This window comes from Enterobacter sp. QK-SA4 (genome assembly GCF_056856775.1).
The window spans coordinates 2959727-3178544 of sequence record NZ_JBXFXH010000007.1 but is presented as its reverse complement, the minus strand read 5'-3'; the positions used below and the strand labels follow the sequence as shown (position 1 = coordinate 3178544).

Here is a 218818-nt window from a genome sequence, read left to right as displayed (position 1 = left end):
TGAGCGTGCGCGTGAATCCGGTGCCGATCGTGTGATTGTTGCTACCGATCATCCTGACGTCGCCCGAGCGGTTGAGGCAGCAGGCGGTGAGGTATGCATGACCCGCGCCGATCACCAGTCCGGAACCGAGCGTCTGGCGGAAGTGGTTGAGAAATGTGGTTTCAGTGATGATACGGTCATCGTTAACGTGCAGGGTGACGAGCCAATGATCCCGGCGGTGATTATCCGTCAGGTTGCAGAAAACCTGGCTCAGCGTCAGGTTGGTATGGCGACGCTCGCGGTGCCTATTCACCACGCCGAAGAGGCATTCAATCCGAATGCCGTGAAGGTGGTCATGGATGCCGAAGGCTATGCGCTCTATTTCTCGCGCGCCACCATTCCGTGGGATCGCGATCGCTTTGCGCTCTCTAAAGAGACCATCGGCGATACTTTCCTGCGTCATATTGGGATCTACGGCTATCGGGCCGGTTTTATTCGTCGATATGTTACCTGGGCGCCGAGTCCGCTGGAGCATATCGAAATGCTGGAGCAGCTTCGCGTGCTCTGGTATGGCGAAAAAATTCACGTTGCCGTTGCCAGCGAAGTGCCTGGAACGGGCGTTGATACGCCGGAAGATCTTGAGCGCGTTCGCGCCGAGTTGCGCTGATATAGCCTGCATCCCTCCTGACGGGGGGATGCCCTCTCCCTCGCTAATTCCCCTTTCTTTTCCCTAATTGTTCTCTTCCGGGTGACATCTTCCTTCTGGACGCTCATTATAAAAGCAGTAGTCTTAATGGGGGTAATCTCATATGGAACAGCTGCGTGCCGAACTTAGCCATCTGCTGGGTGAGAAATTAAGCCGGGTCGAATGCGTGAGTGAAAAGGCCGATACTGCGCTTTGGTCGTTGTATGACAGTCAGGGCAACCCAATGCCGCTGATGGCCAGAAGTTTCACCTCGCCGGGCGTTGCCAGGCAGCTGGCATGGAAAATGTCGATGCTGGCGCGGGAGGGAACCGTCCGTATGCCGACGGTGTACGGCGTGATGACCCACGAGGAACACCCCGGCCCGGACGTGCTGCTGATTGAGCGTTTACGCGGCGTGCCCGTTGAAGCGCCCGCGCGCACGCCGGAACGCTGGGAGCAGTTAAAAGACCAGATTGTCGAGGCGCTGCTGGCCTGGCATCGTCAGGATAGCCGCGGGCTTGTCGGTCCGGTCGACAGCACTCAGGAAAACCTGTGGCCGCTGTGGTATCGCCAGCGGGTGGAAGTGCTGTGGGGAACGCTTAACCAGTTCAACAATACCGGTTTAACCATGCAGGACAAACGTATTCTGTTTCGCACCCGCGAGTGCTTACCGGCGCTGTTCGACGGTTTTAATGACAACTGCGTGCTGATCCACGGTAATTTTACCCTGCGCAGCATGCTCAAAGACTCACGTAGCGATCAGCTTCTGGCGATGTTGGGGCCGGGGATCATGCTCTGGGCTCCGCGCGAATACGAGCTGTTCAGGCTCAGCGACAGCGGGGCGGCGGAAGGTTTACTGTGGCACTACCTTCAACGCGCGCCCGTTGCAGAGGCGTTTCTCTGGCGGCGCTGGCTTTACCTGCTCTGGGACGAAGTCGCGCAGCTGGTGAATACCGGACGTTTTAATCGCGCAAATTTCGATCTGGCAACAAAATCACTCTTGCCCTGGCTCGCCTGACGTTCCTTTCAGCCACTGCCAGAGGCGTCCGAGCGTCTCATAACCGACGCGATCGCTATGCATCAGCCAGGCCGGGGAGGGGATCGCCCGTTCCCACGGGTTGAGCGGCGCGTCGATGGCCATCTGGTTTGCCGGTGCGGGAAGCGGGTGCAGGCCTTGCTTCTCAAAGAAAATCATCGCGCGCGGCAGGTGTGAGGCGGAGGTCACCAGTAAGAACGGGACATCGCCTATTGCCTGCTTCACTGCGGCAGCCTCTTCTTCGGTATCTTTTGGGCTGTCGAGAGTGATAATTGAGGAACGCGGCACGCCGAGTGATTCCGCTACTCTGGCACCTGCCTCAGCCGTACTCACCGGGTTCGTTTTGGCTGCCGCGCCGGTGAAGATCATTTTTGATCCCGGATTTGCCAGCCAGAGGCGAATGCCTTCGTTTAGCCGTGGCAGGCTGTTGTTGATCAGGTTTGAACTGGGGGCCCAGTCAGGATCCCAGGTATATCCGCCGCCCAGCACCACGATGTACGCCACTTTCTGATTTCCTTGCCATGTTGGGTACTTGTTTTCGACGGGGCGTAACAGACTATCCGCGACCGGCTGCAGGCTCAACAGCAGCAGGACAAACCAGCCGAGCGTAACAAGCGTTTTGCCACTCTTCTGAAAGCGACTGAACCACACCAGCGCCAGCCCCAGAGCGATGATGATGAGCAGCAGCGGAAGGGGAAGCATCATCCCTCCAATGTATTTCTTAAGGGTAAAAAGCATCCTTTTTGGTTCCTTTTTTGACCATATAGCAGGTGATTACCCGTGATATTACACCAGAGAGGTTCATTCTCCGCGCGGGTGTGACAAAATAGCGGTTTTGCAGTTAGCGAGTGGAACTCTCCCAATGCGGGATCGCAATTTTGATGACATCGCGGAAAAGTTTTCGCGCAACATTTATGGCACCACGAAAGGGCAGCTCCGTCAGACGATCCTCTGGCAGGATCTGGACACCATTCTGGCTACCTTTGGTGGGCAAACGTTGCGCGTGCTGGACGCCGGTGGCGGTGAAGGGCAGACGGCGATAAAAATGGCCGAGCGCGGTCATCACGTCACGCTTTGCGATCTTTCTGCTGAAATGGTCGCCCGCGCGACGCGTGCTGCAGAAGAGAAAGGTGTGAGCGACAACATGCATTTTATACAATGCGCCGCTCAGGACATCGCGCAGCATTTGGAAACCCAGGTTGATCTGATATTGTTTCATGCGGTGCTGGAGTGGGTTGCCGATCCGCAAAGCGTGTTACAAACCCTGTGGTCGATGTTGCGCCCGGGCGGCACGCTGTCGCTGATGTTCTACAATGCTAACGGCTTCCTGATGCACAACATGGTTGCAGGCAACTTCGACTATGTGCAGGTCGGGATGCCCAAAAAGAAAAAGCGCACGCTTTCCCCGGACTATCCGCGCGATCCACAGCAGGTTTATGGCTGGCTGGAAGCGATTGGCTGGCAGATCGTCGGGAAGACGGGCGTTAGGGTGTTTCATGATTATCTGCGTGAAAAACACAAACAGCGTGACTGTTTTGACACCTTAACAGAATTAGAAACGCGGTATTGCCGTCAGGAGCCTTTTATCAGCCTTGGCCGCTATATTCACGTCACCGCGCACAAGCCGCAGATGCAAGGATAACCTATGAGTGAATTTTCCCAGACAGTCCCCGAACTGGTTGCCTGGGCCAGGAAAAACGATTTCTCCATCTCGCTGCCGGTAGACAGACTCTCTTTCCTGCTGGCGGTTGCCACGCTGAACGGCGAACGGCTGGACGGTGAAATGAGCGAGGGTGAACTGGTGGATGCGTTCCGCCATGTCAGTGATGCGTTTGAGCAAACCAGCGAAACCATTAGCGTGCGTGCCAACAACGCGATCAACGATATGGTGCGTCAACGTCTGCTGAACCGCTTTACCAGCGAACAGGCGGAAGGAAACGCCATCTATCGCCTGACGCCGCTGGGCATCGGCATCACCGATTACTATATTCGCCAGCGTGAATTTTCCACGCTGCGTCTTTCCATGCAGCTCTCGATCGTGGCGGGTGAGCTTAAGCGTGCCGCCGATGCCGCGGATGAAAACGGTGACGAATTCCACTGGCACCGTAACGTCTACGCGCCGCTGAAATATTCGGTGGCCGAGATTTTCGACAGTATCGATCTGACCCAGCGTCTGATGGACGAACAGCAGCAGCAGGTGAAAGACGATATTGCCCAGCTGCTGAATAAAGACTGGCGAGCGGCCATCTCCAGCTGTGAACTTCTGCTGTCAGAAACCTCCGGCACGCTGCGTGAGCTCCAGGATACGCTGGAAGCCGCAGGGGACAAGCTGCAGGCGAATCTGCTGCGCATCCAGGACGCGACGCTGGCTCACGACGATCTGCATTTTATCGACCGCCTGGTGTTCGACCTGCAAAGCAAACTCGACCGCATTATCAGCTGGGGCCAGCAGTCAATCGATCTGTGGATCGGCTACGACCGACACGTGCATAAATTTATCCGTACCGCGATTGATATGGATAAAAACCGCGTCTTTGCTCAGCGTCTGCGTCAGTCGGTGCAGACCTATTTCGATGCGCCGTGGGCGCTGACCTACGCCAATGCCGATCGTCTGCTGGATATGCGCGACGAAGAGATGGCGCTGCGCGATGAAGAGGTGACCGGTGAACTGCCGCCGGATCTGGAATACGAAGAATTTAACGAAATTCGCGAGCAGCTTGCGGCGATGATCGAAGAACAGCTCGCTGTCTACAAAACCAGACAAGTGCCGCTGGATCTTGGTCTCGTGGTGCGCGACTATCTGGCGCAATATCCACGCGCGCGCCACTTCGACATTGCCCGCATTGTGGTAGACCAGGCGGTGCGCCTGGGCGTCGCGCAAGCAGATTTCACCGGACTGCCGCCGAAGTGGCAGCCAATTAACGATTACGGAGCCAAGGTACAGGCGCATGTCATTGACAAATATTGAACAAGTGATGCCCGTTAAGCTGGCACAGGCGCTGGCGAATCCGTTATTTCCGGCGCTGGACAGCCAGCTGCGTGCCGGTCGTCACATTGGCTTAGACGAGCTGGATAATCACGCCTTTTTGATGGACTTCCAGGAGTACCTGGAAGAGTTTTACGCGCGCTACAACGTGGAGCTTATCCGCGCGCCGGAAGGGTTTTTCTACCTGCGCCCGCGCTCCACGACGCTGATCCCGCGTTCCGTGCTCTCCGAGCTGGATATGATGGTCGGTAAAATTCTTTGCTACCTCTACCTCAGCCCGGAACGTCTGGCGAATGAAGGGATCTTCACCCAGCAGGAACTTTACGACGAGCTGTTGACGCTGGCGGATGAGAGCAAGCTGCTCAAGCTGGTGAACAACCGCTCCACGGGGTCGGATCTTGACCGTCAGAAATTACAGGAAAAGGTTCGCTCTTCCCTGAACCGTCTGCGTCGTCTGGGGATGGTCTGGTTTATGGGCCACGACAGCAGCAAATTCCGCATTACGGAATCTGTCTTCCGTTTCGGCGCAGACGTGCGTGCGGGCGATGACGCGCGTGAAGCGCAGCTTCGCATGATCCGCGACGGTGAAGCGATGCCGGTGGAAAACCATTTGCAGCTCAATGACGAGCATGAAGAGAATCTGCCGGATAGCGGGGAGGAAGAGTAATGATTGAACGCGGTAAATTTCGCTCACTGACGCTGATTAACTGGAACGGCTTCTTTGCCCGAACGTTCGATCTGGATGAGCTGGTCACGACGCTCTCCGGCGGTAACGGTGCGGGTAAATCCACCACCATGGCGGCCTTTGTTACGGCGCTGATCCCTGACCTGACGCTGCTTCACTTCCGTAACACCACCGAAGCGGGGGCCACAAGCGGCTCCCGTGATAAAGGTCTGCACGGTAAGCTGAAGGCCGGCGTCTGTTATTCGGTTCTGGACGTTATTAACTCCCGTCATCAGCGTGTGGTGGTGGGCGTGCGCCTGCAGCAGGTCGCCGGTCGCGACCGTAAAGTGGATATCAAACCGTTTGCAATCCAGGGGCTGCCAACCTCCGTGCAGCCGACGGCGCTGCTCACGGAAACCCTGAACGAACGCCAGGCGCGCGTGTTGACGCTGCAGGAGCTGAAAGACAAGCTTGAGGCCATCGAAGGCGTGCAGTTCAAGCAGTTCAACTCGATTACCGACTACCACTCGCTGATGTTCGATCTGGGCGTGGTGGCGCGTCGTCTGCGCACGGCATCAGACCGTAGCAAATACTACCGCCTGATTGAAGCGTCGCTGTATGGCGGTATCTCCAGCGCGATTACCCGCTCCCTGCGCGACTACCTGCTGCCGGAAAACAGCGGCGTGCGTAAGGCCTTCCAGGATATGGAAGCGGCGCTGCGCGAAAACCGCATGACGCTGGAAGCTATTCGCGTTACCCAGTCTGACCGCGACCTGTTTAAACACCTGATCAGCGAAGCCACCAACTACGTGGCGGCGGACTACATGCGCCACGCCAACGAGCGCCGCGTGCATCTCGATCAGGCATTAGAATACCGTCGCGAGCTGTTTACCTCCCGTAAACAGCTGGTAGCGGAGCAGTACAAGCACGTTGAAATGGCGCGCGAGCTGGGCGAGCACAACGGTGCTGAAGGCGACCTGGAAGCCGATTATCAGGCTGCCAGCGATCACCTGAACCTGGTGCAGACCGCGCTGCGTCAGCAGGAAAAAATCGAGCGCTATGAAGCGGACCTCGATGAGCTGCAGATCCGTCTCGAAGAGCAAAATGAAGTGGTGGCTGAAGCCGCCGACATGCAGGAAGAGAACGAAGCCCGCGCCGAAGCGGCCGAGCTGGAAGTGGATGAGCTGAAAAGCCAGCTTGCCGATTACCAGCAGGCGCTTGACGTGCAGCAGACGCGAGCAATTCAGTACACCCAGGCATTGCAGGCATTACAGCGTGCAAAAGAGCTGTGCCATCTGCCTGACCTGACGCCGGACAGCGCCGACGAGTGGCTGGATACCTTCCAGGCCAAAGAGCAGGAAGCCACCGAGAAACTGCTCTCCCTCGAACAGAAAATGAGCGTTGCGCAAACGGCGCACAGCCAGTTTGAACAGGCTTATCAGCTGGTAGTCGCGATTAACGGCCCGCTGGCGCGTAACGAAGCCTGGGACGTTGCCCGCGAACTGCTGCGCGACGGTGTGAACCAGCGCCATCTGGCCGAGCAGGTTCAGCCGCTGCGTATGCGTCTGAACGAGCTGGAGCAGCGCCTGCGCGAGCAGCAGGAAGCCGAGCGTCTGCTGGCGGAATTCTGCAAGCGTCAGGGAAAAAATTACGATTTCGACGAGCTTGAGGCCCTGCATCAGGAGCTGGAAGCGCGTATTGCGGCCCTGTCCGATACCGTATCAAACGCCAGCGAACAGCGTATGGCCCTGCGTCAGGAGCTGGAGCAGATTCAGTCCCGTTCGAAGGCGCTCCTGGAGCGTGCGCCGGTCTGGCTGGCGGCCCAGAGCAGCCTGAACCAGCTCAGCGAGCAGTGCGGCGAACAGTTCGAATCCAGCCAGGAAGTGACCGAATACCTGCAGCAGCTGCTGGAGCGCGAGCGCGAAGCCATCGTTGAGCGTGACGAAGTGGGCGCCCGCAAGCGCGACGTCGATGAAGAAATTGAGCGCTTAAGCCAGCCGGGCGGGTCAGAAGATCCGCGCCTGAATGCATTAGCCGAGCGTTTTGGCGGCGTGCTGCTGTCCGAAATTTATGACGACGTTGGCCTGGACGATGCTCCGTACTTCTCCGCGCTGTACGGTCCATCCCGCAACGCGATTGTGGTCCCGGATCTGTCGCTGATTTCTGAGCAGCTTGCCGGCCTGGAAGATTGCCCGGAAGATCTCTACCTGATCGAAGGGGATCCGCAGTCGTTCGATGACAGCGTGTTCAGCGTCGACGAGCTGGAAAAAGCGGTGGTGGTGAAAATTGCCGACCGTCAGTGGCGTTACTCCCGCTTCCCTGAGCTGCCGCTGTTTGGCCGCGCCGCGCGCGAAAGCCGCATCGAGAGCCTGCACGCCGAGCGTGAAACGCTGTCTGAACGTTTTGCGACCCTGTCGTTTGACGTGCAGAAAACCCAGCGTCTGCATCAGTCGTTCAGCCGCTTTATCGGCAGCCATCTCGCCGTAGCGTTTGACGCAGATCCGGAAGCCGAAATCCGCAAGCTGAACACCCGCCGTAGCGAGCTGGAACGTGCGATTGCGAGCCATGAAAGTGATAACCAGCAAAGTCGCGTTCAGTTTGAACAGGCGAAAGAGGGCGTCGCTGCCCTTAACCGCATTCTGCCGCGCCTGAATCTGCTGGCGGATGACACGCTGGCTGACCGCGTGGATGAGATCCAGGAGCGTCTGGATGAAGCGCAGGAAGCCGCGCGTTTCGTTCAGCAGCACGGCAATCAGCTGGCGAAGCTGGAGCCCGTCGTGTCTGTCCTGCAGAGCGACCCGGAACAGTTCGAGCAGTTAAAAGAAGATTATGCCTGGTCGCAGCAGGTGCAGCGCGAAGCGCGTCAGCAGGCGTTTGCTCTGACGGAAGTGGTGCAGCGTCGCGCGCACTTTGGCTACTCCGATTCGGCTGAAATGCTGAGCGGTAACAGCGATCTGAACGAAAAACTGCGTCAGCGCCTTGAGCAGGCGGAGGCGGAACGTACTCGCGCCCGCGAAGCGATGCGCAGCCACTCCGCTCAGCTGAACCAGTACAATCAGGTGCTGGCCTCGCTGAAAAGCTCCTTCGATACCAAGAAAGAGCTGTTAAACGATCTGCAGAAAGAGCTTCAGGACATCGGCGTGCGTGCCGACAGCGGGGCAGAAGAGCGCGCGCGTATCCGTCGTGACGAGCTGCATTCACAGCTCAGCAATAACCGCGCGCGTCGTAATCAGCTGGAAAAAGCGCTGACCTTCTGCGAAGCCGAAATGGATAACCTGACCCGTCGCCTGCGCAAGCTGGAACGCGACTATCACGAAATGCGCGAGCAGGTCGTGACCGCCAAGGCGGGCTGGTGCGCGGTGATGCGCATGGTGAAAGACAATAACGTTGAGCGTCGCCTGCACCGTCGCGAGCTGGCGTATCTTTCTGCCGATGAGCTGCGTTCCATGTCGGATAAGGCGTTGGGTGCGCTGCGTCTGGCGGTGGCGGATAACGAACACCTGCGCGACGTGCTGCGTATGTCGGAGGATCCAAAACGTCCGGAACGTAAAATTCAGTTCTTCGTGGCGGTTTACCAGCACCTGCGCGAGCGTATTCGTCAGGACATTATCCGTACCGACGATCCGGTCGAAGCCATCGAACAGATGGAAATCGAGCTGGGCCGCCTGACGGAGGAGTTGACCTCCCGCGAGCAGAAGCTGGCGATCAGCTCCCGCAGCGTGGCGAACATCATTCGTAAAACCATTCAGCGCGAGCAGAACCGTATCCGCCAGCTGAACCAGGGTCTGCAGAGCGTGTCGTTTGGCCAGGTGAACAGCGTGCGCCTCAACGTCAACGTGCGTGAGGCCCACGCGACGCTGCTGGAAGTGCTCTCAGAGCAGCACGAGCAGCATCAGGATCTGTTCAACAGCAACCGTCTGACCTTCTCCGAAGCGCTGGCGAAGCTGTATCAGCGCCTGAACCCGCAGATTGATATGGGGCAACGTACGCCGCAAACCATCGGTGAAGAGCTGCTGGACTACCGTAACTACCTGGAAATGGAAGTTGAGGTAAACCGTGGCTCAGACGGCTGGCTGCGTGCGGAATCCGGGGCGCTCTCTACCGGTGAAGCGATCGGTACCGGGATGTCAATTCTGGTGATGGTGGTACAGAGCTGGGAAGATGAAGCGCGCCGCCTGCGCGGCAAAGATATCTCGCCATGCCGACTGCTGTTCCTGGATGAGGCGGCGCGACTTGATGCCCGCTCAATTGCCACGCTGTTCGAGCTTTGCGAACGTCTCGATATGCAGCTCATTATCGCGGCGCCGGAGAACATCAGCCCCGAGAAGGGCACCACCTACAAACTGGTGCGTAAGGTGTTCCAGAACAGCGAACACGTTCACGTTGTGGGGCTGCGTGGCTTTGCGCCGCAGCCCCCGGAGTCATTGCCGGAAACCACGGCGGACGCTTCCTGAAGCGTTTTCTGACCCGAAGCGGCGCACTGGCGCCGCTTTTTTTTTAAACTTAACTTGTGCTTGGGGCTGCGTTATCTTTAAACTTCTTTACATAAGGTAAGGCAACAGCTTAGCCGTCTACCTATAATGAAAGAAAGCCCCAGCGTGATGGGCATGTCGTGAAAACAGGGGGCAAGGGATGTTGCTAAAGAAAGAATGTGGTCGTCAGCTGTCTGCGCTGAGTTTATGCCTGGCAGTGATGTTTGCTCCGCTGTTAACCGCCCAGGCCGACGAGCCTGAAATTGTACCGACTGACAGCTCGGCAACGACAGGGGCGCAGCCAACGTCGTTGTCCCAGCCGCTGGAGCAGTCTCCGGCGACGGCTATCATGGCCGGAATTAAACCGCTGCCGGAAGGCATCGACGCGGAATCGCTCAGTCAGCAGCTGCAGTCGGGGCTGCCATCAGGCTACACGCCTGTCTATATCAATCAGCTCACGCTCCTCTATGCCGCTCGCGATATGAAACCGATGTGGGAAAACCGCGATGCCGTGCGCGCCTTCCAGCAGCAGCTGGCGGAAGTCGCAATTGCAGGGTTTCAGCCGCAGTTTACAAAGTGGGTTGAGCTGTTAACCGATCCTGCCGTCACCGGGCAGGCGCGTGATGTGGTGCTTTCCGATGCCATGATGGGCTACCTGCAGTTCGTGGCGGGTATTCCGGTCAATGGCAACCGCTGGCTGTACAGCGATAAACCGTACAAGCTGGCGACGCCGGCGCTGTCGGTGATTAACCAGTGGCAGCTAGCGCTGGATAACGGCGAACTGCCGCGCTTTATCGCCAGCCTCGCACCGGCGCATCCACACTATGCCACTCTGCACCAGTCGCTCCTCGCGCTGGTGGGAGACACGCGTCCATGGCCGCAAATGCGCGGTACCGCGACGCTGCGTCCGGGACAGTGGAGCAGCGATGTTCCTGCCCTGCGCGAGATCCTGACGCGTTCCGGTCTTCTTGACGGCGGGCCAAAGATTGCACTTCCGGGTGATGATCCACAAAACGTCGCCGTCAGCCCATCAGCGCCAGTAAAAGAGAAGAAAGCCGTTGTTCTGAGCAACAAACCCGCGGCTTACGATCGCGAGCTGGTTGCGGCCGTTAAGCAATTCCAGGCCGCTCAGGGGCTGGGGGCCGATGGCGTCATTGGCCAGACGACGCGCGACTGGCTGAACGTATCGCCTGCGCAGCGGGCAGGGGTGCTGGCGCTCAATATCCAGCGTTTGCGCCTGCTGCCGGGAACGCTCTCTACCGGGATTATGGTAAACATCCCGGCGTATTCCCTGGTCTATTATCAGGATGGTAGCGAAAAACTGGCGTCGCGCGTGATTGTCGGGCGCCCGGATCGCAAAACGCCGATGATGAGCAGCGCGCTCAATAATGTAGTCGTTAACCCGCCGTGGAACGTGCCGCCGACGCTGGCGCGTAAAGACATTCTGCCGAAGGTCTGGAACGATCCGGGTTATCTGGAACGTCATGGCTATACGGTGATGCGTGGATGGAACAGTAAAGAGGCCATCGATCCTTATATGGTCGACTGGTCGACCATCACAGCGTCGAATCTGCCGTTCCGCTTCCAGCAGGCTCCCGGAGCGCATAACTCTTTAGGGCGCTACAAATTCAACATGCCGAGTTCAGACGCTATCTATCTGCACGATACGCCGAACCACAACCTGTTCCAGAAAGATACTCGCGCGCTGAGTTCTGGCTGCGTGCGCGTGAACAAAGCCTCTGAGCTGGCCAATATGCTATTGCAGGATGCGGGCTGGAACGATACGCGTATTTCGGATGCCCTGAAGCAGGGGGATACGCGTTACGTGAATATTCGGCACAATATTCCCGTCAATCTTTACTATCTGACTGCGTTTGTTGGTGAAGACGGGCGTACTCAGTATCGTACAGATATTTACAATTATGATCTCACCGCGCGATCTGGCGCACAAATTTTGCCAAAAGCGGAACAATTAATCAGGTAAATGAAGCAGTTCGGGAAAAATGATTGTCGTAAGTTAGGGTGAATAGGGGGCAATATCGCTGTAAGCCGCGTATTCACTGGGATTGGGCGCCTTGACGTACATGGTTTTGCCAGTTAAGGTGCCCTTCGTGCGCTAAGCATATTACGATTTCTTTTACCTGTAGACCTGATTATCATGGACAAATTTGACGCTAATCGCCGCAAACTGCTGGCGTTAGGTGGTGTTGCGCTTGGCGCAGCGGCCATCTTGCCGACGCCAGCATTTGCCACCCTCTCGACACCTCGTCCGCGAGTTTTAACGCTCAACAATCTCCATACCGGTGAGTCGCTAAAAGCGGAATTCTTCGATGGCAGAGGCTATATTCAGGATGAATTAGCAAGACTTAACCATTTTTTCCGTGATTTCCGCGCGAATAAAATAAAAGCCATCGATCCAGGACTGTTTGATCAGCTTTTCCGCCTTCAGGGCCTGCTGGGCACCAGCAGGCCGGTGCAGCTCATTTCTGGCTATCGCTCGATTGATACCAATAATGAACTGCGCGCCCACAGTCGCGGGGTAGCCAAAAAAAGCTATCACACGAAGGGACAGGCAATGGATTTCCATATTGAAGGCGTTTCGTTAGCCAATATTCGCAAAGCCGCGTTATCTATGCGCGCAGGTGGTGTAGGATATTACCCCAGCAGCAACTTTGTGCATATTGATACCGGTCCGGTTCGGCACTGGTAATAACGAAACACAGGAGCAGTATGAACTATCGTATTATTCCGGTTACCGCGTTCTCCCAGAATTGTTCATTGATCTGGTGCGAACAGACTAAACTGGCCGCGCTTGTCGATCCCGGCGGTGACGCTGAGAAAATCAAGCAGGAAGTCGCAGCAAGCGGCGTCACGCTGATGCAGATTTTGCTCACTCATGGTCATCTTGACCATGTAGGTGCTGCGGCTGAATTGGCTGAACACTATGGTGTGCCGGTGATCGGCCCGGAAAAAGAAGATGAGTTCTGGCTGCAGGGGTTACCCGCCCAAAGCCGCATGTTTGGCCTTGATGAGTGTCAGCCCCTGACGCCCGATCGCTGGCTGAACGAAGGAGAGCGCGTTAACGTAGGGAATGTGACTTTACAGGTGTTGCATTGTCCTGGGCATACGCCAGGCCATATCGTCTTCTTTGATGACCAGTCTCGTCTGCTGATTTCCGGCGATGTGATCTTCAAAGGTGGCGTAGGACGCAGCGATTTTCCGCGCGGCAATCATGGGCAGCTGATACAGTCGATTAAACAAAAGTTATTGCCGCTGGGTGATGACGTTACGTTTATCCCAGGACACGGTCCGATGTCGACGCTGGGCTATGAACGGCTCCATAATCCGTTCCTTCAGGATGAGATGCCTGTCTGGTAATCCGAATAAAAAAAAAGCCTGCGTTATGCAGGCTTTTTTATGAGCGCAAATTACAGTACGGCGACAATCGCTTCGCACAGTGGCGCCATGTTGTCAGGCGTCATACCAGCAACGTTCACGCGGCCAGAGGCCACGGCGTACACGGCAAACTCTTCACGCAGACGCAGAACCTGCTCTTTGGTCAGGCCGCTGAACGAGAACATGCCGTTCTGTTTGATGATAAAGCTGAAGTCGCGGTCCGCGCCTTTCTCAGCCAGGGTATTCACAAACAGCAGGCGCATGCGCTGAATGCGCTGGCGCATATCGTTCAGCTCTTGTTCCCAGATAGCGCGCAGCGCATCGTTGCTCAGGATAGTGGCAACAACAGACGCACCGTGTGCCGGTGGGTTAGAGTAGTTAGCGCGGATAACCGATTTCATCTGGCTGAACGCGCGATCGACGGTCTCTTCGTTAGCGGCAACCAGCGTACAGGCACCCACACGCTCATTGTACAGACCGAAGTTCTTGGAGTACGAGCTTGCGACAATCAGCTCCTGATGCACGGTTGCGAACGCGCGCAGGCCTTCGGCATCTTCTTCCAGACCACGGGCGAAGCCCTGGTAGGCAAAGTCAAACAGCGGCAGCCAGCCTTTTTCAACGGACAGCTTCGCCAGGTGTTGCCACTGCTCAAGCGTCGGATCGATACCGGTTGGGTTGTGGCAGCAGCCGTGGAACAGCACCACGTCACCTGCCTGCGCTTCGCTCAGGCTCACCAGCAGGCCGTCAAAGTCAAGAGAGTGGTTTGCCGCGTCGTAGTAAGCATATTCACGCACTTCCAGACCCGCAGAGTTAAACACGCTCTTGTGGTTCGGCCAGCTTGGGTTGCTCACCCATACGCGCTTAACAGAGGTGTTTTTCGCAAGGAAATCCGCCGCCACGCGCAGCGCACCGGTACCGCCCGGGGTCTGTGCTGTACGGGCACGTTTGTCACTCACAATTGCGCTGCCTTTACCGAACAGCAGCTCCTGGGTGCAGCGACCAAATTCAGGGATACCATCAATACCGAGGTAGTTTTTGGTGGTTTCGTTTTCCAGCAGATACTGCTCAGCTTTCTTAACGCTGGTCAGTACCGGAGTTTTGCCGGTTTCATCTTTATATACACCAATACCCAGGTTGATTTTGCCAGGGCGGTCGTCGGCACGAAACAGATCGGCCAGGCCCAGAATAGGGTCGGCAGGAGCGGCGGTAATGTTCTCAAACATGACGAAGTTCCATTGTGATTACAGAAGTGAAATCCGCTATCAGGTTAACGGTAGATTTACAAAATGCCAACCGTTTGCGACGAAAAGCGTGCGGCTTTTCAAAAGTCGCCATTATTTTCTGTCACGCATAAAAAAACAGGGCCGAAGCCCTGTTCATTAAGCATATAACAAAGTGGTGTACTGATTAGAACTGGTAGGTTACGCCCACAGCAGCCATATCGTCGTTGCCGTTCAGACCGCCAACAGCTTTCGCGTAGTCGGAGTCTTTGTCCAGCAGGTTGATATAGTAGTCAGCCCACACGTTGAAGTTCTTGTTGAAGTAGTAAGTGGTACCAACCTGGATGAATTTAGCCAGGTCTGCATCGCCACCGCTGAAGCCGTTGACCGCAGCCAGGTCTTTACCTTTGGTCTGCACGTAGGAGATTGCTGGGCGCAGGCCGAAGTCGAACTGATACTGAGCAACCACTTCGAAGTTCTGCGTTTTGTTAGCGAAGCCAGCGTCACCGTTAGAACCGGTACGAGTGGTGTTACGGGTTTCTGCATAGGTGGTTGCCAGGTAGATGTTGTTAGCGTCGTATTTCAGACCAACACCCCATGCTTCAGCTTTGTCGCCTTCACCATCAGCTTTTTGATTCAGAGTACGGTTAGCGTTGCTGTAAGATGCGATTGCACCGAAGCCTTCGCCGAAATCGTAGCCCAGGGAGTAGCCTACGCCGTCACCGTTAGAGGTTTTAACGTCAGCACGGTCGTTTTTGCCCTGGTACTGAACGCCCAGGCTCAGACCGTCAACCAGACCGAAGAAGTTGCTGTTACGGTAGGTCAGCAGACCGGTACTGCGGCTGGTCATAAAGTTATCAACATAGTTACCGCCCCAGGTCATACCAGAGAAGGACGGCGCCATATCGGTGTATGATTCTACGTCGTAAACGATACCGTAGTTACGACCGTAGTCGATGCTGCCAGCATCGCCCGCTTTCAGGCCAGCGAATGCCAGACGGTTTTTGTTAGTCTGAGCACCATTTTCAGCCTGGCTGGCCAGGAAACGGTATTCCCACTGGCCGTAACCGGTCAGCTGGTCGTTGATCTGAGTTTCGCCTTTGAAACCGATCTGCGCGTAGGTAGCGTCGTTATTGTTGGTGTTATCACCGGAAGTCACGAAATCGTGCTCGGCGTTAACTTTACCGTAGAAGTCCAGCTTGTTGCCGTTCTTGTTATAGATTTCTGCAGCGTTAGCTGCACCGGCTACCAGCAGGGCAGGGATTACCACTGCCAGAATATTGCGCTTCATCATTATTTATTACCCTCATTGGTTTTTTTATGACACTCGCCACTGCCGTCAATAAATTCTGTCAATAAATATTTCCGGAACTATTGATGAGAGTTTGGTGTCTTTATGTATCTGACAGGCATCTTTCCATTCGGCGAAGCGTTTCGCTAGCCTGAAAGTGCTACAATTCTCAAGATTAAGTAACCAAAAGAAATTATGTGTAACTAAATATGTATTTTTGGGAACTTTGTGAACCACCTCAAACTTCAGAACGCCCTGGCGAATTAAACAACAAGCACTATCCTATATATATGAATTCATTATGATTAATTGAGATAAAGGCGATTCATATAAACAGACGCTAAACGGCTCGTTTTTTCTTATGACTCCAAAAGGCCTTCCGGACGGCTGTAAAAGTGGTTGAAATTTGTGCTATCACTTGAGGATGTAATAATCGCAATAAGAATGGGGTTTATTTTTTGTGGCTGGATATTTCGCGGAAACAAAACGTAACAGGTAGTGGTTGTGACGGGGTGAAGGTTTAAAGATGCTGACTTTACGCTGACGAAAACTGACAATACAGAATAAAATAATGGCCAGCATAAGCTGGCCATTTTAGTATTGTATCGATTAGAAGCTGGCGTTACGTGGAGTACGTGGGAAAGGAATCACGTCACGTACGTTCTGAACACCAGTAACGTAGGCAATCAGACGCTCGAAGCCCAGACCAAAACCGGCGTGCGGTACGGTACCGTAACGACGCAGATCGCGGTACCAGCTGTAGTCAGCTGGGTTGAGCCCCATCTCTTCCATACGCGCGTCCAGCACGTCAAGACGTTCTTCACGCTGAGAGCCACCGATGATTTCACCAATGCCCGGCGCCAGAACGTCCATCGCTGCCACGGTTTTACCGTCTTCGTTAAGGCGCATATAGAAGGCCTTAATGTCTTTCGGGTAGTTTTTAACGACAACCGGCGCTTTGAAATGCTTCTCGGCCAGATAGCGTTCGTGTTCAGACGCCAGGTCAACGCCCCAGTAAACCGGGTTCTCGAACGTCTCACCGCATTTCTCGAGGATTGCCACCGCGTCGGTATAGTCCACCTGCGCAAAGTCGGCAGACACGAAACGCTCCAGACGCGCCACAGCATCGCTGTCTACGCGTTCTGCGAAGAATTTCATGTCGTCAGGACGCTCTTCCAGCACCGCTTTGAACACATACTTCAGCATCGCTTCAGCCAGACCCGCAACATCGTCCAGGTCGGCGAAGGCCACTTCAGGCTCCAGCATCCAGAATTCCGCCAGGTGACGGCTGGTGTTGGAGTTTTCGGCGCGGAAGGTTGGGCCAAAGGTGTAGATCTTAGACAGCGCACAGGCGTACGTTTCGCCGTTGAGCTGACCAGATACCGTCAGGAAGGCTTCTTTACCAAAGAAGTCTTTGTCATAGTCCACTTTACCTTCAGGCGTGCGCGGCAGGTTTTCCATGTCCAGCGTCGAAACGCGGAACATCTCACCGGCACCTTCCGTATCGGACGCGGTGATCAGCGGGGTAGACACCCAGAAGTAACCCTGCTCATCGAAGAAACGATGCAGCGCCTGCGCCAGCGTATGACGCACGCGCGCCACCGCACCAATCAGGTTGGTACGCGGACGCAGGTGGGCGACTTCACGCAGATATTCGATACTGTGGCGTTTTGCCGCCATCGGGTAGGTATCCGGATCTTCAACCCAGCCGGTGACTTCAATCGCAGTGGCCTGAATTTCGAAGCTCTGGCCCTGGCCCGGTGACGCCACAACCACGCCGGTAACAATGACGGAGCAACCGGTTGTCAGTCGCAGAACGTCATCATTGTAATTGGGCAGAGAATTATTAATGACGGCCTGTACAGGATCAAAGCAGGAACCGTCATAGACGGCAAGGAAGGAGATGCCAGCTTTAGAATCTCGGCGGGTACGCACCCATCCGCGCACGGTGACTTCCTGGTCAACGGCGACACGGCCCTGGAGTACGTCGGCTACAGGCACAACGCTCATAATATTCTCTCTGTTAATAGTCGGAAAAAATAAACACTTGTCCACCCTTATGGGGGGATATCTATGTTACCTGCCATCCGCTATCAGACAAGTAAATTTCGCAGTCAAAAGAGAAGAATTGAGAAATAAATAAGGAGAAGGGAGCCATAAAGGCTCCCGTAAGCGCTTAACTGGCTTTTTTGATCAAGGGGAGATCGAACGCTTTGCGCAATGCGCGGACAAACGCTTTGTCATGGCAGATGGTTTTACCCGGGCTGTCGGAGAGTTTTGCCACCGGCTTGCCGTTACATTCCACCAGTTTGATGACGATATTCAGAGGTTTTACCTGAGGAATATCGCAGGTCAGACGGGTACCAATCCCGAAGCTCAGGTTCACACGGGTATTGAAATGGCGATAGAGGTCGACCGCTTTCGCCAGGTCGAGATTATCCGAGAAGACCAGCACCTTGCTCATCGGATCAATGCCGAGTTTTTCGTAATGGGCAATGGCTTTCTCGCCCCATTCAACCGGATCCCCGGAGTCGTGGCGTAATCCCTGGTAACGTTCAGCGAACTCGGGACCAAAGTCGCGCAGGAAGGCATCCATCGTAATACAGTCGGTGAGGGCAATCCCGAGCTGATTCGGGTACTCCTCAAGCCATGCGGCCAGTGCCGCGCGCTGGCTGTTAGCCAGATCGGGGCTGATCTGCTGATGCGCCTGGAACCACTCGTGTGCCTGGGTGCCCATTGGCGTCAGGCTGAGGCGGCGTGCCAGATCGTAGTTGCTGGTGCCAACGAACCACGGCTCCCGCTGCAGACGTTTAACGATGGCCTCCTGAACGTCACGTGAGAAACGGCGACGCGTGCCAAAGTCCATCAGGCGGAAGCGGGACATGTCCAGCCCTTCGGTCAGCGTAGAGAAGGCTGCGAGTTTATTTTCCAGCGCGGCGACCGCCTGCTCGACGCCTTTTTCCGGCGAACGGTAGCGGTGAGCCAGTTCACTGATCACCGCCAGAAGCGGTACTTCCCACATGATCACTTCCCGCCACGGGCCTTCAAGGCGAATATCCAGTTTGCCGTTATCGTTAAGCACGGTGACCTGCTCCGGCTTATAGCGGAAATCGCGCAGCCAGTTCAGGTAATCGGCTTTGAAGAAAGGCAGGCCAGAAAGCCACTGATATTCCTCGTCCTGCAGCGTCAGATGCTGCATAGCATCGACCTGTTCACGAATGGCGTCTGCGTAGATACCGAGCAAGTCGTCGCCGCGACATCGGAATTCCGCCGCGACGTGAACGTCATAGCAGTGGTGGAAAACGGCTTGCTGCATATGCAGTTTATACGCGTCGGTATCCAGCAACGTATGCAGAACTGGAGAAGCGAATTGAGTCATAGGTGCGCAGTAGCATCCTCTCACAGGAGCGTTTAGTACAATAAACAACTCCGGAGTATACCTTGTTTAGTGATTTATTGAACCCCGATCACAACATAAGCGCGTTTTATGGTCGAGGGCATTTTGTGCCCCGTGTTATACAAATGTAGCAACATGGCTGCTAACCACTTGAATTTAAGGTTTTCTACTGCGCTACTACCATGCTTTGGGGCAGTGATGGGGCAATGTGTGAAAGCGCCTTGTTGAGCAGAGTAACCTGTTCGCCGCTCTTCTCTGACATCCACTTTCCATACACCTTGTAAACCATCTGTGCATCAGTATGCCCCATTTGAGTTGCTATAAAGTTTGGGTTCGCACCTGCTGATAATGACCAGCACGCATAGGTATGCCGTGACTGGTAAGCGTTGCGGTAACGAATGCCGGCGCGCTTGATTATCGGGGCCCAAATTTTATTAATCGAATTAACCGCGTAATGATATCCTCTTCGGGACCCACGCTTGACGCATTGAGGACTGAAAACGAAAGTGCAAGGGTGTATGACTGACTGACCATATTCCCGCAATTTCACTTCAATCTCATACTGCCGGCCAAGGCGCGTCAGCTGGGCCTGATTCCTCAGGGCATCAATAGCTGGTTGAATGAGATAAATCACCCTGTCAGTGCCTGCGTCGGTTTTTGGCAGGGTGAACTCATTCGTCTGGGTAAGGTTGCGTTTCACTGTGATGGTTCCGGCATGCAGATCGATATCTTCCCACGCCAGACCGCACAACTCCCCATGCCTCATTCCAGTATAGACTGCCAGCGACCAGAGATTTCTCATCTGCTGGTGGCCGCAAGCCTGGATAAACCGGATAAACTCTTCTGTCGTGAGTGGATCTGGTTCACCTTTCGCTTTTTTGAGGCGGTTAATTCCGCTAAACGGGTTTTCCTTCGCATAACCGTTATCCGCTCCGAACTGGAAGATCTCGGCCATCAGCATCATGTAATTATTCACGGTCGAAGACTTCCTGCCTTTAACCTGTGTCCGGTGATCCTTCTTCATTACATGAAAACCCGTCAGCAACTCCTTTCTCACGTACAGCAAATCCTCAGTGGTCACCGCGGAAACCATTTTGTTTTCGCCGATGCGCGGAAGCATGTTTTTTATGATGGATTCGTACCGACTCATAGTGTTAGAGCTGATTTCCATCCTCTTCAGCTCAGACCACTTTTCGGTAAGCTCCAGCACAGTAATTTCCTTTCTATCCTGACCGAACCGGGCAAGGTTCGGTGAGTTTGGGAATTTTTCCGCATAGTCAAAATTTCCCATCCTTATCGCAAAACAAACTGAAGAACGAAGCTCGCCGGCTATCTTGCGATTTTTGGCAGTATCAGGGACACCGAGGTTTTCTCTGACACGCTTGCCTTTATATACAAACCAGATGCGGAGTGAACCGCCGTGGTTTTCGACGCCTGTCGGGTATGATGCATTAGCCATTAATCCCTCCTGACGTCCAGGAGCGTTGACGAGTGTACTGCTTTTCATGCTGTCTTCGCACCTGGTTGATTTTTTTTCTGAGCCTCGATCCACTGATCAACTGCTTTTCTGTTGTACATGCATTCGCTCGAAGGCTTTGGATTGCCATCTGGTGAAATGTGCAGGTACTCGCGACCAAGCATCCAGGATTCTTTTCTGGCTCGGGTGATGGTTCCGGGCTTAAGCCCGGTAACCGCAATCAGAACCTTTTCGCTAACCCAGTCATTCGGCACCAGAAGAATAATTTCAGCACTGGTTTGCATGGTTCTCCTCCACTTTTTCTTTAGCCAGGCGAACGCACCGCGCGAAAGAAGAGGGCGTTACAATTTCGCGAAGAGCCTGAACCAGAAAGTCATTGTGCTGCTGGTGCAGCTGCAGGTTGCGTTCCTTCTCCTCATGGCGCAGGACAGCCAGACGAGCTGTGATGATGCGGCGCTTACCTTTGATCACCCGTAGCGCGTTTTCTGCCTTTTTCCGCCATGCGCTCCAGTCACTGCAGCTGTTCGATCTCGCCAGTTGCTCTTCAATGCTGAGCTGCGCTTCTTCTGCATTAACGAGCTGTTGCAGGCATTCGCTGATTGTGTTCAGATTGTCTGTCTCGACGTAGAATTTGTGCATTATTAACCCTCCCACCCAATCGCCTGGAACAGACCCATTTTAGGGTGATACCAGCGGGTGCCGCGCGGTTCAGCCTCTGACATCATCTGGCGAAACGCGGCCATGAATGGCTCCAGTTCGACGATGGCTCTGCGTGACAACAGCCCGTCTGGTGTCATAAATTCGTGCGTGTCTGTCGGGATGCGGTAGGCATTGACCAGATTTCGGCACTTGGCGTCACTCATTCCGCTTTTGGCTACCACCTGGCGGTAACCGACATATCCGGCTCGCATGGTGCCGCGCTTGATGTTCTCCACCGCTTCGGTGACCGTTTCGATCTGCTCTTCAACATGATTCAGGCGTTTTTGCTGGCGAACGGCATCGGCGGCCATTGCGGCGATCATTTCGATTTCAGTCAATGGTTGCGGTTGCTGATGACGGAAATAACCACTTACCAACTCGCGTTGTACTTTCCAGGCCAGATCATCGTTAAATGGTTTCGTCAGCATCAGGTAGCCTGATTCGAAGAGGACAATTCCTGATGGCGCAAATTTCGAAAAAACGCCAACTGGAAGGTCCGTACGTATGGTGTCTGCACCTAATTCTTCATAATCCTCACCACGAACAAAGCGGTCTTTGTTGCGATTAAATGCTGCACGAGCGGTTCCTTCCGGTCGCTGGTGGACTTCATCAATCATCGCCAGCGTCACAACGCGCTGACCGCGATATTCGACTGCCGGCAGCTGTTTGTTATTGATCGTTACAGTGTTCATTTTCGTCTTCCTCAGTGCATAACCGGCATGTCAGGCATACCTTCTTTCTGAATCTGTTCAATGAAGCTGTCATGCAGGAGATTGAAACCCTCCCGGCCCATTTTTGAGAGTCGAAGCCCGTTCTCAGCGTCCGTATCTAACATGTCCCGGTACATGCGCAGCGCCATCTGCTGGCCGAGTTCCTGACCGTATTTCTCAATGGCTAACCCTTCCACATAGCTTGCGAGTGCGAACCGCTCTGGCGCGGGATAAACACTGATTGAACCGTTTTGGCCTGAGTAGATAACTGCGGTATCAAACCCTCCAGAATCGTTGGCAACCTCAACCGTGCCGTTCTTTGCCTGCTCCTCGGCAATGAAGACGGCAACCAGCATCCAGCGCCAAATGATGATTTCTTTCTCGATGCCCGGGGTAAACCAGCCGCTTTCAATCGCTTCCATGATGCAAGCCAGCAGATCTAATCCATCCGGAATTCGTTTGTCATAATTACCGTTGTCGAGCTGGCGAACCGCAACGGAATAGCCAATAACGCGGTTACCAAAACGGATGCCGGTTGATGTCGGCTCTGGGTTAAACGTTGAATCAACCATCAATACACTCCTGCTGGTTTGATGGCTTGCAATGCATCCACCTCTTTGACGTAGCGCTCGTGCATTGCGTCCCATTTTTCACACCATTTCTCCATTTCTCGCTTGCGCGCCAGGATACGACGCAGACGGCGAATACAACGCTGGTGGGCGGCCAGATACTCCGCCTTTGTTTCCCCGTCTCGCCATACCTCCATATCATCGCGATCAATACGCACCCGCGGGTGACGCTGTGGAAAACCTGAACGCTCAAAAGCCTCGGTGGTCATGAAGAACGCCAGATAGCGGATCGCTGTGTCTCGAGTGAAGCATTTTTTAATGCGTCCGTGGCGTACTGCCACGAAAAGCGGGCCAACTGGCGTATCGTGTTTCTGCAATGCCAGATCAATTGTGCTTACGGTGCGTTTATCGTTCATCGTTTTATTTCCCCTGTTACTTTTTGCATCAATCCGGCGTGTAGGTCTGGATGGATTTCATCGCAGACTGGCTTCCAGTCTCGAGCCTGTTGCATCCTGGCTGCATGCCATGCTTTATGTGCTTCCTGTGCGCTGTCGAACAACCCGAGATGTTTGGCTTTCCCGTTTATGCGGATTCGAGCCCGAAACTTACTATGTGGCTTGTGCCAGCTCACACCCTGCGGTAATTCATCGCGTGCTCTGGTGTGGTCAGCGCCAAAGTTGTTAAGCGCTTGCGGAATGAATACACAATGCTCTGGTGAATAAGTTTTATTACCCGGATGTAATAAATCCTTGTCCAGTGCGCAGCCTTCACGGTAATAAGCTTTCCAGAAGGCCAGAAAATTACTGAAATACAACCACTCATCGCAAACAATACATCCTGCGTAGATGCGCGCATCCTGCTCTGTGTTCGGTTTGTAGCAACGTTGAATCATGTGACGCCAGACTTCGTACGCGCTGTGATGATGGCATTTACCGTCTATCCAGATTCCACACGGGAAATCGACATCAAAACGCCCAATGCCGCAAATGAGTCTCTTCTTCTTTTTCTGCGAGATTTTAGATTCTAAAAAATGGTCAATTTCGTATTTTTTCACGAATTACACTCCTGTATTCAGTTCATGAAAGCCCACTGCAGGTGAACCCACTCAGGAATTCGTATCGCTGTCAGTGCCATCAGCCGCCTCCATTTTCTGAGCTTCCACCTTTTGTTTTTTGACAAACTCAACCAGCTCAGAAATGAGCTCGTCGATTAATTCCTTCCCGCTATCCGTAAGAAATTCACCACTGCCATTAACATCGACAGCGCTGCTGTAAATTCCCTTGATAGCTTTTACGCCTTCGACATTCCCGTACTCACTGATCGCGAGCCTTTCGAATTTTCGTAATAATCCATCGAGAAGAATCTCTGTTAACTCGACCGTGTTAATACCGCCTTTATTGAGTTTGATAACAAGGCAGTTACTTCCTGTTTTACGCTGGTGGCGAAGAATGGCCGCTTTTAATATCCGGCGGCGGTAAGTTTCAATTATGTAGTTTTTCACGGCGTTCAAACTCCGAATCCATCCACGTAGATACCTGAGCCGATAAATCAAGACAAAGTCCAGATAGGGAAATGATTTGTTCGATATCCATATCAATAATGTTTGTGTTGATTAGTTCCATTAACTGATAAAGGTTATCTGCTGTGTTTTTAGCGGTTTCGATTGAACTATCTTTGCTAAGCATATTCAGACTCCATAAGCTTTGCGCATGAAAAGGTCTGTGATATGGCGGTATTCTTCGCCATAGGCCTCGAAGAAAAGCCGCGCAGTTTTATAAGCTGCTCTGTCTTTGATGAAAGTCATACTAAGCGCCTCACAGCCAAAGAAGCCACCACCCGACCGTAAATTTTGATTTCTTTCTGTTCATCGGTATTAAGGATGAAAGTTTCGTAATGATGGTTATCAGAGATGATTTTTAATGAGCCATCAGCTAATGGCTCAATTCTCTTAATGAAAAGGCATGGGCGACCAAAAGCATCCATTGTGTAAACATAAATGCCAGAGGTAAGCGCATGTCCACCGCAATCAACGAAAGCCACAACCTCACATGGTTCGATGGTCGGCTGCATTGAATCACCTTCCATCCGGCAGCTTTGAACGCGGTTGCCAAAGTCATTAATGTTGTCAGATCCGAACAGCATCTGAGGCGTTTTAATTGGCTTATTAATTGCGACGGAATTTTGCATTTTCATTTCCTCAGGGTGAGTTTGGCCCCACCAAGAAAGGTGTTAATTAAATAATGTTAATTAATTTTAAATCTTGTCGGCTTGCTTGCAGATGGTTTCTTGCAAGTCGTCTAATTTTTCATAAACGATAGTTAGCGTACCGATAGCCGACAATTCCGGAGGCATACAATCCATAGCGTTGGATAAAGCCATTCTGCAATTGCCAATATCCGCAGACCATGAATTAAGTTGATTGGAAGTTATAATGCTTGTTGGCTCTGTAAATTCACCACACTGCTCGTTTCCTGAAATGAGCCACAGAACATCAGAATGAAGAATGTTAGCCAATTGGATTAACTGGTCAGCAAACGGAACAGTTTTTTCCGTTTCCCAGTTGTTAATGGTTTCAGTTGTTAAACCAAGATGATCAGCCAAAAAATCCTGAGACAGTCGAAGCGAAGATCTTTGATTTAATATTCTTTTGCCGATGGTTTTGGCTACGGTGATTTGAGTATTCATTTCATTGGCTCCGTTGTTTGCCGATGAATGAACTTTAAGTCATGCAATAACTTATTGCAATAACAAAACTTATTTTTCTTTTGCGATTTAGTTTAATGCATTGATTTTTTTGATTAAATTTTGTTATTAAACTGCATGCTTACAGCTACAGACAAAGAAAAAGCCGCTTTTAAGCGGCTTCAAAAGGTGGGGTGTTGAAGGTTAGAGCCTATTGTAATTGATTGATTCATGCATTATGGCTTTACCCATCACGTAAAGGTCATCTTGGTTTTCTTCCGTGATATACCATTTCTCATATGCCGGATTATCCGATAAGACTGCCAGCCTGTTTCCCTGCATCTGGAGACGTTTTAGGTGAAATGTTTTACCAAAAACAAACACATACACACCATCCGTTAGAAAGTGTCGGACGGAAATGTCTACGAAGACACGATCACCGGAATTGAACGTGCTGGCCATGCTGTCGCCATTGACGGTCATTACTTTTACGACATCTTCACTACGATTCCCGAAGAGGGATTTTGCATGTTGAGTCGTGAACTCAATAGCGTGTAAAACCTCCACATATTCTGAAAGCATGAACGTGCCAGGCCCTGCACTCACTGAAAGGTCAAGAACCTCGACCCTGAATATGCCAGCGTTATCCTTTACCTCCCTTTCGGGCATGGTCTCTATCACATAGCCCTGTCTATGAGGCACATGATTTTTTCCAGTTGATAGCCATTCAGGGCTCACACCCAGCGCATTAGCAATCTCAACCAACTTACGTGTTGTGTTGGTTTTGCCTGCAACAAGACGCCAGATAGCTGGTTGCGAAACCCCAACTTTCATCGCTAATTCTGCCTGTGTAAGGCCTGCGTCAACCATCGCTTTTTGAAGACGATCTGAGAATGTGTTCATACCAATAAGCCTATACAAAAAGTTATTAAGTGGCAAATACGATAAGTTATTGCATAAAGTTATTCAAGGCTATACTCTTTCCCTATGTTCAATAACTTTTGGTATTTTTATGATCAATCAACATGTCAAGAGAGCTATCGATATTCTCGGCGGCCAAGCTGCATTAGCAAGGGCGTGCGGGGTTACTCAACCGGCTGTATTTCGCTGGCTTAATGGTAGCCGGGTTAAGGCTGATCATGTCATGTCCATTGTTAAAGCTACTGGTGGCGAAGTTAAAGCCTACCAGATCCGCCCAGACCTTCCAGATACATTCCCTCACCCGGGCAATGAGGTGTGATATGTCGCACTCAATCACTACCGAAAACCAAATTAAGCCATTGGATATCGATTATCGCGATCCGCGCGGTGTGATTGTGCATGTCACCGGCTGGAATCGGGATAAACAGCAGGTGTACTTCACCAGGCAGAATTATCCGCATGAATGCATGCAGCCTGTCTGGAAGTTTCAAAATTATTTCAGGAGGGTTGTGGAGTGAGCAATTTCTTACAGCTCGTTGATCGTCCAATAGCCTTTCAACGGTCCTTCGTTCGCCTTGGCGTGGGTATTACAGGTGCATTGCTATTGTCACAGATTGTCTATTGGCAGAACCGCATGGAAGGGAATTGGTTCTACAAAACCCAGTCAGATCTCGAAGAAGAGACTGGATTAACGCGTTACGAACAAGAGGGAGCGCGTAAAAAGCTGGTTTCCTGTGGCGTACTGGAAGAAGCAAAACGTGGCATCCCAGCAAAATTATATTTCAGAGTAAACCAGGAGCGCTTGGAAGAACTTCTACTCGGCGAAAACCAGCATGCAGGTATGGGGAAAACCAACAAACAAGGATGCGGAATTTCCGCAAACAGTGATGCGGAAAACCAGCATGCAGGTATGGGGAAAACCAACGAGCAGTCATGTGGAAATTCCGCATCCATTCATACAGTAGATTACCAGGAGACTACACAGAAGATTAATACAGAGAATAAATATCTTGGTGCATCGGCTGAAGCCGACACACCGAAAGTGAAATCTTCAACTGATTATTCTCCTGCATTTGAAGAAGCCTGGCAGGCATACCCAAAACGTAGCGGTGGAAATAACAAGCTAAGCGCATTCAAAGCCTGGAACGCACGTATTAAACAGGGCGTAAAACCAGAGACGATGCTGGAAGGGGTTAAGCGCTACGCAGCTTTCATGGCCTCTGAGGGAAAGATCGGTACTTCGTTCGTCAAGCAGGCGGCGACGTTCTTCGGGCCGGATAAACATTTCGATGAACCGTGGCTGGTAGAGACCCAGGAAAACAAAGTCCCTACCCGACAAGACCAGTCCCGCTACGAGTGGTACGCAAAGTCTGATGACGGCTCTGCCGAAGTGTTTATCAATCAGTCAGCGATCGATCGCATGAACCGTGGCGGGTATCGCCCATGAAAATACTCCTCAAGCGTTTGCTGGTGGCCGGATATAACCACGGCGTTCTGTGCGAGGGATTTGTGAGATGGTTTTTTGTTAAATTCGATTTACGGAGTTTGTGAGTTATGAGCCCAGCTGAACTATCAGAAAAACTATGGGATAACGCTGAACGCGTCGCTAAGTTTCTCCTTCCGAAAGGACATCTGGAGGGGAAGGAGTGGTGTGCTGGCAATACGAACGGTGACTCAGGCAAAAGCCTCAAGGTCAATATCGGCGGTAAAAAATCATGGGCTGACTTTGCCAGCGGAGACAGTGGTGACCTGCTGGATCTCTGGGTGCTGGTGCGTAATTGCCAACTGCACGATGCAATGCGAGAGGCGAAAGAGTTTCTTGGCCTGAAAGATGACGATCACCACTTCGAAGCGAAGAAAAAAACGTTCTCTCGCCCGACGAAGAAGGGCGTTAAATCGGCCAGCAAATGCTACGACTATCTTGCTTCACGTGGCATTACCCGTGAAACGGCCGATCGTTTTAAAGTGACAGATGCGGTGGTCTGGTACCACGACGAAAACCGAGAGGTGCCTGCCGTGGCATTTCCGTATATCCGGAACGGCGAACTGCTTCAGGTAAAACGTATCGGTACCGAACGGCCAAACGGCAAAAAGCTAATTATGGCTGAAGCTGATTGTGAACCATGCCTGTTTGGCTGGCAGGCGCTGGATAAAAATACCCGCCTGGTAGTGCTGTGCGAGGGGGAGATTGACTGCATGACCTTCACGCAGCTTGGCTATGATGCCCTGTCTGTTCCCTTTGGCGGCGGTAAGGGTGCCAAACAGCAGTGGATTGAATATGAATACCATAACCTCGATCGCTTCCAGGAAATTTGGCTGTGCCTGGACAACGACGATGTAGGCCGTGAAGCTGCAAAAGAAATCGCCAGACGTCTTGGGGAACATCGTTGCCGCATGGTTGAACTTCCCCACAAAGATATCAACGATTGCCTGATGAACGGCATGGACAGCGACTCCATTCTGGAATACATGGAGCGCGCCAAATTCTTCGATCCCGATGAGCTTTGCTCAGCAGGGGACTTGCTTCAGGAAACTATCGAGGCATTCGAACATCGGGATACCGGTCTGTTTACAAGCCCATGGGCTTCGCTGAACAACAACTTTAAGTTCCGTGCCGGTGAACTGACCCTCGTCAATGGTGTGAATGGACATGGAAAAACAGAGCTCGTTGGACATATCGCGATTGATGCGATGAGTCAGGGCGTCAGGACGTGTATTGCTTCTCTGGAGCTTAAACCAGGCAAAATGCTTGCCCGACTCACGCGGCAAACCATCTGCACTTCCTCACCGAAACGTGAAGAAATCATTATGACCAACGAATGGTTTTCTGACCGCCTTTGGGTATTCAAACTTACCGGAACGGCCAAAGCAGACCGGCTTCTTGAGATTTTTGCCTATGCCCGGCGCCGCTATGGCATTGAGCTGTTCGTCATAGATAACCTGGCTAAATGTGGCTTAGACGAAGAAGACTACACAGGTCAGAAGGACTTCATCGATACGCTGTGCGACTTCAAGAACGAGCATAACTGTCACGTCCTGCTGGTTACCCACGCCAGAAAAACAAACGACTCCGCTCCAACAGGAAAGATGGACGTAAAAGGCACTGGCGCCTTAACCGACATGCCCGACAACGTTATGGCCGTCTGGCGCAACATTCCCCGTGAGCTGGCGCAGAGAAAAGCGGATCGTATGGGTTATGAGAGCCTCGACAAAGACGAACAGGCCGCGATCAATCTCCCCGCTTCAATGATTCGTTTGTTGAAGCAACGAGAAGGGGAAGGGTGGATCGGTGACATCGGAGCTAATTTCGACTCTCGCTCTCACCAGTTCCTGGAAGGCGAGAAAAAACCATTTAACTACCTGGTCGGTAAGCCGCAAAGCGAGCTTGATCTCGAGTGGGAAGCCAGCAACGTAACGAGGGTTTGAGATATGGAACTTGAAGCATCACTAAAATACTTTAGCCCTCAGGGAATGCAGATCAGCGACGACGTGAAGGGAACTTCTCCGGACCGCCTTACAGGAACAGACGTAATGGCGGCGATTGGTACCACCAGCAGCCGTGCGCGCTTCGGCCTGGCGGCGTTCTTCGGTAAAGCGGGAATCAGCAAAACGGATGAACAGCTCGCAGTTCAGGCGCTGGCGCGATATGCGATGGATGTCGCACCGAAGAATGTTCGCAAAGCAGCTGGTGGGCAGTTCGGATGGTGCATGCAGATGCTGGCGCAGTTTGCCTTTGCTGATTACTCCCGTTCGGCCGCCACCAGCGCGACGTGTCACAGCTGTTGCGGTACCGGGCGAACAACCCGCGAGCAGATTACCCGCAAAGTTTCTTACCCATGGGGTAAAGCGCCATACTGGGCCTGCCGCTCTCGTGCTGTTCAACCATCTGACTGGGAGCAGTGGACGGAGGTAACAGAGGTTGTACCGGCGGTCTGTGATGCTTGCGAAGGCAAGGGAACGATCAGCGCCCGTTGTCGTTGCGGCGGTAAAGGCGAGGTTCTAGACCGCAAGGCCACAAGCGAGCGCGGCGCTCCGGTGTTTAAAACCTGCGAGCGCTGCAGCGGAAATGGATTTTCTGCGGTGCCGTCTACCGCAGCCTATAAAGTGATACTGAAGCGCGTTCCGGATCTGCACGTCAGAACATGGACTCGCAACTGGAAACCGTTTCTTGAGGCGTTGGTGAGCATTTGCCAGCAAGAGGAGGGGAAGGCGGCAAGGGAATTTCAGGCTGTAACCAGTAGCTGTGAAGAAAGCAGCAAAGTTTAGTTTTTTCACTACATAAAGCTTGATTTTGTCCGAACTTGTCATGTATGCTTCTAATCATGCGGAGTAACGCCTAAAAGATTTCAACATGAAGCCCCTCTCGGGGCTTTTTTATTACTTAAGCCAACCTAAAAAGCCCATAAAGTTTTTAAGCTCGATTTCTTCTGCTGTCGAAGAGTATTTTATTTTATTTGCTATAGGTAATAGGTTCTTTTTAGTTAAGAACTTACCGGCTTGATGTTTTAGGTTTTTTAGTTGTTTGATTCGTTCTTCAATTGTGGCCGCGATTCTGGCAGTTTCAGCAATCTCAGGGCTTGGTGCTGTCGATAGGTCAATGGTACGAATTTTTTTGATGTCTTCACTTATAGATACAAATAAATTTCGAAGATTATTTTCGGGTAGCAGCACATGGGTAAATGATACTTTCCCCATGTCGTACTCGCTTGTTGCCTCTCCAGAATCCCGCATATGCTTATTCATTGCAAAAAGAATGGTTCTTGTCTTCTTATCAGTTTCAACTTCTGAAAGAGTCACAAAGCCACTCTGATTTTTTTCTAATAGACGGATTTCTGCAGCCCCAAGCCTGCCAGAAAAATTGGAGTTTTTACTTTTTTCAATAGCAAACGACAGATAATCGATAGTGGGCTTGACGCTTCGTAGCGCTTCAATATTTTTTTTCCATGCATCACACTTATCTTTTGCGGTGCTAATAATTTCTCGGTTTGTTTCGATCTCCATGAATTTATTGAAACTGAGAACGTTTTCACCAAACTCAACTCCAAATTCGTTTTTTCCACATTTGTTGCCGATGTTGGTTTCTATACCTCTTGAGGTTTTGACGATGTAACCCATTTGGTGTGGCTGGTTGCATCCAGTTAAACCACAGTGGATTTCTTCCTTAAATTTATAGTAACCAATAATCTCCTCAAACTGATGATCGCCTTTTGCTATTTTGGCAACAAAATTTGGTCTTGAAGTGATTAGCTCCCAGTCGTCAACTTTTTCGCTGCCATTTTCTGTTCGAAGAAAAATCATGAATCGCTCCATTCGATAGTGGACCGTTTATTTTATCGCCATGCAATTGAGATCACCATATCTTAGTTTCACTTTTGAAATTGATTCGTTTGGCGGCCTTACTTCCCCTCATATTGAGAGGATTCACAGCATTGAGGGGGACCGATGTCCGATCCGATTTCCGGCACTGGCTTAGCCGGTGGCGCTCTGACGGGTGCCAGTATCTATGGCCTGCTTACAGGCACCGATTATGGCGTGGTATTTGGCGCATTTGCAGGTGCCGTATTCTACATCGCCACAGCAGCTGATCTGAGTGCAACCCGCCGGCTGGCATATTTCATAGTGTCGTATATCGCCGGGATCTTATGCTCCGGGCTGGTAGGCTCAAAGTTATCTGCCTGGACCGGTTACAGTGATAAACCTCTGGACGCCATCGGTGCCGTAATCATTTCTGCATTAGCCGTCAAAATCCTGACGTTCCTGAATAACCAGGATGTCGGCTCGCTGGTGGCGCTGATAACGCGCCGGGGAGGTTCAGGTGGTACTAAATGACCCAACTGCAACATTAAACGCTCTGATCTGTGCCGGAGTGGTGGTTACTCTGATGTTTTATCGCCGGGGTGACTCCCGCCATCGCCCGTGGGTTTCCAGGTTGGCATGGCTGATTACCGTCACTTACAGCGCGGTACCGCTTGCGTACCTGTGCGGGATTTATCCTCATTCTTCCTGGTCCTCCATCGGGGCCAATATCATCTTTCTTTCCGTGCTGGTGGCCGTTAAAGGCAACGTGGCACGCCTGGTTGATCATCTGAGGCACTAATGGACCAAACACAATTTCAAAAGGCGGCAGGTATAAGCGCCGGTCTAGCCGTGCGCTGGTTTCACTATATCGATGCTGCAATGAAGGAATTCGGCATAACCGCGCCGCTCGATCAGGCCATGTTTATCGCGCAGATGGGCCATGAGTCCGGCGGTTTCACCCGGCTGGTGGAAAACCTGAACTATTCGGCAGAAAACCTGGTACCTACGTTCGGCAGGCATCGCATTACTGCACAGCAGGCCGCCGCACTCGGCAGAACGGCAACGCAACCGGCAAATCAAAAAGCGATAGCCAATCTGGTTTATGGCGGTGAGTGGGGCAAAAAGAACCTGGGCAACCAGGTTGCTGGTGATGGCTGGAAATATCGCGGCCGCGGCCTGAAGCAAATCACCGGGCTTAGCAACTATCACAGCTGCGGCCAGGCGCTCAAACTGGATCTGGTTTCGTACCCCGAACTGCTGGAACGAGATGAATTCGCCGCACGCTCAGCTGCATGGTTCTACGTCTCTCACGGCTGCCTGCTTCATTCCGGAGACGTGGAGCGCGTCACGCTGCTTATTAATGGCGGTCGTAACGGGCTGGATAAACGCCGCGCGCTGTTTAACCTGGCGAAATCTGTGCTGGTGTGAGGTCACTATGGGCTTTGAAACTTTAATTGGTATCGCTGCAGCAGTCATTGCTGCCATCGCCGGTGCGTTCGGCCTGGGCCATATTCGCGGCACCAGCAAAGCGGAAGCGAAAGCCGACCAGCAGCGCACCGAATATAACGCAGCGGCAACGGTCGCAGCAGCAGAACGCCGGGTTGAGACAACGAAAGAGGCCAGCAATGTACAGCAGACTGTTAACCATATGCCTGGCGACGATGTTGATCGGGAGTTGCGCGAAAAGTTTACCCGCCCCGGTGGTGGTTGATACGGGCTGCCTGTGGAGCCGGATTATCTATCTGACAAACCACGATATTGACGTTCTGGACCGCCAGACTAAGAAAGACATCTTGGCGCATAACAAAGCGTGGCAGGCGAACTGCAAACAACCAACCGATAGCAGTATATTAACAAGGTGATTAAGTGCTAAGGCGTGGTCAGTTGTGATTAAAAAGTATCCAGCCGTGTTATGATAGACCTCACTCTTAGAGAGGTTAAAAATTATGTCATTCTTCGATTACGCACTTAAACGCGTTGAAGCGGCGACCAAAACAACAGTGACTTGCCCGATATGTGGTCATCACTCTAATCAACCTTCCACAAAAGTACGACAGGAGCTGCCGTTGCTTTGTCCTCGATGCAAATCACTATTTGTCATTCACAGATAATATGCTGACCTGCTGAATATAACCGCCTCCGGGCGGTTTTTTATTGCCATCACCATGGGCAGGCCCATCGTAATGGCTGTAGGGGATAAACATAAATTATGCCATGTAGAGGATAAAAATGCAGGTAACTATAGACGGCGTACAGTATGCGCCAGCTTGTGCTAATTCAGCGCGGATCGGCATTGCTATAACGACACATCAGCGCCCCGACGTCCTGAAACGATCACTCGAACAACATATGAAACATATGCCTTCGGGCGCGCTGGTGGTTGTTATCGATGATGGTTCAAAACCTGCAGCGGTAGTGCCCGACGGCGTTCAGCTGCATCGACATGAAACATCACTCGGCATTGTTGCTTCGAAGAACGCCAGCCTGTCTGCCCTGATGGATGCCGGGTGCGAGCACCTGTTTTTATGGGATGACGATGCGTATGCCATCGCTGATAACTGGCATCTTCCCTACATCAAATCACCCGAGCCACATCTGGCTTACCAGTTTCTCGATCTGGCTGGCCGCAACAAGTTGAATGACCTTTCGGTGCTTTACCGTGACGATCAGCATGTGGCGTATACCGGGCAGCGCGGCGTGATGCTGTATTACCACCGCAGCGCCATCGAGAAGGTTGGCGGATTCGATCCTGTATACGGTCGCGGCATGTACGAACACAGTGACCTCGCGCTACGTATCCATAACGCTGGCCTGACGACGTGGGCTTACGGTGATGTGGTCGGTTCAGAAAAGCTGATTCATTCTCTCGATGAGCATGAAGCCGTAGAGCGTTCGGTACCGCGTCCCGATCGACAGGCGCTGGTGGAACGTAACGTTAAAATCCACAACGAACGGCGTGATGCCGGGTTTACCGGTTACGTTGAATACCGCAAGCGGCGCGACGTGGTTATCACTACGCTACTGACCAGCCAGCCCGACCCGCAGCGCGGCAAGAAAATGGTGGCTTCGCCTGACATGCTGAGCAAATGGGCGGCCTCGCTTCAGAATTGTGGTCGTATCGCGCTGGTGGATGAACTGCAGACAGCCCCGGCAGACGTTGAGCTGTACCGCGTGCCTGACGTGAAGATGAATGTTTACTTTCGGCGCTGGCTTCACATCTGGCAGCATCTACGCGATCACCCAGAATACCGGTTCGTCTGGTGTACCGATGGTACTGATGTCGAAATGCTGCGCGCGCCATGGGATGAAATGCAGCCCGGGAATGTTTACGTCGGTTCTGAACCGAAGACGTACTCCGACACTTGGGCAAAGCAGAATCATCCGGAGCGTATCTATCAGGATTTCATTGAAGCGCACAGAAATCATGTGATGCTTAACGCTGGCCTGCTGGGCGGTACCCGCGCTGATGTAATGGCGTTTGCTCACGGCATCATCCGTCTTTACTACCGGATCGAGAGTTATCGTTTCTGGAAGAAAGAACAGGCTGGCGCCGCGGTGGGTGACATGCTGGCGTTCGGTATTGTCGCTCATTCATTCGCAGGAAAGGTTATTACCGGACCTCATGTGCACACTGTTTTCAAAACTGATGGGATCGGTAAGGAGGCCGCATGGTGGAAACACAAATGAAAGGCATTTTGATAGAAAGCGATCCGAGATTAATGAACGGTCTGGATGCAGTTGATACGAATTGCATTGCAAAACTGAGACGCATCCAGACTGTTAAGTTTTGGAAGGAAAAAAAATCTGAAACCAGCAACGTTAATCTTTTTCCGGGAGAGTTTGTGCATGCCGAGCATGAAAAATAAGTGTTTTCATAGCTTGTCTTCCCTCTCGTAGGTTCATTGTTTTCAATGATGGCTTTAGGAGATCGTTAACCTCAGACAAAGCATTAGTAAATCCTGACCGGGTAGGAATGGAGGTTTGAACAGATACGTCATTCAATACAAGAGTTGCCATTGCTTCCATAACATTTATGTTGAGTAATGACGAAACATCTTGAGCCGTTAATGGTTGAAAAATGAAATTATGACCATCTGTTTTGATTAACACCTTCGATTTATCAGGACGCATTTCTTCATTCACAAAAGGCATTATTCGCCACCCACAGTACCAATTACGACAAACGCCAGGTCTGGAGTTGTAGATTGCGCAGCCTTTCACTGAAGATAGGTGGGGGCACGGTACATCTGCTTTTTTCGTTAGCTCAGGTTCTTCAATACGAAGAGAAATGCAACACACTGAGCATTCACTACAGGTTCGTTCAGGGATTAAGTGTTTATCAAGTGACATGACCACCTCGTAATTCACTTTAAAAATTGTAGTTAGCCTAAATTTCTAGGCGTGATAACACCATACAATATCTGTGGTCATGAAAAAATTACACCCTGATATTCTGACAGTAGCCGCCATCGTGCGGCTTTTTTATTGGAGGTTCGCTGGTGGCTGAAGACATAAAGTTTGTGGTGGTCGGCCATCACATCCGCGTAGGGCAAGCGCAACGGCTTGCTGCGCTGCTGGATGCTCATCTACTGGTGGATGATAGTAACCATGGTGCGAACTGGAATCATCGGCGCGCTATCGAGTGGGCAGCCGAGCAGCCTTGCCGTGTAGTGGTGTTGGAAGACGACGCGCTGCCGGTACATGGATTCACCGATAAGGTCACTGACTGGCTGGCTCGTTTTCCTGACGACATGCTGAGCTTTTATCTCGGCACCGGCCGACCGCCGCAGTATCAGAAAGAGATTGCCGGAATGCTGGTGGAAGCAGACAGAGTAAACGCTGATTACCTTGTTCTTAGCAAACTGATTCACGGCGTATGTTACAGCCCTCCTCGGGGCAGGCTGGCGCGCATGCTTAACGCATGGAATAAAACGCTGGCAGCTGATTACGCCGTCGGTGAGGCATTCGGTGGCCGGGTGATTTATCCGTGTTACTCGCTGGTGGATCACGCTGACCTCCCGACGGTTGAGCGTCACCCTGACAACGAACCGAGGACGGAACGCCGCCGCGCATGGAGACTGGCATGAACAAAGAGCCCCGCGTATATGGCAGCCGATGGGATAAGGCCCGTCTGCGTTTCCTGCAGCAGCACCCACTATGTGTGATGTGCGAGCAGCAGGGGCGGATTACCCCAGCAACGGTGGTTGACCATATCGAGCCCCACAAACTCAAAGATGCGCTTAAGTCAGGTAACCCGCTGGCCATATCGAAAGCACAGCTCCTGTTCTGGAGTAAAGAGAACTGGCAGCCACTGTGTAAAGCGCATCATGACTCAACGAAACAGAGGATGGAGAAGAGCGGCGCGGTAATAGGCTGTGATGCCAATGGCTACCCGCTCGATCCTGCGTCTCACTGGAGCACGTAATGAAAGACCTCAGCATTGAATACCGCAATGGAAAATTCGTTCGTCTGGTGATTGATGGCGTGGAGATGAAGGACGTGACATCCATTCAGTTCTCGCATGCTGTAGGGCAGGAGGTGCCGACAGTGACCATTTCAGGGCATGTTGTCTCCGGGCACCGGAAAGGCGATCAGAAACTCGAACAGGTTGATAAGCAGACGTCCTGGAATGATGAAGTGAAGCGGATAATGAATGAGTGAAATCATTTCATATGCAATGAAATCAAATGAGAACGAATCGCATCAGGGCAGGGGGGGGATCAAATCTTCAAAACCTTTGCCCCAAATGACCGCCGCCAAAGTTTGAATTTAACGCTAACCCGATTTTTTTAGTTTTAAGGTGTTGACATATGGCAGATAAACGAACCCGTTCCGACAGTTCGGCGGCAGCGGTTCAGGCCATGAAAAATGCAGCAGTGGACACCATCGATCCTCCGTCCCATGCAGGTTTGGAAAAAAAAGCCGAACCATTCTGGCATGACAATATCAGATCGAAAGCTCTGGACAGCTGGACGCCAGCCGACCTTCTGGCCGCCGTAGAACTGGCAAATAACCAGCTCTATATCACCGTTTTACGCAAGGATTTACGCAAAGAAGAACGCGTTCGCGGAGAGGAGCGAGACGAAGGGCTAATCAAAGACCTCCGTAAGCAAATTGTTGAACTGCAGCGAACCATCTTGGCTCAGCGCCGTGACCTGCAGATCCATTCCCACGCAACCAACGGTGAAAGCCGCGACCAGAAGAAACGCAATCAGAATGATCGTGATGCACGAAATACCAAAACCGAGCATCAGGACCAGGACGACAACCTGATCGCCTTTCCCAAGCACGGATAAAAGACTATGACGCGAGGTGAGCGTGTAATAGCGTTCATTGAACGCTTTTGCATCGTGCCGGAAGGCAAGCTTATCGGCCAGCCAATGAGGCTGGACCCCTTTCAGAAAGAATTCATCCTGGCGGTTTACGACAATCCAGCCGGAACGGATATGGCGATCCTCAGCATCGCCCGAAAAAATGGTAAGACTGGCCTAATTGCCGGAATTCTGCTGGCTCACCTGGTGGGGCCTGAAGCGGTGCAGAACACGCAGATTGTCAGTGGTGCACTCAGCCGGGAACAGGCGGCCATTGTTTTTAACCTCGCGGTGAAGATGGTTAACCTGAACCCCAAGCTACAGGAGATTGTGCACATTACGCCGAGCGGTAAAAAGCTGATCGGCCTGCCGTGTAACGTCGAATACAAGGCTTTATCCGCAGAAGGCAAGACGACGCACGGCCTTTCCCCCATTCTGGCCATTCTCGATGAAACCGGGCAGGTCAGGGGGCCGCAGGATGATTTTATCGATGCAATAACTACCGCGCAGGGGGCGCATGAAAACCCGCTGCTGATTGTTATCAGTACGCAGGCAGCAAACGATGCTGACCTGCTGAGCATCTGGATTGATGATGCGGTCAAATCGAAAGATCCGCACATCGTGTGCCACGTTTATGAAACGCCAAAAGACGCTGATATCAGTAAACGCGAGTCCTGGCTGGCTGCGAACCCGGCACTGGGAACATTCAGGTCAGAAAAAGACATGGCGCGCCAGGCTGAGAAAGCTGGCCGAATGCCAAGCTTCGAAAACACCTTCCGAAACCTCAACCTCAATCAGCGCGTGTCTACCGTATCGCCGTTTATCTCCCGCAGCGTGTGGGAGCTTTGCGGAGAGATGCCGATTAACACGCCGAGGAAGTGGTACGCGGGGCTGGATCTGTCAGCCAGGAACGACTTAACGGCGCTGGTTATCGCTGGTGAAGCAGATGATGGTGTTTGGGATGTTTTCCCCTTCTTCTGGACACCGCAAAAAACCCTTGAAGAGCGAACCAAAACGGACCGCGCACCCTATGACGTTTGGGTAAGAGAGGGGCTGCTGCGCACCACGCCAGGCGCTTCGGTGGATTACTCATTCGTCGTTGCGGATATCGCTGAAATTATCGGTGATTTCGACCTTACGTCGATGGCTTTTGACCGCTGGCGCATTGACCAGTTCAGGAAGGATGCCGATGCCATTGGGCTGAGCCTCCCGCTGGTCGAGTTCGGTCAGGGCTTTAAGGATATGGGGCCAGCTGTAGACACGCTGGAGTCTCTGATGCTTAACGGGCGTGTGAGGCATGGCATGCACCCCGTATTAACGATGTGTGCTGTGAATGCGGTGGTGGTGAAAGATGCTGCTGGTAACCGCAAGCTCGATAAATCCAAAGCAACGGGCCGTATTGATGGCATGGTCGCAATGACAATGTCCGTTGGTGCTGCTAATGGGGAAGTTACCGAACAGGGTGGTGACTTCGACGACTTCATTTTCCGACCGCTGAGCATGTGATGGAAGAACCTAAATACACGATTGACCTGCGAACCAATAACGGCTGGTGGGCAAGGCTGCAGTCCTGGTTTGTCGGCGGGCGTTTAGTCACCCCAAATCAGGGCTCACAAACGGGGCCCGTTTCGGCCCACGGACACCTGGGCGATTCATCCATTAACGATGAACGGATACTGCAAATTTCGACGGTGTGGCGCTGCGTGAGCCTGATTTCAACGCTCACCTCATGCCTCCCGCTTGACGTTTTTGAAACCGACCAGAATGACAACCGTAAAAAAGTGGATTTGAGCAATCCGCTGGCGCGACTGCTGCGCTACTCGCCGAATCAGTACATGACCGCCCAGGAATTCAGGGAGGCCATGACGATGCAGCTCTGTTTCTTCGGTAACGCGTATGCACTGATTGATCGCAACAGCGCGGGTGACGTGATCAGCCTTCTCCCGCTTCAGTCAGCCAGTATGGATGTGAAACTTGTCGGAAAAAAAGTGGTTTATCGCTATCAGCGCGACAGCGAATACGCCGACTTTTCGCAGAGAGAGATTTTTCACCTTAAAGGCTTCGGCTTTACCGGGCTGGTCGGCCTGTCCCCCATTGCTTTTGCCTGTAAATCGGCAGGTGTGGCAGTTGCGATGGAGGACCAGCAGCGAGATTTCTTTGCCAACGGCGCCAAGTCTCCGCAAATCCTCTCAACCGGCGAAAAAGTGCTAACTGAACAGCAGCGCTCGCAGGTCGAAGAGAACTTCAAAGAGATCGCCGGCGGTCCGGTTAAAAAACGCCTCTGGATACTGGAAGCGGGCTTTTCCACATCGGCAATTGGCGTAACGCCGCAGGATGCCGAAATGATGGCGTCCCGAAAATTTCAGGTAAGTGAACTGGCGCGATTCTTTGGCGTACCGCCTCACCTTGTCGGCGACGTCGAGAAATCAACGAGCTGGGGATCGGGCATCGAGCAGCAGAATCTCGGCTTCCTGCAGTACACCCTGCAGCCCTATATCTCCCGGTGGGAAAACAGCGTTCAGCGGTGGCTTATTCCTGCTAAGGATGTCGGCCGCATTCATGCTGAGCACAACCTCGACGGCCTGCTGAGGGGCGATTCGGCATCCCGCGCTGCCTTTATGAAGGCAATGGGAGAGGCAGGGCTACGCACCATCAACGAGATGCGACGAACGGACAACCTCCCGCCATTGCCGGGTGGCGATGTGGCAATGCGCCAGTCGCAATACGTGCCGATCACCGATTTAGGAACCAACAAAGAGCCCCGTAATCACGGGGCTTAATTTTTATGGGGGCCGTAATGCCTGAGATCGTAAAAACGCTGTCCTTCGACGAGACAGAAATCAAATTCACCGGTGACGGTAAACAGGGGATTTTTGAAGGCTACGCCTCTGTTTTTAATAACACCGATTCCGATGGCGACATCATTCTGCCCGGGGCGTTTAAAAATGCACTGGCGAACCAGACCCGCAAAGTGGCGATGTTCTTCAACCACAAGACGTGGGAGCTGCCGGTTGGTAAATGGGACAGCCTGGCCGAAGACGAAAAAGGCCTGTATGTACGCGGTCAACTTACCCCAGGGCACAGCGGCGCCGCCGACCTGAAAGCGGCAATGCAGCACGGTACGGTTGAAGGTATGTCGGTTGGCTTTTCCGTTGCGAAAGACGATTACACCATCATTCCAACAGGACGCGTTTTTAAGAATATCCAGGCTCTGCGCGAAATCAGCGTCTGCACTTTCCCCGCCAACGAACAGGCTGGCATCGCAGCCATGAAAAGTGTCGATGGCATTGAAACGATCCGTGATGTGGAGAACTGGCTGAGGGATTCAGTCGGCCTCACCAAATCACAGGCAGTTGGGTTAATAGCCCGGTTTAAGTCAGCGATTCGGAGCGAGTCCGAGGGCGACGGAAACGAAGCACAAATAAACGCTCTGCTTCAGAGCATCAAATCTTTCCCTTCTAACTTAGGTAATTAATTATGTCTGAACTCGCTCTCATTCAAAAAGCTATCGAAGAGTCCCAGCAGAAAATGTCCCAGCTTTTCGATGCACAGAAAGCTGAAATCGAAAGCACGGGTAAGGTATCCAAACAGCTGCAGTCGGACCTTGCGAAAGTACAGGAAGAACTGACCAAATCCGGCACTCGCCTCTTCGATCTTGAGCAGAAACTGGCCTCCGGTGCCGAAAATCCGGGTGAGAAGAAATCCTTCTCCGAACGCGCAGCGGAAGAACTGCAGAAGTCCTGGAACGGCAGCAAAGGCAGCTTCGACGCGAAAACCTTTAACAAGTCGCTGGGCAGTGATTCTGATTCTGCAGGTAGCCTGATCCAGCCGATGCAGGTTCCAGGCATCATCATGCCGGGCCTGCGCCGTCTGACCATTCGTGATCTTCTGGCGCAGGGCCGCATTTCCAGTAACTCCCTGGAATATGTCCGTGAAGAGGTGTTTACCAATAACGCCGATGTGGTGGCCGAGAAGGCGCTGAAACCTGAATCGGATATTACCTTCAGCAAGCAGACCGCGAACGTGAAGACCATCGCCCACTGGGTGCAGGCGTCACGTCAGGTTATGGATGATGCGCCAATGCTGCAGTCATACGTCAACAACCGCCTCATGTACGGTCTGGCGCTGAAGGAAGAAGGCCAGCTGCTGAACGGCGACGGTACCGGGGATAACCTGGAAGGTCTGAACAAAGTGGCAACCGCCTACGACACCTCGCTGAATGCCACCGGCGACACCCGCGCTGACATTATCGCTCACGCTATTTACCAGGTGACAGAGTCTGAGTTTAGCGCTTCCGGTATCGTCCTGAACCCGCGCGACTGGCACAACATCGCGCTGCTGAAAGACAACGAAGGCCGCTATATCTTCGGTGGTCCTCAGGCGTTTACCAGCAACATCATGTGGGGCCTGCCAGTGGTTCCGACTAAGGCGCAGGCCGCAGGCACCTTTACGGTGGGCGGATTTGATATGGCCTCACAGGTGTGGGATCGCATGGATGCCACCGTGGAAGTCAGCCGTGAAGACCGCGATAACTTCGTGAAAAACATGCTGACCATCCTCTGTGAAGAGCGCCTGGCGCTGGCGCACTATCGCCCGACGGCAATCATCAAGGGCAGTTTCTCTTCTGGCTCATGATGGAGGGGGCGGGGTGACCCGCCCTTTTAACGTATGGCGATAGATGTTCTGGATGTAATTGGCCTCCGTCTGTTTAAGCAGCAGATTGAATTTGAAGAAGACGACAGGGACGAGCTGATCACTCTGTACGCTCAGGCAGCTTTTGACTACTGCATACGCTGGTGCGATGAACCAGCGTGGAAAGTTGCAGCTGATATTCCTGCAGCCGTTAAGGGCGCTGTTCTCCTTGTCTTTGCTGACATGTTTGAACACCGCACCGCGCAAAGCGAAATACAGCTATATGAGAACGCTGCAGCAGAACGCATGATGTTCATCCATCGCAACTGGCGCGGTAAATCTGAACCTGAGGAGGGCTCCTGATGGAACCTGGACGATTCAGGCACCGGGTAAAAATTCTCACCTTCACGACGTCGCGCGATCCATCTGGTCAGCCGGTTGAATCGTGGAGTGGTGGCAACCCGGTCCCGGCTGAGGTGAAGGGGATCAGCGGCAGAGAGCAGATGTCTGGCGGTGCGGAAACTGCGCAGGCAACCATTCGCGTCTGGATGCGCTTCAGGGCTGAGCTGAATGCCTCTTCGCGTCTGGAAGTGCTCAGCGGCCCGTATAAAGGTCAGGTGCTAAATATCATCGGTCCTCCTGTAGCAAATGTGACCGGCACTCGCCTGGAAATTCTTTGCAAAACGGGAGCCGAAAAATGATTGAGACGAGCCTCGATTTTTCCGGGCTGAATGACATCGCAAAGGATCTGGAGGCGCTTAGCCGCGCTGAAAACAACAAGGTTCTGCGTGATGCCACGCGCGCTGGCGCCGAAGTGCTTAAGGAAGAAGTGATCGCCCGCGCGCCGGTGCGCACCGGGAAACTGAAAAAAAACGTGGTGGTGGTGACCCAAAAAAGCCGCCGCCGCGGGGAAATTTCTTCCGGCGTCCATATTCGTGGCGTTAACCCGCGCACCGGCAACAGCGATAACACGATGAAGGCGAAGAACCCGAGAAACGCCTTTTACTGGCGATTCGTAGAAATAGGCACCGCGAACATGCCTGCACATCCGTTTGTGCGACCCGCTTACGATACTCGCGAGGAAGAGGCCGCCAGCGTCGCCATTGCCAGGATGAATCAGGCTATTGATGAGGTATTGAGCAAGTGAATGAAGATAATATCTACGCCTTGCTTTCTTCCCTGGCAGAAGGGCGGGTATACCCCTATGTTGCGCCATTAGGTAGTGACGGAAAACCGTCTGTCTCGCCACCCTGGATTATTTTTTCCATCGTCGATGATGTTTCCGCTGACGTGCTGTGCGGCCAGGCAGAGAGCAGGGTTTCCATTCAGGTAGATGTGTATTCCACTACGATCACTGAATCACGCACCCTGAGAGATTTGGCGCTCGCTTCGCTGAAGCCCTTAAACCCTACAGAGGTGGTAAAAATCCCCGGTTACGAGCCAGATTATCGGCTCTACCGTGCCACCCTGGATTTTAAAGTTACCCCCTGACAATTAATTCACCCAACGAACCCGCCTGATGGCGGGTTTTCTTTTTCCAGGAGACAGCTATGTCTGCACTTTATGAAAAATCGCAGCTGACGAAGATCCTTATTTCCTCCCTGCCAGCCACCAAAGAAACGATGGATTCCGCAACCTTCCTCGATCTGAGTTGCACCATCAAAGAAATTCAGTTCACCGGTGGTCAGAAGCAGGATATCGACGTAACAACACTTTGCTCTACCGAGCAGGAGAACATCAACGGCCTGCCTTCTCCGTCAGAAATCTCTCTGTCAGGTAACTTTTACTCAAACCCTGCACAGGATGCCCTGCGTGATGCGTATGACAATGACACCACATACGGTTTCAAAATCATTTTCCCTTCTGGGATCGGCTTCCAGTTCCTGGCTGAAGTTCGCCAGCACACCTGGTCATCAGGTACAAACAGCGTCGTGGCCGCCACATTCTCGCTGCGTCTGAAGGGCAAGCCCCAGAAAATTGATCCGGGTTCATAAGGAGTAACCGATGAAATCTATTAAGGAGCTCGCGCTGTCGCGTCAGTCCGCATTCCGCCACGTTACTGTTGAAGTACCGGAATGGGATGGAGTAAAGATTATGCTCAGGGAACCATCAGCAGAAGCATGGTTGCACTGGCAGGACGTGATTAAACCGGGTGATACTGATGGTGAGTTGTCCGTGTCAGAACGTGCGCACCGCAATCTTCGCGCCGATGTCACACTGTTTATTGACGTTTTGTTTGACGAACAGAGTGAACCGGTATTCAGCAAAAATGATTTTGCCGATGTTGAAGCGGTGTATGGCCCTGTTCATGCGCGGTTGCTGCGCCAGGCTCTTAATCTGACTACTGACCCGAAGGAAGCTGAGGGAAAGTAGCACAGCCCGGCATGCGGTTTCTGATGTCGCTTGCGCTCCGCATGGGGCGCACGCTATCAGAGCTTCGGGATATCATGTCTGCCAGTGAGCTCAGGCTCTGGGCTGAATTTGATAAACATAGCCCAATTGGTGATATCCGGGGTGACATTCAGGCGGCACAAATTGCAACGGCTGTGTTTAATGCTCAGGGCGCAAAAGCCACGATGAGTGACATGCTGCTGCGCTGGCAGCGTGATCCTGATGAAGAAGGTGCAGACCCGTTTGCCGGGCTTGAGGCGGCACTAACTGCTGCAACGCAGTGACTTTTTACCCAGAAAATATTAGGATTTATGCTACTAATAATTCTGGAGATATTTAAATGGAAAAAATACTTCTGGTTGCAGTTTTGACATTATTGGCTGGTTGCTCTACTCAACCAGTAAATACTGAGCAAGCATCTATTGTTCCACCGGAGAGGGTCTGGGATAAGAAAGCGACTAACAAGACTCCAGATACGGGTGAAATAATTGTTAAACGCGATTCCGGCTTTATTGGGAGCGCCTGTCTCGCAAGCGTTTATCTGGATGGGAATCCAATAGCTGACTTAAACACAAGGGAAAAAGTGACGCTGTACGCTAAACCTGGGCGGCATATTTTAAGTGCAACTCCTCATGGGTGGTGTGCTGGAGGTATGGTTGAGGTAGGTGCTGATGTTGTTTTGGATAAGACATTAATTTATCGAATTGGTTATGGTGCTAATGGTGATTATAGATTTTCGCCAACAGCGTTTTGATTATATCAAATTAATAAGAAACCCGCCCTTTGGCGGGTTTTTTAATGGGTGAAATATGGCCACGTTGCGCGAGCTGATCATCAAAATATCTGCAAACTCTCAGTCATTTCAGTCAGAAATTTCCCGAGCTTCTCGAATGGGTAATGATTATTACCGGGTAATGCAGACCGGAGGGCGTCAGGCGGCAGCTGCGTCTCGGGAGACTCAGCGCGCACTGGCGGAGGTTACCAGTCAGATAAACACCGCGAAAGCGTCGGCTCTGGGGATGGCAGGGGCATTCGCTGGAGCATTTGCCACCGGTCATCTGATATCACTGGCCGATGAATGGAGCTCTGTTAATGCCCGCCTTAAGCAGGCCTCTCAGTCATCTGATGATTTTACGGAATCTCAGCGAGCACTGATGGATATCAGCCAACGAACCGGTACCGCCTTCTCTGATAATGCGAGCCTGTTTGCGCGTTCCGCTGCATCAATGCGTGAATATGGTTACAGTTCACAGCAAGTTCTGGATGTAACCGAGGCCATTTCTACCGGGCTGAAGCTTTCAGGGGCAAGCACGGCAGAAGCAAGTTCTGTTATCACCCAGTTTAGTCAAGCGTTAGCACAGGGCGTGCTGCGCGGCGAGGAGTTCAACTCTGTTAACGAAAACGGAGATCGGGTTATCCGCGCTCTTGCCGCAGGAATGGGGGTAGCTCGTAAAGATCTGAAGGCAATGGCAGATCAAGGGCTGCTAACTGCTGATAAAGTTGTCCCGGCCCTAATTAGCCAACTTGGCACTATGCGCGGTGAATTTGAGGCTATGCCACAGACAGTCTCAGCCGCAACGACAAAAATTGAAAATGCCTTTATGGCTTGGGTTGGCGGAGCGAATGAAGCCACCGGCGCGACAGCTACTCTGGTCAGCGTGATGAATGGAGTGGCTGACAATATTGATACAGTTGCAGCGGCTGCAGGTGTTTTAGCATCTATCGGTGGTGCACGGTATTTGGGCGGTAAGCTGAGCGATATCGGCAGCGAAACAGCTAACCTGATTGATGCTCGTAAAAATGAAATTGCCCTAGCGGCTGCTCGCGCCGAATCAGCAACCCAGTCGCAAAGAAAAGCGGCTGCTGATGCTCTGGCCGCTGAACGAGCCTATCAACTCGCCCAGTCAGAATTGGCGCTGGCAAAAAATACCAATGCTGAAGCGCTGGCAACGCAAAATGCTATTGCGAAGCGCCAGGCGATGATCGCAGCGAATGCCGCGCTTGTGCAGTCAAACCGTGCTTTGGCAACATCTCAGGAAGCGCTGAACAAAATGACATCGGCTATGAATTTGGTCAAAGCCGGTGCATCTGGGCTGCTATCCCTTGTTGGTGGTATTCCTGGAATTCTGATGCTTGGTGCGGGCGCTTGGTACGCCATGTATCAAAAACAGGAGCAAGCGCGAGAATCTGCTATTCAGTATGCTTCAACTTTGGATGAAGTCGTAGAAAAGTCGAAACAGATGAGTCCGGCTCAAATTAAGGGGGCCATTGCTGATGCCGGAGACTCAATTGATGCTTTAAAACGGAAATTAAATGATTTAAGAGATCAGCAAGACGGTGCTAGTGCGTCTATAAAGCAATATACGGACTTGGCTAAGCAGCTTGGCGTAGAGAATGATACCAATAACGGCTATGTCATTAATGCGATAAAATATCAACGCGAATATGATAAAATTTCAAGGGATATTGCAGAAACTACCGAAAGATTAAATCAGACAATATCAAATCAAAATAAGCTTCAGGGAGAAGCAATTAATAAGACTGTGGAAATGGCTGGGGCTATTGGTTCACTGACGGAAATGTACGATCGTCTTAACAAAGTAACCAAACAGTCTACTCCAGTAACTCCACCACAATATGCAGGCCCAGTCCTTCCAAAACTTGATTCCAAGCAGCAGCAAGCTATAGATAAATCACAACGGCAGCTTGAGTTATCTGGACTTAAGGGACTGGATAAGGCGCGGAGGCAAGCGGAATTCGATGCAACTGATCTCAATCTCCCGGCTGGCTGGCGTGAAAAATATGTCAGCATGGAAGTTGAATCAGCCAGACAATTGCAAGAAGTTCGTGACTCAGGCCGCCATAAGGGAGGTAAATCCCAGGCGGAAAAAACAGCTGATACCTATGACAAGCTGATCAAGCAGCAGAAAGAGCAGATCGCGCTGGCCGGTCAGAATACCGAACTGGCAAAACTAAAATATCAGGTGAGTCAGGGAGAGCTTGCAACCCTGACGGAGGCTCAGAAACAAACCCTGATGCAAAATGCTGCGCTTATTGACCAGCGGAAAATCAGGGAGCAGCTGGCGGCATATGAGGCAAATCTTGCTGATGCTAACGCCAGTGCTCGAGCATCAAATCAGGCAGAACTCACAGGTTACGGGCAGGGCAGCCGTATGCGTGAGCGTATGCAGGAAATGCTGCGTATCAGGGAAGAATTCCAGCAGAAAAACGTAGATCTCCAGCGTCAGTATCAGTCTGGTGATATCACGGAAGACCTATATCGACAGGAGCTGGCGCTGAATAAACGCTATCTCGAAGAACGCCTGCGCGATCAACGGGGATTCTATGCTGCATCTGATGCCCAGAGAAGCAACTGGACAGCCGGCATGAAAGAGGGATTTGCTAACTGGGCAGATACTGCGTCTGATTACGCCTCGCAATCTGCCGATCTGGTTAACAACAGCATGTCCGGACTTGTGGGAAATATTTCTGAAGCGCTTGCGGGTAACAAGGTTGACTGGGAGGACTGGTCAAAATCAGTGCTTGCATCCATGCAGAAAATTATCCTTAACGCGATGATCGTAAATTCACTGAAGTCCTCTATGGGGAGCGGTGGATTCTTCGAAGGAATGTTTGGTGGAGCGGGTGGCAGTGAAGGCTCTACGCCGTCAGGCGCTTATAACTCAGCAGCGTCTGGCATTCAGCTCAACGCAAAAGGGGGAACTTACGCTTCTTCCAGCCTCAGTTCATATAGTAACAGCATTGTCAGATCACCAACATATTTTGCTTTTGCAAAAGGTGCCGGGTTGATGGGGGAGGCAGGACCAGAAGCCATTATGCCACTCACGCGTTCCGCAGATGGTTCGCTTGGTGTTCGGGTGACCGGAGCGCAAACGACACCTGCTGGCAGCGGTGATGTCCATATCACTCAGCACTTCACCATTTCCGGCAATGGCGATGCCGCGCTTAATCGCGCCATGCAGGAGGCCGCGCGTCAGGGAGCTGCCGATGGTGCTAAAAAAGCGCGTCAGGACATGCTGAGTGATTTTCAGACCAACGGTCAGGCCAGGAGGATGCTTGGCGTTTAACTAAGGAGTGACTATGGCTGTGCTTGAATGGCCTGAAGATGTATGTCCGGCGTCGCTGACGTGGCGGCCGGAAAGTAACACTAAAACATTTCGTTCCCCGTTTAATGGTGCATCACAGACCGTCCGTTTCCCCGGCACCCGCTGGATCTGCTCTCTTACGTTTAGCAACCTTACAGACGATAAATCCCGGCGCATCGATGCGCTGGTGGCCGATCTGGATGGTGAATATGGCAGGGTGAAGATCCGGGACTGGGGGAGGGTTGGCAGGACGCCAGCAGGAAACCCGGTGGTTTCTGACGCGAACCAGACTGGTACGCAGATCGGCAGTAAGGGCTGGACACCCGGGAGGCTGGTACTGCGCACCGGTGATTACTTTACCGTTAATGACGAGCTGAAGATGGTCACCGCTGATGTGACCAGTACTGCTGCAGGAACAGCCGTTATTCCTTTTGCGCCTATGCTGCGCGCTTCTCCCCCTGTCAACGGAAAAATCGAAGTCGCTAAGCCATACGGCATTTTCAAGCTAAAGGATAACCAGCAGGGGGCCGGTAATCGCATTCCTGGCGGTTTTACCAGCTATACGCTGGAGTTTGAGGAGGCTTTCTGATGCTGTATTCCCCGTTTTCTGATTCGATGGTGGACTGGCTATCCCGCGACAGGGTTACCGCCGTGCTGGCGGCGAATGTCCAGTTTGAGTCCGGTACCGCCTACGTACATTCCGGTACCGGCACGCTGGTGCTGGGCGGTTATGTCTATTACGGCATGGGTACGATGGGCGCCATCGACGATGTAGGCGAAACGAACACGACAAGCCCGACGCAGCTCAGGATGACGCTCTCAGGGCTGGATATGTCGCTGTTTGCTAAAACGCTCAATGAGCGCTGTGTGGGAAGGCCAGCGGAGCTGTATCTGGTGGCGATGGATGATAACGGCGTCGTTCAGGTTGCAGACCTGATTTTTAAGGGGAAGGTTTCCGGCACCGGGGCAACGGCGGGTGAAACGAATGCCCTGCAGTACACCGTCAGTAATATTTTTGAGGACTGGCAGCGACCGTTCCCGGACCGCTATACCGACGAGTCACACCAGGCCACCCAGCCAGGCGACCGCATATTTCGTTACGTCGCGCAGATGGCAGAACGTTCAATTTACTGGGGCAGCAAAAAAGATGCGCCAGGGTTTACCTATTCGTGAGGAAGCATGAAGCATCCAGACTGGCATAACAGATTAATCGCCGTGATAAGGGCCGCTGAAAAGCGGCCTTTTTTATGGGGCGAACATGACTGCTGCCTGTTTGCGGCAGATTGTGCGGAAGCGATGACCGGGGATAATTTCGCCGACGGATGGCGCGGGACCTACGACAGCGAAACGGGCGCAAAAAAGGCGCTGCTGCGCGGCGGCGGCTCACTTGAAAAGGTGCTGGCTAAATACCTCGATGAAGTGCCGGTGAAGATGGCTCAGCGCGGAGATATCGCGGTAGTGGAAAACGCGGGTACCCGATGCGCCGGGGTAATTTACGGTGGCGCAGTGTGGGTGCCGGGTGAAACAGGGCTGGTTTGCCTTCGGATTAAGCCCCTGAGTACGTGGAGGGTTCGCTGATGCCTGCTGCAATCCCTATCATCGCGACGGTAGCCGCCGGCGCCGCGGCAGCCAATGGAGCCTACGCTATCGCAATGGCAATCACCATTGCCGCTCAGGTCGCCACACAGATGATGACGAAGAAGCCATCTCTGGGGTCTTACCGGGACACTGCAGAACGTAAGCAGGTGCTGCGCGCGGCTGCCAGCCCTAAAACGGTTGTTTATGGCAGGACCGTATCTGCAGGCACTCTGTTTTTCGCTGAAGAACAGTCTGGCGAGCAGACTGATGGTGAATGGGTTCACCTTGCCATTACTCTGGCGGGACACCCAATAACAGGCACGGGCACCATTTACCTGGGCGATGATGATATCGGCTCCTATGGTGAGAGCGCTACGTATGAAGTGCATATCGACCGCCAGACAGCAGATCCTTTCATGCTGGCAAATTGCCCGTCGTGGAAAGATGACATGATCGGCAAGGGGATTTCCTGGCTGCGTCTGTCTCTGAAATACAATGCTGAGAAATTCCCGTCCGGCATCCCGAACGTGAAGGTTGAGAAGATGGGCCGTAAAGTATACGACCCGCGCACCGGCCGCACGGAGTACAGCAACAATCTGGCGCTGTGTGTGCTGGATTATTACCGGAGTTACCTGAAAGTCGCTGATGCTGATATTAACTGGGATCAGTTTCAGGAGGCGGCCAACATCTGCGACGAACTGGTTACTAACGGCGACGGCACTACGGAAAAGCGTTACACGCTGAACGGGGAATTTGACCTCAGCGAAAATAAAGCGAGCATTCTTGAGGCGATGCTGACAGCTGGTGCAGCAGAGCCAACCTACATCGCCGGTAAACATGGCATCCTCGTTGGCGCGTATTACGGTCCTGCAACCGAAATCATTACCGAGAGTCAACTAGCCGGTAATATCGAGATCATGCCTGAGGTGTCGCAGTCTGAGCGCGTTAACACCATCAGCGGTACGTTTGTCGATCCTAAACAGACTTACTCTGAAGCTGATTTTCCCTCGGTATCTGTGAGCGAGTGGGTAACTGAAGACGGCGTGGAGATTTCGCAGGATCTTAAGCTGCGTTTCGTTACGTCTGAATTTCAGGCCCAGCGCCTGGCGGACATCAAGCTCAAGCGGACCCGCATTTCCCGCACAATGAATCTCACGCTGAACCTGAGTGGATACCGGTACCGACCCGGGATGTACGTAAAAGTTAATTTTCCCTCACTTGGTATCGTTAACGTTGAGATGCGAGTGACAGACTGGAAATTTGGCGTGCAGAACGGCGTGCAGATCACGCTGAAGCAGGAAACTGCTGATGTGTGGGGTGACGCCATTGGTAAGCCCATCGATCGCCCACCGTTTACCCAGCTTCCACCTGGTGGGGTGGCACAGCCTCAGAATCTGAAGTACACCGTGGAGGAAATTGGTCAGGTGGTGCAGGGGGTTCTCTCCTGGCAGAACATCGGGCAGTTTGTCTATAACCAGGTTGTTATCCGCAAGAACGGGCAGCCAGTGCTGACAGCTCAGGTTCCCGGCTCATTCACGCGATTAACTGGCCTGTTGCAGGACACTTACACTGCGCACGTCACCGCAGTTAATCAGATGGGGGCAGCTTCGCCAGAGGCATATCTTGAATTCAGCATTCAGGCACCGCCACCACCTACTGGAGTCACTGTTGAGCAGGCATTCTTTGCAGTGATGCTTATTCCCCGCCTGGCAGCCGTCACGAATGTTTCTACCCAGTTCGATTTCTGGACGTCCGGCGAGCAGCCGCTTGCCAACACAGATACGGCGACCGTGGAGGCCGGAGCCACGCGCGCGGGTATTGGCACGACGTGGACAAGCCACAACCTGAAAAATGGACATACCTATTACTGGTACATCAGGACCATCAATGCATTCGGTACATCAGCCTTCATCCAGGTGGCCGCGCTGTGCCAGACGGAAACCGGGGAGCTGATCGACATTATTGATGATGCCGTGCGTGACTCTGATGCTTTCAAAAATGTTTCTGAAGGCGTGGACACCAACCTCGAAGCAGCCATGCAGAATGCCCTGGCAAATCACGGAACGGTTGAACACCAGTATCAGCAGTATGGGGAGGTGCGCGCTGATATCCTGGTTGTTAAAACAACGGTCGCAGAAGTGGATAAAGGCCTTGCAGACCTGTCTACCTACGTGCAGGCCCAGGTAGGGGATTTGACCGCAGCTGTTAACCAGAAATTGACGGCAGAGGTAAACAGTGATGGGACAGGAAAGGCGTCCTATACGCTCAATCTCGGGATAGTCAGAAGTGGGGTGAAGTACAACACTGGTTTCGGGATGTCGATAGAGCCATCCGGCGGCACCTATAAATCTACAGTGGTCTTTGCTGCCGATCAGTTTGGTATTTACTCAGGAAGTGACCCGGGAAATTACCAGGCTGCATTCTTTGTCTATAACGGTCAGGTGTTCATCCGTGATGCCTTTATCCAGGATGGCAGCATTACTAACGCGAAGATTGGGAATTACATCCGATCAACAAACTATGTCGCTGGTCCCGGCGGCGCAGGCTGGAACATTGATAAATCAGGGAACTGCGAGATGCACGGCGCGCTATATGCTGCCAGCGGTAATTTCGCGTTCACCGGGAATGGTAATGGCGTCACCATTGACGGAAGGGGCGTAAGAATTGATCTCGGCGGCGGTAACCTGATTGTTCTTGGAGAGTGGTAACAATGCCAAAAGGATTACGTATTACCTACGACGACGGCGGCCCGGCAATGGAAATTACCGCCGGGCTCCGCTGCCCTTCGTTTTGCCAGAACGTCAGTGAAGCATGGGATGTTAATCAGTACACCATTAATCAGCGGGTTGATGGCAGCCAGATCGTCGTTATCCCGCGTAATACCGTTTACAAACTTAACAGGGGTACGAACCTCATTCCCACTATCGGTATGTTTGACGGATATACCGTGTCCGGTAATACCATCACCATGAATACCTGGTGGAGTGATAACTGGAACCAGAAAAAAACCTTTGATGCATCAATCTGGCAAATTCTCCCGGTATCGTCTGGCAGAGGGCTGCTGATTAAGGACAGCACGGATTTTCTCTCGATCACTGATGCCACAATGTCGGGCTACTGCGTCTGGCGGGGCACCATCACTTTCACCGGGAGCTGGGCGACGCCGACGACAAATATCTCACGTGATCGCTACATGGTATTCGCCAAATGGAGTGCCGATAACGTCACCATCGAGTTTGACGGCTCAAACATTCTTGCGACGATAGATCATGCTGGCCTCGATCAGGCCGCAACCGTCACCATGCAGATCGCGATTTTTGCCAGTGGCGTAAGCCCGACACCGGGAAGGGGGCTGAATATAATCAAAGGCGGTGTTTGTGTTTTCTCGACCACCCGTAGGCCATTCGTTTACCGGAACCAGACCTATACACCATCATGGTCAAATACCGATATTGGCGAGGGCATGATTTTGCTTGGTCGGTATGGCTATAACAGTGAAGTTTACACCGGCTGGGACTATCTGAAATGGGCTGGTCTTATCCGCAGCGGCAATCTGGTGCGCGCCGGGAGAGGAAGAAATGCCGCTTCATGGACATCGCAGTACAGTGTGGTAGGGCGACGGCTGACAAGCCTCTCTATCCCCATCATTGATGCAATTTACTGACAACCCGCTTCGGCGGGTTTTTTATTATCTGAATTCAGGAGTCTATTATGTCAGCAGGAACCATTACCCTGACAAACGGATCCGCTGTTGTCGGCGGTACCGGAACTTCATTCACAGCAGAGCTGGCCGCTGGTGATTTCATTGTTTCGACTGTGGGTGGCGTACCGTACACGTTGGCAGTGAAAACGGTAGACAGTAATACTCAGATTACGCTTGTCAGTAACTTCACCGGGCCAACGCAATCCGGTGCAGCTTGGTCAGCCGTCCCCCGTGTTGCGCTGAACATGGTAACTGCCGCGCTGGTGGCGCAAAGTGCTGAAGCGCTGCGTGGACTGAATTACGACAAACAGAACTGGCAGCAGGTTTACAGCGCCGCCGGAAACATCACAGTGAAGCTTCCAGACGGCACAACCTTTACCGGCCCATCATGGAAATATCTGTCTGACAATATGGCGACCAAGAGCGGCGGGGCCGTACCTGTTAACCAGGGCGGTACCGGTTCGACAACCGCATCAGGCGCTCGCACAAACCTCGGTTTGGGAGACAGTTCTACCAGGAACGTTGGAACGGCAGCGGGAACGGTGGCCTCCGGGGATGATGCTCGCCTGGGTACGGTGAACGGAAAAACAGGTGGCACGATTTCATCCAGCGTTAATATAACTGGCAATTGTATAACATCGCATGGTAATGGCTTCGGTGTAGGAAACAGCGGAAACTATAAACTTGAAATCAACTCGTCTGCGACTGAGCCAACAGTAACTGATGGACCTATAACCTGGTCGATCACCCGATGGTATTCCGATTCAGTGATGTTACTTTCCCGTCGTTCTGGTGGCACTACAATCAAGAGTCAGGGCATTCAGTTTGCCAACGGTAACCAGTTTGAATTCCTGTCTACCGGAAGTGCAACGTGCCCCGGAACATTCCAGGGTGGGTCTGATGAGCGGCATAAGTTCAATATTGAGTTGGTGAAAGATCCATTGGCCTCCGTGCTCAGCTTTCGTGGTGTGACGTATGACAAAAAAGACGGGCTTCCTGAAGTAGGGCTAATCGCACAGGACGTTGAACGCGCTTGCCCGGTAGCAGTTAGCTCGTCTGACGACAGAATTTTTCGTGATGGAACTGTTATACCTAATTTCAAATATCTGAATACAGCAGGTACCGCCGCAGCGTTTCATACTGAGGCAATCAAAGAGTTGTTGATGCTTATTGAAATTTCGATCGACGATCCACAGACGGCTAAAGAGCGAATCGCTGCATTGAAAACTAAAGCGAATGAAATAGCTCAACGAGAAATTGAAAATGCTGCTCCATGGATGGAAGGACCACCTGATTTTAACCCTAAAGCCAATGGGGAGGGGAATAGTGTACAAGAATAAGCAAGTTGGTTACTCATCTTTAAGTTGAAAAACAACAGCCAGAAAAAAATCGATGCGTTGCAGCCTGAAAGTTGAGAAAGCCGCCGCCCATTCTTACATGCGATGGGCGGCGGCTGGTTTGCTGAGTGTTCATGCCCGAGCAAACGCCGGGAATATTACCCGAACAAGATTTATAGGCCAACCTGGCGAACAGTCGGGAAATCTGAAACAAGGGGTTTACAGGCTCAGTAAACAAAGAACCCGGCTTTGCCGGGTTCTGGTTGTTAAGCTGCTTTCTTAACTGGTTTCTTCTTTGCTGCTCTCTCATTAATGTCATCAATGAGTCCACGCAGCCTATATGAGTTTAAAAGAAGGTTCTGGAGTGTTTTGTTCATAGCGTATGTGCTCCTGCTCGGGTTACTACCAATTATTGGGTTGAATTCCGTGGTTAACGACCTGTTCATGAGCCTCTAAGGACTTCTTCAAATCCTTCTGCTGAACAGCCATCAAAAGACTTTCTGCATACATGATGCCTTGGCGGATATTCATCAAGCCCACACTTGCTCCAGCGGCATCTAGATCGTGTTTTTCAGTTACAAGACGCTCGATCTCATGATTAAGAGCTTCTGCGCCTTCCTTCATTTTAGCCAATGTATCCTTAAGCTCTTCAAAACTCGGATTTGTCAGCTCATAAAGACCTTCCATACCATGAACTGAAAAAAGTGATCCTAACGATTCCAGTGCATAGACAATCGACGCAATAGCCTTGTCATATGCATCCTTTTCTTCTTGTAACATTGTAGATCCTGACCGTGTGTATGCAGTTTAAAAGTGGTCAATCATCATACTCTCATGATGGGGACAATCAAGATCAATTTCAATAGTCAAAGTCTGATAGTTGTGATAGCGCGCGCCTTTACAACCCCTTCAAAAACAATGCATCAACTGGTCTTAATTTATACACTTAAAATCGGCAAATGGAATACAAACTTTATGATGATATTTTTCAGTTTGTGTGAACAACGAGAATTATAGTTAACAATTCTCAGTAAGTTAAGCCTAGCACAAGGAAGCGAAAGAAATGTGAAATAGGTAATTGTTTTGTAAATCAACAAATAAGAATTGTTGTTCGGCATGCTATCCATTTTTCCTGACTGTCGGGAACTCAGCAACCAGCCACATATCGGCCTCTTCAAACATCTCCTCCAGCATGCGGTTCAACTTTTCCCGATCGCTTTTGCTGGCATCACTGTTCAAGCCGTTCGCCTGCATTGGCTTTACCTTCACTTCTGCATCAGGAAAAATCTGGTGCACTCGCTTTGTTAGCTCAGCCAGGATGATCTCTCTGGCCCCTTCGAGCCCCTCAACATTACGCTTGTCATAAACCAGTTCTACAAACATACGCGCTCCGCTATTACTGTGTGAATATACAGTATTTTTGCTTTGGCGGTTTTGTCTGTCAAGGCATGAGCCACTTGTTTTTAAATTTTGGGGAAAATACTGCGGGCGTGTTTGTTATCGATTTGTCCTGCAGGGCTGATGTGGTCTGGCGTTGACATAAAATTATGTGTGGGGCATGGATGGGGCAAAAGTGGTATGTGAAGTTCGTTAAAGTTCGTTAATCAAGCTTTATATCGATCTCGCTCATCCCTTGTTTAAAGCGCTCCTGGACGATCTTTATCGATTTTAAAAACTATGAGTTCATATTATACAAATGTAGCAAAAAAGGGTTTTGACCCTGAAAAGATGAACATTCTGCATAGCGCGATTTGCGCAACAGGAATATATTGAAACGTTACTCGACAAACGATGCATAAGGTTTTCTATGACACAACAGCCACAAGCCAAATACCGCCACGACTACCGTGCGCCGGATTACCTGATTAGCGAAATCGATCTGACTTTTGACCTGGATGCCACAAAAACCGTTGTCACGGCGGTGAGCCAGGTGACGCGCCATAGCGCAACTGCGGTGCCGCTGCGTCTGGATGGTGAAGACCTGACGCTGGTCTCCCTGCATATTAATGATGAAGCCTGGTCGGACTATAAAGAAGAAAACAACCAGCTGGTCATCGACAACCTGCCGGAACAGTTTACGCTGCGCATCGTGAATGAAATCAGCCCGGCCGCCAACACCGCGCTGGAAGGGCTTTACCAGTCGGGCGTGGCGCTGTGTACCCAGTGTGAAGCGGAAGGGTTCCGTCATATAACCTGGTATCTCGACCGTCCGGACGTCCTGGCGCGCTTCACCACCAAAATCATCGCCGATAAAACCCTGTATCCCTTCCTGCTCTCCAACGGTAATCGCGTAGGCGAAGGCGAGCTGGAGAATGGCCGTCACTGGGTGCAGTGGCAGGATCCCTTCCCGAAACCGTGCTACCTGTTTGCGCTGGTGGCGGGGGACTTCGACGTGCTGCGCGATACATTCAAAACGCGCTCTGGTCGCGAGGTGGCGCTGGAGCTGTTTGTTGACCGCGGCAACCTGGACCGCGCGCCGTGGGCGATGACCTCGCTCATCAACTCCATGAAGTGGGACGAGGAGCGTTTCGGCCTCGAATATGATCTCGACATCTATATGATCGTCGCCGTCGATTTCTTCAACATGGGCGCAATGGAGAACAAAGGCCTTAACGTCTTCAACTCTAAATACGTGCTGGCGCGTACCGATACCGCAACGGATAAAGACTACCTCGATATTGAACGCGTTATCGGCCATGAATATTTCCACAACTGGACCGGTAACCGCGTAACCTGCCGCGACTGGTTCCAGCTGAGCCTGAAAGAGGGCCTGACCGTCTTCCGTGACCAGGAGTTCAGCTCCGATCTGGGTTCACGCGCGGTGAACCGCATCAATAACGTGCGTACCATGCGCGGCCTGCAGTTTGCGGAAGATGCCAGCCCAATGGCGCACCCGATCCGCCCGGATAAAGTTATCGAAATGAACAACTTCTACACTCTGACGGTGTACGAGAAGGGCGCTGAAATTATCCGCATGATCCACACCCTGCTGGGCGAGGAGAATTTCCAGAAAGGGATGCAGCTCTACTTTGAGCGGCACGACGGCAGCGCGGCCACCTGCGACGATTTTGTGCAGGCTATGGAAGATGCCTCTAATGTCGATCTCTCTCACTTCCGCCGCTGGTACAGCCAGGCCGGGACGCCGGTTGTCACCGTCAAAGACGATTACAATCCGGAAACCGAGCAGTACACCCTGACCATCAGCCAGCGCACGCCGCCGACGGCGGAGCAGGAAGAGAAATATCCGCTGCATATTCCGTTCAGCATTGAGCTGTACGATAACGAAGGCAAAGTCATTCCTCTCCAGAAGGGCGGCCACCCGGTACACCACGTGCTGAACGTGACTCAGGCCGAGCAGACCTTTATCTTCGATAACGTCTACTTCCAGCCGGTGCCTGCGCTGCTGTGTGAATTCTCCGCGCCGGTGAAGCTGGAATACAAGTGGAGCGATCAGCAGCTGACGTTCCTGATGCGTCACGCGCGTAACGACTTCTCCCGCTGGGATGCGGCGCAAAGCCTGCTGGCGACCTACATCAAGCTCAACGTAAACCGCCATCAGCAGGGCCAGCCGCTGTCGCTGCCTGTCCATGTGGCTGACGCGTTCCGCGCGATCCTGCTGGATGAGAAGATTGACCCGGCCCTGGCCGCTGAAATTCTGACCCTGCCGTCAGCGACTGAAATCGCCGAGCTGTTTGACATCATCGACCCGATTGCCATCGTGGCGGTGCGTGAAGCGCTGACCCGTACGCTGGCTGCTGAGCTGGCCGATGAGTTCCTCGCCATTTATAACGCCAACAAGCTTGACGCTTATCGCGTTGAGCACGCGGACATTGGTAAACGTTCTCTGCGCAATACCTGCCTGCGCTATCTGGCGTTTGGCGAAACCGAGCTGGCGAACACTTTGGTGAGCAAGCAGTATCACGAAGCGGATAACATGACCGACGCGCTGGCCGCGCTGGGCGCAAGCGTTGCCGCCGAACTGCCGTGCCGCGATGCGCTAATGCAGGAGTACGACGACAAGTGGCATCAGGATGGTCTGGTGATGGACAAGTGGTTCATCCTGCAGGCGACCAGCCCGGCGGCTGATGCGCTCAGCAACGTGCGCAGCCTGCTGAAGCATCGCTCCTTTACCCTGAGCAACCCAAACCGCGTGCGTTCTCTGATTGGCGCATTTGCCAGCAGTAACCCGGCGGCGTTCCACGCCGAAGACGGCAGCGGTTATCAGTTCATGGTGGAAATGCTGACCGAGCTGAACAGCCGTAACCCGCAGGTGGCGTCGCGTCTGATTGAGCCGCTGATCCGTCTGAAACGCTACGACGCGAAGCGTCAGGCGAAGATGCGTGCCGCGCTTGAGCAGCTGAAAGGGCTGGAGAACCTGTCTGGCGATCTGTACGAGAAGATTGCTAAGGCGCTCGCCTGATGTAAAAAATGCCGGTGGGCAGGTAAACGCAAAACGGCAACCTCGGTTGCCGTTTTTTGTGTTTTCTCCCTACGGGAGAGGGCCGGGGTGAGGGCATCAGGCATTCGCCTTGGCTCGCTGTAACTCCGTCCCCCCGCGCTTCATCACCCGATCCAATACCTCAGCTTCCAGCTCCGCCAGCCTTGCAGAGCCCACGCGGCGAGGGCGCGGAAGATCCACCGTCAGATCCAGGCCTATTTTCCCGTCCTCTATTAACAGCACCCGATCAGCCATCGCGACGGCTTCGCTCACGTCATGCGTCACCAGCAGTACCGTAAAGCCGTGCGCATGCCAGAGGGATCCAATCAAATCCTGCATTTCGATCCGCGTCAGGGCGTCGAGCGCGCCGAGCGGTTCATCAAGCAACAGCAGGCCCGGACGGTGAATTAGCGCACGCGCCAGCGCCACGCGCTGCTTCTGCCCACCCGAGAGGGCTGCCGGCCATTCGCCCGCACGATTTTCCAGCCCAACGGCGGCCAGCGCCTGGCGGGCTTCATCCCGCCAGCTGCCCTTAAGACCGAGCCCGACATTGTCGATAACCGTTTTCCACGGCAGCAGGCGTGCATCCTGAAACATCATGCGGGTATCGTCCTGAATATTCGAAAGCGGCGTCGTTCCTGCCAGAATGTCACCGCCGTTGGGGGCTTCCAGCCCGGCCAGAAGCCGTAGCAGGGTGCTCTTGCCGCCGCCGCTTCGCCCGACAACGGCCACAAATTGTCCGGCGGGAATGTGCAGATCCAACCCGTTAAGAATGGTGTTTTCGCCGTAGCGTTTGGTCACGCCGTTCAGCAGTAACGGCGTTCCCTGATTCAGTCGTGCAGTGTTCATGCTTTCGCCTCCTGAAGGGTATAGGCCGGGTTCCAGCGCAGCCAGCTGCGCTCCAGCCACTGGGCGCTGACGTCGGCGAGCTTGCCGAGCAGGGCATACAGAATGATGGCAACCACCACCACGTCCGTTTGCAGGAATTCGCGGGCGTTCATCGCCAGGTAGCCAATGCCTGAGTTGGCCGAGATGGTCTCTGCCACAATCAGCGTCAGCCACATCAGGCCGAGCGCAAAACGCACCCCGACCATAATGGAGGGCAGGGCGCCCGGCAGAATCACGTGAATAAAGAGAGAAAAACCCGATAAGCCGTAGCTGCGCGCCATCTCCACCAGACCGCGATCGATGTTGCGGATGCCGTGCCAGGTGTTGATGTAAATCGGGAACAGTGTGCCCAGCGCCACGAGGAAGATCTTGGCGCTCTCATCAATCCCAAACCACAGGATAACCAGCGGGATCAGCGCCAGATGCGGCACGTTGCGCAGCATCTGAATGGAGGTATCCAGCAGCCGCTCGCCCCAGCGGGAAAGGCCGCTGATCAAGCCCAGAACCAGACCGATGCTGCCGCCGATGGAAAACCCAATCACGGCGCGCCAGGAGCTGATCGCCAGATGCTGCCACAGCTCGCCGCTCACGCTCAGCGACCAGAACGCTTCTACGACGCCCTCCGGAGAGGGCAGAATGCGGCTCGACAGCCAGCCGGTGGATGACGCGAGCTGCCAGAGAGCCACAATGCCGACGGGTAAAAACCACGGCGCGGCGCGCAGCAGCCATTTTTGTGAGGTGGCAGACATGGTCGCTCCTTAGCTCTGTGCGGCTTTGCGTGGAATAAACTCGTTCGCCACGGCTTCGCCCTGAAGCTGAAGCCGCTGCGGCTGCGGAATCTCCGGGATGGCGACATCCAGATGCGGGAATAACAGCTCGCCCACCTTGTACGCCTCTTCAAGATGCGGGTAACCGGAGAGAATAAAGCTGTCGATACCCAGGTCTGCGTATTCATTAATCCGGGCGGCTACGGTCGGACCGTCGCCGACCAGCGCCGTGCCCGCACCGCCGCGCACCAGGCCGACGCCCGCCCACAGGTTCGGGCTGATCTCCAGATTCTCGCGCTTGCCGTTGTGCAGGGACGCCATTCGGTGCTGTCCGACGGAGTCGGTTTTGGCAAACGCGGCCTGCGCCCTGGCGATGGTCTCATCGTCCAGATGGGAAATCAGACGGTCGGCGGCCTGCCAGGCTTCTTCATTGGTTTCGCGCACGATTACGTGCAGGCGAATACCGAAGCGCACCTTGCGGCCATGGGCGGCCGCCTTCGCGCGTACCTGGGCAATTTTTTCTTTCACCAGCTCAGGCGGTTCGCCCCAGGTAAGATAGAGATCGACCTGCTCTGCCGCCAGATCCTGGGCCACATCCGACGATCCGCCAAAATAGAGCGGCGGGCGCGGCTGCTGAACCGGCGGGAAGTAGAGTTTCGCGTCACGAACGTGAATATGCTTGCCTTCAAAGGTGACGGTTTCACCTTCCAGCAGACGTCGCCAGACGCGGGTGAACTCGGCGGAGGCTTCGTAGCGCTCGGTATGGTCGAGGAACACCCCATCGCCCGCCAGCTCCTGCGGATCGCTGCCCGTCACCAGGTTAAACAGGGCGCGACCGTTGGACAGCCTGTCCAGCGTTGCCGCCTGACGCGCCGCCACGGTAGGGGAGACTACGCTCGGGCGTAAGGCAACCAGGAACTTCAGACGCTGGGTGACCGGGATCATCGATGCGGCCACCAGCCAGGCATCTTCACATGAACGTCCGGTCGGGATCAGCACCCCGGTGAAACCGATTCGGTCCGCCGCCTGCGCAATCTGCTGCAGGTAGCCGTGATCAACCGGGCGCGAGCCCTCTTCTGTACCAAGATAGTGTCCATCACCGTGGGTGGGTAAAAACCAGAAAAGATTCAGACTCATGATTTAGCTCCTTCTTTGCCTGCGGGCTGCCAGATGCGTTCGCGAATAGTCACCTGTTTTGGCACCAGGCGGTTTTGATAGAACAGGTCAGCCGTTTGTTGCTGAAGCGCGGCGACGTGCGCGTCCACGGGCGTGATGGTGGTCGGCGGACGGTGGTTGAGATAGCTCGCGATCACCGGCTCAGGTAAGCCCATGGTTTTCGCCAGCAGGGCAATGCTCTCCTGGCGCTGGGTCTGGGTCAGCGCATCGGCCTGGGTAAAGGTATCCAGTACGCCCTGAATAAATGCGCCGTTCTTTTCCGCGTAAGGACGCGCGGCCAGATAGAACGAACCGGTCTGCTTCAGCGTGGTACCGTCTTTCAGCACGCGAACGCCGCCCTGCAGCAATGCGGCGGAGTAGTACGGATCCCAGATGGCCCAGGCATCAACGTCCTTCTGCTGGAACGCGGCGCGGGCGTCGGCAGGCGTCAGGTAAACAGGCTGAATGTCAGTGAACTTCAGCCCGGCTTCCTGCAGGGCACGCAACAGCAGGTTGTGTGAGCTGGAACCTTTCTGGAAAGCCACTTTATGCCCTTTGAGGTCGGCGACGCTTTTAATGTCGCTGTTTTCAGGCACCAGAATCACTTCGGCCTTCGGTTTGGGTGGCTCAACGCCAACATAGACGAGGTCCGCTCCCGCCGCCTGGGCAAATATCGGCGGAATATCGCCCGTGCTGCCGAGATCGATACTGCCGACGTTCAGGGCCTCCAGCATCTGCGGGCCAGCAGGGAACTCCACCCAGGAGAATTTGGTGTTCGGGAAGCGTTTTTCCAGCAGCTGGTGGCTTTTCGCCAGCACCATGCTGACGCTGCCTTTCTGATAGCCAATGCGCAAACTTTCCGGAGCCGCTTCTGCGGCATGGGCCAGCGAGGTAAGCGCCATCAGACCTGCCAGGCCGATGCGGGTTAACGTTTTAAACATGTGCGACTCCTTGAGGCTGACCAAACGCCGGGGCCTGGATATCCCTGCGGTGCAGAGCGTGCCAGAAGGTTTCCAGAGCGTTATCGAGGCGGGTTTGCAGGTTGGGCGTAAAATGAGGTTTATGTTGATAATCGATAACCTGGGAGTCATCTGCGAAAACGCCGTGGAGGATCTCCTGCGCTTTCAGCGCGTTCAGCACCGGCTTCAGGGCATAATCCACGGCCAATAAATGGGCAACCGTACCGCCCGTTGCCAGCGGCAGCACGACTTTGCCGTCCAGCGCGCGCTCCGGAAGCAGATCGAGCAGGGTTTTCAGCGCCCCGGAAAAGGAGGCTTTATAAATAGGCGTTGCCACAATTAAGCCGTCAGCGCCGTTAAGCTGCTCGATCAGCGTTTTAAGCGCAGGGCTGTCGAAACGGGCATAGAGCAGATCTTCAGGTTCGAAGTTATGCAGGTTCCAGTGGCACACTTCCACATCCAGGGCATTGAGTTTTTCGCGGGCATATTCCAGCAGGGCGCTGGAGCGCGAAGGGAATCGTGGACTTCCAGCCAGGGTAATGACGCGCATACTTCCTCCTTATAACCAATTGTTTGCTTTTATCTAACATTCATAACAATTTTCAGGAGTGTGACACCGCGCGGTTATTCCACTAAATGATTTATCTGCAATTAAAATGCGAAAAAGTGCATAAGAAATAGACGGGAAGGTAAACGATTGCGTTTTGCGCTGATTTTTTGCCGCAGGTCAATTCCCTTTCGCGCGTGGATCGCCCATAATCCCCTCCCGGTTTGCACACCGGGAATCCAGGAGAGTTCATGTACTACCCCTTCGTTCGTAAAGCCCTTTTCCAGCTCGACCCTGAGCGCGCTCATGAATTTACATTCCAGCAATTACGTCGTATTACCGGAACGCCGCTGGCCGCTCTGGTGCGTCAGAATGTGCCGGAAAAACCTGTGCAGTGCATGGGTCTGACCTTTAAAAATCCGCTGGGTCTGGCGGCCGGTCTGGACAAAAATGGCGAGTGCATTGATGCCCTGGGCGCGATGGGCTTTGGCTCCATTGAAATCGGCACCGTCACGCCGCGCCCGCAGCCGGGAAATGACAAGCCGCGTCTGTTCCGCCTGGTTGAAGCCGAAGGGCTGATCAACCGCATGGGCTTTAATAACCTCGGTGTTGATCACCTGGTTGAGAACGTAAAAAAAGCCCATTTTGACGGGATATTAGGCATCAATATCGGCAAAAATAAAGACACGCCGGTTGAGCAGGGTAAAGATGACTATCTGATTTGTATGGAAAAAGTCTACGCCTATGCCGGTTATATCGCGGTGAATATTTCTTCACCCAATACTCCGGGTCTGCGTTCCTTACAATATGGCGAAGCGCTGGACGATCTTCTGAGTGCCATTAAAAATAAACAAAATGAACTCCAGACGATCCACCATAAATATGTTCCGGTCGCGGTTAAGATCGCCCCGGATCTTTCTCCTGAAGAATTGATCCAGGTTGCCGACAGTTTGGTTCGCCATAATATTGATGGTGTTATTGCGACCAATACCACTCTCGATCGTTCCCTCGTGCAGGGAATGAAAAACTGTGACGAAGCGGGTGGGTTAAGTGGACGTCCGGTGCAATTAAAAAGCACCGAAATTATTCGCGCCCTGTCTGCGGAATTAAAAGGACGTCTGCCGATTATTGGCGTCGGCGGCATTGACTCAGTGATTGCTGCGCGCGAGAAGATGGCGGCAGGTGCGTCACTGGTGCAAATCTATTCCGGCTTTATTTTTAAAGGACCGCCGCTGATTAAAGAAATCGTTACTCATATCTAATCTTTTCTCTTAATCAGACAACCAGGGCTTTATTTCCAGCCCTGGTTGTTTTATATTCCGTCACTGTTGCTTATTTAGTCATTATAGTCTTTTATTAATGGTGTTATAAACGAGGCGGCAAACAGGACATTTTTAGTACAGGACGTTTGGGGACGGGAGAGACACATGCGAATTAAACCTGACGATAACTGGCGCTGGTATTTTTGCGACGAGCATGACCGAATGATGCTCGATTTAGCCAATGGCATGTTGTTTCGTTCTCGTTTTGCCCGCCGAATGTTAACCCCGGATGCATTTTCCCCGTCGGGCTTTTGCGTTGACGATGCGGCGCTTTATTTCTCCTTTGAAGAAAAATGCCGGGATCTGGTGCTATCTAAAGAGCAGCGTGCCGAGCTGGTATTAAATGCGCTGGTGGCTATCCGCTTCCTGAAACCGCAAATGCCAAAAAGCTGGCATTTTCTTGCGCATGGTATGAGCTGGACCCCGGCAACGGGTGACGCGGCCAGCGTCAATCTGAGCGATACCGCAGAAGAGGTGAGCCTGCTGGTGGTTGAGCCAGGCGAAAATGCTGCGCTCTGCCTGCTGGCACAGCCCGGCGTAACCATTGCCGGGCGGACGATGCAGCTTGGCGATGCCATTAAAGTGATGAACGACAGGCTGAAGCCGCAGCTGCGGGTAGATTCCTTCAGCCTTGAACAGGCGGTTTAAGCTTCCAGCTGTACGGACGTTTTCGGTATGCAGCTACAGCACAGAATTGTGCCGTCATTTCCAATTGCCGATTTTTTCAGCGCACTGACCTCTCCATCCACCAGCCTGATGCGGCAGCATCCGCAAATGCCTGCGCGACAGGAATAGGGTACGCGAATACCTGCCTGCTCCAGTTGCTCCAGTAATACCTGCTGGTTGTTGCCACGGATGACGTTGCCCTGCCAGTGAATATCTACCGCAGAGGCGACATTCGTCACAACGTCGACCATTTCTTCTTCCTGACCTGAGCCGTACGCTTTTGCAGGCCCTCGGGCAAGAATTTCTACCTCATCACCGACGCGGATTGCGCCGCTGGAGCGCGGGATCAGGTTCTGGCCGAAATCCACATCGCCGTTGTCCTGCGCGGTGCGGAACGACTGCAGCGTCTTCAGCGGTTCGCCGGAAGGGTGTTTCTGACCTTTCTCAGGGCTCACCGTGGTGAAAATGCAGCGGCTGCAGGGTTTTACGACATCAAAGATGACGCTACCGATGCGGATCACTTTCCAGGTGTCTTCTTCCCAGGCGTCGGCGCCCGTGACCACCAGGTTCGGACGGAACTGTTCCATCTGAACGCTAGCCTTGCAGCGGCTTTGTAAATCACGCAGCGAGGCTTCGTTAGTCAGCAGGAACGGGAAACCATCGGCGAAGGAGAGGGGAACTGCGTCATGGCGCTTCACGCGACGCGTCAGTTCAGGACCTACCCAGCGCAGCTGCACGTCACGAGAGAAGAAACCGCTCAGCCAGCGGTTAATCTCATCCGGGGCGATGCGCGCGGTAAAATGATTGCCCCACACTTCCGTTGGCGCATCGACAGGCGCAAAATCAGCAAAGCGAATTACCGCGCTGGAACCGTCCGGCGCGGTAAGGTGTAAACCGTCATGAAGCGGGGAAGGGGTAAAGCGAACCATCTGCGGGAACTGGCGTGCGGTAATGAACGTGCCGTCAGGCTCGGTGACCATAAAAATACGATCGAAGGCGAATCCGCTCATGTCGGCCAGCGCGTGAGAGACGCCGATGCCGCGCATGGATTTCACCGGATGAATAAAAAGCCTGCATAACGTCGCCACTGCACACTCCCACAAATGAAAATAAGCCTTCAACTTTATGACATACACGCCATATTAGCTATAATGCGCGACAATTTTCTAAGAGTAAAAGTGACGATATGAATTCTCTGTTTGCCAGTACGGCCCGTGGGCTGGAAGAGCTGTTAAAAACTGAACTGGAAAGCCTGGGCGCGCAAGAGTGCCAGGTGGTTCAGGGTGGTGTCCATTTTGAGGGCGACACGCGGCTTATTTACCAGAGCCTGATGTGGAGCCGTCTGGCGTCGCGCATCATGCTGCCGATGAAGGAGTGCAAGGTCTATAGCGACCTGGACCTCTATACCGGCGTACAGATGATCGACTGGACAGAGATCTTCACGCCCAATGCCACCTTTGCGGTGCATTTCAACGGCGTGAACGACGAGATCCGCAACAGCCAGTACGGTGCCCTGCGCGTAAAAGACGCCATTGTGGACTGCTTCACGCGTAAAAATAAGGAACGTCCAAACGTCGATCGCGAAAATCCGGATCTGCGTATTAACGTCTGGCTCAACGGTGACACGGCGAGTATTTCTCTCGATCTGAGCGGCGCAGGCCTGCACCTGCGCGGCTACCGCGATCGTACCGGTATGGCGCCAATTAAAGAAACGCTGGCCGCCGCCATTGTAATGCGCTCCGGCTGGCAGCCGGGCACGCCGCTGCTCGATCCGATGTGTGGTTCCGGTACGTTGCTGATTGAAGCGGCCATGCTGGCAACCGACCGCGCGCCGGGCCTGCATCGCGGTCACTGGGGCTTTAAAGGCTGGGCGCAGCACGACGAAGCGCTCTGGAAAGAGGTCAAAGACGACGCGCAGACCCGCGCGCGTAAAGGTCTGGCGGAGTACACCTCCCACTTCTACGGTTCGGACAGCGACCCGCGGGTAATCGAACGCGCGCGCAGCAACGCCCGTCGTGCCGGTATCGGCGAGCTGGTCACCTTTGAGGTGAAAGACGTGGCGAATCTGACCAACCCGCTGCCAAAAGGCCCGTACGGTACCGTGATCAGCAACCCGCCTTACGGCGAGCGTCTGGACAGCGAACCGGCGCTGATTGCCCTGCACAGCCTGCTGGGGCGCAATATGAAGGACTACTTCGGCGGCTGGAACCTGTCGCTGTTTAGCGCCTCGCCGGAGCTGCTGAGCTGCCTGCAGCTGCGTGCCGATCGCCAGTTTAAAGCGAAAAACGGCCCGCTGGACTGCGTGCAAAAAAACTACCATCTGGCGGAGAAAGCGGCGGACAGTAAGCCATCCGGCGTGGCGGAAGATTACGCCAACCGCCTGCGCAAGAACCTGAAGAAATTTGAGAAGTGGGCGAAGCAGGAGGGCATTGAATGCTATCGCCTGTACGACGCCGATCTGCCGGAGTACAACGTGGCGGTTGACCGCTACGCGGACTGGGTGGTGATTCAGGAATATGCTCCACCGAAAACCATTGATGCGCAAAAAGCGCGTCAGCGCATGCTGGATGTGATTGCGGCCACCATCGCCGTGCTCGGCATTGCGCCAAACAAGCTGGTGCTGAAAACCCGCGAGCGTCAGAAAGGAAAAAATCAGTATCAGAAGATGGGCGAGAAGGGCGACTTCATCGAAGTGGGCGAATACAACGCTCGCCTGTGGGTGAACCTGACCGACTATCTGGATACTGGCCTGTTCCTCGACCACCGTATTGCCCGTCGCATGCTGGGTCAGATGAGCAAGGGCAAAGATTTCCTCAATCTGTTCTCCTATACCGGCAGCGCGAGCGTGCATGCAGGTCTGGGCGGCGCGCGGAGCACCACCACGGTGGATATGTCCCGCACCTATCTGGAGTGGGCGGAGCGCAACCTGCGTCTTAACGGGCTGACCGGACGTCAGCACCGACTGATGCAGGCCGACGTGCTGGGCTGGCTGCGTGATACCGACGAGCAGTTCGACCTGATCTTTATCGATCCGCCGACCTTCTCCAACTCCAAGCGCATGGAGGATAGCTTTGATGTTCAACGCGATCACCTGCGCCTGATGACCGACCTGAAGCGCCTGCTGCGTAAGGGCGGCACTATTATGTTCTCGAACAACAAACGCGGCTTCCGTATGGATCATGACGGCTTAGCAGCCCTGGGACTGAAAGCACAAGAAATCAGCCAAAAAACGCTGTCTCAGGACTTTGCCCGTAACCGTCAAATTCATAACTGCTGGTTGATTACCGCGGTCTGAAAGGAAAAATAAATGTCTTTAATTAGTATGCACGGCGCGTGGCTCTCTTTCAGCGACTCGCCGCTTCTCGATAATGCAGAGCTGCATATCGAAGATAATGAGCGCGTCTGTCTGGTGGGCCGTAACGGCGCGGGTAAATCCACGCTGATGAAAATCCTCAACCGCGAACAGGGGCTGGATGACGGCCGCATCGTTTACGAGCAGGATCTGATCGTCTCCCGCCTCCAGCAGGACCCGCCGCGTCACGTGACCGGCAGCGTTTACGATTTCGTGGCGGAAGGGATCTCTGAGCAGGCCGAATACCTGAAGCGTTATCACGAGATTTCGCATCTGGTGATGACCGATCCGAGCGACAAGAACCTCAACGAACTGGCGAAAGTGCAGGAGATGCTCGATCATCACGGTCTGTGGCAGCTTGAAAACCGCATTAACGAGGTTCTGGCCCAGCTTGGTCTGGAAGCGGACATGGAACTGTCGGCGCTCTCCGGCGGCTGGCTGCGTAAAGCGGCCCTGGGCCGCGCGCTGGTCAGCGGGCCGAAGGTGCTGCTGCTGGACGAACCGACGAACCACCTGGATATCGAAGCGATTGACTGGCTGGAAGGCTTCCTGAAAACCTTCAGCGGCACCATCATCTTTATCTCGCACGACCGTTCGTTTATTCGCAACATGGCAACGCGTATTGTCGATCTCGACCGCGGCAAGCTGGTCACCTATCCTGGCGATTACGACACCTATCTGCTTGAGAAAGAAGAAAACCTGCGCGTGGAAGAGCTGCAGAATGCGGAGTTCGACCGCAAGCTGGCGCAGGAAGAAGTGTGGATCCGCCAGGGCATCAAGGCCCGCCGTACCCGTAACGAAGGCCGCGTGCGCGCTCTGAAGGCAATGCGCCGTGAGCGCAGCGAACGCCGTGAAGTGATGGGCAGCGCCAAAATGCAGGTGGAAGAAGCGTCCCGTTCCGGCAAGATTGTCTTCGAAATGGAAAACGTCAACTATCAGGTTGATGGCAAAGTGCTGGTGAAAGATTTCTCCGCCCAGGTTCAGCGCGGTGACAAAATTGCGCTTATCGGCCCGAACGGCTGCGGTAAAACCACGCTGCTGAAGCTGATGCTGGGCCAGCTGCAGGCCGACAGCGGCCGCATTCACTGTGGGACTAAGCTGGAAGTGGCCTACTTCGACCAGCACCGCGCGGAGCTGGATCCGGACCGCACGGTGATGGATAACCTCGCCGAAGGCAAGCAAGAGGTGATGGTAAACGGCAAGCCGCGCCACGTGCTGGGCTATCTGCAGGACTTCCTGTTCCATCCGAAACGTGCGATGACCCCAGTCCGTGCGTTATCGGGCGGAGAGCGTAATCGTCTGCTGCTGGCGCGTCTGTTCCTGAAACCAAGTAACCTGTTGATTCTCGATGAACCAACGAACGACCTTGATGTCGAAACGCTGGAATTACTCGAAGAACTGATTGACGGTTATCAGGGGACCGTAATGCTGGTCAGCCACGATCGTCAGTTCGTGGATAACACCGTAACCGAGTGCTGGATCTTCGAAGGTGAAGGGCGAATTGGACAATACGTAGGCGGTTATCACGATGCAAAAGGGCAGCAATCGCAGTCTCTGGCGCAGAAACAGGCTAAATCCAGAAATGTACCGGAACCTGCTGTAACAAAAGCAGAAACTGTTAAAAAATCTCCTGCTAAAATGAGTTATAACCTGCAGCGCGAACTCGAGGGGCTGCCTCAGCGTCTTGAAGAGCTGGAGGCCGCTCTGGAAACGTTGCAGATGCAGGTCGCTGATGCGTCATTCTTTACGCAGCCGCACGACTATACTCAGAAAGTACTGTCAGAACTGTCCGCGGCTGAAAAAGCCCTGGAAGAAGCATTTGAGCGCTGGGAGTACCTTGAGTCTCTGAAAAACGGCGCATAAACAGGGATAACATATGTGTGACCAGCACCATGCCGACAGGCATATTTTATGCTCGCAATGCGATATGCTCGTGGCGTTGCCAGAGCTTGGTCACGGACATAAAGCCCTGTGTCCACGTTGCGGCGCAACGTTGACAACCGAGTGGGACGCGCCGCGGCAGCGTCCCACTGCTTACGCTCTGGCAGCATTGTTCATGCTGCTGCTCTCTAATCTCTTCCCCTTCATCTATATGAAGGTGGGAGGAATAACCAGCCAGGTGGATTTGCTTGAAATCCCAGGCGTGATGTTCTCGGAAGATTACGCCAGCCTCGGCACCTTTTTTCTCCTGTTTGTCCAGATAGTCCCGGCTTTTTGCCTGGTCGTTATCCTTTTGCTGGTCAATCGCGTCAGGATGCCCTCATCACTGAAAATCCGGCTCGCGCGTATCCTATTTCAGCTCAAAAGCTGGGGTATGGCCGAGATCTTTCTGGCGGGCATTCTGGTCAGTTTCGTGAAGCTCATGGCGTACGGTGATGTGGGGATCGGCAGCAGCTTTATTCCGTGGTGCCTGTACTGTGTCCTGCAGCTGCGCGCCTTCCAGTGCGTGGACAGGCGCTGGGCGTGGGATGATATCGCCCCGGCACCGACGCTTGCGCAGACGGTAAAAGTCGGCGTGCCCGGCATTCGCCAGGGGTTGCGTTCTTGCCCATGCTGCACCGCCGTGCTGCCCGCCGATCTCGACGTTTGTCCGCGCTGCGAAACGAAAGGTCACGTACGCCGTAAAAATAGCCTGCAGTGGACGATGGCGCTGCTGGTCACCTCCATCATGCTGTATCTGCCTGCCAATATTCTACCGATCATGATCACCGATTTGCTCGGCGACAAAATGCCCTCGACGATCCTGGCCGGGGTGATCCTGCTGTGGGGAGAAGGTTCCTATCCTGTCGCCGGCGTGATCTTTATCGCCAGTATTATGGTGCCAACCTTAAAAATGATCGCCATCGCCTGGCTCTGCTGGGATGCGAAGGGGCATGGAAAACGCGACAGCGAACGCATGCACCTGATTTATGAAGTGGTCGAGTTTGTCGGACGCTGGTCAATGATTGACGTGTTTGTCATCGCCGTTCTCTCTGCACTGGTGCGGATGGGCGGTTTGATGAGTATTTATCCCGCGATGGGGGCTTTAATGTTTGCACTGGTCGTGATTATGACCATGTTTGCGGCCATGACCTTCGACCCTCGTTTATCGTGGGATCGTGAGCCTGAATCAAGCCATGAGGAAGAGTAAGAGCATGGAAAATAAGAGTGGAGAGGCGAAAGTGCAGAAGGTCAAAAACTGGTCGCCGGTGTGGATTTTTCCCATCGTGACCGCGCTGATCGGTGCATGGATCCTGTTTTATCATTACAGCCATCAGGGACCGGAAGTCACGCTGATAACCACCAATGCCGAGGGGATTGAGGGCGGTAAAACGACCATCAAAAGCCGTAGCGTGGACGTGGGCGTAGTCGAAAGCGCAACCCTGACCGACGATTTAACCCATGTGGAAATTAAGGCGCGCCTTAATGCCGGCATGGAAAAACTGCTGCATGGCGATTCCGTTTTCTGGGTCGTTAAACCGCAGGTGGGACGTGAAGGGATCAGCGGCTTAGGGACGCTGCTCTCCGGGGCCTATATTGAACTGCAGCCCGGCACGAAGGGTAGCCAGCCGGGAAAATACCAGCTTCTGGATTCACCGCCGCTTGCGCCGCCTGATGCCAAGGGTATCCGCGTGATCCTCGACAGCAAAAAAGCGGGTCAGCTCACGGCGGGTGACCCGGTACTGTTCCGCGGCTACCGCGTCGGTTCCGTTGAAACCAGCACCTTCGATGCGCAAAAGCGTACCATTAGCTATCAGCTTTTCATCAATGCGCCAAACGATCGTCTGGTGACCAGCAACGTTCGTTTCTGGAAGGACAGCGGGATCGCGGTCGATCTTACGTCGGCGGGGATGCGCGTAGAAATGGGATCATTAACCACGCTGTTTGGCGGCGGGGTGAGCTTTGATGTTCCGGAAGGGCAGGATCTCGGGCAGCCGGTTGCCGAGAAAACGGCGTTCAGACTCTTTGACGATCAGCGAAGCATTCAGGACGCGCTTTATACCGATCACATCGACTTCCTGATGTTCTTTAAAGACTCCGTCCGCGGTCTGCAGCCGGGCGCGCCCGTTGAGTTCCGCGGTATTCGTCTTGGTACGGTTGGACAAGTTCCGTTCTTTGTCCCGGGCCTGAGCCAGATGCTGGACGATGATTATCGTATTCCGGTGCTGATCCGTATCGAGCCGGAGCGTCTGCTGAACCAGATTGGCGAGAACCAGGATATCGCGGCGCATATTAACGAATTGATGAACCGTGGTCTGCGCGGGTCGCTGAAAACGGGTAACCTGGTGACGGGCGCGCTGTATGTGGATATGGACTTCTACCCGAAAGCACCGCCGATTACCGGTATTCGTGAATTCGGTGGCTACAAGATCATCCCAACGGTGAGCAGCGGTCTGGCTCAGATCCAACAGCGCCTGATGGAGACGCTGGATAAGATCAACAATCTGCCGCTGAATCCGATGATTGAAGCGGCGACGAACTCACTGAGCGAAAGCCAGGCAACGATGCGTCGTCTGCAAACCACGCTGGATAACATCAACAAGATCACGGCGAGCCAGAGCATGCAGCAGCTGCCGCAGGATATACAGAAAACGCTGCGTGAGCTGAACCGCAGTATGCAGGGCTTCCAGCCGGGTTCAGCGGCCTACAACAAGATGGTGGCAGATATGCAGCGTCTTGATCAGGTCTTACGTGAACTGCAGCCGGTGCTGAAAACGCTCAACGAGAAGAGCAACGCGCTGGTGTTCGAAGCGAAAGATAAAAAGGATCCTGAGCCGAAGAGGGCAAAAGAATGAAAAAGTGGCTATTGATGGTTGGCGCTCTGCTGTTAACGGCGTGCAGTTCAGGGGTAGATAATAAAAGCTACTATCAGCTGCCTGTGGCTACCCACAGCGGTGGGCAAAGCACGGCCAGCCAGGGAAGCCGCCAGCTGTGGGTTGAGCAGGTTGCCGTGCCGGATTATCTGGCAGGAAACGGCGTGGTCTATCAGACCAGCGACGTTAAATACGTGATTGCGACGAACAACCTGTGGGCCAGCCCGCTGGATCAGCAGCTGCGCAACACGCTGGTGGCCAATCTGGGCAGTCAGCTTCCGGGCTGGGTTGTTGCGTCGCAGCCGCTGGGTAACGACCAGGATACACTTAACGTCACGGTAACGGGCTTCCACGGCCGTTATGACGGTGCGGTGGTGATTAGCGGGGAGTGGTTGCTGAACCATCAGGGGCAGCTGATTAAGCGTCCTTTCCATCTGGAGCTGAAGCAGCAGAAAGATGGCTATGACGAAATGGTGAAAGTCCTGGCTCAGGGTTGGGCACAGGAGTCGGCCAGCATCGCGAGAGAAATTTCCCGGCTGCCATAAGTAAAATTCATCATTAAAAACCGCAGTTGGCCTGTCGCTGATTGCGGTTTTTTTTTCGTTTTCAGTTCAGTTTGTTACTTGTGCCACGTCACAATTTTTGTACAAATGAACTTCCAGCTAGCTCACAAATATGACACCCGTATGAATTTTGAACATTGACGATGCGACTAATTCGGGGTATTCGTTATCTGTGCCTGTGCATTTAGTGCAGACACTGTTTTCTTTCCACCAGACAAAAGAATGAGGGAAACGAGGCATGAAGAGACAGAAACGAGATCGCCTGGAACGGGCTCATCAACGTGGTTATCAGGCCGGCATCGCTGGACGTTCTAAAGAAATGTGTCCTTATCAGACGATAAATCAAAGGTCACAATGGCTTGGAGGCTGGCGAGAAGCCATCGGCGACAGGGCACTCATAGCCTGATAACGTCTCTTTCAAAAAAGAAACCTCCGCAATGCGGAGGTTTCGCCTTTCTGGGGGTGCCAAAAGCACGATCAGAAAGCTGAAGTATCCTGGAACAGGCCAACTTTCAGGTCGCTTGCGCTATAGATCAGACGACCGTCGACCAGCACTTCGCCATCTGCCAGGCCCATAATCAGGCGGCGGTTAACGATGCGCTTGAAGTGAATGCGATAGGTCACTTTCTTCGCCGTAGGCAGAACCTGGCCAGTGAATTTTACTTCGCCCACGCCCAGCGCGCGGCCTTTACCTTCGCCGCCCAGCCAGCCCAGATAGAAGCCAACCAGCTGCCACATGGCATCCAGGCCCAGACAGCCAGGCATTACCGGATCGCCAATAAAGTGGCAACCGAAGAACCACAGGTCAGGGTTGATATCGAGTTCTGCTTCTACGTAACCCTTATCGAAGTTGCCGCCGGTTTCGGTCATTTTCACGACACGGTCCATCATCAGCATGTTCGGGGCCGGTAACTGTGGGCCTTTAGCGCCAAACAGTTCACCGCGACCAGAGGCAAGAAGATCTTCTTTTGTATAGGATTCGCGTTTATCTACCATGTTCTCAGTAAGCCTTATTTTAGTGAAGGACGCAGGATAGCTAACACGTGTACGCTGAACAAGTCCGATCAGTTCGAACTAAACCAGCCCAGCCAGCGTAACGGCCATGGATAACGATGACGAGCATCCTGCTGTGTCGCCTGAGCTATGCGCTCCTGGATAGTCTGCATCAGGGTGGTTTGCCCTTCGCCATCCCAAACCAGATTTGTCAGTAAGGGTAGAGCATCCTCAATCCCTTCGATGGCCCAGATGGCGAATTGCTCTTGCTCAACCGCATCCAGAATATCCTGACTAAGGCTCAAATGGCGTGCGTTGGGAGCAGGAATAATCACCCCCTGTTTGCCGTTTAAACCGCGCTGCTGACAGATAGAGAAGAAGCCTTCAATTTTTTCGTTGAGGCCTCCCACTGGCTGTGCACGACCGAACTGATCCACCGAACCGGTGATCGCGATGTTCTGATTGATGGGCACTTCCGCCAGGGCGCTGATTAAGGCGCACAGCTCGGCCATAGAGGCGCTATCGCCATCCACTTCGCTGTAGGACTGCTCAAACGTCAGCGAGGCGGAGAAGGGGATCTGTTGCTCAAGCTGCAGCTCTGACATCAAAAACGCCTGCATGATCATCATGCCTTTCGCGTGAATGTTGCCGCCCAGCTCGGCTTTCCGTTCGATATCGGTGAACTCGCCATCGCCAATGTGCACAACGCAGCTGATACGGGACGGTTCCCCGAATGCGCGCGGATGACCGGGAAATTCAATCACCGACAGGGCGTTGATCTGCCCGACGCGTTCGCCTTCGGTTTCCACCAGAATTTGTTCCAGCAGAATTTCATCCTGCATACGGTCGGCAAGATAGCCTTCTCGCCACTCACGCTGAGCCAGCATCTGAGTGAGCTGTTCGCCGGTGAACGCCCCGTTACCGCTGATCACACCCACTTCACGCAGCTGTTTGCCGATCCAGAGCGGGCAAAGCGGCAGCGTTTCCTGGTCACCGGTGTAGCGTACCGCTTCGCGGATTAAGCCCGGCCACGCGTCAGCCGCAGGGGTTGGCAGCGCAAAACGTTCAGCAACGGCCATTACCCACTGGCACCACTGCGCCATATCGTCGGCGTCAGCAATCTGGGTACTGTCTTCGTATTCGCTATACACCGCCTGCTCAGCGAGTTCTGGCTCCATTTCCTGGAAGTCCGCCAGCGATTCACGGTCGCCCGTCAGCACGACGGTCAGCGACAGCGGCATAGACGGAACAGAGACAGGCAAAGGACGAGACTCATCGTAGCCGACCCAGTCGAAACGCTGCTGGTGCACGATAGTTTTCAGACGCATCCACAGCAGCGGCTGCGAGAGCAGGGTACGCAGTGAGATAATCAGAACACCGCCATTTGCGCGATGTACCAGCCCCGGCTGCAGCGAAAGCTCGCCGTTAAACTGGCGCAGACAACCAAAGAGTTGTTCTGCCTCGACCCAGTTCGCGGTAATCACCTCGCCCTTGGCGGCAAAACGACCGTCGGCCTGTGCCGCCGGTTCGAAAGTGACATCATGTCCCGTAATACGATACTGGCCGCCAAAAACGGCATTCGCTTCCGGCTTCAGCTGACGCACGGCATCCCCGAACAACGTCAGGTATTCCGCTTCTTCCGGGGCTTTGAGCAGCATGAAGGGCGCGGTTGCCCATGGGCTTAATGCCTGCTCCAGCGCGTAATGCAAACGAGGCTGCGTATCGCTAAGGATGAATTTGTGTTCTTTTGCGAGTTCGGGCTGTGCAAACAGTTCCTGGTAACTTTCGGTATCCGGAACAAGGTCACGCCATGCAAGTTTCGTAATGGTCAAAGTTGATGTTTTTTAGTCAGATGTAAAAGCGTGGAGTATACCGTAAGCGGGGGGCTGTACCCAAGCAGGATCGGGGATTTCGACAGGGCGATTGGCTGCATTCACTCACAGGATATGATTTCTTTTCAGCAGATTGCTAAAAAACTGATATTCTGAACAGAGTTACGTGGTAACACTGAGATCGCAATGAAATATCAACAACTGGAAAATCTCGAAAGCGGCTGGAAATGGAAGTACCTGGTCAAAAAGCACCGTGAAGGGGAGCTGATCACCTGCTACATCGAAGCCAGCGCTGCGCAAGAAGCCGTGGATATTTTGCTGACCCTCGAAAATGAACCGGTACAGGTTAACGGCTGGATTGAGAAACACATCAATCCTGCGTTATTAAACCGGATGAAGCAAACTATTCGCGCGCGACGCAAACGGCATTTTAATGCTGAGCATCAGCACACTCGCAAAAAATCAATCGATCTGGAGTTCGTTGTCTGGCAACGCCTGGCTGGGCTGGCACAACGACGGGGCAAAACGCTTTCGGAAACCATCGTGCAGCTGATTGAGGATGCCGAACATAAAGAGAAGTACGCCAACCAGATGTCGACGTTGAAGAACGACCTTCAGGCTCTGTTGGGTAAAAAATAGATTTTTCTTTTCTTCAGACAATAAAAAACCCCGCATGGCGGGGTTTTTTTATAAGACGATAACTTATGCCGCTGGCTGAGTTACAACGTCTTTGATGCCTTTAACTTCGATCTCTACGCGACGATCTGGAGCCAGGCAGTCGATCAGTGCAGCGCGAGCTTTCACGTTGTCACAGGTGTTGCCAGTAACTGGGTTAGATTCGCCCATACCACGTGGGGAGATCTTGTTAGCTGGGATACCTTTAGAGATCAGGTAATCAACAACAGACTGAGCACGTTTCTCAGACAGTTTCTGGTTGTAAGCGTCAGAACCGATACGGTCGGTGAAGCCCAGAACCACTACGGAACCGTCTTTAGGATCCAGGTTGCTCAGCTGGGTGTACAGCTGATCCAGTGCCTGCTGGCCTTCTGGTTTCAGAGTCGCTTTGTTGAAGTTGAACAGAACGTCAGACTTCAGAGTGAAGTGCTTGGTCTGTACTTCTGGAGCTGGAGCCGGCGCTGGAGCAACAACTGGTGCTGCTTCTTCCTGCTGGCCGAAACGGTAGGAAACACCTACGCTCAGCATGCCGTTGTCTGGACGAACACCAACGGTGTTGCCGTCGCCGATGTTGTTAACCCACTGGTATTCCAGACGGGTAGCGATGTCACGGGTCATAGCCCACTCAACGCCACCAGCGAATACTGGGGAAACACCGGTGTCATGGTTGTCACCAGAGATGTTGTTGCTGGAATCTGCGCGCCATACCATGCCGCCCAGACGGGTGTACACGTCCAGATCGTCAGTGATTGGGTAGCCCAGTTTAGCGGTCAGTTGAACGCCCTGTGCTTTGAAAGCGCCGTTGATGGTGTCGCCTTTGTATGGCATACGACCTAACCAGTCGTAACCCATTTCAAAACCAACATACGGGTTAACCTGATAGCCACCGAACGCACCTGCACCAAGCTGGCTCTCGTGAGTTGGGCCATTATTGTTCAGGCTGCTGTTGTACCAGCCGGTGTCGTGGAACTGAGACCAGCCCAGTTTACCACCTGCATACCAGGTATTATCTTTCGGAGCGGCCTGCGCTACGGTAGCGAAGCCAGCCAGTGCCACTGCAATCGCGATAGCTGTCTTTTTCATTTTTTGCGCCTCGTTATCATCCAAAATTCGCCATGAAAGTCTCAAGAGAGAATCACGGTTAAATCCTTCACCGGGGGGCGTGGTCAAATATAAATCTACCGATATCTTCGGCTTAGGCCGAGCACCCCTGGCGATGTAAAGTCTACAACGTAGCTGAAAACTTACAAGTGTGAAGTCCGTCAGGCATATGAAAAAAAAAGTTCCGTATACCGATTATTTAACATTTTTCGAACGAATTTTGTGCAATAAAATTAAGGAGAACCGCACCAGACAAGCCTTGCCGCAATTTTGTGACCGGGAACTTTAATGCCATCTTGAGGTCAAAAAAAATTCCAGGAAAAATCTTAATTTCACTCAATGATACAAATTTGAGTGAATTTTTAGCCCAGAAAGTTGTCCTCTGCGGTAAGAATCCGATCGAACCGGACGCATAATGAACCCGATCGCATTCCCTTCTTCGGCTGCTTCAGTCAGACGGTAATGCTCCTCTTCCGTCAGTTCTTCCGGTAACCATCCAATCACCACGCTGTAATTTCCGGTGCGTAAGGCGCGGATCATCGATTCTACGGTATCGCACGGCGGGAGCTGATTAATTTGCATGACCTTGGTAAGCGGAAGGCCTGCGGACTGAACCCACTCACGGCTCAGCTTTTGCTGAGGCGTGAGCCAAAGCTGCCAGCGCGATTGCTGACCAAGCTGTTGTAATAACGGCAACAACAGAAGTTGCGTCAACAGGGGCTGGTCTTCACGATAAACCACTTCACTGATAAGCCCCGTGGAAACACGCTCGACGGAATTCTGCGCGACATTGCCTGCGGTAGAAGAGAGAGAGGTTGAGCGATTTGCATAGCCTGAAGTGTGCATATTCATTCCAGCCCTGTAGTTACTGTATGGATATACAGTAACCCCTGTATGCATAAAGATCAACCTCATTTTCGGAAAGCGACTCGCAAAATTCATTCAATCTTGATGTCCCTCGAAAAATCATCTTGCTCATCGGCGATAAGTTGCCTATTTTCCTGCTAACGGATCCGCTAGTAAGAAATTTCGTTGTTACTTTATGATTTTGAAGGGAAATATCATGAAAAAGATATCTTATGAACGGATTTATAAATCCCAGGAATACCTCTCCCCGTTGGGCGAGATTCATCATCGCGCGCTGTTTGGAGGCTATACCCTGGCGGTGGATGATGCGGTTTTTGCCATGGTGTCAGACGGAGAGCTTTATCTTCGCGCCTGTGAGGAGAGTGCGAAATACTGTGTAAAAAATGCCTCCTCTTTTTTAACGTTGATGAAGCGAGGCCGCCCGGTGCTGCTCAACTATTATCGTGTGGATGATGGATTATGGCAGGACAGGGAGCGGTTGCTTCAGCTCTCCTCGTTTGCGCTCAGTGCGGCAAGAAAAGAACGCTATCAGCGCCATCAACGAAACCGACTTAAGGATCTGCCAAACCTGACCTTTCAACTTGAAGTATTGCTCTTTGAAGCTGGCATTACCAATGAGGAAACGCTGCGGGCGCTGGGTGCAAGAGCGAGCTGGCTAAAGATGCGGGCAAAAAACAAAGCGCTCAGTATTAAAGTTCTCTTCGCGCTGGAAGGGGCTATCGAGGGGCTGCATGAGGCGGCACTCCCGGCAGGCATTCGCCGGGAGCTAACGGAGTGGTTTAATGCGCTGCCTGAGCCACAGGAGAATCACTCCTCCAGGTAGCGATTTGCTGTTGCAGCCGGCAAATTTCAGGCAGCAGAGCGATAAGCAGGCCTATCTGCTGAAGTACCAGCGGCGCTTTGCTGTCGTTTCCAGGGTCAAGATGCGCAATGCGTTGAGCCAGTTCATCCAGCGCCTGTTGAACGCGCGGCTCATCGGCCGGTCGGTGATGAAGTGCGTCATCGACATAACAGACGGCATCATCGAGCAGGTTGAGAATGCCCGGGTTGGTGAGTTTCTCACGGTGGGCACCGAGCGTCGAAATATAGCTGGTGAACGTATGGTTCAGGCAGAGCAGGCGGAACGCAGTCTCACGGATCTCCGCCGTGGCCCGAGGCTCCGTTGACATGTTAGAGACAACGGAGGCCAGTTCTGCGTCACTGTTATGCGCGTCGCGACGGGCTATCCGATAAGCCAGGCGGTTATCACGCCCCTGGTGGTACTGCTCCAGGATTGCGTCAAGGTATCGACAGTTGGCGTTCATCGCCCTGTCCACTACGCGCGGCAAATTGCGGAAACGCCAGTCCGGCCAGATAAAGCTGACCGCGGCCCAGGCAATCGCACAGCCAATCAGGGTATCGAGCACGCGGGGCAGGGCAACTTCAAACCCTTCACCCAGCAGGTTAAAGCAGAGCAGCACCAGCAGCGTAATGAACATGGTGGCGTGAGCGTACTGCACGTTGCGAAACGCGAAGAACAGCACGCCGGTGATCACAATCAGGATCAGTTGACCTTCAACGGAGGGCACGAAATAGAGCACCGGAAGGCCAATCGCGACGCCGACCAGCGTGCCGATAATACGCAGCGCAAGACGGTGTCGGGTGGCGTTATAGTTCGGCTGGCAGACGAACAGGCTGGTCAGCAGGATCCAGTAGCCGTGGTGCAGCCCGGTTATCTGGATAAAGGCATACCCCACGCACAGCACAAGCGACATTCTTACCGCGTGGCGAAAGAGTGCCGACTCAGGCGTAAAGTTGCGGCTCAGCCGCAGCCACATATCGCTAACGCTGTGCACGCTGTCATCAGCAAGCTGATTTTCCACCTCACTGCCCGGCAGCGCCATCGCCTGTTCGGACTCAATGGTTGCCAGCTGAGCATCAATCGCCCGCAGGTTGTTAAGCAGAAAGCCCAGCGCTTTGATGTGCTCCTGTGACGTTCCGCTGGCCTGAACGCGGTCGAGCGCCGCATCAAGATGGCTGAATACGCGTTCAAAGCGGGGGTCATGCTGATAGGGCGTGCGCAGCAGAATAGATCGCGAGAGCTGCTGACACGCCTGGGACTGCATGGACAGCAGGCGCTGGAAGCGGAACATGACGTCGCTGTAGCGGAACTTCTCGCGCAGGGCAGCATACTGAACGTGCGAGGAGCTGGCGCGTTCATGAATATCCTGGGCGGCAAAATAGTAGTGTAAGGTCCTTCGGGTTCCGCGCTGGCCGCGATCGCCGCGCAGACGGGTAAGCAGAGAGGCTTTTGTCTGGTTAAGGGTGGCGACCAGCTGGCCGTTTGCCAGCGCCAGATCGTAGAGCGGAGCCTGGCTTTCTTCCTCGATATCCGGGTCGAACAGCCGGGATTTCAGTTCCAGATAGTGGGCTAACTGCTCAAAGCTGCGGGCAAGGTTATCCTGCAGCGGGCGAACCGGGAAGATCAGATGACCGGTTAGCGTCAGCAGATTATACCAGATGGCGCCCAGCATCAGGAGAACCGGCTGCTGGTACCACTGGTCATACAGGGAAACGCCCAGCATGGTGTAGATGGCGATCAGCAATGCACCAAACGCGATGGTGGCATAGCGTTGCCCGAGGCCGCCCAGCAAAATAAACCCGCTGGTTGAGAGCGTAAGGCCCAGGGCAAACAGCCAGGGCCACGGGAAAAGCAGCTCAACGGACGCTGAAGCAATGAAAAAGCAGACGAGCGTAATGACCAGGTTACGTAAACGCCCGGCCAGACGATCGTCCAGGTCCGCCAGCGCCCCGGCCACCACCCCCAGCGTGAGCGGAATGGTGAGTTTGACATCATTCAGCCACCAGGGCAGGGCAGCCGTGCCGCAAAGCGCGATAAATATCCTGACGTTGTATAGCCAGGTGCTGTTCCAGGTATAACGGCGAAGCAGTGGGCTTAGCATAAACGCGGCCGGTCCTTATTTACTGAAAACGACGACGCGCGTTTGCTTCACGCGCCGCCTGGGCCACTTCTACCGGAACAACCCTGCGACCGACGGGCCAAAGGGCGATGGCGGCGATCTTAAAGTTCGCGATCCCCACCGGAATGCCAATAATCGTGATGCACTGTGCAATACCGGCAAAAATATGCATGATGCAGAGCCACCAGCCGAAGAAAATCAGCCACAGAATGTTCAGCAGGGTTCCGCCCGTATTCATCAGGGCGTTTTTGCTCTCCGGATTCAGCTCGTCAACGTGGATGGCTTCATTCCCGTAGGGGATTAAGGAGAGTTTTGTGATTTCCCAGCAGGAACGGGTCAGGGGAAGCGTGAAAATCAGGACGATGCTCACCAGTGTGGCAAAAAGCCAGGAAAGGGTGGTGGCAAAACCGCCCAGCACAAAATTCAACACATTCAGAACGGTACGCATAAACCCTCACTTCCTTTCGATAAAATTAACGCCCAATGATTGTAACGTTTTTTTAGGCTGGAGCACCTTAAAACTGGCAGTTAAACTGTCAGGTAAATTATCTCTTCGTGGATTTGGCGGAACATGGAACTGAAAGCAACCTCGTTAGGCAAACGCCTGGCGCAACACCCTTACGACAGGGTGGTTCTCCTTAATGCCGGGGTGAAAGTCTCCGGGGAACGCCACGAATACCTTATTCCGTTTAACCAGCTTCTGGCTATCCACTGTAAACGCGGGCTGGTGTGGGGCGAGCTGGAATTCGTTCTGCCTGACGATAAAGTCGTGCGTCTTCACGGCACCGAGTGGGCGGAAACCCAGCGTTTCCATCATCACCTGAACGCGCTGTGGCAGCAGTGGAGCCAGGATATGAGCGTAATTGCCGCCCAGGTGCTGCAGCAGGTGCTGGACGATATCGCGCAGAGCAACGCGCAACACGCGTGGCTGACCCGTCAGCAGACCGCTGGGCTGCAGCAGAAGATCCGACAGGCACTCTCGGCGCTGCCGCTCTCCGTGACGCGTCTCGACGAGTTTGACAACTGTCGCGACGCCTGGCGCCAGTGTCAGGCCTGGCTGAACGATAAGGATAAAAGCCGTCTCGCTCATAATCAGGCGTGGACGGACGCCATGCTCACCCAATACGCCGACTTTTTCAGGACGGTGGAATCTTCACCGCTCAATCCGGCCCAGGCGCGCGCGGTGGTCAACGGCGAGCAGTCGCTGCTGGTGCTGGCGGGGGCCGGTAGCGGTAAAACGTCGGTGCTGGTGGCTCGTGCCGGCTGGCTGCTGACGACCGGAGAAGCGGTAGCCGATCAAATACTGCTTCTGGCCTTTGGCCGCAAGGCTGCCCAGGAGATGGACGAACGTATCCAGGAGCGCCTGCACACCCGGGATATCACGGCCAGAACCTTCCATGCCCTTGCGCTGCATATTATTCAGCAGGGCAGTAAAAAAGTGCCTTCCATCAGTAAGCTGGAAAACGACGCGCAGGCGCGACAGGCGCTGTTCATCAAAACGTGGCGCCAGCAGTGCAGTGAGAAAAAAGCGCAGGCGAAAGGGTGGCGTCAGTGGCTGGAGGAGGAGCTCGGCTGGGAGGTGCCAGAGGGCAGCTTCTGGCAGGATGACAAACTGGCGCGTCGTCTGGGTTCGCGACTTGACCGCTGGGTCAGCCTGATGCGAATGCACGGTGGAACGCAGGCAGAGATGATTGAAAGCGCGCCGGAGGCGATCCGCGATCTGTTTTCGAAACGGGTCAAGCTGATGGCTCCGCTGCTGAAAGCCTGGAAAACCGCGCTGAAAGAGGAAAATGCTGTCGATTTCTCCGGTTTAATCCATCAGGCCATCATCATTCTTGAAAAGGGACGTTTTGTCAGCCCGTGGAAACATATTCTGGTGGATGAGTTCCAGGACATCTCTCCGCAGCGTGCTGCACTGCTCTCGGCGCTTCGGGCGCAAAATAAACATACGTCGCTGTTTGCGGTGGGTGACGACTGGCAGGCCATCTATCGCTTCAGCGGGGCGCAGCTCTCCCTGACGACCGCGTTCCACCACTATTTTGGCGAAGGGGATCGTAGCGATCTGGACACCACCTACCGCTTCAATTCACGCATTGGTGAGATCGCCAACCGCTTTATCCAGCAAAACCCGCATCAGCTGGCCAAGCCGCTCAATAGCCTGCGCCCAGGGGATAAAAAAGCGGTCACCCTGCTGGCGGATGACCAGCTGGAGCCGCTGCTGGACAAGCTCAGCGGCTACGCGAAGCCCGATGAACGTATTCTGGTGCTGGCGCGCTACCATCACCTTAAGCCCGCGGCGCTGGAAAAAGCCGCCACCCGCTGGCCGAAACTGCAGCTTGAATTTATGACCATTCACGCCAGCAAAGGGCAGCAGGCTGACTATGTGATTGTGGTGGGGCTGAAAGAGGGGAGCGACGGTTTCCCGGCTCCGGCCCGCGAGTCGGTGATGGAAGAGGCCCTGCTGCCGGTGCCGGAAGATTTCCCGGATGCCGAAGAGCGGCGTTTGCTGTATGTGGCCATCACCCGCGCGCGGCATCGCGTGTGGCTGCTGTTCAATAAAGAGGAGCCATCCGTGTTTGTCGATATCCTGAAGAGTATTGATGTGCCGGTAGCGCGTAAGCCATAACGATGTCAGGCAAGATTTTCCAGGCCGGGTAAGGCGTAGCCGCTACCCGGCAAAAAAGCTACTTCAGTCTATCGGAAAGATAACGCTGATAGTCCGGAATAAGGATATCAACCGGCGAGTTAAACTGCGGCGATTCGATGATGAAATCCGCCGTCGACAGGTTCGTCGCCACCGGAATATTCCACACCGTCGCCAGGCGCAGCAGCGCTTTAACATCCGGATCGTGCGGAACCGCGTTCAGCGGGTCCCAGAAGAAGATCAGCACATCAATTTTCCCTTCGGAAATCTGCGCGCCGACCTGCTGATCGCCGCCCATCGGACCGCTCAGCATGGCATTCACCTGCAGACCCGTTTCGCGCTGGATCAGGTTACCGGTGGTGCCTGTCGCCGACAGGGCGTGCTTTTCCAGCGAAGACTGATGGCGGCGAACCCAGTTAAGCAGCATTTGTTTACAGTGATCGTGCGCCACAAGAGCAATGTGTTTGCGCTCAGGCAGCGTGCGTGTTGTCAATTCCATAATCATATCCATCAGGTTAACTGACTACACGATGACGGGAACCGTCTGACGCTGCAAGAGAAAGGCGTAAAAAATGTGGCTTATGATGAAGGTTGTTGTTTTGCCCACTGTAAAAATCGGGCCCGCGTGTCGGGATCGGCCTGCTGGAACCAGAATTTAAGGCGCTGTTCCGTCAGGGTCTGGGACTGGGGAGGAATAACGTCCAGTTCAGAGACGCCGGATAAAAGCGTACTGTCGTCCGCCATCATGGTGGCAAACTGCGGAAGCGAGGCGCGTTTCCCCGCTTTATTATAGGTCTGGGTCGCGGCCTCGTAATCCGGGCCTTTCGGTGAGGTGGTTAACGCCAGAATATCCAGCTTCACCGGAATCGGCATCGCATCCCCGTCCAGCAGTTCAACGCGGGGTGATGCGTCGAAGGCCGCAGATTCTTTCTCCGTTTCAAGGCGAGGCAGGGTGATATTCACCTGACTGATTTGCCGGGTATTAAAGCTGACGATCAGCGGCGGGGAGATGTACATCCGTTGCTCGTGATTAGCCAGACCGATCGGCTTTTCTACCCGGAAGACCAGCTGATGCGGCCCGTTATCTAACTCGATGCTGTCTGCACCGCGCAATAACGAGCTGGAGACCTTTTTTCCGTCCAGTACAAGGAGATCAATGTCGGTAGAGAGCCGGAGCGTGGTAGCAAAAACGCAGACCGGCATCACTAACGCAATCAGAGCAGTGGCAATACCGGTTTTCATAGAAGGCTCCCGTCAGAAATCCTGTCGCCGCATTAATGTATCTAAATTTTTCGATAATCACGTTTACTAACATATAGACATATTTCGCCGTTTTGCCCTCATGCATCTGTATGGGATGGATGGTTGAGATGTGCGGTTTGGCGTACACTTTCAAAAAAGCCAGGAGAAAAACCATGAAAGAGAACGATATTGCCGAGATTCTGACATCCACGCGTACCATTGCGCTGGTGGGCGCGAGCGATAAACCCGATCGCCCAAGCTATCGGGTGATGAAATACCTTCTCGATCAGGGCTATCACGTTATCCCGGTCTCGCCAAAAGTGGCGGGGAAAACCTTATTGGGCCAGCAGGGTTATGCCACGCTCGCTGAGGTGCCGGAAAAAATTGATATGGTCGATGTCTTCCGTAATTCCGAGGCGGCGTGGGAAGTGGCGCAGGACGCTATCGCCGTCGGGGCAAAAACGCTGTGGATGCAGCTGGGCGTGATTAACGAGCAGGCCGCCGTGCTGGCGCGGGATGCGGGGCTGAACGTCGTCATGGACCGCTGCCCGGCGATCGACATCCCCCGTCTGGGGCTGGCGAAGTAATAAAAAAAAGCCCGGTCATCGGGCTTTTTTTACACGCTTAGTTCCGCAGGCGCGGGGCCTGTAACTGTTTGCGGATAGTCTGAGCAAGTTCATCCATTGTGGGTTGCTCCGGATGCTCTTCCTGCAGCTCGCTACTCAGCTGCGCTTCGGCCAGATAGGTGTGAACGGGTTGTCCATCATCACCTTCCATTACCACATGGTACCAGGGCGCGGCGCGAAGCTCTGCGTTCACCGCCAGCTCGTCTGCTGACGGTTCATCAAGGGAATACTCCGGGTCGATATCCACGACCACACCCAAATACCCTAGCAAAGTGTGGCGGACCTGCTGGCCGATACCGAATTTGCTGGCAATCATAGTCACCTCCCGGGAAATACGACTTACACGTTATGTGCGGGCAATATTTCTCTTTTCAAGTTACATGACGCGACAGGCAAACCCTTTCAGATACAGTCCTTCCGGGTAGGTAGCAATCACGGGGTGATCGGCTGCCTGACGGAACTGCTCTATAAATTGTACATCACGGCCAGCATCTATTGCGGCATCGGCGATGATTTTCTGAAATAAATCTGTGGTCATCAGGCCGGAGCAGGAGAAGGTGAGCAGAACCCCGCCCGGGTTCAGCAGCTGGATAGCCAGCATGTTGATATCTTTATACCCGCGGCACGCGCCCATCAGCTGGCTTTTGTTTTCCACAAACTTTGGCGGATCCATCACGATGACGTCGAACTTCTCGCCCTGATCGCGATATTTACGCAGCAGCTTGAAGACGTCATCGCGGACAAACTCCGCTTTGCTCAAATCCAGCTTGTTGAGCTCGACGTTCTGTTTTGCCACGTCCAGCGCTTCCTGCGAGGTGTCCACGCTGACCACCTGAGCACAGCCGCCCATCAGCGCCGAAACGGCAAAACCGCCGGTATAGGAGAAGCAGTTCAGCACGCGTTTGTCGGCAACGTACTGACGCGTAGCCAGACGGCTGTCGCGCTGGTCGAGGTAGTAACCCGTTTTGTGCCCGCCCTGAATATCCACCAGCAGCTTCATGCCGTGCTCTTCAATCGGCAGCAGGGCCGGTGGCAGTACGCCCGTTACGGGCCCCTGAGTCAGCTCCATGCCTTCTTTTTTGCGCACCGCCACATCGCTGCGGTCGTAAATGGCACACTGCGGGAACAGCGTTTGCAGCGCGCCGATCAGCGCGGCACGCTGGTATTCCGCTCCGGCGCTCAGGAGCTGCAGCACCAGGAAGTCACCGAAGCGATCGATGGTCACGCCCGGCAGGCCGTCGGACTCACCGGCGATCAGGCGGTAGCTGTCCAGCCCGTCGCGTTTTGCCAGCCAGTCGCGCCACTGCTGCGCCTGCTGCAGGCGGCGAACGAAGAAGTCGATGTCGATGGTTTCATCTTTATCAAACGTCCAGACGCGAGCACGGATCTGGGACGCTGGCGAGTAGGCGCCTCGCGCTAACCATTTACCCTGATGGTCAACGATATCAATGGTTTCACCGAGGCTGGCTTTGCCTTCCATACGGGCAACCGCGCCGGAAAAGACCCAGGGATGACGGCGCAGTAATGATTTCTCGCGCCCTTTGGCTAACACTAAACGTACACTCATAATTTGCTGTTCTGTCGATTTCAGGAAATGGCGCGTAGATTACCACATTCAGCAAGGCGCAATCATCTGCGGATGCCGTTGAGCGTTTCGGCACAAAATCAAATCGCTTAGGCACATTACGATATTGCCGCTGGGTTTAGAGTGGGGCTTCCGGTACAGCAGAGGGAGCACCCATGAAAAAGCGCAGTGTGATAGCAATAACCGCTCTGGCGGCGATGAGTTTTCAGGTTTCAGCAACAACGCCTTTCGGCGTCACCAGCCGGGATATTTCCGGCGAAAAGCGGCTGGCGCAACAGCAGGTATTTGAGGGGTTTGGCTGCCACGGTGGGAATATTTCTCCACAGCTGGCGTGGAAAAATCCGCCCGCCGGTACGAAAAGTTTTGCCGTTACGGTATATGACCCGGATGCGCCCACCGGCAGCGGCTGGTGGCACTGGACCGTAGCCAATATCCCGGCGAAGACAATGACGCTGCCCGCGGATGCCGGTAACCCGAACGGCGAGAAATTACCTGCCGGCGTTGTGCAGGGGCGTAATGATTTCGGCTATTCTGGATTCGGCGGCGCATGTCCACCCGAAGGGGACAAGCCTCATCGCTATCAGATTACCGTCTGGGCCCTGAACGTGGATAAACTGCCCGTCGACAACAATGCCAGCGGTGCGCTGGTCGGTTTTATGCTTAATAGTCACGTTCTGGCAAAGGCTCAGTTAACAGCAACCTACAGCAGATAAGGATAGCAGGGTGCAGGAGTTTCATTTTCGACATAACCATCTTACCGCGGGTGAAGTGACTGCCAGCAAAATGCATCGCCTGCACCAGGTTAAACTCTTTTTTCCGGCTATTTGTCATATCACTCACGGCACTAAGGTGATAGTTCAGGATGATAACCGTCTGGAAGCGACACGGGATGAGCTCATCATTATCCCGGCCAATACGGCGATGGAGATAATCAATCTGCCTGTAAACGGGCTGTTTCACTCGGATTTGCTGATGTTGTCCCCGGAGATTGTCGCCGAGTTTAAAGCGCATTACCTGAAGTCCTGGCCGCGCACGACGCTGCATTCGCTCTGCGCCCCGCTGAGCGAGGGGCTGGCGTTTATGTGGGACAACCTGCTGCACGCCGTGCGTCAGGATTTACCGGAGGCGCTACAAAAGCATCAGGCTTTCGGTCTTTTGCTGGCCCTGCTGCACGATGGCGTGGCGGGTCCGCTGCTTGTTGAGCGAAACAGTAACCTGACCGAGCAGGTGCGGCAGTTCATTATGCTGTCGCCCGCCAGAGCCTGGACCGCGCAGGACGTCGCCAGCCGCCTGGCCTTAAGCGTGCCGACGCTGCGCAGACGGTTACGCGAAGAGTCGCAGAGTTTCCGCCAGATCGTGGAGGAGGTGAGAATGGCCGTGGCGCTGTCACAGTTACAGTCGACTCGCTTACCGATCGGTGAAATCGCATTACAATGTGGGTATCTTTCCAGCTCTCGTTTCACCGCCCGTTTCCGGCAGCACTATGGCTGTTTACCGAAAACGCTACGTTAAGGAGAAGAAAAATGTCAAAAGTCTGCACCATTGCCTGGGTCCACGGCCTTGTTCAGGGCGTGGGGTTCCGCTACAGCACCCAGCGCGAAGCGGTTGAGCTTGGGCTAACGGGATACGCGCGAAATATGGACGACGGCAGCGTTGAGGTGGTCGCCTGCGGCGAAGCGGAGCAGGTCGACAAGCTGGTGGCGTGGCTGAAAGCGGGCGGGCCGCGCAGCGCGCGGGTTGATAAGGTGTTAACGGAACCGCATCAACCCGGGCGGGAATACGTAAACTTCGGGATTCGGTATTAAATACACTTCACCGGTTTTGGCAGGCCGGCAATTTTGGTGGCCTGTTTTGCCGGGCCTTTCGGGAACAAACGATACAGATAGCGGCTGTTGCCTTTCTCTTCGCCGAACTTACTGGCCATCGCTTTAACCAGCATGCGGATCGCCGGAGAGGTGTTGAATTCCAGATAAAATTCGCGGACAAAACGCACCACTTCCCAGTGTTCGGGGGAGAGGGTAATCGCCTCTTTTTCAGCAATCACTTCCGCCAGCGCTTCGCTCCACTGGGCACTTTCTTTCAGATAACCGTCGTTATCGGTCTCGATCTCTTTGCCTTCAAAACTTAACATAGTCATTCACGCGTCAGTCAAAAACCGCAGCAGTGTAACAAAAAACAAAGCCCCGCATAAGCGGGGCCAGGTTCACAGCGCCGTAACTTAATCGCGGCTGGCGAAGCCCAGGATGCTCAACAGGCTGACGAAGATGTTGTACAGCGACACGTACAGGCTCACGGTGGCGCGGATATAGTTCGTCTCACCGCCGCGAATGATGTTGCTGGTTTCGAACAGGATCGCGCCTGAAGAAATCAGAATAAACACGGCGCTAATCGCCAGATGCAGGGCAGGCAGCTGCAGGAAGATGTTTGCCACCATACCCACCAGCACCACCACGACGCCCGCCATCAGCATACCGCCGAGGAAGGACATGTCCTTACGGGTGGTCAGCACGTAGGCCGAGCAGCAGAAGAACACCAGCGCGGTACCGCCCAGCGCCAGGCCGATAAGGTCACCCATACCGGCAGACAGATACGCATTCAGCATCGGCCCCAGGATGTAGCCCAGGAAGCCGGTGAAGGCAAACGCGGACAGAATACCGACGGGCTTGTCAGCGGTTTTGTAGGTCAGGAACATCAGACCATACATACCCACCAGCGTCAGGATCAGCCCCGGAGACGGCAGCATCAGCACGGTGCTGGCGGTCGCGGTGATCGCTGAGAATGCCAGCGTCAGGCTGAGCATGAAATAGGTATTGCGCAGCACCTTGTGGGTGCTGAGTAGCGATGTGCGGTCGCGTGAAGAAGTAATTATACGATCCATGAGTCACTCTCTTATGACAGATGTAATTAGTGGAAAGAATAGGAAACGGCACGCCAGTATCAAAGTGGTTTTACCCATCTTTACTCAGCACGTTAGCGCTGGAGGTGGTTATTTCTTCTGCAGAAATCCGTTTCACCAGTATGAACAGCGGTTTGCGACTATTAACCAGATCAAGCTCTTATAGGTTACTGAAAAATATTGCGTTATTACAGTTCGAACGCTAAGAGTTATTTCCGGATCGTCATAAAACAGACTATAAGGCGAAGGAAATGAAACCACAAACACGCACTCACTTTACGCTCTCTTTGTTAACCGCAGGGATCCTGTGCGCCAGCACGGCAGCCTGGGCGGCTAACGTGCCGGCAGGAACCGCGCTGGCCGACAAACAGGAACTGGTCAGAAACAACGGCAGTGAACCGGCTTCGCTCGACCCGCATAAAGTCGAAAGCGATGTCGAATTCAATATTATCAGTGATTTATTCGAAGGACTGGTCAGCGTCTCCCCGACAGGCGAAGTCCAACCCCGACTGGCGGAAAAATGGGAGAACAAGGACAACACCGTCTGGACGTTCCATTTGCGTCCGGGCATCACCTGGAGCGACGGCACGGCGATTACCGCTGAGGATGTGGTCTGGAGCTGGCAGCGCCTGATCGATCCGAAAACGGCTTCGCCGTATGCCAGCTATCCGGGCAACATGCATATCGTCAATGCGGCCGATATTGCTCAGGGAAAAAAAGCGCCCGATACGCTGGGCGTAAAAGCGATTAACGACACCACGCTGGAAGTGACGCTCACGCAGCCAAACGCGGCCTTCCTCGCGATGCTGGCGCACCCGTCGCTGGTGCCGGTGGATAAAGTGCTGATTGGCCGCTTCGGCGATAAGTGGACCAAGCCGGAGCATTTCGTCAGCAGCGGGGCGTATAAGCTGTCGCAGTGGGTGGTCAACGAACGCATCGTGGCGGAGCGCAACCCGCGCTACTGGGATAACGCGCATACCGTGATTAACAAAGTCACCTACCTGCCCATCACGTCCGAGGCCTCGGATGTGAACCGCTATAAGGCGGGCGAAATTGACATCGTGTACACGGTGCCGATTAACCAGTTTGCCCAGCTCAAGAAAACCCTCGGCAGCGAACTGGACGTTTCACCTCAGCTTGCGACCTATTACTATGAATTCAATACCACCCGGCCGCCGTTCAACGATGCGCGCGTGCGCAAGGCGCTCAACATGGCGCTGGATAAAGACATCATTGCCGGGAAAGTATTAGGGCAGGGGCAGCGCCCGGCGTGGCTCATCAGCCAGCCGGATATCGGCGGCGTTAAGCTGCAGAACCCGGATTACGCCAGCTGGCCTCTGGACAAGCGCATCGCCGAGGCGAAAAAGCTGCTGAACGAGGCCGGATATAACGCCAGCCATCCTCTGAGCTTCAACCTGCTCTATAACACCTCTGAATCGCACCAGCGCATCGCGATTGCGGCCAGTTCCATGTGGAAGAAAAACCTTGGCGTGGAGGCAAAGCTGCAAAACCAGGAGTGGAAAACCATGCTGGATACCATGCACACCCACAACTTTGACGCGGTGCGGTATGCGTGGATTGCCGATTACGACGATGCGGCGACCTTCCTGAACAACTTCCGCACGGGCGACAGCGAAAACACCAGCCAGTACAGCAATCCGGACTACGATCGGGCGCTGATCGATGCTGCGAAAGCCAAATCAGCGGAAGAGCGGGGTAAGTACTACCAGCAGGCGGAAGATCTGCTGGGGCGTGATGTACCCGCCATTCCGGTTTATCACTACGTCCGTACGCACCTGGTGAAACCGTGGGTAGGCGGATTTACGCCGGATAAGCTGGGGTACTATTTCACGAAAGACATGTACATCAAAAAACACTAGGTCTGTGCTGATAAAATCGTCGATGTGTCGTCAGTTCAACCGATTAAACACGTTTTGACTATTTTTACAGCGAACGAGTGCAGCCACTCTTTACAGCTCGCGGTGAGGTGTTTATAGTTCGCCTCACTTAGGAAGTGTGGCCGAGCGGTTGAAGGCACCGGTCTTGAAAACCGGCGACCCGAAAGGGTTCCAGAGTTCGAATCTCTGCGCTTCCGCCATTTTTATGGCAAAATCAATAACTTACAAAATGTTTTTGATTCTGTCATGCATAAAGTAATGCATTAGAAGCCCGTGTAAAACGGGCTTTTTCTGTATCTAAAATCCGTGTTTTTCATCAAAAATTTATCCAGTCTTAAGCCCTTCCAGCGCAACTAAATCCTTTAAAAGCAGTAATCTGATAACAGAAAACCTGCAGTCCATTTTGTAATACTCGCCAATCTTAAGAACCTACCTGCATGAGATGCTTAGCTGCATGACGTGAATACTGGACAACTTATTGTTCTGTCAGTTAAAACAACTAAAAATGGTAAAAACGGATAGCACAGTAATGAAACGAAGCGAACTCAGGAAAGTACTGGAAGAATGGTTTGATGTTGAACGGTATGAAGCGATAAAGGAACTCACCCTACAGCAATTCTATGTTGAGGTTGAGCGGCGTATATTGGCCTACAATATGCTGATACGTCGGGACACGTTACCGCCTCTGAGCAGAGCCTTATTGGATGATTACCGCTATAAGATCCTCCGAGGCGAAATTTTGTTTAGCGGCGACACATCCACGCAGGGAGATGGGCTTGCCAGAACCTATGCAGTGGTCCCCGTAACCCGGAGCAACGCACAATTATATGCGAAAAGTTTGACACTGATTGGAACCCATCCTGAGACATCCCAGATAAGTCAGTCTGAATACATGTCGGAGTATCTGAAGGAATCCGGTATCAAAAGTCTGTCCTCAATTACCGTCGATATCTTCCTGCAAGAGGCTTCAACCGAAGACATCATCGAACACCTGAAAGTGCTCATTCCCCAATGGAAGAAACAGCTAAAAATGAACGATCCGGCTGTTAGGAAGTATCGCTTTGGCAAAAGCACGTTGAGAAAAATCATCGACTACCGACTCATCCCGATGATGGATCTGATTTTTTGGGGGGCAGATAATAATGATACCAAAATCTCACTTTCATTGATGTCATCGCTGCTGCATGAGAACAGCGAGAAGGACAGGGATGAGGGAATGCTTAAGGTGACTGACTATCCGCTGGCTATGGCGTTGCTGACAGACGAGAACTATCTGAAATCGTTTGAAGATTACATGATGGAAAACAATGTCTTAAAAGACACAAAGATTGTAGATCACGTCAAAGACGAGAAGAAGACGAAAGAAGACAAGTAAAAAAAGGGTTACGTTCGCCCTGAGCGAACGTGATCGCATCCATCCTCAACAATTTTTTTTCTGTTCACATACCCCCATTTTTTTTGAAAAACTCTTTTGCCAACATCCCTAAAACGCCATAAGCGAATTCGCTATTATTGTTCTCGTTGAAACAACAGAGGAAAAAACAAATGAGAAATGAAATCGCAGGTAAAAGATTAATCCGTGTTCCAGAAGTTCTGAGAAGAGTCGGATTTAGTCGAACCACAATGTATGAGCTTATCAAGGAAGGACGATTCCCGGATAAGGTAATCATCGGGGCAAGATCTGTAGCCTTTGTGGAAAGTGAGATTGATGCATGGATTGAAAATACCATTTCCGATTCACGCAGAAATAATAAATAACATAAAAGAGGAAGCGAAAATGAAAGTGAAAAAAATAGAAATAAATGTTAGTAATGATGATACAAAATACTTTGTTCTGAAAAGTGGCGAAGACTATGACTACTATTTGCGATGTATGCATGAATATATGGGGGAAAGGTTCTATCATAACCTTGAAGACGATGGTTATATGGAAGGTGTTTTAAAATCAATAATAGAGAACGGTAAGAAAGATTTTAATGAGTTCTTGAAAAAACATAAATATAAAGCATCGATTAAAAACGTATATTTTGATGAAGTGCTTGTTAACTTGAGGCAGATACATCATGTGATGAGTCACTATATTTTACATACATAATCACTGGCGTCATCTATTCGGCCCCGCAAGGGGCTAATATAAAACTAAATGAATAAAATAAGCATTTAATTATGAGGATATAAGTATGTCTAAAGAAACTGTTATTAAAAATAAATCAACAGAGCTGTTTTATGATCTGGCTTGTAGATCGTTTACAGCAAGCTGGAATCTGTTCATGGAAGTGAATGGTGATGGAGATGCCAATGACTATCTGGATGATCCGGATTTTATGAGTCCATTTATTATTTATGTGATTGACCATATTCAGAATAACTTTGAGAGATTTACCACGCAAGAAGGAAACTGTGGTGATATTAATCAGGTCAACTTTGAACAAGTAGCAGCCTTACTGGTAGGGTATTCAGAAAACTTTAGAAAGTAAGAACTAATCTTGCCCCGGAAGGGGCTAACTATAAACAAAAGGAAAAACAGATGAATAATGATATGACAGTAATCGTAAGTATGTTATGTGAAAAAACACCTAAAGTGATGAACCTTATCCAAGAGAGCTTGGATATATTTATCGCATTAAGAGGTAGCTCTGTCGAAGAAATCATGAATGATAAGACCTTGTTAGATGATTTAAATCGTTATGTAAATGAGACACTGTATGATGAGATGGATGTGGAATATGGTTCTGTAATCATCAAAATAGTATCTAATAAATAGTATTAATACCTTCTCGATATGTATCTAATGTTTAACTTAATAAAAGGAATCAGTATGAAAGAGATTATTTTAAATGAAAGTAATAAAATGGTAGTAGATTTTATCACAAATGTATTACAGGGGTATTGCGAAACGATCTATAGTATCTCTGAAAAACAGCCTGAAACAGCCATGAATATTTTAACAGGGGAAATGTTATCAGAGATACTTTATGATGTGTTGATTACCTGTGAAGTTGAAGACTATGTTAAAAGTGGAAGAGGCAAAGATGTATCTGAGATCAACATGGATAAGTTAAAGGAAACGATTTTATACTGGCATAAAGAGCATATCATTGAACTTGTACTGAAAAACATAAAACCGGATGATGCTGATGAGCGTATATACTGGAAGTTAAAAATGACTGTGAATCAGTTTTGAAAAATGGCAATATTCCCTCGTGCAGAGGGAAATAATCCTGTAATGAAACGGAGATAACCAATATGATTGATGAATTCCATGTTATGTATATGTATAAAAAAATCCAAGCTGAAGCTGCAACGACAGATATGAAAACACTGGAGCAGCTTTTGAAGAAGTTCCGCCAAGTCGTTGCGGAGCGCCGGGAAAAATACTATCTGGAGATTGGTGAGAAAAAGGCACAAAATTTGAGGGCCAAGAGATTACAACAGTTGCTTGAGAAAATGGTGCGTGACCGTGTATCGCCGGAAAGTTTATTCAAATAATGATAGCCCGGACACGAAATGTGGACGAACATACCGGGTAAACTGATAACAGCAATTGTAATAACTCGACTGGTGAAGGTATTGTTAGTTTGTCTAAAGCATACAGGGGTGTTGAACTGATGTGATAGTTGCCATCTGACAAAGTAGTGCCTGAAAGCCTTTCTACTTCCTCAGTGGAGAGAACTGAGTGAGGTTTTGGGCAGACCATTCCATTGCTAAGCTGGCTTTTCATGCTGAGATGGGTTCTGATGAAATTAGAGAGGACTTGCATGGATTTTGAAGAGAAAAAAGAACGAGCCATTTCCATTATGAAAAGCAAGAAAATGTGGAGCAGTAACTATGCCCCCCCTCTGCTACGCCTTGCATGGAAAATGGGTATCAGGATACCTCCGTTGCCTTTCGCTCGATTCTGGCAAGTTGCTTTGTTAATGGGAATACCGATTGGCTCTGTCTGGGGTATACTGATGTGGTTTTTTACATGGAAGGAATCGGGGATGGATCCAACTGATGCTATTGCTAGAAGTTTGTTATTTGACGTTTGGATGGGGATTTCTATGGCGTTGTACCATTGGTGGAGAAGAGTAGCCAATAATCTTCCCGACTGGGATAGTCTTAGATGAATATTCGAATAATTTCCGGGCCAGCTATATTGAGAACAGTGAAGCCCGGATGCGCCGTATCAGTTAGATCGCGAAGTCTTCCAGTGTTTTACCGGCTTCAATAGCAGCAGTGATTGCTTTCGGAGTGCGGCCCTGACCCGTCCAAGTCTGCTCATTACCGTTTTCATCTGTATATTTGTATTTGGCAGGGCGAGGAGTACGAGTCGATTTGGCTTTAGGCTGAGATGAACCAACCGCTGCAAGAAGTTCTGCTGGATCAATACCATCGTCTAACAGTTTTTGACGGAAGGCTTCCAGCTTAGCCTGACGTTCTTCTTGTTCTTTACGGATGGCACTTTCTTCCTCACGACGATCTTCAACGATTGCTGTTAACTTTTCCAGCATCTCTTCCAGAGTTGCCAGATCTGTTTCACGAGCATGTGCGCGAAGTGTACGAATATTGTTCAGTGCCTTGAGAGCTTCACTCATAGTACGTTATCCCGTATTTTAAAATAGATGATTAGTAAAAAAATGTATCCGGTGCTGTTGAAAAATCAAAAACATACAGTTAGTAGATAATATAGTAAAAATTACCGCTTGAGCAATCTAATACATCCCATTTTACACGAAATAACATAGTGTCATTTTTAAAGAGACATTTTTCTACGTTTTTGGCTTGATGAATCGAACTCTGACGAGATTTGAGAGAGTTGCTGAAGACTTTGTTCAACGGAGCGTTGGAATTCCATAGCGGCTTCTGTACGCTGCTTTATGACTAAGGCAATTATTTCTTCATCGCTTTTCTCAAGGAGATTTCTCCTGTAGAGACTATACGTTTCGAGCTTATCAATGTTTTTAGAAGCAAAAGCGGAGGCTTGGTTAACAGGGTTAAGCTCATCAAGAAATTTATCAAGAAGAGATTCCTTTTTTCTGTTCAAACGACGTAGTTCGGTATGTGCTGATTTGAATTTTTGCGCTTTAATGAAAGGAATACTATCAGCACGAAGTTTGCGATATTCTTTTTTGTATTCTTCAATAGAAATGTGATTTTTTAGTTCTTCGACTGTCTTTAAATATTGTATTAAATCATTGTTATCTGTTTTTACGTTTCTCATGAGAATACCTCGTTAATAAATAGTGGATATATTTATATGTTAAGGTATATAGAGAAAGTGTCAAATTAATGAGGGGTTAAATATTTTATTCCTGCCTTCGTTGCATAAAAGTATTAAGGATGTTTTTTCCTTATTGTCCTGTTTTAGGATGCAACTTTTAAATAGGTGTCGATATCAGCCACGTCTTTTCTTGCCGCTTCATTTTCTTTTGTTCTTTTATATACCTTTCGCCGCTTATCGATCTGGACACTGTTTTTAGCATTAGGAACAGCATTATTTTTCTTCTTCTTGCTAAAAACAAAGGCATCTGTGTAGATCTCTTTATTTTCAGTTTCCAAAGATAAGTTTCGTCTTTCTTTCTGTGAAAGATCTGCATAATGCTCTGGATATTGTTCAATATCAGCATTGAGGCTTTTTGCATTACTCAAATGCTCTTTACGTTTTTCATCAAGTTGATGACTCATACCCTTGGCAAAAATATTAGAGTTGATATACAGGTGTCCATGATGTTCAACGAGAATACCTTTTTGTTTTAGCTTTTTGAATATGTTTGACATATTACCGGATGCGATATTCAACGCTTTACAGAGTGATGACTGTGAGAGGTTGATTAGGTTTCCAAACTCCATATATTCTAAGATATAAGTCAACACGCGGAATTCATTCTTAGATATATCCAGATCAGAAAAAACACGAAAGTTTGAAGTAAAAGTAAAAACATAAGGCTGTGCAAATGAGATCGCTTTATCTTCTTCTGTTGCAATAACGGTGGTTGATTTTATATCTTTGTTTTGTAGCAAGTGTCTTGCGATATCAATCTTTTGCTCTGTGGTTAATGTTTCAAATAAGCGAAGTAGTTCAGTGTCATTAGTATTCATATTATTCTCTCTTATAGTTTTTATTATGCCTATTTTAATACTATGCAGAAAAATGAAAGTCAATAGTAAAACTATAAATAAAATAGAACTTTTATTATTATGACATTGCTATATGTTAAAAAAACTATGTTTAAACATAGATCCCGCTATGTTTAAACATAGGACGATTCTATGTTTAAACATAGGGAACTGCTATGTTTAAACATAGGAAAAAAAGGTGTGAAGCCTTGGTTTTATTGGGCTGGGACAGTGCTTATAATTAAATAATTAGTAAGAAGTTAAGAGAGTCTAGCTTTCCTTTTACCGTATGTGCAGAGAGTTTTACGTAAAAATATGTGGTTTTCTGGAGAGTTATTTGCAGCGAAGTGATTGTTTCGTACAATCACGTAGCGCTGCTGATGTTTCAGGAATACCGAAATTGTTTTACCTTTATTTTATTGGCGGCTGTCGCCGAAATTCTTTATGGATAAATCCATCATTAACAGGGATAAACACTGTTTCAGCAATGTGATTGTTTTGAACAATCACTAAGTGCTGCTTCTCTGTATATAGTTTTCCTATACGATTAAGAGCAAATGCTATATGTTTTAGTGTTAATACTGTTATGATATATAGGATCATATATATCTTATTATAATTAAAAGAACAGAGATTGATCCTTTTGGCTTTTCCCTCAAACATAGCAAATACCATTGTTAAAACGTTAAATATATTTTACAGCGTTAGGGCGTAGCCGTGCGTCAGCACATGAGCTTTAGCTCATAAGATAAATATTTTTTCAAAAGAATAAGAAAAAAACAGGTAAAGCGTTAATTAACAAAAGTTAAATTTGATCTTCACCAATCTTATATGGTATTAAATAATAAATAAGAAGGAAAATAAATGATGAACAACATTAAGATTATTACACTCTTTCATGCAAATGAAAAAATACCATTTATAACTTGTATAGTTAAAAATGTTGAAGAGAATGAACAAGGAATAAAACTCACTTTGGAATATGGTGATAATATCCATGTCAAAGATTATGGCTATTTCTTCTTATCAGAATCAGCAAATGAGTTTGATCAGGAACGAATGATTAATACATACAGAAGATTGATTTCTGAACTCAGCCAAGTTAGCGAAGAAACAATAGAGTCCTTAGTTCCGAAGATATCGAATAATATGAAAACCAATTTCCCGGCAAGTGGTGTGAGTGCTTTGGAAGATGATTGAAAAATCTGAATGGTAGCTACCATTCCATATGAAACAGTATATTAAAACATGCGTTGCATACAGGTTTTTACAACACCATATCTGAAGATAGCTACATTACCTGAGATCTAACAATCCCTGTCTGCGTAATGGTCGACAGGGTATTATCTGTTCCGACCTATACCTTTCTATCTCCATCCATGTGCAAACAGCTACTGACATGGCTCTTTGTGTACATTACATGTCTTATTGATCGATATAAAAGATCAATAAACTGCATTTGATAGATTTTAACTATCAAATTAGCGTCAATTGATCGGTGTTTTAATTGTTTATATCGATCGATTATAGATATATGATAGTTTTAATCTATCAAATGATTTGAATTCGATCGATACAAACGATATGACGAACAGAAAAATAAATTGAATCCTATCAATTGATTAATGCTTTTTTACAGCCCAGAGAGACCAACCTATGGGTAGGGCTGTCTTTGACATAAAGTTTCCACACATTGGGGATAGATATGAAATTACGGATAGTGATGCCACTGGTACTGTCTGCTGCCGCACTAACAGGATGCCAGCAGCTCAACGACGGCGTGAATACAATTAATGGAGCAATCAGCTCGTCGTTGTCTTCAGTAGGTAAAGCGCTGGGGAGAACAGCCACCACTCAAAGCCTTGGCCCGGTATCATCTGTATCTGGCCTTGGTGCTGTTTGCAAAGACTATGAAGAAAATGCAATGGCAGCAGAAAAGAAATGGACAGGCAAAAGGATCTCTATCATCAATGCCACTGTTCTTGAAGTTACGAAGGGCAGAAGTGCCAGCGATATGATGACGGGAATGCCCAAAACAGCCCCTAACTATTACCTTTTATTTAAAACCTCTGATACGAGTTACTGCGGCGGTATGGTCTGGCTGGATTACTACTCTGGTATTGATGATGCAGTTCTTACTTATAAGAAAGGGCAGAAAGTCAGCGTCACCGGAACGGTAAACAATTTCGAAGTCCGTGGGTTCGCTACCGTCAACAATGCCGATATGCCAGTTCGTCTGGTTGTTCTGAAAAACGGCACAATCAATCATTAATTCCGGGATAACACTATGCGTAAAATTTTACTCGTGGCGGGTCTTGCTGTTCTTGTATCGGGATGCGGTGAAAAAGGCGATTTTAAGAAAGCGATCAACGCGAAACTATCACAATCAAAGCTGTGCTACTCCCTGCAGGACAACGACATTGTATTCAATAAAGGTTTTCCGATTAAGGTTAACCGTGGCTACCGTTCTGCCAGATACAGTGCCAGTGATGAAATCCTTAAGGGACTTGTTGAACAAGGGCTGCTCACTGTTTCACAACAGGCAAATGGCTTTAGCAGTGTTGATGTTCTGGAAGTAACTGACAAGGGCCAAGAGGTTGAGTTTTGGAACCGTGAGAATGGTGCCTGCGTCGGTCATCGGGAAGTTACTGAGATAAAGGAATGGACCGAACCGGGAAACGGTAATCAGAAAGTTGTTCGCGTATCTTATACATGGAAGTTGGCGGATGTTCCTTCATGGGTGGACAAAAAAGCGTTCTCCAGCGTCAAGGGTATGAATGAACCTGAAGAGAGCATGATTAATCTTGTTAAAACCAGCAATGGCTGGAAAGCGCTCTAAGGGGTCTATCATGGAAAACAAAACTATCCAGTGTCCTTTTTGCTTGAAAGAGAGCCAGCGCGGTGTTCATGTCTGCACCGGCTGCATGGCGACTGTTTTATATGGGGCTTATCCGCAGTGGTATGCTTTCGTGGTTATATTGCTTACCTTTGGCCTGTCTATATTGATCGGAATGTCTGCGGGGATTGCTGGGGCTACTATCAGCCTACCAATAATTGCTATTGTGGCTTTTATAGCTGGTAAGGCGATCTTCTCTGATAATGTTGTGTTCAGGAGGAGGATGTAAAACCCCCTTACTGTAAGTGCAAAAAAACCATGTCTGCGGATGTAGATGTGGTTTTTTATTGCATAATAAATAATTTTATATTCCAAAATGATATATGTGATATGTTGCCTGTCAGGCAACACTTGGCTATTATCAAATCATGGACGAACGAACTCGTTTGTCTTTGCTCTTTAAAAACCTCTAGGATCGGTAAAGGACTGAGTGAAATTTTCAGTCAACCATTTCTCCAATACGAGACGTGGCCCATGTCCCTCTTCATTGTGATCGTAACTTTATGCGAAATGTATGTAGCAATCGTATATCTACGATACGGCATTGTTTAATGCTGAAATGGCGGGGTATCCAATCAGTTGTGTTGGATGGGTGTTGGCTGGCTTTGTCTACGGTGTGCAACACGATCCACAGGACATTTTGGCGGGGATGCAAGTTGCATCGTGTTGTTAAAATGAGAGGTTTTTATGAAAGATGTTTTAGACACTTTGCGCCGAGTGCGTGAGAAGAGCAAACACACTGTAGACAATAGCTCTTTGAAAGAACTGGATGATGCAATACAAGCCCTTGAAGAGAGAATCAGGGAAAATTCAAAAGGCTGGTCTGCCTTAGATTATCTTCCCTATGTTGCTAGGATCTTGGCTGTAGTTAAGTTTCTACACGGTGATTCTGATATTCATTGATTTCTACCTACTAAGGAGATTTGTTATGTATCCATCTTCATTTTTTGAACGAGCAGCCAGCCATGTCAATCCCATTATCTGAGGTACATTATGTTAGATATTGGTTCAACCATTAAACTATGCCGTGAAGCACGTAAACTCACACTACAAGAACTATCAGATAGAACGGATTTAACTAAATCTTATTTATCTCGTATAGAAAACAATCAAAGAGATCCTACTATTACAGCGTTAGAAAAAATATCATTAGCGCTACACATTCCACTAAATATCATTATCCTTCTTTCTGAAAGTGAAGAGGCAAATGATGAGTTTTCTGATATCAATAATATGCTCAAAAAAACTATAATGGATACGTTAGTTAATGCATAAAAATTGGAGTTATTCAAACAGGCCACTTGCTAATATAGAGTCTCTATTAAAAATGCTAGAAACAAACGAAGAGAGGCTCGCTTATGTTTTAAAAAACAAAAAGAAATTTTTCAAAACGGTACCAGTATTAAGAAAAGGAAAAAAAAGAACGACGTATAAAGTGGTTGGGGAGTTATTAAAAATACATGAGCTTATTAAACAGCGTGTTTTTTCGGGGATATCACTCCCGGAGTATATTACTGGAGGTAGGAAAGGAGTCAGCTATATAGATGATTGTATATCACATCGGAATAAGTCAATTATCATTCAAGAAGATATGAAGGATTTCTTTCCTTCTATAAAAGAAGATCTGATAGCTAAAGCATTTCAATATTACATGAACTTCTCTCCTGAAGTTTCTTCATTAATAGCCAATCTGTCAACACTTGAAGGCTCACTTGTTCAAGGAACTAAATTAAGTACTGACATTGCCAACTTGATATTTTTAGAAGAGGAGGCTCTTATCAGTGCAGAAGTCGGAAAAATAGGTGGAAACTACACGAGATATGTCGATGATATAACTATTAGTTTCGAATCAGAGATTAATAATGAAGATATTTCAAAAATAAAAACAATGATTTTGTCAATGGCGCTAAAAAGTGGGGTTAGATTAAATAGACAGAAATCAAAAGTTTTGAGGAATGGTCAGTCCAAAATTGTACATGGTGTAAAAGTAATCAAAGAGCTTAGGCCAACACAAAAAAGAAAAGATAATATAAGGATGTGTCTTTTCAATTTGAAGAAAAAAGTGATTGAAAAGGAAAGTGTTATGGATGTTCTTATTTTGTATTTTAAAATTAGAGGGTTAGCAAATACCTTAAAGCAGCAAGGTGATAAAAATCATGCTGAGTATATAGAACAAGCCAAACAGTTAGTTGCTGGTGTTGACAGAAAGGATGCAATAAAATCAATCAGGGAGATGAGAAAGGTTAAGGATATCAGGAAGTTAAGATCATTATATTCAAAGTTAAAACCATTAGGTAATTCATCTAAAAGTATATCTGCTATTTTGGATGTTGAATATAAAACCTGCAAATGTAAGCTAAATAGCTAACTGATCGATAAATTATGGGGGGTTACATTATTTATCAACACGATAACCGCATGGTCTCAATCGTGGTGAATTACAAATATGGCTCATTTCTCGTAATCTGCGGGTGAAGTATAGACCCAGTCCGCTTAATAAAAGATGTGGTTTTTTGTTACACGTTTATCATGTTCAATGCCAGTGGTATCGTGTTTCATTAACTGGAGTTTTTGTGGTGAATAAAAAATGAATAACAGACTTAATCAGCTATACATCAAAAACAATGATATTATTAATGAATATAGGAAAAAACATTCAGATAAAAATCTTCATGGACCACTTCTTTTAAATATCAGTAATTATTCATCTCAGAAGATAAAATTGATGGTTGTAGGGCAAGAGACGTTCGGCTGGAATAAATCTCTCTCAATAGTAGAACAGCGAACCACTTATCAAGATTTCAATTTTGGATCATCATACTACAGTAGTGCTTTTTGGAATGTAATTAGGAAAGTTGAAAGATCACTAAGTATTGAGCCATATGCTATTGCGTGGTCTAATCTTAATAGATTTGATGTTGATTGCGGCTCACCTGATCGTACAGAACTTGCACAAGATATTGCTTCGCTAGACTATCTAGTTAAAGAGGAAATTAGTATTCTTAAACCCGATGTATGTATATTTTTTACGAATCACAAGTATGATAAAAGACTGAGAGACTTATACCAAGATTTAGTTTTTGATAATATTCATGGATTGCCAAAGAAACACTTTACAAAATTAAATCACCCAGATCTTCCGAAGCATACACTTAGAGCGCCGCATCCTAGAACAATTAGAACGCAACGATGGGAAGATGATTTTATTATGGCTGTCTCACAATTTAAAAATAGTTGATTGGCAATATATTATTTTAATAATACATGCCAAGTAAAAAAGAAGATATGGTAATGACTCCGAAAAACCAGTACATACATAAGTAAAATATTCTTCTAACCTGAATGCAGGGGGATTTCTATGAAACGATCACGTTTTACTAACATTCAGATCATCACCATTCTCAAAGAGGCAGAGGCGGTACCCCGGTGCCTGAATTGTGCCGGGAGCATGGCATCAGAAGTACCTTTTTTTATAAATGGTGCTCAAAGTTTGGCGGGATGGACGCGGCACTGATGAGCAGCTCTGAAAGAGCTTGAAGAAGAGAACCGTCGGCTGAAAAAAATGTATGCCGATGAGCGTCTGAAGGCCGAAATTATTCAGGAAGCGATGGCAAAAAAGTGGTGAAGCCATCAGACCGGAAGCGGATGGAGCAGTATGCATCAGAACACCGGGAGATCTGTATCCGTCTGGCCTGTTAGCTCTTTGTTGTCAGCGAATGTTGCTACCGCTGCAGGCGCTTACTGAGTCAGACGTCGTTCGCCACGGGGTACTGGTGCTATGATCGGCATCGCTCAGTCCGGTTGGTGATTTTGGTTGGTTTGGCGATTGATCAGATCGCACAATTCGGGCTGAGTTCCCTTTAAGTGATCTATTATTCCGCGCAGCTATTTAGCGAAAGACGTGCAGTATGGTAAATTGGACTGTCTATTTTTCATTCCCTGAGAGTGTGAGACGAGGTTGATAGTGAAGTATATAGGCATTACAGACCATGCAAGGCTTAGAGTCAAACAACGTACAGTACTTTCTACAGATGATGTAATGTCATTACTTTATAGCAGTTCCTATGTGAATTTGGGTTCTAAGCCGGGAATTCAAAAAGCGCATTTGTTGATATACAGTAATATCGAAAATGCTTGGTTTGTTGTAGTTCGGGATGTTTTGAATGGTGATGTGATTACGTTTTTGACAGAGGATTATCACGTTAATCTATTCGGAAAAATAAGTGATGTCGATAAAAAGGAAGCATATGAAAAAGCAACAAGACATTCATCTCAAAGTAATGGGGGAGAGTCGAAAAATATAAATATCTCTTTGAGTTTTGTCGATTGCTATGGGGCAGTAAAAACAAAAAAAATAAAATCCTTTCCTTATGATGGAAAAAATATATCAAAGGATGCTTTTTTGTTGTCTAAGGATTTTAAAACGTTAGTTAAACAAGTTAAGAGTGGTGTTGAAAGTGGGGAGGTTGGAGACGTCTTTATCGGTACTAATTATGAACCAGTATACTTGAAGGTCGCATATAGTAAGAGTGACTATGTTATTATTGATATTTGATGTTCACTCTTACTTTTATGTTAGCGATTCTTCAGCTCATTACATGTACTACATGGTGTAAATCCTATGGCATCAAGTATATCACTTGAATATGCATGGTTTGTTATCTTATTTATTTTTGTTATTTTTTGGAAGATTTCTGCTTTTACAGTTTCTTTTAAAAGATGCCAATCGCAGATTGTTTTATGTTCGTCTGGTCCCATTTTTCCCTCGTTAAGAAGTTTGTCTCGCAGATGTGACGCAGCACCGAATTTCTGTACTATCCTTTTGTTATTCTGATAAAAAACGAGAGCGTTTGAGATGCTTTTTGCACACGGTTCTTGGTCTGACTCAAGAATGCTGAGCATATCTTGAGTGTTCGCCTTCCCACTGTTTCTGTGATGCATTTTACCTATGGAATTAATGTTTGTACCAAATTTAATGTTGGCGCTAAAATAAAACACATCTGGATTGGTGGTAAATGTTGTGATATTTTCAATGAAAAACTTTCTGTACTCTTCTATTGATTTTTCAGGTATTTCATCTGGGATTGTGAAGTTTTGATAGTCCGATGTTATTTTGGGACAGTTATCGTAGTAATGATATGTCTTATGACGACTTATAAAAACGACCCTTTCTCTCATTGCTGCATTGGTAATTAGTTTTCTTTTTTTTGTTTTTATGGTTTCAGGTGTTTCATTATTTAGAATTTCATTAATTGGGTAATGATTCCAACTTACTGATAGTGTTTTATGTTCAGATAATGCCCGATGACTTTGTCATGCAGCTCCACCGATTTTGAGAACGACAGTGACTTCCTGCCCAGCCTTGCCAGATGTTGCCTCAGATTCAGGTTATGCCGCTCAATGCGCTGCGTATATCGCTTGCTGATAACGTGCAGTTCTCCCTTCAGGCGTGATTCATAAAGCGGCCAGCCATCCGTCATCCATACCACGACCTCAAAGGCCGACAGCAGGCCCAGAAGACGCTCCAGCGTGGACAACGTGCGTTCACCGAATACGTGCGCCACAACCGTCCTCCGTATCCTGTCATACGCGTAAAACAACCAGCGCTGGCGTGATTTAGCGCCGACATAACCCCACTGTTCGTCCATTTCCGCGCAAACAATGACGTCACTGCCCGGTTGTATGCGTGAGGTTACCGACTGCGGTCTGAGTTTTTTAAGTGACGTAAAATCGTGTTGAGGCCAACGCCCATAATGCGTGCACTGGCGCGACATCCGACGCCATTCATGGCCATATCAATGATTTTCTGATGCGTACCGGGTTGAGAAGCGGTGTAAGTGAACTGTAGCTGCCATGTTTTACGGCAGTGAGAGCAGAGATAGCGCTGATGTCCGGCAGTACTTTTACCGTTACGCACCACGCCTTCAGTAGCTGAACAGGAGGGACAGCTGATAGAAACAGAAGCCACTGGAGCACCTCAAAAACACCATCATACACTAAATCAGTAAGTTGGCACCATTACCCATTAATTGCAATCATATTTCCAAGCGAAGATATTTCTGATTTTGTAAGGATTGCTGCTTTTGAATATCCATGTATGATCTTCTCAATGGCGCTACATGCTTTTGATGTAATGTCATAATCTATTTCTAAAACACCTGAAATTGAGTAAAGAGTACTTTTTGTCACAAATACATTCATTGCATTTACCCTTGTTCACTGCGAAGGAATGCCTCTATTTATCATAAAAACTATCAACTATTAAAGTATTTTTAGTTCTATAAACCATTGTATGGGCGTTTCCCTTGAGACCGTAGGCGAAAGCGCGATGTGGAGTGGTAAGTTTAATGATGATAAAAACTACGATAAGGGTGAAACTTTGTTAGAAGAGGATGTGGCAGGGATGGTGTAAGATTCACACTGTGACCTATCTGGATCATGCATGGTATGGTTTGGGATACAAATGCTTTTATATTAAACTGCTTTAAAATCAATTATATAGAGCCATCTTTCCTTAGTGTGAAAACTGTATAAATAATTGACAAAAAGAGATTTTTGGCTTAAATTTGTTCAAGAGTTATAGGAGGTTATTATGCTGAGTTTAAAGGCCAAAGAACATCAAATGCTGCTCAAGCGTGGTGCGCATATTGACGAGTCGGATCTGATCAAAGCACCTGTTTGTAATGGCACAAGAGAAGAGCGTTTACAGTCTCTTTTAGAGTGGCAACGTCATGTTGCAAAAACAGTTCTTGGTGAAGATCAAGAGGATATCCCTCATCTTCTTTATAAATAATGGATTATGCGCTAATTAAACATGCCTGCTATCGTTTATTATCATCCAGAGTTTATTAGTGGTAGTTATCGAGGAGAGAAATTTTGTGATTTCTCTCTTTTGACTAATGATTTTACTTCGAATTGTGAAGCTGTCCTTTTATCACTATTTGTCCTTGATGTTGAAGATGGAAAACTTCTTAGAGGGAAAAATAAGCCATCTTGGACTGATACTAATGGTGATGAAATATCAATCCTTGTAGGATATAAATCAGGCCGTCATTGGCATTATCATATTGGACCATATAATCCTAACTCAACATATACTCAAGCCAAGATCCGTGATTTAAATATGTCAGGGGCAACATCCGCAGCAGTTATTCATTACAGATGGTATGATCCTACAACTAAGAAAAAGTTAATAATATTATCTTTTGGTCCGGGACACCGTAAATTTCCCAAAACCAGAGACTTGCCTAATCATTTAAATTCTAGAGGTGGACTTATCAGCTTTGCTAAACTTATCAAAGCTATCACGGATAAATGATATTATAGTTTCTTTCTGTTATAGCTCTACGAATCTGAATCTCTACCTCGTGATCTCGGTGGTCTAAACTTTGGATAGCTATTCTTTCTCACCTGTTCAGGTGGTATGGATGGAGTGAGATCCATAATGTGATCATGTTCTGGCTGATCCTGCTTAAGACGACTTGGAAAACGCCTAATTTCATCAGATGTTGGTTTGTAGTCATCCTTGTTAAATCTGGCACGTCTTTCATGCTCAGCGCGTGGGACGTAGATGCCTTGAACTTCATCAAAGACATAGTTTTCAGAAATACGCTTATCGTGTTCCGCATCGACTGAAACAGGGGCTGGCTTCTTCTTGGCCCAGATGAATTTCTCTCTTATATAATCTGCTACCAGTAAGGTGAAGCGCTTGAAGATCCCATCCTGACGGGGTTTAACCTGCTTTCTCTTACTTTTAACAGGAGCGCGTTTAAGTGCTCTTGCCGTTGAAGTGGATGGGGTTTTCAGTGTAGTGCGTGTATGAGGCGCAGGAGCAACCAGTACAGGTTTCTGCGAAGCTCTACCTGTGTTATCCGGGATAACAATTTCCTCCGGTTCAGCCAGTGCATGAACCCTAAAGCTGGCAACATCAACCACGATGTCTAATGGTAGATCTTTAAAGGTAAAGTAGGCTTCGTCAGCTTCTTTTTTCAGCTCATCACGTATCGCTTGCTCTGCAGCACGTTGTTCCTGAGCGGCAACAGTGCCCCAGCGGTCACGAGGAATATGAAGTATTGGATCGCGGTTTGTTTCAATAGCTTTAGCCAGCCAGATTGCTTTCTCTTCGTTTGTAGCAGCAGCCGTAGCCTGTTCAAGGGCTTCCTCATACTGAACCCTGATAGAACGGTGATCAATGCGTTCATCGTGACCATACAGCTCAAGGAAGCCATTACAGATTTCCTGCCAGCCCTTACGCCAGCTATCAAGCATTTCAGGCTTATCCCACTCACGGACTTTTTTACCAAAGCCGGTAGAAAGAACCTCACGGGTTGTTCCCATGATATGGATATGCGGGTTATGACCATTGATATCGTGGATAACAACATCAGCAATGATGCCTTGCTGGGTAAAGTGCTCAAGAACAAAAGCTGTAGTCAGTTCAATGTTCTGTTCTGGTGTTAGATCGGCGGGGAGGGCAATTTTAAACTCTTTGGCAAGACGCGCATCTTTTCTCTTCTCTGAAGCCTCAACAGCGTTCCAGAGTGTTTCACTGTCAACAATCAGGTCAGGAGGGGTATGTTCAGGTGCAAAAATCTGCGCAAAGGCAAGGTCCTTTTTATGTGCAGTTTTGCGACCGCAAATTTCACCTGTTCTGTTATCGAAGAAAACTTTACGATGACGATATGCAGCAGAGTTAACTGAAGACTGACCTTCGCCTCTGCTGATGTTCTCCATTTTAAAACTGTATATCGCCATCCAAGTATTCCTCAATGCCAAATGCTGCTTTTCGTTTTACGTAAGGAAAACGCCGGGGTTGACGTTGACCTTGATTTTGTTTCCGAAGGAAACGGTTTTAGCCTGCGGCAGGCAACCGTCGGTAGACCCCACGGCATTAGAGCGAAGCGATAATGCGTAAGTGGGCATTGCTTTATTTTTTATCGCCATAAATGGCTCAAAAATAACGGCAATGTATAAGGCTTGCCTTTATTAATTAATACTAAATATATGAACATCTGTAAAACAAATCGCCGAATTAAGCGGCGCTATCTGTATGGGCGGGCGAAGTATTCCGCGATATTACCCTGATTGGGTTTTGATGGCGTCCGTAGGACAAAAAGAGTGTTAATTTATCCCGCCGTAAGGCGGGAAAACACTAAAATATAAAAAACAGTTAAAAATAAGGATGGCTTCCCTGTTATATAATGAACAGGTGAAGATCAAAAACTAGGGTGGAAAACCGAAAGGTGAAGTGAAAATCACTAAAAAACAAAAATAAGTAACGCGGAGAGTATTAGATATTTTAGTTAGTAATTGCTATCACTTGTGTTGCATAAATTACAAAGTGCGCGATTTAGGTTTTTGTTGACTGGAAATCGTAAGGATATGGCCTAAGCTCAGTGTGCATCACTCCTTAAATAATTTGATAAAATTGGAATGATGAGCATCTTATTAATTACATACAGCAACTATAAGGAGGTTGAAATGTCAGACCATCGAGTGTTATGCATCAATAAAAGCAACCGTCAGAGTGCCCATGAGAGGATAACTCATATTGGTGGCAAGAACGATAATGGCACAAGCTGGAGGCTCACGCAGCAAGAGGCTATAAGCGGAATCGAATCTGGGAAATGGAGATTTTATGTTAATGCAGGAGGGCATTCAGTGTGGGTGATTGTTGCTGTTAGTGCTTCTGGTAACAAATACTTGAAAACTCAAAATGATGGTGAACAGCCTAATAATCTTTTGAGTCTTCCTGAGTGCGCATAAGTGTTAAAAAAAGGGCCTTTTGGCCCTTTCTTACTATTCCATTATCACTTCTGAGAATAATCAGCAATAGAGATGTTTTCAAATTTCATTAAAACACTTGGAGATATGTGATCAAATTTTATCATTATACTATTGATTAATTTATTAATTATGCTAATTGGTGTTAAGGAAATAAATACAAGGAGGTTTAATGTATAAAAATAACGATGAAGCCATCGATCTTGAAGCAAAACGATTACTTGATAACGGAATCTATACCGATCTAAAACAAGCGTATAGTGAAGCAGAAAAGATAATAACAGAAGTACGAGTTGAATTTAAAAAGAAGCAGGAAAGGAAACATTTCCGATCTCGGATAAAATCAATAAAACGAGCACTTTCAGATGATGAGTTCAGAAGTAATATTCCTTACAATCATAGGCATCAGTGGAGAAAAGAATGAATGATGATAAAATAAAAAACACCTATCTAACTGGCAATGTTTTTCAGAATGATAGAAACAGGCCGGAAATTAAGAAAACACTTGAGCAGAAAATTGCTGGAGCGCAAAATAAATTAAATTACCTTAAAGCAAAAGAAAAAAGAGACAGCAAAAAAGAAAATACGCGACAAAAAATAATTCTTGGTGCAGAAGTTGCCAAGGTTTTAAACTGTGATATAAGTGAGGTAGATAAACAATTACTCTTTGGTTTGCTGTTAGAAGTTCCATCTTTACATACGCACGATATCGAACGGTATAAAGTAAATGGACAAATCTACATTGAAAGAGTTCTCAAGAAGTTCAGGCCATAAAGTCATTTCACGTCCGAACAGCTCTCCTGCTTAAAACTTGTTTTAGGCTGGGGAGCTGTTGAGCAAGCCCCAGAGGGCGCGGTAGGTTATTTTAGTATATTTATTTACATTGTTTTAATGTGTGCAAATGAAAATTGATAATGGGAAATTAATTTTTTAATATTTAAACTGGAGGCTATATGAATGATGGTAATGAAAAGAGAGTGATGGTATTAATGAGGAGAGAACAGATTAAGCTTTTGGAATGTTTTTTTAATAAAATGCTTAAAGATGGAATAGACCCAAGGTTTATAGGGAGGAGAATTTCAGATATATATACAGAGAACAAAAATAGTAAAACACGAAAGATATTGTGTAACGTCTTTTCCAGAATGAATCCTGAAGAACTTAAATATTTAATATACTATCTAAGATATAGACACCATGAAAAGCATGTACTTTTTTACAGTAATGAAAGATCATCGATTGCAAAATTAATACTTGAGCAAGTAGATGAGGCTGGAGGTGATTTTGTTATGTACCGTAATACGCTAAGAGATTCGTTTACTGATATAACAGCTCCATTTGAGGTATACAGTAAGGACTTTCGCCCTTACTGATTAATTTCAAGATTTAGAAAAAGAATTCTTGCGTGATCTCTTTTTTTCTATTTTATTAATTTCATTTTTTTCATTTTGTATAGCAACTTTATCGAGGGCAATTATTTCTTCTTCAGCATCACAAAGGCGTGTATAACGCTCTGGAAGCATCTTTTCATCTAATAGATCGTAGATAGCCCATTCTATCGGCTTGATTAGTTCAGAATCTTCTATTTTTTCGTATTTTACAACAATAGCTATATAACGAGACATAATGAAACCTCATAAAAATTTAATTTTCATTTTGATGATACACCCCAGCTAACAGGGTGTACCATACATTACATAGCAAAGTCTTCCAGAACCTTACCGCTTTCCAGTGCAGCTGCAATCACTTTTGGTGTTCGCCCCTGACCTGTCCACGTTTTCTCATCGCCATTTTCGTCGATGTATTTGTACTTTGCAGGACGAGGAGCACGGACAGCAGCAGGACGTGATGATTTAACATTACCCAGCAGCTCAGACGGGTCAATGCCATCTTCAAGCAGTTGCGCACGCAGGGCTTCGATTTTGCCCTGACGTTCAGCATTTTGTTGCTTTGCGATTGTTTCCTCTTGGCGTCTGTCTTCGACAATAGAAGTTAATTTCTCCAGCATCTCTTCAAGTGTAGCCAGATCTGTTTCTCGTGCCTGAGCGCGAAGGGTACGGATGTTATTAAGTGTTTTAATAGCGTCAGTCATTACCTTTTATCCTGAATGTTTAAGATCATAAGCAGGATAACATACAAAAGACGATAATGGATAAAATTACGCCTCCTAATTTTTATTGTTAACGGTTTTTTATGGATTACATCTTAACCAACCTTGACCTCTTTTTTATTTTTGTTAATTGATACGTACGTGAAATAAAAAAAGGACGATGAAAATGAAAAAACAAAATAAAAAAGGGTTCTCTTTGCTGGAACTTGTTTTGGTGCTGGGTGTGGGTAGTATGATGGCGTTTATGCGCTTTCAGGATATGAAGAATGAGCAAGACACGGTGATTGCTAAGGCTGTTGGACAACAAATGAAACAGATGGGGGAGGCGGTCAATGGTTATATCAATATCCGCTATGACAAGCTTTCTACGCTGACGGCGAGCAGCAGCCAGTCAAGTGATCCGGGTCCAAGAACGTGTGATAGTTCTGGTTGTGAAATCACTTACCAGACACTTATTAATGAAGGATTATTGCCAGTATCATATACCGGGGTAAATGCCCAAAAATCATCTTATAAGATACTGCTAAAACGTACAGGAACCACACCTAACTATGTTATCAATGGACTTATTACAACGACTTTACCTTGGAGTGAGGGTGGTAAATATCGCTACGACTTATTAGGGAAGGCTATGCAGGAAGCCGGTATTGATAGCGGAATGACACAATCAGCAACTGTGGCATCAGGGCTGCAGGGGGCGTGGAAAGAAACATCAACAGATTACAGTAATATCAACAGTGCAGGTCTTATGGCCTATCGTGTTGGATATGATTCAGCGATGTATTCTGTTTACTTGCGTCGTGATGGGACACTCCCTATGACAGGTGATCTGAATATGGGTGGGAATGACATTAATAATGCGAAAGATATCACCGCAACAGGAACTACGACTTCTGGTATATTACATTCAACAGGTGATACTAATGTTGGTGCAAATCTGAATGTTTCAGGAAATACGCAGGTAAATGGCACAATAAACTCAAACAATACGGTATCAGGTGCAACAATCACTTCCCGTGGGGAAACTTACACTCAGAACTGGTTCAGAACATTGGGTGATACAGGCTGGTACAGCCAAAAATGGGGTGGTGGCTGGTATATGAGTGACAGCTCATGGATCAGAGCATATAGTAACAAAAATGTGTATACAGGTGGACAAATCAGAGGTGGTTCTGTTCAAGCAGATGGAAGACTCACAGTTGGTGAATTTGCCCAACTAAATGGAGTAGCTAATGCCGGGGCTAGTTGTTCCCCTAATGGCTTACAAGGTAGAACGGCAGCAGGACAAATCTTATCATGTGTTAATGGTGTGTGGGCCTCATCTGGCGGTAAACCGAGAAAATCATTTTATTATTATTCAAACTATAATAACTCATACAATTATTCCTATATTGGTCAGCATGATGTCTGTGTATCTATTTATGGAAATGAAAATGATCAAGACGATACTTGGAGAGGGGTTGAGCAATACGCGACTGATTTGTGGAGAATAACAGTCAAAAATGGTAGTGAAATGGCGCTGTGCTTAGATTGGTAATTTTTATATATTCATATCTGTTTGTTTTATTTATCATTCAAAAACCAATGCTATATTGATTTATTGTTTACTATAAGGCAGGGGGAATAAATTACATCTTGTAAAAAATAAATAAAACATATTTTGAATGGGAGCCATTTTTCCTAAGTATGAGGTTCTGTATTCACTCCAGTGGAGTGTTCCCTTAGAGGGAACGCAAAGGGCCTTTCGACCCTTTGTTATATTCTAGCTATTGCTCATAACTTCATTTAAATTTGTGGCTCGCATATATCTTGCTGGATTAACTTTTAGCTCTTCAAGTGCATCAAAATGAGCAGTGCCACAAGCTATTTTTGCATCCTCTTCATTGCTAAGTCCGATATGCTTACTTTTTGTTTCGACGACAAAGTAAATATGTTCTTCGCCATTGTCCTCAATAACTAAGGCCCAGTCGGGATTATAAGTTCCTAACGGTGTTGGGATTTTAAACCAGCCGGGAAGCTTCACATAAAGCTTAACTTCATCCTGTTCTTCGAGTTCCTGAGCGAAACGATTTTCAACATCAGAATCTTTAGGAACATATTCGTAAACTGATTTAGATGAGGTTTCAAATAGATTTCGAGCATATCCTGTAAGTTCTTTATCTATAAACAGGCTTTGTGCATATACTTCACCTTTCAGTGGATAGTATTTAATACCATCAACAATCGACAGGCGTTTGCAGTAGTTGATGCGGCCTATGGCTTCACTGATAAATTGCTGCGGATTTTTAGCAAAATCAGCGAGTCTTCCACTTTCTTTCAGGATGGTGCTTAAACTGCGTCTTGTCAGTCCGGTTTTTTCCTGTAGAACACCAAGAATATCTGGCAATGGCTGCTCTGCAACATCAATTACAGTGCTTGTTGTCCCATTAGACAGAGCTTTAACATCAAGGCCAGATTGACTTTGTTTGATCGTTGCTTTGCTGAAACTGACCATTGCTTTTGCTACAGGCTGCATTTCAGAAAGTGATTTCGTACAGGATTTAATCAAAGCTTGTTCATCAAATGCCAGTCGGTACAGCGTTTTTTGACAAATGCGCTGCCATAACGCTTCGAATTCCGGGCTGTTTAAGACTTCTTTCCGGTATTTGATAGTTTTACGCTCATCAGCATTGTTTATATTAAGTCGCCCTGCTGATTTACGCAGGATAGTTTCAATTTGTTCCTGTAGTGAGGCATACTTCTCACTAACAACAAAAGTGTTTTCGAATAATACTTCTTTCAGGGCTTTGGTGATTTTTCCCGATTTTTCAAGATAACCTTCAGTTTGTAGTTCAGACCAAATCTCATGTGAACCTGCGATACCTACTGGCTTTGCCGTATCTGAAAAAATCAAATGTGCAAACGCTTCTTTTTCGATGATACCGAAACGGATACCTGCTTCATTCTCAATTTCAGTCTGTAATCGTTCAGCGTAGGATTCATAATTTTCGCTGGCAATAACAGTCAGAATGTTAATATTATCATCACGAACACGCTCACCTTCTTGGTTAACGCACAGGCGAAGACCACGGCCTAATGTCTGACGGCGTTCACGTTCACTACCCATTTCACGCAGGCTACAGATCTGGAATACATTGGGATTATCCCAGCCTTCTTTTAATGCGGAGTGTGAAAAAATAAATCTAACCGGATTGGAGAAACTCAAGAGCTTCTCTTTATTTTTCATGATGAGATTATAACCACGCTCAGCATTTTCACGACCTGCATTATTGCTTTCGCTTGTTTCAGCCCATGCACCTTTTTTATCGATGGAGAAATAACCATCATGAACGTCTTTCGCATGTTCTGGGTGAGAAGGAATCAAATCTTTATATGCAGGGCTTTTAATAGCTTTGAGGTATTCTTCTTCAAAAATACGAGCATATTCACCCGGTTCACGCTGTCCTTCTTCATTGAACTGGCGGTAGAAATCAACCTTATCAATGAAAAACAGAGTAAGGACCTTGATTTGCTGATTGTTGAGACGCAGTTCTTTATCCAGATGTTCACGGATTGTACGTCTAATCATATGACGCTGGATGAGCATAGGGTCAATATCACCAACAACATCACCAACGTTCATATAGTAGGTGTTTGATGGTGTTTCGAGTGTAAGATAACCCTCTTTACCCGTACGGATCTCACTGATTCGGAAACCTTGGTAAATATCCCGTCCCGTTTCATCGTCGAGCGTTGTGCCATCATAAACTGTAATTTCTGTCCGGTTCACCACGCCTTTTTTATCAGCGACATCAACAAGAACAGTAGCATTGATGGCGTTTTTCTTACTGTTGATGCTTAGCAGCTTAACATAAGGGCTGTTACTCGCATTCTGGACTTCAAGCCCGGCAACTTCGATCTGTTTGACCAGCTTTTGATTGTAGGCATCAATAGCGTCGAGGCGATAAACCATATGATGTTTATGCACATGTGTTGCTGAATAGCGTAAGGTAAACATGGGGTGCATAGCATCAAGTGCGGTTTTACCCGCACCGTTTAATCCACCATCAACACTTTGAGGCTCATCGACGATGATTATCGGACGTGTAGCCCGGATAAGATCGATAGGTTTATCCAGATCGTCAACGGTCGTTTTTTCACTGGACTGATAGAGCTTGTTAACATCTTTTTTGTTAATCGCACCCACAGTCATTACCATGATCTGCATAACAGAACTGGTTGCAAAATTTCGAACATCCGCAGGTTTTGCCGAATCATAAAGATAGTATTCGTATGGGATACCCGCATACAGGCTTTTAAAATGTTCTTCAGTGATTTGTAGTGTTTTATAAACGCCTTCCTTGATGGCAACGGAAGGAACAACAATAATAAATTTACTCATGCCGTAGCGTTTGTTCAACTCAAGCATGGTGCGAAGGTAAACATACGTTTTACCTGTCCCTGTTTCCATCTCAACAGTAAAATCATGGCTGTCGAGCACAGGTGAAGGTGGAAGCTGGTTTTTTAACTGAACATTGTTCAGATTTTTAAGCAGTACATCATCTTCGGGTATTTGTGGGTTAACAGGCATTGAACCTGTTGCGCCTTCAAATGAGAGTGCACCCTGAGCTGGGGCCAGAACAGTCATTTCGCTTTCCCATTTCTCTTGCCCTTCAAACAAATCACAGACCGAAGTTATGGCGTTTTGCTGATAGGTAAGGTCAGATTCAAAATGTAGTTTCATCTCATTCCCTTACAGGCTGTGCAGGTTAGTCAGGCCATGTTGTTCCAGAATGGCGCAAAGATTTGTTTTAGCAACGTTATTTTCAAATGCGTCATCAAGAAAATAGCAGACAGTATCTTTGCCAGCCTTCAAACTCTTATGCCAGTCGATGATCCCCTTGGTCAGTACCTCAACACAAGAGGCTGGGATTTGACTGGTAAAGCAGGTAAACAATTTTCCACCGTCAACACAAGAAACGGTTAATCCATCAAACTGACGGGTTTCAACGTTAACACACAGATCAATGCCACGCTTAAGTATTAATTCAGCAAGTAGGTCTTCTTCACTACGGCCTTCAATAATTGGGCTTATATAGGCATCAAGTTGTAGTGAAAGACTTTCCGCTGTTGCTTCCCAAGGCCGAATATTGGATGTGTCAAGTTTAAATACACGGAACCCAATGTCACCATTCCAGTCTGGATTATCTTCACTAACCTTTTTACCTGCACGGCGTAGGCGCTCTTTTGTGATTTCAGCAATATTTTTGGGTGTGCCCATACGCTCACAAAAATTAAAAGCTATTTCTTGTTCTTTATTTTTATGATTAAAAGGTTCCGGTAGTTGAACTAAAATAAATCGGCGATTAACATGATCTTTTGCATTTTGTAAAAAAACTGAATGCCCAGATGTGCCTGAGCCAGCAAAAAAATCAACAATTAAATCATCTGTATTACTTAAATAAGCAATTAAAGATTTAATGTCATTTACAGGTTTAGGGTGAGAGAAAACTCTTTCACCATCAAATAATGTCGAAAATTCATTGGCAGCAGTTTGAGCATAACTATAATGAACAGAAGTCATTACTTGATTACTATTTTCAAACAGATTGGTCCGAATTCTCGGGACTGTTTTTTCATCATCTCCAAATACAATCTTACCTTTTTCGTACTCTTCCCAAAAACGAGCTTCTGTTGGGTATCTCCAACCACTGGTTGGTAATTTACATGGTTTTCCGGTTGTAGGATGAACTATCTCATACGTTGGACCATTTCCACCGGGCCAGTTAATATTACCATCATCTCTATATGGACCTTTTTCATCTATTTTAGTAAACCTTTTAAGTGGTGCTCTCGGGTCATCTTTAGAAATTGATTTATAGTAATCAAAAACATCTTCCTTAATTAGATCCCAATTGTCACCATGTTTTAATTTTGATTTATTAAATAAATCTTGGAGATAGTCAACACCTTCTTTTGCGCCCCTAAAGATAATTTCGCTGTCCGTTAAATAAGACTCATTCCGGGCATAAACCAACATGTATTCATGTCCGACGGAAAAATATTTTGCGTCGTTTTTTCTATTTCTATCCCAAACTAATGTAGCTAGGTAATTCTCTCCTCCAAATATTTCATCAAGAGTGATTTTGATATTGCTTAGTTCTGAGTCATCAATGCTTATTATAATTACCCCATCATTCCTAAGTAAATTTTTAGCAAGTTTTAAACGTGGATAAATCATATTCAACCAGTCTGTGTGATAACGCCCACTGGTTTCTGCGTTTGTGGTGATTCGTACCCCATCTTCTGTTTGTCCTGTCATTTCAAGATAATTTTTCATGTTATCTTGGAAGTTATCAGGATAAACAAAATCTTTACCGGTATTGTAAGGCGGATCAATATAAATAAGCTTAACTTTTCCGGCATAACTTTTTTGAAGAAGCTTTAACACTTCAAGGTTATCACCTTCGATCATGAGGTTTTTGGTGTTATGCCAATCAACGCTTTCATCTTTACATGGGCGTAAGGTGCCACGGGAAGGGGTAAGAGCAAGCTGACGAGCCTGACGCTTACCATGCCAGTTCAGGCCATAGCGTTCTTCTTTGTCGTCTACATATTCACCCAAAAGCTGCTTTAAAACCTCAAAATCAATACTGTCTTCATTAAAAGCTTCAGGAAACAATGATTTAAGCTTGGTGATGTTATCGGCAGTGATATTCATTGATTGCAGTTCGGGCATTTCAGGCGAAAGTTTGTTCATTGACCATTCCACGTATCTGTATCAGGTTACTGTGTGATGGGGGATATTTTACGGTAAATAGTGCATTTCATCAATGAACAGTGTGCTACAGATTTCTTTTTAAATCATTATGTTAATGCATTTATTGAATGTCCTGTCCTTGTATTAGTACAATTAGCTTTTCTGCGTCTACCAAACATTATCAGGATGTGATGATGGCTAAACTGAACAAGAAACAACTTTCTTTACTCAAGGAAATGCCTGCAGAACAACTCATGCAAATAATTTGTGATATTGCAGAGGATAATGGTCAGGCAAAATCCTTTCTTATTAATGAATATCTGTTAACTCCAGAAGAATCACTGAAAAAAGCTGAGGCTGAATACAAAAGGGCAATTAAAACAAAACGCTTTTATGATTATTATGAAGCAGCGGTTTTTTTTGAGGGGCTATACAGGAATGTCATATTTCCACTTGAAAAGACGGTATCAACGCTGCCTGAAAAAACCGAGGCGTTTTGCCATGATTTACTGCTCTCATTTGATAAAGTCAGCGAAATTGCTGATACATCAGATGGATCATGGATGGACTATTATAATGGTGCTGTCGAAATATGGTTAAAATCCCTGTCCCTACAAAAAGACAAAAGCATTGATGTTATAGCGGATAAAATACTTTCCGTGCTTAAAGGTGATGTATATTTTAACTTTGATATTTTTGATAAGTATAAAAAAGAGCTTGGATACAATGTTATTCGTGCTTTAAGGGAAAGTCTTCTTAAGACAGGTGATGTTAATTATGCTGTTGAGTTAAGTCTGTATATCAGGGATGTTGATTTCATCAGGCAATGCTTTGAGAAAAGAAAACTGAACCAGCCAGAATACATCATTAAGTTTGCTGAGTTGCTGGTTGATGAACTGTGCACTGAGGAAGCCATTCAGGTTCTCAATAAAATCAAAGAAGATAAATCAGTTGATCAGGCAGGGCTTCGTGATAAATGGACTGAGGTGTTGGCTCTGGCGTTGATTGAAGAAGGCGAGATTCAGCAGGCAAAAACAATTTGTATAGACGGATTTAAGAACAGGTGTGATGTTATTTTTTATAATATCTATAATCGGGTGGAGAAAAATAATGACTCACTGGATTTGTTCTCTGGCATAGCAAAGAAAAAAGGCTTTCCGTTTGTTATTCTTTTCTTGTCCGGGACAGATAGTTATGGAAAACTTGATTCTGAAGTCATGAATGCGAGTGAAAATGAAATCGCAGAGATGATGTCTTTATTACGCGGTTCTTTTGTTCGTACCTTATCGAGTGAGCTTTACAGGCATGGTTATGCATGTTCTGCAACTCTGCTCCGTAGAGTGCTGGCAGAGGACAGTATCAGTCGTTCTCAGAGTAAATACTACACCTATGCGGCATCTGATATGAAAAAAAGCATTGATTACAGTAAAGATATTGCATGGACTGAAAAAATCCCTTCAACAGAAGAGTATTTAAAATCTCTGTTTATTGAGCACAAAAGAAAATACGCACTCTGGGAAATAATGCTGGAAAAAATCGCTGGTTTAGCGATAGAGAAAGATTCAGTATCATATTCAGCATAGACTGTAATTAAGCATGAAGTTGAAAGGCCGCGAACGGCCTTTCCCTTTATTTATTTGTAGCAAACTCAAACGGCCTGACCATATCGTTGCTGTTAGCATCAAGGAAATCAGCCCACCACTGGAGCATCAGGCGGCGCTGCTCAAGATGCTGGGCTGTGTGGGTATAAGCAGCACGGATGCTGTTGCTTTCCTTATGGCTCATCTTGAAGCTCTACAGCGTCTTCTGACCACAAACCTGACTCAATTAAGGCACTACAGGCTAGTGTGCGGAAACCATGAGCGCAGATGTCCTGTGTAGTGTCATAGCCCATCTTACGCAGCGCTTTATTGATGGTGTTTTCAAACAGAGCAGTTAAACGGCAAAACAATATCGCGTCCAATCATCCATCAACGCCACACGCTTAGGCCATAACGTTCCGCGCTGATAAGCGGCCTCTGCTTTATCAGCTAGTTGATGGGCCAGTGCGTGTTCAATAACTTCACGTTGATGATCTGTAGTTTCACCAGCCCAGTCACGAAATGTTGATCGGAAACCGTGCTGTGTTAAACCACTATGGCCCATTCGTTTCAGTACTGCCAGCAAAGACATATCAGATAGCTGTCCACCACGAGGGGCAGGGAATACAAGATTATTGTCCTTGAAACGTGGTAAAGCCTTTAACAGGGCTACCGCAGCGTCAGACAGCGGTACACGATGTTCTTTACTGGCTTTCATTCTGCTGACGGGAATGGTCCACGTTTTGTTCTTCAGATCAATTTCTGACCATTCAGCGCCACGGACTTCACCAGAACGTGCGACGGTCAGGATTGAAAACTCAAGTGCTCGTGCTGAAATGCCCGCTCGTTTCTGCAGTTCAGAGATAAAGGGTTTGATCTCACTATAGGGCAGGGCTGCATGGTGCTTTTGTTGCTGAACCTTACTTGGCATTGGCAGCAGGGGTTTAAGCATACCTTTCCATGAAGCAGGGTTATCGCCCTCAAAGTATTCTTTCGCCTTGGCGTAATCAATAATGGTTTCAATACGACCACGCAGGCGGCTGGCGGTTTCATTTTTTGTTAACCAGATAGGTTCAAGTATTGCCAGTACATCAACTTTCGTGATTGCGCTGATAGGCTTTTCACCTACGACAGGGTAAGCATAGGCTTCAAGCGTTGAACGCCATTGTGCAATGTGTTTCTGATTTTTAAGTTCCTTGGCCTTAATTTCGATAACCTCTTCAGCGCATTCGGTAAACGTCTTTCTCTTATGAGCCAGCTTTTCTTGTTCTGCTCTGGCGGCGTGTTTTTCTTCAAGGGGATTAACACCATTACGGACTTGCTTACGCAGTTCACGAGCCTTATCACGGGCATCAGCTAAGGAGACTTCAGGGTAGGCACCAAGTCCCATGTTCAAACGTCTGGGGACTGTCCTTCCCAATCTGTTTACTCTGACTCCCATAGCGATACAGAGTATCCATGAACGGGACTGACCCCGAACCCGGAGATACAAACCATCAACCCCACCAACTGCAAAAGAGCCTTCAGTTTTTAGCTTGGAAACGGCCAGTCCGGTGAGTTCTTTGGCTTTCTTTGGCATATGTTAAACCCTGTCATACAACCCGCCATACATAAGGTACTGCATAAAATGTCAGATTTTCTCGGATGTCGCAAGACGTCTTCGGACATCTGTTTTTGACAACATATTGTTTATTAATGGTAAAAATGAACTATTTCTGGCGTTCTCGGACGTTAATTTGGCGGACTGCGCTTCCGCCAGATATAAACCCCAGGTTACTCGTTAACCTGGGGTTTTTCTTTTGGATTTGCCGATCCGCCTCACACTTTTAAGTCCCTGCCATTTCCCTGTAAAAAACAGGCGTTATCATTCACCCTGTAAATATATTGCTATCTCTTACCGAGGCTTTGATGCTGGAGAATGTTTTCATCAGATAATCAGTTTCCCGCCCTTTTCAGGACGGACTGGTTATCGCTGCGCTTAAACCTTACGCGCGCACCTGCGGGTGTGGGCTCGTTTTTACGCATGATGATTACACAGGTTTTCCAGTATGAATTTATCCCGTCAGGAACAACGTACCTTACACGTTCTCGCCAAAGGTGGACGAATTGTGCACGTCCGCGACAGCTCTGGCCGCGTCACTTCCGTTGAGTGCTACACCCGTGAAGGGCTGGTGCTGAGCGACTGCACGCTTAGCGTCTTTAAAAAACTCCGCACCAAAAAGCTGATCCGATCCGTGAACGGGCAGCCATACCGCATCAACACCACCGGGCTGAACAACGTTCGCGCCCAGCTGGATAATCGCTAAGGAGCAGTGATGAATACACCTTACACAGATAGCTATGACCGCGCTTTTTTGCTCGACACCATGATGGGCCCAAACGCCATGCGGCTAACCGAGGAGCTGGTCGCTCAACTGCCGATCGCTCCAGGAATGCGCATTCTCGATCTCGGCTGTGGGAAAGGGATCTCTTCTATCCTGCTCGCCGAAAAATATGACGCCACGGTTTTTGCCGCCGATCTGTGGATTACGCCGGACGAAAATGCAGCACGTTTCAGCGAACGGGGTCTGGACGGAAAAATCTTTCCGCTGCGGGTTGATGCCACGAAAGCAATCCCGTTCGCGCATGACTACTTTGATCTGATCGTCAGCGTGGACGCATATCAATACTTCGGCAACAATGACGCCATGCTGGGTACTCTGCTACCTTTCCTGAAACCCCGCGGTCATATTGCCGTTGCCGTTCCCGGGTTTATCGGAGAGTACAGCGAAACGCATCTCCCGGATGTGGTTAAACCTTTCTGGACCCCAGAGTGGTATTTCTATCCGCTCTCCTGGTGGAAAGCACTGTGGGAAAAAGAGCCCGGTGCGGCGCTGACCACCCTACGGGAGATGGATACCTGCCAGCAGGCGTGGGATGAGTTTATGCAATGCGAGATCGCTCAGGAGATGATGGTGCCCATTATGGACGCGGGGGCCGGGGCGTATTTCAACATGATCCAGCTGGTGGCGCAGAAACGCCAGGGGGAATAAACAACGCCACCCAAGGGTGGCGTTAAACGTGGCCTTTATGAGCGGATAAAGGCCAAAATATCTGCGTTAATGGTATCCGCATGGGTGGTATGCATCCCGTGCGGGAAGCCCGGGTAAATTTTCAGTACGCTGTTCGCCAGCAGCTTGTCCTGCAGCAGGGCAGCATTCTTATACGGCACGACCTGATCGTCGTCGCCCTGCATCACCAGAACGGGAACCGTGATGGTCTTTAAATCTTCCGTCTGGTCGGTCTCTGAAAACGCCTTAATCCCCTCGTAGTGGGCCTTGGCGCTGCCGATCATTCCCTGACGCCACCAGTTCTGGATCGTCCCCTGTGAAACGTCCGCGCCATCCCGATTAAAGCCGTAGAACGGACCGCTGGCGACGTCGAGGTAAAACTGGGCGCGGTTAGCCGCCAGCGCTTTGCGGAAGCCGTCGAAAACCTCGATGGGCGTCCCGCCGGGGTTACCGTCCGTTTTGACCATCAGCGGCGGCACGGCGCTGACGAGCACCGCTTTGGCGACGCGCCCCTGCGGTTGCCCATACTGCGCAACATAGCGGGCGACCTGTCCGCCGCCGGTGGAGTGACCGACGTGCACGGCATTGCGCAGATCCAGGCTTTCAACCACGGCTGACGCGTCGGCCGCATAATGATCCATATCGTGGCCTTCACTCACCTGGTCCGAACGCCCGTGACCGCGACGATCGATAGCGATAACGCGATAGCCTTCAGCGAGGAAGAAGAGCATCTGGTTATCCCAGTCATCGGCACTGAGCGGCCAGCCGTGGTGGAAAACAATAGGCTGAGCCTCTTTTGGGCCCCAGTCTTTGTAGTAAATATTGACGCCATCTTTCGTTGTTACGAATGCCATACCGCAGACTCCTCTGTTAAAGGCAAAACGTTCCCCGGCTGAGCGCACAGCGAATCATTAATGCCTTAATTAAGTTGGCTTTTTTCTGTTTCCCGTACCGACAGTACTCCTAAAGTGTAGGAGAAATAGTAAAAGCAGTCGGTTTCATTCCTGTGAAAGGGCGCAAGATAGCGTTCATGCGGCTGGCGCAGAACGAATGAAGGCGCTGGAAAGTTCCTCCAGCGCCTTCAGGGCAGCAATGAACAGCTGGGGCGTTTAGCGGTTTTCTTCAATATAGCGGGCCAGGTCCGCCGGGGTTTTTAGCACCGTCGCCACGTCAGTTGGCGGGATCGTGCAGCCGTAAACGTCCTGCACTTCCAGCACCATATCGACCGCCAGGATGGAGTCGAGAATGTCGGATTCAATCAGTTCATCGTGAAAGCCCACCTTACGGGATAACACTTTTTCGAACAGGGCGAGAATTTCTTGTTCCATAATTTTTCCTGGAGTCATTAATTTGTGCGGGCGTAAGCGTCCAGCAGCTTGCGGTCAATTTTGCCGTTAGGATTCAGCGGCAAAGCGTCTTGTACGATAATTTGTGAAGGCACCATATAGTGCGGTACCACCTTCGACAGCGATGTTTTGATGGTGTCCGGCGCCATATCCGTCACGCAGAACGCGGCAATGCGCAGCACGCTGCCGCAGGATTTCATCAGCGGCAGGACCACCGCTTCGTTGATGCCGGACATGGCCAGCAGGCGGTTCTCGATCTCGTTGATTTCGATACGGTAACCGTTCAGTTTGACCTGGCTGTCGTTGCGGCCCTGGCAGTAGATCAGCCCCGCTTCATAGCCCAGATCGCCGGTCCGGTAGCCGCGAAACGCTTCATCTTCCCGACGGAGTAATTTCGCCGCGTTCTCCTGCGGCAGGCCGAGATAGCCGCGCATGACGTTTTTACCCCAGATAATCAGCTCGCCGTCGGTGGAAATTTCCATTTTGCTCTCAGGCATCATGACCCCCACCGGCAGCACGGCGCTGTCGCTGTTCAGGATCGCATCCGTGATTTCAACCACGGTCGTCGCGATGGTCGCTTCCGTAGGGCCATAGGAGTTAATGATTTTGGCCTGCGGGAAACGGCGGCGGAGCTGTTTAACCAGCGCCTTATTTAACACTTCACCAATGAAGATAAAGACGCTCAGCGCTGGCAAATACTCGCTGTTGAACTGCGGGGAAAGCAGCTGCTGGTATGCAAAAGAGGGGGTCGAAACCCAGGCGGAGACCGCGCTGCTTTTCAGTCGTTCCAGCCAGTTCTCTTTCTGAATGTCCTCTTTGGCGTTCAGCACGATGTGCCCGCCCATCGCCAGATTGGCCAGCAAAGGGATGAGGGAGAGGTCAAAACTGAATACCGCGTGGTTCATCAGGACCGGTTTTTCCGGCAGTGAAAAGTCCTGGCTGACCCATTTCATGAAGTGCCATACGCTTTCACGCCCAATCTGCACACCTTTAGGTTTACCTGTGCTGCCTGAAGTAAACATGATGTAGGCCAGATCCTGCTCCTCCAGTACCTTGCCCGGTTCCCCGGTGGCGATGAACTGCCGGGTCGCCACGTCGTAATAGTAAGGGGCGCTGGCCAGATGGCAGATCTCCCGAAGGCGCTCCTGCGGATAGATGCAGTCCACCGGGATGTACGGAATGTTGTGCAGCAGGCAGCTATAAATCGCCACGGCGAACTCGGCCTGCTGGTGTCCGTACAATACGACCGGCGTACCGGCAACAGGCTGGCAGCGCTGATAGCGCTGCGCCCAGTCCGTCACGGCAGCGGAAAGCTGTAGCCAGCTTAAGGCTTCGTCGCTGCCGCTGATGGCCAGCTGCTGCGGGGAGGCGGGATCGCATAATGCCGCACGTAAGAAATCCTGCAGTTCCTGAAGATCGGAGTGATTTTTCATAGAGGTGACATTCCACTAAAGATGTAAAGGGATCCCGCGGCGCTTGCCAGCGTCAGAATTCGCCCTAAAAACGCAACGGCCGGATTCTGCAAGCCGCGATGTAACACCGGGCTGCGTTTGGATGACCACAGCAGCATGTTGTGAGCGACGGAAATCGCGCCAAACAGCGCGCCGCTGATGACGTAATGGCGCTCCAGGCCATTCCATGCCCCCATGCAGAACAGGGTGCAAAAAATACCGATATTTTGCGCCAGCGTTTTGTTCTGACGGAAAAAGTTGAACTTCATCAGGTTCATATAAACGGGCATAAAGACCACATCGCGCAGCCATTCAGACAGGCTGATGTGGAAGCGGCGCCAGAAATCCTGCGGATTCTTTGCCAGAAGCGGCATGTTGAAGTTTGCCGGGATGTTGAGCCCAAACAGGCGGCCGGCGCCGATGGCCATATTGCTATAGCCCGCAAAATCAAAGTACAGGTAGGTGCTGTAGGCAATCGACATCACCACGCCCACGGTCAGCGTAAACGGCTTATGGCTCCAGGGCTGCACGACAAGCGAATCAATCAGCATGGCAAACAGGAACTTCTGGACAATGCCGGTAATGATTTGCTCTAACGCGACTAAAAACTGTTCGCGGTTAAGGGCAAATACGGGCTTGCTGACATCACTCATCCATGTGCGCCAGCGGTACATTGGACCGGCCAGGATAATAAAGGGCATAAACAGATAGCAGAAATAGTGCAGGAAATTCTGCCCTTCTTTTTTACTGCGATAGAGCAGCACGTCCACCGCGCGGAACGTCATAAAAGAGAGACCGATCATGCCCCAGTGGTTATTTAAGTGTAATTTCACCAGCAGCAACGGCAATAATGTCAGAACGATTGCCTGCCACGTTTTTAACCATCCCTTCTCTTTTAGCGTGGCAAAAACATAAAAGCTGAAAAAAACGGAGGCGGGGACAATATAATCACCCTGAAATATATATCCCCATCCCAGAGCCGTCAGCACCGATAGCGCAGATAACCAGGTCAGACGATGGCGTAATACGCGATTGACCAGCGCAAACGCCAGCGCGGATGAAAATAAATAAACAAAAAACATTCCTGAGCTGTACATCATTCGGCCTCAGAACTTTTGATATTCAAAATGCAGCTGCATACTCATGCTGTCATCGACAGAGGTCCACGCGACGATGGTAATCGCCAGCAGGAGATAAAGGAAAAAAAGACGGATCGCGATTTTCATTATTTAAAACTCTGTGCAATAAAGCGAATCATAGGAACCCAGGCCAGTTCGGAAGGGTGCAAACGATCCCAGTTCCAGCCATTTTGATAAGGCATGGCGTACATATCTAAATACGGGATCTGGTTCTTTTCCAGAATGGTTTTAATTTGCTTATCAACCGGACGGAAGGTATCGGTATTGTAAAGCGCCCAGGGGTTAACCGGGTCGACGATAGCAATCACCTGCACGTGACGTTCTTTCAACAGCTGGACGGTTTTACTGAACGCGGCGATTTGCGCAGGCACGACGGGCGTGTCATCCCACTGTTGCCGCGTACCGTCCTCCTCGTAAATCGTTTTGTCCATCCACAGCGTGGCCGCGCTCTGCTGGCGTTTTTTATTTAACTCGCGCGCATTCGCCAGCTCTTTATCCCAGTCGGGAGCAATGTGGGAGGCTGTCTGCGGAGGCCACGGCTGTACCGCCTGGGGTGTGACGTTGAGCAGCGCCAGCCAGTCGTTTTTTATCAGGGTACAGATGTTGGCAAACTGGAAGCTCAGTTCGTCCCATATCAGATCGGGGTGCCAGCCAAAGACGCGCATTTGGCCAAAGGTTAAATGGCTTATTTCTTTACTATCAATATGCTTTAAATAATTAACCAGCAGCGGGCGCGCCTGCGGATCCTTCATCAGCGGATTAAAAATAGAGCCGGGAAAATTATCGGCATAGATAGCCGGTGGCAGCCCTTTTGAGTAAAAGCTGTCAGGAGCCAGAAGCAAAACAACTTTACTGTTTGCGTTAAGGCTATTTTTAAAACGTGAGAACAGTAAAAATTGCGTTTCATCATCGACGAACGCATCGCCATACGCCACGACGGGTTTGTGCAATTGCTTATTAAAGTAATTATATACGGCGTAATGTTCATCTTCTGAGGTGGCAACCTCAGACGCGCCAATGAAGAAAATAGCATTCCCTTCTAAGGCATGGGAAATAGTCGCAATTTTTTCCGCTTGTTCTTTAGGCGTGCCCGCCATTGATTTAATCAGCGGCTGGAAGGTGAGGGGCGGATTGAAGCTCGTCACCAGCGGGTGAACACAAAGGAACAAAATGGCCAGGGTCGCCATCAGGATATGTAAGCAAAGCGTATTTTTGATTTTCATCATCAACCCGTAACACTGCATGGCAGTAATGTCTAAAATCTGCGGGAATTCAGATTTATAACAATTACACAACAAATGACCTTCTATTTTTGAGGCATTCTATACCAGAGCGATTTAAAAGGATGAGCGTTGCTATGTTACGGTATGTACAAGGTCGAGGTGAGTGACGTGAGAGCAGCGTATGGGTGATTTTTGCGCAGTCAAACGCCGGTGGGTAAAAATAGAAAAATTCCTGCTTTACAAGGCGCTAATAGATGTTTATAGTGCGCCTCACTTTGGAAGCGTGGCCGAGCGGTTGAAGGCACCGGTCTTGAAAACCGGCGACCCGAAAGGGTTCTAGAGTTCGAATCTCTACGCTTCCGCCAAATTCGAAACCCTGCGATAGCAATATCGCAGGGTTTTTTCGTTTTACAGCCCAATCACCAGCTCCCCGGAATGGCTCCGCGAGCAGCACAGCGCCACCTGCTGGTCCGTTGCGCTTTTTTCCGCCTCCGACTGCACGCTATCCCGGTGATCCGCCACGCCGTCAATCACCGGCGTCAGGCACGCCCCGCAGATCCCCATTTCGCATGAAAGCGGCACGTCCACGCCATTTTCCTGTAATACCTGAGCGATGGTCTTATCCGCGGGCACCGGCCAGCGCTCCCCGGTCGAGGCGAGTTTGACCGTAAAGATCTCGCCTGCGTCACCGCGTGCGGCAGGGGCCGCGGGCTGAAACGCCTCGCTGTGAAGATGGCCATCATCCCATCCCCTGGCCGTCGCCACGTCTCGCACTTTTTCCATAAACCCTGCCGGACCGCAGATCCAGGCGTGAAGCCCCGACTCAGCCACCGGAAGATGTTCTGCCAGCGCCGTGCGCGGGCTGGCGGTATGAATCTGGCACTCACCGAACCGGGAGAGTTCGCGCGTAAACGCCGCGCTTTCGCGGCGTTTGACGTAATAGTGCAGCGTAAACGGCGTTCCGGCCGCCTTCAGCTGCAGGGCCATTGCATACAGCGGCGTAATGCCAATGCCTGCCGCCAGCAGCAACACCCGATCAGCCTGATGCAGCGGAAACAGATTGCGCGGAGCAGAAATCGTTAATTTCTGCCCGGGTCGCAGCGTCTCGTGAACGTAGCGCGATCCGCCGCGCGAGGCGGTTTCCCGTCCCACGCAGATAAGATAGCTCTCGTCTCCGCATGCCCCGGTCAGGGAATACTGGCGCACCGCGCCGCAGGGCAGGTGCACATCAATGTGCGCGCCGGGCTGCCACGCCGGCAGCGCGTTACCGTCTTCAGCTACCAGCCTGACGGCGAGGCTTTTATCGCCCTCGCGCCACAGCCCGTCGACAATTACGCTCAGCATATCGGCCTCCGTCATACGAGGAAAAATTCGCCAAAGCCCATCTTCTTCAGCCCCCGACGGTAGGCAATTGAGCTTTTATCGGCGGGAATATGGGCTTCCAGCGTCAGATCCAGCGGCAGACTTTCCGGGCGCTGGGTTTCGACCATCAGGCGATCCTCTTCAAAAATGCGCAGGTTAAAGGCATGTACATCCTCCACCGGAATATGCAGGTCAAAGTTACGCGCGATCGGCGCGAACATGCGGGTTACACGTGACGAGACGGGCGATGCGGCGTTCATAATGACCAGTCTCGATTCTCCCGGAAAATGAATCGTCAGGGTGGCGGTAAACGGCAGATGCATTTCAAAATGGCGCAGCCACTGGAATCCTTCTGGCGCCTGCACGGGTGAACTGGCGGGATAGTTGCTCACGGAGCTCCAGTAATCGGCAACAAAACCGAACGGCGTCTCCTGCGGCTGATAGGTGGGGACCAGCTGATTACTGGGATCGGCAAAGGTATCGGTGTGGATCCAGGCAAAGTGCGCCACGTCCAGAAACCCCTCTACCTGACGACCGGCAAAGCCGTTCACCTCAAACGCCGGGCAGTTGATCTGCTGAAATCCGTCGTCATCCCAGTGCGGCATGGTGGGCAGCGGTACAGGATTGTCCGGGTCAAACGCCAGGCAGGTCCAGATCAGGCCGAAGCGCTCTTCCACGGCGTAGTTTATCAGGTTCAGCTTCGCCGGAACGGGCTGGTCGGGGCTGGACGGAATACGGTTGCAGCGCCCGTCCTCCCCAAAGCGGAGGCCGTGGTAGGGGCAGATAATCCCATGCTCATCGTGAAAGCCGAGCGTCAGCGGCACGCCGCGGTGCGGGCAGACGTCACGGGCGACCACGACCTGGTCGTTAATCCGGTAAATCACCAGCTGTTCATCCAGCAGGGTCGCCTTAACCGGTGCCGGGCCAACGTCGCAGGCGCGCGCGACCGGATGCCAGCATTTCGCGAGGCGCAGCCAGTCCTCTGGCTCAAACGTGCAGTGGGCGGGTGGAGTCGGTTCTCTTTTCATCGTTGTCCCTCTTGCGTTCAGCCTAACGGGCCGCCCTGAATGGTCTCGCACAGACCGTTGATGATGCGCTCCCCGGTCTCCTCTTTGAGCTCCTGATACCAGGCCTGCGTCAACGCCATGTCTTTCCCGTGGGTGACGTCGCAGCGCTTACGGGCCTTCAGGACCAGGTCGCGCACCCGGTCGCAGCGAAGCGCCTCGTACTGCCGCAGCGCCAGCGTGATGTTGTGGTTTTCTCGCAGGCATTCTCCCAGCACCACGGCATCTTCCATCGCCGCACAGCCTCCCTGGCCGATATCCGGCGTGGTGCTGTGTCCGGCATCGCCGAGCAGCGCGACGTTGCCGCGCACCAGGCTGTCGAACGGCTCAATGTCGTGGATTTCAATGCGGTTGGTCGTTTCAGGATCCAGCGCCGCGATAAGCTTCTGCACCGGCGGCGCCCAGCCGCGGAAGTAGCCCGTAAGGTCGGCGCGCAGGGTGGTGCGATCCTCCGCCAGGCCCGCGGGCAGCGGCACGTCAAAAAAGAAGTAGAAGCGTCCGCCGGAGACGGGCATCAGCGACACGCGTTTGCCTTCGCCAACGAAGGTGGTCCACTGGTGCGCCGGGGCGATTTCTTCGTCAATCTTCACCAGCCCGTTCCAGTTCACGTACCCGGCGTAGCGGCGCTCCGGGGTATACCCCAGCACGTACGGGCGCACGGCGGAGTGGCTGCCGTCGGCGGCAATCAGAAAATCGCCGGCTACCGTGGTGCCATCGGTGAAGGTCACGTTCACGCCCGCGTCGTCTTCATGGACGCGTTCGACGCGCTTGCCGAACTGCACCTTGTCGCGCCCCCAGAAGTCCAGCATTTCGCGCTGAAGCTCGGCGCGCGAGACGGGGCAGGGACGCCCACCGGTACGCTCAACCAGCGGGGCAAGGCTGAAGCGGGTCAGGGTGTCGCCGCGCCGGTAATCCTTGTAGGCCATAAAACGCATCGGCCCGCCGTACGTCTCGATGATGTCGCCCATGCCGAGGTGCTGCATGCATTTCACGCCGTTAGGCCAGATGGAGATGGCCGCCCCGACGGGCCTGATCTCTTTGACGGCTTCAAACACGGTACAGTCGATGCCCGCTTTCTTCAGCGCGACGGCGGCGCTCAGGCCGCCAATACCCGCACCAATGACGATTGCTCTCATGCTTCTCTCCTTTTGCAGGGTGTAAAGACATTCAGCAATTTGCGTACCAGGCTGCAGAGTGGCGAAAACGGCGTTGTGAGGGGGACGTTTGCACTGCTAAGGTGCGCAAACGCGGTGAACGTGCCTTTTTTTGAATCAAAAATTTCCAGTTGAGCTATACGGAATCGACTGTTTCACACCCGCGTTCAGAGTGGCGTGGTTTGTGCAATAACCCGGAGGAAGACAATAAAGGAGACACTATGATCGCACTGCACGACTTCAATCATCTTCCCCACGAAAAGGCGTTAGCGCTGATTCATCCCTGCGTGGCGCTCCCCGAGTGGGCCGATGCGCTGGCTCTGAGGCGACCCTACGCCAGCCGGGACGAATTGTTCAGTACGGCAAGCGCGCTGACGCAAAACTGGGATGAAGCGGCGCTGGCGCAGGCCCTGAACGCCCATCCGCGCATCGGGGAAAAGCCCGCAGGTTCACAGGCGGAGGCGGCGCTGTCGCGCCAGGAGCAGGGCGAGGTGAACGATCGCGATGCTGACCTTGCCCGGGCGCTGCGTGAGGGAAATGCCCGCTACGAGGCCCGCTTCGGACGCGTCTTTCTGATCCGCGCGAAGGGCCGCAGCGGCGAGGAGATTTTACAGGCGCTGCACGCGCGGCTGGAGAACAGCGACGCGCAGGAAGTCCGTGCCGCGCTGGAACAGCTGCGGGAAATTACGCTGCTTCGGCTGGAAGGAGTCATTAGCGAATGAGCACACTTAGCACCCATATTCTGGATATCTCAACGGGCAAACCCGCAGAGGGCGTGACGGTTCATCTACAACAGGACGGGAACACGCTTGCCACGGGCGTGACCAACGCCCAGGGGCGCATCGCCGCGTTCGTTCCCTCTCTGCCTGCAGGCCGCTATCGGCTGGTGGCGGAGATCGGCGCGTGGTTTAGCGAAACCGGTCGCGACACGATCTGGCCCTGCGCGCAAATTGATTTTGTGACGGGAGAAACGGCAGACGAACATTTCCACCTGCCGTTTGTGATTGCGCCCGGCGGGTGGTCAACCTACCGGGGCAGTTGACCACACCCGCTCGCCGTTGACCCAGGTCTCGCTGATGTTGCGCTCGTCGCCGAGGGTCATCAGCACAAAAAGCTGCTCGTAGATATCCTGGCAGCGGCGATTGCGCAGGCGCTGCAGCGGCGTCACGTCGGGGTCGATCACCACGAAATCCGCCTCTTTCCCGGGCGCGAAGTTGCCAATCTTATCTTCGAGCCTGAGAGCGTGCGCGCCGCCCAGCGTGGCGTGATAAAACGCCTCGCTGGCGCGAAGGCGGTAGCTCTGGAGCTGGCCCACCTTGTAGGCCTCACCCAGGGTGCGCAGCATGCTGAAGGTGGTGCCCGCGCCGACGTCGGTGCCGATGCCCATCCGCACCCTGTGCTGCCAGCAGGCGGGCAGGCGAAACAGCCCGCTGCCGAGAAACAGGTTAGAGGTGGGGCAGAACGCCACCGCCGAACCGGTGTCGTGCAGGCACTGCCACTCGCTGTGGTGCAGATGGATCGCGTGGGCAAACACGCTGCGCTCGCCGGTCAGGCCGTAGTGGTGATACACGTCCAGATAGCGCTCGTGCTCCGGCCAGAGATCGTTCACCCAGGCCACTTCGTTGGGGTTTTCGCTGAGATGGGTCTGCAGCCAGGTATCCGGAAACTCCTCTCTGAGCAGGCTGACCGCGGCGAGCAGCTCGGGAGAGGACGTTGGGGCAAAGCGCGGCGTAATGGCATACCCCAGCCGCCCCCGGTGGTGCCAGCGCTGGATCAGCGCCCGCGTCTGCCGGTAGCTCTGCTTCGCGTCTTCGCTCAGGTAGTCCGGCGCGTGTCTGTCCATCATCACCTTTCCGGCGATAAGGCGCATGTTCAGGCGCAGGGCTTGGGTAAACAGCGCCTCGACCGATTCCGGATGCAGCGTGCAAAACACCAGCGCGGTGGTGGTGCCGTTGCTCACCAGCTGCTGAATGAAAAATTCGGCGATTTCTTTCGCGTAGGCTTCATCGGAAAACTGGCTCTCCACCGGGAAGGTGTAGGTGGTCAGCCACTCCAGCAGCTGTTCGCCAAAGGCGCCGATCATCTCCGTTTGCGGATAGTGGACGTGGGTGTCGACAAAACCGGGCAACAGCAGCCTGCCGCGCAGGTCGGTGTAGCCCTTGTGGGGGTCAAGATACTGCTCCCCCTCCTGCCACGGCATGTGCGCCAGAATTTTCCCGCTCTGTATAAACAGCAGCCCGTCCTCAAGGTAGCGCGCGTGTTGGGCAATCGCGTCTGCGCTGTCGCAGACCTGGGCAATATCAAAAAATGCGCCGCGGATCGCTGTCTGGTATTCCATCATGGTTCCTGCCTTCGTATTTGCGTAGCGGGGGTGAGAAGGCTCAGCAAGAACGATGCCAGAATGAAAGGGCCGCAGATAAGCTGCGGCCGGAGGAGGGGGTTACTCTTTTTGCGTCGCCACGCGGGAGCTGAACGACGTCGCGCCCGCCGTCTCGCGCTCTTCCCGCGCCAGCCAGCGGTAGGTCACGCCGCCGAGGAAGACCCCGATAAACCAGCTGAAGTTTGCCACCTCATGCAGGGCCGGGATGAAGCTAATCACCAGGCCCACGGCCACGGACGGGATCAGCGCGCCAATGGCTTTCGGGTTGAAACCGTTGCGGTACCAGTATTTGCCCTTTGGCGTGTCGTCGAACAGATCGTCAACCGACACCTTGCCGCGCTTAATCAGGTAGAAGTCGGCAATCAGAATGCCGAACAGCGGGCCGATAAACGCCCCGAGCACGTCCAGGGTGTAGTGGATAAGCTCCGGCGAGTTGAACAGGTTCCACGGGGTGAGCAGGATCGAGCCGACGGCGGCAATCATGCCCCCGGTGCGGAAGCTGATTTTCTGCGGCGAGCAGTTAGAGAAATCAAACGCCGGGGAGACGAAGTTCGCGACGATGTTGATCCCGATGGTAGCGGTGATCATCGTCAGCAGGCCAATCGCCACGGCCAGATCGTTGCCCACGCGGCTGACGGTTTCGATCGGGTCGGTGATCATGCGGCCAAACAGCGACTGGGTGCCGGAGACAATGACCACGGTGACGATGGAGAACAGCAGGAAGTTAAACGGCAGGCCCCAGCGGTTTCCGCGGCGGATCTCGCCCATGCTTTTGCCGTAGCGGGAGAAGTCGCCGAAGTTGAGCAGCGGGCCGGAGAAGTAAGACACCACCAGCGCGGTCGCGGTGATCATCTGCCAGGTCTGCTCGCCCGCGCTCAGGGATTTGCTGGCGAGGGTGAAGGAAATGCCGTCAAAACCGGTCTTGTATACAATCCAGCCTGCGAGGGCCAGCATCACCACGTAGACCGCCGGACCGGCGATATCAATAAAGCGCTTGATGGCGCTCATGCCGTGCCAGAAGACCATCGCCTGCAGGACCCACATGATAGCAAAGCAGATCCAGCCCAGATGCGACAGGCCAAGGAACGCGCCGGTGGTGAGCGAAGAGAGCGACGGCCAGAACTTCAGCGCCACCAGCATCAGGGCATTGGCGGCCAGATAGGTCTGAATGCCGTACCACGCAAAGGCGATCAGCCCGCGGATCACCGCCGGGATATTCGCCCCGAAGACGCCAAACGCCTGACGGCTGATCACCGCATAGGGCACGCCCGCCATCTGGCTCGGTTTGGCCACCAGGTTGGCGCACAGCTGCACGATGCAAATTCCTACCAGCAGGCAGAGCAGCACCTGCCAGCTTGCCAGCCCGAGCGTAAAGAAGCTCGCGGCGACAACATAACCCCCCATGCTGTGAACGTCCGACATCCAGAACGAAAAGATGTTGTACCAGCTCCAGTTCTGGTCACGCGTCGGTGCCAGATCCTCATTGCAAAGACGTGGGCTGTAAACCGCACCGGAATCAGCGGCCGTACCCTGCTGCGCGTTTTGACTGTTTGGCATGAAACCTGCTCCTGTGAATGAAAACCCGTTAAGCGGGAGTGCAGACGGTGTTGCAGGATCCAGGCCAAAACAATAAATCTTGTATGCAATATTTTATTTTTATGTATACGATTCGATAACGAAGAGTAAAAGACGGAGTGGTGAATGAACAACATAAACGCCCTGCAGACAGCGCCAGACCTGCATGACAAAGACGAATCGATCTTTCAGGCGCTGATGACCGCGATAGTCGAACATCAGCTTCTGCCGGGGAGCAAACTGCCGGAAGAGGCGCTGGCCGAGGTGTTTGGCGTAAGCCGCACGGGCATCCGCAAGGTGCTTCAACGACTCGCCGCTGTGCAAATGGTCACCTTAACGCCCAAGCGTGGTGCACACGTTGCCAGCCCGACGGTGGAAGAGGCGCAGCACATCTTCCGCACCCGCGCCCTGCTGGAGGTCGCTAACCTGCCGGACGTGCTGGCCCGCTGCCAGCCGCCGCACCTTGCCGCGCTGGAGGCCATCATTCGCCAGGAGCAGCAGGCGCACGAGGCGTACGACGGCCCGGCGGCAATTCGCCACTCCGCCAATTTCCACATTCAGCTGCAGGCCATCTCCGGCAACCAGGTGCTGACGGAGATGGTGACCGGCCTGAGCCAGCGCTCGTCGCTGGTGATTGCCACCTGGGGCGCGCCGTGGCGTCAGGGGTGCCGCTGCAACGATCACGAACAGCTTGTGGATCTGCTGCGCCAGAAGGCGCTCCAGCCGCTCAGCGATGCCTTAATGCACCATTTTGAACATATCGTCGCCAGCCTCTGCTTCGAGCGGGCGGGCGAGTGTCTGCCTGATTTTGCCCGGCTGTTTGCCGGCCACAAGGAGTCGTAATGTCCTCTGTCTGTATACAAGTGATCAACCCCAACACCAGCCTCGCGATGACGGAAACCATCGGCGCGGCGGCACGCGCGGTGGCGGCGCCGGGAACGGAGATCCTCGCGGTCTGCCCGAGCGCGGGCGTGCCGTCTATAGAAGGCCACTTTGATGAGGCCATCGCCGCCGTGGGGGTTCTCGAACAGGTTAAGCTCGGCAGAGAGCAGGGCGTGGACGGTCACGTCATCGCCTGCTTTGGCGATCCGGGCCTGCTGGCGGCGCGCGAGCTGGCGCAGGGGCCGGTTATAGGCATTGCGGAAGCCGCCATGCATATGGCGACGCTGGTGGCGACGCGCTTTTCGGTGGTCACCACGCTGCCGCGCACGTTGATTATTGCCCGCCATCTGCTGCACCAGTATGGCTTTCACGATCGCTGCGCGGCGCTGCACGCTATCGATCTCCCGGTGCTGGCGCTGGAAGACGGCAGCGGTCTGGCGCAGGAAAAAGTGCGTGCGCGCTGTATACAGGCGCTGAAAGAGGACGACTGCGGCGCCATCGTGCTGGGCTGCGGCGGCATGGCGACGCTGGCGCAGGAGCTGACGCGCGAGCTGCGCGTACCGGTCATCGACGGCGTCAGCGCGGCGGTGAAGATGGTGGAGTCGCTGGTGGCGCTGGGGCTGTCGACCAGCAAGCACGGGGATCTGGCGTTCCCGGAGAAAAAAGCGTTAAGCGGACAGTTTCAGGCACTGAATCCATTTTAATTTTTGGGGGTGGCAATGGGGCTTTTTGAACAGAATTACCCGCGGGATCTGCGCGGCTACGCGGGCAACCCGCCGCACGCGCGGTGGCCGAATCAGGCGCGCATCGCCGTGCAGTTTGTGCTCAATTATGAGGAAGGGGCGGAGAACCACGTTCTGCACGGCGATGCCGGATCCGAGCAGTTCCTGTCGGACATTATCGGCGCGGCCAGCTACCCGGATAAACACATGTCGATGGACTCCCTCTACGAATACGGCAGCCGCGCCGGATTCTGGCGGATCCACAGTGAATTTCAAAAGCGCGGCCTGCCGCTGACGGTCTTTGGCGTGGCGATGGCGCTGGCGCGTCACCCGGATATCGTTGAGGCTATCAAGAATGCGGACTACGACGTGGTGAGCCACGGCTGGCGCTGGATCCACTATCAGCACATGGATATCCAACAGGAGCGCGAACACCTGCACAAGGCGGTGCACGTGTTGACCGACCTTTTCGGCAAGCCGCCGACGGGCTGGTACACCGGGCGCGACAGCCCCAACACCCGCCAGCTGGTGGTGGAGCACGGCGGCTTCGACTATGACAGCGACTACTACGGCGACGATCTGCCCTTCTGGACGGAAGTGGCCTGCGGCGACGGCTCCCGTAAACCGCACCTGATCGTGCCCTATACGCTGGATGCCAACGACATGCGCTTCGCCACCGCGCAGGGGTTTAACACCGCCGAGCAGTTCTATACCTACCTGAAGGACAGTTTTGACGTGCTGTACGAAGAAGGGGAAAGCGCGCCGAAGATGATGTCCATCGGCATGCACTGCCGCCTGCTGGGGCGGCCGGGGCGTTTTCGCGCGCTGCAGCGTTTCCTGGATTACGTGCAGCAGCACGAGCGGGTGTGGGTCTGTACCCGCCAGCAGATTGCCGACCACTGGCGGGAGGTGCATCCGTTTCAGAAATAAGTGTGCCGTGTTTAGCCGGGTGGCGGCTGCGCCTTACCCGGCCTACAGGACCCACAGGGCATACGGGACATCGCAGGCCCGGTAAGCGCAGCGCCACCGGGCGGGTTTTTCAGCATTACACCATCAAACTCACCTGCGCCGCCACGATCCGCCACCCGTAGGCAAACCGTACCCACGTCTGCTGCTGGCGGCCAATGCGCTCCGTGCCCTCGCGGGTAAACTCGGTGCTGCACACGGCATAATCCTCCCCGAAGGTGGTAATCACGGTGTGACGCAGCGTCCGCTGCAGCCCGGCGGCGGGGCGCGCCGCGCGAAAGGCGCGGATTTCATCAATCCCGTACAGGTTTTCACCCGCCCCCAGACGCACCGTGTTTTTGTCGTGCCAGAACAGCTCGTCCAGCACCGCAACGTTGTTGCTCACCAGCGCGTCTTCATAGCGGTAAAACGCGGCGGTCACCTCGACAACCACCCACGGCAGGTTAATGTCATCGTGATTCATCATGCGGCCACCTCCGCCGGACGCGCGTCGGCGATCCCACTCTCTTCCAGCACGCGCGCGACGCGCAGGCAGGCCTGCTCGTTAAACGGCGCGGCAATCAGCTGCAGGCCAATCGGCGCACCCTGGGCGGTGCGCAGCGGAACGGTGGTCACGGGCAGGCCCAGAAACGAAATCGGCTGGGTCAGCATCCCCATGCTGGCGCGAATGGGGAGCGGCTGACCGTTAATCTCCATGGTCTGCTCACCCGCGAGCGTGGCGCTGCGCGGCGTCGCCGGGGCGATCAGCACGTCGGCCTGCGCGAACAGGGTTTTAAACGCCTGCCGGGCGTGCGCGCGAAACCGCTGGGCCTGAATGTACCAGGCGGAGGGGATCATCGCCCCGGCCAGCAGCCGTTCGCGGGAATGCGGCTCAAAACGCTCGGGCTCGCGGCGAAGCGCGGGCAGGTACTGATTTCCCCCTTCGGAGGCGCTGATGATAAACGCCGCGGAGCGCGCCAGTTCGGCGTCCGGGAACTGCAGCTCATCCTGCACGTCGAGCGCCTTCGCCACCCGCGCCACGGCGTCTCTGGCATCCGCGTCGCACCAGGTGGTGAAGTAGCCGCCGAGCACCGCGCAGCGCAGGCCGTCAAGCCCGCGGTCGAGCAGGGGACGCGTCTGCTCGCGCGAGCTCTCTGCCTGAAAAGCGTCGCTGCTGTCCCGGCCCTGCAGCGCATCGTATACGGACGCCAGATCGCACACGCGGCGGGCAAAGGGGCCGATATGATCGAGGCTCGCGACAAACGGATGGCTGCCGGATCGTGACAGGCGGCCAAACGTGGGCTTCAGGCCGTAGATGCCGCACAGGGAGGCCGGAACGCGAATCGAGCCGTTGGTGTCGGTGCCGAGCGAAAAATGCACCAGCCCGGCGGCCACGGCGGCGGCCGAGCCGCCGGACGAGCCGCCCGCAATGCGCGCCAGATCGTGCGGGTTACGCGTCGTGCCGTAGTGGCTGTTTTCGGTCGTGAAGCCGTAGGCGTAGGCGTCCATGTTCACCATCCCGGTCAGCAGCCCGCCCGCGCTGCGCAGCTGGCGCACCGCGAAGCTGTCAGCGGCCGCGGCGGGGCGCTGGCTGAACAGCTCTGCCCCGGCAAGGGTGGTGTGGCCGGCAACGTCGAACAGGTTTTTTACCGCGTAGGGTACGCCCGCCAGCGGCGGCAGGGGGCGCTTTTCACGGCGCAGGGTATCGATGCTCTCGGCCTCGGCGAGCATGCGCGCTTCCGTCACGGCGGTCCAGGCGCCGATCTGCGGATTCACGCGCGCAATCGCCTCCAGCGTCTGGCGGGCAATCTCGCGAGCGCTCAGCTCGCCCGCGCCCAGCGCATGCTGGATCGCGCTGATACTCATCTCGTGTAGCCTCATGCTTTGTACACTCCTGCGATCTCCAGACGGTCATCGAGCGGCAGCGCCATCAGCGGGGCGGCCATGCTTGCAATGCGGCTGAACTGCACCTGCAGCTCGGCGCGGCGGGCATCGTCCAGCGTCACGTCGAGCACGGACTCCATTTGCGCCAGATACGCCTGCCAGTCGGATTGTTGTGTCGTCATTGTTTTCTCCTCAGAATCCGGCGGCCGCGCCGTTGCTGCGCGGGTCACATGCTCCTTCGAACAGCCCGTTGGGGTGGCGGACAATCGCGCCCGCGTGGCCCATCGCTTCGCTGAAGTCAGGGAAGATTTCCACCTCGTGTCCGAGTGCCTGAAGCCGTGAGACCGTCTCAGCGGTAAAGCGTCCTTCCAGCTTTAACGTGTCCGAGGTTTGTCCCCAGGTGCGCCCCAGCAGCCAGCGCGGGCGGGAAATGCTCTCCTGCAGTGGCACGCCCTGAATCGCGTAGCGGGTAAAGAGCGCGGCCTGGGTTTGCGGCTGGCCGTCGCCGCCCATCGATCCGTAGACCATCACGCGCCCGTCCTTAAGACGCGCCGCCGCCGGGTTCAGGGTATGGAAGGGCTGCTTGCCCGGCGCGAGGGCCAGAAGACTATCGGGATCGAGGCTGAATGATGCCCCCCGGTTCTGCCAGACGATGCCGGTGTCGGGCAGCACCACGCCGCTGCCGAACTCGTGATAGATACTCTGGATAAACGACACGGCAAGCCCGCTGCTGTCCATCACTCCCATCCACACAGTATCGCCGGGGCCTTTTCCGGTGCCCCACGGCGCGGCGCGTCCGTCGTCAACCCTGTCGGCAAGCGCCTGCAGGGCGGCGGGATCCAGCAGACCCTGAATATCGGTTTTCAGCTCGCGCGGGTCGGTGATGTGGGCATCGCGCAGGCCAAAGGCCAGCTTGGTGGCTTCAACGATGCGGTGAATGGTGTCGGCGTCGTCGGCCTCCGCCATATTCAGGCGGTCGGTGATGCCGAGTATCGCCAGCGAGACCAGCCCCTGCGTCGGCGGGGCGTGGTTAAAGATCTCCCCCTGCTGATGCTGCAGCCTCAGCGGCGCGGTGCGCCGGGCGACGTGCGTGCGCAAATCGGCCAGCGTCACGGGCAGGCCCAGCGTCTCCATGCCGTGCGCCAGCACGTCCGCCAGCGGGCCGCGGTAAAAGCTGTCCAGACCGTCCTCCGCCAGGCGCGTCAACGTCGTGGCCATGGCGGGCTGGTAAAAGCGGCTCCCGGCCTCTGGAGGCTTGCCGTCCACCAGCCAGGTTTCCGCGAAGCCGGGGATGTGCTTCAGCTCGTCGAATTTGCTTGCCGTGGCATGGGCCTGCGAGGCCGTGACCGGCGTGCCGTTCTTCGCATAGTCAATGGCGTCGGCCAGCAGGCGGGCCAGCGGCAGCGCCTTGCCGGTCATCTCGCGCGAGACCTTCAGCGCCTCGTCCCAGCCGCTCACCGTGCCGGCGACGGTCAGCGCCGCGCGGGGGCCGCGGTGGGGAATATGCGCCAGCCCGTCGTAGGCGGCGAGCGTTGCGCGCGATCCCGCCGCGCCGCTGGCATCAATGGCGACAGGTTCGCCTTCCGGCGGCACGATAAGCCAGAAGCCATCGCCGCCCAGCCCGTTCATGTGCGGGTAAACCACGGCAACGGTGGCCGCCGCAGCGACCATCGCCTCTATCGCGCTGCCGCCTTCGCGCAGTACCGCCAGCGCGCTCTGGCTGGCAAGATGGTGGGGCGCAACGGCCATGCCGTGCGTGGAGACATTACTTTGCATAAAGCGTCCTCGTAACCCTGAAAGTCACAAGGTGCTGCAAAAGCTGTTCCAGATCTGAAAGAAAAGTTTCAGTAAACTGGCACGTATAATGAATACGCATAATAAAAGGTACAATGTGATGAAACAAAAGTTACAGAGGCGCTATGGAACAACTGGATGAACGTCTGAAAGCACAGTACCCGTCGCTGTCGCCGCAGGAGCAGCGGGTGGCGGACTTTATTTTCGACCATTTTGACGACCTGATTAGCTACAACAGCGCCGAGCTGGCGCAGCTGAGCGGGGTGTCGAAAGCCACGGTCAGCCGTCTGTTTAAGCGTCTGGGCTATGAGAAATATAAGGACATGCGCGACGAGCTGCGCACCCTGCGCCAGAGCGGGATGCCGCTCACCGATAACCGCGACGCGGTGCAGGGCAATACGCTGCTGGCGCGCCACTATAAGCAGGAGATGGCGAACCTGGCCCAGTGGGTCAATGCCCTCGACGCGCAGCAGTTTGCCGACGCCATGGCCTGCATGGTGAAGGCGCGGCGCATCGTCATTATCGGCATGCGTAACGCCTATCCGGCGGCGCTGCACCTGCGTCAGCAGCTGCTGCAGGCGCGCGGTCAGGTGCTGGTTCTGCCGCAGCCGGGGCAGAGCCTGGGCGAGGAGCTGGTGGATTTAACGCCGGACGATCTGGTGGTCATGATGGCCTTTCGCCGCCGCCCGCGCATCATCCGCCCGCTGATGCAGCAGCTTCAGAGCAGCGGTATTCCGTTGCTGCTGATGTGCGAGCCGCAGGCGCACAGCCTGTTTCCGCTGGCGAGCTGGCAGCTCTGCGCCCCGCTGGACAGCGTCTCGGCCTATGACAGCTACTCCTCGGTCAACAGCCTGATCAACCTGCTGGCAAACGCCTTCCTGCATGAAATTCTCGATAAAGGCCGTCCGCGCATTCACGAAATTGCCTCCCTCTACCAGCAGCTGGACGAACTCGAGCAGCGATAATGGGGCATCAGGCTGGTGCTTTGCATTAAAATGGTGCATGTGGCGGGTCGGGATGACGCTCGTTTTTTCGACCCTTCCCCGTTTTATCAGGCTTTACAAGAATATTTCCCGCTTAGCCCTGGTTGGCACATTAGTTGCAAAATCACATTCAAAGAATCTTTTGTTTCATGTTAACGTTACGGGGAAGCACCATGAAAAAATTGTTGATTGCACTGGCCGGGGCCGCATGTCTCTTCACACAGCTGCCGGCAAAGGCTGACCAGCTTCAGGATATCGAGAAGCGCGGCACCATCCGCATTGCTGTTCCGCAGGACTTCCCGCCGTTTGGCTCGGTGGGGACCGACCTGCAGCCGCAGGGCTATGACATCGACATGGCGCGCTATCTGGCCAAACAGATGAAGCTCAAGCTGCAGCTGGTGCCGGTGACCAGCGCCAACCGCGTGCCGTATCTGCAAACCGATAAGGTGGATCTGGTCATTTCAAGCCTCGGTAAAAACCCGGAGCGCGAGAAGGTGATCGACTTTAGCCGCGCTTACGCGCCGTTCTTCCTCGGCGTGTTTGGTCCGAAAGGCGCCGAGCTGAAAGATGCCGCCGCGCTGAGCGGAAAAACCATCGGCGTGACGCGCGGGGCGGTGGAGGACATGGTGCTGACCGGCCTGGCGCCGAAAGACGCGGACGTGAAGCGCTACGAGGATAACAACACCACGCTCTCCGCCTACCTCTCCGGACAGGTGCAGTACGTGGCAACCGGCAACCTCGTGGTGGCGGCCATTTCGCGCCAGAACGCGGATAAAGCCCCGGTGCCGAGCTTTATGCTGAAAGATTCGCCGTGCTTTATTGGCCTGAAGAAAAACGAACCGGCCCTGAAGGCAAAGGTGGATGCGCTGATTGAGCAGGGCATCAAGGACGGCACGCTGAACGGCCTGTCCGAGCAATGGCTGAAGGCCCCGCTGCCGGCAAACCTTGGCGCCTGAGCCGATGACTGAGCAACTTCATTTCTCCGCGCTCTGGCCGCACTGGCCGGAGCTGCTGGCGGGGCTGTGGGTCACCGTTCAGCTGACGGTGATGGCGACCGTCGGCGGGCTGGCAATAGGGATTTTCGGGGCGGCGATCCGCAGCGGACGCACCACCTGGTTCAGCCGGATCTGGGGCGCGTATGTGGAAATCATCCGCAACACGCCGTTTGTCGTGCAGCTGTTTTTCATCGTCTTCGGCCTGCCGAATCTCGGGCTGAAGATGACGGCGGGGGAAGCGGCGCTGCTGGCCATGGTGGTGAACCTGGGCGCCTACAGCACCGAAATTATCCGCGCGGGCATTCAGGTCACGCCGAAAGGGCAGTGGGAGGCCGGACGCGTGCTGGGGCTGACCCGCCTGCAGACCTTTATCCGCGTGGTGCTGCCGCCCGCGCTGCAGCGCATTTATCCGGCGCTGGTGAGCCAGTGCATCATCGTGATGCTCGGCTCGTCGGTGGTGTCGCAGGTCTCGTATGAAGAGCTGACCTTCGCCGCCAACCTGATCCAGTCCAGAACGTTTTTGAGCTTTGAGGTTTATCTGGTGACAACCGGGATTTACTTAGCGCTGTCGATTACCCTGCGCCAGCTGATGATGGCGGCGGGACGCAAATGGCTGGGGGTGCAGGCATGATGACCACCTTTACCGACTGGGACATTATTCGCAACCTGCTGCTGGCCGGACGCTGGACGGTGCTGCTGTCGCTGGTGGCGTTTGTCGGCGGGGCGGCGGTGACGCTGCCGCTCCTGCTGCTGCGCCTCACGGGCGGGCGCACGGTCAGGCGCATCATCCGCGGCTATATTGAGCTGTTTCAGGGCACGCCGCTGCTGATGCAGCTGTTCCTAGCCTTCTTCGGCGTGGCGCTGTTCGGCATCGACGTTTCGCCTTGGACCGCCGCCTCGCTGGCGCTCACCTTCTACACCAGCGCGTTTCTGCTCGATATCTGGAACGGCAGCATTCGCGCCCTGCCGAAAGGGCAGTGGGAAGCGTCGCGCTGTCTGGGGCTGACCTTCGGCCAGACCCTGTTTCGCGTCGTCGCCCCGCAGGCGCTGCGCATCGGCATCGCCCCGACGGTCGGCTTTGCCGTTCAGGTGATCAAGGGCACCGCGCTGGCGTCGATCATCGGCTTTATTGAGCTGACCAAGGCCGGGACCATGCTGACCAACGTGACGTATCAGCCGTTTAAGGTCTTTGCGCTGGTGGCGCTCGGCTACTTTATTCTGTGTTATCCGCTGTCGCGCTACAGCCGCTATCTGGAGACGAAATTCAATGCCTCTCATCACCATTAATCAGGTGCAGAAGTACTACGGCGATAACCACGTGCTCAAGGGCGTCGATCTGGATATCGACATGGGCCAGGTGATCTCCATTATCGGGCGCAGCGGGTCGGGCAAAAGCACGCTGCTGCGCTGCATCAACGGCCTGGAAGGCTATCAGGACGGCAGCATCAAGCTGGGCGGCATGACCATTACCGACCGGGATTCTCAGGCGCGCGAAATCAGCCGCTCGGTCGGGATGGTGTTTCAGAGCTTCAACCTGTTCCCACACATGACGGCGCTGGAAAACGTGATGCTCGCCCCGCGTCGGGTGCTGAAGAAAAGCGCCGCCGAATGCCGCGAGCTGGCGAAGCAGATGCTGGAGAAAGTGGGCTTAGGCGATCGTCTGGATTACTACCCGTCGAGCCTCTCCGGCGGCCAGCAGCAGCGCGTGGCGATAGCCCGCGCGCTGGCGATGTCGCCTAAAGTTTTACTCTGCGACGAGATCACCTCCGCGCTCGACCCGGAGCTGGTGGGCGAAGTGCTCAAGGTGCTGGAGCAGCTGGCGGCCGAGGGGATGACGCTCATACTGGTTACCCATGAAATGAATTTTGCCCGCGAAGTGGGCGACCGCGTGGTGTTTATGCACCAGGGGAAAGTCTGGGAGCAGGGCGACAGCAAAACGCTGTTCGCCAACCCGCAGACCACGGAACTGAAGCAGTTCATCTCCTCCGTGCGCGGCCTCAACTGATAAGGACTGAACAATGGATATCGCACGCTTTCCACAAATCAACCCGCCGCAGCGCCTGCTGATGGGCCCGGGCCCGATCAACGCCGACCCGCGCGTGCTGCGCGCCATGTCGAGCCAGCTGATCGGCCAGTACGATCCGGCCATGACCCACTACATGAACGAGGTGATGGCGCTCTATCGCGGCGTATTCCGCACCGAAAACCGCTGGACGATGCTGGTGGACGGCACCTCCCGCGCGGGAATTGAAGCCATTCTGGTTTCCGCCATTCGACCGGGCGATAAGGTGCTGGTGCCGGTCTTTGGCCGCTTTGGCCACCTGCTGTGCGAAATTGCCCGCCGCTGCCGCGCGGAGGTGCATACCATTGAGGTGCCGTGGGGCGAGGTGTTTACCCCGGACCAGGTGGAGGATGCGATTAAGCGTATTTGTCCGCGCCTGCTGCTGACCGTGCAGGGCGACACCTCCACCACCATGCTGCAGCCGCTCGCCGAGCTGGGCGCGATCTGCCGCCGCTACGACGTGCTGTTTTACACCGACGCCACCGCGTCGCTCGGCGGCAACGCGCTGGAGACCGACGCCTGGGGGCTGGACGCCGTCTCGGCCGGGATGCAGAAGTGTCTCGGCGGCCCGTCGGGCACCTCGCCGATCACCCTGAGCGCGCGCATGGAGGAGGCGATCCGCCGTCGCAAATGCGTTGAGGAAGGCATCCGCACCGACGCCCACCGCGACGGCGACGAGGAGATGATCTACTCCAACTACTTCGATCTCGGCATGGTGATGGACTACTGGGGGCCGGAGCGGCTGAACCACCACACCGAAGCCACCACCGCGCTGTTTGGTGCCCGCGAGTGCGCGCGGCTGATCCTGCAGGAAGGGCTGGATAACGGCATCGCGCGCCATAAGCTGCACGGCGATGCGCTGCTGAAGGGCATTCAGGCGATGGGGCTGGAGACCTTTGGCGACCTGAAGCACAAGATGAACAACGTGCTGGGCGTGGTTATCCCGCAGGGCGTCAACGGCGACCAGGTGCGTAAGCTGATGCTGGAGGATTTCGGGATTGAAATCGGCACCTCGTTTGGCCCGCTGCACGGCAAAGTGTGGCGCATCGGCACCATGGGCTACAACGCGCGCAAAGACTGCGTGATGACCACCCTGAGCGCGCTGGAGTCGGTGCTGAACTACCTGAAATTCTCCACCACGCAGGGGGCCGCCATGCAGGCCGCGTGGGACCACTATCACCGCGAGACGCCGCAATGAGCCCGGCGGCAGAACGGGTGATGGCCCGCGCCGACGCGCTGGCCGCCATCAGCGAAACCCCGGATGCGCTGACGCGGGTCTATCTCTCCACCCAGCATCTGCAGGCCAACCAGCTGGTGGGGCAGTGGATGAGCCAGGCGGGAATGACCGTCTGGCAGGACAGCGTGGGCAACATCTGTGGACGCTATGAGGGCGCGCAGGAAGGGGCGCAGGCGGTGCTGCTCGGCTCGCATCTCGATACCGTGCGCAATGCCGGGCGCTACGACGGCATGCTTGGGGTGCTCACCGCCATTGAGGTGGTGGACAGCCTGCACCAGCAGGGTGTGCATCTGGCGCAGGCCATCGAGATTGTCGGCTTTTGCGACGAAGAGGGGACCCGCTTCGGCATTACGCTGTTAGGCAGCCGGGGCATTACCGGCACCTGGCCGCAGGGCTGGCTGGAGAAAGCCGACGCCAGCGGAATCAGCGTGGCGCAGGCTATGACCCTGGTGGGGCTCGATCCTGCCCGCGTGCTGCATGCCGCGCGCCGTCAGGAGGATTTCAGCGCCTATCTGGAGCTGCATATTGAGCAGGGGCCATGCCTTGAGCAGGAGGCGCTCGCCCTTGGCGTGGTGGAAGCCATTAACGGCGCGCGCCGTCTGAACTGCCGCTTTACCGGCGAGGCCGGGCACGCGGGAACCGTACCGATGCTCCACCGCAGGGACGCGCTGGCCGCCGCCGCCGAGTGGATGGTTATCATTGAAAACGCTACCCGACAGCAGGGCGGCAACCTGGTAGCGACGGTTGGCGAGCTGCGCTGTCTGCCGGGGGCGGTGAACGTAATCCCCGGCGAGGTTCAGCTCTCGCTCGATATTCGCGGTCCGCAGGATGCGCAGCTTGATCGGTTGCTTAACGACCTGCTGGAACATGCCCAGGCGATCGCATCGCGCCGCGGTCTGGACTTCAGCGCCGAGGAGTTTTACCGCATTGCCGCCACGCCGTGCGATATCCACCTGCAAAACGTGCTGGGGGAGGCCGTCACATCGGTACAGGGGCGCTCGCTATCGCTGCCCAGCGGTGCGGGCCACGATGCGATTGCCATCGCGGAACGCTGGCCGGTCGGCATGCTGTTTGTGCGCTGCAAAGGGGGCGTCAGCCACCATCCGGCGGAATCGGTGATGGCTGAAGATGTCGCCCTGGCGATTGAGGTGTTTTCGCGAGCGGTGATCCAGCTGGCGGACCGCGTTACTCCAGCCCCAGCGTATATTGCGCGATCTTGAAGTAGATAATCAGCCCGGTGCCGTCGATAAGCGTCGCGATAAACGGCGCGGAGACGACCGCCGGGTCAATGCCGCAGCGCTTGAGCACCATCGGGATCACGGACGACACAATCGCACTCCAGAGCGTAATGCACACCAGCGTCAGGCTGACGATAAGCGTAATTTCCAGCCCAATCCCCATCATCCAGGCGCGAATGCACCCGGCGACACCGAGCGTGGCGGCAATCATCAGCGAGGTGGTCATCTCTTTACGCAGCACGCGGCCAACGTCGCGCAGGCGGACTTCCCCCAGCGCCATGGCGCGCACCAGGGTGGAGGTGATCTGCGTCCCGCTGTTGCCGCCCGTGCCGATCAGCAGCGGAATAAAGAACGCCAGCGCGATGGCGGACTCCAGCGCCTCTTCAAAATGCTGGATCACCGAGCTGGTGTAGGCCTCCGCTACAAACAGCAGCAGCAGCCAGACGGAACGTTTCTTCCACAGGCTATACGGGCTGGTGTCCAGATAGGGCTTCTCCAGCGGCAGCGTTGCCCCCTGAAGCTGGGCGTCTTCGGTGACGTCATCTTCCAGCAGATGGGCGATTTCGCGCTCGGTCAGGCAGCCGACGAGCTTGCCGTGGGTGACCACGGGCACCACATCCGCGCCGCCGTGTGCCAGCAGTCCGGCAACGTCGGCACGTTCATCCTCCGGTTTGACCTGCAAAAACTGCGAAATCATCAGCGATTTCACCGGCTGTACCGTATCGGCGGTTTGCAGCAATTTACGCACGGCAATCATGCCCGCCAGGCGGCCATTGTCTTCAATAAAAATATGAGACGGAATATCGTCGTCTTTTAATTTTTCGAAGAATTGCTCGCGCGCCAGCGCCACGCATAATGAAATATCGAGGACAATAAAATCGGTATTCATATATTGCGCAATGGCGCTGTCATTGAATGCCAGATTCTGGTTGTGAATAGCGTAAGACATAGTGAATTCCCTTTGAATAATAACATCTCTCAGGGGCGAGCAAGACAGGGCATGTCGAAGAGGAGATCCCCACGTCCTGGGTTCAGCACTGTACACCGTATCCCGCGAGGGAAGTTATACTGACAAAGCCTTGATTCGACAGTGCCTGTTTTACCCTGTGTCGGTTCTCTCGAACCTACCAGAGCGATAACGTGTATTTGTACAGGAGCCTCGCCATAACGAGATCGTTGTAAAACGAGAGGAATAATACGCTTATTTAAATTTACCGCTCAGAAAATTAAATAATGTTTAAGAACGGTTTAGACGATTTTTATTAATAAAATGTTGAGGGTTTATTTAGGTTAATTCATTTCTAATGGAGGATTAAATAATCAACGAAGGAGAGGGTAATGGCGTGGTTTGATAATCTGCTGAATCATTTTGCGCTGTATCCGGCACATCTTTTCGCGCTGTTATTTGTGATGGCGCTGAGTAAATCGACGGTGCTGATCTCCTCCGTGCTGCCGCCCGCCTCGGTGATGCTGCTGGCGGGCATTACCGTTAGCCAGACGAGCATGCATCCTGCACTGGCGTGGCTGGCCATAGTTTTGGGGGCAACGGCGGGTTCGATGCTGAACTACCATATCGGCCAGCTGATGGGGCACACCCGGCTGGTCACGCGTTTCACCTCAAAGAATGCCGATAAGTTCTTGCGGGTACAGCATCAGTTGCAAAAGAACGGTGTCATCGTGCTGTTTACGTCGCGTTTTCTGGCGGTGTTGCGCTACATCGTGCCGCTGGCGGCGGGCATGCTCAGGCTGAATGCAGTCAAGGTCTACGCCGTCAGCCTGCTTTCCGCCTGCGGATGGGCGGCGCTGTATGTCGGCATTATCACCGGCATCAGCGCCTTTTGAGTTACAAACTCCCCATTCCGCCGTCCACCAGCAGCTCCGTTCCCACCGTGTAGCTCGACTCGTCGGACGCCAGATAGAGCGCGGCTTTTGCCAGCTCCGTCGTCGAGCCCATTCTGCCGAGCGGCACCAGCTCGATGATCTCCGCCATCATCGCGTTAAGCGCCTCATCGCTTAAGCCCGTCTTCGTAAACGCCGGAGTTTCCACCGGACCGGGGCTCAGGCCGTTGACGCGGATCCCGCGCGGCAGCAGCTCCGCCGACAGCGTGCGCGCCAGCGACAGCAGGGCAGCCTTGCTCGCGGCATACACGCTGCTGGTGGGCAGGCCGATACGCGCGCTCACCGAGCCGCAGAGGATCACCGACGACGGGTTATTCAGCAGCGGCAGCAGCGCCTGAATTAAAAAGAACGGCCCCTTCAGGTTGATGCCCATCAGGCGGTCCCACGCCTCCTCCTGCCAGGCTTCCAGCGGCGCGTGCGTTACGTCACCGGCGTTAAGAAACACCGCGTCCAGGCGTGGCCAGCGGGCGGCGAGGGTTTCCGCCAGCGCTTTTTGTGAGGCGATATCTCCCGCATCGGTCGGGATCACCCAGGCCTTATCGCCAAGAATACGTTCTGCTTCGGCGAGGGTGTCCGGGTTGCGTCCGGTCACGGCGACGCGCGCGCCTTCCGCGATAAACGCCTGCGCGGTGGCAAGGCCGATGCCGCTGGTGCCGCCGGTAATCAGCGTATATTTATCTGTTAAACGACCCATGTTCTTCTCCTGAAATGTCACTGGAGAAAGCACTATAGAAACGTTAGTATCGAAAGGAAACCAGGTACCAAATGGATACTAAAGAGGCAAGAGGTGTGCTATGGCAGAAATGCTGGAGGTGTGCTGCGAAAAAAAATCTGAGGCGTATACCTGCCCGATGACGCAGTTTGTTAACCTGATTTCCGGCAAATGGGCGATCCCCATTCTCTACCGCCTGATTGTCTTTAACACGCCCGTACGCTTTGGCGATCTGCTGCGGGCCGCTGCCCCCATCACGCAGAAAGAGCTGACGAAGCAGCTGCGCCTGTTTGAGCAGCGCGGGCTGGTGACGCGGACGGTCTACCCGGAGATCCCCCCGCGTGTGGAGTACCAAATCACCGCGCTGGGGTTAACCCTGCAGGACGCACTCTCCCCGCTGGCCGCCTGGATGAGCGAGTACGGCGACCAGCTTGAGCGTTAGGCTACTGTTTTGCGTAGCGCGGTGCCGGAATGCCGGTGCGCGCGCTGTTGAACAGCTCAAGACGCGCCGCTTCGTAGCGATCCCACAGGCCGGCATCATGCATCGGCGGGATGGTGATCGGTTCACCCTGATCCAGACCCGCCAGCGATGCATCCACCATATCGTCGGTGGTCATCACCGATCCTTCCGGCAAATCGTTCACCGTGAAGCCCGAATGGCTCCAGATTTCCGTCGCCGTGGCGGCGGGCAGCACGGCCTGAATGCGCACGCTGCTGTCGGCAAATTCTTCCTGTAACCCACGGGTAAAGCTCAGAACCCACGCCTTGGTGGCGCTGTAGAGCGCGCTACCGGCACGGACGTGCAGCGCTAACACCGAGGCGATATTGATCAGCGTGCCGCGATTGTTCTGCGCCAGGCGCGGCAGGATGGCGTAGGTCAGACGCATCAGCGCCGTGGTGTTCAGGGTGTTAATGGCCTGATGCTGCGCCACATCGCCTGCGAGGAACGGCGCCATCTGGGCGGTGCCCGCGTTGTTAATGAGCGTATCAATGGCGGTATTGCTGCGCAGCTCCTCTTCCACGGCGCGGATCCCCTGTTCATCGGTAAGATCGGCCACCAGAATATCGACGGCCACGCCGTAGCGCGCGCGAAGGTCGGCGGCAAGGGTCTTCAGGCGATCTTCGCGACGGGCGACCAGTACCAGGTTAGCGCCGCGCGCGGCAAGGCGATCGGCATAAACGGCACCAATTCCGGAAGAGGCGCCCGTAATCAGGGCGGTGGTGATTTGCGTAGTCATCGTGTGTTACCTTAGGACAAAGTGGGTTATTTGGTTTCAAGATGAAACTGAATAAACTCTCTGCTATTTGGTTTTATAATGCAACCATATTTGCGAGCATTTTGTGCTTTTGCCGTCGGGAACTATCAGGAGGGGAGTTTCGCCACGATCTCTTCAGGCGTCAGTTCGCGGCCATCATCGGCGATAAGCGCCAGTTTACGCAGGGGTTGGCGCTGTTCGGTATCGACCAGCACGGTGCCGCATTCGTTATCCGCAAACAAAAATTCATTGCCCCACTGGGAGAGGGCAACCAGCACCGTTTGCAGGGCGCGACCTTTCTCGGTCAGGACGTATTCCTGCCAGGCGCTGCCGTCGGACGCGGGCTGAAGCCGGAGGATGCCTTCGTCGACCAGCAGTTTTAGCCGCGTGGTCAGCATGTTTTTGGCGATACCAAGGCTTTTCTGGAACTCGCCGAAGCGTTTAATCCCGCGCAGCGCGTCGCGCACGATCAGCAGCGACCACCAGTCGCCGATGATATCCAGCGAACGGGCGACGGGGCAGGTGCTTTCTTCGAGGCGGGTACGTTTCACGGTCAATTCTCCGGTGGGGTGTAGTTTTATTATAAAACTTATTGGTGCACACAGTAAGCACGTTAATCATCAGTTTGAGAAATGCTTCCCGGAAAATTGTCACCAATCTGTCACACTGAAGGCGACATTTTAAAACGATTGAGGAATTAGGGATGAGAAAAGCACTACTCGCGCTGGCAGTCGCCGGTTCCATTTCAGCAACGTTTGGCGTGCAGGCGCAAGAGACGCCGGAAGGGTATCAGCTGGAGCAAGTTTTAATCATGAGTCGTCACAACCTGCGCGCGCCGCTCGCCAATAACGGCAGCGTGCTGGAGCAGTCCACGCCGAAGCAGTGGCCGGAGTGGGAGGTGCCGGGCGGTCAGCTCACCACCAAGGGCGGCGTGCTGGAAGTCTATATGGGCCATTACATGCGCGAGTGGCTGGCGCAGCAGGGGATGGTGAAGACGGGAGAATGCCCGGCGGCGGATAGCGTTTATGCTTACGCCAACAGCCTGCAGCGTACCGTCGCCACCGCGCAGTTCTTCATCACCGGCGCGTTCCCGGGCTGCGACGTTCCCGTGCATCATCAGGAAAAAATGGGCACCATGGATCCCACCTTTAATCCGGTGATTACCGATAACTCGCCGGAATTCCGTGAAAAAGCGCTCAAGGCGATGGAGACCGAGCGGCAGAAAATGCAGCTTACCGAAAGCTATAAGCTGCTGGAGCAGATGACGAACTACGCCGATTCTCCGTCCTGCAAAGAGAAAAAGGTCTGCTCGCTGGCGGACGCGAAAGATACCTTTAGCGCCGACTATGAAAAAGAGCCTGGCGTATCCGGGCCGCTGAAGGTGGGCAACTCGCTGGTGGATGCGTTCACGCTGCAGTATTACGAAGGCTTCCCGGCCGACCAGGTGGCATGGGGCGAAATCAAAACCGACCAGCAGTGGCGCGTGCTGTCTAAGCTGAAGAACGGCTATCAGGACTCGCTGTTTACCTCCACCGAGGTAGCGCAAAACGTGGCGAAACCTCTGGTGAAGTATATCGATAAAACGCTGGTCACCGAACAGGCGAAAGCGCCTAAGATCACCCTGCTGGTGGGGCATGACTCGAACATTGCTTCCCTGCTGACGGCCCTGGATTTCAAATCCTATCAGCTGCACGACCAGCAGGAGCGCACCCCGATTGGCGGCAAGATTGTCTTCCAGCGCTGGCATGACAAAAACGCCAATCAGGAGCTGATGAAAATTGAGTATGTCTACCAGAGTTCAGAGCAGCTGCGTAACGCCAGCGTGCTGTCGCTGAAGTCCCCCGCGCAGCGCGTGACGCTGGAGCTGAAAGGCTGCCCGGTGGATGCGAACGGCTTCTGTCCTGTCGATAAATTCAATGCTGTGATGAATAACGCGGCGAAGTAAAGGAGAACCCCCCGCTGCGGCGGGGGGAAACGCTTAGACGTTTTTACGTTCAATGGTTTGCTCGCCCCAGAAGAGCGAGTCTTTATCCGTTTTTTCGAAGGCGCGCACCAGCACCTCATCGTTACCTTCCTCCCAAATCTGCTCGGCCAGCTTTTCATCGTACTTCGCGACTTCAAAGATAGCTTCGGCAATCTCCGGAGAGGTGTTGCGTAAACTTGCCCATTCGCCCACGTGGTGAGCTTTGGATTCTTGAGTTGGCATGCTTGTCCTCCTGTTGGGTGTTAGCCGTTCAGTTTTTTGGCCAGACCCGCGACGTATTCACCCTGATAGCGGGCGATAGACAGTTCTTCATTGCTTGGCTGACGTGAGCCATCCCCACCGGCAATGGTGGTTGCGCCGTACGGCGTACCGCCACGCACCTGGGAAATGTCAAACAGCTCCTGGGCGCCGTAGCCAATCGGCACAATCACCATCCCGTGATGAGCAAGGGTAGTCCAGGTTGAGGTAATCGTCTGCTCCTGACCGCCGCCGGTGCCGGTTGAGCTGAATACGCTGGCGAGTTTCCCGTAGAGCGCGCCGGATGCCCAAAGTCCGCCGGTTTGATCGAGGAAGGTGCGCATCTGGCCTGACATATTGCCGAAGCGGGTCGGTGTGCCGAAGATAATGGCATCATAGTCCGCCAGCTCCTGCGGGGTGGCGACCGGGGCGTTTTGCGTTTTCCCCCCGGCTTTCAGGAAGGCTTCCGCCTGCATGGTTTCCGGTACGCGTTTCACCACAACCTCAACGCCATCAACCCTGTTCGCACCTTCTGCTACCGCGTGAGCCATGGTTTCAATGTGTCCATACATGGAATAATAGAGCACCAGAACTTTTGCCATTTTGCATCACTCCTCGTTTGTTTTTTCTGACAGCGGATCGCTGCGCTCATTTAAAGATATGTCATCACGGCCAGACTGCAAAAATGAACGCCATTTCTTTGATTTATAACAATATGGTTACAAAAAGGCTTTGTAGCAAAATGAAACAACTTTTTGGCGGCGGATTTTTGAAATGATAAGAAAGGCTTATGAATCGCCGCCGCGTCATCTCACCCGAAAGGCTGAGTTCATGTTGCAGAATATTACCTGCGGCTTGCCGGATAGCGGCATTCCACTAAGCTTAGTTTCACGCGGCACAGATAAAGGCACTGTCCTTGTGTTGCGAGGTGAAAGAATCCTCTTTTACTGAATGCAATATGATGTCTAATGTTTCACATTCTGGAGGTTAGAGATGGCAAACCATCGTGGTGGTTCAGGTAATTTCGCAGAAGACCGTGAAAGAGCATCAGAAGCAGGCCGTAAAGGTGGCCAGCATAGCGGGGGCAACTTCAAGAATGACCCGCAACGCGCATCTGAAGCTGGCAAGAAAGGGGGTAAAAACAGCCACGGCAGCAGTAAGTAACACGCCGGGTTGAACCCCTGCCGCCGGGATCTCCCGGCGGTTTTTTTATTTCTGCAACATTGAACTGTAACCAAAGGCAACGCACACTAGAGAATTGATCTTAACCGCGAGTGCCGCATGTCTGTCTCACGCTTCAAATTCTCCGTTAAACCGCAGGAAGCCATCCTCATTCTCATCACCATGTTCTGGGGCGGGACGTTTCTGGCCGTTCAGTACGCGGTGACCCTCAGCGATCCGTTCTTTTTTGTTGGCCTGCGCTTTGCGACGGCGGCGCTTGCCGTGGGGCTAATTTCGCTTAAAACGCTGCGGGGACTGACGCTGAAAGAACTTAAGGCCGGCGTGGCGATTGGGGTGGCGATAGCGATGGGCTACAGCCTGCAGACGTGGGGATTGCAGACCATCTCCAGCAGTAAATCCGCGTTTATCACCGCCATGTATGTGCCGCTGGTGCCGCTACTGCAGTGGCTGTGCCTGGGGCGGCTGCCGGGGCTAATGTCCTGTATTGGCATCGTGCTGGCGTTTATCGGCCTGATCTTACTGGCCGGGCCGGAAAACAACCTGCTTGCGCTGGGGCCGGGCGAAATCATCACCCTGATTGGGGCGATTGCCATTGCGGCGGAAATTATTCTGATTAGCGCCTGGGCGGGCAAGGTCGACGTCAAACGGGTGACGGTGGTGCAGCTCGCCACGGCGTCGCTGGTGGCGTTTGCGACGATGGTTCCGGCAGGGGAATCCGTGCCGCCGATGTCCACCGGCCTGGTGGTGGTCGCACTGGGGCTGGGTATCTTCAGCGCCATTATTCAGGTCACTATGAACTGGGCGCAGCGCAGCGTATCGCCAACCCGCGCGACGGTGATTTATACCGGCGAACCGGTCTGGGCGGGGATTTTCGGACGCATTGCTGGTGAGCGCTTGCCGCTTCTGGCGCTGGTGGGCGCGGCATTTATTGTCGCCGGGGTGCTGGTAAGCGAGTTAAAGGTCAGAAAGCGTCGGGGTGAGGTCAGGGATTTGACTGCAAAAGAAGGTTTAGATTGAAAAAATGGACAGGCTTATTTACGATGTGTACGGATGAATACCGTACACGGTGATGTAAACCATGCCAGCACTTAAAAAACAGCGTATCGATCTTCGCTTAACGGACGAAGACAAAACAATGATTGAAGAAGCGGCGGCGATGACGAACCAAACGATCACCCAGTTTATGGTGAACAGTGCGTCAGAGCGTGCTGCAGAGGTCATTGAGCAGCACCGTCGTCTCGTATTAAACGAAGCATCATGGACTGCGGTGATGGATGCCATCGACAATCCGCCTGAGCCAAATGAACGCCTGAAACGAGCAGCAAAACGGCTTCGAAACATGGAGTGAAGCGCCGTGGAGAATCTCACGATCGAAATGTTATCAGAGGGAACCGATTATGACTTCGAGGATTTTGATTGTGGCGAACCCTCGCTAAATGCCTTCCTTGCTGAACATCTGGTGCGTCAGCACAATGGGCGTATTTTACGAGCCTACCTGCTTAAAGAGCGCGATCGTCCGCGTGTCCTGGGTTATTACACGTTATCGGGAAGCTGTTTTGAAAGAGCGATGCTTCCTTCTAAGACTCAGCAGCGCCGGATCCCTTATATCAACGTACCCAGCGTGACGCTGGGACGTCTGGCTGTAGATAAAACACTACAGGGAAACGAGTGGGGAACAACGCTCGTCGCGCATGCTATGCGCGTTGTCTACCTGGCTTCACAGGCTGTGGGGGTACACGGAATATTTGTTGATGCCCTTAACGAGCGGGCAAAACGATTTTATCTGAAGCAGGGCTTTATCCCGCTGACAGGTGAAAACAGCCATTCTTTGTTCTTCCCTACAAAATCTATCGAACGGCTGTTTGAGCAAGAGTGATTGCTTTACTACCTGTTGTTCTGAAGGAATGTACATGTCGGGTAAGGCCTGGCCGTCACCCGACATGGTGATTTCATGAATCCTGATGCACCACGGCGCCCTGCGGCGCGGCGGCCATCCGGCGGCTCAGCAGGGCGTTAAGCAGGATCGCGCCGAAGGTCGCCGTACCAATCCCGCCAATCGTAAAGCCGCCCAGCATCAGGGCAAAATCGCCCGCGCCCAGCACCAGCGTGACCGCCACCATAATCAGGTTGCCGTTCTGGCTGAGATCGACCCGATGCTGCACCCAGATACGCGCGCCGGCTACGGCGATCAGCCCAAACACCACAATCGATGCCCCGCCGATGACCGGGGACGGAATGGTGTGGATCAGCGCGCCGAACTTCGGTGAGAAACCGAGCAGCATCGCCATCACCGCCGCCGCCACGAAGACCAGCGTCGAGTAGACCTTGGTCACCGCCATCACGCCGATGTTTTCAGCATAGGTGGTGACGCCGCTGCCGCCTACGGAACCGGAGAGCATGGTCGCCAGACCGTCACCGACGAACGCGCGGCCCATGTACGGATCCATGCTGCGCCCGGTCATCCCCGCAACCGCCTTCAGGTGGCCTAAGTTCTCCGCCACCAGGATCACCGCCACCGGTGCGATAAGCATCATCGCCTGGGTGTTAAAGGTGGGCGAGGTCACCTTCGGCAGGCCGAACCAGGCGGCCTGGTGGAGCAGCGTAAAGTCAACCGGCTTGCCCAGGCCGAAAACGTTGGCCAGCAGGGCATACACCAGACAGGCAACAATCAGCCCAACCAGAATCAGCAGCCGCTGAATCATGCCGCGCGTGAACACCGCCACCAGGCCGATGCACAGAACCGTGATCACCGCCATCCAGCTTTCAAACGGCGAGGCGGAGACGCTCCTGACCGCAATTGGCGCGAGGTTGAGGCCTATCGCCATCACCACGGCGCCCGTCACGACGGGAGGCATCATTCGCTCGATCCAGCGCGTGCCGATTTTCATCACCACCAGACCAATCAGGGTGTAGACCAGACCGCAGGCGATGATGCCGCCGAGGGCCACGCTCAGGTTGGGGTTGATCCCCTGGCCGTTAAACCCGGTGGTGGCGATGACGACGCCCACAAAGGCGGCGCTGGAGCCGAGATAGCTGGGCACGCGCCCGCCGGTGACGAAAAAGAACAGCAGGGTACCGATACCCGACATCAGAATAGACAGGTTGGGATCGAGTCCCATCAGCATCGGCATCAGCACCGTGGCGCCAAACATGGCGACCGCGTGCTGGACGCCCATCACCATCGTCTGCCCGAGCGGGAGACGTTCATCCGGCGCGACCACGCCTGCTTCTGTGGAGGTCGATTTCAACTGCCAGTGGGGAAATCCGAACATGGTCTGTCTCCTTAAGGCGGGTTAACAGGCGGGTCGCATAAGCGCGTGGTAGCCGCGGTCAAACCACACCAGCCCTTGCGGCGCGGGGTGGCGAATAATCGAAATAATGTCGCAAAACAGAATGTCGTGGGTGCCGACGCTCACTACCTGGCTGATGCGGCAGTCAAACGAGGCCAGCGCATCTTCCAGGCGCGGACAGCCCGTGTCGCCCGTCTGCCAGCGGGCGGCGGCAAAGCGTTCCGCCATCGGCGTTTTCCCGCCAAACAGGTTAGATAAAGGCTCCTGTCCGGCGCTCAGGGTATTCACGCAAAGGGTGCGGTTTTCGCTAAACGTTGGCCAGACGGACGCGCCGCGGTTCAGGCACACCAGCAGGGTGGGCGGTGAATCCGTTACGCTGCACACCGCGCTGGCGGTGAAGCCTGCCATCCCCGCCGGGCCGTCGGTGGTGATGATGTTGACCGCCGCGCCAACGCAGGCCATGGCGTCGCGAAAGGTTTGTTTATCCGGTGTTGTCATCATCGCTCCTTACGCCAGCCCGCAGGCATCGTCGAAGTCCAGGCGCGGCAGGCGCCCGTAAAGTTTGCCCGGGTCGCCGTAGCCAATGTTGATCAGCAGATTGCTTTTAAGCGTCGTGCCGGTGAAAAAGGCCTCGTCGACCTTTTGACGGTCAAAGCCCGACATCGGGCCGGTGTCCAGCCCCAGCGCGCGACAGGCGAAGATCAGGTAGGCAGCCTGCAGCGAGCTGTTGCGAAAGGCGGTCTCTTCCGCCAGCGCGGGGCTTGCGGTAAACCAGCTCTTTGCATCGCCGTGCGGGAACAGCTCGGGCAGGCGCTCGTAGAATTCACCGTCCCAGGCGACAATTGCCGTGACCGGAGCCGTGAGCGTTTTCTCAAGGTTGCCGCTGGAGAGCGCCGGGCGCAGCTTCTCTTTTCCCTCCGCGCTTCGCACAAACACAATGCGCGCCGGGGAGCAGTTGGCGGACGTTGGCCCCCATTTCATCAGGTTGTAGATTTCGCGCAGCGTTTCGTCGCTGACGGGCATATTCTGCCAGCCGTTATGGGTGCGGGCGCCGGTGAACAGCGTTTCCAGCGCGGCGGGGGTAATGGCTTCGCTCATTAAAGCTCCTTATAAAGCGGGTTCCGGGCTGTGCAGCAGGCTGGCAAGCCCGTTCAGCAGCAGGGTGTTGAAGGTATCCGGCTCGGTGACGTTGCAGGCATGCCCGCCCTGGCGCATCACCGCGCTATGGCTGTGCGGGATCGCCGCCTGCAGTTCAGACGAGCAGACCGCAGGCACCAGCATGTCGTCGGCGGAGCAGATGATCTGTACCGGGCAGCGAATGCGCGCCGCATGGCGGCTGAAGTCGGCCTTTTTCAGGGCGCTAAGCCTGTGCAGCAGGTTAGTTTTGCCCTGGAAATGGGCCAGCGCCAGCGCTTCTTCGGCCTCAAGACGGGGGGCGCGGGCGGCCATCCAGTCCGCCGGGTAAAGAAACAGCGGCTGCGCCTCGACCCACGCCTGGGCGCCGCCGTAATGCAGCAGCCGCTCGCGGATCTGAAAGCAGCGGCGGGTGTGGGCGTTGAGGGTTAACCAGCCGTTGACGCACACCAGCGCGGCGAGAGCGTCGGGTCTGTCGAGGGCCAGCTGCAGGCCGACCAGCGCCCCCAGCGCGTGACCCACGACGCTGTAGCGTTCAATCCCGGCATCCGCCAGCGCCCGGGCCAGCTCGTCCGCCATCTGCGCAAGGCTGTAGTCTTCCGGCAGGGTGGCGGGGTTATTGCCCGTTCCGAGCTGGTCATAGCACACCACCTGATACTCCGGCTCCAGCGCGGCCAACTGGGGCAGCCAGTAGCTGCCGCTGCCGCCGAGACCGGAAATAAAGACCACCACGGGCGCGCCTTCATACGGGGGCGGCGAGACGGAAAGTTTCATACCTGCCTCACTTCGCGATGTGCGCAACGGTGGCGATTTCAACCAGCGCCTCTGGCTTCACCAGCCCACACTGAATGCAGAACCGCGCCGGTTTATCGCCGGGGAAGAACTCGGCGTAAATCTCGTTAATCGCGGCGTAGTTTTTCCAGTCGGTGATAAAGATGCTGTTGAAGGTCACATCCTCCATCGTGCCACCCGCCGTTTCGATCACGGTTTTGATCGTCTCCAGCACGTGGCGGGTTTGCGCCTTTGGGTCGTTGATAAACACCACGTTGTTGTCTTTATCAAACGGCAGCGTGCCGGAGACATACACCACGCCGTCGGCGAGTGTGCCGGGGACAAAAGGGGCAATCGGCGTGCTGGTGCCCGGCGGAATAATCACGGATTTTGGCATCAGGTGTCTCCTCAGGCGATACGGGCAAGCGGGGGATTCAGGGCGTCGCAGAAATCTGCAACGTTACTGACCCAGCCAAAAAAGGTTTCGATATTGAACAGGGCCGCCTTCTGGGCGAATTCCGGCCCGGCCTGGTGGGTCGCGTCTTCCAGCACCACGCCAAAATACTCGAGGAAAAAGCCGTCGCGCAGGGTCGACTCCACGCAGACGTTGGTGGCGATCCCGGTGAATATCAGATGGCGAATGCCCCGGCTGCGCAGCAGGCTATCGAGCGGCGTGTTGAAAAAGCCGCTGTAGCGCGGTTTGGGCAGGACAATATCGCCCGCCTGCGGTACCAGTTCATCCACCAGCTGATAGTCCCAGCCGCCTTTCGCCAGCAGCTTGCCCTGCAGTTCGGGCCGTTTACGCATGGTTTTCAGGGCGTTCGACTTGTGGAAGTTGGGCGAGCCGGGGCCGCCGGCCTCGACGTACTGGTCATCCCAGCCGTTCTGGAACCAGATGATGAGCATGCCCGCGGCGCGCGCGGCGGCGACGGCGGTTTTAATGTTCTCAATCACCGGTCGGGTGGCGGAGACGTCGAACCCCGCCAGATCCAGATAACCGCCCTGGCTGGCGTAGGCGTTTTGCATGTCCACCACGATCAGCGCGCTCTGCTGGGGCGCGAAGGTAATAGCTTCCGGGCGTGCGTTAAGGGTCGTCATTACGCCACCTCCTTCGTGACGGCGGGGATGTGGGCGCGGCACTGCATCAGCGGCTGGATGCGCTCGCCGAAGGTCTCCACGCCGGTGAGGAAATCGTCGAAGGTCAGCAGAACGCCTTCCGCACCGGGCACGGCCGCCACTTCGTCCAGCATTCTGGCGACGCTGGCGTACGAGCCGACCAGGGTGCCCATGTTGATATTGACGGCGGAGGTCGGATCGGCCATCTGGCGAACGTTGGTATCTGCCCCGGAGCGGGTATCCTTCTGGCTCTGCTCGGTCAGCCAGCTCAGGGCCTCCTCGTCGGCACCATCCTTATAGCGCTCCCATTTGGCGCGCGCGGCGTCGTCGGTTTCGTCGGCAATGACCATAAACAGGACGTAGGAGCCCACGTCGCGCCCGGTTTTATCGGCGGCCTCTTTCATCCGCGCGGCGGTCGGGGCGAAGGCGGCAGGCGTATTCACCCCTTTTCCGAAGCAGAAGTTGAAGTCGGCGTATTTGGCGGAAAATTCCATCCCCGCGTCGCTTTGTCCGGCGCAAATCACCTTCATCGGCACCGACGGCTGCGGGCTGACGCGGCAGTCGTTCATGGTGAAGAAATCGCCCTTGAAATCGCTTTTGCCGGTCCCCCACAGGTCGCGCAGCACCTGTACGTATTCGGTCAGGTAGTCGTAGCGACGCGAGAAGTAGTCGTCACCCGGCCAGAGCCCCATCTGCTCGTACTCCGGTTTTTGCCAGCCAGTGACCAGGTTGACGCCAAAGCGCCCGCCGGAGATCGAGTCGATGGTGGAGGCCATGCGCGCGACGATTGCCGGGGGCAGGGTGAGGGTGGCGGCGGTGGCGTAGATTTGGATCCGCGAAGTGACCGCGGCCAGCCCGGCCATCAGGGTAAAGGACTCCAGGTTGTGGTCCCAGAATTCGGTTTTGCCGCCAAAGCCGCGCAGCTTGATCATCGAAAGCGCAAAGTCGAAATGGTAGTGTTCCGCTTTCTGCACGATGGCTTTATTGAGCTCAAAGGTCGGCATGTATTGCGGTGCAGTGGTCGAGATAAGCCAGCCGTTGTTGCCGATGGGTACAAATACGCCAATTTTCATCACGAACCTCTCTTCATTACGTCGCAGGTGTAACGGTGTTTTTGCAAAGGCAGTGCCAGTTTTGAAAATGGCTGTGTTATTAATGTGTTAATTAGAAGTTGGTGGATTGATGCGGCCAAATGTGGACTAACTGGTCAAAAACATTGCACAGAAAACAGGCATTCATGCACGATCGGAGTGCAGGGTGTCGTGGGGAGACGGGGGTTTTGCTATGCTGAGGGCAACGCAGAATAAGGAGAGCGGGAATGACACAAGGCGCAGTGAAAACACCAGGTAAACGTTCGCAGGCGGTGAGCGCCAAGAAGCAGGCGATCCTCAGCGCGGCGCTGGAGACTTTTTCGCAGTTTGGTATTCACGGCACGCGCCTGGAGCAGGTGGCGGAGCAGTCCGGCGTATCCAAAACCAATCTGCTTTACTATTACCCGTCGAAAGAGGCGCTCTATGTGGCGGTGATGCAGCAGATCCTCGATATCTGGCTGGCGCCCCTCAAAGCGTTCCGCGCAGAGCTGGCCCCGCTGGTGGCGATCAAAGAGTATATTCGCCTGAAGCTGGAGGTGTCGCGCGATTACCCGCAGGCGTCGCGACTGTTTTGTCTTGAGATGCTGCAGGGCGCGCCGCTGCTGCAGGCGGAATTAACCGGAGATTTAAAACAGCTGGTGGACGATAAGTCGGCCATTATTGCCGGATGGGTCGCCAGCGGAAAGCTGGCCCCGGTCGACCCGCATCATCTGATCTTTATGATTTGGGCCTCCACCCAGCATTACGCTGACTTTGCGGCCCAGGTTGAGGCGGTGACCGGTAAAACGCTCCAGGACGAGGCGTTTTTCCACAGCACTCTGGAAAACGTGCAGCGGATGATTATCGAAGGGATCCGCCTGCGCTAGTTCCCCGGCGGGAGAGGGCAGCTTAAGTCGCCCTCTTCACACTGCATCAGCGAGGCCAGAAACGCTTCGCGCTCCACGGTTTTTTCCGCCAGGCACTGGTTAACAATCATTGGCTGGACGCTCCCGCCTTCCGTCCCCGAACCGATAAACGCGCAGTCCGCATCGCGCAGGGTAATCCACGCCTGCTGCGCTTTTTTCAGCAGGTCTCGCTGGGGCGCTGCCGCACGCTTAACGGCGGCCTGATAGGTCTGGTTGAGTTTTTATCGGCAGCCTGGTACTGCTGCGCGCTACAGGTATTCAGCTCAAGCTGGGTGGTCGCTTTGTCGCACTCGTCGGCCAGCGCGCTGGCGCTCATTAGCAGTGCTGCACTGGCGATAAGATATCGTTTCATATACTCCCCAATAAAATAAGGCTCCGTCTCCGGAGCCTTATTAGCACAGCGTTAGCCTATTGTCATCAGGCTGGCGTTACCGCCTGCCGCCGCCGTGTTGACGCTGAGCGAGCGCTCCACGTACAGACGCTCCAGCAGCAGGTTGGTTTCCCCGCGCGCAAAGCCCTGCACGGAAACGATGGCACCGCTGCGGGCCGCCACCTGCTCGCAGAGTTCACGCAGCTGATCGGAATCACCGTGGTAGATCACCGCATCAAACGGCTGGGTTAGCAGGTTATCGGCTTTCGCGAAGCGAATGCGGGCCGAGACCGCCTTCGGCAGCTGTTTGGCGAGATCGCGATGCAGGGCATCTTCCGGCCACAGCACTTCACAGCCGGTTGCCATGGCGGCGGCCAGCTGCACCAGCGCGTCCTGCTCGTTATCGGCCACGCACAGCACGCGCTCGCGCGGCATCAGCGTCCAGGTGTTGCGCTCGCCGGTTGGACCCGGCAGCAGACGCTGCGTGCCCGCCTGCGCCAGCTCGCCGTACTGCTTCGCGACGGCACGCAGTTCAGGGCGTTTTTCCGCCCAGGCGATCAGCGCCTCCAGCGGCTGGGTCAGCACGGTTTTCAGCTGCGCATCCACCGGATAGTCCGCATCCTGGCGTGCCAGGGTGACGCCCAGGGCGTTCTCCGGACGGTTCGCCAGCAGACGGTACAGATAGAGCGGACCGCCCGCTTTCGGACCGGTGCCGGAAAGGCCTTCGCCGCCGAACGGCTGCACGCCCACGACCGCGCCGACCATGTTGCGGTTGACGTACAGGTTGCCCACTTTGGCGCTGCCGGTCACCTGCGCGATAGTCTCGTCGATACGGGTATGCACGCCGAGCGTCAGGCCATAGCCGGAGGCGTTGATCTGCTCAACCAGCTCGTTCAGGTTGTTACGGTTGTAGCGCACCACGTGCAGCACCGGGCCGAAGACCTCTTTTTTCAGCTCGTCGAAGCTTGCCAGCTCAATCAGCGTTGGCGGCACAAAGGTGCCGGTCCGCCATTCGCGGGCATCTTCGCTGTTCTCACGCACCGCCTGGAATACCGGACGTCCTTTCGCGCGCATGGTCTGAATGTGGTTTTCGATGTTGGCTTTGGCTTCCGCGTCGATCACCGGTCCGATGTCGGTGGTGAGACGGCCCGGGTTGCCCATGCGGCATTCGGCCATCGCGCCGCGCAGCATCTTCAGCGTGTGGTCCGCCACGTCGTCCTGCAGGCACAGCACGCGCAGGGCGGAGCAGCGCTGACCGGCGCTGTCGAACGCGGAGGCCAGCACGTCGACCACCACCTGCTCGGTGAGCGCGGAGGAGTCAACGATCATGGCATTCATCCCGCCGGTTTCGGCGATGAGCGGCGTAGGACGGCCCTGCGCATCCAGACGGGTGGCAATGTTGCGCTGCAGCAGCGACGCCACTTCGGTCGAACCGGTAAACATCACGCCGCGCACGCGGTTGTCGGAGGTCAGTTTGGCACCGACCGTTTCACCGCGGCCCGGCAGCAGCTGAACCACGCCCGCCGGCACGCCGGCTTCCAGAAGAATGTTGATGCCCTGCGCGGCAATCAGCGGGGTCTGCTCTGCCGGTTTTGCCAGCACGCTGTTGCCTGCGGCCAGCGCGGCGGCAATCTGGCCGGTGAAGATTGCCAGCGGGAAGTTCCACGGGCTGATACAGACTACCGGGCCGAGCGGACGGTGGGTTTCGTTATCGAAATCATCGCGCACCTGACCGGCGTAGTAGTGCAGGAAGTCGACGGCCTCGCGCACTTCGGCAATCGCGTTGCTGAAGGTTTTACCCGCCTCGCGCACCAGAATGCCGATGAGCGACTGCATCTGATCTTCCATCAGCACCGCTGCACGCTCCAGAATCGCGGCGCGCTCCTGCGGCGGCGTGGCAAACCAGATAGGGGCGTTGTTCACCGCGCCGTCCAGCGCCTGATCCACTTCCGCTTCGGTCGCTTCACGCGCGTAGCCGACGATATCCTTCGGCTCGGCCGGGTTGATCACCGGGTGCATTTCGCCGTCTGCAACGGGCTGCTCCAGCATCGGTTTGGCCTGCCACTTCTGCAGCGCGCTGTTGAGCAGGGCAGAGGAGAGGGACGCCAGACGGTGTTCGTTGGCGAGATCCAGACCCGCCGAGTTGACGCGGCCTTTGCCGTACAGCTCGCGCGGCAGGGCAATCTTCGGATGCGGCAGGCCAACCTGGCCTTCCTGCGCCGCCATCTTCTCAACGGCCTGCACCGGGTCGGCCACCAGCTCGTCGAGCGGCAGGGTGGTGTCGGCGATGCGGTTAACGAAGGAGGTGTTCGCGCCGTTTTCCAGCAGACGACGCACCAGGTACGCCAGCAGGGTTTCGTGCGTTCCCACCGGAGCATAGATTCGGCATGGGCGGTTCAGCTTGCCGTCCGCCACTTTACCGGTGACCTGCTCGTACAGCGGTTCACCCATGCCGTGCAGGCACTGGAACTCGTACTGGCCTGGATAGTAGTTTTGCCCGGCCAGGCTGTAGATCGCCGCCAGGGTGTGGGCGTTGTGGGTAGCGAACTGCGGATAGATCAGGTTCGGCACGCCGAGCAGCTTTTTCGCACAGGCGAGGTAAGAGACGTCGGTGTATACCTTGCGGGTATAGACCGGATAGCCTTCCAGCCCTTCCATCTGGGCGCGTTTGATTTCGCTGTCCCAGTAGGCGCCTTTCACCAGACGGATCATCAGGCGACGGCGGCTGCGGCTTGCCAGGTCAATCAGGTAATCAATGACGAACGGGCAGCGCTTCTGGTAGGCCTGGATAACGAAGCCGATGCCGTTCCAGCCTGCCAGCTCCGGCTCGAAGCAAAGTTTTTCCAGCAGATCGAGGGAGATCTCCAGACGGTCGGCCTCTTCGGCGTCAATGTTAATGCCGATATCATACTGGCGCGCCAGCAGGGTCAGGGATTTCAGGCGCGGGTAGAGTTCTTCCATCACACGGTCGTACTGCGCGCGGCTGTAGCGCGGGTGCAGGGCAGAGAGCTTGATAGAGATGCCCGGGCCTTCATAAATACCGCGACCGTTGGACGCTTTACCGATGGCGTGGATCGCCTGCTGGTAAGAGACCATGTAGGCCTGCGCGTCGGCGGCGGTCAGGGCCGCTTCGCCCAGCATGTCGTATGAGTAGCGGAAACCTTTATCTTCCAGCTTGCGGGCGTTCGCCAGCGCTTCGGCAATGGTTTCCCCGGTCACAAACTGCTCGCCCATCAGGCGCATCGCCATGTCCACGCCTTTGCGGATCAGCGGCTCGCCGCTCTTGCCGATGATGCGGTTCAGAGAGCGGGAGAGGTTGGCTTCGTTATGGGTGGAGACCAGTTTGCCGGTAAACAGCAGGCCCCAGGTGGCGGCGTTGACGAACAGCGACGGGCTACGGCCAATATGGGAATGCCAGTTGCCGTTGCTGATCTTGTCGCGGATCAGCGCGTCGCGGGTGGCTTTATCCGGAATACGCAGCAGCGCTTCCGCCAGACACATCAGCGCCACGCCTTCCTGAGAGGAGAGGGAAAACTCCTGCAGCAGACCCTGAACCATCCCGGCGCGGCCGGTGGCGGTTTTCTGGTTGCGCAGCTTGTCGGCTAACTGATACGCCAGGCTGTGCGCCTGTGCGGCAATGGCTTCCGGCAGGCGGGCCTGCTCCAGCAGCATCGGCACGGCGTCGGTTTCGGCACGGCGCCAGGCGCCGGTAATGGCGGCACGGCTGACGGACTGCGGCAGGATCTGCTCGGCAAATTCAAGGAACGGCTGATGGTTCTCGTCGCCAGCGGCCGGGGCTTCTTCGCTTTCATTCGCCGCGCCGGCCAGCAGGGCAGGCAGCTCCGGCAGGCCCTCATCGCTCTCGAGTCTTTCGAGATAGTTAAAAATCGCCTGCTTGATTAACCAGTGCGGCGTGCGGTCAATGCGGGTTGCTGCGGTCTTAATCCGTTCGCGGGTTGCGTCATCCAGCTTAACCCCCATGGTGGTCATACCCATGCCAAAGCTCCTGTTGTTCTGTAATAGCGTTCTGTAGATAGCGTGAAATATCCCCTATGTTGCAACTTTGTGCAACCGTGTTAAATGTGACCTGGTTTGCAACCCGGAAAATGAATGGATTGTTAACGAATGGTTAGCTGGGAAAACGCGCTGGCTTTTGTGCGGGAAGCCTGGTTTTATGCGGTAGTTAACACTTTTCAAAGGTGCAACCCGTAAAAGCGTGAGCGAGTGCAACCTATAGGAAACTCGTATCAAACCGGGGATGAAATTGATGTAAATGCAGTGTTAAATCGTTTGTCAGCGGAAGGCGCATACGGCAGGATAGCGCGCCCAACCGAAACACAAGATACATTCACCTCGTTCCGGTGATCATATAACAAGGCAGCCCGGATGGTTGTCGCTCGACATTTTGGAGAATTTGAATGGCTATTAGCACACCGATGCTGGTGACATTTCTCGTTTATATTTTTGGCATGATCCTGATAGGGTTTTTGGCGTGGCGTTCTACAAAGAACTTTGACGACTACATTCTGGGCGGACGCAGTTTAGGCCCAATGGTGACTGCACTCTCTGCGGGCGCCTCCGACATGAGCGGCTGGCTGCTGATGGGGCTGCCCGGCGCGATTTTTATCTCCGGTATCTCTGAAAGCTGGATCGCCATCGGCCTGACCGTCGGCGCGTGGATCAACTGGAAGCTGGTGGCAGGCCGTCTGCGCGTGCATACCGAGGCCAACAATAACGCCCTGACGCTGCCGGATTACTTCACCGGACGCTTCGAAGATAACAGCCGCATCCTGCGCATTATCTCCGCGGTGGTTATCCTGCTGTTCTTCACCATCTACTGCGCCTCCGGCATCGTGGCCGGCGCGCGTCTGTTCGAAAGCACCTTCGGCATGAGCTACGAAACCGCCCTGTGGGCCGGTGCGGCGGCGACCATCCTCTATACCTTCGTGGGCGGGTTCCTGGCGGTAAGCTGGACCGACACCGTGCAGGCGAGCCTGATGATCTTCGCCCTGATCCTGACCCCGGTGATTGTGATTTTCACCGTTGGCGGCTTTGGCGAATCGCTGGAAGTGATCAAGCAGAAGAGCATCGAAAACGTCGACATGCTGAAAGGGCTGAACTTCGTAGCCATCGTCTCCCTGATGGGCTGGGGCCTGGGCTACTTCGGTCAGCCGCATATCCTGGCGCGCTTTATGGCGGCGGATTCTCACCACACCATCGTTCATGCCCGTCGCATCAGTATGACGTGGATGATCCTGTGTCTGGCAGGCGCGTGTGCGGTCGGCTTCTTCGGCATCGCGTACTTCAACAACAACCCGGCGCAGGCGGGCGCGGTCAACCAGAACGCCGAGCGCGTGTTCATCGAGCTGGCGCAAATTCTGTTTAACCCGTGGATTGCCGGTATTCTGCTCTCCGCAATCCTGGCGGCGGTGATGTCTACCCTGAGCTGCCAGCTGCTGGTCTGCTCCAGTGCGATCACCGAAGACCTTTACAAAGCCTTTCTGCGTAAAAACGCGAGCCAGAAAGAGCTGGTGTGGGTAGGACGCTTTATGGTGCTGCTGGTGGCGCTGATTGCCATCGCGCTGGCGGCCAACCCGGAAAACCGCGTGCTGGGCCTCGTGAGCTACGCGTGGGCGGGCTTCGGTGCGGCGTTTGGTCCGGTAGTGCTGTTCTCCGTCATGTGGTCACGTATGACCCGTAACGGCGCGCTGGCGGGGATGATCATCGGTGCGGTGACCGTTATCGTCTGGAAACAGTTCGCATGGCTGGGCCTGTACGAAATCATTCCGGGCTTCATCTTCGGCAGCATCGGCATCGTGGTGTTCAGCCTGCTGGGTAAAGCCCCGTCTGCCTCCATGCAGAAACGCTTTGCTGAAGCCGACGCGCATTACCACACTGCGCCGCCGTCTAAGCTCCAGGCAGAATAATTATTCTCGCTGCACAATGCAGGCCGGGTGAGCGCAAGCGCACCCGGCTTTTTTCTTGCCAAAATCCGTCATTTCCTGTGATATCCATGTGCTTATAACAATGAGGATAGCGAAGCATGACAATCAAAACAGGGGTAATGGCAGCAGCATTATTGATGCTCGCTGGCTGCACGACGCCATCGCAGCAGGAGGCGGTAGAGACCTGCAAAGCGGATAACCAGATGCAGCAAACCACGCTCTATTTCGGCTTAAATCGTCCTGCCGGGGCGCAGATTACCAGCAACGAGTGGCAGCAGTTTGTTGATCAGGACGTGACGCCGCGCTTTCGCGATGGCTTAACGGTGTTTGACGCGCGCGGGCAGTGGCTGGGGAACGACGGGAAAGTGGCGCGCGAACCCAGCAAAGCATTAATGCTGATCCACGGTAAAGATGCGCAGAGCGAGAAGAACATCGAAGCGTTGCGCGGGATTTATAAATCACGCTTCGCGCAGGAGTCGGTGATGCGCGTCGATCAGCCGGTGTGCGTGCAGTTCTAATAAAAACGGCGGGAATTCCCGCCGTTTTTGTATCGTAGGCCCGCGCAAGCGAAGCGCCGCCGGGCAAAAACACTTACAACACCAACCCCGCAAAGCTCGCCGACAGCAGGCTCACCAGCGTCGCGCCGTACACAAGACGCAGACCAAACCGCGACACCACGTTCCCCTGCTGCTCGTTCAGGCCCTTAATCGCCCCCGCCACAATGCCGATGGACGCGAAGTTCGCGAAGGACACCAGGAAGACGGATAAGATGCCCAGCCCGCGAGGGGACATCTGATGCGAGATTTTTTGCAGCTCAATCATCGCCACAAATTCATTCGCCACCAGCTTGGTCGCCATAATACTGCCCGCGTTCAGGGCGTCACTCAGCGGAATACCAATAAGCCATGCCAGCGGATAAAACACATAGCCCAAAATCTGCTGGAAGCTCATGCCAAATACGCTGGAGAAGAGGGCGTTAACGGCGCTAATAAGCGCGATAAAGCCAATCAGCATGGCCAGAATAATCATCGCCACCTTAAAACCGGCCAGAATATACTCGCCGAGCATTTCGAAGAAGCTCTGCGATTCATGCAGTTTTTCCAGCTTGATATCCGGCTCCGCTTCCGGGCGCGCCGGGTTGATGACGGAGAGAATAATAAAGGTGCTGAACATGTTCAGAATCAGCGCCGCGACGACAAATTTGGCGTCGAGCATGGTCATATAGGCGCCGACAATCGACAGGGAGACCGTCGACATTGCCGTGGCCGCCATGGTGAAGAGACGACGAGAGGAGAGATCGCCCAGCACGCCTTTGTAGGCAATGAAGTTTTCCGACTGGCCGAGGATCAGCGAGCTCACCGCGTTAAAGGATTCCAGCTTGCCCATACCGTTCAGTTTTGACAGCAGCGTGCCGATGACCCGAATAAAAATCGGCAGGATCCGCCAGTGCTGAAGAATACCAATCAGCGCGGAAATAAAAATAATTGGGCAAAGCACGCCGAGGAAAATGAACGCCAGCCCTTTTTCCCCCATTCCGCCAAAGACGAAATTGGTCCCTTCACCGGCAAATTTAAGCAGTGACTCAAAAAATCCCGAGACGTGTTTAATCAGGAATAACCCGCTTTCGGCGTGCAGGAAAAAGAACGCCAGGGCAATCTCAATGACAATAAGCTGTAAAACATAACGAATGCGAATTTTTCGGCGGTCGAAACTCACCAGCCAGGCGAGCGCAAGAATAATCACCAGCGCCAGCAGGAAATGGACAATCTTAAACATGGTTTATTTTCAGTTGGTTTTTGAGAAGGATATTTAGCCACAGCGCTGGTTAACCGTAAATGGGCAATTTTATTATAACTTATAAACTTAACGGTAACGTCGGCAACTATTAACAGGCTTTGCGTTTACAACTCGTCATCAAAACACCACACATTTCGCTTGTGTTTCTTTTCGCCGTAATGATAATCACTATCACAAGAATTTACCTTTCTTTGCATCAGTTGACCGCGATAAACATTTAAGGTGTCGGCATGTTTGTTCCATTTCTCATTATGTTACGTGAAGGGCTTGAAGCTGCCCTCATCGTGAGCCTCATCGCCAGTTATCTGAAGCGAACTCAGCGCGGACGCTGGATTGGCGTCATGTGGGTCGGGGTATTCCTTGCCGCGGCGCTCTGTCTGGGCCTCGGTATCCTCATCAACGAAACCACCGGGGAGTTCCCGCAGAAAGAGCAGGAGCTGTTTGAGGGGATCGTCGCCGTAATTGCGGTGGTGATCCTTACCTGGATGGTGTTCTGGATGCGTAAAGTCTCGCGCAACGTGAAGGTGCAGCTGGAGCAGGCGGTGGATAACGCGCTGCAAAAGGGCAATAACCACGGCTGGGCGCTCATTATGATGGTCTTTTTCGCCGTCGCGCGTGAAGGCCTGGAGTCTGTTTTCTTCCTGCTGGCGGCGTTTCAGCAGGATGTGGGGATCTGGCCGCCGCTGGGTGCCATGCTTGGCCTCGCCACGGCCGTGGTGCTCGGTTTCCTGCTCTACTGGGGCGGTATCCGCCTGAACCTGGGCGCCTTCTTCAAGTGGACCAGCCTGTTTATTCTGCTGGTGGCGGCAGGGCTGGCAGCAGGGGCGATTCGCGCCTTCCATGAAGCGGGCCTGTGGAACCACTTCCAGGACGTGGCGTTCGATCTCAGCAACGTTCTCTCCACCCATTCTCTGACCGGCACCCTGCTCGAAGGTATCTTCGGCTATCAGGAAACGCCGAGCGTCAGCGAAGTGGCGATGTACTTTATCTATCTGGTTCCGGCGCTGGTGCTGTTCGCAATGCCGCCGCGTACCGGCACGCAGGCGTCGCGCGTTGCGCCGTAATCTTTGATTTAGTTACAACATACTTATAAAGGGAAGAGTCATGGCAATTCAGTTCCGTCGTAGTGCGTTATGCGCAGGCATTGCCGCGCTGTTCGCTTCTGCATTCTCCGCCTGGGGCGCGGATGTTCCTCAGGTTAAAGTCACCGTCAATGATAAGCAGTGTGAGCCGATGACCCTCACGGTGAACAGCGGCAAAACCCAGTTCATTATTCAGAACCACAGCCAGAAGGCGCTGGAGTGGGAGATCCTGAAAGGCGTTCTGGTGGTGGAGGAGCGCGAAAACATCGCCCCTGGCTTCAGCCAGAAGATGACCGCCAACCTGCAGCCGGGCGAGTATGAGATGACCTGCGGTCTGCTGACCAACCCTAAAGGGAAGCTGATCGTCAAAGGTGAAGCGACGGCCGATGCGGCGAAAGGCGCTGCGGTGCTGAGCCTGGGCGACGCGATTACGGCGTATAAAGCCTATGTCACGAAAGAGACGGCGGACCTGGCGGCGGCAACCAAAGCCTTTACCGATGCGGTGAAGGCCGGTGACATCGAAAAAGCGAAATCCCTCTATGCGCCAACCCGTCAGCACTACGAGCGCATCGAGCCGATTGCCGAACTGTTCTCTGACCTTGATGGCAGCATTGATGCCCGCGAAGATGATTACGAGCAGAAAGCCGCCGATCCGAAATTCACCGGTTTCCACCGTCTGGAAAAAGCCCTGTTTGGCGACAACTCTACCAAAGGGATGGAAAAATACGCCGAGCAGCTGAATGGCGACGTGCTGGAGCTGCAAAAGCGCATCAGCGAGCTGGCCTTCCCGCCGTCAAAAGTGGTGGGCGGCGCGGCCGGCCTGATTGAAGAAGTGGCCGCGAGCAAAATCAGCGGCGAAGAAGATCGCTACAGCCATACCGATCTGTGGGACTTCCAGGCCAACGTCGACGGCGCGCAGAAAATTGTTAACCTGCTGCGTCCTCAGCTGCAGAAAGAGAACGGCGAACTGCTCGCCAAAGTGGATGCCAACTTCAAAAAAGTCGACACCATTCTGGCGAAGTACCGGACTAAAGACGGGTTTGAAACCTACGACAAGCTGACCGATGCCGACCGTAACGCGCTGAAAGGCCCGATTACCGCCCTGGCGGAAGATCTCTCTCTGCTGCGCGGCGTACTGGGTCTGGACTAAGCACGATGAATAAGCATAGCGAGAACGATGTGGTAGAGCCTTCACGTCGTCGATTATTGAAAGGAGTAGGGGCGCTGGGCGGCGCGCTTGCTCTGGCCGGTGGCTGTCCGGTAGCGCATGCGGCGAAACCGCAAAGCGCGCCCGGCACGCTGTCACCCAATGCCCGCATGGAGACGCAGCCGTTTTATGGCGAGCATCAGTCGGGCATCCTGACGCCGCAGCAGGCGTCCATGATGCTGGTGGCCTTTGATTCGCTGGCCAGCGATAAAGCCGATCTGGAGCGCCTGTTCCGCCTGCTGACGACGCGCATCGCGTTTCTCACCGCGGGCGGACCGGCACCCGATACGCCGAACCCGCGTCTGCCGCCAATGGACTCCGGCATTCTGGGGCCGTTTATCGCCCCGGATAACCTGACCATTACCGTTTCGCTCGGCGAGTCGCTGTTTGATGCCCGCTATGGGCTGGCAAAACAGAAGCCGAAAGCGCTGCAGAAAATGACGCGTTTCCCGAACGACTCCCTGGACGCGGCGCTGTGTCATGGCGACCTGCTCCTGCAAATTTGTGCCAATACCCAGGACACGGTGATCCACGCCCTGCGCGATATCATCAAGCACACGCCGGATCTGCTGAGCGTGCGCTGGAAGCGGGAAGGTTTTATCTCGGACCACGCCGCCCGCAGTAAAGGGAAAGAGACGCCGGTGAACCTGCTGGGCTTTAAGGACGGCACGGCCAACCCGGACAGCAGCGATGCGGCGTTGATGAAAGACGTGGTATGGGTGACGGCGGATCGGGGTGAACCGGCGTGGGCGGTGGGCGGCAGCTATCAGGCGGTACGGATTATCCAGTTCCACGTGGAGTTCTGGGACCGCACGCCGCTGAAAGAACAGCAGACGATCTTTGGTCGCGATAAGCAAAGCGGCGCGCCGCTCGGCATGAAGAACGAGCACGACGTGCCCGACTACGCCAGCGATCCCAATGGCGATACCATCGCGCTGGACAGCCACATTCGTCTGGCTAATCCGCGCACCAAAGAGACGCAGTCCAGCCTGATGATGCGTCGTGGCTACAGCTATTCGCTCGGCGTGACCAACGCCGGCCAGCTTGATATGGGCCTGCTGTTCGTCTGCTATCAGCACGATCTGGAAAAAGGCTTCCTGACCGTGCAGAAGCGGCTCAACGGCGAAGCGCTGGAAGAGTACATTAAGCCTATCGGCGGCGGCTATTTCTTTGCCCTGCCGGGCGTGCGCGATCGGAACGCGTACCTCGCTCAAGGTCTTATTGAAACCTGATAATTGTCCCCGCAACCGTTCGCGGGGACATTATTTTTTCATATGACTATCCTCCTGTTATATTTCTGTAATATTTCTATATGAGACTGATTTCACCTGTAGGGACAGTCTTAAAAGTTGCACTCAGGTAAAATAAATGTTGCATTTATGATAACTCCTGATGTACTTAAGATAAGACAGCGGTAGTTCCCGGCAGTGATGCTGAATCACTATGGAGATCGCGAATGGTTGCGTCCTGTACTGGACAAGGTAAACATAACAACCGCAGCACCCGGCGCGGAGGCTCAGACTCCGGCAGCGATTTCCTCACCACTAAATTCCCCCCCCTTCCTCAAGAATCTGATTCGACCGACGTGCAGAACGGTGCGCGTAGCTGTTCCGTATCGTTATCCGATAAAGCAAGCAATGGCTTACAAGGAAGCCAACCCTCTGATGTTCGTGCGCATAATCGTGCCGAAGCTGGCGCGTGTGATGAATACCAACAACTCAAGGTGCTATCCATGGGAAGACAAAAAGCAGTGATCAAAGCTCGTCGCGAAGCAAAACGTGTGCTGAGACGGGATTCACGTAGCCATAAACAGCGTGAAGAAGAATCGGTCACCTCGCTTGTGCAGATGAGTGGCGTAGAAGCAATTGGCATGGCCCGAGACAGCCGTGATAATTCTCCAATTGTGGCGCGCAATGAGGCTCAGGCGCACTACCTGAATGCTATCGAGAGTAAACAGCTCATCTTTGCAACCGGTGAAGCCGGATGCGGGAAAACCTGGATTAGTGCAGCCAAAGCGGCGGAGGCGCTGATTCATAAGGACGTGGAGCGTATTATTGTTACCCGTCCTGTACTGCAGGCTGATGAAGATCTCGGCTTCCTGCCCGGAGATATTTCGGAGAAGTTTGCTCCGTACTTCAGGCCCGTCTATGACGTGCTGGTGAAGCGACTGGGTGCATCCTTTATGCAGTACTGCCTGCGACCAGAGATTGGCAAGGTGGAAATCGCGCCGTTCGCCTATATGCGCGGACGTACATTTGAAAATGCGGTCGTCATTCTTGACGAGGCTCAGAACGTGACCGCTGCGCAAATGAAGATGTTTTTAACGCGCCTCGGGGAGAACGTGACGGTTATCGTTAACGGCGATATTACCCAGTGTGACCTGCCATCCGGCGTGAAATCCGGGCTGAGCGACGCCATGTCACGTTTTGAGGAAGATGAGATGATTGGGGTGGTACGCTTCACCAAAGAGGACTGCGTGCGTTCAGCGCTCTGTCAGCGCACGCTGCAGGTCTATTCCGACTAAAGGTAAAGCATTATCGCTTTGCCTCTTTCCTGTAATGTCTTCCCGGCGTAATGCCGGGAAGCATCGTTTATACTCCACAGAAACTCCCCTTATTTAAACACCGAGTTGCTGAATTAATAATTTCGATTATTAAGTGGGGGGTGTTTTTATTCTTTTTTACAGAAGCGTGATATGAAGTGATAATACCCATAAAATACCTGTGAATATAATGAGCGCGCTAATTGTTAGTTAAAAATTAAACGTGAATGTGGTCACAGAACATTACTACGAAGTAAAAATTAAGTTGGTGTCTTCAGGTGAGTTATCTATGTTTCGTACTTGTTCGAACAAAATTCTAAGAAGAAACACAGCAGGGGAGCCTTTTCCCTGAAACATCACGCTGAGGGTCATACATGAACGAACTGGTTGGTGCTATTAATGGTGTAATCTGGAGCCCTGCGTTAATATTTTTATGTCTGGGTGTCGGCCTCTATTTCTCGCTGCGTAGTCGCTTCCTGCAATTACGGCATATCAAACATATGATTACCCTGATGTTCCAGGGGCGTCCTACCGATGCAGGCGTATCGTCGTTTCAGGCGCTGACGATGACGCTGGCAGGCCGCGTGGGGACAGGGAATATCGCCGGTGTGGCCACGGCAATTACCTTTGGCGGTCCGGGCGCGCTTTTCTGGATGTGGATAGTCGCTTTTTTAGGTGCCAGCTCCGCATTTGTAGAATCCACCCTGGGACAAGTTTATAAAGAAAAAATTAACGGCGAATATCGCGGCGGTCCTGCCTTTTATATTGAAAAAGGTTTAGGCGTTAAGTGGTACGCATGGTTATTTGCTATTGTGACTATTTTCTCCTGCGGATTATTACTTCCGGGCGTGCAGGCAAACTCGATTGGGGCGAGCCTGGATATTGCTTTTGGTCTGAGTCCGAACGTTACGGCGGCATTACTTGCGGTGCTGTTAAGTTTTATTATATTCGGCGGTGTGAAAAGGATCGCCAGCTTTAGCAGCATGGTCGTTCCATTTATGGCGCTGGGGTATATTATTGTCGCCTGCGTGATTATCGCTATTAATATTAACCAGCTCCCTTCGGTTATTCTGCTGATCTGGAAAAGTGCGTTCGGCCTTGAAGCAGGTTTCGGTGCCATCCTGGGTCAGGCCATCATGTGGGGCGTTAAGCGCGGCGTCTATTCCAACGAGGCCGCGCAGGGGACCGGGCCACATGCATCATCTGCGGCGGCAGTAAGCCATCCGGTGAAGCAGGGGCTGGTTCAGGCATTCTCGGTCTACATCGACACGCTGTTTGTCTGCTCCGCGACCGGGTTTATGCTGCTGATCACCGGGCTGTATAACGTCCAGGGCGTCGACGGTGCAGCGCTTTATACCGGGATTGCTGGCGTGGCCGCGGGTCCTGGCTATGTGCAGACGGCGATGGAAAGTATGATGCCAGGCTTTGGTAATTACTTTGTTGCCATTGCGCTGTTCTTCTTTGCCTTCACGACGATTATTGCCTACTATTATATTGCCGAAACTAATATCGCCTTCATTAACCGTAAAATTCACCGTCCATGGCTGACATTCCTGCTCAAGCTATGTCTGATGGCCTCCACGGTATATGGCACGGTTCGCACCGCGGATCTGGCATGGGGACTGGGGGATATCGGGGTAGGGCTGATGGCGTGGCTCAACATTATTGCCATTGTTCTGTTGCATAAAAAAGCGTTTGCCAGCCTTAAGGATTATGAAATCCAGAATGCGCAGGGGCTGGATCCACAGTTTGACCCGGTTCGGCTGGCAATTAAAAATGCGGATTACTGGCTTGATGGGCGTAAGGATGAGGATGGTGTTCAGCCTGAACAGGTTTCATCGCTTGAAAGAAAGCAGCCGGCAGCAAAGTTGAATAGCTGAGTAATCGAATAAAAAAGCCCGGGCATTAGTTCGGGCTTTTTTTTGTGAGGCGGCTCAGTCCGCACCGGGGGGGATTGACTCGCTTCGCTCGCCCTACGGGCAGCCTGTTCGCTGCGCTCTCAGTCTGTCCAACTGGCTACCGCCAGTTGTCGAACCCCGGTCGGGGGTTCTCATCCCCCCACAGACGTGCAATATGCGAAAAAAAAGCCCGCATTTTCATGCGAGCTCTTCTTTAAATATGGCGGTGAGGGGGGGATTCGAACCCCCGATACGTTGCCGTATACACACTTTCCAGGCGTGCTCCTTCAGCCACTCGGACACCTCACCATATTGTTTTGCTGCCTGACCGCTTGGGGGGCAACGGGGCGCTACTATAGGGAGTTGCGCTAACACGGTCAAGCAGATTTTCAGCTTTAGTGCCTGTTCGGTTAAGCATTAATCAGCTCCACGGTTTTTACGTCGTGGAGCAGAGGATTAACGCTGTGAATCGAGCACTTCGCTGTTTTTAACCACTTCCTGTGCTTTGCCGTAGCTTTCGATCAACAGCCGGTAAGCCGGGAAGATGTGGGTATACACCTCAGCCCACTCAGCCGCGTCCTCACGGTTCCAGGTTCGCTGGATCTCGGAGGCCACCGCCGCCGTATCCATCGGGACCACGCCGGCCTGCACCACGCGCGCCAGGGTAATCTCCTGCGCCATTTTGCTGTAGGTACCGGAGGCATCAATCACCGCAAACACTTTATAGCCGTCCGCCACCGCGCTGATTGACGGGAAAGCCATGCAGACGCTGGTGATTGTGCCCGCGATAATCAATGTCTTACGCCCTGTCGCTTTCACCGCCGCCACAAACTCCGGGTTATCCCAGGCGTTGATCTCGCCTTTACGGGCAACATACTGCGCATGCGGCGCGTTGGCGTGGAGCTCCGGGATAAGCGGTCCGTTCGGTCCCTGTGGGACGGACGCGGTGGTGATCACCGGGATCTTCGCCAGGGTAGCGATTTTTGCCAGCGCAGCCGCACGGGAGCGCAGTTCCGGCATTGGCATATCCCCAACGGTCTGGAACAGACCGCTCTGGTGATCGATAAGCAACATCACCGCATCGTTCACATCAATAACCGGACGTGTGCCATTAAAATTCGCAGGTGTAGACATTATCTTCTCTCATATTACGTTCAGATCTGGCCGAAGCGGCCGGAGTTAAAATCACGAATGGCTTCGTTGATTTCGCTTTTATTGTTCATCACAAACGGGCCATAGCCCACGATGGGTTCATTCAGCGGCTCGCCGGCCATCAGCAGCACTTTGGCATCGCTGTTCGCCTCCAGGTGCAGTTTGTCGCCTTCCTGGCTCAATACGACCAGCTGAGCTTCACCCGCCTGCGTTGTGCCGTTCACCGTGATGTTGCCTTCAAGCACGACCAGCGCGGTGCTCCAGCCTTCGGGCTGATTGAGCGTCAGGTGGCTTCCCTGGTTCAGCGCAATGTCCCAGACGTTGAGCGGTGAGAAGGTGTGCGCCGGGCCGGTTACAGCCTCGTAGCGACCGGCAATGACCCGCAGCGAACCGCTGTTGTCCGGTAGCGTCACGGTCGGGATCGCATCCTTCGTAATGCTCTGGTAGCCCGGAGCCGCCATCTTGTCTTTGGCCGGCAGGTTGACCCAAAGCTGCATCATTTTCAGTTCTCCGCCTTTCTGCGAGAACGCGCTGGAGTGGAACTCCTCGTGCAAAATGCCTGCACCTGCCGTCATCCACTGCACGTCGCCGGGGCCAATGACGCCGCCTTTGCCCGTAGAATCGCGATGCTCCACTTCACCGGAATAGACGATGGTGACCGTTTCAAAACCCCGGTGAGGGGGTTGGCCTACGCCGCGTTTCGCCCCATCTGCTGGAAAGGTGTACGGGCCCGCGTAGTCCAGCAGCAGGAACGGGCTCAGCGGCTCGCCGTGCGTCTGATAAGAGAACATTGAACGGACCGGGAAACCATCGCCAACCCAGTGCTGGCGGGGAGCGGTATAAACGCCTGTTACGTTTTTCATGATTAACTCCTGATGTTCTGTTGATGTAATTAGCTTATATTCAGAGTTAATATCCCGGTAGATAGTGAAATTGGCATTCACTGTTCTTAAAATGGAACGATGAGGATTTATGCAGGATCTCAATGACTTCGTCTGGTTTGTGAAGGTGGTGGACTACGGTGGCTTTGCCGCAGCGGGAAGGGCGCTTGATCTGCCAAAGTCCAGGCTAAGCCGCCGGATAGCGCAGCTGGAAGAACGCCTTGGCGTGCGGCTTATCCACCGAACAACCCGACAGTTTACGGTGACCGAGGTCGGGCAGACCTTCTACCAGCACTGTAAAGCGATGATGGTAGAGGCCGAGGCCGCGGAGGAAGCTGTTGCGGCACTGCAGGCTGAACCGCGCGGTGTTGTCAGAATTACGTGCCCGATAACTCTGTTGCATGTCCACGTGGGTCCGATGCTGGCCAGATTTATGGCGCGCTACCCCGGGATCAATCTTCAGCTTGAGGCGACCAACCGGCGGGTAGACCTGGTGGGTGAGGGGGTTGATATCGCTATCCGCGTACGCCCGCGTCCGTTTGATGACAGCGACCTGGTATTAAGGGTGCTGGCTGACAGGGGTCATTGTCTGGTCGCGGGGCCGGCCTTAATTCAACGCATGGGCGAACCCGTTGTGCCATCGGAACTCAGCGCCTGGCCCGGGTTAAGCATGAACGAGGGCAGACATATTCATAAATGGGCGCTGTCAGGTCCCGGAGGTGCCAAAGCGGAGATCCATTACCACCCCCGATTGATTACCACCGATATGCTGGCGCTACGTGAAGCTGCCATGGCCGGCATCGGCGTGGTGCAGCTGCCGATTTTGATGGTCAAGGACCAGCTGGCGTCAGGGGAACTGGTACGGGTGCTCAACGCGTGGGAACCCCGACGGGAAGTGATTCACGCGGTTTATCCTTCGCGGCGCGGCCTGCTGCCGTCGGTCAGGACGCTGGTGGATTTTCTGACCGAAGAGTATGCGCGGATGGTGGAAGAGTAATACTTCCCTCTCCCCTGGGGAGAGGGGAAGGGTGAGAGGCTCAGGCCGCACCGAGCTGCATATAGCACCAGGGGATTCTCATCCCCCCAGAGGCGTGCAACATGCGAAAAAAAAAGCCCGCATTTTCATGCGAGCTCTTCTTTAAATATGGCGGTGAGGGGGGGATTGACTCGCTTCGCTCGCCCTGCGGGCAGCCTGTTCGCTTCGCTCTCAGTCTGTCCAACTGGCTGTCGCCAGTTGTCGAACCCCGGTCGGGGGTTCTCATCCCCCCTTTTCGGAGAATATAAAAGAAAAAAGCCCGTACTTTCGTACGAGCTCTCATCTTAAATATGGCGGTGAGGGGGGGATTGACTCGCTTCGCTCGCCCTACGGGCAGCCTGTTCGCTTCGCTCTCAGTCTGTCCAACTGGCTGTCGCCAGTTGTCGAACCCCGGTCGGGGGTTCTCATCCCCCTTTTCGGAGAATATAAAAGAAAAAAGCCCGTACTTTCGTACGAGCTCTCATCTTAAATATGGCGGTGAGGGGGGGATTCGAACCCCCGATACGTTGCCGTATACACACTTTCCAGGCGTGCTCCTTCAGCCACTCGGACACCTCACCATATTGTCATCCCGTTGTTGCCGGGACGGGCGCTAATGTAAGGAAAAGCCGAACTGCCGTCAACTCACTTTTTCAGTAATTTAGCGCGTTTAGACAAACTTCAAGCAACCTGACTCCTAAATGTGCACAAAGCGCCTCTTTTATCAGCAACGCGGTTTCCTGATAAATTTGTTATGCTGGCAATCCACTTGAAAATGAAAACAAAACAGCGCAATAAAAGGCAGGAATAACCATGGATATTCTCTTCTATCACCCTACATTTGATACCGCTTACTGGATTGACGCACTTTCGGCGGCGCTGCCCGGAGCACGCGTACGCGAGTGGAAGCGTGGCGATAATGAACATGCTGATTATGCGCTGGTCTGGCACCCGCCGGTTGAGATGCTACAGGGGCGCAAACTCAAGGCAGTTTTCGCGCTGGGGGCGGGCGTCGATTCGATCCTCAGTAAACTGAAAGCGCACCCAGAAATGCTGCCTGAAAATATTCCGTTGTTCCGTCTCGAAGATACGGGAATGGGCCAGCAGATGCAGGAGTATGCCGTGAGCCAGGTGCTGCACTGGTTCCGCCGCTTCGACGATTATCAGGCCTTTAAACAGCAATCCCACTGGGAGCCGCTGCCGGATTATCGACATGAAGATTTTACCGTTGGGATCCTCGGCGCGGGTGTGCTCGGCTCAAAAGTGGCAGAAGCACTCGCTCCGTGGGGCTTCCCGCTACGTTGCTGGAGCCGCAGCCGTAAGGACTATCCGGGCGTTGAGAGTTTTGCCGGAACGGATGAGCTTCCGGCCTTTCTGAAAGGCACGCGTGTGCTTATTAACCTGCTGCCGAATACCGCCGAAACGGTGGGCATTATCAATAGTACTCTCCTGAACCAGTTAGCCGAGCAGAGCTATTTAATGAACCTCGCGCGCGGGGTCCATGTCGTGGAAGGCGATCTGCTGAAGGCGCTGGAAAGCGGAAAGCTCAAAGGCGCCATGCTGGATGTCTATAGCCGTGAGCCGCTGCCCGCGGAAAGCCCGCTGTGGTCGCATCCACGCGTCGCGATGACCCCGCACGTGGCTGCCGTGACGCGTCCGGCAGAAGCGGTGGCGTATATATCCCATACCATCAGCGAAATGGAAAAGGGTAACGCGGTCACCGGACAGGTCGACAGACAGCGCGGCTACTGAGAGAAACCCGGCGTTCGCCGGGTTTTTGCTAATATTCGCCGCTGATAACTGCTATCCTTTGGAAAAACCGCAGAGGAGAGAGAGATGTATCCCGTTGACCTGCATATGCACACCGTCGCCAGCACCCACGCGTATAGCAACCTCCATGATTATATCGCCCAGGCGAAGCTTAAAGGCATCAAGCTGTTCGCGATCACCGATCATGGCCCGGACATGGCGGATGCGCCGCACTACTGGCATTTTGTGAATATGCGGATCTGGCCACGCCTGGTGGACGGTATTGGGATACTGCGCGGCATTGAGGCGAACATCAAAAATACCGACGGTGAGATCGACTGCACCGGCCCGATGCTGACGTCTCTTGACCTTATCCTCGCCGGTTTCCATGAGCCGGTTTTCCCTCCTCAGGATAAAGACACCAACACCGCGGCGATGATTGCCACTATTGCCAGCGGCAATGTGCACATTATCAGCCATCCCGGTAACCCGAAGTATCCGATTGATATTCAGGCTGTCGCGCAGGCGGCAGCGAAGCACCGCGTGGCGCTGGAGATTAATAACTCCTCCTTTGTTCACTCGCGTAAGGGCAGCGAAGCCAACTGTCGCGACGTGGCGGCCGCCGTGCGTGACGCGGGTGGCATGGTGGCGCTGGGATCAGACTCTCATACCGCGTTTACGCTGGGTGATTTCAGCGAGTGCCTGAAAGTGCTGAATGATGTTAACTTCCCGGAAGCGCAAATCCTGAACGTGATCCCACGCCGCATGCTCGATTTCCTCGAGTCTCGCGGAATGGAGCCGATTGCCGAATTTGCCGATCTTTAATTGTGTAATGGAATCATAAAAATGAACGAGTTTTCCATCCTCTGCCGCGTGCTGGGTACGCTCTATTATCGCCAGCCGCAAGACCCGCTGTTGGTTCCGCTCTTTACGTTAATTCGTGAAGGCAAACTGGCGCAGAACTGGCCGCTGGAACAGGATGATTTACTGGAACGTCTGCAAAAAAGCTGCGATATGCAGCAAATCGCGACGGACTACAATGCGCTGTTCGTCGGCGATGAGTGCCGCGTTTCGCCATACCGTTCAGCCTGGCAGGAAGGGGCAACGGAAGCGGAAGTCCGCGCGTTCCTCTCCACGCGCGGTATGCCGCTGAGCGATACGCCGGCCGATCATATCGGTACGCTGCTGCTGGCGGCGTCCTGGATCGAAGACAACGCTGGTGATGATGAGAACGACGCCATTGAAACCCTGTTCGAAACGTACCTGCTGCCGTGGTTCGGGACATTCCTGGGTAAAGTCGAAGCGCATGCCACCTCGCCATTCTGGAGAACGCTGGCCCCGCTGACCCGCGACGCTATCGCGGCAATGTGGGATGAGCTGGAAGAAGAAAACGAAGAGTGATTCAGATCACATAAATTCTGCAACTCAACATTCCAACTTGCACGTAATGTGCTGCTGATCTCATTTCTATGGTGCGCTTCTGCTAAGATGCGCGCCATGAACATATTACTTTGTATCGCAATAACGACAGGTATTCTTTCCGGACTCTGGGGATGGGTTGCCGTGTCTCTCGGATTGCTCAGCTGGGCCGGGTTCCTCGGCTGTACCGCCTATTTCGCCTGTCCGCAGGGGGGCGTCAAAGGGCTCTTTATATCTGGCTGCACGCTGATGAGCGGTGTTATCTGGGCGCTGGTGATCGTGAAGGGCAGCGCGCTGGCACCGCATCTGGAAATCCTGGGATACGTCATGACGGGTGTCGTCGCCTTTTTAATGTGCATCCAGGCCAGGCATCTGCTGCTTTCATTTGTGCCGGGAACCTTTATGGGGGCATGTGCGACCTTTGCAGGGCAGGGGGACTGGAAGCTGGTGGTTCCCTCCCTGGCGCTGGGATTGCTGTTTGGCTATGCCATGAAAAACAGCGGTCTATGGCTGGCGTCGCGGCGGGAAAAAGCGCAAAACATCACGGCGGTGAGCGAATAAAAAAAAGGCGAGATAATCATCTCGCCTTTTTTATGCGCTTCCTGTCAGGATTCCGGAGGGACTGACATATCGCGGTATTTCACCAGAATCGGGTTCTGCACGTCTGCTTTGTTTTGCAGATCCCACAGCCCGCGGTCTATACCGTCGTTAATTAAGTAGATCACGCCGGTTTCAATGGCTGACATCAGGCACATCATGACCGGCTCGTTAGAGGTGTAGCCGATTTCACCTTCCAGCAAACGCTGGTAATCGATGAAGCGGAATACCCCAGCCTGAACTTCATAAGACAGAATGGTTTTGCTGGTGTTCACTGAAGAGAGCACTTCGCCTGTACTGACGTTAACCACACGCAGGTTAACGGCGATTTGGTCGAGCTGATACTGGGTATCCGCACCGATACCGAAGTAACGTGCTCCCGCACCACCTGATTTAACGTTACTTTCGTAGCCAATAATCGATCCTTCAATCATCACGTTCGCTGCTGCCAGAGATTCCAGAGGCGTTCGGTTATTGGCCGCGACGGTACCATTTTCCTGTGCGGCGCGAATGATTTTCCGTTCATTCAACAGGTTCTGGAGACCCTGACGTTCTAGTGGAATAAACCAGTGCGAATCCTTGAGCGCGGTAACCAGCATCGCGGTGGCGCTTTGCGGCACGGCCGTGGAGAAGTTACTTGCCGGGTAAGGTTTAAATTGCCCGGTTTCATCCTGAATGTTGTATACGGAGACAAATATTTTCCCCGTTGGAGCAGGTAAATGCGTTAAATCACGATAACTCTGGGCCCGAGGCATTAATGTAGGTTTTGCAGCTTCTTTAGGTGGAGCAGTTAAACAACCGCTCAATAAGCACACTGCAACAAATATCAGGAAGCGCTGCATGATCGTTGTCCTTATTTAGCTATTGTTTAAAAGTCAGTTGAATTACTTTGTAGACCGGAAACCTGGATGGTGGAGATTCTTCCGGTTTTACGATCGGTTACGTTCAACTGAAGCTGTCCGTCCGTGTTGGCGATATCAACGATAAAGTCGTTGGTCACCATCCGGCCGGGTTTACCGGTATTAATGTTGGTCAGTAACCCACCTAAAATCTGCGACTGGATGGCCTGCGTGAAGTTGTCCAGTGCAGACGGGGTATCAATGCTAAAATCCTTTAAGCTCGGATCCTTATAGGAGTTTTGCGCCTGGGCTTCGTTCAGCAGGAACGCGCCGTTATTAGGGTTACCGCCAAAGTTAGGGTTACGGAACTGAAACGTCATGTTTCCGGCCCAGCTGATGGGTGTTATCAGCATTATCGAAACAACTGCATATGCAATACGCATGACAGCCTCCGCATATCGGTTCGCTAGAACTCGTCTTTTGCTAAATCGCTGGTGCTTAATAGGGCTTTATCTATTTGCAGGCGATTAATAGCGTCTTCTGATTGTTCCAGTGCTAAGACGACGTTTTTATCGAAGTCTATTTTGGTCGGGAATAAAAACGTTTGATAAATAACGTTCTGATTAGCCGTTATTGTTATCCAACTTCCCCATCGTGCACTGGGCCGCTCGTTGATTGTTATATTACCCGTGTAGGTACTGTCCCATTTGTCACTGAAGGCACGGTAAAAAGTGTGCCCGACCGATGAGACAGTGTGGTCTGTTAACAATCCGGGAACCTCGACCTCAACGGCCCTCAGATTCCCGGCAGCGAGCAGGAAACTCGCTGCGGCGATCCAACTCAACGTGCGCTTCATGTGATTAACGCCTGAGGTTATCGTTTGCCCACGAAACAGCCTGAGTTCGGTTTTTCACAGCTATCTTCTTGAAAAGATTATAAAGGTGCGTCTTTACCGTATTTTCGCTGATAAATAACGAACGGGCGATTTCAATATTTGAAGCACCAATGCGTAACTTGTTCAGGATCTCTTTCTCACGGTGCGTGAGCAGGGCTGACTCTGAGCTGTTATAGCGATAATTTCCGGAGTGCGTGATGAGATAGCTGGCAAGCTTTTGCGAAAAATAACACTCTCCGCGCAATATACCTTGCAGCCCCTCTACTACCCGGTCTTCTTCTTCCGTGACGTAGAACACGCCATTGATATGCGGCCAGCTTTCAATATCTCTGAAAGGATATTCATCAGGTGTATTCAACAATAGCACGCGGATATTATTGTTTTTCCTGCTTAAAATATCTTGCCAGTAATGGATAAGCTTTTTATCAGCTTCCATCATATCGAAAAGAATGATGCTGCCAGGTGCAATATCATCAAAAGAACGTTGAATATTATGCAATTTCCCGTTCAGTGATAATGATTGCTTTAAATGTTGTAATAAAGCTGTCGCTTGCAAAGAAGGTTTTGTGATCAACAGTAATGTATGACAATGTAAACTATGGACTTCATTATACATGATGAAACCCCACTTTTTTTTGGCACCTGGCAGCTGTCCTCCTGTTTAAAAGAGGACACCAGAAGTACTGACAGATGTTGCACTGCTGTGTGTAGAATCAGACCATAACCTCCACAGGGAGGTAAATATAAAACCAATTTCGTACATCTAATTTCAATCTAGCTTTTACGAAGTTTAAAGCAAGTGTTAAACATGTAACAGAATGTAAAAATCAATATTAATTTGTGAAATTCGGTTGTTTGTAATGGCAATAATTGATGAGAAAGTTGTACACATAAATAGAGGTGCACAGATTTTAAAAATCATACAAATATTTTTAATATGTTGATTTTTAATATCATTTTTTATTTTTGTAAAGCGATAATTAAGTATGAGTTTCAGATAATTTCTAAGCCCACGAATGAGTGACTGTCTGGCTTAAGAAAAGAGGTTTCGTGTCACGCGTTGAGAAAAATGTTCTCCTGCCGTTACGTTTAAACAACCCGGGAGGAAGCGCGGACAGCCTTCGTGTCGTTGTACAACCCTTCCGTAATACACCTTTAATAAAAAATATAAGCTGGCCTGATTAAAGTGATTTTTGAGGCAAATTACGACTTTGTGGTGAGCCGATAAATAAAAATAAGCCGCGTGGGTGAGATATTTAAAATGTTTCAGCGGACATACTCTTCACCGTAACGACGCGTTAACACAATACGAGTCGTTTTAACAAGTAACATTGTTAAAGGGTTATGGCACGATTAAATAGCCAGGTCCAGGGTGACAACATGAAAAACGCATCGTTAATTATGATGTTTACATTACTGGGTGCGCCTGGATTTGTAACCGCAGCGAATTCAGATTTGGCAAATTCTGAATATAACTTTGCGGTTAACGAATTAAGTCTTTCATCACTAAATCAGGCAGCCATTATTGGTCAACGGGGCGTTTTCAATAACGCTGAGGTTAGCCAGGAAGGTTCAAGACTCTTATCCATTGTATCCCAGGATGGGGTAGGTAACAGAGCGAGAGTTGATCAATCAGGGGGTTACAATATTGCCTGGATCGATCAGAGCGGTAACGCGAATGATGCAGGTATTACGCAAGATGGATACGGTAATAGCGCGAAAATTATCCAGAAAGGGTCGGGTAATAGAGCAAATATTACGCAGTACGGTACGCAGAAAACCGCAGTTGTAGTGCAGAAACAGTCGCAAATGGCGATTAACGTTATTCAACATTAGCGCGTTGGCGACGACTTTAATCAATCCGATGGGGGTTTACCATGAAATTTCTCAAAGTGGCAGCGCTTGCAGCAATCGTAGTTTCTGGTAGTGCTATGGCGGGTTCTATTAATCAGGGCGGCTGGGGTCATGGACATGGTCATGGCGGATACAGTGGCCCAAATTCCACCCTGAATATTTATCAGGACGGTGGCGGTAACTCAGCGGTAGCTCTGCAGACAGACGCCAGAAATTCTGTCCTGAATATTAGCCAGAAAGGTGGCGGTAACGGCGCTGACGTTGGTCAGGGTTCTGATGATAGTAAAATCAACCTGTCCCAGAAAGGTTTTGGCAACAGTGCGACACTTGATCAGTGGAACAGTAAAAAATCCGTTATGAACGTTAGCCAGTCCGGCGGCTTTAACGGTGCACTCGTAGACCAGACTGCTTCCAACTCGACTGTCAACGTGACCCAGATCGGTTTTGGTAACCACGCGACAGCTCATCAGTACTGATATTGAAATCTGTGCTACAAAAAAACAGGGCTGATGCCCTGTTTTTTTTCGGGAGTTCATCATGAATACCTTAATTCTCCTTGCCGCGCTTTCCAGCCAGATCACCTTCAAAACGTCACAGCAGGAAAATATGACCACCATTATTCCTCAGGTCACTCTGGCGCAGTCGTGTGATTGTCAGGTTCAGATTGTTTCTTTACGAGAAGGGCAGGGGGGGAAAAGTTCTTCCCGGCAGCAAAACACACTTTTTATACCCGCTAATCAGACGATTGATTTAATGCGCCTGAGTTTAAATATTAGCGCGGGAGACACGGTGAAAATCGTTGTCACCGTTTCAGACGGTAAATCGCTATATTTATCACAACAGTGGTCGCCAACGGAACGCTCGCTCTAAACATTCATGAAATCAATATGTTGAGAATATGGCGGGTCCGTACCGTTGAGCTATGCTGATATCACGGACCTGGTCGTTATGTTCCGTAACGTGAAACTTCGTTTGCCCTAATAAATGAAGCGCGTTTACCCCTCATGGACGATTTTCTTTGAGGAGTACCTATAATGAACAACTATTTTGCTCGACTCGTGGCAGGTCTGGGTCTGGTCGTTTCTGCTTTGAGTATCCCGGCTTATTCGGCCACGGTTGTTGACGGTGGCGTCATTCATTTCCGCGGTGCTATTGTTGCAGACCCCTGTGAAGTCGCCCCCCAGAAGCAACAGATTGCAATGTCATGTCCAAATAATAACCGTATGCAAACGCGTATGGTCAGCTATACAGAGGCGCTTAACGGGAAAGTGAGCGACTCAAACCTGGCAACGCTCAATATGAAATACCTTAATCCTGAAAAAACGCTCGCGGTTGTCGAAATCCAGTATCGCTAGTGCGCGTTCTCGCGCCCTGCGGTGAAAGAGGATTTTTTCTGATAGTTTTTTCTCCCGGTCTCCTCTGCGATACACTTAAGAAAATGGCGGGTTGCAGAGGGGCTTTATGAAACCGCAAATTGAAATTATTCATGGCGATATTACGACAGTGCACGTCGACGTCATCGTCAATGCGGCCAATCCATCCCTGATGGGAGGGGGCGGCGTGGACGGGGCTATCCACAGGGCTGCCGGACCGCAGCTGCTGGAAGCCTGTAAAACCGTGCGCCAACAGCAGGGCGAATGTCCTCCCGGTCACGCGGTGATTACGCTGGCGGGCAATCTGCCTGCGAGAGCGGTAATTCACGCCGTAGGGCCTGTCTGGCATGGCGGGGATCAGCACGAAGCGAGTATTCTGGAAGAGGCTTACCGGAACTGTCTGCGACTGGCTGCCGACAACGGTTATAAAACGATGGCGTTTCCGGCCATCAGCACCGGCGTGTATGGTTACCCTAAGGCTGCTGCCGCAACGATTGCCGTAGAAACGGTTTACCGCTATTTGTCGTTAAAACCGCTGCCAGAGAAGGTGATTTTTGTCTGTTTCGACGACGACACCACGCATCTTTATCAGAGGCTTCTGACTCAGCGCAGACAAGAACTGGAGAGCTGATTCAAACGCGGCGCATCGGATGCGCCGCGTGATTTATGAGGCTTTTGCCTGTGGTTTTCCTGAAAAGAGGAAGCGCAGGAGCGGGATCCGCAGATGGATTTCGTAGAGTACGATTGCTACCCCTACAACAAACACCAGCCCGGTAAAGAACCCCAGCGTGTTGGAAGCGATGTGCGGTGTGATGTAAGCCCCGAAGAAAAGCGTCAACGGATGATGCACCAGATAGATAAACAGTGACGCATTAACGAAGTAGGTCACGCGACTGGACTTAAAGTTCAGCAAGCGGTGGCCCAGCGCGAATACCACGTTCACCATCCACAGCCCAAGCAGCATAGTGATCACGCTTTCCGTTTCATACATCCAGGCATCGCCGCTGCCGTAGCGCTGATTCAGCAGATAGGCCGCGAACGCGAGGCTTGCCCCCAGCGCGCACCACGGTGACGGGGTGACAAACAGCGATTTAAGCTTCGGATGAATAAAGGCCAGCGCGCCGATTAAAAAGAACGGAATGTAGAACAGGGACTGCATCACCACAAAATTAAATAACCCGTCGCTCAAAATCGGCGGGTAGACGATAAGCAGCGTTCGGCGCACGGCCGCATAGGCAATCCCCAACAGCAAGAAGAGCACTGACAATTTGCCCATCGTAACGTTGGCGAAGAAGGTGTCGGCTTTTGTACTCAGACGGTGGCGCAGGCGGCTGAAAATCAACAGGCTCACCGTTGTGAGCACCACCAGGACCAGCAGGAACCACAGGTGAGACACCAGCTCCCAGACCAGCGTATTGTACTTTTCATACAGCGACAGATTTGGCCAGTTCTCCGCTTTGCCTTTGACGTATTGCAACATAATGAACTGAGGCAGCGTCAGCAGTGGAATTGCGGTCAGCATGGGGATCCCCACGCGCTCTACGCGCACTTTCCACCAGCGCTTGAGCGGGTATCGCAGAAACAGCATGTAAGAAAAATAGCCGGATATGACGAAGAACACCTGCATACGGAAGGCGTGAATAAAGTCATTAAACAGCGTCAGCCACCAGGAGGGCATCTGGCTATTCACATGCCAGGTGTGGCTGGAGTAAATCAGTGAAATGTGAAAGGGGATCCCCAATAGCATCAGCCAGGCCCTGATCGAGTCGAGGAAATATTCACGTTCTGTTGGTGTTGTGCTCATATAACGTTGTGCATTCTCAGACTTTTCGTCTTATCCCTAAGACTCATAATGGTTACATTCGAAGCCAACCCTACACCAAGACCGACACCCTGTCTCCAGGATAAGCACGCAAAGTGAATAGCGGGTTCTTTCATTTGCTTAATCCATGAGCCAGCAGCTGAACAAAGCAGTGATAATGTTGTCGGATTGCCTGAGTTTCCATTAAAATGGATCGGATCGATATAAGCACACAAAGGGGGAAGTGCTTACTTATTATGAAACATAAACCACAGATGAAGAAAATGCGTTGGTTGGGTGCTGCAGTGGTGTTATCACTGTATACCTCATCGGCACTGGCCTTTAACATCGACGATGTCGCAAAACAGGCAAAATCGATGGCAGGCAAGAGCTACGAAGCGCCGAAAAGTAACTTGCCCTCCGTTTTCCGCGACATGAAGTATGCGGACTATCAGCAGATCCAGTTCAATCACGACAAAGCGTACTGGAGCAATATTAAAACCCCGTTCAAGCTTGAATTTTATCATCAGGGTATGTACTTCGACACGCCTGTTGCCATCAATGAAGTGACGGCAACCGCGGTACGTAAGATCAAGTACAGCCCGGATTACTTCAATTTTGGCAATGTGCAACACGACAAAGATACGGTGAAAGACCTGGGCTTCGCAGGCTTTAAGGTGCTTTACCCAATCAACAGCAAAGATAAAAACGACGAAATCGTCAGCATGCTTGGAGCCAGCTATTTCCGCGTCATTGGCGCGGGGCAGGTGTACGGGCTTTCTGCGCGCGGTCTGGCTATTGATACCGCGCTGCCATCAGGTGAAGAGTTCCCACGTTTCCGTGAGTTCTGGATTGAACGTCCAAAACCAACGGATAAGCGTCTGACCATTTATGCACTCCTGGATTCCCCGCGTGCAACCGGTGCCTATCGCTTTGTGATTATGCCGGGTCGTGACACGGTAGTTGACGTGCAGTCCAAGGTTTACCTGCGTGATAAAGTGGGCAAGCTGGGCGTTGCGCCGTTGACCAGTATGTTCCTGTTCGGGCCGAACCAGCCGTCACCGGCAACCAACTTCCGCCCGGAACTGCATGACTCCAACGGTCTGTCTATTCATGCCGGTAACGGTGAGTGGATCTGGCGTCCGCTGAATAACCCGAAACATCTGGCGGTTAGCAGCTTCGCAATGGAAAACCCGCAAGGTTTTGGCCTGCTGCAGCGTGGTCGTCAGTTCTCCCGCTTTGAAGATTTGGACGATCGCTATGACCAGCGTCCAAGCGCCTGGGTCACGCCAAACGGTGACTGGGGTAAAGGTAAGGTCGAGCTGGTAGAAATTCCAACCAACGACGAAACCAACGATAACATCGTCGCTTACTGGACGCCGGATCAGCTGCCGGAAGCCGGTAAAGAGATGAACTTCAAGTACACCATTACCTTCAGCCGCGACGAAGATAAGCTGCATGCGCCGGATAACGCGTATGTAATGCAGACTCGCCGCTCAACGGGTGATGTGAAGCAGTCTAATCTTATCCGTCAGCCTGACGGTACCGTGGCGTTTGTCGTGGACTTCACAGGCCAGGATATGAAGAAACTGTCACCGGACACCGCCGTTGCCGCTCAGGCCAGCATCGGTGATAACGGTGAAATCGTTGAGAATACCGTGCGTTACAACCCGGTAACCAAAGGCTGGCGTCTGACCCTGCGCGTGAAAGTGAAAGATCCGAAACAGACCACAGAAATGCGTGCTGCGCTGGTCAGTAACGATCAGCCGCTGAGTGAAACCTGGAGCTATCAGCTACCTGCCAATGAATAATACATCTGAATATATTGATGCCATGCCGCTGACGGATATCGAAAAAGCGGCACTGCCAAAGAGCGACATCCGCGCGGTTCACACCGCGCTGGATGGTGAACATCATACGTTTTCCCGTGATGATGATACGCCGCTCGGGTCAGTCAAGGCGCGTCTGGAGCAGGCCTGGCCGGACTCGCTGGCGGAAGGGCAGTTGATTAAAGACGATGAAGGACGCGATCAGCTTCAGGCGATGCCGAAGGCTACGCGTTCCTCTATGTTCCCCGATCCATGGCGCACCAACCCGGTGGGTCGCTTCTGGGATCGCCTGCGCGGGCGTGATGTGACGCCGCGCTATCTGTCGCGCCTGACGAAAGAAGAGCAGGCGTCCGAACAGAAATGGCGTACCGTCGGGACAATCCGTCGCTATATCCTGCTGCTTCTGACGCTTGCGCAGACGGTCGTCGCAACCTGGTACATGAAAACTATCCTGCCTTACCAGGGCTGGGCGTTTATCAATCCGACGGACATGATGGGCCAGGATCTCTGGGTCTCCTTCATGCAGCTGCTGCCGTATATCCTACAGAGCGGCATTCTCCTGCTGTTCGCGGTCCTCTTCTGCTGGGTCTCGGCCGGTTTCTGGACCGCGCTGATGGGCTTCCTGCAGCTGCTCATGGGGCGTGACAAATACAGCATTTCAGCGTCAACGGTCGGGGATGAACCCCTCAATCCCGAGCACCGTACCGCGCTGATTATGCCTATCTGTAACGAAGACGTTGACCGCGTATTTGCGGGCCTGCGTGCGACCTGGGAGTCCGTGAAGGCGACCGGCAACGCGGAGCATTTCGACGTTTACATCCTGAGCGACAGCTACAACCCGGATATCTGCGTTGCGGAACAAAAAGCGTGGATGGAGCTGATTGCAGAAGTGCAGGGCGAAGGCCAGATCTTCTACCGCCGCCGTCGTCGTCGCGTGAAGCGTAAAAGCGGTAACATCGATGACTTCTGCCGTCGCTGGGGTAACCAGTACAGCTACATGGTGGTGCTGGATGCTGACTCCGTCATGAGCGGAGACTGCCTGAGCGGTCTGGTGCGCCTGATGGAAGCCAACCCTAACGCGGGTATCATTCAGTCTTCGCCAAAAGCGTCCGGTATGGACACGCTGTATGCGCGCTGCCAGCAGTTCGCCACCCGTGTTTACGGGCCGCTGTTTACGGCGGGTCTGCACTTCTGGCAGCTGGGTGAATCGCACTACTGGGGCCACAACGCCATTATCCGCGTGAAACCGTTCATTGAGCACTGTGCGCTGGCGCCGCTGCCGGGTGAGGGTTCGTTTGCCGGTTCTATTCTGTCGCACGACTTCGTAGAAGCGGCGCTGATGCGTCGTGCTGGCTGGGGCGTCTGGATTGCCTACGACCTGCCGGGATCGTACGAAGAGCTGCCGCCGAACCTTCTGGACGAGCTCAAGCGTGACCGCCGCTGGTGTCATGGTAACCTGATGAACTTCCGTCTGTTCCTGGTAAAAGGGATGCACCCGGTTCACCGAGCGGTATTCCTGACCGGCGTGATGTCCTATCTCTCTGCACCGCTGTGGTTTATGTTCCTGGCGCTGTCGACTGCCTTACAGGTGGTTCATGCCCTGACGGAGCCGCAATACTTCCTGCAACCGCGGCAGCTGTTCCCGGTGTGGCCGCAGTGGCGTCCGGAGCTGGCGATTGCGCTGTTTGCCTCCACCATGGTGCTGCTGTTCCTGCCTAAGCTGCTCAGTATCATTCTGATCTGGTGCAAAGGCTCGAAAGAGTACGGCGGTTTCTTCCGCGTGACCCTTTCTCTGCTGCTGGAAGTGCTGTTCTCCGTCCTGCTGGCGCCGGTACGTATGCTGTTCCACACCGTGTTTGTGGTCAGTGCGTTCCTGGGCTGGGAAGTGGTCTGGAACTCACCGCAGCGTGATGATGACTCCACGCCGTGGGGTGAAGCCTTTATGCGCCACGGTTCTCAGCTGCTGCTGGGTCTGGTGTGGGCGGCCGGGATGGCCTGGCTGGATCTGCGCTTCCTGTTCTGGCTGGCGCCGATTGTCTTCTCGCTGATCCTGTCGCCGTTTGTGTCCGTGATTTCCAGCCGTTCAACGGTGGGGCTGCGAACCAAACGCTGGAAACTCTTCCTGATCCCGGAAGAATATTCCCCGCCGCAGGTGCTGGTGGATACCGATCGTTACCTGGAACAGAACCGCAGTCGCTCGCTGGATGACGGCTTCATGCACGCCGTGTTTAACCCGTCATTCAACGCCCTGGCAACGGCAATGGCGACAGCGCGTCACCGCGCCAGCCAGGTGCTTGAGATTGCCCGCGATCGTCACGTTGAGCAGGCGCTTAACGAGACCCCGGAAAAACTCAACCGCGACCGTCGTCTGGTGCTGTTGAGCGACCCGGTGACAATGGCGCGTCTTCACTACCGCGTGTGGTCCGCTCCGGAGAAATACTCTTCGTGGGTGAACTACTATAAGGACGTGAAGCTGAACCCGCTCGCGCTGAAGGCGAAGTAAGTTGTTAAGAAGGGACGGGTAAGCGAATCGCCACCCGCCAGATAAAATACCGGCTTAATCGCCGGTATTTTTTTAGAGGTTAAAGATGAGAATAATCATCGTCGTTATGGTGGCATGCCTGCTCAGCGGCTGCGGCAGTATCATCAGTCGCACCATTCCAGGGCAAGGCCACGGAAATCAGTATTACCCGGGCGTGAAATGGGGTCTTCGTGATTCCGCATGGCGCTACCTGACCGTGCTCGATCTGCCGTTCTCGCTGATTTTCGACACGCTGTTGCTGCCGATCGACGCCAGCCACGGCCCTTACGAATAGCGTAAATTAACGCTCGTCCCACTCATCGGCTGCGGTTTGACCTTCTTCCGTATCCAGCGGCGGCTCGAGCTGAAACTCACCCTCATCCCACTCGTGCAGGGTGTTCTCTTCCAGCCATTCCTGCCGAAGTTCGATTTCGTCATAGTCGCCATCAAAGACGGCCTGCGCACCTTCACCACTTAATATCGGCAAACATTCCCCTTCTTCACCTTCATCGGCAAAGAATTCGGCCTGCCACATAATATCTCCATCCTGCAGAACGTATTTTTGGATATTAAGCTGTTGCACGTCAGCATCTTCTTCTTCAACGCCGGGGTTGTCGGCGAGGAACTCTTCACGAGCGGCATCAATAGCTTCTTCCAGCGTGGCGTACATGGTCATTGGTGTCTCCCTGTTTTCCAGAAGGTTTCAGGGAAAGAATAGCTGAATATAAGATTCTGCAAGTATGAATGCGAAAATAAGCTGTCAGGCGTTCGTCTTATTCCGTTACGGGCCGCAGCGCGCGGGATAAACTGAACCATGAATAAATGGCATTGAACAACACGACGCCCGCCGTCACGATAAAGACGGCGCGAAAACCGAAGCTGGCGGAGATCCCGGCTCCGAGCAGCGGTCCGGTGACGTTACCGATATCGCGGAATGACTGGTTATAGCTGAAAATACGCCCGGCAATCTGGTTCGTGGAGTTGTAAACCAGCAGGGTCTGTACGGCGGGAAGCAACGCGCCGTCGGCGGCTCCCAGCAAAAAGCGAAGTAAGCCCAGCTGCCACGGAGCCTGCACCATCGACATCGGGATAAGCAGCAGGACGGAGATCACCAGCGCGGAGATCAGGATTTTCTCCGGACCCACCCGGTCCCCCAGTTTTCCGAGCCTCGGGGCGCTCAGCAGCGCCGCCACGCCGGGTACGGAGGCAATCAGTCCGCTGATGAACGCAATATTGCTGACGTTACCCGCCAGGTCGCGAACGTACAGCGTCAGAATAGGGGCAATCGACCCGGTAGCCACCTGGATAATCATTGTCGTCACGAACAGGCTCAGCACCAGTCTGGGATTTTTGAGCGAGGTCAGCACCTCTCTGGCGTGGAGAATCTCTTTTTTGGCGACAGGCGTGAAGTTTTCCCGGATACAGAGCAGGGTGACGATAAAGCACAGGAACAACACGCTGGCGGTGATAAAGAAGACCGGGCGCAGGCCGTAGTTATCCGCCAGTAATCCCCCGGCCAGCGGTCCAAGCAGAGCACCGCTCACGCCACCGGTTGAGAGCGTGCCCAGCGCCCAGCCGCTTTTATGGCGGGGAATTTGCGTGGCAATCAGGGCATTCGCGTTGGGAATAAATCCACCCAACAGGCCCAGCAGCGCGCGCAGGATCAGAAACTGCCAGACGTTCTGCGCCACGCCCATCAGCGCCATGATAATGGCCATCCCCAGCGCCGAACGCAGCAGCATAATTTTACGCCCCTTGCGATCGGCAAGGCCGCCCCAGAAGGGCGAGGCCATCGCGGAAAAGAGAAACGTGATGCTGAATACCAGACCGGACCACATATTGAGCGCGCTGTGGCCCGTCACGCCTAGCTGTTCGACGTAGAGCGGCAGGAAGGGCATAACCAGGCTAAAGGCCGCGCCGGTAAGAAAACAGCCAAGCCACGCAACCGCGAGGTTACGCTTCCAGTTTATGGGGGCATCTGAGGGTGACATAACTATCCGCATAATGAGGTGCAGAGCACCTGAAGCATAAAGTAATAAGCCTGCTAATTATGCGCCGGGGTTATGATTGCCGCAATGACGAGGAGCTTTTAAAGCTAAAACGGCATGCGGCCCTGAGGACCGCATGAGGATTAATAGCGGGACGGCGTGCCTTGTGGCCGCGTTTTAAAGCGGCGGTGCAGCCACATGTACTGCTCGGGCGCCAGCATGATGCACTTCTCCACAACGCTGTTCATCCAGCGTGCGGTGGTTTCCGCATCGTCGAGCGGCGGCGCAAGCTCCGGCTCCAGCATCATCAGCTCGTAGCCTGAACCATCCGGCTTACGGCGAGGGACGAAAGGCACGATGGCAGCTTTAGACATCCGCGCCAGCATCCAGGTACCGGTCGTTGTGGCGGCCTCTTCAACGGCGAAGAAGGGAACAAATACGCTGGCCTGTGGGCCATAGTCGTGGTCGGGGGCATACCAGACCACTTCGCCGGATTTCAGCGCGCGGATCATCCCCTTCAGATCCTTACGGTCGATCATGCTTTTGTTGGAGCGCATGCGGCCGTTGGTCTGGATTAAATCGATGACCGGGTTATCGTTAGGACGATAAACGCCAATGCCCGGCGCCTGCATGCCGAACATGCGCGCCCCGATTTCCAGCGTCAGGAAATGGACGCCGATCAGCAAAACGCCCGTCTGGTTGGCCTGCAGCGTATGCACAGGCTCCATGCCGGTTCCCGTCACCTCGCTCCAGCGGGCCATGCGTTTGTCCGGCCAGAACCACGCCATGCCGGTCTCCATAAGCCCCATCCCGACGGATTCGAAATTCTTCGCGACCATATCGTGACGCTCTGGCTCGCTCATCTGCGGAAAACAGAGCTCAAGATTGCGGTACGCAATTCTGGCGCGACGCTTCATAAACAGCTGTGCGAAACGGCCCAGAAATTTACCCAACCGAAAAATAACAGGGTAGGGAAGCTGTACCAGAAGCCATAAAAAGCCGATGCCAAGCCAGGTCAACCAATAGCGGGGATGCAAAAGGGCGGCAGTAAATTTTGGTAACTGGGTCATGTCTTTCCTGTGTTCAAACGTCCTGTTTTGCTAGTGTCTCATTTTTTGAGACATAGCCAAAATATCTGCTTTCGAAGCGTGCACGAATACAGCAATTGTTAAGCCTGATTAATCAGGGTGTGTGAAATGTAGCGTAAATTGTGTGGATGTAAATTGGTTTTGTTTGCTATATGATGCCGACCGATTTTTAATTCTCTCTAACGATTCCAGGACTGTACACCATGCCAGTGTTACACAACCGCGTGTCGAATGAGATGTTGAAAGCGCGTATGTTGGCTGAAACCGAACCGCGCACAACCATCTCTTTCTATAAATACTTCACGATCGACGATCCGCAGGCGACCCGCGATGCGCTTTATCAGGCGTTCACGGCCCTGAATGTCTTCGGCCGCGTCTACCTTGCCCGTGAAGGCATTAACGCGCAAATTAGCGTACCGGAAAGCAAAGTCAGCGCCTTCCGCGACGTGCTTTATCAGTTCGATCCGGCCCTCGACGGCTTGCGCCTGAACATTGCTCTGGACGATGACGGGAAATCCTTCTGGGTGCTGCGCATGAAGGTGCGTGAGCGCATCGTGGCGGACGGTATCGACGATCCCGAGTTTAACCCGGCGGATGTCGGTGAATATCTGAAGGCCGCGGAAGTGAATGCGATGCTGGACGATCCGGATGCCGTGTTCATTGATATGCGTAACCACTATGAGTACGAAGTGGGGCATTTCGAGAACGCGATGGAAATCCCGGCCGACACCTTCCGCGAGCAGCTGCCCAAAGCGGTTGAGATGATGCAGGAACATAAAGATAAAAAGATCGTTATGTACTGCACCGGCGGTATCCGCTGTGAGAAAGCCAGCGCGTGGATGAAGCACAACGGCTTTAATAAGGTCTGGCATATTGAAGGCGGCATTATCGAGTACGCCCGCCGCGCCCGCGAGCAGGGTTTACCGGTGCGCTTTATCGGGAAAAACTTTGTCTTTGACGAGCGTATGGGTGAGCGTATCTCGGAAGACGTTATTGCTCAGTGCCACCAGTGCGGCGCACCGTGCGATACCCACACCAACTGCAAAAACGACGGGTGTCATCTGCTGTTCATTCAGTGCCCGGCCTGTGCCGAGAAGTTTAACGGCTGCTGTAGCGAACTGTGCAGCGAAGAGAGCATCCTGCCGGAAGAAGAGCAGCGTCGCCGTCGCGCAGGACGTGAAAACGGCAACAAGATTTTCAATAAATCACGCGGCCGTCTGAATACCAAACTGGGTATCCCTGACCCGGAATGATAATAACGCCCGGCACGGCGAAAGCCTGCCGGGCGAATCTATTATGATTTCTGCTGTACACCTTCAACGGAAATAATCAGCTCAACGTCCTGAGACGCCGGGCCTAAATCCGTTGTGATATTAAAATCTTTCAGGTGAATTTTACCCGCCGCTTCAAAACCTGCGCGTTTACCGCCCCACGGATCGTCACCCTGACCCAGTAATTTAGCATCAAGCGTGACCGGTTTGGTTACGCCATTAAGCGTCAGGTTGCCGGTAATATTTAGCTTATCACCCTCTTTTTTCACTTCCGTAGAGGTGAAGGTCGCCTGCGGGAATTTCGCGACGTTGAGGAACTCCCCACTGCGCAGGTGTTTATCGCGCTCTGCGTGGTTCGTGTCGACGCTGTTCGTATTAATCGTCACATTGACTTTATCGGCCACGGGATTTTTCTCGTCAAAAGTGAACGTGCCGTCAAAATCCTTAAAGGTGCCGTACAGCCAGCTGTAGCCCAGGTGCTGAATACGGAAATTGACGAAAGCGTGCTGGCCCTCTTTATCAATTTTATAATCCGCCGCCACGGCATTACCGGCGGTGAATAACAGAGAACCCAGGGCGATACCCAGCAGGTGTTTTTTCATTTTATGCTCCAGAGTCAACTGACGAGCGGCCAAGCATGCGCTTTAGCGTATCGTCTTTATCAATAAAATGGTGTTTGAGGGCGGCAAGCCCGTGCAGCACGGAGAGGATCACCACGCTCCAGGCAAGCCAGAGGTGAACAACCCCCGCCGTGTCGGCCTGCGTCCCAGCATCGCTAAGCGTTGCCGGAACCTCGAACAGGCCAAAAACGCTAATCGGCTTACCGTCCGCCGTCGAGATAAGGTAGCCGCTAATCAGAATGGCGAAGAGTAGCGCATAGAGCGCGATATGCGCGGCAACGGCACTGACGCGGGTAAATTTGCTGTGAGTTTTTGGCGCGGCGGGCGGCGGGGAAATATGTCGCCAGATTACGCGAAAAACCAGCCCCATCATCAGGAGAACGCCAATGCTTTTATGTAACTCCGGTGCCTGGTGATACCAGCCGTCATAATAGCTGAGCGTGACCATCCAGAGTCCAAGTCCAAACATACCGTAGACGCCAAGAGCAAATATCCAGTGCAAACCTATGGATATTATTCCGTAGCGCCGGGAGGAGTTACGCAATTGCATCAGAATGTCCATTTTCAAATTAACCGGAAAGTAAAAATGAACGGGAAGGCGGGATATTGCAACTGAAATAATTGTCTATTAATTTTTATTTTATTTATTTCAGCAATTTTGAAAAGGATCGCTAAAGCTAATTCAATCTCTTCGTGCAAGCGAAATAGTGAGCTTCAATAAAGATAAATTAACGTCAATTATTGTCAGTAAGGCTTTTCAGTAAAATACAATGTAAACAAAGTCAATAATGGCCAGCAGCGCCCACAATAAGATGTAGAGCATGAAATGCTCGCGAATATTATTCATCAGAAAGTTAACGATCCTGCGCATAACGCCCCGTAATGCAGTGTTAATGAAACGGGCTCCGGTACGTCCGGAGCCCGTGGCGGATTATCCGTTAAAACGCGAGAGGGAGAAGGGCGTCAGATCAAACTGCGGTGCAATACCCTGGGCGAACTGCGCGGCGATCTCGCCCAGCACGGAAGCAAACTTAAAGCCGTGGCCGCTCAGCCCGGTAATCAGCAGGACGTTGTCATGCCCGGGCAGCGTATCAATGATAAAGTCTTCATCCGGGGTGTTGTCGTAGGTACAGGCCGCGCCATACAGCAAGCCGCCGACGCCCGGAAGAATAGTGCGCAGGAACGTGAAGGCTTCTGAACCATCCTGCGGAAAGGCGCCGAAAGGCTTACGCTCTTCTGGGGTGGAGATAGCCTGGCCACCGTTGTGTTTACCGATTTTCAGCGCGTCTTTCTCGGAAGGGAAACCGTAGAACTGATCGCCATTCGGTAATTCGCCGGTAAAGGCCGGGAATTTATTCTGCGCGCTGTAGCGGCCATCCGACTGGAACCAGGAGAAGACCTTGCGCACCGGCTGGATCGGCAGTTCCGGCAGCAGGCGCGTGACCCAGGTTCCTGCGCTGACGAGCAGGCGGGACGCTGAATAGTCGCCGTCAATAGTCGTTACCGTGACGCCATCAGCGTCATGCGTGATGGCCTCCACCGGACAGTTAAACAGCTGCGCACAGCCGGCCTTCGCGGCAAGATCGATCCAGGTTTTGATCGCCGTTTCACAATGCAGCACGCCGGAGTGGGCTTCAAAGAGGCCGATGTAATCGTCCGGGACGGTAATTTCAGGCCAGCGTGCGGTAATGCCCGTCGCGTCCAGCTTCTCAACGTCCAGATTAAAGGCTTTCGCGCTGCGCTCGACGCCTGCGAGAAATTCAGACTGGGCCGGGCCCAGGTTGATAACGCCGGTACGTTCGAAAATGCGATCTTCGGTCTGTTTCGCCAGTTCATCCCACAGCGTCTGGGCGCGAAGCACCAGCGGGACATAGCGCTCGCCTTCGCCATACGCATGGCGGATGAGGCGGGTATCGCCATGATGGCTGCCCTCCGAATGAGGAGGGAGGTGGGCATCGATCATCAGGACCTTCAGACCTGCCTGTGTTGCGTAATAACCGGCAGCGGAACCCACGGAGCCGCTACCAATAATGATTAAGTCGTATCTCATATGCATCTCGTAACCTGATGTTTTGTTAGCAGAGTAATTAACAACGCGGGGTTAGACAAGGGAGAAATAAATAAGGCACCGCGAGGGTGCCTGTAGAGAGAAAAGTGGGCATAAGCTTAGTGCCGTTTATACTCATTTTCCTGATAGTCGCCAGATTCTATTTTTGCAATACCTGCCTCTAAAATAGAAATAAACTGACGGGCGACGTCTGTTGTTAGCCACAGCGTCTGTCCAACTTCCGCTTCTTCACGGTTGAGTTGATTCGGGGTCTGGTAGTGCAAACGCAGCATCAGCGCATCGTAGCTATCTACGGTACTGATATCCCAGCCAACCAGTGGATGGGTCTGGATCACTTCACTATTCTTTTCCATTATAACCCCCTTAATGCGTGTTAGAAGACAACGGCTTTGAGGTTCAATGCATGTTTTTCTGAAAGCATCTTCAGTATACCAAGTAATAAGGGTTCCAACGGGAAAAATAAACAGGTGGCAACACATTTTTCTGCTTTTTAGGATTGTTCGAACAATAAAACACCATCTCGTTCACGATTTTTAAAGAAGATGCCGAATTAATTTGAACTTGCAGGATTTTTAGACAAAAAAAAAGCCGGGGCGACCCGGCAAAAAAACACAATGAGGGAGCAGTGTTAATCTGTGATAAACCAGTCGTCTGCGCTTTCCCACGTTTCCTGCAGGATTTCGCTGATGCGATCTTTATCTTCTTTCGCAGCACCAATGACGGAGAGGTTGTTCGCCGCGGCGTAACGCACCGTTACGGCACCCGCGTTGTCGGGAAAGGTGTTGTTAATACGGCGGGATAATTCGCCTGCCAGTGCATCAAGCGCGCCGGCAGGTAGAACAGTTGTTTTGGCTATGGTGACTTCAATACGCATAAATGCCCCCTGTGTAATATACTGTTTATTTATACAGGTATATTGTCGGTTTGACAACAAGGGGCATTGATTTTTTAACGTTTTACCGTCCAGTTAACGGTTTCGCCCGCCAGGAATGGGATCAGCGTGTCATCCGTCAGCACAATGGACTCCTCAACGTGGCTCGCTTTACGCTCCAGTTCGATGAAGGTGTCGTTGACCGGCAGGCCGTAGAAGCGCGGGCCGTTAAGGGAGCAGAACGCTTCAAAATGTTCGAGCGCGTTCATCTCTTCAAAGACGGTCGCGTAGCTGGCCAGTGCCGTTGGGGCGTTGAAGCAGCCTGCACAGCCGCAGCTCGCCTCTTTGCGGTGGCGGGCGTGAGGTGCGGAATCGGTGCCGAGGAACGCGCGGGAGAACCCGCTGGCAACCAGCTCGCGCAGCGCCTGCTGGTGGATGTTGCGCTTGAGAATAGGCAGACAGTACAGGTGAGGACGTACCCCGCCCACCAGCATGTGGTTACGGTTAAACATCAGGTGCTGTGGCGTAATGGTGGCGGCGATAAGATCGTTGCCGTCGCGCACATACTCTGCCGCGTCTTTGGTGGTGATATGCTCAAAGACCACTTTAAGCGCGGGCAGGCGCTGGCGCAGAGGCTCCATCACGGTCTCGATAAAGCGGGCTTCACGGTCGAAGATGTCAATCTCGGCATGCGTGACTTCACCATGGACCAGCAGCGGCATGCCCAGTTTCTGCATACGTTCCAGAACCGGCATGATGGCATCAATGCTGGTGACGCCGTGGCTGGAGTTGGTGGTGGCATTTGCCGGGTAGAGTTTCGCCGCCGTAAATACGCCTTCGTTAAACCCGCGCTCCACTTCGTTCGGATCCAGCGAGTCGGTAAGATAGCAGGTCATCAGCGGGGTAAAATCGTGTCCCGCAGGAACGGCATCCAGGATGCGCTGGCGATAGGCAATCGCGGCATCGACGGTGGTGACTGGTGGAACCAGGTTAGGCATGACAATCGCGCGGCCATAAATTTCGCTGGTATAAGGCACGACGGTTTTCAGCATATCGCCATCACGCAGATGGATATGCCAGTCGTCAGGGCGGCGGATTTTAAGAACCTGGGGTTGTGCAGTCATGGAAGCTCCGGCTTGTCAGGAATCAGTCATAAGGATGGCTGTTTTTGCCGGACACAAATCATAAGCGGAAACGTTTTCGTTTGCACACTTTTCCGTAAAAAAAAGGGCGCCGCAGCGCCCTTCAGGTTAATCGGTGAAAGGAATGATAATTTCTCCCGGTTTCACCTCTATACCTTTTGCATATTTTTTCGCCAGAGCTTCACCCTTGCTTTTGTCTTCGCTTAAGACGTACGCGGGCTGCTGGTTAAAGTAATTTCGCAGCGACTGGTTCAGATAGGGCATCAGGGTTTGCAGAACCGGTGCCATCTTGTCCGGCGACACCTGCGCATCGACGACTTCCATCTCCTGCAGGAAAATTGCCCCTTTCTCTTTATTGAAAACAGGGAGTGCCTTCAGCTTGAGCTTGATGTTGGCTTTCTGATTGCCAAAGAGGGATGACATATCGAGATCCGCATCACCGGCCAGGGTGACTTTGTTTGGCTCTTCACGACCGATCTGGCTGGTCAGGTTCGTAAGGACGATATGCGCGTCCGCCAGCCCCGGCACGCCAATATCTTTAGAGAAATTGTTATGTTTTTCCAGCGCCTGATTAATTTCCTGTTCACTGACGGTATATTGCGTGAGCTGGTTACAGCCAACCAGCAGGCCGCTGACAACTAATGCCGCGGCAAAGACAATTTTCTTCATAGTGTTCCTCAACGAAAAATCGGCGCTTCTGTCCTGTTACGCCAGTATGTCAGTGTGAATTGGCAGAAACCAGCAGAAAAAACTGAGAAGTGGGGCGGGAGGGGGCCCGTTGGAGCGGATGAATCCCACTCGATTTGTTACCAGAAGCATTAACACAGCCTTCAGATTAGTATAAAGATTACAGCGATGCCCTGGTTCGGCTGTAAATCGCCGAGGCGTTTCCGAAAGGCCGGGTCGAGGCGCAGGGATGCGCCGAGAGGGCGTGGCCTGCAGGGATGCAGGCTCATGCCCGACCCGATAGCCTGAAGGAATAAGCTGAGGACAAAATTGCCGGGAGCAATTTTGGACAGCGCCTGCGCTGGCCCTGAAAGGGTGAGCCCCAGGGATGGGGCGAGCAATCCGCGAAGCGGCGATTTACCGCCGGGAGCCCGGGTCGCCAGGGCGGTGGCGATTGAGCCGCCCTGGCACGTTCACAGGCCACTTCGTTAAAGAGTAGCAAGGAGCATAACGTGAACGGAATGACCACCAGAGCCATATATTTCCCCTCACCCCAGCCCTCTCCCTCAAGGGAGAGGGTGTCATCAGTGCAGGCATTATTTTATGGGGATCTCTCAACCCCAATGGGGCGAGGAGATGGTTCAATGCTCGCCTCCCTCATCCCGCCCGAGGGAAAGGCTACGCGCCAGGCTCGAGCATCCCGCTCGCGCTGCGTTTCTGGCTGAACTGCCACCACAGGGCAAGGAGCGTCATAAAGCCCACCGCGCCGAGCATCATCCACGGGAGTTCGGGCTGGCTTAACGCTTTTCCGGCATCAAACAACCAGCCGCCACCGGCGTAACCTAATGCGCCGCCAAGCGCCAGCCCCAGCCGGCTGAAACCCATATAGCTGCCGCGCGCACGCGCATCCGCAAGCGAGGCGCTCAGCGTTTCACGGGCAGGCTCGGCGATGATTGAGCCAATATAGAACGTGCAAATCAGCGTAAACAGCTGCTGGAGAGAGTTCACCAGACCGATCGGCATCATGCTCAGCGTCATCAGGAGCAGCCCGGCCATCAGGCGATGCTCCAGACGAAAATGCCGTTCGCTCCAGCGGGCAATCGGATAAAGCAGCGTTAACGACAGGCAGGCTTCGATGGCGTACATCCATTTAACGGCTGCAGGCGTGCCCGCAATGTCGTTAACCATGATCGGCAGCATCAGCATGACCTGCACAGCCAGCATGTAATAGCCCGTCAGGGTCAACACATAGGTGACAAAACGCCTGTCGCGCAGGACGCGGCCAAGCCCTTCCCGGACCGGCGCTTTGACCGTCGACAGTTTCCAGGCGGGCAGGAACAGGCCATTGAACAGCGCGCACAGAATAAAGAGCACCGCCCCAGCCGCGCAGACCAGTCGGAAATCATACTGCAGCAGCCAGCTTCCCAGCAGGGCGCCGATAACTGCCCCGGCACTGTCCTGCATCATCAGAATCGAGAAGAAACGGCCGCGGTGCTGGGGGCGAATAAGCTTCACCACCAGGGCGGTGCGCGGCGGATCGAACAGCGTGCCGCCGATACCGGAGAGGAAACAGGAGAACCAGAGCAGCCAGGGCTCCTGGGCGACCGCCATCGTGGCAAAACCTGCCGCGCGCAGCAGCATACCGGTAACGATCATCGGTTTAGCGCCAAAGCGGTCGGCAATGGCCCCGCCAAAGACGCCCAGGCCCTGCTGGACAAACTGGCGTAACCCCAGAGCAATGCCAACCATTAATGCCGCCCAGCCCATTTGGTCGACAAAGCGGATCGATATCAGCGGAAAAACGACAAAAAAGCCAAGCACGACCAGCATGTTATCGACGAGCAGGAAATATTTACCCAGGCTCCTGGCCTGCGATACGCGGGACATTTTCCCTCCAGGGAAAATAAGAAGGTGAGCACGCTAACATTCTGCGGTGTCGCCGCGTTTTTTCCCACCCCTGGGAGTGACAATATTTTTTTATCAAAAGGGTGCTTTGATAGAGAGTTCTCATCGAAAATAATGAAAAGAGGGCAAAATGGTATGTCACTGTTTTCACAGACGGCGCAGGCGCAGGTATAGTAAAGCTAATGGGTCAGCAGAAGTGACGGGAAGGAGTGGTATCGATGTTTGGCTATCGCAGTAATGTGCCAAAAGTGCGTCTGACAACGGACAGGCTGGTCGTTCGTCTGGTGCATGAGCGTGATGCCTGGCGTCTGGCGGATTATTACGCCGAGAATCGCCAGTTTTTAAAACCCTGGGAACCCATTCGGGATGAGAGCCATTGTTACCCTTCCGGCTGGCAGGCGCGCCTCAGCATGATTACGGAATTTCACAAGCAGGGCAGCGCGTTCTATTTCGCGCTGCTGGATCCTGAAGAGAAAGAGATTATCGGGATCGCCAATTTTTCAAACGTGGTGCGCGGGTCGTTTCACGCCTGCTACCTTGGCTACTCGATCGGCCAGAAATGGCAGGGGCAGGGGCTGATGTACGAGGCGTTAACGGTGGCGATCCGCTATATGCAACGCACGCAGCATATCCATCGCATCATGGCGAACTATATGCCGCATAATCAGCGCAGCGGCAATTTGCTGGCGCGCTTAGGGTTCGAGAAAGAGGGTTACGCCAAAGACTATCTGCTGATAGACGGAGAGTGGCGCGACCACGTTCTGACGGCGTTAACCACCCGGGACTGGACCGCAGGTCGTTAAGGAGAAAAGATGAAGTATCAGCTAAACGGTACAGAAGCGCGCGTGATTGGGTGCTTACTCGAAAAACAGGTCACCACGCCGGAGCAGTATCCGCTCTCCGTCAACGCCGTGACCATGGCCTGCAACCAGAAGACCAACCGCGAGCCGGTGATGAACCTCAGCGAGCATGAGGTTCAGGACGTGCTGGATGCGTTGGTTAAACGCCACTATCTGCGCACCGTCAGCGGCTTCGGCAACCGCGTGACTAAATACGAACAGCGCTTCTGTAACTCCGAATTCGGTAACCTGAAGCTGAGCAGTGCGGAAGTGGCGGTCATCACCACGCTGTTGCTGCGCGGAGCGCAGACGCCGGGGGAACTGCGCACGCGCGCTTCCCGCATGCATGAGTTCAGCGATATGCAGGAAGTTGAGCAGACCCTGGAAGGGCTGGCTTCTCGCGAAGACGGCCCATACGTGGTGCGTCTGGCGCGCGAGCCGGGTAAACGTGAAAGCCGCTATATGCACCTGTTCAGCGGCGACGTCGATGTCGCTACCGTTACCGCGGAGAGCGACGCGGGATCCTCAGCAAGCAATGACACTCTTGCCGCGCGCGTAGAGGCGCTGGAAGACGAGGTCGCCGGGCTGAAACAGCGCCTGGATGCATTGCTGGCACATCTGGGAGACTGACGGTGAAAAAATTACGCGTTGGCGTGGTGGGGCTCGGCGGCATCGCGCAAAAAGCCTGGCTGCCTGTATTAGGTGCGGCGACGGACTGGACTCTGCAAGGGGCATGGTCACCCACCCGAGAAAAGGCAGAACGTATCTGCGAAACCTGGCGCATTCCGTATGCCGCCTCCCTGCAGGATCTGGCCCGCGAGTGTGATGCGGTCTTTGTGCATACCTCAACGGCAACCCACTATCAGGTGGTGAGCGAGCTGCTCAATTTGGGGGTTCACGTCTGTGTGGATAAGCCGTTGGCGGAAAATGTTCAGAATGCCGAACGGCTGATTGAGCTGGCCGCGCGCAAAAAACTGACGCTGATGGTGGGCTTCAACCGCCGCTTCGCGCCGCTTTACCAGCAGCTGAAGGCGCAGTCGGACACGCTCGCCTCGCTGCGGATGGATAAACACCGCACCGACAGCATTGGGCCAAACGATCTGCGCTTCACCCTTCTGGATGATTATCTGCACGTTGTGGATACGGCGCTGTGGTTGAGCAACGGCGAAGCGCTGCTGAAAAGCGGCACCCTGGTGACAAACGATCAGGGGCAGATGGTCTATGCGGAGCACCACTTCGGCGTTGAGCATCTTCAGATTACCACCAGCATGCACCGTCGTGCGGGAAGCCAGCGTGAATCCGTGCAGGCGGTGACCGAGGGCGCGCTGTACGACATTACGGACATGCGCGAATGGCGGGAAGAGAAGGGCAATGGCGTGGTGACGCTCCCGGCGCCAGGCTGGCAGAGCACCCTCGAGCAGCGCGGTTTCGCAGGATGCGCCCGTCACTTTATCACCTGCGTGCAAAATCAGACGGTTCCTGAAACGTCCGGCGAGCAGGCCATTCTGGCGCAGCGCATTGTGGAAAGGCTCTGGCGCGATGCCATGAGCGAATAACTCGCTGTAACATCTGCGGATAGTAATTCGTTGAAATCCGGTTAGACTAAGCGCCGCTTGTTGGCTTTGCCGGGTGGCGCTTACGCTAATCCGGCCTACAAATCCGTATGGTTCTGGAAATTCACGTTAATGAACTTATTAAAATCGCTGGCGGCCGTCAGCTCGATGACCATGTTTTCCCGCGTGCTGGGTTTTGCGCGCGACGCCATTGTGGCAAGGGTATTTGGTGCAGGGATGGCCACGGACGCCTTTTTCGTCGCGTTCAAATTGCCAAACCTGCTGCGTCGTATTTTTGCTGAAGGGGCGTTTTCCCAGGCATTCGTGCCTATTCTGGCGGAATATAAAAGCAAGCAGGGCGAAGACGCGACGCGCGTCTTTGTCTCTTATGTCTCCGGGCTGCTGACGCTGGCTTTGGCGGTGGTGACCGTACTCGGGATGCTGGCCGCGCCGTGGGTGATTATGGTGACCGCGCCCGGTTTTGCCGATACGGCCGACAAATTTGCGCTGACCTCGCAGCTGCTGCGTATTACTTTCCCCTATATTCTGCTCATCTCGCTGGCCTCGCTGGTGGGGGCGATACTGAACACCTGGAACCGCTTCTCTGTCCCGGCGTTTGCGCCGACGTTTCTCAACGTCAGCATGATCGGTTTTGCCCTGTTCGCCGCGCCGCACTTCAACCCGCCGGTGTTGGCGCTGGCCTGGGCGGTTACCGTCGGCGGCGTGCTGCAGCTGGCGTACCAGCTGCCGCATCTGAAAAAAATCGGCATGCTGGTGCTGCCGCGTATCAATCTCAAAGATGCCGGGGCGATGCGCGTGATCAGGCAGATGGGGCCCGCCATTCTCGGCGTCTCCGTCAGCCAGATCTCGCTTATCATTAACACCATCTTTGCCTCTTTCCTCGTGTCCGGCTCGGTTTCCTGGATGTACTACGCCGACCGTCTGATGGAATTCCCGTCCGGGGTGCTGGGCGTGGCGCTGGGGACCATCCTGCTGCCGTCGCTGTCGAAAAGCTTTGCCAGCGGCAATCATGATGAATATTGCCGCCTGATGGACTGGGGTTTACGTCTCTGCTTTCTGCTGGCCCTGCCCAGCGCGGTGGCGCTGGGCATTCTGGCTAAACCGCTGACGGTGTCGCTCTTCCAGTACGGGAAATTCACCGCCTTTGATGCCGCCATGACCCAGCGCGCGCTGATTGCCTACTCGGTCGGCTTGATGGGGCTGATCGTCGTCAAGGTGCTGGCGCCCGGGTTCTACTCGCGTCAGGACATCAAAACGCCGGTGAAAATTGCCATCGTGACGCTGATTATGACCCAGCTGATGAACCTGGCGTTTATTGGTCCGCTGAAGCATGCTGGCCTGTCGCTGTCTATTGGTCTGGCGGCCTGTCTGAATGCCGGGCTGCTGTACTGGCAGCTGCGCAAGCAAGATATCTTTACGCCGCAGCCGGGGTGGGGAAGTTTCCTGGTACGTCTGATCGTTGCGGTACTGGTGATGTCGGCGGCGCTTCTCGGCATGATGTACGTGATGCCGGAGTGGTCCCTCGGCACTATGCCTTATCGTCTGATGCGGCTGATGGCCGTGGTAGGCGTCGGGGTCGTGGCTTACTTTGCCACGCTCGCGGTGCTGGGGTTCAAAGTGAAAGAGTTTGCCCGCCGTACGGCATAAACGCCAAAAGGGGAGTTCACCTTATGGTGCTCCCCGCTGCATGATTTGTCGCCCAGGCGTCAAATCGAAATCTTTTTAACTCCCGCAATACGCGCAGTCGCTGTTTGACCATCCGCACCGTACAGTCCGGTTTCTTTATGCGGTTTCAATACCTCAAGCGCCTGCTGATTACGCTCAATCTGACCTTCCAGTAGCCAGCCGTTGTGCTGGTTAAGGTCGCGCAGGTGCTGGGTTTTTTCGGTAATGGTTTGCCAGCGCTCAATAATATCGTCATTGGCGCTACGCTTAGGATCCTGCTCAGCGCGGCGCTGTTGCTCCAGATAATCCAGCGTCGCCAGTAGCGAACTCTTATCTTCAGTAATACGCTGCAGCGCGCTGCCGTTGATGTGACCGGAAGAGAGATGCTGCTGTTCAGCGTCCATTACCGTTTTCAGGTCGTTAAGAACAACCGTCATTTGATCCAGTATTTCTGACAGTCGACTCATACGGTTAGTTACTCTGTAAGAAACTCTGTGCTTCCTGAATCAGGGCATCAGCAATCTTGCTGGTGTCCATTTTCAGCTCACCGTTACGAATAGCCGTTTTCAGCGCTTCAACACGTTCCATATTGATATCGTTGCTGCCTGGCTGCATCAGTTTTGCCTGCGCGTCGCTCAGGGTAACGCTGGTGCTGTTGGACGTTGACGGTTTTTCCAGACGCGTTTTCTGCGCAGGAGCGTCATTCGTTTCGCGAGGTTGTACAGCGCTTACCGGCTTCAGGGCTGATGTACGATCAATGCTCATAGTGTTGTCCTCATCGAGGGTTCGCGGCGTTTGCGCCTGACATCATCATTAGTGGAATATTTATCGGCACGCGCCGCGAAATCTTTAAAAAGATTATAGGTTAATCAGAATATTCCCATCAGAATCGACGGTTCCGCTCACCACCTGGCCTGAGGACATTCTGACGCGGGCGTTTTGCGCCACCGCGGCATTGTTTAACGCTTTCCCTTCACTGTTGATGCTAAAGCCATCTCCGTTGGCCACCACCATCACCTGTTGACCCGCTTTTACCCGCCATGACTGACGCAGCATTGAGAGCTGTATCGGCTGGCCGGGGGCGACATCGCGCAGGCTGACGGCGTCCTGTGCCTGGTTCATTTCCAGCATGGTGCGTGGAGGCAGCTGATCCAGACGGCCGCGTTTTAACGTCACGCTGTTCGTCTGCAGCACGCTGCCGCGCGCAATGGGTACGGCGGCGACAACATAATTGCCCGTCGCCTGAACTGCAACCTGTAAATAGCGTTTTTCGTTCGCGCAGCGTGCCAGCACGTTCACATTTCCCCACAGCCGGGTGGTTCCCGTCACGCTGAATGACGGTTGGTCACAGGTCGGGTACAGATTCGGTGGGGTGCGCACGGTAACGTTAACCTCATCGCTAAAGCCCGCCAGCTTTTCAGCAAAAAAAGCCGTCAGCCGATCCTGTAAACCTTCAGCCTGCACCAGAGGGCTAAACAGCAAGAAAGTTGCCACCAGGCCACGTTTTAACGTTTGCATCGCAAGTCCCACCGTTTCCAGAGTTGAATGAATTCTACCTGCAGTGGTTTTGCATCAACGCAATAAATAGCGACGCATTTTGCGCTTATTCCGTCGATAGGGGAGACCGGGTGAGATTTAAGCTGTGAACTGAAATTTTGCCATCAGCGGAGGAGACATGCTCGATAAACTCGACGCCGCGTTACGTTTTCAGCAGGAAGCGCTCAATTTACGCGCCCAGCGGCAGGAGATTTTAGCCGCCAACATCGCTAACGCCGATACCCCAGGGTTTCAGGCGCGCGATATTGATTTTTCCAGTGAACTCAAAAAGGTGATGGAGCGTGGACGTGCCGAAGGAACGGGTGTTGCACTTGCCATGACATCCTCTCGCCATATTCCTGCTCAGGCGATGACCGCGCCAGCGACCGATTTACTTTATCGCATTCCCGATCAGCCCTCACTCGACGGTAACACCGTGGATATGGACCGGGAGCGTACCCAGTTTGCCGATAACAGCCTGAAATACCAGACGGGCCTGACCGTACTCGGCGGACAAATCAAAGGCATGATGAACGTCCTGCAGGGGGGGAACTGATAGATGGCCTTGTTGAATATTTTTGATATTGCCGGTTCGGCGTTAACCGCGCAGTCCAAACGCCTGAACGTGGCTGCCAGTAACCTGGCGAACGCCGACAGCGTAACCGGACCAGACGGCCAGCCTTATCGTGCCAAACAGGTTGTCTTTCAGGTCGATGCTGCGCCGGGCGCGGCGACGGGCGGCGTGAAGGTGTCTGATGTGGTAGAGAGCCAGGCGCCGGACAGGCTGGTGTATGAGCCGGGTAACCCGCTCGCGGATGCCAGCGGATACGTGAAAATGCCAAACGTGGATGTGGTGGGTGAGATGGTGAACTCCATGTCGGCTTCTCGCAGCTACCAGGCCAACGTTGAAGTGCTGAATACCGTGAAGAGCATGATGCTCAAAACGCTCACTCTCGGCCAGTAAAGGAGACATGCATGTCCATCGCCGTAAATGTGAATGATCCTACGAACTCGGGTGTTAATAACACGAAGAGTACGACGGGTTCTAACTCCCTCACCGGGAGCAATGCCGCCGATCTTCAGGGCAGCTTTCTGACGCTGCTGGTGGCGCAGCTTAAGAACCAGGATCCCACCAACCCAATGCAGAACAACGAACTGACCACGCAGCTTGCGCAGATCAGCACCGTTAGCGGCATTGAGAAACTCAACACCACCCTCGGCTCCGTCTCCGGGCAGATTA

The 218818-nt window shown here is 53.0% G+C and carries 237 protein-coding genes, 4 tRNA genes, 1 other RNA gene, 5 pseudogenes and 1 riboswitch (2 of these 248 cut by a window edge); of the genes and pseudogenes, 140 read left to right on the top strand and 107 right to left on the bottom strand.

The genetic code is table 11. The annotated features are described in order from the left end of the window. A protein-coding gene (gene kdsB, locus AC1VYI_RS17030; RefSeq protein ID WP_023311001.1) for a 3-deoxy-manno-octulosonate cytidylyltransferase crosses the window boundary here: on the top strand, positions 1-646 show its 3' portion. Its footprint begins 101 nt before the window's first position; only the last 646 of its 747 coding nucleotides appear in the window; its start codon lies off the left edge, out of view; the stop codon is at positions 644-646. A 142-nt stretch (positions 647-788) separates the two neighbouring features. Next, entirely contained in the window at positions 789-1682 is an 894-nt protein-coding gene (locus AC1VYI_RS17025) for a YcbJ family phosphotransferase (protein ID WP_023311002.1), read from the top strand. Here AC1VYI_RS17025 and elyC read toward each other — a convergent pair. Then, entirely contained in the window at positions 1659-2438 is a 780-nt protein-coding gene (gene elyC / locus AC1VYI_RS17020; protein WP_134866587.1) for an envelope biogenesis factor ElyC, read from the bottom strand. The genes AC1VYI_RS17025 and elyC overlap by 24 nt on opposite strands. Before the next feature lie 124 nt (positions 2439-2562). Here elyC and cmoM point away from each other — a divergent pair, with 124 nt between their 5' ends. The 7 genes from cmoM to AC1VYI_RS16985 all read left to right on the top strand — a co-directional run bounded on the left by cmoM (position 2563) and on the right by AC1VYI_RS16985 (position 13200). Next, positions 2563-3342 carry a tRNA uridine 5-oxyacetic acid(34) methyltransferase CmoM gene (gene cmoM / locus AC1VYI_RS17015; protein WP_023311004.1) on the top strand — a complete coding sequence of 260 codons (780 nt, stop codon included), beginning with the start codon at positions 2563-2565 and terminating at the stop codon, positions 3340-3342. A gap of 3 nt (positions 3343-3345) precedes the next feature. After that, positions 3346-4668 carry a chromosome partition protein MukF gene (mukF, locus tag AC1VYI_RS17010; RefSeq protein WP_023311005.1) on the top strand — a complete coding sequence of 441 codons (1323 nt, stop codon included), beginning with the start codon at positions 3346-3348 and terminating at the stop codon, positions 4666-4668. After that, positions 4649-5353: a chromosome partition protein MukE gene (gene mukE, locus AC1VYI_RS17005; RefSeq protein WP_008499954.1), complete on the top strand. Its 705-nt coding sequence runs from the start codon at positions 4649-4651 to the stop codon at positions 5351-5353. The genes mukF and mukE overlap by 20 nt, the downstream gene beginning before the upstream one ends. Then, the gene (gene mukB, locus AC1VYI_RS17000; protein WP_023311006.1) at positions 5353-9804 is read left to right on the top strand and encodes a chromosome partition protein MukB; all 4452 of its coding nucleotides are present in this window, start codon (positions 5353-5355) and stop codon (positions 9802-9804) included. The genes mukE and mukB overlap by 1 nt, the downstream gene beginning before the upstream one ends. A gap of 178 nt (positions 9805-9982) precedes the next feature. After that, on the top strand, positions 9983-11806 hold the full coding sequence (ldtD, locus tag AC1VYI_RS16995; protein ID WP_045404140.1) for a L,D-transpeptidase: 1824 nt from the start codon (positions 9983-9985) through the stop codon (positions 11804-11806). A 174-nt stretch (positions 11807-11980) separates the two neighbouring features. Beyond that, entirely contained in the window at positions 11981-12532 is a 552-nt protein-coding gene (mepK, locus tag AC1VYI_RS16990) for a peptidoglycan L,D-endopeptidase MepK (RefSeq protein WP_023311008.1), read from the top strand. A gap of 20 nt (positions 12533-12552) precedes the next feature. Beyond that, positions 12553-13200 carry an MBL fold metallo-hydrolase gene (locus AC1VYI_RS16985; RefSeq protein WP_226483685.1) on the top strand — a complete coding sequence of 216 codons (648 nt, stop codon included), beginning with the start codon at positions 12553-12555 and terminating at the stop codon, positions 13198-13200. Between the two features lie 50 nt (positions 13201-13250). On the opposite strand, the gene AC1VYI_RS16980 is transcribed toward AC1VYI_RS16985, so the two are convergent. The 16 genes from AC1VYI_RS16980 to AC1VYI_RS16905 form a co-directional block, all read right to left on the bottom strand. Then, on the bottom strand, positions 13251-14441 hold the full coding sequence (locus AC1VYI_RS16980; RefSeq protein WP_134866585.1) for an amino acid aminotransferase: 1191 nt from the start codon (positions 14439-14441) through the stop codon (positions 13251-13253). Positions 14442-14625: 184 nt separating this feature from the next. Continuing rightward, positions 14626-15732 carry a porin gene (locus tag AC1VYI_RS16975; RefSeq protein ID WP_319003405.1) on the bottom strand — a complete coding sequence of 369 codons (1107 nt, stop codon included), beginning with the start codon at positions 15730-15732 and terminating at the stop codon, positions 14626-14628. A gap of 606 nt (positions 15733-16338) precedes the next feature. Continuing rightward, on the bottom strand, positions 16339-17739 hold the full coding sequence (gene asnS, locus AC1VYI_RS16970) for an asparagine--tRNA ligase (protein WP_032658183.1): 1401 nt from the start codon (positions 17737-17739) through the stop codon (positions 16339-16341). A 166-nt stretch (positions 17740-17905) separates the two neighbouring features. Further along, the gene (pncB, locus tag AC1VYI_RS16965; RefSeq protein ID WP_134866584.1) at positions 17906-19108 is read right to left on the bottom strand and encodes a nicotinate phosphoribosyltransferase; all 1203 of its coding nucleotides are present in this window, start codon (positions 19106-19108) and stop codon (positions 17906-17908) included. A gap of 184 nt (positions 19109-19292) precedes the next feature. Further along, a complete protein-coding gene (locus tag AC1VYI_RS16960; protein WP_482881975.1) occupies positions 19293-20585 on the bottom strand; it encodes a tyrosine-type recombinase/integrase in 1293 nt (430 codons plus the stop codon). A gap of 44 nt (positions 20586-20629) precedes the next feature. Then, the gene (locus AC1VYI_RS16955; protein WP_058657756.1) at positions 20630-20887 is read right to left on the bottom strand and encodes an excisionase family protein; all 258 of its coding nucleotides are present in this window, start codon (positions 20885-20887) and stop codon (positions 20630-20632) included. Beyond that, positions 20871-21242: a hypothetical protein gene (locus AC1VYI_RS16950; protein WP_063926589.1), complete on the bottom strand. Its 372-nt coding sequence runs from the start codon at positions 21240-21242 to the stop codon at positions 20871-20873. The genes AC1VYI_RS16955 and AC1VYI_RS16950 overlap by 17 nt, the downstream gene beginning before the upstream one ends. Before the next feature lie 2 nt (positions 21243-21244). Beyond that, the gene (locus AC1VYI_RS16945) at positions 21245-21994 is read right to left on the bottom strand and encodes an ORF6N domain-containing protein (RefSeq protein WP_045898569.1); all 750 of its coding nucleotides are present in this window, start codon (positions 21992-21994) and stop codon (positions 21245-21247) included. Between the two features lie 11 nt (positions 21995-22005). Continuing rightward, a complete protein-coding gene (locus AC1VYI_RS16940) occupies positions 22006-22584 on the bottom strand; it encodes a hypothetical protein (protein WP_045898571.1) in 579 nt (192 codons plus the stop codon). Next, positions 22584-22997 carry a hypothetical protein gene (locus tag AC1VYI_RS16935; RefSeq protein WP_045898574.1) on the bottom strand — a complete coding sequence of 138 codons (414 nt, stop codon included), beginning with the start codon at positions 22995-22997 and terminating at the stop codon, positions 22584-22586. Before AC1VYI_RS16935 ends, AC1VYI_RS16940 begins: the two co-directional genes overlap by 1 nt. Continuing rightward, entirely contained in the window at positions 22994-23635 is a 642-nt protein-coding gene (locus tag AC1VYI_RS16930; RefSeq protein ID WP_075606948.1) for a hypothetical protein, read from the bottom strand. The genes AC1VYI_RS16935 and AC1VYI_RS16930 overlap by 4 nt, the downstream gene beginning before the upstream one ends. Positions 23636-23686: 51 nt before the next feature. Beyond that, a complete protein-coding gene (locus AC1VYI_RS16925) occupies positions 23687-24082 on the bottom strand; it encodes a hypothetical protein (RefSeq protein ID WP_482883362.1) in 396 nt (131 codons plus the stop codon). Further along, the gene (locus AC1VYI_RS16920) at positions 24063-24266 is read right to left on the bottom strand and encodes a hypothetical protein (RefSeq protein WP_482881961.1); all 204 of its coding nucleotides are present in this window, start codon (positions 24264-24266) and stop codon (positions 24063-24065) included. The genes AC1VYI_RS16925 and AC1VYI_RS16920 overlap by 20 nt, the downstream gene beginning before the upstream one ends. 115 nt (positions 24267-24381) lie before the next feature. Then, positions 24382-24768 (bottom strand): S24 family peptidase, encoded by a 387-nt coding sequence (locus tag AC1VYI_RS16915; protein ID WP_482881955.1) that lies wholly within the window; start codon positions 24766-24768, stop codon positions 24382-24384. Positions 24769-24834: 66 nt separating this feature from the next. Then, positions 24835-25266: a helix-turn-helix domain-containing protein gene (locus tag AC1VYI_RS16910; protein WP_006811077.1), complete on the bottom strand. Its 432-nt coding sequence runs from the start codon at positions 25264-25266 to the stop codon at positions 24835-24837. 201 nt (positions 25267-25467) lie between these two features. Next, the gene (locus tag AC1VYI_RS16905; RefSeq protein ID WP_023150198.1) at positions 25468-26166 is read right to left on the bottom strand and encodes an XRE family transcriptional regulator; all 699 of its coding nucleotides are present in this window, start codon (positions 26164-26166) and stop codon (positions 25468-25470) included. Here AC1VYI_RS16905 and AC1VYI_RS16900 point away from each other — a divergent pair. The 5 genes from AC1VYI_RS16900 (at position 26159) to AC1VYI_RS16880 (ending at position 30450) form a co-directional block, all read left to right on the top strand. After that, positions 26159-26503: a transcriptional regulator gene (locus AC1VYI_RS16900; RefSeq protein ID WP_023150197.1), complete on the top strand. Its 345-nt coding sequence runs from the start codon at positions 26159-26161 to the stop codon at positions 26501-26503. The genes AC1VYI_RS16905 and AC1VYI_RS16900 overlap by 8 nt on opposite strands. A 1-nt stretch (position 26504) precedes the next feature. Next, positions 26505-26702: a DUF4222 domain-containing protein gene (locus AC1VYI_RS16895; protein WP_044901834.1), complete on the top strand. Its 198-nt coding sequence runs from the start codon at positions 26505-26507 to the stop codon at positions 26700-26702. After that, the gene (locus tag AC1VYI_RS16890; RefSeq protein ID WP_032621743.1) at positions 26699-27631 is read left to right on the top strand and encodes a hypothetical protein; all 933 of its coding nucleotides are present in this window, start codon (positions 26699-26701) and stop codon (positions 27629-27631) included. Before AC1VYI_RS16895 ends, AC1VYI_RS16890 begins: the two co-directional genes overlap by 4 nt. 107 nt (positions 27632-27738) lie before the next feature. Continuing rightward, positions 27739-29610, top strand: coding sequence for a toprim domain-containing protein (locus AC1VYI_RS16885; protein ID WP_032621744.1), 1872 nt, complete (start codon positions 27739-27741; stop codon positions 29608-29610). A 3-nt stretch (positions 29611-29613) separates the two neighbouring features. Continuing rightward, entirely contained in the window at positions 29614-30450 is an 837-nt protein-coding gene (locus tag AC1VYI_RS16880; protein ID WP_482881935.1) for an antitermination protein, read from the top strand. A 111-nt stretch (positions 30451-30561) separates the two neighbouring features. Here the strand turns inward: AC1VYI_RS16880 and AC1VYI_RS16875 are convergent, their stop codons facing one another. Then, positions 30562-31482 (bottom strand): hypothetical protein, encoded by a 921-nt coding sequence (locus AC1VYI_RS16875; RefSeq protein ID WP_045407358.1) that lies wholly within the window; start codon positions 31480-31482, stop codon positions 30562-30564. A 144-nt stretch (positions 31483-31626) separates the two neighbouring features. Here AC1VYI_RS16875 and AC1VYI_RS16870 point away from each other — a divergent pair, with 144 nt between their 5' ends. The 31 genes and pseudogenes from AC1VYI_RS16870 to AC1VYI_RS16720 all read left to right on the top strand — a co-directional run bounded on the left by AC1VYI_RS16870 (position 31627) and on the right by AC1VYI_RS16720 (position 55543). Further along, positions 31627-32013, top strand: coding sequence for a phage holin family protein (locus tag AC1VYI_RS16870; protein ID WP_001283165.1), 387 nt, complete (start codon positions 31627-31629; stop codon positions 32011-32013). Further along, positions 32000-32281 carry a phage holin family protein gene (locus AC1VYI_RS16865; protein WP_000243812.1) on the top strand — a complete coding sequence of 94 codons (282 nt, stop codon included), beginning with the start codon at positions 32000-32002 and terminating at the stop codon, positions 32279-32281. The genes AC1VYI_RS16870 and AC1VYI_RS16865 overlap by 14 nt, the downstream gene beginning before the upstream one ends. Next, on the top strand, positions 32281-32910 hold the full coding sequence (locus tag AC1VYI_RS16860) for a glycoside hydrolase family 19 protein (RefSeq protein WP_318591199.1): 630 nt from the start codon (positions 32281-32283) through the stop codon (positions 32908-32910). The genes AC1VYI_RS16865 and AC1VYI_RS16860 overlap by 1 nt, the downstream gene beginning before the upstream one ends. A 7-nt stretch (positions 32911-32917) precedes the next feature. Then, a complete protein-coding gene (locus AC1VYI_RS16855; RefSeq protein WP_482881925.1) occupies positions 32918-33193 on the top strand; it encodes a hypothetical protein in 276 nt (91 codons plus the stop codon). Next, positions 33144-33344: a hypothetical protein gene (locus AC1VYI_RS16850; RefSeq protein ID WP_482881922.1), complete on the top strand. Its 201-nt coding sequence runs from the start codon at positions 33144-33146 to the stop codon at positions 33342-33344. The genes AC1VYI_RS16855 and AC1VYI_RS16850 overlap by 50 nt, the downstream gene beginning before the upstream one ends. Before the next feature lie 84 nt (positions 33345-33428). Further along, positions 33429-33593, top strand: a complete 165-nt coding sequence (locus tag AC1VYI_RS16845) for a YnfU family zinc-binding protein (protein WP_213841757.1) — start codon at positions 33429-33431, stop codon at positions 33591-33593. A gap of 118 nt (positions 33594-33711) precedes the next feature. Next, a complete protein-coding gene (locus AC1VYI_RS16840; RefSeq protein ID WP_482881918.1) occupies positions 33712-35169 on the top strand; it encodes a glycosyltransferase family 2 protein in 1458 nt (485 codons plus the stop codon). Continuing rightward, a complete protein-coding gene (locus tag AC1VYI_RS16835) occupies positions 35151-35348 on the top strand; it encodes a hypothetical protein (RefSeq protein ID WP_047363387.1) in 198 nt (65 codons plus the stop codon). The genes AC1VYI_RS16840 and AC1VYI_RS16835 overlap by 19 nt, the downstream gene beginning before the upstream one ends. 633 nt (positions 35349-35981) lie before the next feature. Beyond that, the gene (locus AC1VYI_RS16830; RefSeq protein ID WP_394817752.1) at positions 35982-36569 is read left to right on the top strand and encodes a hypothetical protein; all 588 of its coding nucleotides are present in this window, start codon (positions 35982-35984) and stop codon (positions 36567-36569) included. Next, positions 36566-36907, top strand: coding sequence for an HNH endonuclease signature motif containing protein (locus AC1VYI_RS16825; RefSeq protein WP_001031354.1), 342 nt, complete (start codon positions 36566-36568; stop codon positions 36905-36907). The genes AC1VYI_RS16830 and AC1VYI_RS16825 overlap by 4 nt, the downstream gene beginning before the upstream one ends. Further along, positions 36907-37143 carry a hypothetical protein gene (locus AC1VYI_RS16820; RefSeq protein WP_348559618.1) on the top strand — a complete coding sequence of 79 codons (237 nt, stop codon included), beginning with the start codon at positions 36907-36909 and terminating at the stop codon, positions 37141-37143. Before AC1VYI_RS16825 ends, AC1VYI_RS16820 begins: the two co-directional genes overlap by 1 nt. 149 nt (positions 37144-37292) lie before the next feature. Then, entirely contained in the window at positions 37293-37778 is a 486-nt protein-coding gene (locus AC1VYI_RS16815) for a terminase (protein ID WP_482881910.1), read from the top strand. Positions 37779-37784: 6 nt separating this feature from the next. Then, positions 37785-39299, top strand: coding sequence for a terminase large subunit (locus AC1VYI_RS16810; RefSeq protein ID WP_482881907.1), 1515 nt, complete (start codon positions 37785-37787; stop codon positions 39297-39299). After that, a complete protein-coding gene (locus AC1VYI_RS16805; RefSeq protein ID WP_047345266.1) occupies positions 39299-40573 on the top strand; it encodes a phage portal protein in 1275 nt (424 codons plus the stop codon). The genes AC1VYI_RS16810 and AC1VYI_RS16805 overlap by 1 nt, the downstream gene beginning before the upstream one ends. A 17-nt stretch (positions 40574-40590) precedes the next feature. After that, complete coding sequence (locus tag AC1VYI_RS16800) at positions 40591-41268, top strand: HK97 family phage prohead protease (RefSeq protein WP_047345265.1); 678 nt, start codon at positions 40591-40593, stop codon at positions 41266-41268. Between the two features lie 2 nt (positions 41269-41270). Then, on the top strand, positions 41271-42428 hold the full coding sequence (locus tag AC1VYI_RS16795; RefSeq protein WP_016066093.1) for a phage major capsid protein: 1158 nt from the start codon (positions 41271-41273) through the stop codon (positions 42426-42428). 33 nt (positions 42429-42461) lie between these two features. Next, positions 42462-42788 (top strand): head-tail connector protein, encoded by a 327-nt coding sequence (locus tag AC1VYI_RS16790; RefSeq protein ID WP_080396471.1) that lies wholly within the window; start codon positions 42462-42464, stop codon positions 42786-42788. After that, entirely contained in the window at positions 42788-43126 is a 339-nt protein-coding gene (locus AC1VYI_RS16785) for a phage head closure protein (RefSeq protein WP_320728412.1), read from the top strand. Before AC1VYI_RS16790 ends, AC1VYI_RS16785 begins: the two co-directional genes overlap by 1 nt. Continuing rightward, on the top strand, positions 43123-43572 hold the full coding sequence (locus AC1VYI_RS16780; RefSeq protein WP_482881894.1) for an HK97-gp10 family putative phage morphogenesis protein: 450 nt from the start codon (positions 43123-43125) through the stop codon (positions 43570-43572). The genes AC1VYI_RS16785 and AC1VYI_RS16780 overlap by 4 nt, the downstream gene beginning before the upstream one ends. Further along, positions 43569-43916: a tail completion protein gp17 gene (gene gp17 / locus AC1VYI_RS16775; RefSeq protein WP_045619482.1), complete on the top strand. Its 348-nt coding sequence runs from the start codon at positions 43569-43571 to the stop codon at positions 43914-43916. The genes AC1VYI_RS16780 and gp17 overlap by 4 nt, the downstream gene beginning before the upstream one ends. 59 nt (positions 43917-43975) lie before the next feature. Further along, a pseudogene (locus AC1VYI_RS16770) lies at positions 43976-44395 on the top strand (phage tail tube protein); the annotation flags it as partial. Positions 44396-44429: 34 nt separating this feature from the next. Next, positions 44430-44798 carry a phage tail assembly chaperone gene (locus AC1VYI_RS16765; RefSeq protein WP_316463671.1) on the top strand — a complete coding sequence of 123 codons (369 nt, stop codon included), beginning with the start codon at positions 44430-44432 and terminating at the stop codon, positions 44796-44798. A gap of 11 nt (positions 44799-44809) precedes the next feature. Continuing rightward, positions 44810-45100 (top strand): phage tail assembly protein T, encoded by a 291-nt coding sequence (locus AC1VYI_RS16760; protein ID WP_118283771.1) that lies wholly within the window; start codon positions 44810-44812, stop codon positions 45098-45100. 56 nt (positions 45101-45156) lie between these two features. Further along, positions 45157-45570 carry a hypothetical protein gene (locus AC1VYI_RS16755; RefSeq protein WP_248275277.1) on the top strand — a complete coding sequence of 138 codons (414 nt, stop codon included), beginning with the start codon at positions 45157-45159 and terminating at the stop codon, positions 45568-45570. A gap of 55 nt (positions 45571-45625) precedes the next feature. After that, on the top strand, positions 45626-48904 hold the full coding sequence (locus AC1VYI_RS16750; protein WP_482881893.1) for a phage tail tape measure protein: 3279 nt from the start codon (positions 45626-45628) through the stop codon (positions 48902-48904). Between the two features lie 13 nt (positions 48905-48917). After that, positions 48918-49511 carry a hypothetical protein gene (locus tag AC1VYI_RS16745; RefSeq protein ID WP_289783993.1) on the top strand — a complete coding sequence of 198 codons (594 nt, stop codon included), beginning with the start codon at positions 48918-48920 and terminating at the stop codon, positions 49509-49511. After that, positions 49511-50095 carry a hypothetical protein gene (locus AC1VYI_RS16740; RefSeq protein ID WP_063144001.1) on the top strand — a complete coding sequence of 195 codons (585 nt, stop codon included), beginning with the start codon at positions 49511-49513 and terminating at the stop codon, positions 50093-50095. The genes AC1VYI_RS16745 and AC1VYI_RS16740 overlap by 1 nt, the downstream gene beginning before the upstream one ends. A 6-nt stretch (positions 50096-50101) precedes the next feature. Next, positions 50102-50500, top strand: coding sequence for a DUF6950 family protein (locus AC1VYI_RS16735; RefSeq protein WP_045337533.1), 399 nt, complete (start codon positions 50102-50104; stop codon positions 50498-50500). Continuing rightward, the gene (locus AC1VYI_RS16730; RefSeq protein ID WP_482881891.1) at positions 50500-53208 is read left to right on the top strand and encodes a phage tail tip fiber protein; all 2709 of its coding nucleotides are present in this window, start codon (positions 50500-50502) and stop codon (positions 53206-53208) included. The genes AC1VYI_RS16735 and AC1VYI_RS16730 overlap by 1 nt, the downstream gene beginning before the upstream one ends. Before the next feature lie 2 nt (positions 53209-53210). After that, positions 53211-54164 carry a DUF6453 family protein gene (locus tag AC1VYI_RS16725; protein WP_482881890.1) on the top strand — a complete coding sequence of 318 codons (954 nt, stop codon included), beginning with the start codon at positions 53211-53213 and terminating at the stop codon, positions 54162-54164. 47 nt (positions 54165-54211) lie between these two features. Further along, positions 54212-55543: a tail fiber domain-containing protein gene (locus tag AC1VYI_RS16720; protein WP_482881889.1), complete on the top strand. Its 1332-nt coding sequence runs from the start codon at positions 54212-54214 to the stop codon at positions 55541-55543. Positions 55544-55562: 19 nt separating this feature from the next. Here the strand turns inward: AC1VYI_RS16720 and AC1VYI_RS16715 are convergent, their stop codons facing one another. From AC1VYI_RS16715 to AC1VYI_RS16705, 3 genes are all read right to left on the bottom strand, one after another. Next, positions 55563-55859 (bottom strand): hypothetical protein, encoded by a 297-nt coding sequence (locus AC1VYI_RS16715; RefSeq protein WP_482881888.1) that lies wholly within the window; start codon positions 55857-55859, stop codon positions 55563-55565. An 83-nt stretch (positions 55860-55942) separates the two neighbouring features. Beyond that, the gene (locus AC1VYI_RS16710) at positions 55943-56320 is read right to left on the bottom strand and encodes a hypothetical protein (protein ID WP_047352234.1); all 378 of its coding nucleotides are present in this window, start codon (positions 56318-56320) and stop codon (positions 55943-55945) included. A 339-nt stretch (positions 56321-56659) separates the two neighbouring features. Then, positions 56660-56923 carry a DinI family protein gene (locus AC1VYI_RS16705; protein WP_482881887.1) on the bottom strand — a complete coding sequence of 88 codons (264 nt, stop codon included), beginning with the start codon at positions 56921-56923 and terminating at the stop codon, positions 56660-56662. Between the two features lie 424 nt (positions 56924-57347). On the opposite strand from AC1VYI_RS16705, the gene pepN reads away from it, so the two are divergent. Then, complete coding sequence (gene pepN / locus AC1VYI_RS16700) at positions 57348-59960, top strand: aminopeptidase N (RefSeq protein ID WP_023311014.1); 2613 nt, start codon at positions 57348-57350, stop codon at positions 59958-59960. Positions 59961-60056: 96 nt separating this feature from the next. Here pepN and ssuB read toward each other — a convergent pair whose 3' ends face one another. The 5 genes from ssuB to ssuE are packed head-to-tail and all read right to left on the bottom strand — an operon-like array spanning position 60057 to position 64297. Beyond that, a complete protein-coding gene (ssuB, locus tag AC1VYI_RS16695) occupies positions 60057-60827 on the bottom strand; it encodes an aliphatic sulfonates ABC transporter ATP-binding protein (RefSeq protein ID WP_045354490.1) in 771 nt (256 codons plus the stop codon). Continuing rightward, positions 60824-61615, bottom strand: a complete 792-nt coding sequence (gene ssuC / locus AC1VYI_RS16690) for an aliphatic sulfonate ABC transporter permease SsuC (RefSeq protein WP_023311016.1) — start codon at positions 61613-61615, stop codon at positions 60824-60826. The genes ssuB and ssuC overlap by 4 nt, the downstream gene beginning before the upstream one ends. A gap of 9 nt (positions 61616-61624) precedes the next feature. Then, on the bottom strand, positions 61625-62770 hold the full coding sequence (gene ssuD / locus AC1VYI_RS16685) for an FMNH2-dependent alkanesulfonate monooxygenase (protein ID WP_039261601.1): 1146 nt from the start codon (positions 62768-62770) through the stop codon (positions 61625-61627). After that, entirely contained in the window at positions 62767-63729 is a 963-nt protein-coding gene (locus AC1VYI_RS16680) for a sulfonate ABC transporter substrate-binding protein (protein WP_045401648.1), read from the bottom strand. Before AC1VYI_RS16680 ends, ssuD begins: the two co-directional genes overlap by 4 nt. Beyond that, positions 63722-64297 (bottom strand): NADPH-dependent FMN reductase, encoded by a 576-nt coding sequence (gene ssuE, locus AC1VYI_RS16675; protein WP_008499940.1) that lies wholly within the window; start codon positions 64295-64297, stop codon positions 63722-63724. Before ssuE ends, AC1VYI_RS16680 begins: the two co-directional genes overlap by 8 nt. Before the next feature lie 248 nt (positions 64298-64545). Between ssuE and pyrD the strand changes: the two genes are divergently transcribed. Together pyrD and zapC are read left to right on the top strand one after the other, a co-directional pair. After that, positions 64546-65556: a quinone-dependent dihydroorotate dehydrogenase gene (pyrD, locus tag AC1VYI_RS16670; RefSeq protein ID WP_023311019.1), complete on the top strand. Its 1011-nt coding sequence runs from the start codon at positions 64546-64548 to the stop codon at positions 65554-65556. Between the two features lie 165 nt (positions 65557-65721). Beyond that, positions 65722-66264 carry a cell division protein ZapC gene (gene zapC, locus AC1VYI_RS16665; protein ID WP_023311020.1) on the top strand — a complete coding sequence of 181 codons (543 nt, stop codon included), beginning with the start codon at positions 65722-65724 and terminating at the stop codon, positions 66262-66264. Here zapC and AC1VYI_RS16660 read toward each other — a convergent pair. Then, positions 66261-67370 carry a YcbX family protein gene (locus AC1VYI_RS16660; RefSeq protein ID WP_134866583.1) on the bottom strand — a complete coding sequence of 370 codons (1110 nt, stop codon included), beginning with the start codon at positions 67368-67370 and terminating at the stop codon, positions 66261-66263. The two genes, zapC and AC1VYI_RS16660, sit on opposite strands and share 4 nt — an antisense overlap. Positions 67371-67468: 98 nt before the next feature. Between AC1VYI_RS16660 and rlmKL the strand changes: the two genes are divergently transcribed. From rlmKL to rmf, 6 genes are all read left to right on the top strand, one after another. Beyond that, a complete protein-coding gene (gene rlmKL, locus AC1VYI_RS16655; RefSeq protein ID WP_023311022.1) occupies positions 67469-69577 on the top strand; it encodes a bifunctional 23S rRNA (guanine(2069)-N(7))-methyltransferase RlmK/23S rRNA (guanine(2445)-N(2))-methyltransferase RlmL in 2109 nt (702 codons plus the stop codon). Between the two features lie 12 nt (positions 69578-69589). Continuing rightward, on the top strand, positions 69590-71497 hold the full coding sequence (locus tag AC1VYI_RS16650; protein ID WP_134866582.1) for an ABC transporter ATP-binding protein: 1908 nt from the start codon (positions 69590-69592) through the stop codon (positions 71495-71497). A gap of 13 nt (positions 71498-71510) precedes the next feature. Further along, entirely contained in the window at positions 71511-72764 is a 1254-nt protein-coding gene (gene pqiA, locus AC1VYI_RS16645; RefSeq protein ID WP_023311024.1) for a membrane integrity-associated transporter subunit PqiA, read from the top strand. A 4-nt stretch (positions 72765-72768) separates the two neighbouring features. Further along, a complete protein-coding gene (gene pqiB, locus AC1VYI_RS16640; RefSeq protein ID WP_134866581.1) occupies positions 72769-74409 on the top strand; it encodes an intermembrane transport protein PqiB in 1641 nt (546 codons plus the stop codon). Then, positions 74406-74972, top strand: coding sequence for a membrane integrity-associated transporter subunit PqiC (pqiC, locus tag AC1VYI_RS16635; protein ID WP_023311026.1), 567 nt, complete (start codon positions 74406-74408; stop codon positions 74970-74972). The genes pqiB and pqiC overlap by 4 nt, the downstream gene beginning before the upstream one ends. Before the next feature lie 256 nt (positions 74973-75228). Further along, positions 75229-75396 carry a ribosome modulation factor gene (gene rmf, locus AC1VYI_RS16630; RefSeq protein WP_013097261.1) on the top strand — a complete coding sequence of 56 codons (168 nt, stop codon included), beginning with the start codon at positions 75229-75231 and terminating at the stop codon, positions 75394-75396. Between the two features lie 71 nt (positions 75397-75467). Here rmf and fabA read toward each other — a convergent pair whose 3' ends face one another. Both fabA and AC1VYI_RS16620 read right to left on the bottom strand, forming a co-directional pair. Next, a complete protein-coding gene (gene fabA / locus AC1VYI_RS16625; protein ID WP_008499931.1) occupies positions 75468-75986 on the bottom strand; it encodes a 3-hydroxyacyl-[acyl-carrier-protein] dehydratase FabA in 519 nt (172 codons plus the stop codon). Between the two features lie 68 nt (positions 75987-76054). After that, positions 76055-77815: an AAA family ATPase gene (locus AC1VYI_RS16620; protein WP_134866580.1), complete on the bottom strand. Its 1761-nt coding sequence runs from the start codon at positions 77813-77815 to the stop codon at positions 76055-76057. Positions 77816-78001: 186 nt separating this feature from the next. On the opposite strand from AC1VYI_RS16620, the gene matP reads away from it, so the two are divergent. Then, on the top strand, positions 78002-78454 hold the full coding sequence (matP, locus tag AC1VYI_RS16615; RefSeq protein ID WP_008499929.1) for a macrodomain Ter protein MatP: 453 nt from the start codon (positions 78002-78004) through the stop codon (positions 78452-78454). A 63-nt stretch (positions 78455-78517) separates the two neighbouring features. Here matP and ompA read toward each other — a convergent pair whose 3' ends face one another. Together ompA and sulA are read right to left on the bottom strand one after the other, a co-directional pair. Continuing rightward, positions 78518-79573, bottom strand: coding sequence for a porin OmpA (gene ompA, locus AC1VYI_RS16610; protein WP_482881886.1), 1056 nt, complete (start codon positions 79571-79573; stop codon positions 78518-78520). Between the two features lie 354 nt (positions 79574-79927). Beyond that, positions 79928-80437, bottom strand: a complete 510-nt coding sequence (sulA, locus tag AC1VYI_RS16605) for an SOS-induced cell division inhibitor SulA (protein ID WP_032668147.1) — start codon at positions 80435-80437, stop codon at positions 79928-79930. A gap of 217 nt (positions 80438-80654) precedes the next feature. On the opposite strand from sulA, the gene AC1VYI_RS16600 reads away from it, so the two are divergent. After that, positions 80655-81281: a TfoX/Sxy family DNA transformation protein gene (locus AC1VYI_RS16600; RefSeq protein ID WP_023311030.1), complete on the top strand. Its 627-nt coding sequence runs from the start codon at positions 80655-80657 to the stop codon at positions 81279-81281. Here AC1VYI_RS16600 and yccS read toward each other — a convergent pair. Both yccS and AC1VYI_RS16590 read right to left on the bottom strand, forming a co-directional pair. After that, positions 81238-83400, bottom strand: a complete 2163-nt coding sequence (gene yccS / locus AC1VYI_RS16595; RefSeq protein ID WP_045354509.1) for a YccS family putative transporter — start codon at positions 83398-83400, stop codon at positions 81238-81240. The genes AC1VYI_RS16600 and yccS overlap by 44 nt on opposite strands. A gap of 19 nt (positions 83401-83419) precedes the next feature. Continuing rightward, a complete protein-coding gene (locus AC1VYI_RS16590; protein ID WP_023311032.1) occupies positions 83420-83866 on the bottom strand; it encodes a YccF domain-containing protein in 447 nt (148 codons plus the stop codon). Positions 83867-83989: 123 nt separating this feature from the next. On the opposite strand from AC1VYI_RS16590, the gene helD reads away from it, so the two are divergent. Next, positions 83990-86044: a DNA helicase IV gene (gene helD / locus AC1VYI_RS16585; protein ID WP_226483689.1), complete on the top strand. Its 2055-nt coding sequence runs from the start codon at positions 83990-83992 to the stop codon at positions 86042-86044. 58 nt (positions 86045-86102) lie between these two features. Here helD and mgsA read toward each other — a convergent pair whose 3' ends face one another. After that, positions 86103-86561: a methylglyoxal synthase gene (gene mgsA / locus AC1VYI_RS16580; protein ID WP_023311034.1), complete on the bottom strand. Its 459-nt coding sequence runs from the start codon at positions 86559-86561 to the stop codon at positions 86103-86105. Positions 86562-86641: 80 nt separating this feature from the next. Continuing rightward, positions 86642-87304, bottom strand: a complete 663-nt coding sequence (csgI, locus tag AC1VYI_RS16575) for a curli synthesis inhibitor (RefSeq protein WP_023311035.1) — start codon at positions 87302-87304, stop codon at positions 86642-86644. Between the two features lie 173 nt (positions 87305-87477). Here csgI and AC1VYI_RS16570 point away from each other — a divergent pair, with 173 nt between their 5' ends. Beyond that, positions 87478-87891, top strand: coding sequence for a CoA-binding protein (locus AC1VYI_RS16570; RefSeq protein WP_047346875.1), 414 nt, complete (start codon positions 87478-87480; stop codon positions 87889-87891). A 37-nt stretch (positions 87892-87928) separates the two neighbouring features. On the opposite strand, the gene hspQ is transcribed toward AC1VYI_RS16570, so the two are convergent. Next, positions 87929-88246 carry a heat shock protein HspQ gene (gene hspQ, locus AC1VYI_RS16565; protein WP_008499919.1) on the bottom strand — a complete coding sequence of 106 codons (318 nt, stop codon included), beginning with the start codon at positions 88244-88246 and terminating at the stop codon, positions 87929-87931. 60 nt (positions 88247-88306) lie between these two features. Next, positions 88307-89497, bottom strand: a complete 1191-nt coding sequence (gene rlmI, locus AC1VYI_RS16560) for a 23S rRNA (cytosine(1962)-C(5))-methyltransferase RlmI (RefSeq protein WP_134866579.1) — start codon at positions 89495-89497, stop codon at positions 88307-88309. Positions 89498-89670: 173 nt separating this feature from the next. Between rlmI and AC1VYI_RS16555 the strand changes: the two genes are divergently transcribed. From AC1VYI_RS16555 to yccX, 3 genes are read left to right on the top strand one after another with little or no spacing between them, the layout of a single operon-like run. Beyond that, complete coding sequence (locus AC1VYI_RS16555) at positions 89671-90228, top strand: kinase inhibitor (RefSeq protein ID WP_047742290.1); 558 nt, start codon at positions 89671-89673, stop codon at positions 90226-90228. Positions 90229-90238: 10 nt separating this feature from the next. Continuing rightward, positions 90239-91027, top strand: coding sequence for an AraC family transcriptional regulator (locus AC1VYI_RS16550; protein WP_134866578.1), 789 nt, complete (start codon positions 90239-90241; stop codon positions 91025-91027). 11 nt (positions 91028-91038) lie between these two features. Continuing rightward, positions 91039-91320, top strand: coding sequence for an acylphosphatase (yccX, locus tag AC1VYI_RS16545; protein ID WP_134866577.1), 282 nt, complete (start codon positions 91039-91041; stop codon positions 91318-91320). Here the strand turns inward: yccX and tusE are convergent. Together tusE and yccA are read right to left on the bottom strand one after the other, a co-directional pair. Beyond that, a complete protein-coding gene (tusE, locus tag AC1VYI_RS16540) occupies positions 91317-91646 on the bottom strand; it encodes a sulfurtransferase TusE (protein WP_023311041.1) in 330 nt (109 codons plus the stop codon). The genes yccX and tusE overlap by 4 nt on opposite strands. An 87-nt stretch (positions 91647-91733) precedes the next feature. Then, positions 91734-92393 carry an FtsH protease modulator YccA gene (gene yccA / locus AC1VYI_RS16535; RefSeq protein ID WP_023311042.1) on the bottom strand — a complete coding sequence of 220 codons (660 nt, stop codon included), beginning with the start codon at positions 92391-92393 and terminating at the stop codon, positions 91734-91736. A gap of 269 nt (positions 92394-92662) precedes the next feature. Here yccA and AC1VYI_RS16530 point away from each other — a divergent pair, with 269 nt between their 5' ends. The 10 genes from AC1VYI_RS16530 (at position 92663) to AC1VYI_RS16485 (ending at position 98418) form a co-directional block, all read left to right on the top strand. Beyond that, positions 92663-94291 carry an ABC transporter substrate-binding protein gene (locus AC1VYI_RS16530; RefSeq protein WP_047742286.1) on the top strand — a complete coding sequence of 543 codons (1629 nt, stop codon included), beginning with the start codon at positions 92663-92665 and terminating at the stop codon, positions 94289-94291. Positions 94292-94421: 130 nt separating this feature from the next. Continuing rightward, positions 94422-94509: transfer RNA gene (locus tag AC1VYI_RS16525), tRNA-Ser, on the top strand. 329 nt (positions 94510-94838) lie between these two features. Continuing rightward, a complete protein-coding gene (locus AC1VYI_RS16520; RefSeq protein ID WP_048977741.1) occupies positions 94839-95684 on the top strand; it encodes a DUF6387 family protein in 846 nt (281 codons plus the stop codon). Between the two features lie 170 nt (positions 95685-95854). Next, positions 95855-96067: a helix-turn-helix transcriptional regulator gene (locus AC1VYI_RS16515; RefSeq protein ID WP_023302112.1), complete on the top strand. Its 213-nt coding sequence runs from the start codon at positions 95855-95857 to the stop codon at positions 96065-96067. Between the two features lie 19 nt (positions 96068-96086). Continuing rightward, entirely contained in the window at positions 96087-96404 is a 318-nt protein-coding gene (locus AC1VYI_RS16510) for a hypothetical protein (RefSeq protein WP_008499901.1), read from the top strand. A gap of 85 nt (positions 96405-96489) precedes the next feature. Further along, a complete protein-coding gene (locus AC1VYI_RS16505) occupies positions 96490-96786 on the top strand; it encodes a hypothetical protein (RefSeq protein WP_085014658.1) in 297 nt (98 codons plus the stop codon). Positions 96787-96836: 50 nt separating this feature from the next. Beyond that, a complete protein-coding gene (locus AC1VYI_RS16500; RefSeq protein ID WP_032667113.1) occupies positions 96837-97073 on the top strand; it encodes a hypothetical protein in 237 nt (78 codons plus the stop codon). Between the two features lie 54 nt (positions 97074-97127). Continuing rightward, positions 97128-97493, top strand: coding sequence for a hypothetical protein (locus AC1VYI_RS16495; RefSeq protein ID WP_085014661.1), 366 nt, complete (start codon positions 97128-97130; stop codon positions 97491-97493). A 62-nt stretch (positions 97494-97555) separates the two neighbouring features. Further along, positions 97556-97798 carry an H-NS family histone-like protein gene (locus AC1VYI_RS16490; RefSeq protein WP_047414173.1) on the top strand — a complete coding sequence of 81 codons (243 nt, stop codon included), beginning with the start codon at positions 97556-97558 and terminating at the stop codon, positions 97796-97798. A 269-nt stretch (positions 97799-98067) separates the two neighbouring features. Further along, a complete protein-coding gene (locus AC1VYI_RS16485; protein WP_032667203.1) occupies positions 98068-98418 on the top strand; it encodes a DUF6404 family protein in 351 nt (116 codons plus the stop codon). Positions 98419-98481: 63 nt separating this feature from the next. Here the strand turns inward: AC1VYI_RS16485 and AC1VYI_RS16480 are convergent, their stop codons facing one another. The 3 genes from AC1VYI_RS16480 to AC1VYI_RS16470 form a co-directional block, all read right to left on the bottom strand. Next, positions 98482-98886 carry an H-NS family histone-like protein gene (locus AC1VYI_RS16480; RefSeq protein WP_032667110.1) on the bottom strand — a complete coding sequence of 135 codons (405 nt, stop codon included), beginning with the start codon at positions 98884-98886 and terminating at the stop codon, positions 98482-98484. Between the two features lie 158 nt (positions 98887-99044). Further along, entirely contained in the window at positions 99045-99512 is a 468-nt protein-coding gene (locus tag AC1VYI_RS16475; protein WP_032667109.1) for a DUF4756 family protein, read from the bottom strand. A gap of 143 nt (positions 99513-99655) precedes the next feature. Continuing rightward, positions 99656-100390 (bottom strand): DNA-binding protein, encoded by a 735-nt coding sequence (locus AC1VYI_RS16470; protein ID WP_482881885.1) that lies wholly within the window; start codon positions 100388-100390, stop codon positions 99656-99658. A gap of 885 nt (positions 100391-101275) precedes the next feature. Here AC1VYI_RS16470 and AC1VYI_RS16465 point away from each other — a divergent pair. From AC1VYI_RS16465 to AC1VYI_RS16420, 10 genes and pseudogenes are all read left to right on the top strand, one after another. Next, positions 101276-101608, top strand: a complete 333-nt coding sequence (locus tag AC1VYI_RS16465) for a hypothetical protein (protein WP_482883358.1) — start codon at positions 101276-101278, stop codon at positions 101606-101608. Positions 101609-102113: 505 nt separating this feature from the next. Then, the gene (locus AC1VYI_RS16460; protein ID WP_482881884.1) at positions 102114-102680 is read left to right on the top strand and encodes a hypothetical protein; all 567 of its coding nucleotides are present in this window, start codon (positions 102114-102116) and stop codon (positions 102678-102680) included. A gap of 15 nt (positions 102681-102695) precedes the next feature. Continuing rightward, on the top strand, positions 102696-103247 hold the full coding sequence (locus tag AC1VYI_RS16455; protein ID WP_482881883.1) for a lipoprotein: 552 nt from the start codon (positions 102696-102698) through the stop codon (positions 103245-103247). 10 nt (positions 103248-103257) lie between these two features. Continuing rightward, positions 103258-103533 (top strand): hypothetical protein, encoded by a 276-nt coding sequence (locus tag AC1VYI_RS16450; RefSeq protein WP_016243640.1) that lies wholly within the window; start codon positions 103258-103260, stop codon positions 103531-103533. Between the two features lie 458 nt (positions 103534-103991). Then, the gene (locus AC1VYI_RS16445) at positions 103992-104207 is read left to right on the top strand and encodes a hypothetical protein (protein WP_008499885.1); all 216 of its coding nucleotides are present in this window, start codon (positions 103992-103994) and stop codon (positions 104205-104207) included. 90 nt (positions 104208-104297) lie between these two features. Then, a complete protein-coding gene (locus AC1VYI_RS16440) occupies positions 104298-104579 on the top strand; it encodes a helix-turn-helix domain-containing protein (protein WP_008499884.1) in 282 nt (93 codons plus the stop codon). Further along, positions 104572-105672, top strand: coding sequence for a reverse transcriptase family protein (locus AC1VYI_RS16435; protein ID WP_016243639.1), 1101 nt, complete (start codon positions 104572-104574; stop codon positions 105670-105672). Before AC1VYI_RS16440 ends, AC1VYI_RS16435 begins: the two co-directional genes overlap by 8 nt. 219 nt (positions 105673-105891) lie before the next feature. Beyond that, complete coding sequence (locus AC1VYI_RS16430; protein ID WP_016243638.1) at positions 105892-106542, top strand: hypothetical protein; 651 nt, start codon at positions 105892-105894, stop codon at positions 106540-106542. 120 nt (positions 106543-106662) lie between these two features. Beyond that, positions 106663-107078 (top strand): annotated as a pseudogene (locus AC1VYI_RS16425) (transposase); the annotation flags it as partial. 190 nt (positions 107079-107268) lie between these two features. Further along, on the top strand, positions 107269-107859 hold the full coding sequence (locus AC1VYI_RS16420; protein WP_016243637.1) for a hypothetical protein: 591 nt from the start codon (positions 107269-107271) through the stop codon (positions 107857-107859). 20 nt (positions 107860-107879) lie between these two features. Here AC1VYI_RS16420 and AC1VYI_RS16415 read toward each other — a convergent pair whose 3' ends face one another. The 3 genes from AC1VYI_RS16415 to AC1VYI_RS16405 form a co-directional block, all read right to left on the bottom strand. Further along, complete coding sequence (locus tag AC1VYI_RS16415; RefSeq protein WP_155020748.1) at positions 107880-108482, bottom strand: hypothetical protein; 603 nt, start codon at positions 108480-108482, stop codon at positions 107880-107882. A gap of 92 nt (positions 108483-108574) precedes the next feature. After that, positions 108575-109272, bottom strand: a protein-coding gene (locus AC1VYI_RS16410) for an IS1 family transposase (RefSeq protein ID WP_223433957.1) whose coding sequence is annotated in 2 segments (ribosomal slippage) — positions 108575-109023 and positions 109023-109272 — 699 coding nt in all. Because the reading frame shifts where the segments join, the coding sequence is not laid out codon by codon here. Positions 109273-109322: 50 nt separating this feature from the next. Next, complete coding sequence (locus AC1VYI_RS16405) at positions 109323-109505, bottom strand: hypothetical protein (RefSeq protein ID WP_482881882.1); 183 nt, start codon at positions 109503-109505, stop codon at positions 109323-109325. Positions 109506-109896: 391 nt separating this feature from the next. On the opposite strand from AC1VYI_RS16405, the gene AC1VYI_RS16400 reads away from it, so the two are divergent. Together AC1VYI_RS16400 and AC1VYI_RS16395 are read left to right on the top strand one after the other, a co-directional pair. Continuing rightward, positions 109897-110097, top strand: coding sequence for a hypothetical protein (locus AC1VYI_RS16400; RefSeq protein WP_016243635.1), 201 nt, complete (start codon positions 109897-109899; stop codon positions 110095-110097). Positions 110098-110118: 21 nt separating this feature from the next. Further along, positions 110119-110622, top strand: coding sequence for a hypothetical protein (locus AC1VYI_RS16395; protein ID WP_016243634.1), 504 nt, complete (start codon positions 110119-110121; stop codon positions 110620-110622). Positions 110623-110648: 26 nt separating this feature from the next. Here AC1VYI_RS16395 and mobQ read toward each other — a convergent pair whose 3' ends face one another. Further along, positions 110649-112058, bottom strand: a complete 1410-nt coding sequence (mobQ, locus tag AC1VYI_RS16390; protein WP_103786794.1) for a MobQ family relaxase — start codon at positions 112056-112058, stop codon at positions 110649-110651. Positions 112059-112784: 726 nt separating this feature from the next. On the opposite strand from mobQ, the gene AC1VYI_RS16385 reads away from it, so the two are divergent. The 4 genes from AC1VYI_RS16385 (at position 112785) to AC1VYI_RS16370 (ending at position 114460) form a co-directional block, all read left to right on the top strand. Next, positions 112785-113069: a DUF3892 domain-containing protein gene (locus AC1VYI_RS16385; RefSeq protein WP_016243631.1), complete on the top strand. Its 285-nt coding sequence runs from the start codon at positions 112785-112787 to the stop codon at positions 113067-113069. A 190-nt stretch (positions 113070-113259) separates the two neighbouring features. Continuing rightward, positions 113260-113511, top strand: a complete 252-nt coding sequence (locus AC1VYI_RS16380; RefSeq protein WP_016243630.1) for a hypothetical protein — start codon at positions 113260-113262, stop codon at positions 113509-113511. Next, positions 113508-113861, top strand: coding sequence for a conjugal transfer protein TraD (locus tag AC1VYI_RS16375; protein ID WP_016243629.1), 354 nt, complete (start codon positions 113508-113510; stop codon positions 113859-113861). Before AC1VYI_RS16380 ends, AC1VYI_RS16375 begins: the two co-directional genes overlap by 4 nt. 179 nt (positions 113862-114040) lie before the next feature. Further along, complete coding sequence (locus tag AC1VYI_RS16370) at positions 114041-114460, top strand: hypothetical protein (RefSeq protein ID WP_016243628.1); 420 nt, start codon at positions 114041-114043, stop codon at positions 114458-114460. A 6-nt stretch (positions 114461-114466) separates the two neighbouring features. Here AC1VYI_RS16370 and AC1VYI_RS16365 read toward each other — a convergent pair whose 3' ends face one another. Both AC1VYI_RS16365 and AC1VYI_RS16360 read right to left on the bottom strand, forming a co-directional pair. Continuing rightward, positions 114467-114712 carry a hypothetical protein gene (locus tag AC1VYI_RS16365; RefSeq protein WP_016243627.1) on the bottom strand — a complete coding sequence of 82 codons (246 nt, stop codon included), beginning with the start codon at positions 114710-114712 and terminating at the stop codon, positions 114467-114469. Positions 114713-114780: 68 nt separating this feature from the next. After that, positions 114781-115179 carry an H-NS family histone-like protein gene (locus AC1VYI_RS16360; RefSeq protein ID WP_016243626.1) on the bottom strand — a complete coding sequence of 133 codons (399 nt, stop codon included), beginning with the start codon at positions 115177-115179 and terminating at the stop codon, positions 114781-114783. A 184-nt stretch (positions 115180-115363) separates the two neighbouring features. Between AC1VYI_RS16360 and pilV the strand changes: the two genes are divergently transcribed. Beyond that, positions 115364-116734: a shufflon system plasmid conjugative transfer pilus tip adhesin PilV gene (pilV, locus tag AC1VYI_RS16355; RefSeq protein WP_008499873.1), complete on the top strand. Its 1371-nt coding sequence runs from the start codon at positions 115364-115366 to the stop codon at positions 116732-116734. Positions 116735-116959: 225 nt separating this feature from the next. Here pilV and AC1VYI_RS16350 read toward each other — a convergent pair whose 3' ends face one another. Together AC1VYI_RS16350 and AC1VYI_RS16345 are read right to left on the bottom strand one after the other, a co-directional pair. Beyond that, positions 116960-119920 carry a type III restriction-modification system endonuclease gene (locus tag AC1VYI_RS16350; protein WP_482881880.1) on the bottom strand — a complete coding sequence of 987 codons (2961 nt, stop codon included), beginning with the start codon at positions 119918-119920 and terminating at the stop codon, positions 116960-116962. A 9-nt stretch (positions 119921-119929) separates the two neighbouring features. Continuing rightward, on the bottom strand, positions 119930-121936 hold the full coding sequence (locus tag AC1VYI_RS16345; protein ID WP_482881879.1) for a site-specific DNA-methyltransferase: 2007 nt from the start codon (positions 121934-121936) through the stop codon (positions 119930-119932). Between the two features lie 194 nt (positions 121937-122130). Here AC1VYI_RS16345 and AC1VYI_RS16340 point away from each other — a divergent pair, with 194 nt between their 5' ends. Next, positions 122131-123519: a hypothetical protein gene (locus tag AC1VYI_RS16340; RefSeq protein ID WP_048975198.1), complete on the top strand. Its 1389-nt coding sequence runs from the start codon at positions 122131-122133 to the stop codon at positions 123517-123519. A gap of 46 nt (positions 123520-123565) precedes the next feature. On the opposite strand, the pseudogene AC1VYI_RS16335 reads toward AC1VYI_RS16340, so the two are convergent. Beyond that, positions 123566-123860, bottom strand: a pseudogene (locus AC1VYI_RS16335) (tyrosine-type recombinase/integrase); the annotation flags it as partial. Positions 123861-123871: 11 nt separating this feature from the next. Continuing rightward, the gene (locus AC1VYI_RS16330; protein ID WP_048975197.1) at positions 123872-125095 is read right to left on the bottom strand and encodes a tyrosine-type recombinase/integrase; all 1224 of its coding nucleotides are present in this window, start codon (positions 125093-125095) and stop codon (positions 123872-123874) included. Positions 125096-125564: 469 nt separating this feature from the next. Here AC1VYI_RS16330 and AC1VYI_RS16325 point away from each other — a divergent pair, with 469 nt between their 5' ends. Further along, complete coding sequence (locus AC1VYI_RS16325) at positions 125565-125822, top strand: YjhX family toxin (protein WP_021240841.1); 258 nt, start codon at positions 125565-125567, stop codon at positions 125820-125822. Positions 125823-125831: 9 nt separating this feature from the next. After that, entirely contained in the window at positions 125832-126548 is a 717-nt protein-coding gene (locus AC1VYI_RS16320) for an SAM-dependent methyltransferase (RefSeq protein ID WP_059445844.1), read from the top strand. Between the two features lie 35 nt (positions 126549-126583). Here AC1VYI_RS16320 and AC1VYI_RS16315 read toward each other — a convergent pair whose 3' ends face one another. The 5 genes from AC1VYI_RS16315 to AC1VYI_RS16295 form a co-directional block, all read right to left on the bottom strand. Beyond that, positions 126584-127420 (bottom strand): alpha/beta fold hydrolase, encoded by an 837-nt coding sequence (locus tag AC1VYI_RS16315; RefSeq protein WP_023311045.1) that lies wholly within the window; start codon positions 127418-127420, stop codon positions 126584-126586. A gap of 255 nt (positions 127421-127675) precedes the next feature. Then, on the bottom strand, positions 127676-127894 hold the full coding sequence (locus tag AC1VYI_RS16310; protein ID WP_021240839.1) for an acyl carrier protein: 219 nt from the start codon (positions 127892-127894) through the stop codon (positions 127676-127678). Between the two features lie 17 nt (positions 127895-127911). Next, positions 127912-129345, bottom strand: a complete 1434-nt coding sequence (locus tag AC1VYI_RS16305) for an AMP-binding protein (RefSeq protein WP_134866570.1) — start codon at positions 129343-129345, stop codon at positions 127912-127914. Continuing rightward, complete coding sequence (locus AC1VYI_RS16300; RefSeq protein WP_134867386.1) at positions 129342-130460, bottom strand: MBOAT family O-acyltransferase; 1119 nt, start codon at positions 130458-130460, stop codon at positions 129342-129344. Before AC1VYI_RS16300 ends, AC1VYI_RS16305 begins: the two co-directional genes overlap by 4 nt. A 128-nt stretch (positions 130461-130588) precedes the next feature. Continuing rightward, positions 130589-131725 carry a D-alanyl-lipoteichoic acid biosynthesis protein DltD gene (locus AC1VYI_RS16295; protein ID WP_134867385.1) on the bottom strand — a complete coding sequence of 379 codons (1137 nt, stop codon included), beginning with the start codon at positions 131723-131725 and terminating at the stop codon, positions 130589-130591. Between the two features lie 277 nt (positions 131726-132002). Between AC1VYI_RS16295 and AC1VYI_RS16290 the strand changes: the two genes are divergently transcribed. Further along, a tRNA-Ser gene (locus AC1VYI_RS16290) sits at positions 132003-132090 on the top strand. A 43-nt stretch (positions 132091-132133) separates the two neighbouring features. Here the strand turns inward: AC1VYI_RS16290 and AC1VYI_RS16285 are convergent. From AC1VYI_RS16285 to hpxO, 3 genes are read right to left on the bottom strand one after another with little or no spacing between them, the layout of a single operon-like run. Further along, positions 132134-133069, bottom strand: a complete 936-nt coding sequence (locus AC1VYI_RS16285) for a PDR/VanB family oxidoreductase (RefSeq protein WP_134866569.1) — start codon at positions 133067-133069, stop codon at positions 132134-132136. Positions 133070-133080: 11 nt separating this feature from the next. After that, a complete protein-coding gene (hpxD, locus tag AC1VYI_RS16280; RefSeq protein ID WP_045401711.1) occupies positions 133081-134115 on the bottom strand; it encodes a molybdenum cofactor-independent xanthine hydroxylase subunit HpxD in 1035 nt (344 codons plus the stop codon). 17 nt (positions 134116-134132) lie between these two features. Beyond that, positions 134133-135287 (bottom strand): FAD-dependent urate hydroxylase HpxO, encoded by a 1155-nt coding sequence (gene hpxO, locus AC1VYI_RS16275; RefSeq protein WP_045401715.1) that lies wholly within the window; start codon positions 135285-135287, stop codon positions 134133-134135. Positions 135288-135526: 239 nt separating this feature from the next. Between hpxO and uraD the strand changes: the two genes are divergently transcribed. Both uraD and uraH read left to right on the top strand, forming a co-directional pair. After that, complete coding sequence (uraD, locus tag AC1VYI_RS16270) at positions 135527-136027, top strand: 2-oxo-4-hydroxy-4-carboxy-5-ureidoimidazoline decarboxylase (protein WP_045354528.1); 501 nt, start codon at positions 135527-135529, stop codon at positions 136025-136027. After that, the gene (uraH, locus tag AC1VYI_RS16265; RefSeq protein ID WP_047174519.1) at positions 136024-136347 is read left to right on the top strand and encodes a hydroxyisourate hydrolase; all 324 of its coding nucleotides are present in this window, start codon (positions 136024-136026) and stop codon (positions 136345-136347) included. Before uraD ends, uraH begins: the two co-directional genes overlap by 4 nt. On the opposite strand, the gene guaD is transcribed toward uraH, so the two are convergent. Together guaD and AC1VYI_RS16255 are read right to left on the bottom strand one after the other, a co-directional pair. Beyond that, positions 136327-137646: a guanine deaminase gene (gene guaD / locus AC1VYI_RS16260; protein ID WP_134866568.1), complete on the bottom strand. Its 1320-nt coding sequence runs from the start codon at positions 137644-137646 to the stop codon at positions 136327-136329. The two genes, uraH and guaD, sit on opposite strands and share 21 nt — an antisense overlap. A 99-nt stretch (positions 137647-137745) precedes the next feature. Continuing rightward, on the bottom strand, positions 137746-139242 hold the full coding sequence (locus AC1VYI_RS16255; RefSeq protein WP_032649014.1) for an NCS1 family nucleobase:cation symporter-1: 1497 nt from the start codon (positions 139240-139242) through the stop codon (positions 137746-137748). A 144-nt stretch (positions 139243-139386) separates the two neighbouring features. Here AC1VYI_RS16255 and AC1VYI_RS16250 point away from each other — a divergent pair, with 144 nt between their 5' ends. The 3 genes and pseudogenes from AC1VYI_RS16250 to puuE all read left to right on the top strand — a co-directional run bounded on the left by AC1VYI_RS16250 (position 139387) and on the right by puuE (position 141794). Continuing rightward, a complete protein-coding gene (locus AC1VYI_RS16250) occupies positions 139387-140103 on the top strand; it encodes a GntR family transcriptional regulator (protein WP_010429412.1) in 717 nt (238 codons plus the stop codon). Next, positions 140103-140977 (top strand): annotated as a pseudogene (hpxA, locus tag AC1VYI_RS16245) (allantoin racemase). Before AC1VYI_RS16250 ends, hpxA begins: the two are co-directional and overlap by 1 nt. Continuing rightward, positions 140895-141794 carry an allantoinase PuuE gene (gene puuE, locus AC1VYI_RS16240; RefSeq protein WP_226484479.1) on the top strand — a complete coding sequence of 300 codons (900 nt, stop codon included), beginning with the start codon at positions 140895-140897 and terminating at the stop codon, positions 141792-141794. Before hpxA ends, puuE begins: the two are co-directional and overlap by 83 nt. A 115-nt stretch (positions 141795-141909) precedes the next feature. On the opposite strand, the gene hpxZ is transcribed toward puuE, so the two are convergent. Genes hpxZ through hpxW form a run of 4 tightly spaced genes read right to left on the bottom strand, consistent with a single transcriptional unit; the run spans position 141910 to position 145469 of the window. Then, entirely contained in the window at positions 141910-142296 is a 387-nt protein-coding gene (gene hpxZ, locus AC1VYI_RS16235; protein ID WP_134866566.1) for an oxalurate catabolism protein HpxZ, read from the bottom strand. Next, on the bottom strand, positions 142293-143690 hold the full coding sequence (locus tag AC1VYI_RS16230) for an AtzE family amidohydrolase (RefSeq protein ID WP_134866565.1): 1398 nt from the start codon (positions 143688-143690) through the stop codon (positions 142293-142295). Before AC1VYI_RS16230 ends, hpxZ begins: the two co-directional genes overlap by 4 nt. Beyond that, positions 143687-143875: an oxalurate catabolism protein HpxX gene (hpxX, locus tag AC1VYI_RS16225; RefSeq protein ID WP_045354540.1), complete on the bottom strand. Its 189-nt coding sequence runs from the start codon at positions 143873-143875 to the stop codon at positions 143687-143689. Before hpxX ends, AC1VYI_RS16230 begins: the two co-directional genes overlap by 4 nt. A 10-nt stretch (positions 143876-143885) precedes the next feature. After that, positions 143886-145469, bottom strand: a complete 1584-nt coding sequence (gene hpxW / locus AC1VYI_RS16220) for an oxamate amidohydrolase (protein ID WP_134866564.1) — start codon at positions 145467-145469, stop codon at positions 143886-143888. Positions 145470-145612: 143 nt separating this feature from the next. Here hpxW and hpxU point away from each other — a divergent pair, with 143 nt between their 5' ends. From hpxU to hpxK, 7 genes are all read left to right on the top strand, one after another. After that, entirely contained in the window at positions 145613-146452 is an 840-nt protein-coding gene (gene hpxU, locus AC1VYI_RS16215; protein ID WP_134866563.1) for a MurR/RpiR family transcriptional regulator HpxU, read from the top strand. A gap of 191 nt (positions 146453-146643) precedes the next feature. Next, a complete protein-coding gene (locus AC1VYI_RS16210; protein WP_023311064.1) occupies positions 146644-147426 on the top strand; it encodes a transporter substrate-binding domain-containing protein in 783 nt (260 codons plus the stop codon). A gap of 4 nt (positions 147427-147430) precedes the next feature. Next, positions 147431-148096, top strand: coding sequence for an amino acid ABC transporter permease (locus AC1VYI_RS16205; RefSeq protein WP_045401934.1), 666 nt, complete (start codon positions 147431-147433; stop codon positions 148094-148096). Then, positions 148096-148752 carry an amino acid ABC transporter permease gene (locus tag AC1VYI_RS16200; RefSeq protein ID WP_064791110.1) on the top strand — a complete coding sequence of 219 codons (657 nt, stop codon included), beginning with the start codon at positions 148096-148098 and terminating at the stop codon, positions 148750-148752. Before AC1VYI_RS16205 ends, AC1VYI_RS16200 begins: the two co-directional genes overlap by 1 nt. Continuing rightward, entirely contained in the window at positions 148733-149470 is a 738-nt protein-coding gene (locus tag AC1VYI_RS16195; protein ID WP_045354547.1) for an amino acid ABC transporter ATP-binding protein, read from the top strand. Before AC1VYI_RS16200 ends, AC1VYI_RS16195 begins: the two co-directional genes overlap by 20 nt. Before the next feature lie 13 nt (positions 149471-149483). Beyond that, a complete protein-coding gene (locus tag AC1VYI_RS16190) occupies positions 149484-150725 on the top strand; it encodes a pyridoxal-phosphate-dependent aminotransferase family protein (RefSeq protein ID WP_134866562.1) in 1242 nt (413 codons plus the stop codon). Next, the gene (gene hpxK / locus AC1VYI_RS16185; RefSeq protein WP_134866561.1) at positions 150722-151984 is read left to right on the top strand and encodes an allantoate amidohydrolase; all 1263 of its coding nucleotides are present in this window, start codon (positions 150722-150724) and stop codon (positions 151982-151984) included. Before AC1VYI_RS16190 ends, hpxK begins: the two co-directional genes overlap by 4 nt. Here the strand turns inward: hpxK and AC1VYI_RS16180 are convergent. After that, complete coding sequence (locus tag AC1VYI_RS16180) at positions 151950-152951, bottom strand: magnesium transporter (RefSeq protein WP_023311069.1); 1002 nt, start codon at positions 152949-152951, stop codon at positions 151950-151952. The genes hpxK and AC1VYI_RS16180 overlap by 35 nt on opposite strands. Before the next feature lie 60 nt (positions 152952-153011). Beyond that, positions 153012-153181: riboswitch (M-box (ykoK) riboswitch) on the bottom strand. 159 nt (positions 153182-153340) lie between these two features. On the opposite strand from AC1VYI_RS16180, the gene AC1VYI_RS16175 reads away from it, so the two are divergent. Continuing rightward, on the top strand, positions 153341-153844 hold the full coding sequence (locus AC1VYI_RS16175) for a DedA family protein (RefSeq protein WP_134866560.1): 504 nt from the start codon (positions 153341-153343) through the stop codon (positions 153842-153844). A 1-nt stretch (position 153845) separates the two neighbouring features. Here the strand turns inward: AC1VYI_RS16175 and AC1VYI_RS16170 are convergent, their stop codons facing one another. Next, entirely contained in the window at positions 153846-154595 is a 750-nt protein-coding gene (locus AC1VYI_RS16170) for an SDR family oxidoreductase (RefSeq protein ID WP_134866559.1), read from the bottom strand. 100 nt (positions 154596-154695) lie between these two features. Here AC1VYI_RS16170 and AC1VYI_RS16165 point away from each other — a divergent pair, with 100 nt between their 5' ends. Next, the gene (locus AC1VYI_RS16165) at positions 154696-155055 is read left to right on the top strand and encodes a winged helix-turn-helix transcriptional regulator (RefSeq protein ID WP_023311072.1); all 360 of its coding nucleotides are present in this window, start codon (positions 154696-154698) and stop codon (positions 155053-155055) included. Between the two features lies 1 nt (position 155056). On the opposite strand, the gene AC1VYI_RS16160 is transcribed toward AC1VYI_RS16165, so the two are convergent. Continuing rightward, the gene (locus AC1VYI_RS16160) at positions 155057-155851 is read right to left on the bottom strand and encodes an SDR family NAD(P)-dependent oxidoreductase (protein ID WP_134866558.1); all 795 of its coding nucleotides are present in this window, start codon (positions 155849-155851) and stop codon (positions 155057-155059) included. A 125-nt stretch (positions 155852-155976) separates the two neighbouring features. Continuing rightward, entirely contained in the window at positions 155977-156420 is a 444-nt protein-coding gene (locus AC1VYI_RS16155; RefSeq protein ID WP_226483691.1) for a winged helix-turn-helix transcriptional regulator, read from the bottom strand. Between the two features lie 152 nt (positions 156421-156572). Between AC1VYI_RS16155 and agp the strand changes: the two genes are divergently transcribed. Continuing rightward, positions 156573-157814, top strand: a complete 1242-nt coding sequence (agp, locus tag AC1VYI_RS16150) for a bifunctional glucose-1-phosphatase/inositol phosphatase (RefSeq protein WP_134866557.1) — start codon at positions 156573-156575, stop codon at positions 157812-157814. A gap of 33 nt (positions 157815-157847) precedes the next feature. Here agp and AC1VYI_RS16145 read toward each other — a convergent pair whose 3' ends face one another. Beyond that, positions 157848-158075, bottom strand: a complete 228-nt coding sequence (locus tag AC1VYI_RS16145; RefSeq protein ID WP_008499832.1) for a YccJ family protein — start codon at positions 158073-158075, stop codon at positions 157848-157850. 20 nt (positions 158076-158095) lie between these two features. Beyond that, positions 158096-158692 carry an NAD(P)H:quinone oxidoreductase gene (gene wrbA, locus AC1VYI_RS16140; RefSeq protein ID WP_023311076.1) on the bottom strand — a complete coding sequence of 199 codons (597 nt, stop codon included), beginning with the start codon at positions 158690-158692 and terminating at the stop codon, positions 158096-158098. A gap of 391 nt (positions 158693-159083) precedes the next feature. On the opposite strand from wrbA, the gene AC1VYI_RS16135 reads away from it, so the two are divergent. From AC1VYI_RS16135 to AC1VYI_RS16120, 4 genes are all read left to right on the top strand, one after another. Then, on the top strand, positions 159084-159254 hold the full coding sequence (locus AC1VYI_RS16135; protein WP_023311077.1) for a con-10 family general stress protein: 171 nt from the start codon (positions 159084-159086) through the stop codon (positions 159252-159254). Between the two features lie 117 nt (positions 159255-159371). After that, positions 159372-160289, top strand: coding sequence for a DMT family transporter (locus AC1VYI_RS16130; protein ID WP_047742252.1), 918 nt, complete (start codon positions 159372-159374; stop codon positions 160287-160289). 61 nt (positions 160290-160350) lie between these two features. Further along, complete coding sequence (locus AC1VYI_RS16125) at positions 160351-160620, top strand: type II toxin-antitoxin system TacA family antitoxin (protein WP_023311079.1); 270 nt, start codon at positions 160351-160353, stop codon at positions 160618-160620. Positions 160621-160647: 27 nt separating this feature from the next. Then, positions 160648-161148, top strand: a complete 501-nt coding sequence (locus tag AC1VYI_RS16120) for a GNAT family N-acetyltransferase (protein WP_173654903.1) — start codon at positions 160648-160650, stop codon at positions 161146-161148. Between the two features lie 73 nt (positions 161149-161221). On the opposite strand, the gene rutG is transcribed toward AC1VYI_RS16120, so the two are convergent. Genes rutG through rutA form a run of 7 tightly spaced genes read right to left on the bottom strand, consistent with a single transcriptional unit; the run spans position 161222 to position 166656 of the window. Then, positions 161222-162544, bottom strand: coding sequence for a pyrimidine utilization transport protein G (gene rutG, locus AC1VYI_RS16115; RefSeq protein ID WP_134866556.1), 1323 nt, complete (start codon positions 162542-162544; stop codon positions 161222-161224). A gap of 21 nt (positions 162545-162565) precedes the next feature. After that, the gene (gene rutF, locus AC1VYI_RS16110; protein ID WP_023311082.1) at positions 162566-163060 is read right to left on the bottom strand and encodes an NADH-dependent FMN reductase RutF; all 495 of its coding nucleotides are present in this window, start codon (positions 163058-163060) and stop codon (positions 162566-162568) included. Between the two features lie 9 nt (positions 163061-163069). Then, on the bottom strand, positions 163070-163660 hold the full coding sequence (locus AC1VYI_RS16105; protein ID WP_045354561.1) for a malonic semialdehyde reductase: 591 nt from the start codon (positions 163658-163660) through the stop codon (positions 163070-163072). A gap of 9 nt (positions 163661-163669) precedes the next feature. Beyond that, positions 163670-164470 carry a pyrimidine utilization protein D gene (gene rutD, locus AC1VYI_RS16100; RefSeq protein ID WP_023311084.1) on the bottom strand — a complete coding sequence of 267 codons (801 nt, stop codon included), beginning with the start codon at positions 164468-164470 and terminating at the stop codon, positions 163670-163672. A 7-nt stretch (positions 164471-164477) separates the two neighbouring features. Further along, complete coding sequence (gene rutC, locus AC1VYI_RS16095; RefSeq protein ID WP_010429508.1) at positions 164478-164864, bottom strand: pyrimidine utilization protein C; 387 nt, start codon at positions 164862-164864, stop codon at positions 164478-164480. Positions 164865-164875: 11 nt separating this feature from the next. After that, positions 164876-165565, bottom strand: coding sequence for a pyrimidine utilization protein B (rutB, locus tag AC1VYI_RS16090; protein ID WP_023311085.1), 690 nt, complete (start codon positions 165563-165565; stop codon positions 164876-164878). Beyond that, positions 165565-166656 (bottom strand): pyrimidine utilization protein A, encoded by a 1092-nt coding sequence (gene rutA, locus AC1VYI_RS16085; protein ID WP_023617762.1) that lies wholly within the window; start codon positions 166654-166656, stop codon positions 165565-165567. The genes rutB and rutA overlap by 1 nt, the downstream gene beginning before the upstream one ends. Before the next feature lie 245 nt (positions 166657-166901). Between rutA and rutR the strand changes: the two genes are divergently transcribed. Beyond that, entirely contained in the window at positions 166902-167540 is a 639-nt protein-coding gene (rutR, locus tag AC1VYI_RS16080; RefSeq protein WP_023311087.1) for an HTH-type transcriptional regulator RutR, read from the top strand. On the opposite strand, the pseudogene AC1VYI_RS16075 reads toward rutR, so the two are convergent. Together AC1VYI_RS16075 and putA are read right to left on the bottom strand one after the other, a co-directional pair. After that, positions 167537-167931: pseudogene (locus tag AC1VYI_RS16075) on the bottom strand (lysozyme inhibitor LprI family protein). The gene rutR and the pseudogene AC1VYI_RS16075 overlap by 4 nt on opposite strands. A gap of 51 nt (positions 167932-167982) precedes the next feature. Next, positions 167983-171945, bottom strand: coding sequence for a trifunctional transcriptional regulator/proline dehydrogenase/L-glutamate gamma-semialdehyde dehydrogenase (gene putA / locus AC1VYI_RS16070; protein ID WP_134866555.1), 3963 nt, complete (start codon positions 171943-171945; stop codon positions 167983-167985). A gap of 422 nt (positions 171946-172367) precedes the next feature. On the opposite strand from putA, the gene putP reads away from it, so the two are divergent. Further along, a complete protein-coding gene (gene putP, locus AC1VYI_RS16065; RefSeq protein WP_023311090.1) occupies positions 172368-173876 on the top strand; it encodes a sodium/proline symporter PutP in 1509 nt (502 codons plus the stop codon). A gap of 116 nt (positions 173877-173992) precedes the next feature. Continuing rightward, complete coding sequence (locus AC1VYI_RS16060; protein ID WP_134866554.1) at positions 173993-174412, top strand: DUF3574 domain-containing protein; 420 nt, start codon at positions 173993-173995, stop codon at positions 174410-174412. Positions 174413-174485: 73 nt separating this feature from the next. Here the strand turns inward: AC1VYI_RS16060 and AC1VYI_RS16055 are convergent, their stop codons facing one another. Then, complete coding sequence (locus AC1VYI_RS16055) at positions 174486-175670, bottom strand: NupC/NupG family nucleoside CNT transporter (protein ID WP_134866553.1); 1185 nt, start codon at positions 175668-175670, stop codon at positions 174486-174488. Positions 175671-175921: 251 nt separating this feature from the next. On the opposite strand from AC1VYI_RS16055, the gene efeU reads away from it, so the two are divergent. From efeU to AC1VYI_RS16030, 5 genes are all read left to right on the top strand, one after another. Beyond that, positions 175922-176755, top strand: a complete 834-nt coding sequence (gene efeU / locus AC1VYI_RS16050) for an iron uptake transporter permease EfeU (protein WP_023311093.1) — start codon at positions 175922-175924, stop codon at positions 176753-176755. Positions 176756-176795: 40 nt separating this feature from the next. Further along, positions 176796-177923 carry an iron uptake system protein EfeO gene (gene efeO / locus AC1VYI_RS16045; protein ID WP_045354579.1) on the top strand — a complete coding sequence of 376 codons (1128 nt, stop codon included), beginning with the start codon at positions 176796-176798 and terminating at the stop codon, positions 177921-177923. 5 nt (positions 177924-177928) lie between these two features. Then, positions 177929-179212, top strand: coding sequence for an iron uptake transporter deferrochelatase/peroxidase subunit (efeB, locus tag AC1VYI_RS16040; RefSeq protein WP_134866552.1), 1284 nt, complete (start codon positions 177929-177931; stop codon positions 179210-179212). 500 nt (positions 179213-179712) lie between these two features. Continuing rightward, positions 179713-180504 carry a phosphate starvation-inducible protein PhoH gene (gene phoH, locus AC1VYI_RS16035; protein ID WP_029740192.1) on the top strand — a complete coding sequence of 264 codons (792 nt, stop codon included), beginning with the start codon at positions 179713-179715 and terminating at the stop codon, positions 180502-180504. A gap of 392 nt (positions 180505-180896) precedes the next feature. Further along, the gene (locus AC1VYI_RS16030; protein WP_134866551.1) at positions 180897-182402 is read left to right on the top strand and encodes an alanine/glycine:cation symporter family protein; all 1506 of its coding nucleotides are present in this window, start codon (positions 180897-180899) and stop codon (positions 182400-182402) included. A gap of 239 nt (positions 182403-182641) precedes the next feature. Here the strand turns inward: AC1VYI_RS16030 and AC1VYI_RS16025 are convergent. The 3 genes from AC1VYI_RS16025 to AC1VYI_RS16015 form a co-directional block, all read right to left on the bottom strand. After that, positions 182642-182729: transfer RNA gene (locus AC1VYI_RS16025), tRNA-Ser, on the bottom strand. Positions 182730-182876: 147 nt separating this feature from the next. Then, complete coding sequence (locus AC1VYI_RS16020) at positions 182877-183554, bottom strand: hydrolase (RefSeq protein ID WP_134866550.1); 678 nt, start codon at positions 183552-183554, stop codon at positions 182877-182879. Between the two features lie 20 nt (positions 183555-183574). Beyond that, the gene (locus tag AC1VYI_RS16015) at positions 183575-184435 is read right to left on the bottom strand and encodes a pirin family protein (RefSeq protein WP_134866549.1); all 861 of its coding nucleotides are present in this window, start codon (positions 184433-184435) and stop codon (positions 183575-183577) included. 109 nt (positions 184436-184544) lie between these two features. On the opposite strand from AC1VYI_RS16015, the gene AC1VYI_RS16010 reads away from it, so the two are divergent. Further along, on the top strand, positions 184545-185450 hold the full coding sequence (locus tag AC1VYI_RS16010) for a LysR family transcriptional regulator (protein ID WP_134866548.1): 906 nt from the start codon (positions 184545-184547) through the stop codon (positions 185448-185450). A gap of 148 nt (positions 185451-185598) precedes the next feature. On the opposite strand, the gene AC1VYI_RS16005 is transcribed toward AC1VYI_RS16010, so the two are convergent. Beyond that, a non-coding RNA gene (locus tag AC1VYI_RS16005) (RtT sRNA) lies at positions 185599-185736 on the bottom strand. A 225-nt stretch (positions 185737-185961) separates the two neighbouring features. After that, positions 185962-186049, bottom strand: a tRNA-Ser gene (locus tag AC1VYI_RS16000). A gap of 232 nt (positions 186050-186281) precedes the next feature. On the opposite strand from AC1VYI_RS16000, the gene ghrA reads away from it, so the two are divergent. The 4 genes from ghrA to AC1VYI_RS15980 all read left to right on the top strand — a co-directional run bounded on the left by ghrA (position 186282) and on the right by AC1VYI_RS15980 (position 189197). Beyond that, positions 186282-187220, top strand: coding sequence for a glyoxylate/hydroxypyruvate reductase GhrA (gene ghrA, locus AC1VYI_RS15995; protein ID WP_023311101.1), 939 nt, complete (start codon positions 186282-186284; stop codon positions 187218-187220). An 84-nt stretch (positions 187221-187304) separates the two neighbouring features. Beyond that, entirely contained in the window at positions 187305-188042 is a 738-nt protein-coding gene (locus tag AC1VYI_RS15990; RefSeq protein ID WP_134866547.1) for a phosphatase, read from the top strand. Between the two features lie 21 nt (positions 188043-188063). Next, on the top strand, positions 188064-188618 hold the full coding sequence (locus tag AC1VYI_RS15985) for a TorD/DmsD family molecular chaperone (protein WP_134866546.1): 555 nt from the start codon (positions 188064-188066) through the stop codon (positions 188616-188618). Between the two features lie 96 nt (positions 188619-188714). Next, positions 188715-189197, top strand: coding sequence for a DUF1097 domain-containing protein (locus AC1VYI_RS15980; protein WP_072162394.1), 483 nt, complete (start codon positions 188715-188717; stop codon positions 189195-189197). A 44-nt stretch (positions 189198-189241) separates the two neighbouring features. Here AC1VYI_RS15980 and csgG read toward each other — a convergent pair whose 3' ends face one another. Genes csgG through csgD form a run of 4 tightly spaced genes read right to left on the bottom strand, consistent with a single transcriptional unit; the run spans position 189242 to position 191583 of the window. Then, positions 189242-190075, bottom strand: coding sequence for a curli production assembly/transport protein CsgG (gene csgG / locus AC1VYI_RS15975; RefSeq protein WP_024908984.1), 834 nt, complete (start codon positions 190073-190075; stop codon positions 189242-189244). A gap of 26 nt (positions 190076-190101) precedes the next feature. Then, positions 190102-190515, bottom strand: coding sequence for a curli production assembly/transport protein CsgF (gene csgF / locus AC1VYI_RS15970; RefSeq protein WP_023311106.1), 414 nt, complete (start codon positions 190513-190515; stop codon positions 190102-190104). A gap of 23 nt (positions 190516-190538) precedes the next feature. After that, positions 190539-190928 carry a curli production assembly/transport protein CsgE gene (gene csgE, locus AC1VYI_RS15965; RefSeq protein WP_023311107.1) on the bottom strand — a complete coding sequence of 130 codons (390 nt, stop codon included), beginning with the start codon at positions 190926-190928 and terminating at the stop codon, positions 190539-190541. Positions 190929-190932: 4 nt separating this feature from the next. After that, a complete protein-coding gene (gene csgD, locus AC1VYI_RS15960) occupies positions 190933-191583 on the bottom strand; it encodes a biofilm master transcriptional regulator CsgD (RefSeq protein WP_134866545.1) in 651 nt (216 codons plus the stop codon). Positions 191584-192347: 764 nt separating this feature from the next. Between csgD and csgB the strand changes: the two genes are divergently transcribed. From csgB to ymdB, 5 genes are all read left to right on the top strand, one after another. Beyond that, positions 192348-192803 carry a curli minor subunit CsgB gene (gene csgB / locus AC1VYI_RS15955; protein WP_023311109.1) on the top strand — a complete coding sequence of 152 codons (456 nt, stop codon included), beginning with the start codon at positions 192348-192350 and terminating at the stop codon, positions 192801-192803. Positions 192804-192844: 41 nt separating this feature from the next. Further along, positions 192845-193297 (top strand): curli major subunit CsgA, encoded by a 453-nt coding sequence (gene csgA / locus AC1VYI_RS15950; protein WP_023311110.1) that lies wholly within the window; start codon positions 192845-192847, stop codon positions 193295-193297. A 61-nt stretch (positions 193298-193358) separates the two neighbouring features. After that, a complete protein-coding gene (csgC, locus tag AC1VYI_RS15945; protein WP_226483702.1) occupies positions 193359-193691 on the top strand; it encodes a curli assembly chaperone CsgC in 333 nt (110 codons plus the stop codon). 164 nt (positions 193692-193855) lie between these two features. Then, positions 193856-194176 carry a fimbrial protein gene (locus tag AC1VYI_RS15940; RefSeq protein WP_023311112.1) on the top strand — a complete coding sequence of 107 codons (321 nt, stop codon included), beginning with the start codon at positions 193856-193858 and terminating at the stop codon, positions 194174-194176. Positions 194177-194282: 106 nt separating this feature from the next. Next, the gene (gene ymdB / locus AC1VYI_RS15935) at positions 194283-194825 is read left to right on the top strand and encodes an O-acetyl-ADP-ribose deacetylase (RefSeq protein WP_023311113.1); all 543 of its coding nucleotides are present in this window, start codon (positions 194283-194285) and stop codon (positions 194823-194825) included. 33 nt (positions 194826-194858) lie between these two features. On the opposite strand, the gene mdoC is transcribed toward ymdB, so the two are convergent. Next, positions 194859-195998: a glucans biosynthesis protein MdoC gene (mdoC, locus tag AC1VYI_RS15930; RefSeq protein ID WP_023311114.1), complete on the bottom strand. Its 1140-nt coding sequence runs from the start codon at positions 195996-195998 to the stop codon at positions 194859-194861. Between the two features lie 254 nt (positions 195999-196252). Here mdoC and mdoG point away from each other — a divergent pair, with 254 nt between their 5' ends. The 3 genes from mdoG (at position 196253) to AC1VYI_RS15915 (ending at position 200640) form a co-directional block, all read left to right on the top strand. Next, entirely contained in the window at positions 196253-197806 is a 1554-nt protein-coding gene (gene mdoG / locus AC1VYI_RS15925; protein WP_045357108.1) for a glucans biosynthesis protein MdoG, read from the top strand. After that, positions 197799-200327, top strand: a complete 2529-nt coding sequence (gene mdoH / locus AC1VYI_RS15920) for a glucans biosynthesis glucosyltransferase MdoH (RefSeq protein WP_023311116.1) — start codon at positions 197799-197801, stop codon at positions 200325-200327. Before mdoG ends, mdoH begins: the two co-directional genes overlap by 8 nt. 85 nt (positions 200328-200412) lie before the next feature. Next, positions 200413-200640 (top strand): YceK/YidQ family lipoprotein, encoded by a 228-nt coding sequence (locus AC1VYI_RS15915; protein WP_134866544.1) that lies wholly within the window; start codon positions 200413-200415, stop codon positions 200638-200640. A 6-nt stretch (positions 200641-200646) separates the two neighbouring features. Here the strand turns inward: AC1VYI_RS15915 and AC1VYI_RS15910 are convergent, their stop codons facing one another. The 3 genes from AC1VYI_RS15910 to AC1VYI_RS15900 all read right to left on the bottom strand — a co-directional run bounded on the left by AC1VYI_RS15910 (position 200647) and on the right by AC1VYI_RS15900 (position 203403). After that, positions 200647-201021, bottom strand: a complete 375-nt coding sequence (locus AC1VYI_RS15910) for a MysB family protein (protein ID WP_023311118.1) — start codon at positions 201019-201021, stop codon at positions 200647-200649. 97 nt (positions 201022-201118) lie between these two features. Continuing rightward, entirely contained in the window at positions 201119-202336 is a 1218-nt protein-coding gene (gene mdtG / locus AC1VYI_RS15905; protein WP_134866543.1) for a multidrug efflux MFS transporter MdtG, read from the bottom strand. Between the two features lie 140 nt (positions 202337-202476). Continuing rightward, complete coding sequence (locus AC1VYI_RS15900; protein ID WP_023311120.1) at positions 202477-203403, bottom strand: Kdo(2)-lipid IV(A) acyltransferase; 927 nt, start codon at positions 203401-203403, stop codon at positions 202477-202479. Between the two features lie 221 nt (positions 203404-203624). On the opposite strand from AC1VYI_RS15900, the gene trhO reads away from it, so the two are divergent. Beyond that, on the top strand, positions 203625-204674 hold the full coding sequence (gene trhO, locus AC1VYI_RS15895) for an oxygen-dependent tRNA uridine(34) hydroxylase TrhO (RefSeq protein ID WP_039261862.1): 1050 nt from the start codon (positions 203625-203627) through the stop codon (positions 204672-204674). Between the two features lie 41 nt (positions 204675-204715). Here trhO and AC1VYI_RS15890 read toward each other — a convergent pair whose 3' ends face one another. The 9 genes from AC1VYI_RS15890 to mdtH form a co-directional block, all read right to left on the bottom strand. After that, complete coding sequence (locus tag AC1VYI_RS15890) at positions 204716-205294, bottom strand: YceI family protein (protein ID WP_134866542.1); 579 nt, start codon at positions 205292-205294, stop codon at positions 204716-204718. Between the two features lies 1 nt (position 205295). After that, positions 205296-205862 carry a cytochrome b gene (locus AC1VYI_RS15885; RefSeq protein ID WP_134866541.1) on the bottom strand — a complete coding sequence of 189 codons (567 nt, stop codon included), beginning with the start codon at positions 205860-205862 and terminating at the stop codon, positions 205296-205298. Between the two features lie 207 nt (positions 205863-206069). Continuing rightward, the gene (locus AC1VYI_RS15880) at positions 206070-206183 is read right to left on the bottom strand and encodes a YceO family protein (protein WP_032639612.1); all 114 of its coding nucleotides are present in this window, start codon (positions 206181-206183) and stop codon (positions 206070-206072) included. 60 nt (positions 206184-206243) lie between these two features. After that, positions 206244-207362, bottom strand: coding sequence for an N-methyl-L-tryptophan oxidase (gene solA / locus AC1VYI_RS15875; RefSeq protein ID WP_047742220.1), 1119 nt, complete (start codon positions 207360-207362; stop codon positions 206244-206246). Between the two features lie 116 nt (positions 207363-207478). Next, on the bottom strand, positions 207479-207733 hold the full coding sequence (bssS, locus tag AC1VYI_RS15870; protein ID WP_008500827.1) for a biofilm formation regulator BssS: 255 nt from the start codon (positions 207731-207733) through the stop codon (positions 207479-207481). Positions 207734-208008: 275 nt separating this feature from the next. Then, on the bottom strand, positions 208009-208254 hold the full coding sequence (gene dinI / locus AC1VYI_RS15865) for a DNA damage-inducible protein I (RefSeq protein ID WP_008500826.1): 246 nt from the start codon (positions 208252-208254) through the stop codon (positions 208009-208011). Between the two features lie 74 nt (positions 208255-208328). After that, positions 208329-209375: a dihydroorotase gene (gene pyrC, locus AC1VYI_RS15860; RefSeq protein WP_134866540.1), complete on the bottom strand. Its 1047-nt coding sequence runs from the start codon at positions 209373-209375 to the stop codon at positions 208329-208331. A 126-nt stretch (positions 209376-209501) separates the two neighbouring features. Beyond that, complete coding sequence (locus tag AC1VYI_RS15855; protein WP_023311126.1) at positions 209502-210062, bottom strand: lipoprotein; 561 nt, start codon at positions 210060-210062, stop codon at positions 209502-209504. A gap of 675 nt (positions 210063-210737) precedes the next feature. Further along, positions 210738-211946, bottom strand: coding sequence for a multidrug efflux MFS transporter MdtH (gene mdtH, locus AC1VYI_RS15850; protein ID WP_045401856.1), 1209 nt, complete (start codon positions 211944-211946; stop codon positions 210738-210740). A 236-nt stretch (positions 211947-212182) separates the two neighbouring features. On the opposite strand from mdtH, the gene rimJ reads away from it, so the two are divergent. From rimJ to murJ, 4 genes are all read left to right on the top strand, one after another. Then, positions 212183-212767, top strand: coding sequence for a ribosomal protein S5-alanine N-acetyltransferase (rimJ, locus tag AC1VYI_RS15845; protein WP_134866539.1), 585 nt, complete (start codon positions 212183-212185; stop codon positions 212765-212767). Positions 212768-212776: 9 nt separating this feature from the next. Next, entirely contained in the window at positions 212777-213433 is a 657-nt protein-coding gene (locus AC1VYI_RS15840) for a YceH family protein (protein WP_134866538.1), read from the top strand. Between the two features lie 2 nt (positions 213434-213435). Further along, positions 213436-214359: a Gfo/Idh/MocA family protein gene (locus tag AC1VYI_RS15835; protein WP_134866537.1), complete on the top strand. Its 924-nt coding sequence runs from the start codon at positions 213436-213438 to the stop codon at positions 214357-214359. 129 nt (positions 214360-214488) lie between these two features. After that, positions 214489-216024 (top strand): murein biosynthesis integral membrane protein MurJ, encoded by a 1536-nt coding sequence (murJ, locus tag AC1VYI_RS15830; RefSeq protein WP_045357088.1) that lies wholly within the window; start codon positions 214489-214491, stop codon positions 216022-216024. Between the two features lie 59 nt (positions 216025-216083). On the opposite strand, the gene flgN is transcribed toward murJ, so the two are convergent. From flgN to flgA, 3 genes are all read right to left on the bottom strand, one after another. Then, complete coding sequence (gene flgN, locus AC1VYI_RS15825) at positions 216084-216509, bottom strand: flagella biosynthesis chaperone FlgN (protein WP_008500818.1); 426 nt, start codon at positions 216507-216509, stop codon at positions 216084-216086. A gap of 4 nt (positions 216510-216513) precedes the next feature. Further along, on the bottom strand, positions 216514-216807 hold the full coding sequence (flgM, locus tag AC1VYI_RS15820) for a flagellar biosynthesis anti-sigma factor FlgM (protein ID WP_023311133.1): 294 nt from the start codon (positions 216805-216807) through the stop codon (positions 216514-216516). Between the two features lie 93 nt (positions 216808-216900). Further along, the gene (gene flgA / locus AC1VYI_RS15815) at positions 216901-217560 is read right to left on the bottom strand and encodes a flagellar basal body P-ring formation chaperone FlgA (RefSeq protein ID WP_023311134.1); all 660 of its coding nucleotides are present in this window, start codon (positions 217558-217560) and stop codon (positions 216901-216903) included. A gap of 157 nt (positions 217561-217717) precedes the next feature. Here flgA and flgB point away from each other — a divergent pair, with 157 nt between their 5' ends. The 3 genes in view from flgB to flgD are tightly spaced (at most 11 nt apart) and all read left to right on the top strand, a layout consistent with a single transcriptional unit that may run on beyond the window. Continuing rightward, a complete protein-coding gene (gene flgB, locus AC1VYI_RS15810) occupies positions 217718-218134 on the top strand; it encodes a flagellar basal body rod protein FlgB (RefSeq protein WP_023311135.1) in 417 nt (138 codons plus the stop codon). A 3-nt stretch (positions 218135-218137) separates the two neighbouring features. Then, positions 218138-218542, top strand: a complete 405-nt coding sequence (gene flgC, locus AC1VYI_RS15805) for a flagellar basal body rod protein FlgC (RefSeq protein WP_008500814.1) — start codon at positions 218138-218140, stop codon at positions 218540-218542. Positions 218543-218553: 11 nt separating this feature from the next. Beyond that, a protein-coding gene (gene flgD / locus AC1VYI_RS15800) for a flagellar hook assembly protein FlgD (RefSeq protein WP_023615711.1) crosses the window boundary here: on the top strand, positions 218554-218818 show its beginning. It continues 446 nt past the right edge of the window; only the first 265 of its 711 coding nucleotides appear in the window; the start codon lies at positions 218554-218556; its stop codon lies off the right edge, out of view.

What these genes read in the sequence shown, in the direction of transcription:
- AC1VYI_RS17025 (WP_023311002.1), top strand. Translation starts at nt 789, where the DNA reads ATGGAACAGCTGCGTGCCGAACTTAGCCATCTGCTGGGTGAGAAATTA.
- elyC (WP_134866587.1), bottom strand. Translation starts at nt 2,438, where the DNA reads ATGCTTTTTACCCTTAAGAAATACATTGGAGGGATGATGCTTCCCCTT.
- cmoM (WP_023311004.1), top strand. Translation starts at nt 2,563, where the DNA reads ATGCGGGATCGCAATTTTGATGACATCGCGGAAAAGTTTTCGCGCAAC.
- mukF (WP_023311005.1), top strand. Translation starts at nt 3,346, where the DNA reads ATGAGTGAATTTTCCCAGACAGTCCCCGAACTGGTTGCCTGGGCCAGG.
- mukE (WP_008499954.1), top strand. Translation starts at nt 4,649, where the DNA reads ATGTCATTGACAAATATTGAACAAGTGATGCCCGTTAAGCTGGCACAG.
- mukB (WP_023311006.1), top strand. Translation starts at nt 5,353, where the DNA reads ATGATTGAACGCGGTAAATTTCGCTCACTGACGCTGATTAACTGGAAC.
- ldtD (WP_045404140.1), top strand. Translation starts at nt 9,983, where the DNA reads ATGTTGCTAAAGAAAGAATGTGGTCGTCAGCTGTCTGCGCTGAGTTTA.
- mepK (WP_023311008.1), top strand. Translation starts at nt 11,981, where the DNA reads ATGGACAAATTTGACGCTAATCGCCGCAAACTGCTGGCGTTAGGTGGT.
- AC1VYI_RS16985 (WP_226483685.1), top strand. Translation starts at nt 12,553, where the DNA reads ATGAACTATCGTATTATTCCGGTTACCGCGTTCTCCCAGAATTGTTCA.
- AC1VYI_RS16980 (WP_134866585.1), bottom strand. Translation starts at nt 14,441, where the DNA reads ATGTTTGAGAACATTACCGCCGCTCCTGCCGACCCTATTCTGGGCCTG.
- AC1VYI_RS16975 (WP_319003405.1), bottom strand. Translation starts at nt 15,732, where the DNA reads ATGATGAAGCGCAATATTCTGGCAGTGGTAATCCCTGCCCTGCTGGTA.
- asnS (WP_032658183.1), bottom strand. Translation starts at nt 17,739, where the DNA reads ATGAGCGTTGTGCCTGTAGCCGACGTACTCCAGGGCCGTGTCGCCGTT.
- pncB (WP_134866584.1), bottom strand. Translation starts at nt 19,108, where the DNA reads ATGACTCAATTCGCTTCTCCAGTTCTGCATACGTTGCTGGATACCGAC.
- AC1VYI_RS16960 (WP_482881975.1), bottom strand. Translation starts at nt 20,585, where the DNA reads ATGGCTAATGCATCATACCCGACAGGCGTCGAAAACCACGGCGGTTCA.
- AC1VYI_RS16955 (WP_058657756.1), bottom strand. Translation starts at nt 20,887, where the DNA reads ATGCAAACCAGTGCTGAAATTATTCTTCTGGTGCCGAATGACTGGGTT.
- AC1VYI_RS16950 (WP_063926589.1), bottom strand. Translation starts at nt 21,242, where the DNA reads ATGCACAAATTCTACGTCGAGACAGACAATCTGAACACAATCAGCGAA.
- AC1VYI_RS16945 (WP_045898569.1), bottom strand. Translation starts at nt 21,994, where the DNA reads ATGAACACTGTAACGATCAATAACAAACAGCTGCCGGCAGTCGAATAT.
- AC1VYI_RS16940 (WP_045898571.1), bottom strand. Translation starts at nt 22,584, where the DNA reads ATGGTTGATTCAACGTTTAACCCAGAGCCGACATCAACCGGCATCCGT.
- AC1VYI_RS16935 (WP_045898574.1), bottom strand. Translation starts at nt 22,997, where the DNA reads ATGAACGATAAACGCACCGTAAGCACAATTGATCTGGCATTGCAGAAA.
- AC1VYI_RS16920 (WP_482881961.1), bottom strand. Translation starts at nt 24,266, where the DNA reads ATGCTTAGCAAAGATAGTTCAATCGAAACCGCTAAAAACACAGCAGAT.
- AC1VYI_RS16915 (WP_482881955.1), bottom strand. Translation starts at nt 24,768, where the DNA reads ATGCAAAATTCCGTCGCAATTAATAAGCCAATTAAAACGCCTCAGATG.
- AC1VYI_RS16910 (WP_006811077.1), bottom strand. Translation starts at nt 25,266, where the DNA reads ATGAATACTCAAATCACCGTAGCCAAAACCATCGGCAAAAGAATATTA.
- AC1VYI_RS16905 (WP_023150198.1), bottom strand. Translation starts at nt 26,166, where the DNA reads ATGAACACATTCTCAGATCGTCTTCAAAAAGCGATGGTTGACGCAGGC.
- AC1VYI_RS16895 (WP_044901834.1), top strand. Translation starts at nt 26,505, where the DNA reads ATGTCGCACTCAATCACTACCGAAAACCAAATTAAGCCATTGGATATC.
- AC1VYI_RS16885 (WP_032621744.1), top strand. Translation starts at nt 27,739, where the DNA reads ATGAGCCCAGCTGAACTATCAGAAAAACTATGGGATAACGCTGAACGC.
- AC1VYI_RS16880 (WP_482881935.1), top strand. Translation starts at nt 29,614, where the DNA reads ATGGAACTTGAAGCATCACTAAAATACTTTAGCCCTCAGGGAATGCAG.
- AC1VYI_RS16875 (WP_045407358.1), bottom strand. Translation starts at nt 31,482, where the DNA reads ATGATTTTTCTTCGAACAGAAAATGGCAGCGAAAAAGTTGACGACTGG.
- AC1VYI_RS16870 (WP_001283165.1), top strand. Translation starts at nt 31,627, where the DNA reads ATGTCCGATCCGATTTCCGGCACTGGCTTAGCCGGTGGCGCTCTGACG.
- AC1VYI_RS16860 (WP_318591199.1), top strand. Translation starts at nt 32,281, where the DNA reads ATGGACCAAACACAATTTCAAAAGGCGGCAGGTATAAGCGCCGGTCTA.
- AC1VYI_RS16855 (WP_482881925.1), top strand. Translation starts at nt 32,918, where the DNA reads ATGGGCTTTGAAACTTTAATTGGTATCGCTGCAGCAGTCATTGCTGCC.
- AC1VYI_RS16850 (WP_482881922.1), top strand. Translation starts at nt 33,144, where the DNA reads ATGTTGATCGGGAGTTGCGCGAAAAGTTTACCCGCCCCGGTGGTGGTT.
- AC1VYI_RS16845 (WP_213841757.1), top strand. Translation starts at nt 33,429, where the DNA reads ATGTCATTCTTCGATTACGCACTTAAACGCGTTGAAGCGGCGACCAAA.
- AC1VYI_RS16840 (WP_482881918.1), top strand. Translation starts at nt 33,712, where the DNA reads ATGCAGGTAACTATAGACGGCGTACAGTATGCGCCAGCTTGTGCTAAT.
- AC1VYI_RS16835 (WP_047363387.1), top strand. Translation starts at nt 35,151, where the DNA reads ATGGTGGAAACACAAATGAAAGGCATTTTGATAGAAAGCGATCCGAGA.
- AC1VYI_RS16825 (WP_001031354.1), top strand. Translation starts at nt 36,566, where the DNA reads ATGAACAAAGAGCCCCGCGTATATGGCAGCCGATGGGATAAGGCCCGT.
- AC1VYI_RS16820 (WP_348559618.1), top strand. Translation starts at nt 36,907, where the DNA reads ATGAAAGACCTCAGCATTGAATACCGCAATGGAAAATTCGTTCGTCTG.
- AC1VYI_RS16815 (WP_482881910.1), top strand. Translation starts at nt 37,293, where the DNA reads ATGGCAGATAAACGAACCCGTTCCGACAGTTCGGCGGCAGCGGTTCAG.
- AC1VYI_RS16810 (WP_482881907.1), top strand. Translation starts at nt 37,785, where the DNA reads ATGACGCGAGGTGAGCGTGTAATAGCGTTCATTGAACGCTTTTGCATC.
- AC1VYI_RS16805 (WP_047345266.1), top strand. Translation starts at nt 39,299, where the DNA reads ATGGAAGAACCTAAATACACGATTGACCTGCGAACCAATAACGGCTGG.
- AC1VYI_RS16800 (WP_047345265.1), top strand. Translation starts at nt 40,591, where the DNA reads ATGCCTGAGATCGTAAAAACGCTGTCCTTCGACGAGACAGAAATCAAA.
- AC1VYI_RS16795 (WP_016066093.1), top strand. Translation starts at nt 41,271, where the DNA reads ATGTCTGAACTCGCTCTCATTCAAAAAGCTATCGAAGAGTCCCAGCAG.
- AC1VYI_RS16790 (WP_080396471.1), top strand. Translation starts at nt 42,462, where the DNA reads ATGGCGATAGATGTTCTGGATGTAATTGGCCTCCGTCTGTTTAAGCAG.
- AC1VYI_RS16785 (WP_320728412.1), top strand. Translation starts at nt 42,788, where the DNA reads ATGGAACCTGGACGATTCAGGCACCGGGTAAAAATTCTCACCTTCACG.
- AC1VYI_RS16780 (WP_482881894.1), top strand. Translation starts at nt 43,123, where the DNA reads ATGATTGAGACGAGCCTCGATTTTTCCGGGCTGAATGACATCGCAAAG.
- AC1VYI_RS16765 (WP_316463671.1), top strand. Translation starts at nt 44,430, where the DNA reads ATGAAATCTATTAAGGAGCTCGCGCTGTCGCGTCAGTCCGCATTCCGC.
- AC1VYI_RS16760 (WP_118283771.1), top strand. Translation starts at nt 44,810, where the DNA reads ATGCGGTTTCTGATGTCGCTTGCGCTCCGCATGGGGCGCACGCTATCA.
- AC1VYI_RS16755 (WP_248275277.1), top strand. Translation starts at nt 45,157, where the DNA reads ATGGAAAAAATACTTCTGGTTGCAGTTTTGACATTATTGGCTGGTTGC.
- AC1VYI_RS16750 (WP_482881893.1), top strand. Translation starts at nt 45,626, where the DNA reads ATGGCCACGTTGCGCGAGCTGATCATCAAAATATCTGCAAACTCTCAG.
- AC1VYI_RS16745 (WP_289783993.1), top strand. Translation starts at nt 48,918, where the DNA reads ATGGCTGTGCTTGAATGGCCTGAAGATGTATGTCCGGCGTCGCTGACG.
- AC1VYI_RS16740 (WP_063144001.1), top strand. Translation starts at nt 49,511, where the DNA reads ATGCTGTATTCCCCGTTTTCTGATTCGATGGTGGACTGGCTATCCCGC.
- AC1VYI_RS16735 (WP_045337533.1), top strand. Translation starts at nt 50,102, where the DNA reads ATGAAGCATCCAGACTGGCATAACAGATTAATCGCCGTGATAAGGGCC.
- AC1VYI_RS16730 (WP_482881891.1), top strand. Translation starts at nt 50,500, where the DNA reads ATGCCTGCTGCAATCCCTATCATCGCGACGGTAGCCGCCGGCGCCGCG.
- AC1VYI_RS16725 (WP_482881890.1), top strand. Translation starts at nt 53,211, where the DNA reads ATGCCAAAAGGATTACGTATTACCTACGACGACGGCGGCCCGGCAATG.
- AC1VYI_RS16720 (WP_482881889.1), top strand. Translation starts at nt 54,212, where the DNA reads ATGTCAGCAGGAACCATTACCCTGACAAACGGATCCGCTGTTGTCGGC.
- AC1VYI_RS16715 (WP_482881888.1), bottom strand. Translation starts at nt 55,859, where the DNA reads ATGACATTAATGAGAGAGCAGCAAAGAAGAAACCAGTTAAGAAAGCAG.
- AC1VYI_RS16710 (WP_047352234.1), bottom strand. Translation starts at nt 56,320, where the DNA reads ATGTTACAAGAAGAAAAGGATGCATATGACAAGGCTATTGCGTCGATT.
- AC1VYI_RS16705 (WP_482881887.1), bottom strand. Translation starts at nt 56,923, where the DNA reads ATGTTTGTAGAACTGGTTTATGACAAGCGTAATGTTGAGGGGCTCGAA.
- pepN (WP_023311014.1), top strand. Translation starts at nt 57,348, where the DNA reads ATGACACAACAGCCACAAGCCAAATACCGCCACGACTACCGTGCGCCG.
- ssuB (WP_045354490.1), bottom strand. Translation starts at nt 60,827, where the DNA reads ATGAACACTGCACGACTGAATCAGGGAACGCCGTTACTGCTGAACGGC.
- ssuC (WP_023311016.1), bottom strand. Translation starts at nt 61,615, where the DNA reads ATGTCTGCCACCTCACAAAAATGGCTGCTGCGCGCCGCGCCGTGGTTT.
- ssuD (WP_039261601.1), bottom strand. Translation starts at nt 62,770, where the DNA reads ATGAGTCTGAATCTTTTCTGGTTTTTACCCACCCACGGTGATGGACAC.
- AC1VYI_RS16680 (WP_045401648.1), bottom strand. Translation starts at nt 63,729, where the DNA reads ATGTTTAAAACGTTAACCCGCATCGGCCTGGCAGGTCTGATGGCGCTT.
- ssuE (WP_008499940.1), bottom strand. Translation starts at nt 64,297, where the DNA reads ATGCGCGTCATTACCCTGGCTGGAAGTCCACGATTCCCTTCGCGCTCC.
- pyrD (WP_023311019.1), top strand. Translation starts at nt 64,546, where the DNA reads ATGTACTACCCCTTCGTTCGTAAAGCCCTTTTCCAGCTCGACCCTGAG.
- zapC (WP_023311020.1), top strand. Translation starts at nt 65,722, where the DNA reads ATGCGAATTAAACCTGACGATAACTGGCGCTGGTATTTTTGCGACGAG.
- rlmKL (WP_023311022.1), top strand. Translation starts at nt 67,469, where the DNA reads ATGAATTCTCTGTTTGCCAGTACGGCCCGTGGGCTGGAAGAGCTGTTA.
- AC1VYI_RS16650 (WP_134866582.1), top strand. Translation starts at nt 69,590, where the DNA reads ATGTCTTTAATTAGTATGCACGGCGCGTGGCTCTCTTTCAGCGACTCG.
- pqiA (WP_023311024.1), top strand. Translation starts at nt 71,511, where the DNA reads ATGTGTGACCAGCACCATGCCGACAGGCATATTTTATGCTCGCAATGC.
- pqiB (WP_134866581.1), top strand. Translation starts at nt 72,769, where the DNA reads ATGGAAAATAAGAGTGGAGAGGCGAAAGTGCAGAAGGTCAAAAACTGG.
- pqiC (WP_023311026.1), top strand. Translation starts at nt 74,406, where the DNA reads ATGAAAAAGTGGCTATTGATGGTTGGCGCTCTGCTGTTAACGGCGTGC.
- rmf (WP_013097261.1), top strand. Translation starts at nt 75,229, where the DNA reads ATGAAGAGACAGAAACGAGATCGCCTGGAACGGGCTCATCAACGTGGT.
- fabA (WP_008499931.1), bottom strand. Translation starts at nt 75,986, where the DNA reads ATGGTAGATAAACGCGAATCCTATACAAAAGAAGATCTTCTTGCCTCT.
- matP (WP_008499929.1), top strand. Translation starts at nt 78,002, where the DNA reads ATGAAATATCAACAACTGGAAAATCTCGAAAGCGGCTGGAAATGGAAG.
- ompA (WP_482881886.1), bottom strand. Translation starts at nt 79,573, where the DNA reads ATGAAAAAGACAGCTATCGCGATTGCAGTGGCACTGGCTGGCTTCGCT.
- sulA (WP_032668147.1), bottom strand. Translation starts at nt 80,437, where the DNA reads ATGCACACTTCAGGCTATGCAAATCGCTCAACCTCTCTCTCTTCTACC.
- AC1VYI_RS16600 (WP_023311030.1), top strand. Translation starts at nt 80,655, where the DNA reads ATGAAAAAGATATCTTATGAACGGATTTATAAATCCCAGGAATACCTC.
- yccS (WP_045354509.1), bottom strand. Translation starts at nt 83,400, where the DNA reads ATGCTAAGCCCACTGCTTCGCCGTTATACCTGGAACAGCACCTGGCTA.
- AC1VYI_RS16590 (WP_023311032.1), bottom strand. Translation starts at nt 83,866, where the DNA reads ATGCGTACCGTTCTGAATGTGTTGAATTTTGTGCTGGGCGGTTTTGCC.
- helD (WP_226483689.1), top strand. Translation starts at nt 83,990, where the DNA reads ATGGAACTGAAAGCAACCTCGTTAGGCAAACGCCTGGCGCAACACCCT.
- mgsA (WP_023311034.1), bottom strand. Translation starts at nt 86,561, where the DNA reads ATGGAATTGACAACACGCACGCTGCCTGAGCGCAAACACATTGCTCTT.
- csgI (WP_023311035.1), bottom strand. Translation starts at nt 87,304, where the DNA reads ATGAAAACCGGTATTGCCACTGCTCTGATTGCGTTAGTGATGCCGGTC.
- AC1VYI_RS16570 (WP_047346875.1), top strand. Translation starts at nt 87,478, where the DNA reads ATGAAAGAGAACGATATTGCCGAGATTCTGACATCCACGCGTACCATT.
- hspQ (WP_008499919.1), bottom strand. Translation starts at nt 88,246, where the DNA reads ATGATTGCCAGCAAATTCGGTATCGGCCAGCAGGTCCGCCACACTTTG.
- rlmI (WP_134866579.1), bottom strand. Translation starts at nt 89,497, where the DNA reads ATGAGTGTACGTTTAGTGTTAGCCAAAGGGCGCGAGAAATCATTACTG.
- AC1VYI_RS16555 (WP_047742290.1), top strand. Translation starts at nt 89,671, where the DNA reads ATGAAAAAGCGCAGTGTGATAGCAATAACCGCTCTGGCGGCGATGAGT.
- yccX (WP_134866577.1), top strand. Translation starts at nt 91,039, where the DNA reads ATGTCAAAAGTCTGCACCATTGCCTGGGTCCACGGCCTTGTTCAGGGC.
- tusE (WP_023311041.1), bottom strand. Translation starts at nt 91,646, where the DNA reads ATGTTAAGTTTTGAAGGCAAAGAGATCGAGACCGATAACGACGGTTAT.
- yccA (WP_023311042.1), bottom strand. Translation starts at nt 92,393, where the DNA reads ATGGATCGTATAATTACTTCTTCACGCGACCGCACATCGCTACTCAGC.
- AC1VYI_RS16530 (WP_047742286.1), top strand. Translation starts at nt 92,663, where the DNA reads ATGAAACCACAAACACGCACTCACTTTACGCTCTCTTTGTTAACCGCA.
- AC1VYI_RS16520 (WP_048977741.1), top strand. Translation starts at nt 94,839, where the DNA reads ATGAAACGAAGCGAACTCAGGAAAGTACTGGAAGAATGGTTTGATGTT.
- AC1VYI_RS16515 (WP_023302112.1), top strand. Translation starts at nt 95,855, where the DNA reads ATGAGAAATGAAATCGCAGGTAAAAGATTAATCCGTGTTCCAGAAGTT.
- AC1VYI_RS16510 (WP_008499901.1), top strand. Translation starts at nt 96,087, where the DNA reads ATGAAAGTGAAAAAAATAGAAATAAATGTTAGTAATGATGATACAAAA.
- AC1VYI_RS16505 (WP_085014658.1), top strand. Translation starts at nt 96,490, where the DNA reads ATGTCTAAAGAAACTGTTATTAAAAATAAATCAACAGAGCTGTTTTAT.
- AC1VYI_RS16500 (WP_032667113.1), top strand. Translation starts at nt 96,837, where the DNA reads ATGAATAATGATATGACAGTAATCGTAAGTATGTTATGTGAAAAAACA.
- AC1VYI_RS16495 (WP_085014661.1), top strand. Translation starts at nt 97,128, where the DNA reads ATGAAAGAGATTATTTTAAATGAAAGTAATAAAATGGTAGTAGATTTT.
- AC1VYI_RS16490 (WP_047414173.1), top strand. Translation starts at nt 97,556, where the DNA reads ATGATTGATGAATTCCATGTTATGTATATGTATAAAAAAATCCAAGCT.
- AC1VYI_RS16485 (WP_032667203.1), top strand. Translation starts at nt 98,068, where the DNA reads ATGGATTTTGAAGAGAAAAAAGAACGAGCCATTTCCATTATGAAAAGC.
- AC1VYI_RS16480 (WP_032667110.1), bottom strand. Translation starts at nt 98,886, where the DNA reads ATGAGTGAAGCTCTCAAGGCACTGAACAATATTCGTACACTTCGCGCA.
- AC1VYI_RS16475 (WP_032667109.1), bottom strand. Translation starts at nt 99,512, where the DNA reads ATGAGAAACGTAAAAACAGATAACAATGATTTAATACAATATTTAAAG.
- AC1VYI_RS16470 (WP_482881885.1), bottom strand. Translation starts at nt 100,390, where the DNA reads ATGAATACTAATGACACTGAACTACTTCGCTTATTTGAAACATTAACC.
- AC1VYI_RS16465 (WP_482883358.1), top strand. Translation starts at nt 101,276, where the DNA reads ATGAACAACATTAAGATTATTACACTCTTTCATGCAAATGAAAAAATA.
- AC1VYI_RS16460 (WP_482881884.1), top strand. Translation starts at nt 102,114, where the DNA reads ATGAAATTACGGATAGTGATGCCACTGGTACTGTCTGCTGCCGCACTA.
- AC1VYI_RS16455 (WP_482881883.1), top strand. Translation starts at nt 102,696, where the DNA reads ATGCGTAAAATTTTACTCGTGGCGGGTCTTGCTGTTCTTGTATCGGGA.
- AC1VYI_RS16450 (WP_016243640.1), top strand. Translation starts at nt 103,258, where the DNA reads ATGGAAAACAAAACTATCCAGTGTCCTTTTTGCTTGAAAGAGAGCCAG.
- AC1VYI_RS16445 (WP_008499885.1), top strand. Translation starts at nt 103,992, where the DNA reads ATGAAAGATGTTTTAGACACTTTGCGCCGAGTGCGTGAGAAGAGCAAA.
- AC1VYI_RS16440 (WP_008499884.1), top strand. Translation starts at nt 104,298, where the DNA reads ATGTTAGATATTGGTTCAACCATTAAACTATGCCGTGAAGCACGTAAA.
- AC1VYI_RS16435 (WP_016243639.1), top strand. Translation starts at nt 104,572, where the DNA reads ATGCATAAAAATTGGAGTTATTCAAACAGGCCACTTGCTAATATAGAG.
- AC1VYI_RS16430 (WP_016243638.1), top strand. Translation starts at nt 105,892, where the DNA reads ATGAATAACAGACTTAATCAGCTATACATCAAAAACAATGATATTATT.
- AC1VYI_RS16415 (WP_155020748.1), bottom strand. Translation starts at nt 108,482, where the DNA reads ATGAGAGAAAGGGTCGTTTTTATAAGTCGTCATAAGACATATCATTAC.
- AC1VYI_RS16405 (WP_482881882.1), bottom strand. Translation starts at nt 109,505, where the DNA reads ATGAATGTATTTGTGACAAAAAGTACTCTTTACTCAATTTCAGGTGTT.
- AC1VYI_RS16400 (WP_016243635.1), top strand. Translation starts at nt 109,897, where the DNA reads ATGCTGAGTTTAAAGGCCAAAGAACATCAAATGCTGCTCAAGCGTGGT.
- AC1VYI_RS16395 (WP_016243634.1), top strand. Translation starts at nt 110,119, where the DNA reads ATGCCTGCTATCGTTTATTATCATCCAGAGTTTATTAGTGGTAGTTAT.
- mobQ (WP_103786794.1), bottom strand. Translation starts at nt 112,058, where the DNA reads ATGGCGATATACAGTTTTAAAATGGAGAACATCAGCAGAGGCGAAGGT.
- AC1VYI_RS16385 (WP_016243631.1), top strand. Translation starts at nt 112,785, where the DNA reads ATGTCAGACCATCGAGTGTTATGCATCAATAAAAGCAACCGTCAGAGT.
- AC1VYI_RS16380 (WP_016243630.1), top strand. Translation starts at nt 113,260, where the DNA reads ATGTATAAAAATAACGATGAAGCCATCGATCTTGAAGCAAAACGATTA.
- AC1VYI_RS16375 (WP_016243629.1), top strand. Translation starts at nt 113,508, where the DNA reads ATGAATGATGATAAAATAAAAAACACCTATCTAACTGGCAATGTTTTT.
- AC1VYI_RS16370 (WP_016243628.1), top strand. Translation starts at nt 114,041, where the DNA reads ATGAATGATGGTAATGAAAAGAGAGTGATGGTATTAATGAGGAGAGAA.
- AC1VYI_RS16365 (WP_016243627.1), bottom strand. Translation starts at nt 114,712, where the DNA reads ATGTCTCGTTATATAGCTATTGTTGTAAAATACGAAAAAATAGAAGAT.
- AC1VYI_RS16360 (WP_016243626.1), bottom strand. Translation starts at nt 115,179, where the DNA reads ATGACTGACGCTATTAAAACACTTAATAACATCCGTACCCTTCGCGCT.
- pilV (WP_008499873.1), top strand. Translation starts at nt 115,364, where the DNA reads ATGAAAAAACAAAATAAAAAAGGGTTCTCTTTGCTGGAACTTGTTTTG.
- AC1VYI_RS16350 (WP_482881880.1), bottom strand. Translation starts at nt 119,920, where the DNA reads ATGAAACTACATTTTGAATCTGACCTTACCTATCAGCAAAACGCCATA.
- AC1VYI_RS16345 (WP_482881879.1), bottom strand. Translation starts at nt 121,936, where the DNA reads ATGAACAAACTTTCGCCTGAAATGCCCGAACTGCAATCAATGAATATC.
- AC1VYI_RS16340 (WP_048975198.1), top strand. Translation starts at nt 122,131, where the DNA reads ATGGCTAAACTGAACAAGAAACAACTTTCTTTACTCAAGGAAATGCCT.
- AC1VYI_RS16330 (WP_048975197.1), bottom strand. Translation starts at nt 125,095, where the DNA reads ATGCCAAAGAAAGCCAAAGAACTCACCGGACTGGCCGTTTCCAAGCTA.
- AC1VYI_RS16325 (WP_021240841.1), top strand. Translation starts at nt 125,565, where the DNA reads ATGAATTTATCCCGTCAGGAACAACGTACCTTACACGTTCTCGCCAAA.
- AC1VYI_RS16320 (WP_059445844.1), top strand. Translation starts at nt 125,832, where the DNA reads ATGAATACACCTTACACAGATAGCTATGACCGCGCTTTTTTGCTCGAC.
- AC1VYI_RS16315 (WP_023311045.1), bottom strand. Translation starts at nt 127,420, where the DNA reads ATGGCATTCGTAACAACGAAAGATGGCGTCAATATTTACTACAAAGAC.
- AC1VYI_RS16310 (WP_021240839.1), bottom strand. Translation starts at nt 127,894, where the DNA reads ATGGAACAAGAAATTCTCGCCCTGTTCGAAAAAGTGTTATCCCGTAAG.
- AC1VYI_RS16305 (WP_134866570.1), bottom strand. Translation starts at nt 129,345, where the DNA reads ATGAAAAATCACTCCGATCTTCAGGAACTGCAGGATTTCTTACGTGCG.
- AC1VYI_RS16300 (WP_134867386.1), bottom strand. Translation starts at nt 130,460, where the DNA reads ATGTACAGCTCAGGAATGTTTTTTGTTTATTTATTTTCATCCGCGCTG.
- AC1VYI_RS16295 (WP_134867385.1), bottom strand. Translation starts at nt 131,725, where the DNA reads ATGAAAATCAAAAATACGCTTTGCTTACATATCCTGATGGCGACCCTG.
- AC1VYI_RS16285 (WP_134866569.1), bottom strand. Translation starts at nt 133,069, where the DNA reads ATGCTGAGCGTAATTGTCGACGGGCTGTGGCGCGAGGGCGATAAAAGC.
- hpxD (WP_045401711.1), bottom strand. Translation starts at nt 134,115, where the DNA reads ATGAAAAGAGAACCGACTCCACCCGCCCACTGCACGTTTGAGCCAGAG.
- hpxO (WP_045401715.1), bottom strand. Translation starts at nt 135,287, where the DNA reads ATGAGAGCAATCGTCATTGGTGCGGGTATTGGCGGCCTGAGCGCCGCC.
- uraD (WP_045354528.1), top strand. Translation starts at nt 135,527, where the DNA reads ATGATCGCACTGCACGACTTCAATCATCTTCCCCACGAAAAGGCGTTA.
- uraH (WP_047174519.1), top strand. Translation starts at nt 136,024, where the DNA reads ATGAGCACACTTAGCACCCATATTCTGGATATCTCAACGGGCAAACCC.
- guaD (WP_134866568.1), bottom strand. Translation starts at nt 137,646, where the DNA reads ATGATGGAATACCAGACAGCGATCCGCGGCGCATTTTTTGATATTGCC.
- AC1VYI_RS16255 (WP_032649014.1), bottom strand. Translation starts at nt 139,242, where the DNA reads ATGCCAAACAGTCAAAACGCGCAGCAGGGTACGGCCGCTGATTCCGGT.
- AC1VYI_RS16250 (WP_010429412.1), top strand. Translation starts at nt 139,387, where the DNA reads ATGAACAACATAAACGCCCTGCAGACAGCGCCAGACCTGCATGACAAA.
- hpxZ (WP_134866566.1), bottom strand. Translation starts at nt 142,296, where the DNA reads ATGATGAATCACGATGACATTAACCTGCCGTGGGTGGTTGTCGAGGTG.
- AC1VYI_RS16230 (WP_134866565.1), bottom strand. Translation starts at nt 143,690, where the DNA reads ATGAGGCTACACGAGATGAGTATCAGCGCGATCCAGCATGCGCTGGGC.
- hpxX (WP_045354540.1), bottom strand. Translation starts at nt 143,875, where the DNA reads ATGACGACACAACAATCCGACTGGCAGGCGTATCTGGCGCAAATGGAG.
- hpxW (WP_134866564.1), bottom strand. Translation starts at nt 145,469, where the DNA reads ATGCAAAGTAATGTCTCCACGCACGGCATGGCCGTTGCGCCCCACCAT.
- hpxU (WP_134866563.1), top strand. Translation starts at nt 145,613, where the DNA reads ATGGAACAACTGGATGAACGTCTGAAAGCACAGTACCCGTCGCTGTCG.
- AC1VYI_RS16210 (WP_023311064.1), top strand. Translation starts at nt 146,644, where the DNA reads ATGAAAAAATTGTTGATTGCACTGGCCGGGGCCGCATGTCTCTTCACA.
- AC1VYI_RS16205 (WP_045401934.1), top strand. Translation starts at nt 147,431, where the DNA reads ATGACTGAGCAACTTCATTTCTCCGCGCTCTGGCCGCACTGGCCGGAG.
- AC1VYI_RS16200 (WP_064791110.1), top strand. Translation starts at nt 148,096, where the DNA reads ATGACCACCTTTACCGACTGGGACATTATTCGCAACCTGCTGCTGGCC.
- AC1VYI_RS16195 (WP_045354547.1), top strand. Translation starts at nt 148,733, where the DNA reads ATGCCTCTCATCACCATTAATCAGGTGCAGAAGTACTACGGCGATAAC.
- AC1VYI_RS16190 (WP_134866562.1), top strand. Translation starts at nt 149,484, where the DNA reads ATGGATATCGCACGCTTTCCACAAATCAACCCGCCGCAGCGCCTGCTG.
- hpxK (WP_134866561.1), top strand. Translation starts at nt 150,722, where the DNA reads ATGAGCCCGGCGGCAGAACGGGTGATGGCCCGCGCCGACGCGCTGGCC.
- AC1VYI_RS16180 (WP_023311069.1), bottom strand. Translation starts at nt 152,951, where the DNA reads ATGTCTTACGCTATTCACAACCAGAATCTGGCATTCAATGACAGCGCC.
- AC1VYI_RS16175 (WP_134866560.1), top strand. Translation starts at nt 153,341, where the DNA reads ATGGCGTGGTTTGATAATCTGCTGAATCATTTTGCGCTGTATCCGGCA.
- AC1VYI_RS16170 (WP_134866559.1), bottom strand. Translation starts at nt 154,595, where the DNA reads ATGGGTCGTTTAACAGATAAATATACGCTGATTACCGGCGGCACCAGC.
- AC1VYI_RS16165 (WP_023311072.1), top strand. Translation starts at nt 154,696, where the DNA reads ATGGCAGAAATGCTGGAGGTGTGCTGCGAAAAAAAATCTGAGGCGTAT.
- AC1VYI_RS16160 (WP_134866558.1), bottom strand. Translation starts at nt 155,851, where the DNA reads ATGACTACGCAAATCACCACCGCCCTGATTACGGGCGCCTCTTCCGGA.
- agp (WP_134866557.1), top strand. Translation starts at nt 156,573, where the DNA reads ATGAGAAAAGCACTACTCGCGCTGGCAGTCGCCGGTTCCATTTCAGCA.
- AC1VYI_RS16145 (WP_008499832.1), bottom strand. Translation starts at nt 158,075, where the DNA reads ATGCCAACTCAAGAATCCAAAGCTCACCACGTGGGCGAATGGGCAAGT.
- wrbA (WP_023311076.1), bottom strand. Translation starts at nt 158,692, where the DNA reads ATGGCAAAAGTTCTGGTGCTCTATTATTCCATGTATGGACACATTGAA.
- AC1VYI_RS16135 (WP_023311077.1), top strand. Translation starts at nt 159,084, where the DNA reads ATGGCAAACCATCGTGGTGGTTCAGGTAATTTCGCAGAAGACCGTGAA.
- AC1VYI_RS16130 (WP_047742252.1), top strand. Translation starts at nt 159,372, where the DNA reads ATGTCTGTCTCACGCTTCAAATTCTCCGTTAAACCGCAGGAAGCCATC.
- AC1VYI_RS16125 (WP_023311079.1), top strand. Translation starts at nt 160,351, where the DNA reads ATGCCAGCACTTAAAAAACAGCGTATCGATCTTCGCTTAACGGACGAA.
- AC1VYI_RS16120 (WP_173654903.1), top strand. Translation starts at nt 160,648, where the DNA reads ATGTTATCAGAGGGAACCGATTATGACTTCGAGGATTTTGATTGTGGC.
- rutG (WP_134866556.1), bottom strand. Translation starts at nt 162,544, where the DNA reads ATGTTCGGATTTCCCCACTGGCAGTTGAAATCGACCTCCACAGAAGCA.
- rutF (WP_023311082.1), bottom strand. Translation starts at nt 163,060, where the DNA reads ATGACAACACCGGATAAACAAACCTTTCGCGACGCCATGGCCTGCGTT.
- AC1VYI_RS16105 (WP_045354561.1), bottom strand. Translation starts at nt 163,660, where the DNA reads ATGAGCGAAGCCATTACCCCCGCCGCGCTGGAAACGCTGTTCACCGGC.
- rutD (WP_023311084.1), bottom strand. Translation starts at nt 164,470, where the DNA reads ATGAAACTTTCCGTCTCGCCGCCCCCGTATGAAGGCGCGCCCGTGGTG.
- rutC (WP_010429508.1), bottom strand. Translation starts at nt 164,864, where the DNA reads ATGCCAAAATCCGTGATTATTCCGCCGGGCACCAGCACGCCGATTGCC.
- rutB (WP_023311085.1), bottom strand. Translation starts at nt 165,565, where the DNA reads ATGACGACCCTTAACGCACGCCCGGAAGCTATTACCTTCGCGCCCCAG.
- rutA (WP_023617762.1), bottom strand. Translation starts at nt 166,656, where the DNA reads ATGAAAATTGGCGTATTTGTACCCATCGGCAACAACGGCTGGCTTATC.
- rutR (WP_023311087.1), top strand. Translation starts at nt 166,902, where the DNA reads ATGACACAAGGCGCAGTGAAAACACCAGGTAAACGTTCGCAGGCGGTG.
- putA (WP_134866555.1), bottom strand. Translation starts at nt 171,945, where the DNA reads ATGGGTATGACCACCATGGGGGTTAAGCTGGATGACGCAACCCGCGAA.
- putP (WP_023311090.1), top strand. Translation starts at nt 172,368, where the DNA reads ATGGCTATTAGCACACCGATGCTGGTGACATTTCTCGTTTATATTTTT.
- AC1VYI_RS16060 (WP_134866554.1), top strand. Translation starts at nt 173,993, where the DNA reads ATGACAATCAAAACAGGGGTAATGGCAGCAGCATTATTGATGCTCGCT.
- AC1VYI_RS16055 (WP_134866553.1), bottom strand. Translation starts at nt 175,670, where the DNA reads ATGTTTAAGATTGTCCATTTCCTGCTGGCGCTGGTGATTATTCTTGCG.
- efeU (WP_023311093.1), top strand. Translation starts at nt 175,922, where the DNA reads ATGTTTGTTCCATTTCTCATTATGTTACGTGAAGGGCTTGAAGCTGCC.
- efeO (WP_045354579.1), top strand. Translation starts at nt 176,796, where the DNA reads ATGGCAATTCAGTTCCGTCGTAGTGCGTTATGCGCAGGCATTGCCGCG.
- efeB (WP_134866552.1), top strand. Translation starts at nt 177,929, where the DNA reads ATGAATAAGCATAGCGAGAACGATGTGGTAGAGCCTTCACGTCGTCGA.
- phoH (WP_029740192.1), top strand. Translation starts at nt 179,713, where the DNA reads ATGGGAAGACAAAAAGCAGTGATCAAAGCTCGTCGCGAAGCAAAACGT.
- AC1VYI_RS16030 (WP_134866551.1), top strand. Translation starts at nt 180,897, where the DNA reads ATGAACGAACTGGTTGGTGCTATTAATGGTGTAATCTGGAGCCCTGCG.
- AC1VYI_RS16020 (WP_134866550.1), bottom strand. Translation starts at nt 183,554, where the DNA reads ATGTCTACACCTGCGAATTTTAATGGCACACGTCCGGTTATTGATGTG.
- AC1VYI_RS16015 (WP_134866549.1), bottom strand. Translation starts at nt 184,435, where the DNA reads ATGAAAAACGTAACAGGCGTTTATACCGCTCCCCGCCAGCACTGGGTT.
- AC1VYI_RS16010 (WP_134866548.1), top strand. Translation starts at nt 184,545, where the DNA reads ATGCAGGATCTCAATGACTTCGTCTGGTTTGTGAAGGTGGTGGACTAC.
- ghrA (WP_023311101.1), top strand. Translation starts at nt 186,282, where the DNA reads ATGGATATTCTCTTCTATCACCCTACATTTGATACCGCTTACTGGATT.
- AC1VYI_RS15990 (WP_134866547.1), top strand. Translation starts at nt 187,305, where the DNA reads ATGTATCCCGTTGACCTGCATATGCACACCGTCGCCAGCACCCACGCG.
- AC1VYI_RS15985 (WP_134866546.1), top strand. Translation starts at nt 188,064, where the DNA reads ATGAACGAGTTTTCCATCCTCTGCCGCGTGCTGGGTACGCTCTATTAT.
- AC1VYI_RS15980 (WP_072162394.1), top strand. Translation starts at nt 188,715, where the DNA reads ATGAACATATTACTTTGTATCGCAATAACGACAGGTATTCTTTCCGGA.
- csgG (WP_024908984.1), bottom strand. Translation starts at nt 190,075, where the DNA reads ATGCAGCGCTTCCTGATATTTGTTGCAGTGTGCTTATTGAGCGGTTGT.
- csgF (WP_023311106.1), bottom strand. Translation starts at nt 190,515, where the DNA reads ATGCGTATTGCATATGCAGTTGTTTCGATAATGCTGATAACACCCATC.
- csgE (WP_023311107.1), bottom strand. Translation starts at nt 190,928, where the DNA reads ATGAAGCGCACGTTGAGTTGGATCGCCGCAGCGAGTTTCCTGCTCGCT.
- csgD (WP_134866545.1), bottom strand. Translation starts at nt 191,583, where the DNA reads ATGTATAATGAAGTCCATAGTTTACATTGTCATACATTACTGTTGATC.
- csgB (WP_023311109.1), top strand. Translation starts at nt 192,348, where the DNA reads ATGAAAAACGCATCGTTAATTATGATGTTTACATTACTGGGTGCGCCT.
- csgA (WP_023311110.1), top strand. Translation starts at nt 192,845, where the DNA reads ATGAAATTTCTCAAAGTGGCAGCGCTTGCAGCAATCGTAGTTTCTGGT.
- csgC (WP_226483702.1), top strand. Translation starts at nt 193,359, where the DNA reads ATGAATACCTTAATTCTCCTTGCCGCGCTTTCCAGCCAGATCACCTTC.
- AC1VYI_RS15940 (WP_023311112.1), top strand. Translation starts at nt 193,856, where the DNA reads ATGAACAACTATTTTGCTCGACTCGTGGCAGGTCTGGGTCTGGTCGTT.
- ymdB (WP_023311113.1), top strand. Translation starts at nt 194,283, where the DNA reads ATGAAACCGCAAATTGAAATTATTCATGGCGATATTACGACAGTGCAC.
- mdoC (WP_023311114.1), bottom strand. Translation starts at nt 195,998, where the DNA reads ATGAGCACAACACCAACAGAACGTGAATATTTCCTCGACTCGATCAGG.
- mdoG (WP_045357108.1), top strand. Translation starts at nt 196,253, where the DNA reads ATGAAACATAAACCACAGATGAAGAAAATGCGTTGGTTGGGTGCTGCA.
- mdoH (WP_023311116.1), top strand. Translation starts at nt 197,799, where the DNA reads ATGAATAATACATCTGAATATATTGATGCCATGCCGCTGACGGATATC.
- AC1VYI_RS15915 (WP_134866544.1), top strand. Translation starts at nt 200,413, where the DNA reads ATGAGAATAATCATCGTCGTTATGGTGGCATGCCTGCTCAGCGGCTGC.
- AC1VYI_RS15910 (WP_023311118.1), bottom strand. Translation starts at nt 201,021, where the DNA reads ATGACCATGTACGCCACGCTGGAAGAAGCTATTGATGCCGCTCGTGAA.
- mdtG (WP_134866543.1), bottom strand. Translation starts at nt 202,336, where the DNA reads ATGTCACCCTCAGATGCCCCCATAAACTGGAAGCGTAACCTCGCGGTT.
- AC1VYI_RS15900 (WP_023311120.1), bottom strand. Translation starts at nt 203,403, where the DNA reads ATGACCCAGTTACCAAAATTTACTGCCGCCCTTTTGCATCCCCGCTAT.
- trhO (WP_039261862.1), top strand. Translation starts at nt 203,625, where the DNA reads ATGCCAGTGTTACACAACCGCGTGTCGAATGAGATGTTGAAAGCGCGT.
- AC1VYI_RS15890 (WP_134866542.1), bottom strand. Translation starts at nt 205,294, where the DNA reads ATGAAAAAACACCTGCTGGGTATCGCCCTGGGTTCTCTGTTATTCACC.
- AC1VYI_RS15885 (WP_134866541.1), bottom strand. Translation starts at nt 205,862, where the DNA reads ATGCAATTGCGTAACTCCTCCCGGCGCTACGGAATAATATCCATAGGT.
- AC1VYI_RS15880 (WP_032639612.1), bottom strand. Translation starts at nt 206,183, where the DNA reads ATGCGCAGGATCGTTAACTTTCTGATGAATAATATTCGCGAGCATTTC.
- solA (WP_047742220.1), bottom strand. Translation starts at nt 207,362, where the DNA reads ATGAGATACGACTTAATCATTATTGGTAGCGGCTCCGTGGGTTCCGCT.
- bssS (WP_008500827.1), bottom strand. Translation starts at nt 207,733, where the DNA reads ATGGAAAAGAATAGTGAAGTGATCCAGACCCATCCACTGGTTGGCTGG.
- dinI (WP_008500826.1), bottom strand. Translation starts at nt 208,254, where the DNA reads ATGCGTATTGAAGTCACCATAGCCAAAACAACTGTTCTACCTGCCGGC.
- pyrC (WP_134866540.1), bottom strand. Translation starts at nt 209,375, where the DNA reads ATGACTGCACAACCCCAGGTTCTTAAAATCCGCCGCCCTGACGACTGG.
- AC1VYI_RS15855 (WP_023311126.1), bottom strand. Translation starts at nt 210,062, where the DNA reads ATGAAGAAAATTGTCTTTGCCGCGGCATTAGTTGTCAGCGGCCTGCTG.
- mdtH (WP_045401856.1), bottom strand. Translation starts at nt 211,946, where the DNA reads ATGTCCCGCGTATCGCAGGCCAGGAGCCTGGGTAAATATTTCCTGCTC.
- rimJ (WP_134866539.1), top strand. Translation starts at nt 212,183, where the DNA reads ATGTTTGGCTATCGCAGTAATGTGCCAAAAGTGCGTCTGACAACGGAC.
- AC1VYI_RS15840 (WP_134866538.1), top strand. Translation starts at nt 212,777, where the DNA reads ATGAAGTATCAGCTAAACGGTACAGAAGCGCGCGTGATTGGGTGCTTA.
- murJ (WP_045357088.1), top strand. Translation starts at nt 214,489, where the DNA reads ATGAACTTATTAAAATCGCTGGCGGCCGTCAGCTCGATGACCATGTTT.
- flgN (WP_008500818.1), bottom strand. Translation starts at nt 216,509, where the DNA reads ATGAGTCGACTGTCAGAAATACTGGATCAAATGACGGTTGTTCTTAAC.
- flgM (WP_023311133.1), bottom strand. Translation starts at nt 216,807, where the DNA reads ATGAGCATTGATCGTACATCAGCCCTGAAGCCGGTAAGCGCTGTACAA.
- flgA (WP_023311134.1), bottom strand. Translation starts at nt 217,560, where the DNA reads ATGCAAACGTTAAAACGTGGCCTGGTGGCAACTTTCTTGCTGTTTAGC.
- flgB (WP_023311135.1), top strand. Translation starts at nt 217,718, where the DNA reads ATGCTCGATAAACTCGACGCCGCGTTACGTTTTCAGCAGGAAGCGCTC.
- flgC (WP_008500814.1), top strand. Translation starts at nt 218,138, where the DNA reads ATGGCCTTGTTGAATATTTTTGATATTGCCGGTTCGGCGTTAACCGCG.